The organism is Actinokineospora enzanensis DSM 44649, assembly GCF_000374445.1.
In the GTDB taxonomy this organism is placed as follows: domain Bacteria; phylum Actinomycetota; class Actinomycetes; order Mycobacteriales; family Pseudonocardiaceae; genus Actinokineospora; species Actinokineospora enzanensis.
Map to the genome: position 1 here is coordinate 57,672 of NZ_KB894410.1, position 169,872 is coordinate 227,543.

The 169,872-nt window shown below is 70.5% G+C and carries 158 protein-coding genes and 1 pseudogene (1 of these 159 cut by a window edge); 80 read left to right on the forward strand and 79 right to left on the reverse strand.

Annotated elements, in window-relative coordinates; all coding sequences use genetic code 11:
- From thiO to C503_RS0112275, 5 genes are all read left to right on the forward strand, one after another.
- Window positions 1-461, forward strand: partial view of a glycine oxidase ThiO gene (gene thiO / locus C503_RS0112255; protein WP_026316215.1) — the final stretch only. 658 nt of this gene lie to the left of the window's left edge; the window shows 461 of its 1,119 coding nt (coding positions 659-1,119); its start codon lies off the left edge, out of view; the stop codon is at window positions 459-461.
- Complete coding sequence (thiS, locus tag C503_RS0112260) at window positions 458-658, forward strand: sulfur carrier protein ThiS (protein ID WP_018682500.1); 201 nt, start codon at window positions 458-460, stop codon at window positions 656-658. Before thiO ends, thiS begins: the two co-directional genes overlap by 4 nt.
- A gap of 3 nt (window positions 659-661) precedes the next feature.
- A complete protein-coding gene (gene thiG, locus C503_RS0112265) occupies window positions 662-1,417 on the forward strand; it encodes a thiazole synthase (protein WP_018682501.1) in 756 nt (251 codons plus the stop codon).
- Window positions 1,418-2,538: 1,121 nt separating this feature from the next.
- Window positions 2,539-2,976, forward strand: a complete 438-nt coding sequence (locus C503_RS0112270) for a MarR family winged helix-turn-helix transcriptional regulator (protein ID WP_018682502.1) — start codon at window positions 2,539-2,541, stop codon at window positions 2,974-2,976.
- A 37-nt stretch (window positions 2,977-3,013) separates the two neighbouring features.
- Complete coding sequence (locus C503_RS0112275; protein ID WP_018682503.1) at window positions 3,014-3,439, forward strand: SgcJ/EcaC family oxidoreductase; 426 nt, start codon at window positions 3,014-3,016, stop codon at window positions 3,437-3,439.
- 39 nt (window positions 3,440-3,478) lie between these two features.
- Here the strand turns inward: C503_RS0112275 and thiD are convergent, their stop codons facing one another.
- Window positions 3,479-4,312: a bifunctional hydroxymethylpyrimidine kinase/phosphomethylpyrimidine kinase gene (gene thiD, locus C503_RS0112280; RefSeq protein ID WP_018682504.1), complete on the reverse strand. Its 834-nt coding sequence runs from the start codon at window positions 4,310-4,312 to the stop codon at window positions 3,479-3,481.
- Window positions 4,309-5,961: a phosphomethylpyrimidine synthase ThiC gene (gene thiC, locus C503_RS0112285; protein ID WP_018682505.1), complete on the reverse strand. Its 1,653-nt coding sequence runs from the start codon at window positions 5,959-5,961 to the stop codon at window positions 4,309-4,311. Before thiC ends, thiD begins: the two co-directional genes overlap by 4 nt.
- A 188-nt stretch (window positions 5,962-6,149) precedes the next feature.
- On the opposite strand from thiC, the gene C503_RS43245 reads away from it, so the two are divergent.
- Window positions 6,150-6,776: a hypothetical protein gene (locus tag C503_RS43245; protein ID WP_018682506.1), complete on the forward strand. Its 627-nt coding sequence runs from the start codon at window positions 6,150-6,152 to the stop codon at window positions 6,774-6,776.
- A 12-nt stretch (window positions 6,777-6,788) separates the two neighbouring features.
- Here the strand turns inward: C503_RS43245 and C503_RS0112300 are convergent, their stop codons facing one another.
- Together C503_RS0112300 and C503_RS0112305 are read right to left on the reverse strand one after the other, a co-directional pair.
- On the reverse strand, window positions 6,789-7,391 hold the full coding sequence (locus C503_RS0112300; protein ID WP_026316216.1) for a LysE family translocator: 603 nt from the start codon (window positions 7,389-7,391) through the stop codon (window positions 6,789-6,791).
- Between the two features lie 43 nt (window positions 7,392-7,434).
- Window positions 7,435-8,004 (reverse strand): peptide deformylase, encoded by a 570-nt coding sequence (locus C503_RS0112305; protein WP_018682508.1) that lies wholly within the window; start codon window positions 8,002-8,004, stop codon window positions 7,435-7,437.
- Window positions 8,005-8,159: 155 nt separating this feature from the next.
- Between C503_RS0112305 and C503_RS0112310 the strand changes: the two genes are divergently transcribed.
- Complete coding sequence (locus C503_RS0112310; protein ID WP_018682509.1) at window positions 8,160-8,486, forward strand: DUF3263 domain-containing protein; 327 nt, start codon at window positions 8,160-8,162, stop codon at window positions 8,484-8,486.
- On the forward strand, window positions 8,483-9,121 hold the full coding sequence (locus tag C503_RS0112315; RefSeq protein ID WP_018682510.1) for a LytR C-terminal domain-containing protein: 639 nt from the start codon (window positions 8,483-8,485) through the stop codon (window positions 9,119-9,121). The genes C503_RS0112310 and C503_RS0112315 overlap by 4 nt, the downstream gene beginning before the upstream one ends.
- Before the next feature lie 132 nt (window positions 9,122-9,253).
- Here C503_RS0112315 and C503_RS0112320 read toward each other — a convergent pair whose 3' ends face one another.
- The 5 genes from C503_RS0112320 to moeA form a co-directional block, all read right to left on the reverse strand.
- Window positions 9,254-11,500 (reverse strand): AAA family ATPase, encoded by a 2,247-nt coding sequence (locus C503_RS0112320; RefSeq protein ID WP_018682511.1) that lies wholly within the window; start codon window positions 11,498-11,500, stop codon window positions 9,254-9,256.
- 77 nt (window positions 11,501-11,577) lie between these two features.
- Window positions 11,578-12,567: a CDP-diacylglycerol--serine O-phosphatidyltransferase gene (gene pssA / locus C503_RS0112325; protein ID WP_018682512.1), complete on the reverse strand. Its 990-nt coding sequence runs from the start codon at window positions 12,565-12,567 to the stop codon at window positions 11,578-11,580.
- Window positions 12,568-12,571: 4 nt separating this feature from the next.
- Window positions 12,572-13,288: a phosphatidylserine decarboxylase gene (locus C503_RS0112330; RefSeq protein WP_018682513.1), complete on the reverse strand. Its 717-nt coding sequence runs from the start codon at window positions 13,286-13,288 to the stop codon at window positions 12,572-12,574.
- Window positions 13,289-13,510: 222 nt separating this feature from the next.
- The gene (locus C503_RS0112335) at window positions 13,511-13,792 is read right to left on the reverse strand and encodes a GlsB/YeaQ/YmgE family stress response membrane protein (RefSeq protein ID WP_018682514.1); all 282 of its coding nucleotides are present in this window, start codon (window positions 13,790-13,792) and stop codon (window positions 13,511-13,513) included.
- A gap of 48 nt (window positions 13,793-13,840) precedes the next feature.
- The gene (gene moeA, locus C503_RS0112340; protein WP_018682515.1) at window positions 13,841-15,055 is read right to left on the reverse strand and encodes a molybdopterin molybdotransferase MoeA; all 1,215 of its coding nucleotides are present in this window, start codon (window positions 15,053-15,055) and stop codon (window positions 13,841-13,843) included.
- Window positions 15,056-15,144: 89 nt separating this feature from the next.
- Here moeA and C503_RS0112345 point away from each other — a divergent pair, with 89 nt between their 5' ends.
- The 3 genes from C503_RS0112345 to C503_RS39120 all read left to right on the forward strand — a co-directional run bounded on the left by C503_RS0112345 (window position 15,145) and on the right by C503_RS39120 (window position 20,672).
- Window positions 15,145-16,398 (forward strand): serine/threonine-protein kinase, encoded by a 1,254-nt coding sequence (locus C503_RS0112345; RefSeq protein WP_026316218.1) that lies wholly within the window; start codon window positions 15,145-15,147, stop codon window positions 16,396-16,398.
- Window positions 16,399-16,578: 180 nt separating this feature from the next.
- On the forward strand, window positions 16,579-18,201 hold the full coding sequence (groL, locus tag C503_RS0112350) for a chaperonin GroEL (RefSeq protein WP_018682517.1): 1,623 nt from the start codon (window positions 16,579-16,581) through the stop codon (window positions 18,199-18,201).
- A gap of 239 nt (window positions 18,202-18,440) precedes the next feature.
- Entirely contained in the window at window positions 18,441-20,672 is a 2,232-nt protein-coding gene (locus C503_RS39120) for a HelD family protein (protein ID WP_084477071.1), read from the forward strand.
- Between the two features lie 70 nt (window positions 20,673-20,742).
- Here the strand turns inward: C503_RS39120 and C503_RS0112360 are convergent, their stop codons facing one another.
- The 5 genes from C503_RS0112360 to C503_RS0112380 all read right to left on the reverse strand — a co-directional run bounded on the left by C503_RS0112360 (window position 20,743) and on the right by C503_RS0112380 (window position 23,365).
- A complete protein-coding gene (locus tag C503_RS0112360; protein WP_018682519.1) occupies window positions 20,743-21,219 on the reverse strand; it encodes a carboxypeptidase regulatory-like domain-containing protein in 477 nt (158 codons plus the stop codon).
- 5 nt (window positions 21,220-21,224) lie between these two features.
- Complete coding sequence (locus C503_RS0112365; protein WP_026316219.1) at window positions 21,225-21,830, reverse strand: RNA polymerase sigma factor; 606 nt, start codon at window positions 21,828-21,830, stop codon at window positions 21,225-21,227.
- Window positions 21,831-21,967: 137 nt separating this feature from the next.
- Window positions 21,968-22,285 carry a protease inhibitor I42 family protein gene (locus C503_RS0112370; protein ID WP_018682521.1) on the reverse strand — a complete coding sequence of 106 codons (318 nt, stop codon included), beginning with the start codon at window positions 22,283-22,285 and terminating at the stop codon, window positions 21,968-21,970.
- 543 nt (window positions 22,286-22,828) lie between these two features.
- Entirely contained in the window at window positions 22,829-23,128 is a 300-nt protein-coding gene (locus C503_RS0112375) for a hypothetical protein (RefSeq protein WP_018682522.1), read from the reverse strand.
- 15 nt (window positions 23,129-23,143) lie between these two features.
- Window positions 23,144-23,365, reverse strand: a complete 222-nt coding sequence (locus C503_RS0112380; RefSeq protein ID WP_018682523.1) for a PspC domain-containing protein — start codon at window positions 23,363-23,365, stop codon at window positions 23,144-23,146.
- Between the two features lie 95 nt (window positions 23,366-23,460).
- On the opposite strand from C503_RS0112380, the gene C503_RS0112385 reads away from it, so the two are divergent.
- Window positions 23,461-24,312: an AAA family ATPase gene (locus C503_RS0112385; protein WP_018682524.1), complete on the forward strand. Its 852-nt coding sequence runs from the start codon at window positions 23,461-23,463 to the stop codon at window positions 24,310-24,312.
- Window positions 24,313-24,616: 304 nt separating this feature from the next.
- On the opposite strand, the gene C503_RS0112390 is transcribed toward C503_RS0112385, so the two are convergent.
- The gene (locus C503_RS0112390) at window positions 24,617-25,963 is read right to left on the reverse strand and encodes a M1 family metallopeptidase (RefSeq protein WP_018682525.1); all 1,347 of its coding nucleotides are present in this window, start codon (window positions 25,961-25,963) and stop codon (window positions 24,617-24,619) included.
- A gap of 32 nt (window positions 25,964-25,995) precedes the next feature.
- On the reverse strand, window positions 25,996-29,868 hold the full coding sequence (locus C503_RS0112395; protein ID WP_018682526.1) for a Pls/PosA family non-ribosomal peptide synthetase: 3,873 nt from the start codon (window positions 29,866-29,868) through the stop codon (window positions 25,996-25,998).
- A gap of 290 nt (window positions 29,869-30,158) precedes the next feature.
- Here C503_RS0112395 and C503_RS0112400 point away from each other — a divergent pair, with 290 nt between their 5' ends.
- The 11 genes from C503_RS0112400 (at window position 30,159) to C503_RS0112450 (ending at window position 41,704) form a co-directional block, all read left to right on the forward strand.
- Window positions 30,159-30,458 carry a PadR family transcriptional regulator gene (locus C503_RS0112400; RefSeq protein ID WP_018682527.1) on the forward strand — a complete coding sequence of 100 codons (300 nt, stop codon included), beginning with the start codon at window positions 30,159-30,161 and terminating at the stop codon, window positions 30,456-30,458.
- 118 nt (window positions 30,459-30,576) lie between these two features.
- On the forward strand, window positions 30,577-31,593 hold the full coding sequence (locus tag C503_RS0112405) for a vWA domain-containing protein (protein ID WP_018682528.1): 1,017 nt from the start codon (window positions 30,577-30,579) through the stop codon (window positions 31,591-31,593).
- The gene (locus C503_RS0112410) at window positions 31,586-32,698 is read left to right on the forward strand and encodes an XdhC family protein (protein ID WP_018682529.1); all 1,113 of its coding nucleotides are present in this window, start codon (window positions 31,586-31,588) and stop codon (window positions 32,696-32,698) included. Before C503_RS0112405 ends, C503_RS0112410 begins: the two co-directional genes overlap by 8 nt.
- 151 nt (window positions 32,699-32,849) lie before the next feature.
- Window positions 32,850-33,374: a (2Fe-2S)-binding protein gene (locus C503_RS0112415; protein WP_018682530.1), complete on the forward strand. Its 525-nt coding sequence runs from the start codon at window positions 32,850-32,852 to the stop codon at window positions 33,372-33,374.
- Window positions 33,374-35,803 (forward strand): xanthine dehydrogenase family protein molybdopterin-binding subunit, encoded by a 2,430-nt coding sequence (locus C503_RS0112420; RefSeq protein WP_018682531.1) that lies wholly within the window; start codon window positions 33,374-33,376, stop codon window positions 35,801-35,803. Before C503_RS0112415 ends, C503_RS0112420 begins: the two co-directional genes overlap by 1 nt.
- Window positions 35,800-36,654, forward strand: coding sequence for an FAD binding domain-containing protein (locus tag C503_RS0112425; protein WP_018682532.1), 855 nt, complete (start codon window positions 35,800-35,802; stop codon window positions 36,652-36,654). The genes C503_RS0112420 and C503_RS0112425 overlap by 4 nt, the downstream gene beginning before the upstream one ends.
- Window positions 36,655-36,667: 13 nt before the next feature.
- Window positions 36,668-37,441 carry an SRPBCC domain-containing protein gene (locus tag C503_RS0112430; RefSeq protein ID WP_026316221.1) on the forward strand — a complete coding sequence of 258 codons (774 nt, stop codon included), beginning with the start codon at window positions 36,668-36,670 and terminating at the stop codon, window positions 37,439-37,441.
- Window positions 37,442-37,634: 193 nt separating this feature from the next.
- A complete protein-coding gene (locus C503_RS0112435; protein WP_018682534.1) occupies window positions 37,635-38,570 on the forward strand; it encodes a ribose-phosphate diphosphokinase in 936 nt (311 codons plus the stop codon).
- Entirely contained in the window at window positions 38,570-39,814 is a 1,245-nt protein-coding gene (locus tag C503_RS0112440) for a CapA family protein (RefSeq protein ID WP_018682535.1), read from the forward strand. Before C503_RS0112435 ends, C503_RS0112440 begins: the two co-directional genes overlap by 1 nt.
- 83 nt (window positions 39,815-39,897) lie before the next feature.
- Window positions 39,898-40,863, forward strand: coding sequence for an o-succinylbenzoate synthase (locus tag C503_RS0112445; protein ID WP_018682536.1), 966 nt, complete (start codon window positions 39,898-39,900; stop codon window positions 40,861-40,863).
- A gap of 31 nt (window positions 40,864-40,894) precedes the next feature.
- A complete protein-coding gene (locus tag C503_RS0112450; protein WP_026316223.1) occupies window positions 40,895-41,704 on the forward strand; it encodes a serine hydrolase domain-containing protein in 810 nt (269 codons plus the stop codon).
- A gap of 212 nt (window positions 41,705-41,916) precedes the next feature.
- Here C503_RS0112450 and C503_RS45880 read toward each other — a convergent pair whose 3' ends face one another.
- Together C503_RS45880 and C503_RS0112460 are read right to left on the reverse strand one after the other, a co-directional pair.
- Complete coding sequence (locus C503_RS45880) at window positions 41,917-42,084, reverse strand: hypothetical protein (protein ID WP_018682538.1); 168 nt, start codon at window positions 42,082-42,084, stop codon at window positions 41,917-41,919.
- 59 nt (window positions 42,085-42,143) lie between these two features.
- Entirely contained in the window at window positions 42,144-43,799 is a 1,656-nt protein-coding gene (locus C503_RS0112460; RefSeq protein ID WP_018682539.1) for a DNA repair helicase XPB, read from the reverse strand.
- A gap of 168 nt (window positions 43,800-43,967) precedes the next feature.
- On the opposite strand from C503_RS0112460, the gene C503_RS0112465 reads away from it, so the two are divergent.
- A complete protein-coding gene (locus C503_RS0112465) occupies window positions 43,968-44,615 on the forward strand; it encodes an LppU/SCO3897 family protein (RefSeq protein WP_018682540.1) in 648 nt (215 codons plus the stop codon).
- A gap of 71 nt (window positions 44,616-44,686) precedes the next feature.
- Here the strand turns inward: C503_RS0112465 and C503_RS39125 are convergent, their stop codons facing one another.
- The 4 genes from C503_RS39125 to C503_RS0112485 all read right to left on the reverse strand — a co-directional run bounded on the left by C503_RS39125 (window position 44,687) and on the right by C503_RS0112485 (window position 48,092).
- Complete coding sequence (locus C503_RS39125; RefSeq protein WP_018682541.1) at window positions 44,687-45,457, reverse strand: ABC transporter ATP-binding protein; 771 nt, start codon at window positions 45,455-45,457, stop codon at window positions 44,687-44,689.
- Window positions 45,458-45,464: 7 nt separating this feature from the next.
- Window positions 45,465-46,247, reverse strand: a complete 783-nt coding sequence (locus tag C503_RS0112475) for an ABC transporter permease (protein WP_018682542.1) — start codon at window positions 46,245-46,247, stop codon at window positions 45,465-45,467.
- The gene (locus C503_RS0112480) at window positions 46,244-46,990 is read right to left on the reverse strand and encodes an ABC transporter permease (RefSeq protein WP_018682543.1); all 747 of its coding nucleotides are present in this window, start codon (window positions 46,988-46,990) and stop codon (window positions 46,244-46,246) included. Before C503_RS0112480 ends, C503_RS0112475 begins: the two co-directional genes overlap by 4 nt.
- Before the next feature lie 70 nt (window positions 46,991-47,060).
- On the reverse strand, window positions 47,061-48,092 hold the full coding sequence (locus C503_RS0112485; RefSeq protein WP_018682544.1) for an ABC transporter substrate-binding protein: 1,032 nt from the start codon (window positions 48,090-48,092) through the stop codon (window positions 47,061-47,063).
- 649 nt (window positions 48,093-48,741) lie between these two features.
- Between C503_RS0112485 and C503_RS39130 the strand changes: the two genes are divergently transcribed.
- The 4 genes from C503_RS39130 to C503_RS0112505 are packed head-to-tail and all read left to right on the forward strand — an operon-like array spanning window position 48,742 to window position 53,586.
- The gene (locus tag C503_RS39130; protein WP_018682545.1) at window positions 48,742-51,837 is read left to right on the forward strand and encodes a sensor histidine kinase; all 3,096 of its coding nucleotides are present in this window, start codon (window positions 48,742-48,744) and stop codon (window positions 51,835-51,837) included.
- Window positions 51,834-52,259: a roadblock/LC7 domain-containing protein gene (locus tag C503_RS0112495; RefSeq protein WP_018682546.1), complete on the forward strand. Its 426-nt coding sequence runs from the start codon at window positions 51,834-51,836 to the stop codon at window positions 52,257-52,259. Before C503_RS39130 ends, C503_RS0112495 begins: the two co-directional genes overlap by 4 nt.
- Before the next feature lie 30 nt (window positions 52,260-52,289).
- A complete protein-coding gene (locus C503_RS0112500) occupies window positions 52,290-53,000 on the forward strand; it encodes a DUF742 domain-containing protein (protein WP_018682547.1) in 711 nt (236 codons plus the stop codon).
- Window positions 52,981-53,586: a GTP-binding protein gene (locus C503_RS0112505; RefSeq protein WP_018682548.1), complete on the forward strand. Its 606-nt coding sequence runs from the start codon at window positions 52,981-52,983 to the stop codon at window positions 53,584-53,586. The genes C503_RS0112500 and C503_RS0112505 overlap by 20 nt, the downstream gene beginning before the upstream one ends.
- Window positions 53,587-53,681: 95 nt before the next feature.
- Here the strand turns inward: C503_RS0112505 and C503_RS0112510 are convergent, their stop codons facing one another.
- Window positions 53,682-55,934 carry a helicase-associated domain-containing protein gene (locus C503_RS0112510; protein WP_026316225.1) on the reverse strand — a complete coding sequence of 751 codons (2,253 nt, stop codon included), beginning with the start codon at window positions 55,932-55,934 and terminating at the stop codon, window positions 53,682-53,684.
- A 72-nt stretch (window positions 55,935-56,006) separates the two neighbouring features.
- Between C503_RS0112510 and C503_RS0112515 the strand changes: the two genes are divergently transcribed.
- The 4 genes from C503_RS0112515 (at window position 56,007) to C503_RS0112530 (ending at window position 59,125) form a co-directional block, all read left to right on the forward strand.
- A complete protein-coding gene (locus C503_RS0112515; RefSeq protein WP_018682550.1) occupies window positions 56,007-56,186 on the forward strand; it encodes a hypothetical protein in 180 nt (59 codons plus the stop codon).
- Between the two features lie 129 nt (window positions 56,187-56,315).
- Entirely contained in the window at window positions 56,316-57,707 is a 1,392-nt protein-coding gene (locus C503_RS0112520) for an NAD-dependent malic enzyme (RefSeq protein ID WP_018682551.1), read from the forward strand.
- Window positions 57,708-57,737: 30 nt separating this feature from the next.
- The gene (gene moaC / locus C503_RS0112525) at window positions 57,738-58,214 is read left to right on the forward strand and encodes a cyclic pyranopterin monophosphate synthase MoaC (protein WP_033400538.1); all 477 of its coding nucleotides are present in this window, start codon (window positions 57,738-57,740) and stop codon (window positions 58,212-58,214) included.
- Window positions 58,211-59,125: a molybdenum cofactor biosynthesis protein MoaE gene (locus C503_RS0112530; RefSeq protein WP_018682553.1), complete on the forward strand. Its 915-nt coding sequence runs from the start codon at window positions 58,211-58,213 to the stop codon at window positions 59,123-59,125. Before moaC ends, C503_RS0112530 begins: the two co-directional genes overlap by 4 nt.
- Here the strand turns inward: C503_RS0112530 and C503_RS0112535 are convergent.
- From C503_RS0112535 to moaA, 4 genes are all read right to left on the reverse strand, one after another.
- The gene (locus tag C503_RS0112535) at window positions 59,112-59,477 is read right to left on the reverse strand and encodes a VOC family protein (RefSeq protein ID WP_018682554.1); all 366 of its coding nucleotides are present in this window, start codon (window positions 59,475-59,477) and stop codon (window positions 59,112-59,114) included. The two genes, C503_RS0112530 and C503_RS0112535, sit on opposite strands and share 14 nt — an antisense overlap.
- 267 nt (window positions 59,478-59,744) lie before the next feature.
- A complete protein-coding gene (locus C503_RS0112540) occupies window positions 59,745-60,413 on the reverse strand; it encodes a LysM peptidoglycan-binding domain-containing protein (RefSeq protein WP_018682555.1) in 669 nt (222 codons plus the stop codon).
- A 451-nt stretch (window positions 60,414-60,864) separates the two neighbouring features.
- On the reverse strand, window positions 60,865-61,128 hold the full coding sequence (locus tag C503_RS0112545; RefSeq protein WP_018682556.1) for a MoaD/ThiS family protein: 264 nt from the start codon (window positions 61,126-61,128) through the stop codon (window positions 60,865-60,867).
- Window positions 61,129-61,203: 75 nt separating this feature from the next.
- On the reverse strand, window positions 61,204-62,187 hold the full coding sequence (gene moaA, locus C503_RS0112550; RefSeq protein WP_026316226.1) for a GTP 3',8-cyclase MoaA: 984 nt from the start codon (window positions 62,185-62,187) through the stop codon (window positions 61,204-61,206).
- Between the two features lie 223 nt (window positions 62,188-62,410).
- On the opposite strand from moaA, the gene C503_RS0112555 reads away from it, so the two are divergent.
- From C503_RS0112555 to C503_RS47825, 3 genes and pseudogenes are all read left to right on the forward strand, one after another.
- Entirely contained in the window at window positions 62,411-62,803 is a 393-nt protein-coding gene (locus C503_RS0112555; RefSeq protein WP_018682558.1) for a TOBE domain-containing protein, read from the forward strand.
- Between the two features lie 22 nt (window positions 62,804-62,825).
- Complete coding sequence (locus tag C503_RS0112560) at window positions 62,826-63,614, forward strand: HAD-IIA family hydrolase (protein WP_026316227.1); 789 nt, start codon at window positions 62,826-62,828, stop codon at window positions 63,612-63,614.
- 91 nt (window positions 63,615-63,705) lie between these two features.
- Window positions 63,706-64,512: pseudogene (locus C503_RS47825) on the forward strand (metallophosphoesterase family protein); the annotation flags it as partial.
- Window positions 64,513-65,041: 529 nt separating this feature from the next.
- On the opposite strand, the gene C503_RS0112570 reads toward C503_RS47825, so the two are convergent.
- Window positions 65,042-67,387, reverse strand: a complete 2,346-nt coding sequence (locus C503_RS0112570; RefSeq protein WP_018682561.1) for a KAP family P-loop NTPase fold protein — start codon at window positions 67,385-67,387, stop codon at window positions 65,042-65,044.
- Window positions 67,388-67,392: 5 nt separating this feature from the next.
- A complete protein-coding gene (locus C503_RS0112575) occupies window positions 67,393-67,767 on the reverse strand; it encodes a YccF domain-containing protein (RefSeq protein ID WP_018682562.1) in 375 nt (124 codons plus the stop codon).
- Between the two features lie 100 nt (window positions 67,768-67,867).
- Here C503_RS0112575 and C503_RS0112580 point away from each other — a divergent pair, with 100 nt between their 5' ends.
- Window positions 67,868-69,502 (forward strand): AMP-binding protein, encoded by a 1,635-nt coding sequence (locus tag C503_RS0112580; protein WP_018682563.1) that lies wholly within the window; start codon window positions 67,868-67,870, stop codon window positions 69,500-69,502.
- 34 nt (window positions 69,503-69,536) lie between these two features.
- The gene (locus C503_RS0112585) at window positions 69,537-70,157 is read left to right on the forward strand and encodes an HAD family hydrolase (RefSeq protein WP_026316228.1); all 621 of its coding nucleotides are present in this window, start codon (window positions 69,537-69,539) and stop codon (window positions 70,155-70,157) included.
- A gap of 31 nt (window positions 70,158-70,188) precedes the next feature.
- On the opposite strand, the gene C503_RS0112590 is transcribed toward C503_RS0112585, so the two are convergent.
- Window positions 70,189-70,380 (reverse strand): hypothetical protein, encoded by a 192-nt coding sequence (locus C503_RS0112590; RefSeq protein WP_018682565.1) that lies wholly within the window; start codon window positions 70,378-70,380, stop codon window positions 70,189-70,191.
- 207 nt (window positions 70,381-70,587) lie between these two features.
- On the opposite strand from C503_RS0112590, the gene C503_RS0112595 reads away from it, so the two are divergent.
- Window positions 70,588-70,974 (forward strand): cold-shock protein, encoded by a 387-nt coding sequence (locus tag C503_RS0112595; RefSeq protein WP_018682566.1) that lies wholly within the window; start codon window positions 70,588-70,590, stop codon window positions 70,972-70,974.
- 7 nt (window positions 70,975-70,981) lie between these two features.
- On the opposite strand, the gene C503_RS39140 is transcribed toward C503_RS0112595, so the two are convergent.
- The 3 genes from C503_RS39140 to C503_RS0112610 all read right to left on the reverse strand — a co-directional run bounded on the left by C503_RS39140 (window position 70,982) and on the right by C503_RS0112610 (window position 74,260).
- Window positions 70,982-71,449: a DUF2771 family protein gene (locus tag C503_RS39140; protein ID WP_169514533.1), complete on the reverse strand. Its 468-nt coding sequence runs from the start codon at window positions 71,447-71,449 to the stop codon at window positions 70,982-70,984.
- A gap of 10 nt (window positions 71,450-71,459) precedes the next feature.
- Window positions 71,460-73,325, reverse strand: a complete 1,866-nt coding sequence (locus C503_RS0112605; RefSeq protein WP_018682568.1) for an MFS transporter — start codon at window positions 73,323-73,325, stop codon at window positions 71,460-71,462.
- A 137-nt stretch (window positions 73,326-73,462) separates the two neighbouring features.
- On the reverse strand, window positions 73,463-74,260 hold the full coding sequence (locus tag C503_RS0112610) for a glutaminyl-peptide cyclotransferase (protein ID WP_245572460.1): 798 nt from the start codon (window positions 74,258-74,260) through the stop codon (window positions 73,463-73,465).
- A gap of 58 nt (window positions 74,261-74,318) precedes the next feature.
- Here C503_RS0112610 and C503_RS39145 point away from each other — a divergent pair, with 58 nt between their 5' ends.
- Together C503_RS39145 and C503_RS0112620 are read left to right on the forward strand one after the other, a co-directional pair.
- Window positions 74,319-75,473, forward strand: coding sequence for a DUF3027 domain-containing protein (locus tag C503_RS39145; RefSeq protein WP_063710791.1), 1,155 nt, complete (start codon window positions 74,319-74,321; stop codon window positions 75,471-75,473).
- Window positions 75,470-78,403 carry a sacsin N-terminal ATP-binding-like domain-containing protein gene (locus C503_RS0112620; protein ID WP_018682571.1) on the forward strand — a complete coding sequence of 978 codons (2,934 nt, stop codon included), beginning with the start codon at window positions 75,470-75,472 and terminating at the stop codon, window positions 78,401-78,403. The genes C503_RS39145 and C503_RS0112620 overlap by 4 nt, the downstream gene beginning before the upstream one ends.
- A gap of 28 nt (window positions 78,404-78,431) precedes the next feature.
- Here C503_RS0112620 and C503_RS39150 read toward each other — a convergent pair whose 3' ends face one another.
- The gene (locus C503_RS39150) at window positions 78,432-78,707 is read right to left on the reverse strand and encodes a DUF2530 domain-containing protein (protein ID WP_051114809.1); all 276 of its coding nucleotides are present in this window, start codon (window positions 78,705-78,707) and stop codon (window positions 78,432-78,434) included.
- 17 nt (window positions 78,708-78,724) lie between these two features.
- Between C503_RS39150 and C503_RS0112630 the strand changes: the two genes are divergently transcribed.
- Complete coding sequence (locus C503_RS0112630; protein ID WP_018682572.1) at window positions 78,725-80,176, forward strand: NCS2 family permease; 1,452 nt, start codon at window positions 78,725-78,727, stop codon at window positions 80,174-80,176.
- 124 nt (window positions 80,177-80,300) lie between these two features.
- On the opposite strand, the gene C503_RS0112635 is transcribed toward C503_RS0112630, so the two are convergent.
- The gene (locus C503_RS0112635) at window positions 80,301-80,828 is read right to left on the reverse strand and encodes a GNAT family N-acetyltransferase (protein ID WP_018682573.1); all 528 of its coding nucleotides are present in this window, start codon (window positions 80,826-80,828) and stop codon (window positions 80,301-80,303) included.
- Window positions 80,829-80,899: 71 nt separating this feature from the next.
- On the opposite strand from C503_RS0112635, the gene C503_RS0112640 reads away from it, so the two are divergent.
- Both C503_RS0112640 and C503_RS0112645 read left to right on the forward strand, forming a co-directional pair.
- Window positions 80,900-81,325 (forward strand): MarR family winged helix-turn-helix transcriptional regulator, encoded by a 426-nt coding sequence (locus C503_RS0112640; protein ID WP_018682574.1) that lies wholly within the window; start codon window positions 80,900-80,902, stop codon window positions 81,323-81,325.
- A gap of 122 nt (window positions 81,326-81,447) precedes the next feature.
- On the forward strand, window positions 81,448-82,704 hold the full coding sequence (locus tag C503_RS0112645; protein WP_018682575.1) for an MFS transporter: 1,257 nt from the start codon (window positions 81,448-81,450) through the stop codon (window positions 82,702-82,704).
- A 337-nt stretch (window positions 82,705-83,041) separates the two neighbouring features.
- On the opposite strand, the gene C503_RS0112650 is transcribed toward C503_RS0112645, so the two are convergent.
- Together C503_RS0112650 and C503_RS0112655 are read right to left on the reverse strand one after the other, a co-directional pair.
- Window positions 83,042-83,812, reverse strand: a complete 771-nt coding sequence (locus tag C503_RS0112650) for a DUF3800 domain-containing protein (protein ID WP_018682576.1) — start codon at window positions 83,810-83,812, stop codon at window positions 83,042-83,044.
- Between the two features lie 386 nt (window positions 83,813-84,198).
- Window positions 84,199-85,692, reverse strand: a complete 1,494-nt coding sequence (locus C503_RS0112655; RefSeq protein ID WP_018682577.1) for a glutamate-cysteine ligase family protein — start codon at window positions 85,690-85,692, stop codon at window positions 84,199-84,201.
- Window positions 85,693-85,884: 192 nt separating this feature from the next.
- On the opposite strand from C503_RS0112655, the gene C503_RS39155 reads away from it, so the two are divergent.
- From C503_RS39155 to C503_RS0112680, 5 genes are all read left to right on the forward strand, one after another.
- The gene (locus tag C503_RS39155; RefSeq protein WP_018682578.1) at window positions 85,885-86,715 is read left to right on the forward strand and encodes a TrmH family RNA methyltransferase; all 831 of its coding nucleotides are present in this window, start codon (window positions 85,885-85,887) and stop codon (window positions 86,713-86,715) included.
- Window positions 86,693-87,295 (forward strand): DUF2537 domain-containing protein, encoded by a 603-nt coding sequence (locus C503_RS0112665; RefSeq protein WP_018682579.1) that lies wholly within the window; start codon window positions 86,693-86,695, stop codon window positions 87,293-87,295. Before C503_RS39155 ends, C503_RS0112665 begins: the two co-directional genes overlap by 23 nt.
- Window positions 87,296-87,379: 84 nt before the next feature.
- The gene (locus tag C503_RS0112670; RefSeq protein WP_018682580.1) at window positions 87,380-89,143 is read left to right on the forward strand and encodes an ABC transporter ATP-binding protein; all 1,764 of its coding nucleotides are present in this window, start codon (window positions 87,380-87,382) and stop codon (window positions 89,141-89,143) included.
- Window positions 89,140-90,969, forward strand: coding sequence for an ABC transporter ATP-binding protein (locus C503_RS0112675; protein ID WP_018682581.1), 1,830 nt, complete (start codon window positions 89,140-89,142; stop codon window positions 90,967-90,969). The genes C503_RS0112670 and C503_RS0112675 overlap by 4 nt, the downstream gene beginning before the upstream one ends.
- A 311-nt stretch (window positions 90,970-91,280) precedes the next feature.
- Window positions 91,281-91,520, forward strand: coding sequence for a hypothetical protein (locus C503_RS0112680; RefSeq protein ID WP_026316232.1), 240 nt, complete (start codon window positions 91,281-91,283; stop codon window positions 91,518-91,520).
- Here the strand turns inward: C503_RS0112680 and sepH are convergent.
- The 7 genes from sepH to C503_RS0112715 form a co-directional block, all read right to left on the reverse strand.
- The gene (gene sepH, locus C503_RS0112685; RefSeq protein WP_018682583.1) at window positions 91,517-92,542 is read right to left on the reverse strand and encodes a septation protein SepH; all 1,026 of its coding nucleotides are present in this window, start codon (window positions 92,540-92,542) and stop codon (window positions 91,517-91,519) included. The genes C503_RS0112680 and sepH overlap by 4 nt on opposite strands.
- Before the next feature lie 226 nt (window positions 92,543-92,768).
- Window positions 92,769-93,905, reverse strand: coding sequence for a phosphoserine transaminase (gene serC, locus C503_RS0112690; protein ID WP_018682584.1), 1,137 nt, complete (start codon window positions 93,903-93,905; stop codon window positions 92,769-92,771).
- A 290-nt stretch (window positions 93,906-94,195) separates the two neighbouring features.
- On the reverse strand, window positions 94,196-95,557 hold the full coding sequence (locus C503_RS0112695; RefSeq protein ID WP_018682585.1) for a serine hydrolase domain-containing protein: 1,362 nt from the start codon (window positions 95,555-95,557) through the stop codon (window positions 94,196-94,198).
- A gap of 22 nt (window positions 95,558-95,579) precedes the next feature.
- Complete coding sequence (locus tag C503_RS0112700) at window positions 95,580-96,200, reverse strand: response regulator (protein ID WP_018682586.1); 621 nt, start codon at window positions 96,198-96,200, stop codon at window positions 95,580-95,582.
- Window positions 96,197-97,354, reverse strand: a complete 1,158-nt coding sequence (locus tag C503_RS0112705; RefSeq protein ID WP_018682587.1) for a sensor histidine kinase — start codon at window positions 97,352-97,354, stop codon at window positions 96,197-96,199. The genes C503_RS0112700 and C503_RS0112705 overlap by 4 nt, the downstream gene beginning before the upstream one ends.
- Before the next feature lie 11 nt (window positions 97,355-97,365).
- Window positions 97,366-98,187, reverse strand: coding sequence for an ABC transporter permease (locus C503_RS0112710; protein ID WP_018682588.1), 822 nt, complete (start codon window positions 98,185-98,187; stop codon window positions 97,366-97,368).
- Complete coding sequence (locus C503_RS0112715) at window positions 98,184-99,017, reverse strand: ABC transporter ATP-binding protein (protein WP_018682589.1); 834 nt, start codon at window positions 99,015-99,017, stop codon at window positions 98,184-98,186. Before C503_RS0112715 ends, C503_RS0112710 begins: the two co-directional genes overlap by 4 nt.
- A gap of 119 nt (window positions 99,018-99,136) precedes the next feature.
- Between C503_RS0112715 and C503_RS0112720 the strand changes: the two genes are divergently transcribed.
- Window positions 99,137-99,679 carry an NUDIX hydrolase gene (locus tag C503_RS0112720; protein ID WP_026316234.1) on the forward strand — a complete coding sequence of 181 codons (543 nt, stop codon included), beginning with the start codon at window positions 99,137-99,139 and terminating at the stop codon, window positions 99,677-99,679.
- A 394-nt stretch (window positions 99,680-100,073) separates the two neighbouring features.
- On the opposite strand, the gene C503_RS0112725 is transcribed toward C503_RS0112720, so the two are convergent.
- Both C503_RS0112725 and pdxH read right to left on the reverse strand, forming a co-directional pair.
- Complete coding sequence (locus C503_RS0112725; protein WP_018682592.1) at window positions 100,074-101,372, reverse strand: MFS transporter; 1,299 nt, start codon at window positions 101,370-101,372, stop codon at window positions 100,074-100,076.
- Window positions 101,373-101,426: 54 nt separating this feature from the next.
- On the reverse strand, window positions 101,427-102,086 hold the full coding sequence (pdxH, locus tag C503_RS0112730; RefSeq protein ID WP_018682593.1) for a pyridoxamine 5'-phosphate oxidase: 660 nt from the start codon (window positions 102,084-102,086) through the stop codon (window positions 101,427-101,429).
- A 314-nt stretch (window positions 102,087-102,400) separates the two neighbouring features.
- Between pdxH and C503_RS0112735 the strand changes: the two genes are divergently transcribed.
- Window positions 102,401-103,555: a citrate synthase 2 gene (locus C503_RS0112735; protein WP_018682594.1), complete on the forward strand. Its 1,155-nt coding sequence runs from the start codon at window positions 102,401-102,403 to the stop codon at window positions 103,553-103,555.
- 334 nt (window positions 103,556-103,889) lie between these two features.
- Window positions 103,890-105,221, forward strand: coding sequence for a helix-turn-helix domain-containing protein (locus tag C503_RS0112740; protein ID WP_245572461.1), 1,332 nt, complete (start codon window positions 103,890-103,892; stop codon window positions 105,219-105,221).
- 81 nt (window positions 105,222-105,302) lie between these two features.
- Here the strand turns inward: C503_RS0112740 and C503_RS0112745 are convergent, their stop codons facing one another.
- Both C503_RS0112745 and C503_RS0112750 read right to left on the reverse strand, forming a co-directional pair.
- Window positions 105,303-106,124, reverse strand: a complete 822-nt coding sequence (locus C503_RS0112745) for an MBL fold metallo-hydrolase (RefSeq protein ID WP_018682596.1) — start codon at window positions 106,122-106,124, stop codon at window positions 105,303-105,305.
- A gap of 13 nt (window positions 106,125-106,137) precedes the next feature.
- Window positions 106,138-106,701: a TetR/AcrR family transcriptional regulator gene (locus C503_RS0112750; protein ID WP_018682597.1), complete on the reverse strand. Its 564-nt coding sequence runs from the start codon at window positions 106,699-106,701 to the stop codon at window positions 106,138-106,140.
- A gap of 54 nt (window positions 106,702-106,755) precedes the next feature.
- Here C503_RS0112750 and C503_RS0112755 point away from each other — a divergent pair, with 54 nt between their 5' ends.
- Entirely contained in the window at window positions 106,756-107,643 is an 888-nt protein-coding gene (locus C503_RS0112755) for an aldose 1-epimerase family protein (RefSeq protein WP_018682598.1), read from the forward strand.
- Window positions 107,643-108,851 (forward strand): amidohydrolase, encoded by a 1,209-nt coding sequence (locus C503_RS0112760; protein WP_033400540.1) that lies wholly within the window; start codon window positions 107,643-107,645, stop codon window positions 108,849-108,851. Before C503_RS0112755 ends, C503_RS0112760 begins: the two co-directional genes overlap by 1 nt.
- An 89-nt stretch (window positions 108,852-108,940) precedes the next feature.
- On the opposite strand, the gene C503_RS0112765 is transcribed toward C503_RS0112760, so the two are convergent.
- The 3 genes from C503_RS0112765 to C503_RS0112775 all read right to left on the reverse strand — a co-directional run bounded on the left by C503_RS0112765 (window position 108,941) and on the right by C503_RS0112775 (window position 112,543).
- A complete protein-coding gene (locus C503_RS0112765; RefSeq protein WP_033400541.1) occupies window positions 108,941-110,293 on the reverse strand; it encodes a cryptochrome/photolyase family protein in 1,353 nt (450 codons plus the stop codon).
- A gap of 111 nt (window positions 110,294-110,404) precedes the next feature.
- Window positions 110,405-111,721, reverse strand: coding sequence for a citrate synthase (locus C503_RS0112770; RefSeq protein ID WP_018682601.1), 1,317 nt, complete (start codon window positions 111,719-111,721; stop codon window positions 110,405-110,407).
- A gap of 237 nt (window positions 111,722-111,958) precedes the next feature.
- Window positions 111,959-112,543 carry a TetR/AcrR family transcriptional regulator gene (locus C503_RS0112775; RefSeq protein ID WP_018682602.1) on the reverse strand — a complete coding sequence of 195 codons (585 nt, stop codon included), beginning with the start codon at window positions 112,541-112,543 and terminating at the stop codon, window positions 111,959-111,961.
- Window positions 112,544-112,658: 115 nt separating this feature from the next.
- Between C503_RS0112775 and C503_RS0112780 the strand changes: the two genes are divergently transcribed.
- Together C503_RS0112780 and C503_RS0112785 are read left to right on the forward strand one after the other, a co-directional pair.
- Window positions 112,659-113,804 carry an acyl-CoA dehydrogenase family protein gene (locus C503_RS0112780; protein ID WP_018682603.1) on the forward strand — a complete coding sequence of 382 codons (1,146 nt, stop codon included), beginning with the start codon at window positions 112,659-112,661 and terminating at the stop codon, window positions 113,802-113,804.
- 113 nt (window positions 113,805-113,917) lie between these two features.
- Window positions 113,918-114,550, forward strand: a complete 633-nt coding sequence (locus C503_RS0112785) for a hypothetical protein (RefSeq protein ID WP_018682604.1) — start codon at window positions 113,918-113,920, stop codon at window positions 114,548-114,550.
- Window positions 114,551-114,560: 10 nt separating this feature from the next.
- Here C503_RS0112785 and C503_RS0112790 read toward each other — a convergent pair whose 3' ends face one another.
- Complete coding sequence (locus C503_RS0112790; protein ID WP_018682605.1) at window positions 114,561-114,923, reverse strand: hypothetical protein; 363 nt, start codon at window positions 114,921-114,923, stop codon at window positions 114,561-114,563.
- Window positions 114,920-115,537 carry a hypothetical protein gene (locus tag C503_RS43250; protein ID WP_018682606.1) on the reverse strand — a complete coding sequence of 206 codons (618 nt, stop codon included), beginning with the start codon at window positions 115,535-115,537 and terminating at the stop codon, window positions 114,920-114,922. The genes C503_RS0112790 and C503_RS43250 overlap by 4 nt, the downstream gene beginning before the upstream one ends.
- A gap of 70 nt (window positions 115,538-115,607) precedes the next feature.
- Between C503_RS43250 and C503_RS0112800 the strand changes: the two genes are divergently transcribed.
- Window positions 115,608-115,895: a hypothetical protein gene (locus tag C503_RS0112800; protein WP_156893170.1), complete on the forward strand. Its 288-nt coding sequence runs from the start codon at window positions 115,608-115,610 to the stop codon at window positions 115,893-115,895.
- 134 nt (window positions 115,896-116,029) lie between these two features.
- Here the strand turns inward: C503_RS0112800 and C503_RS0112805 are convergent, their stop codons facing one another.
- From C503_RS0112805 to C503_RS0112815, 3 genes are read right to left on the reverse strand one after another with little or no spacing between them, the layout of a single operon-like run.
- Complete coding sequence (locus C503_RS0112805; protein WP_018682608.1) at window positions 116,030-117,649, reverse strand: hypothetical protein; 1,620 nt, start codon at window positions 117,647-117,649, stop codon at window positions 116,030-116,032.
- The gene (locus tag C503_RS0112810; RefSeq protein WP_018682609.1) at window positions 117,649-117,951 is read right to left on the reverse strand and encodes a type VII secretion target; all 303 of its coding nucleotides are present in this window, start codon (window positions 117,949-117,951) and stop codon (window positions 117,649-117,651) included. Before C503_RS0112810 ends, C503_RS0112805 begins: the two co-directional genes overlap by 1 nt.
- Window positions 117,952-117,968: 17 nt before the next feature.
- Window positions 117,969-118,409 (reverse strand): YbaB/EbfC family nucleoid-associated protein, encoded by a 441-nt coding sequence (locus tag C503_RS0112815; protein ID WP_018682610.1) that lies wholly within the window; start codon window positions 118,407-118,409, stop codon window positions 117,969-117,971.
- Between the two features lie 162 nt (window positions 118,410-118,571).
- On the opposite strand from C503_RS0112815, the gene C503_RS0112820 reads away from it, so the two are divergent.
- Both C503_RS0112820 and C503_RS0112825 read left to right on the forward strand, forming a co-directional pair.
- On the forward strand, window positions 118,572-119,489 hold the full coding sequence (locus C503_RS0112820; RefSeq protein ID WP_018682611.1) for an ABC transporter ATP-binding protein: 918 nt from the start codon (window positions 118,572-118,574) through the stop codon (window positions 119,487-119,489).
- Entirely contained in the window at window positions 119,486-120,673 is a 1,188-nt protein-coding gene (locus tag C503_RS0112825) for an ABC transporter permease (protein WP_018682612.1), read from the forward strand. The genes C503_RS0112820 and C503_RS0112825 overlap by 4 nt, the downstream gene beginning before the upstream one ends.
- 1 nt (window position 120,674) lies before the next feature.
- Here C503_RS0112825 and C503_RS0112830 read toward each other — a convergent pair whose 3' ends face one another.
- Both C503_RS0112830 and C503_RS0112835 read right to left on the reverse strand, forming a co-directional pair.
- Window positions 120,675-122,225, reverse strand: coding sequence for a glycerol-3-phosphate dehydrogenase/oxidase (locus C503_RS0112830; RefSeq protein ID WP_018682613.1), 1,551 nt, complete (start codon window positions 122,223-122,225; stop codon window positions 120,675-120,677).
- Window positions 122,226-122,238: 13 nt separating this feature from the next.
- Window positions 122,239-122,838, reverse strand: coding sequence for a TetR/AcrR family transcriptional regulator (locus C503_RS0112835; RefSeq protein ID WP_084477057.1), 600 nt, complete (start codon window positions 122,836-122,838; stop codon window positions 122,239-122,241).
- A 17-nt stretch (window positions 122,839-122,855) separates the two neighbouring features.
- Here C503_RS0112835 and C503_RS0112840 point away from each other — a divergent pair, with 17 nt between their 5' ends.
- A complete protein-coding gene (locus tag C503_RS0112840) occupies window positions 122,856-124,490 on the forward strand; it encodes an FAD-binding oxidoreductase (RefSeq protein WP_245572462.1) in 1,635 nt (544 codons plus the stop codon).
- A gap of 7 nt (window positions 124,491-124,497) precedes the next feature.
- Here the strand turns inward: C503_RS0112840 and C503_RS0112845 are convergent, their stop codons facing one another.
- Window positions 124,498-125,568: a DNA cytosine methyltransferase gene (locus tag C503_RS0112845; RefSeq protein WP_018682616.1), complete on the reverse strand. Its 1,071-nt coding sequence runs from the start codon at window positions 125,566-125,568 to the stop codon at window positions 124,498-124,500.
- Window positions 125,569-125,687: 119 nt separating this feature from the next.
- Window positions 125,688-126,095, reverse strand: a complete 408-nt coding sequence (locus C503_RS0112850; RefSeq protein WP_018682617.1) for a very short patch repair endonuclease — start codon at window positions 126,093-126,095, stop codon at window positions 125,688-125,690.
- A 218-nt stretch (window positions 126,096-126,313) separates the two neighbouring features.
- On the opposite strand from C503_RS0112850, the gene C503_RS39165 reads away from it, so the two are divergent.
- Window positions 126,314-127,213, forward strand: a complete 900-nt coding sequence (locus C503_RS39165; RefSeq protein ID WP_018682618.1) for a helix-turn-helix domain-containing protein — start codon at window positions 126,314-126,316, stop codon at window positions 127,211-127,213.
- Here the strand turns inward: C503_RS39165 and C503_RS39170 are convergent.
- Both C503_RS39170 and C503_RS0112865 read right to left on the reverse strand, forming a co-directional pair.
- Entirely contained in the window at window positions 127,144-127,773 is a 630-nt protein-coding gene (locus C503_RS39170) for a hypothetical protein (protein ID WP_156893171.1), read from the reverse strand. The two genes, C503_RS39165 and C503_RS39170, sit on opposite strands and share 70 nt — an antisense overlap.
- Window positions 127,774-128,124: 351 nt before the next feature.
- Window positions 128,125-129,351 carry an SLC13 family permease gene (locus tag C503_RS0112865; protein WP_018682620.1) on the reverse strand — a complete coding sequence of 409 codons (1,227 nt, stop codon included), beginning with the start codon at window positions 129,349-129,351 and terminating at the stop codon, window positions 128,125-128,127.
- Between the two features lie 303 nt (window positions 129,352-129,654).
- Between C503_RS0112865 and C503_RS0112870 the strand changes: the two genes are divergently transcribed.
- From C503_RS0112870 to C503_RS0112885, 4 genes are all read left to right on the forward strand, one after another.
- Window positions 129,655-130,998 carry a M14 family metallopeptidase gene (locus C503_RS0112870; protein ID WP_018682621.1) on the forward strand — a complete coding sequence of 448 codons (1,344 nt, stop codon included), beginning with the start codon at window positions 129,655-129,657 and terminating at the stop codon, window positions 130,996-130,998.
- Between the two features lie 137 nt (window positions 130,999-131,135).
- On the forward strand, window positions 131,136-131,909 hold the full coding sequence (locus C503_RS0112875) for a S1 family peptidase (RefSeq protein WP_051114812.1): 774 nt from the start codon (window positions 131,136-131,138) through the stop codon (window positions 131,907-131,909).
- 198 nt (window positions 131,910-132,107) lie between these two features.
- Window positions 132,108-133,931: an AMP-dependent synthetase/ligase gene (locus C503_RS0112880; protein ID WP_018682623.1), complete on the forward strand. Its 1,824-nt coding sequence runs from the start codon at window positions 132,108-132,110 to the stop codon at window positions 133,929-133,931.
- A 56-nt stretch (window positions 133,932-133,987) separates the two neighbouring features.
- Complete coding sequence (locus tag C503_RS0112885; RefSeq protein ID WP_018682624.1) at window positions 133,988-135,646, forward strand: substrate-binding and VWA domain-containing protein; 1,659 nt, start codon at window positions 133,988-133,990, stop codon at window positions 135,644-135,646.
- Between the two features lie 18 nt (window positions 135,647-135,664).
- Here C503_RS0112885 and C503_RS0112890 read toward each other — a convergent pair whose 3' ends face one another.
- Window positions 135,665-136,798 carry an isochorismate synthase gene (locus C503_RS0112890; protein ID WP_018682625.1) on the reverse strand — a complete coding sequence of 378 codons (1,134 nt, stop codon included), beginning with the start codon at window positions 136,796-136,798 and terminating at the stop codon, window positions 135,665-135,667.
- Window positions 136,799-136,913: 115 nt separating this feature from the next.
- Entirely contained in the window at window positions 136,914-137,225 is a 312-nt protein-coding gene (mihF, locus tag C503_RS0112895) for an integration host factor, actinobacterial type (protein WP_026316241.1), read from the reverse strand.
- A gap of 344 nt (window positions 137,226-137,569) precedes the next feature.
- Here mihF and C503_RS0112900 point away from each other — a divergent pair, with 344 nt between their 5' ends.
- Both C503_RS0112900 and C503_RS39175 read left to right on the forward strand, forming a co-directional pair.
- A complete protein-coding gene (locus C503_RS0112900) occupies window positions 137,570-139,216 on the forward strand; it encodes a long-chain fatty acid--CoA ligase (protein ID WP_018682627.1) in 1,647 nt (548 codons plus the stop codon).
- Between the two features lie 69 nt (window positions 139,217-139,285).
- Complete coding sequence (locus C503_RS39175; protein ID WP_018682628.1) at window positions 139,286-139,888, forward strand: PadR family transcriptional regulator; 603 nt, start codon at window positions 139,286-139,288, stop codon at window positions 139,886-139,888.
- 165 nt (window positions 139,889-140,053) lie between these two features.
- Here the strand turns inward: C503_RS39175 and C503_RS39180 are convergent, their stop codons facing one another.
- The 3 genes from C503_RS39180 to C503_RS0112920 all read right to left on the reverse strand — a co-directional run bounded on the left by C503_RS39180 (window position 140,054) and on the right by C503_RS0112920 (window position 142,059).
- Window positions 140,054-140,551 carry a DUF4232 domain-containing protein gene (locus C503_RS39180; RefSeq protein ID WP_018682629.1) on the reverse strand — a complete coding sequence of 166 codons (498 nt, stop codon included), beginning with the start codon at window positions 140,549-140,551 and terminating at the stop codon, window positions 140,054-140,056.
- A 75-nt stretch (window positions 140,552-140,626) separates the two neighbouring features.
- Entirely contained in the window at window positions 140,627-141,676 is a 1,050-nt protein-coding gene (locus C503_RS43255) for a gamma-glutamylcyclotransferase family protein (protein WP_018682630.1), read from the reverse strand.
- A complete protein-coding gene (locus C503_RS0112920; RefSeq protein ID WP_033400571.1) occupies window positions 141,673-142,059 on the reverse strand; it encodes a winged helix-turn-helix transcriptional regulator in 387 nt (128 codons plus the stop codon). The genes C503_RS43255 and C503_RS0112920 overlap by 4 nt, the downstream gene beginning before the upstream one ends.
- A 127-nt stretch (window positions 142,060-142,186) precedes the next feature.
- On the opposite strand from C503_RS0112920, the gene C503_RS0112925 reads away from it, so the two are divergent.
- Both C503_RS0112925 and C503_RS0112930 read left to right on the forward strand, forming a co-directional pair.
- Entirely contained in the window at window positions 142,187-143,041 is an 855-nt protein-coding gene (locus C503_RS0112925) for an SDR family oxidoreductase (RefSeq protein ID WP_018682632.1), read from the forward strand.
- A 117-nt stretch (window positions 143,042-143,158) separates the two neighbouring features.
- Complete coding sequence (locus tag C503_RS0112930) at window positions 143,159-143,518, forward strand: hypothetical protein (protein ID WP_026316242.1); 360 nt, start codon at window positions 143,159-143,161, stop codon at window positions 143,516-143,518.
- A 132-nt stretch (window positions 143,519-143,650) separates the two neighbouring features.
- Here C503_RS0112930 and C503_RS0112935 read toward each other — a convergent pair whose 3' ends face one another.
- Window positions 143,651-144,340, reverse strand: a complete 690-nt coding sequence (locus C503_RS0112935) for an alpha/beta fold hydrolase (RefSeq protein ID WP_018682634.1) — start codon at window positions 144,338-144,340, stop codon at window positions 143,651-143,653.
- Window positions 144,341-144,401: 61 nt separating this feature from the next.
- Here C503_RS0112935 and C503_RS0112940 point away from each other — a divergent pair, with 61 nt between their 5' ends.
- Window positions 144,402-145,718 (forward strand): aminotransferase-like domain-containing protein, encoded by a 1,317-nt coding sequence (locus tag C503_RS0112940; RefSeq protein WP_018682635.1) that lies wholly within the window; start codon window positions 144,402-144,404, stop codon window positions 145,716-145,718.
- Window positions 145,719-146,012: 294 nt separating this feature from the next.
- On the opposite strand, the gene C503_RS43260 is transcribed toward C503_RS0112940, so the two are convergent.
- Window positions 146,013-146,771, reverse strand: a complete 759-nt coding sequence (locus tag C503_RS43260) for a hypothetical protein (RefSeq protein ID WP_018682636.1) — start codon at window positions 146,769-146,771, stop codon at window positions 146,013-146,015.
- 468 nt (window positions 146,772-147,239) lie between these two features.
- Here C503_RS43260 and C503_RS44495 point away from each other — a divergent pair, with 468 nt between their 5' ends.
- Both C503_RS44495 and C503_RS0112955 read left to right on the forward strand, forming a co-directional pair.
- Window positions 147,240-147,719: a helix-turn-helix domain-containing protein gene (locus C503_RS44495; RefSeq protein ID WP_169514534.1), complete on the forward strand. Its 480-nt coding sequence runs from the start codon at window positions 147,240-147,242 to the stop codon at window positions 147,717-147,719.
- Between the two features lie 866 nt (window positions 147,720-148,585).
- Window positions 148,586-149,359 (forward strand): alpha/beta hydrolase family protein, encoded by a 774-nt coding sequence (locus C503_RS0112955; protein ID WP_018682638.1) that lies wholly within the window; start codon window positions 148,586-148,588, stop codon window positions 149,357-149,359.
- Window positions 149,360-149,911: 552 nt separating this feature from the next.
- Here C503_RS0112955 and C503_RS0112960 read toward each other — a convergent pair.
- The gene (locus C503_RS0112960; protein ID WP_018682640.1) at window positions 149,912-150,739 is read right to left on the reverse strand and encodes a helix-turn-helix transcriptional regulator; all 828 of its coding nucleotides are present in this window, start codon (window positions 150,737-150,739) and stop codon (window positions 149,912-149,914) included.
- A gap of 111 nt (window positions 150,740-150,850) precedes the next feature.
- Here C503_RS0112960 and C503_RS0112965 point away from each other — a divergent pair, with 111 nt between their 5' ends.
- Entirely contained in the window at window positions 150,851-151,915 is a 1,065-nt protein-coding gene (locus C503_RS0112965; protein ID WP_018682641.1) for an aldo/keto reductase, read from the forward strand.
- A gap of 222 nt (window positions 151,916-152,137) precedes the next feature.
- Window positions 152,138-152,404 (forward strand): VHL beta domain-containing protein, encoded by a 267-nt coding sequence (locus C503_RS46765; RefSeq protein WP_063710792.1) that lies wholly within the window; start codon window positions 152,138-152,140, stop codon window positions 152,402-152,404.
- Here the strand turns inward: C503_RS46765 and C503_RS0112975 are convergent.
- The 5 genes from C503_RS0112975 to C503_RS0112995 are packed head-to-tail and all read right to left on the reverse strand — an operon-like array spanning window position 152,393 to window position 161,308.
- Window positions 152,393-153,202, reverse strand: a complete 810-nt coding sequence (locus C503_RS0112975) for a TIGR02452 family protein (protein ID WP_033400542.1) — start codon at window positions 153,200-153,202, stop codon at window positions 152,393-152,395. The genes C503_RS46765 and C503_RS0112975 overlap by 12 nt on opposite strands.
- Before the next feature lie 47 nt (window positions 153,203-153,249).
- Window positions 153,250-157,263 (reverse strand): TIGR02680 family protein, encoded by a 4,014-nt coding sequence (locus C503_RS0112980; protein WP_018682644.1) that lies wholly within the window; start codon window positions 157,261-157,263, stop codon window positions 153,250-153,252.
- Window positions 157,264-157,276: 13 nt separating this feature from the next.
- Window positions 157,277-158,509, reverse strand: coding sequence for a TIGR02678 family protein (locus tag C503_RS0112985; RefSeq protein ID WP_018682645.1), 1,233 nt, complete (start codon window positions 158,507-158,509; stop codon window positions 157,277-157,279).
- Complete coding sequence (locus C503_RS0112990; protein WP_018682646.1) at window positions 158,506-160,071, reverse strand: TIGR02677 family protein; 1,566 nt, start codon at window positions 160,069-160,071, stop codon at window positions 158,506-158,508. The genes C503_RS0112985 and C503_RS0112990 overlap by 4 nt, the downstream gene beginning before the upstream one ends.
- 25 nt (window positions 160,072-160,096) lie before the next feature.
- Complete coding sequence (locus C503_RS0112995; protein WP_245572463.1) at window positions 160,097-161,308, reverse strand: TIGR02679 family protein; 1,212 nt, start codon at window positions 161,306-161,308, stop codon at window positions 160,097-160,099.
- A 77-nt stretch (window positions 161,309-161,385) separates the two neighbouring features.
- Here C503_RS0112995 and C503_RS0113000 point away from each other — a divergent pair, with 77 nt between their 5' ends.
- A complete protein-coding gene (locus C503_RS0113000) occupies window positions 161,386-161,565 on the forward strand; it encodes a DUF3073 family protein (RefSeq protein WP_018682648.1) in 180 nt (59 codons plus the stop codon).
- 9 nt (window positions 161,566-161,574) lie between these two features.
- Here the strand turns inward: C503_RS0113000 and C503_RS0113005 are convergent, their stop codons facing one another.
- Window positions 161,575-162,267, reverse strand: a complete 693-nt coding sequence (locus tag C503_RS0113005; RefSeq protein WP_018682649.1) for a B3/B4 domain-containing protein — start codon at window positions 162,265-162,267, stop codon at window positions 161,575-161,577.
- A gap of 46 nt (window positions 162,268-162,313) precedes the next feature.
- Window positions 162,314-162,691, reverse strand: a complete 378-nt coding sequence (locus tag C503_RS39205) for a DUF1707 SHOCT-like domain-containing protein (protein WP_018682650.1) — start codon at window positions 162,689-162,691, stop codon at window positions 162,314-162,316.
- 480 nt (window positions 162,692-163,171) lie between these two features.
- Between C503_RS39205 and C503_RS0113015 the strand changes: the two genes are divergently transcribed.
- Window positions 163,172-163,975 (forward strand): hypothetical protein, encoded by an 804-nt coding sequence (locus C503_RS0113015; protein WP_156893172.1) that lies wholly within the window; start codon window positions 163,172-163,174, stop codon window positions 163,973-163,975.
- A gap of 64 nt (window positions 163,976-164,039) precedes the next feature.
- Here C503_RS0113015 and C503_RS0113020 read toward each other — a convergent pair whose 3' ends face one another.
- Complete coding sequence (locus C503_RS0113020; RefSeq protein ID WP_018682652.1) at window positions 164,040-164,828, reverse strand: class I SAM-dependent methyltransferase; 789 nt, start codon at window positions 164,826-164,828, stop codon at window positions 164,040-164,042.
- A 250-nt stretch (window positions 164,829-165,078) separates the two neighbouring features.
- Here C503_RS0113020 and C503_RS0113025 point away from each other — a divergent pair, with 250 nt between their 5' ends.
- Window positions 165,079-165,519 carry a DUF488 domain-containing protein gene (locus C503_RS0113025; protein ID WP_026316247.1) on the forward strand — a complete coding sequence of 147 codons (441 nt, stop codon included), beginning with the start codon at window positions 165,079-165,081 and terminating at the stop codon, window positions 165,517-165,519.
- Here the strand turns inward: C503_RS0113025 and C503_RS0113030 are convergent.
- Window positions 165,516-166,271, reverse strand: a complete 756-nt coding sequence (locus C503_RS0113030; protein WP_211222388.1) for a hypothetical protein — start codon at window positions 166,269-166,271, stop codon at window positions 165,516-165,518. The two genes, C503_RS0113025 and C503_RS0113030, sit on opposite strands and share 4 nt — an antisense overlap.
- 477 nt (window positions 166,272-166,748) lie before the next feature.
- Here C503_RS0113030 and C503_RS0113035 point away from each other — a divergent pair, with 477 nt between their 5' ends.
- The 4 genes from C503_RS0113035 (at window position 166,749) to C503_RS0113050 (ending at window position 169,579) form a co-directional block, all read left to right on the forward strand.
- Window positions 166,749-167,915: a sensor histidine kinase gene (locus C503_RS0113035; RefSeq protein WP_026316249.1), complete on the forward strand. Its 1,167-nt coding sequence runs from the start codon at window positions 166,749-166,751 to the stop codon at window positions 167,913-167,915.
- Window positions 167,912-168,673 carry a response regulator gene (locus C503_RS0113040; protein WP_156893174.1) on the forward strand — a complete coding sequence of 254 codons (762 nt, stop codon included), beginning with the start codon at window positions 167,912-167,914 and terminating at the stop codon, window positions 168,671-168,673. Before C503_RS0113035 ends, C503_RS0113040 begins: the two co-directional genes overlap by 4 nt.
- A complete protein-coding gene (locus tag C503_RS0113045; RefSeq protein ID WP_033400544.1) occupies window positions 168,670-169,092 on the forward strand; it encodes a hypothetical protein in 423 nt (140 codons plus the stop codon). Before C503_RS0113040 ends, C503_RS0113045 begins: the two co-directional genes overlap by 4 nt.
- A gap of 106 nt (window positions 169,093-169,198) precedes the next feature.
- Window positions 169,199-169,579, forward strand: a complete 381-nt coding sequence (locus C503_RS0113050) for a hypothetical protein (RefSeq protein WP_018682658.1) — start codon at window positions 169,199-169,201, stop codon at window positions 169,577-169,579.
- Window positions 169,580-169,872 lie beyond the last annotated feature (293 nt).

Here is a 169,872-nt window from a genome sequence, read left to right on the forward strand (position 1 = left end):
TGAAGGGCGAGATCCTTCGACTGCGCACCCGGCGCGGCGCGTTGCCCGTCCCGACTCGCACGATCCGCGCGCACGTCGAGTCGAGGCCGATCTACCTGGTACCGCGCGTGGACGGCGAACTCGTGCTCGGTGCGACCCAACAGGACGTGGGCTTCGACGAGGACGTCACCGCGGGCGCTGTGCGCGACCTGCTGCGCGACGCGGAACGCGTGCTCCCCGGTATCGCCGAGTACGCGCTGACCGAGACGGCCGCGGGTTTGCGCGCGGGTAGTCCAGACAACCTGCCGTTGATCGGCGAGTTGGAACCCGGGGTGTTGGTCGCGTCAGGGCATCACCGCAATGGTCTGTTGCTGGCTCCGATAACCGCGGCTGCGGTGCTGTCCCTGGTGCGCGAGGAAGAACTGCCGGAACGCCTGCGCGCGGCGTGCCCGTCCCGATTCGGCGTGGAGGTGCCCACATGAGGATCACGGTCAACGGCGACATACGCGACGTGGCCGACGGCGCGACGGTCGCCGACGTGCTGACCGTGCTCGGCCTGCCCACCACCGGCATCGCCGTCGCGTTGGACGGTGAGGTCGTGCCGCGCGCCGCCCACGTCGCGACGCCGGTGTCCGCGGGCGCCGTGCTCGAAGTACTCACCGCCGTGCAGGGAGGTTGACGGATGGACGACCCGCTGATCATCGCCGACCGGGAGTACACCTCGCGGTTGATCACCGGCACCGGCGGCGCGGCCAACCTGTCGGTGCTCGAACGCGCGCTGGTCGCGTCCGGCACTGAATTGACGACGGTCTCGCTGCGCCGGGTCGACGCCCAGGGCGGGACGGGCGTTCTCCAGGTGCTGGCCCGGCTCGGCATCGATCCGCTGCCCAACACGGCCGGTTGCCGCACCGCCGCCGAGGCCGTGCTCACCGCCCGGTTGGCCCGCGAGGCGCTCGGCACCAACTGGGTCAAGCTTGAGGTCATTGCCGACGACCGCACCCTGCTGCCGGACCCGGTCGAACTCCTCGACGCTGCCCGCACCCTGGTGGACGACGGCTTCGTCGTGCTGCCCTACACCAACGACGACCCGGTCCTCGCGCTGCGGCTGGAGGAAGCGGGCTGCGCGGCCGTGATGCCGCTCGGCTCGCCGATCGGCACCGGGCTGGGCATCCGTAACCCGCACAACATCGAGCTCATCGTGGCCCGCGCGGGCGTGCCGGTGATCCTGGACGCGGGCATCGGCACCGCCTCGGACGCGGCCCTCGCCATGGAACTCGGCTGCGCGGCCGTACTGCTGGCCACGGCGGTGACGCGCGCGGCGGACCCGGAGAAGATGGCGACGGCGATGCGGTCGGCGGTGATCGCTGGGCGGCTGGCGCGGTCGGCCGGGCGGATCCCGCAGCGGTTCTGGGCCCAGGCGTCCAGCCCGCCGCGCTGACCGTGCTTCAGATCGCATACGCCTCATATCCAGCGCAGCGGGACAGCCGGGCGTGATCGACTTCGCCTGCCCCCGTATATAGCCCGCCGCTCCACTGGGGGATCCCCCGCTGGCCATTCTACCTGGTGCGGGTGACAGTGGATCTTGATCGGCGGGGTTGTGGGGCTTGCCTGTGGATAACTCTTGTCGCCTGATCGGAGGGCTTTTGTGGTGGTGGTTAGGTGTCTGCCTGGGATTTTGGGTCGGGCAGGGGAATCGCAGGGGAGGTTGAGGGGAAGTCGCCAGAATTGTCTGGCGTCCGGACATCTGGCTCTGTGGCCGGCCGGCGCCGGGATCGCCTGGTGTGGGGATCGGCCAGCGTGCAGGTGGGGCTGATACGAGATCGCTCTGCGCAAAGGCCGCCTGGTCCGAGAGTGTCTTGGATGAAGACCGGCCGATGCAAAGATCACCTGGCATGAGGCTCGGCTGCCGCAAGATCGGGCGCTACCGGCTCGGCGGGCGTGGAATCGGCTGGCTGTCGGGCCTGAAGCGCCCCCACCACATAACCCGCCGCTCCCAGGGGGATCCCCCGTTGGCCATTCTACCGGGCGGAGGTGATTGTGGATCTTGGTTTGATGGGGTGCGGGGGTGGGCTGTGGATAACTTCTGTCGCTCGATCGGGGGAGATTCGCGGGGGCGTTGCTGGGTGGGTGGTGCTTTGACCTGGGGTTCGAGTGGGTTTGGGGTGCGGCGGATGTCGATGTCGGGAAATTGAGTCGGGGCGTGATCGGTCTGCCGGTTCGAGCGTCTGGGAGGTGATCGGTCACGGGGTGGCTGTGCCTGCTGTGGTGGGCGAAGGGTGGGGACTGGTCGGCGGTGTGTTTGTCGATGTCGGTGAGCAGGGCACCCCGACCGACTCGGGATCGGGGCGTTGCTTGCGCGGGCTGCCCCACTACATAGCCCACCGCTCCCAGGGGATCCCCCACGGCCATTTTAGCAGGTGGGGGCGGCAAAGGATCTTGGAGAGGCGGGTGTGGATCTTGCCTGTGGACAACTTCTGTCGCTGGGATGGGTGGTTTTTCCTGGGGTGGGGTGGTGGACCTGCCGTTGGGGGTTTGGGGGGTGGCCCGGCACAATGAGGTATGACGACATCGGCCGCCGAGCCCGCCGTCGGTGACGTGCCCGCTCGGTTGTACCTGGCGATCGGGCGGTTGTCGCGGGCGTTGCGGCGTTCGGGTGCCCCCGGGTTGGGCCACGGGTCCATCTCTGCTCTGTCCACTTTGGTCGGATGTGGTGAGCTGCGGCTGGGGGACCTGGCCGCCAAGGAGGGGGTGGCCGCGCCGACGATGTCGCGGATCGTGGCGAGTCTGGTGGAGTCGGGGTATGTGGACCGGCAGCCGGACCCGGCCGATCGGCGGGCGTGGCTGGTGCGGGCGACCGAGGACGGGGAGCGGATCGTGTCCGGGGTGCGGTCGACGCGGGTGCACGAGTTGGGGCGGCGGCTGGATCGGTTGGCGCCCGCGGATCGGGCGCGGTTGGAGGCGGCGATTCCGGTGTTGGAAGCCCTGCTGGTCGACTAGTGGATCTCCAGTGTGCTGGAGGGAACACACTGGGGGGATGACGGTCGACGAGGTCATCAACGAGCTGGTTCGGGTCTGGAACGCGGGCGATAGTGCCGGGTGGGCCGCGTGCTTCGCCGAGGACGCGGTGTTCGTGGACGTGTTGGGGCGGGTGCAGCGCGGGCGGACGGTGATCGCGCGGGAGCATCGGAAGATCTTCGACACCATTTACCGGGGGAGCAGGCTGGAGATCCGTGCGGAGTCCAGTCGTCCGTTGGCGGATGGGTTGCTGCTCGTGCACAGCACTTCGACGCTGCGGGTGCCGGATGGGCCGCGGGCCGGGGAGACGCGCGCTGTGCAGACGATGCTTCTCGCGGATGGGTTGGTGCTGGCTTTCCAGAACACCATTCGTTCGGCGGTTTCCGGCTTCGCGAAGGGGGACGAGGAGCTGGGCCGTTTGGATCCACTGGGCTGGGGCGCTTGAAATGCGGAACGCCCCCTCCGGAAGGGGGCGTTCCACGTTCTACGTCAGGAACGTGTCGGCGTCGGGTAGCCGCCAGCGCGGGGATACCGGGCCGACGCCGCTGCCCAGGGGATAGGCGTCGCGCACGGAGCGGACGATGAAGTCCTTGCCCGCGCGCACCGCGCTGATCATGTCCGCGCCCTTGGCCAGGGCCGAGGTGATCGTGGACGCCAGCGTGTCGCCGCTGCCGTGGGTGTGCTTGACGGCGTAGCGGGGGCCGACGAACTCGGTGAACTCCGAGCCGTCGTAGAGCAGGTCGAGGCATTCCGGGTCGTCCCACAGGTGCCCGCCCTTGACCAGCACCCAGCGCGAACCGTACTCGGCCAGCGCGCGCGCCGCGTCTCGCTGTTCGGCCCGGGAGCGCACCTCGATGCCGGTGAGCAGCCGGACCTCGTCCAGGTTCGGGGTGACCAGGGTAGCCCGCGGGAACAGTTCACCACGCAGTGCGTCCAGTGCGTCCGCGGCCAGCAGCGGGTCGCCGTGCATGGACGCGGAGACCGGGTCGACCACCAGCGGGGTGCGGCCGTCCCGTCCGATGTGGACCCGGTCGCAGGCGCCCGCCACCGCGGTGATGATGTCCGCGGTGGCGAGCATGCCGGTCTTCGCCGCCTGCACGCCGATATCGGTGGCGACCACCTCGATCTGCCCGGCCACCACCTCCGGCGGGATCGTGTGCACCCCGGTGACGCCCAGGGAGTTCTGCACCGTCACCGCCGTGAGCGCGGTCATCCCGTGCACCCCGCAGGCGAAGAACGTCCGCAGGTCGGCCTGGATGCCCGCGCCGCCGCCGGAGTCCGACCCGGCGATCGTCAGCGCGCGCGGCGGCGTGGTCACTCCGAGATCACCGGCAGGTAGACCTGCTTGCCCTGTTCCACGAATTCCTCCGACATCTCCGCCATACCCGCCTCGATCGCCTCGACCGAGGAAAGCCCGTGCTCCGCAGCGTACTTGCGCACGTCCTGGGTGATCTTCATGGAGCAGAACTTCGGTCCGCACATCGAGCAGAAGTGCGCGGTCTTCGCGGGCTCCGCGGGCAGCGTCTCGTCGTGGAACGAGCGGGCGGTGTCCGGGTCGAGCGCCAGGTTGAACTGGTCGGTCCAACGGAACTCGAACCGCGCCTGGGACAGCGCGTCGTCGCGCTCCTGCGCCCGCGGGTGCCCCTTGGCCAGGTCGGCGCTGTGTGCGGCGATCTTGTAGGTGATCACGCCGGTCTTCACGTCGTCCCGGTTGGGCAGGCCCAGGTGCTCCTTCGGGGTGACGTAGCACAGCATCGCGGTACCCAGCCAGCCGATCTGCGCCGCGCCGATGGCCGAGGTGATGTGGTCGTAGCCCGGCGCGATGTCCGTCGCGAGTGGACCGAGGGTGTAGAACGGCGCCTCACCGCACAGCTCCTCCTCCAGTCGGACGTTCTCCGCGATCTTGTGCATGGGCACGTGCCCGGGGCCCTCGATCATCACCTGCACGTCGTGCCCGCGGGCGATGTGTGTCAGCTCGCCCAGCGTGCGCAGCTCGGCGAACTGCGCCTCGTCGTTCGCGTCCGCTATGGAGCCGGGCCGCAGGCCGTCCCCGAGCGAGAAGGTGACGTCGTAGGTGCGCAGGATCTCGCACAGCTCCTCGAAGTGCGTGTAGAGGAAGCTCTCCCGGTGGTGCGCCAGGCACCAGGCCGCCATGATCGAGCCGCCGCGCGAGACGATGCCGGTGACGCGTTTGGCGGTCAGCGGCACGTACCGCAGCAACACGCCCGCGTGCACGGTCATGTAGTCCACGCCCTGTTCGCACTGCTCGATCACCGTGTCCCGATAGACCTCCCAGGACAGCTGCGTCGGGTCGCCGTTGACCTTCTCCAGTGCCTGATAGATCGGAACGGTCCCGATAGGCACGGGGGAGTTGCGCAGGATCCACTCGCGCGTTTCGTGGATGCGTTTACCCGTGGACAGGTCCATCACGGTGTCGGCCCCCCACCGGGTGGCCCATACCATCTTGTCCACCTCGTCCTCGATCGAGGACGATACCGCCGAGTTGCCGATGTTGGCGTTGATCTTCACGTGGAACCGCTTGCCGATGATGGCCGGTTCGGACTCCGGGTGGCACCGGTTGACCGGGATCACTGCCCGCCCGATGGCCACCTCGTCGCGCACGAACTCGGCGGTGACGCCTTCGCGCTCGGCGCAGAACCGCATTTCCTTGGTGATGATCCCGGCCTTCGCGTAGGCCAGCTGGGTCACCGCCCCACCCACCGGCTCGCGTTCGGCGACCCAGTCCGCGCGCAACCCGGGAAGTCCACTGTGGACGTCGATGGTGGCGTCCTGGTCGGTGTACGGGCCGGAGGTGTCGTACAGGTCGAGGTGCTCGCCGTTGGTGAGCTCGACGCGCCGGACGGGGACGCGCAGCCCGTCCGCGGTCTCCCGGTAGGCCTTGTGGGACCCCGAGATCGGCCCGGTGGTCACGGCGGGCCGCACGGAACGGTCGTCAAGAGCGGTCACGAAAGGTCATCCTCCCTACGCCGGCATTACCCGGTCAGGTTCATCGGTCGGCGGCACCGGGTCCTCGGATGGGACACCAGCCGCCCTCTCAGCCCGCCATGGCGCGAGCTCCCGCGGTGTGTTCAGTTGTCTCGGCCGACCCTAGCCGGCCGGGCACGGACTGCCAAGTGAGCCACTATGGTTCCCCCATGCCGCAGCCGTACCCGCCCGGAGCCCGGCTTCTGGCCAGACCGGAGACGGTCGAGCCGTGCCCCGCCTGCGCCGACCCGCTCGGCCGCGGCTACCCCACCTGCCTGACCTGCGCCGACCGCGTGGACGCCTACTGGCGCGCGGACTGGGACGCGCTGGTCGCCGAACAGCCCGGCGAGGCCGACGAGCGCGAGCTGGCGGCCACCGTGCTCGCGGGCGCGCCCGCGGACCACCCGTGGACCTGTGTCGACTGGGCCATGCGCCAGTCGAGTTGCCCGCTCTGCCGGGCCGAGCTCGGCGCGGGCCTGGCCTGCGTGCACTGCGCCAAGGCGGACGAGGCCCGCTGGGCCTGGGACCACGCGGCCATGCCCGGCTCGATGACCGCCAACGAGCACATGCTCCGGCTCGCCGTGGCCGCGCTGCGCGCCACCACCCCCCACCGCGACAACGTGCTCACCTACTGGCGGCTGGTACTGCCGTTCCTGCTGGTCGGTGGTTTACCGACACCGGTGCAGGCCGGGCGGGTGCGGATCCACCTGCTCGCGGGCCGGGCGGACGAGCTGGCCGAGGCGGGCAGCCTGGCGGACATGGCCGACCTGGCCGACCTCCCCTGGCGCACGGCCTGACGGTGGCGCCCGTCAGGACTCGATGGCCAGCTTGATGCCGAGACCGATCAGCACCGCGCCGGAGAGCCGCTCGATCCGCGCGCGGACCTTCGCCTTGCGCAGCCAGCCCAGGACGTAGCCGAGCAGGGCGACGATCAGCAGGTACCAGACCGTGTCGACCAGCACCCACAGCCCGGCGAACGCGACCAGCACCCAGCGCGGCGCGCCCGGCTCGACGAACTGCGGGAGGAACGAGATCGCGAACACCGCCAGCTTGGGGTTCGCCAGGTTCACCAGCAGCCCGGCCCGGTAGCCGGAACCGCTGACCGGCACCTCCGGATCGGCCGACTTGTGCCTGCCGAACAGCGCCTTCCCGCCGACCCACAGCAGGTACAGCACACCCGCCACGCGCAAGGTCTGGTACGCGACCTCGGAGGCGAGCAACAACACCGACAGCCCGAGCGCGGCGGCGGCCGCCCAGAACGCGACCGCCGACTCCATGCCCGCGACCGTGGTCAACGCGCCGCGCCTACCGCCCCGGATGGACTGTCGGACCAGCATCGCCGTGCCCACGCCGGGGACCATGGCGAGCACGAGCGACGCCACGAGGAACGCGAGGAGGCCGGAACCGGTCATGGCGTGGATGATGCGCCCGCCCGGCACCGACCCGCCAACGGATTTAGGCGAACGGGTCCTCGCTGTCCGCCGGGTCCCAGGACAGGCCAGGCCCGCCCCACCTGTTCGCCTTCAGCATCCGCTTCGCCTCCCGCTGGTGGCGGCCCACCAGCCGGTTCAGGTACAGCAGGCCGTCCAGGTGGTCGGTCTCGTGTTGCAGGCAGCGGGCGAAGTAACCGGTGCCCTCCACTTCGAGCGGCGCGCCGTCGGTGTCCTGACCGGTCACCTTCGCCCAGCTCGCCCGGCCGGTCGGGTAGGTCTCGCCGGGCACGGACAGGCAGCCCTCGAAGTCGTCGTCCGGGTCCGGCATGCCTTCCGGCCGCTCCGAGGTGGTCAGCACCGGGTTCACCACCACGCCCCGGTGCCGGGTGCCCTCGTCGTCCGGGCAGTCGTAGACGAAAACCCGCAGGTCCACCCCGATCTGGTTGGCCGCCAGCCCCACCCCGTTGGCCGCGGCCATGGTCTCGAACATGTCCTCGACCAGGGTCTTGAGATCGTCGTCGAACGACTCGACCGGCTTGGTCGGGTTGTGCAGGACGGGGTCGCCGACGATCCGGATCGGGTGCACTGTCATGGGCCCAGCCTAGAGATCCGGCTCCCGGCCCGAGGTGGCGGACGCGCCGCGGGCGTGACGATCACTTCCCGGGGTGACGTGGTGTAATTGGCGCCGGGCACCGGCCACCGGCCCGCCCGCCCGAGCCCGGAGCCGACCCGTGAGGCGAGGAGCCAATGGACGCCGCCGAGATGCCCGACCGGCCGGACCAGCCGCCCGCGCGGCCGGACCCCGGACGTGAAGTGGGCGGACTCAGCGAGCGCGAACGCGCCATCCTCGCTTTCGAGCGGCAGTGGTGGAAGTACGCGGGTGCGAAGGACCAGGCCATTCGCGAGCTGTTCGACCTGTCCAGCACCCGCTACTACCAGCTGCTCAACGACTTGATCGAGAAGACCGAGGCCCTGGAGGCCGACCCGATGCTGGTCAAACGCCTGCGCCGGATGCGCGAGACCCGACGTCGCGCCCGCTCCGCCCGCAGGCTGGGGATGCTGAGGCCGCGATGACAACCGAACCCGGCGGATCCGCCCGCACCGCGCGTGTAGCGGGCCTGAGCCTGTTGGCCGTGGCCGCCGCGGCGGCCGTGATCGGCGTGATCACGCTCATCGACGGGGGTGGCGGGGACGACAACACCGCCGCGCCGCCGCCGGTGACCTCGGCGCCCGCCACGCATCCGACGACTTCGCCGCCGACGACCGGAGATCTCACGAGTTCGCCGCCGACGGCTACGACGACGTCCGGGCCGGGTGTGCCGACTACGACCTCGTTGCCGCCGGTGGTGACGAGCACTGTTGTGCCGAGCACTGTGGTGCCGTCGCCGGGGACCTCCGCGAGTGGGCAGGTGCGGGAGCCGTTGCGGATCTACAACAACAGCATGATCCAGGGGTTGGCGGCTCGGGCGGCGCAGGAGATCGGGGCCGAGGGGTGGCCGGTCGATGAGATCGGTGCTTATTCGAGTGGGAACATTCCTACCACGACGGTGTATTGGCAGGCCGGGACCGGGCAGGAGGCTGCTGCGCGGGAGTTGGCGCAGGAGTTCGGGTTTCGGGCTGAGGAGAGGTTTGACGGGATCAAGGGGGCGCGGCCTGGGTTGATCCTTATCGTGACCAATGATTATCGGGTCGATAAGGACAACAAGTAGGTCGTTGGTCGGCTCGCCTTCGGTATTGCGCTGGGACGCGGGTTTCGTGGTGGGCTTGATCGGGTGGAATGACTTTATGCGCACCAGGTCGGTATGACTGGTGGTGTCGTCGACCGACCTGGTGCTTGTGTCTTATCGGGACGATGCGTAGGCCGCCAGGGAAGCCAGCTGGGCGGGGTCCAGTGAGGGCCGGACGTTCTCGCGGGCCTTGGTCAGGTGGGCGGCGGTGACGACGGTGGCTTCCAGGGATTCGCGCATGGCGGTCAGTGCTGCTTCGCGGACCAGGGCAGCGCAGTCGGCGGCCGAGTAGCCGTCCAGTTCGGTGGCGTAGGTGTCGAGGTCGACGTCGTCGGCCAGTGGGGTGTTGCGGCTGGTGGCGCGGAGGATGGCGGCGCGGGCCTCGGCGTCGGGTGGTGGGACGTAGATGAGGCGTTCCAGCCGTCCGGGGCGGAGTAGCGCCGGGTCGACCAGTTCGGGGCGGTTGGTGGCGCCGACCACGACGACATCGCGGAGGGGTTCCACGCCGTCGAGCTCGGTGAGCAGGGCGGCGACCACGCGGTCGGACACGCCGGAGTCGGAGGATTGGCCTCGGCGGGGGGCCAGGGCGTCGACCTCGTCGAGGAATACCAGCGAGGGGGCGGCTTCGCGGGCCTTGCGGAACAGTTCGCGGACGGCGCGTTCGGATTCGCCGACCCACTTGTCCATCAGTTCGGCGCCCTTGACCGACAGCACGTTCAGTTGGCCTGTGCCCGCCAATGCCCGGACCAGGAAGGTCTTGCCGCCGCCCGGCGGACCGTACAGCAGCACGCCGCGCGGTGGGGCGACGCCGAGGCGGGCGAAGGAGTCGGGGTAGCGGAGGGGCCAGAGGACGGACTCGGTGAGGGCCTGTTTCGTCTCGACCATGTCGCCGACGTCGTCCAGCTGGATGTCGCCAGCGCGGACGGTGTCGGAGGTGCTCACCGAGGTGGGGCGGACGGTTTCCAGGGCGCCGAACATGTCTTCCGCGCCGATGCGCGGGTCGTCCGCCGTGCCGTGCCGGAGAGCGGCGCGGATGGCCGACTCGCGGCGGAGGGCGACCAGGTCCGCGGCCACGAAACCGGGGGTGCGTTCGGCCAGCGCGGCGTAGTCCACACCGGACTCGACCGGGAGGTCGCGGAACAGCACGCGCAGCAGGTCGGTGCGGGTCTTGGTGTCCGGCAACGGGAGGCGGAGCTCGCGGTCGACCAGGTCGACGCCGCGCAGGCGGGGGTCGACGGCCTCCGGGTGCGCGGTGGTGACGACCAGAGCGGCGTGCGGGATCTTGATCGCGGTGCGCAGGGCGTCCAGGACGACGGTGGACAGCGGGGGCGGGGAGGTCGCGGGCAGCAGGGCGTCGATGTCGTTGATCATCAGGATGGCCGGGGCGTCCGCCGTGCTGTGCGTGCGGACGGCCTCGATGGCGGCGCCGACCCGGGCGGCGGCGGCGTTCGGCTCCATGACCGCCACCGTGGGGCCCGCCAGCTCCACGACGGTCGCGGTGGCGGAGTGGGCGACCGAGCGCACGACGCTGGCCTTGCCGACGCCTTCCGGGCCGGTGACCATGATGCCGAGGCGGGCGGCCGCGCCCAGGCGTTCCAGCAGGTCGGGGCGGGTGAAGGCGAGTTCGAACCACTCGCCGAGGGTGCGCACCTGGTCTTGTGCGCCGACCAGGTCGGCGGTCGGGATCGGCGACGGGGCCTCCTCCGCCACCGCGACCGGCATCTCGGTGACGGGGGCCGTCGTGGTCGAGACCACCGGTGCGCCGCCCACCGGCAGGGCGGCGCGTTCGCCGGTGCGCACGCCGTCGCGCCAGCCGACCACAGTGGACGGATGCACGGTGACCGCGCCCGCCGGTTCCACCGCGGTGACCGTGAGCAGCTCGTTGGTCCAGGTGGCGCCGATCGCCCTGGACAGCTTGCCGCGCACCGCGGGCACGTCGGCGCCCGGTGGCGGGGCCAGGTCCTGGGGCAGCAGGGACACCGCGTCGCCCAGCGTCAACACCTTGCCTACCAACGCCAGGCGCAGTGTCTCCGGCGGCAGCGACACCGAGGCCAGCCGGGAACCGGCGACCGTCACCGACCGCGCGGCCGTGACCGCCACCGGCGACACGACTACCTCCGCGCCCTCGACCACGCCGAGGTTGGACAGCGTCACGTCGTCCAGCAGCACGATCCCGGCTGCGGCCTCGGTCTCGCCAAGGGCGGCCAGCGCGGCGCTGATCCGGGCGCCCACCATGCGGACGGCGTCCCACTGCCGCAGCCCGAGCGCGTCGAACACCTCGGGGTGCAGCCGGACGACGCCGCGCCTGGTGTCCAGGGCGGACGGTGACAGTCTCGCGGTCAGCGTGATCTCGGTTCCCACGCCGACGAGACTAATGGCTCACCCGCCGAGGCCGCCCCAGGTTGTCCACAGGCCCATACCGAAGCCGTTGACAAGCCTCAGCGGGACTTGGACTCCCCGGGTCGCTGGTGCTTGCGCAGCCCGGTCCGCCGCCAGTTGCGGCCGCGCGCACCGGCCGGTCGCGGGTCGGTGGGCAGGGCGATGTGGGTCGAGTCGCCGTTGCGCATCGGCCGCATGACCGCGCGCCGGGCCGCGCCCGCCACCCGGCGCAGCGGCGGCCGCAGCCCCAGCCGGACCTGCGAGCCGTGCGCCCGCCGGATCGCCCGGCGCTCGCGCGGCGGCACGTCCCATGCCTCCGGGTGGTTGGCCAGCCAGTGCTTGCGGCGCACCGCGTACGGGATGTGCCCGAGGTAGAGGGCCAGCACGGCGGCCAGCGTGATCTGCGGGTAGGTGATCACCGCGGCGGCCAGCAGGCCCACACCGACCAGCAGCGGGGCGACCGCGCGCGGGGACACCCGGATGGACTTCACCGCCAGCGTGGGGATGCGGCTGATCAGCAGCGCGGCGACGCCGATGGTCCAGGCCATCACCGCGGGCCGGGACTGCCACCAGTGCCCGTGGTCGCCGAACTCGTTGGTCAGGATCAGCGGCAGCAGCGCCAGCAGGCCGCCTGCGGGCGCGGGCACGCCGACGAAGAACTCCTTGGCGTACGGCGGTTGCTCGGTGTCGTCGAGCAGCGTGTTGAACCGGGCCAGGCGCAGGATCATGCACACCACGAAGATCAGCGCCACCACCCAGCCGACCCGGTCGCCGCCGAACCGCCACAGGTAGAGCATCAGCGCGGGCGCCACGCCGAACGAGATCGCGTCCGCCAGCGAGTCCAGCTCGGCGCCCATCTTGGTGGTGGCGTCGAGCATTCGGGCGATCCGCCCGTCGAGGCTGTCCAGCACGGCCGCGATGGTGATCGCCGCGATGGCCGCGCTGTACTGCCGGTTGAGGATGAACTGCACCGCGGACAGGCCCGCGCACATGGCGAGCACGGTCAGTGCGTTGGGCAGCAGCCGGACGCCGGGCGAGGTCGGGGCCATCGGCTCAGCCCGCCGCGGGCGTGTACTCGGCCAGCACGGTCTCGCCGCCGATGGTCCGCTGGCCGGGTTCGACCAGTACGCGGCTGCCCGTCGGCACGTAGAGGTCGACGCGGGAGCCGAACCGGATCAGGCCGTACGTGTCGCCCGCGAGGACCTTGTCCCCGTCCGCGACCTGGCACACGATCCGTCGCGCGATCAGGCCCGCGATCTGCACGACCGCCAGGTCGACGCCGTCGTCGGTGCGCAGGTGCAGGCTGTTGCGCTCGTTGACCTCGCTGGCCTCGTCCAGGTCGGCGGAGAGGAACTGCCCAGCCTTGTGCACCGCGCGCACCACCTCGCCGGTCGCGGGGGAGCGCTGGACGTGCACGTCGAAGACCGACAGGAACACGCTGACCCGCAGCATGGGCGCGTCGCCCAGGCTGAGTTCGGCGGGCGGGACGGCCTCGACCACGTGCGAGACGGTGCCGTCGGCGGGCGCCACGGCGATGCCCGGACGTCGGGGGGTGACCCGCTTCGGCTCGCGGAAGAACCACGCCAGCCAGGCGGTGACCACCGCGGCGGGGACGCCCGCGCGGCGGGACAGTCTGCGTACGGCCAGGGTGGCCACCGCGGCGCCGAGGATGAACGGGCGGCCGCCCGGGTGCACCGGCGGGATGATGCTCTTGGTCAACTCCACGGCGTGGCGCAGGGCACCGGACTTCTGGGGCGGATGAGCGGTCATCTGGTCGGGGGTTCCTCGCGAGTCGGCCGGATTTCCGCACACGCTACGCCTATCGGCCGCGCCGCCGAGAAGGCAGCCGCGACCTGGAGGAACGCGGGGTACCCGATGCCGTGTGCGCTTCCCCCGACGAGGCGCACCGCGACATCGGGATACCCCACGGTGGAGCCCGCCCAGTCTAACCGCGCCCCTCGGGTGGATCAATGATCAGCTGTGGGGAATTGACTACCTTCGGTCGCGATCCGTTGGGCCGGTGCGGAGCAGGCGCAGCAAGGCCAGCAACAACACGGAACCGAGCGCGGCGACACCGAGGCTCGGGAAGTCGAACTCGAAGGTCATCTGCTTGCCGGTGGCCAGTCGGTAGATGAACCCGCCCAGCGCCGCGCCGACGACCCCGACCAGCACACTGACCAGGCAGCCCTGCCGCTGCCTGCCCCGACCGCCGACGACCAGGTTGGCCGCCCAGCCCGCGATCGCCCCGAACACGATCCACGCGAAGAAACCCATAAGCCCAGCGTACGGCTAGTGGGCCGATGTTTCGGGCGGACCGGGGTCTCAGCTGAGCAGGATCAGGTCGACCTCGTCACCCACGCCCACCTCGGCCACCCCGGCGGGGATCTCGATCAGGCAGTTCGACTGGGCGAACGAGGCCAACAAATGGGATCCCGGTCCGCCGACCGGCACCACCTCGACGCGCCCCGCGTCGTGTCGCCCGCGCCGGTACTGGACCCGGTTGGGCGGTGAAGTCATGGCGGTCGTGGCCTTCGCACGCACGCGCGGGCGGTCCGTCGCGGCATGTCCCATCGCGCCGAGCAGGGCCGGGCGGATGAACAGCTCGAACGACAGCGCGGCACTGACCGGGTTACCCGGCAACGTGACGACGGGCAGTCCCTCGAACACCCCGCGCCCCTGCGGCCCACCGGGCTGCATCGCGACCCGCAGGAACTCCACGCCGTGCCCCGCGAGTGCGTCCTTCACCACCTCGTACGCCCCCGCGCTCACCCCGCCCGAGGTGACCAGGAGGTCCGCGTCGGCCGCGTGCGCGGCGATCGCCGCGCGGAAGGTGTCCACGTCGTCGGGGACGAACCGCAGCACCACCGGCTCCCCGCCGATCTCCGCCACGGCCGCGGCCAGGAAGGCGCTGTTGGATTCGTAGATCTGTCCGGGAACGAGCGGTTCGCCCGGCGCCACCAATTCCGAACCGGTGGACAAGATCAAGACGCGCGGCGGCCTGCGCACCGGCAATTCGGCTATCCCCACTGCCGCGGCCAAGCCGATCTGCGGCGGATTCAAAACCGTGCCCGCTTGGAGTATCAACGCCCCCTGCGTCACATCCTCACCGATGAAACGCACATGCGTCCGTTCCGTCACCGCCCGGTCTATCCGCACGGTTTCGGTACCGCCATCGGTGTGCTCGACCTGCACCACGGCGTCCGCCCCCACGGGCATCGGCGCGCCGGTCATGATCCGGTGCGCGGTACCCGGTGCCAATGGCCGCAGGTCCACCCGCCCAGCCGGGATGTCGTCCGCGACCGGCAGCCACACTGGGGAGTCCGGGTCTGCACCGGCCACATCGGACGCTCGCACCGCGTACCCGTCCATCGCCGAGTTGTCGAACGGCGGCAGCGACACGCCCGCCACCGCGTCCGCCGCGAGCACGAGCCCTCGGCACTGGTGCAACGGGCGCGCGACGACCGGCATCGGCTGCACCAACGCCGAGATCTCCTGCCGGTACCGCCCCGGGGGCATGGTGGCGTTCACGCGGTCCATCCTGCCTTTGTCCGCATTCGGTGTTTCCCCCGTCCCGTTCTGACCGAACCGGACGCGGCCGTCACGGGGCGGACGTTAGGCTCGCCTCCGTGTCGGAGGACCTCACCGGGCGTCGCCTAGGGCATTACCGCATCGACGGGGTGCTCGGTAAGGGCGGGATGAGCGTCATGTACCGGGCCACCGACATGAGACTGGGCCGCAAGGTCGCGCTGAAGGTGATCGCCGAGCACCTGACCGAGGACCCCGAGTTCCGCGAGCGGTTCGTCGACGAGGCCCGCAACACCTCCGCGATCGACCACGCCAACGTGGTCCCGCTCTACGACTTCGGCGAGGTCGACGGCCTGCTCTACATCGCCATGCGGCTGGTCGACGGCTCCGACATGGCCAGTCTGATCAAGAACGGCCCGTTAGCCCCGCAGCGCGCGCTGAGCCTGCTCGGCCAGGTCGCCGAGGCGCTGGACAACCTGCACGAGCGCGGCCTGGTCCACCTGGACGTGAAGCCCGCCAACGTGCTGGTCACCGCGCGCGAATCGGCCAACGAGCACATCTACCTGGCCGACTTCGGCCTGACCCGGCGCGGCGCCACCGGCCACCGCACGCGCGGCGGCGACTTCCTCGGTTCCCCCACCTACGCCGCCCCGGAGCACCTGCGCGGCGAACCGGTCGACGGGCGCACCGACGCGTACTCGCTCGCCTGCGTGCTGTTCGCGTGCCTGACGGGCAGGCCGCCCTTCCAGGGCCAGGTGGCGGAAGTCATCCAGGGCCACCTCAACCGGGAAGTGCCCGCCCTCACCGACTACATCGCGCTACCGCCCGCCATCGACGACGTCGTCCGGCGCGGCATGGCCAAGACTCCCGGACAGCGCTACAGCAGCTGCCGCAAGCTGGTAGCCGCCGCGCGGCAGGCCCTCTCGGGTATGCCTCCCAGGCCGCCCATGCACCTTGGTCCGAACTCCACCCTGGTCGCCCCGGCCGAGCAGATCCGGCAGCACTATCCGCCGCCGCACATGACCGGTCCGCACTCTCTCCCGCAGCCGGTCCAGTCCGATCCGGTGCGGCTGCGCCCGCCGGTGCAGGTGCGTACCACCGCGTTCGACGAGCGCAAGAGCGGCAGCCGGTGGATCGTGCCGGTCATCGTGGGCCTGGTCGCGATCGGTGCCATCGTGGCCGCCATCCTGCTGATCGGCGGTGACGGCGGCGGGGGCGACCCGGGCACCCCGGACCCGCAGAAGGCGCCGTCGATCCCGGTCGGGCCGGAGCGCACCAGCACCCGGCCGAGCACCCCACCGCGCACGACCACGCACAAGCCGTTGCCGTCGATCACCATCGTGCCACCCCCCTGACCGGGCCTTCTTGCACTCCGGTGCCGCGAGTGCTAAACACGGTTCTGGCACTCGGGGTCCCCGAGTGCCAGAAGGTCGGGACGGTGAGGCCCGCCGGGGGAGCACCCGGCGCGGTCGTCCGTCGCGGGCACCGAGCCTGGCCGCGCTACGTGTATCCATCCGATGGAGGACCACACCGCAATGGCCAAGTTGATCGCGTTTGACGAGGAAGCGCGTCGCGGTCTCGAACGCGGGCTGAACACCCTCGCCGACGCCGTCAAGGTGACGCTCGGCCCGAGGGGCCGCAACGTCGTGCTTGAGAAGAAGTGGGGCGCGCCGACCATCACCAACGACGGCGTCTCGATCGCCAAGGAGATCGAGCTCGAAGACCCGTGGGAGAAGATCGGGGCCGAGCTGGTCAAGGAGGTCGCGAAGAAGACCGACGACGTCGCCGGTGACGGTACGACCACCGCGACCGTGCTCGCCCAGGCGCTGGTCCGCGAGGGTCTGCGCAACGTCGCGGCGGGTGCCGACCCGCTGTCCCTGAAGCGGGGCATCGAGCAGGCCGTCGAGGCGGTCATCGAGCAGCTGCACAAGTCCGCCAAGGAGGTGGAGACCAAGGAGCAGATCGCGGCCACCGCGTCCATCTCCGCTGGCGACACCACCATCGGCGAGCTGATCGCCGAGGCTCTCGACAAGGTGGGCAAGGAAGGCGTCATCACCGTCGAGGAGAGCAACGCGCTCGGCATGGAGCTTGAGCTCACCGAGGGCATGCGCTTCGACAAGGGCTACATCTCCGGTTACTTCGTGACCGACCCCGAGCGTCAGGAAGCGGTCCTGGAGGACCCCTACATCCTGCTGTTCGGCTCCAAGATCGCCTCGGTCAAGGACCTGCTCCCGCTGCTGGAGAAGGTCATGCAGTCCGGCAAGCCGCTGCTGATCATCTCCGAGGACGTCGAGGGCGAGGCGCTGGCCACCCTGGTCGTCAACAAGATCCGCGGCACCTTCAAGTCCGTCGCGGTCAAGGCCCCGGGCTTCGGCGACCGCCGCAAGGCGATCCTGCAGGACATCGCGATCCTCACCGGCGGCCAGGTCATCTCCGAGGACGTGGGCCTCAAGCTGGAGAACGCCGACATCGCGCTGCTGGGCAAGGCCCGCAAGGTCGTCGTCACCAAGGACGAGACCACCGTGGTCGAGGGCGCCGGTGACGCCGAGCAGATCCAGGGCCGGGTCAACCAGATCCGCGCCGAGATCGAGAAGTCGGACTCCGACTACGACCGCGAGAAGCTCCAGGAGCGCCTGGCCAAGCTCGCGGGCGGCGTGGCCGTCATCAAGGCGGGCGCGGCCACCGAGGTCGAGCTCAAGGAGCGCAAGCACCGCATCGAGGACGCGGTGCGCAACGCCAAGGCCGCCGTTGAGGAGGGCATCGTCGCCGGTGGCGGCGTGGCCCTGCTGCAGGCCGCCGAGGCCGCGTTCGCGGGCCTGAAGCTTGAGGGCGACGAGGCCACCGGTGCCAACATCGTCAAGGTCGCCGTCGAGGCCCCGCTCAAGCAGATCGCGGTCAACGCCGGTCTTGAGGGTGGCGTCGTGGTGGAGAAGGTCAAGGGCCTCCCGCAGGGCCACGGCCTGAACGCGGCCACCGGCGTGTACGAGGACCTGCTCGCCGCTGGCGTGCCGGACCCGACCAAGGTGACCCGCTCGGCGCTGCAGAACGCCGCGTCGATCGCCGCGCTGTTCCTCACCACCGAGGCCGTCGTGGCCGACAAGCCGGAGAAGGCGTCCGCGGCTCCCGCGGGCGACCCGACCGGCGGCATGGACTTCTGATCCACGCCGACTAGCACCACCGGCTTCACCGGAAGGCCCGGTCCGCGCTCCGCGGACCGGGCCTTCCACGTTTGGTGGCGACCGGGTCGGGGAAGACCCGCCGGGCGTCGGTCGGATGCGCTACATTGGGAATTCGGCATAAAAAATAGCCGCCACATGTCGGGCGACTATGCGCACAGTATAGGGCAATTGGAGGACGATTGTCAACCGAGCTCGACGTGGAGCAGGAATACGTCACCATGCTCTACGCGCACCTCGACGGACTCCGCGCCGACACCGACACGCGGCTGGCCGCGACGTTGCGCGAGACCAGCAGCAACCCGCAGGCGATGACCCAGCGGGACGCCGCGACCGCGCTTTACAGCGAACAACTCGCGCAATACAGCGCCGTGGAGAACGGCCTCTGTTTCGGCAGGCTCGACTTCACCGACGGCACCCGCAGCTATATCGGCCGGATCGGGTTGTTCGACACCGAAGGCGACTACGAACCACTGCTGATGGATTGGCGCGCGCCCGCCAGCAGGCCCTTTTACCTGGCCACCGCCGCCTCCCCGGACGGGGTGCGCAGGCGGCGGCACATCCGCACCTCCCGGCGCAAGGTCATGGCCGTGGACGACGAGGTGCTCGACCTCGACGCGGGCGGGTCCGCCGGGCACGAGGGGCTGGCGGGCGAGGCGGCGCTGCTGTCCGCGCTGAACGCCACCCGCACCGGCCGGATGACCGACATCGTCGAGACCATCCAGGCCGAGCAGGACGAGATCATCCGGTCCGGGCTCAACGGCGTGCTGGTCGTCCAGGGTGGACCGGGCACCGGCAAGACCGCCGTCGCCCTGCACCGCGCCGCCTACCTGCTCTACACCTACCGGCAGCAGCTCTCCCGCCGCGGCGTGCTGATCGTCGGCCCCAACGCGACGTTCCTGCGCTACATCGGCCAGGTGCTGCCGTCCCTCGGCGAGACCGGCGTGCTGCTGCAGACCGTCGGCGACCTCTACCCCGGCGTGCGCGGCACCCGCCCGGAACCCGCCGCGGCCGCCGAGATCAAGGGCCGGATCGGCATGGTCGACGCGCTGCGCCGGGCCGTGCAGGACCGGCAGACCATCCCGGCCGAACCGATGGTGCTGCTGGTGGAGCGCGAGGAGTTGGTGCTCGACGGGCCGACCGTGCGGGCCGCGCGCACCCGGGCAAGACGCTCGCGCAAGCCGCACAACGAGGCCCGGCCGATCTTCGCCGAGGAGATCGTCACCGCGCTCGCCCGGCAGGAGGCCGAGCGGCTGGGCGCGGAGTTCCTGGACGCGGCCGACCTCGCCGACATCCGCCGCGAGATGGCCGCCGACGAGGTGGTGCGGGCCGCGATCGAGGAACTGTGGCCGAACCTCACTCCGCAGCGTCTGCTGACCGATCTGTACGCCTCCGCGGACCGGATCGCCTCCGCGTTCCCGGATCTGACCGACGCCGAGCGCGCGCTCCTGTTCCGTTCTCCCGGCCTCGGTTGGACGGCTGCGGACGCTCCACTGCTGGACGAAGCCGCTGAACTGCTTGGTGTGGATGATCGTGCCGAGCGTGCGGCTGCCGCGCGTAGGCGCCGTGATGAGCAGGACTATGCGCAGGGCGTGCTCGACATCCTGCAGATGGAGGACGACGCCGATCCGGACATCCTCACCGCCTACGACCTCATCGACGCGGGCAGGCTCGCCGAGCGGCACGATGACGAGGACCATCGCACCGCCGCGGAGCGCGCGGCCGCGGATCGCAGTTGGACGTTCGGGCATGTGATTGTGGATGAGGCGCAGGAATTGTCCGCAATGGCCTGGCGGGTGTTGATGCGTCGGTGTCCGTCTCGGTCGATGACCCTGGTCGGAGATGTTGCCCAGACTGGGGATCTGGCCGGTACCGCCACGTGGGCTGGTGCGTTGTCGCCGTATGTCGAGGATCGGTGGCGGTTGGCTGAGCTGACGGTCAACTATCGGACGCCTGCCGAGGTCATGGCTGTGGCGGCGGATGTGTTGGCCGGGTTGGGGACTGACCAGGCGGCGCCGACCTCGGTGCGGGAGACCGGGGTCGATCCTTGGCGCCTGCGAGTTGCCGGGGACCGGATTGCGGACACGGTTGCTGAACTGGCTGCCGGGCACGAGAGCGGCACGTTGGCTGTGTTGGTGCCCGCTGGACTGGTGGGTGAGGTCGGACGGGCGGTGCTCGGGCGGGTGCCTGATGCCGGGCTGGGGGATCGGCCCGAGTTGGAGTGTCGGGTGGTGGTGTTGACCGTCGCCCAGTCCAAGGGGCTGGAGTTCGACGGTGTGCTGGTGGTGGAGCCTTCTGGGGTGCTCGCGGAGTCCAGCCGTGGGGGGAATGATCTGTATGTGGCATTGACCCGGGCTACTCAGTGGGTCGGGGTGGTGCACGCGGCGGAGCTGCCGGAATCACTGGGCAAGCTCGTGGAGCGGACTGATGGGACAGCAAGGGTGGGGTGGTAGAGCACCCCATCACCGCCGGGCGGCTTACCGGTCTCGGGCCGACGCCTTCCGCCGTGGAGCTCCACCGGCCTTAGAGCTCCACGGTGGGAGTCACCACGGTGCGTGGTTTGCCGCCGTTCATGCGGACGAGGATCTGGGTGGTGCCCCTGGGGACCTCGGTCAGCACGAAGCGGCCGCCCTCGTCCGCGGTCGTCGCGCTGGAGCCGTGGTCGGCGACGCGGACCTCGACACCGTGTTCGCCCGCGGGGACCAGCCAGCCGTCGATGCGCTGCTTCTCGCCGGTGCGGGTCACGTTCACCATCACGGTGAGGTCGCCGACGAAGAAGGTGATCGTGCCAGGGGCGCCGCCGCGGACGCCCGCCAGCGGGCTGATGTCGGCCCAGCGGGCGGCTTCCAGCTCCACCTCGGCGTCGATGTCCTCGATGGCGATGGCGAACTGGGTGCGCTCCACGAGGCCGGGCGGTACCGGGTCGAGCTCGTCCACCAGCCGGGCCACCTGGGCCAGCCAGTACTCCTGCTCGGCGGGGTCCATCTCGTAGTCGTCCATCGTCCTCATCTGCCACCATCCCCATCGTGGTACAGGCCGCGCAGGGCGCTGAGGCAGCGCATCCGCGTCGGTCCGATGCTGCCGTGTGGCATGCGCAGCCGTTCGGCCACGACGCGGTACTCGGCACGACCGGCCAGCACGGTCAGGCGCAGCAGCTCCTGGCAGCGCTGGTCCAACTTGTGGAACGCCGACCACAGCTGCTGGTCGCGCTCGGACCGCAGCGCTTCCGCCTCCGGCATCGGCTCGGTGCTCGGCACGTGCTCGGCGACCTCGGGGGACAGTTCCACCTGGCCGTTGCCGCGGGTCTGCGTGCGCCGTGCCTCGCGTCGGGTGGTGGTGAGCAGCCAGCCCACCACGGCCTTCGGCTCGGTGATCGCCTCCACGTGTCGGAGCAGAGCCAGCCAGACGGTCTGCACGACGTCCTCGGTCGCCGCCCGGTCCAGACCGATGCCTCTCGCCACGTGCCACACCAGCGGGGTGAGCTCGGCCACCAGCACGTCCAGCGCGCCGCGGTGGCCCTCGCGCGCCGCGATCACGCAGGCGGCGTGCCGCTCAGGCCCTTCCAGACCCTCCCATGGCGGGTTGGTCCTTGCCGTGTGGAGCTCGGTCACCGCTCCCACCCCATCCTTCGTCCGCCGGGGTCGTGCATCCTGGTGGCACCCGCTACATCGCCGGTTGTCGGTGCTGTGCGTCCCGGCACAGTCTGCCTCACTCGAACGGGCGTAGCGGCGGTCCACCACCAGTGTGACTAGCGGGCGTCCAGCACGAATGTCAGTGCCTGCCGCGCCCGCCCTTCCCACGGTTTGGCCAGTTCGGCCCGGAGCTCGTGCAGACCGGTCGTCGTCACGTCGAAGGCCAGCCTCCGCTCGCCCGCGGCACCCGGTGCCCCCGCGCCGACCGTCGCCGGGATGTGCTCGTCGGCGATCAGGCGCAGGGCCTCCGGGAGCCACCAGCGCCAACGGTAGCCGGTGGTCGCGGACTCCGGGAGCCGTAACTCGACGGTATCGCCCCGGCGCAACTCGGTCGGTCGGTCGGCGTCCTGGACCGTCAGGTGCACCAACGCCATGACTGGCTCCTTCTCCCATGCCGCCCCCGCCCCCGGTGGGCCGGTCGGACGGGTCCCCTGCACCCGTCCGACCGGCCATGATCCGCGTGTTCACACCGGCATCCGGCGCGCCCGGCCGGATGCGTTCCCCTGGTGGTACACGGGCAAGTCGTCGGCGACCGCGCTGACGTGACGGGGTCCGCGCGGGATTGCCCCGCGGATGAGATCGGTCACGGAGCGTGCCGGGGTCCGGTGAGCTGCCGCGCGCCTCGCCGACGTGGCCGGAACGCGCTGGGCAGACCCCTCGAAGGAGGCCTCGGCGGTCACCGGGCGGATCGGCTTCACTCGCTCGGGCGTACGGATTTCACTCGTTCGTACACACGCGCGGGGGTGGTGCGCAGCTTGGCGCGCGACGTGCGGTGGCCGTCGGTCGCTCATGGCTGCTCCTCTCCCCGGGCGGGTAGTTCTACTCAGACGCTAAGAAGAGCGGTGGGAGAGCGGCTGGATACGTCCATCTTTTGACAAGTTTGTGCGGCGTCCCCCGCGCGAGGATGTCGGCCCAGGTCAGCGGGTCAGGAGTAGCAGCAACGCGCCAACCGCGAGCAGCGTGCCCACCAGTAGCGTGCCGCACCCCAGCAGCACCACGCGCCGGGTGGACAGCGCCCGGACGGCGAACACCACGGCGGTGGCCGCGGTCAGCACGCTCACCGCCGTGTAGGTCAACGCCGCGGCGACCGGCGAGCCGTGGCCCAGCGCCGGGCCGAACACCAGCACCAGGAAGCAGACGACCCCGCCCGCGGCGAACACCACTGCCGCCGCGAGCAGCACGACGACCCTGGCCGTGCCGGTCCGCTGCTCCACCACCCGGCGACCCTATCGTCACGCCTCCTCGGGCATCAGGATCCAGCAGGCCAGGTAGACCAGCGCGCCGGTGCCGACGCCGAGCAGGGTGGCGGCCACCAGGATGATCCGGATGACCGGGGTGTCCACGCCGAAGGTGCGGGCCAGGCCGCCGCACACCCCGGCGACCATCCGGTCGGACCGGCTGCGGCGCAGCTTGCGGGCGGTGGTGCGGGCCTCTTCGTACACGTTGTTCGTCATGGCTCAATCGTGGCTGCTCAGCGCGGCGCCGACATCGGGGAGCGACCCGGAAAGCGGACTAGGGGTCGGATCGGGGTCGGGTTAGGGTGACCCTCATGCCCCAGTCCACCCCGGCAGGCCCGGACGAGCTGGCGCTGGCCCTCGACCGGGTCGGGTACCTGGCCGACGAGGGGCTGGCGACGGCCGCGTTCCTCGCCGCGCGGCTGGGACGGCCGCTGTTCTGCGAGGGCGAACCGGGCACCGGCAAGACCGCGCTGGCGACGGCGCTGGCCGAGGCGCTGGGCGTCGACCTGGTCCGGTTGCAGTGCCACGAGGGGATCGACGCCACCCAGGCGCTGTACGACTGGGACTTCCCGCGCCAGCTGCTGCATCTGCGCGCCGGTGGCGAGGATTCCCTATACACGCGGCGGTTCCTGCTCGCGCGGCCGTTGCTGCGTGCGCTGGAGGAGGCGCCGTGCGTGCTGCTGGTCGACGAGATCGATCGGGCGGACGACGAGTTCGAGGCGTTTCTGCTGGAAGTGCTGAGCGAGAACGCGGTCACCATCCCCGAGCTGGGGGTTGTGCGGGCCGCGGTGCCGCCGCTCGTGGTGCTGACGTCCAACCGGACGCGCGAGGTGCACGACGCGTTGAAGCGCAGGTGCCTTTACCACTGGCTGGACCACCCGTCGCTGGAGCGTGAGCTCGCCATCCTACGGCGTCGCGTACCCGGTGTGGGTGAGCGGTTGGCCGAACAGGTGACGGTGGCCGTGCGCAGGCTGCGCGCGGCGGAGTTGTTGAAACCACCCGGTGTCGCGGAGACGATCGACTGGGCGAGCGCGTTGTTGGCGTTGGGGCGTACGGAATTGGACGCGCGCACGGCGGCGGTGACACTGGGTGCGGTGTTGAAGTACCGGGAAGACGCCGACCGGGTGATCGCGGCGGGACTGGACGCGTTGATCGCGGGTTGACCTGTTCCGCAACTGGTTTTTGTTGCGGCGGTGGGAAAATCGTTCGCGTGTGGGTCGGGTCCGGCGCATCATGGGAGTGGGAAAACCGAACAAGCCGGAGTTCGCCGCCTCGGGTGGCGAGTGGTCCGGCACCGCGGGGCGTTGTGGCGGCGCCCCGCACCGCCGATCATGGTCCACTGTGGACCACTTCGGTCTTCCCCCGGTGTGGTAGTCGTTTCCGTGACTCCCCGCGCCCGGCGACCGCCGTGTGCGCGGCGGGGAGTCCGTCCGGTGCGGGGCCGCTTGACCGGCCCCGCGTCGGACGTCAGCGCTGGGACGCGGGCAGTCGCGGTAACGCCGGGTTGTGCAACCAGGCGGAGAACAGCTCGGTCAGCGGCCACGGGGTGTGCCGCTGCGCCAGGGTGACGAACTCGTCCGTGGTGACCGTGCCGTGCCGGTGCGCCGAGGTCCACACGTGCAACAGCGCGAAGAACGCCTCGTCGCCGATGCGCAGCCGCAGCGCGTGCAGGGTCACCGCGCCGCGCAGGTAGACGCGGTCGTCGAACATGCCGCGCACGCCCGGGTCGGCCAGCCGCAGGTTCTGCGGCCGGGCCGCCAGCTCCTGCCAGGCGCGGCGGGCGTGCGCGTCGGCCGGTTCGCCGCCGGACGCGGCCGACCAGAGCCATTCCGCGTAGGTGGCGAACCCCTCGTTGAGCCAGATGTGCCGCCACTCGGCCACCGTGAGGCTGTTGCCGAACCACTGGTGCGCCAGCTCGTGCGCCACCAGCCGCTCGCTGCCGCGCCTGCCGTCCACGTGGTTGCTGCCGAACACCGACAGCGACTGCGCCTCGATCGGCGCGTCCAGCTCGGCGTCCACCACCACGACCCCGTACTGCTCGAACGGGTACGGGCCGAACAGCCGCTCGAACTCGATCAGCATCTGCGGCTGCCGACCGAAGTCGTGCGCGAACCGGCTCATCAGCCGGGCGGGCACGGCCGCGTGCATCATCGGCACGGTGCCGAACGAGGACTCCGCGTACCGTCCTATCTGGACGCTGACGAGGTAGGTCGGGGTCGGCTGGGAGAGCCGGAAGTCCCAGGTGGTCGTGCTGGCCGCGGACTGCTTCGCGTCCAGCACCCCGGTCACCACCACCTGGTACGGCGAGGCCGTGGTGACCGCGATCCGGTAGGTGGCCTTGTCACTGGGGTGGTCGTTGCACGGGAACCAGGACGGCGCGCCGATCGGCTGGCTGGCCACGATCACGCCGTCGTCCAGGTAGTCCCAGCCGATCTCGCCCCAGTGGCTGCTCACCGGCGCGGGCGAGCCGGTGTAGCGGACCTCCACGGTGAACCGGCCGCCGTCCGGCAGCGGCCGCGGCGGGGTGATCACCAGCTTGCCGCCGCGCTGGGCGTACCGCACGGCCTTGCCGTTCACCGTCACCTTGGTCGCCCGCAGCCCGGCGAAGTCCAGGCTGAACCGGGACAGCGCCTGGGTGACCGCCGCGGTGATCCGGGCGCGACCGTCCAGCCTGCCCGGACCCACCCGGTAGGTCAGGTCGAGATCGTAGTGCGCGACCCGGTACCCGCCGTTGCCGTGGCCGGGCAGGTACGGGTCGGACGAGGTGCTCGCGCCGGGCTGCCCGGCGCGAGCCGGATCAGCCTTGGCGCTCACCGGCCCATTCAACATGACGACCCGGCTCCCGGTCAGCCCTCGCCCGGCCAGGCCGAGATCGGGTTGCCCAGCCAGCGGGTGCCGTCCGGGACGGACTCGCCGCGCATGACCAGCGAGGCCGGGCCGACCGTGGTGCGCGCGCCGACGGCCGCGCCGGGCAGCACGATGCCGTGCGGGCCGAGCGTGCCGCCCGCGCCGACGGTCACCGGGGCCATCCGCATGATCCGGTCGTGGAACAGGTGGGTCTGCAGTACACAGCCGCGGTTGACCGTGGCGCCGGGGCCGACCCGGACCAGGTCGGCCTCGGGCAGCCAGTAGGTCTCCACCCAGGCGCCCCGGCCGATCTTCGCGCCGAGCCCGCGCAGCCAGGTGTTCAGCAGCGGCGAGCCGGTCGCCCACGGCGCGAACCACGGCACGGCCAGCATCTCCACGAAGGTGTCGGCCAGCTCGTTGCGCCAGACGAACGAGCTCCACAGTGGACGGTCCAGGGTGCGGAGCTGGCCGACCAGGACCCACTTCGCCAGCACCGCCACCACACAGGCCTCGATCCCGGCGCCGAACAGCACCACGCCGCCGATGGCCAGACCAAGCCAGAAGCCCGCGTAGGTCAGGCACGCGGCGACCAGCACGGCCAGCGCCACCGAGGCCATCACCGGCACCACCCGGCACAGCTCGACCAGCGCGCGCGCCACCACCAGCCGCCGCGGCGGGTCGAAGGTGGTGCTCTCGTCCGCGGCGTCGGCCGTGCGCGGCAGCTTCATCGGCGGCATGCCCAGGTAGGACGACCCCGCCTTCGCCTTCTTCGGCGTCGAGGACAGCACGCCGACGAGCCCGCGCTTGGGTACCGCGCGGCCGGGCGCGGTCATCCCGGAGTTGCCCAGGAACGCCCGCTTGCCGACGCGCGCGACGTCGATGCGCAGCCAGCCGCCGCCGAGCTCGTAGGAGCCGACCATGGTGTCGTCGGCCAGGAACGCGCCGTCGCCGACGGTCGTCATGCTCGGCAGCGCCAGCACCGTGGACGCCTCCACGCGCTTGCCCACCTTCATGCCCAGGGCGCGGAGCCACACCGGCGTGAACAGGCTTGCGTAGATGGGGAACAGACCGGAACGGGCCATCTCCATCAACCGCTCAGTGGCCCACGCCTGCCACGCGATCCGGCTGTGCACCGCGTGCCTGCCCGGTCGTAGGCCGATCGAGAGCAGACGTACGAGGACCAGGATCAGCAACGCGTAGCTGACCATCCAGGCCAGCGTGATCAGCGGTACCGCGATCAGGGCCTGCGTCAGGGCGGCGCCGAGGGTGGCCGTGCCCGCCAGGAAGCCCATCAGGATCACCACCGACGGGACCGCCGCCGCGACCGGCAGCAGGCTCAGCACGAACGACATCGCCGCGTACATGGCGACCCAGCGCCGCTTGCGCGCCGGGCGGCCGCCCTTCTGGTCGGCCTTCCCGGTCCGGCTCGCGGGCGCCCCGGACCAGCGCTGACCAGCGGGAACCGTGCCGTCGACGCCGGAGCCCGGGCCGATCTCGGCGTGCTTGCCGACGTGCGCGCCGGGGAACAGGGTGCTGCGCGCGCCGACCGTGGCGTGCGCGTCCACCCGGACCTGGCCGATGTGCAGGACGTCGCCGTCCAACCAGTGGCCGGACAGGTCCACCTCGGGCTCGATGGCGGCACCGCGTCCCAGTCGCAGCATGCCCGTCACCGGTGGCAACGAGTGCAGGTCGACGCCATCACCGATGCGCGCGCCGAGAGCCCGCGCGTAGTGGGTCATCCAGGGTGCACCCTGCAGGCCCGCGGCACCGGTCAGTTCGACCATCCGCTCCGCCGCCCACAGGCGCACGTGGACACTCCCGCCGCGCGGGTATGAACCGGGTTCGACGCCTCGCAGCAGCAGACGCGCTGTCACGGCTGCCAGCGTCATCCGGCCCCACGGGCTCAGGAACACCAGCCAGCCCGCGAGCACCAGCCACCAGGACACCTTGGGCGCCCAGGGCAGGGCCACCAGGTTGTTCAGCGCGGCCAGGGCGACCACCCAGCGGGCACCGACCACGGTGAGCATCGGGAGCGTCAGCGCGAGCTGCGCGATCCGGCTGCCGCGCGGGGTCGGCCACACCATCCGCTCGCGCTGCGTGCTCGCGGCGGCGGCGTCCACCCGTCGGGCCAGCTGGCCCAGCGTCGAGTGCTGGTACAGGTCGGCGACCGCGATGCTCGGGTGCCGCTCGCGGATCTTGGAGACCAGCTGCGCGGCGGACAGGCTACTGCCGCCGTGCGCGAAGAAATCGGCCTTCGGGGTGGCGACGCCGACGCCAAGCAGGTCTCGCCACAGGCCCGCCAGCCAGCGCTCGGTGTCGGTCAGCGCGGCCGCGTCCACGTCGGCGGTGTCCAGGGCCAACGGCCACGGCAGCGCCGCGCGGTCGACCTTGCCGGAGGTGCGCGTGGGCAGGGTGTCGACGGGGGCGAGCAGGGGCACCAACGCGGCCGGTAGCTCTGTCCGTAGCCGGTCTACCGCGGCGTCCGCGTCGAACTCCGCGCCCGTCACGACGTACCCGACCAGGAGCTGGTTACCGGCGGCGGTAGTGCGCACGGCGGCCGCGGCACCCGCGACCCCGGGCAGCGCCTGCAACGCCGCGTCGACCTCGCCCAGCTCGATGCGCCTGCCGCCGAGCTTGATCTGCTCGTCGGCGCGGCCCAGGAACAGCAGGCCCGCTGGCTCGGCCTTGACCATGTCGCCGCTGCGGTAGGCGCGGTCCCAGGACAGCGCGGGCAGCGGCGCGAACTTCTCCGCGTCCTTCACCGGGTCGAGGTAGCGGGCCAAGCCCGCGCCGCCGATCACCAGCTGCCCGGTCTCGCCCATCGGCACCAGCTCGCCCGCCTCGTCCACCACGGCCAGCTCCCAGCCGTCCAGCGGCAGGCCGATGCGCACCGGGCCGCGCCCGGTCAGCTCGGCGGCACAGGCGACGACGGTCGCCTCGGTCGGGCCGTAGGTGTTCCACACCTCGCGGCCGGGCACGGCCAGCCGCTCGGCCAGCTCGGGCGGGCAGGCCTCGCCGCCGAAGATCAGCAGCCGGACCCGGTCCAGCGCCTCGGCAGGCCACAGCGCGGCCAGCGTCGGCACCGTGGAGACCACCGTGACACCCCGCGCGACCAGCCACGGGCCCAGGTCGACGCCGGTGCGCACGAGCGCGCGGGGGGCGGCGACCAGGCAGGCGCCGTAGCGCCAGGCCAGCCACATCTCCTCGCAGGAGGCGTCGAACGCGACCGACAGCCCGGCCAGCACCCGGTCGTCGGGGGTGATCGGCGCGTCCGGCAGGAACAGCTCGGCCTCGGCGTCCACGAACGCGGCGGCGCTGCGGTGGCCGACCGCCACGCCCTTTGGCTTGCCGGTTGAGCCGGAGGTGAAGATGATCCACGCGTCGTCGTCCGGGGTGGGCGTACCCGGGGTGCCGGTCGGGGCGGCCAGCCGGGTGAGCGCGCGGTGGGCGCCGAGTACGGCGCAAGCGTTTGCCTCGCCGAAGACCAGGGCCGCCCGCTCGTCCGGGTCGTCGAAGTCGACGGGGACGTAGGCGGCGCCTGCGGCGAGGACGCCGAGGATCGAGACGTAGAGGTCGGCGGTGCCGGACGGCACCCGGATACCCACCCGGTCGCCCCGGCCGACGCCCGCCGCGGCCAGTTCGGCGCGCAGGTCGTCGACCGCGGTGAGCAGCTCGCGGTAGGTCAGGACGGTCGTGCCGTCGTCGATCGCGCCCGCGTCGGGGTACCGGGCGGCGGTGGCGGCGAGGACGTCGACAAGGGTGCGGGGCGCGGACTCCGGGCCCGCGCGGAACACGGCCAGGCCGCGCGCGGCGGCGTCGGCCAGTGGGTCGTGGGAGTCGAGCAGGGACGGCGCGTGATCGGCAATGGTCATCGCGACGAACGCATTTCTCACCTTTTCCGGTGGGGTCATCGGCCGGGGAGCCGGCCGAGCGGCAGCGCGCGGACGCTTCCGGAGCGAGCACGTTACCGGCCTTGTTATCGGCTTGTCGCGTCCGACCATTACTTCAGTGTCCTGGTTCACACGTGTGGGTTGCTTGTGCCGCAACAGTTTTGCTATCGGTCTCCGATATCGAGATCCGATATCAATCACGCCTGCCGCTTGTGTACTGCCTAAATGGCAGCTACTCGTTGGCCGATATCGACATGCGATATCGTGGAGCGATGGACGTGGTCCGTGAGTTCGCCAACGGCGCGCTGCGCCTCCGGGTGCTGCGCTACGCCGCCGAGGAGGAGGTACACGGTGCCTGGCTGACCGAGGAGCTGGCTGGTCGCGGGCACCGCGTGTCGCCCGGGACGCTCTATCCGCTGCTGCACCGCCTACAGGAGGCGGGTCTGCTCAAGTCGCGTACGGAGGTGGTCGACGGCAGGCGCGTACGGCGCTACCGGACGACCAAGCGCGGCAAGCGCGTGCTCTCCGACTGCCGTGCGGTGCTCGCGGAACTGGCCGAGGACATGGCGTAGTCCGCCCCTGCGGCACCGGGCTGTCCTGCGCAACACTGCAACGGTGGACCCATTGCCCGGTCTGGTCGGTTTCGCCGCCGCACTCCGTGCGGCTGGTGTTGCGTGCGGTCCTCAGCGCGTGCAGACCTACCTGGACGCGCTGGAGCTGATGGACCTAGCCGACCTCGACCAGGTCTACTGGGCCGGCAGGGTCACCCTCTGTTCCGAGCTGGACGACCTGCCCAAGTACGACGCCGCCTTCCAGGCATGGTTCACCGGGGTCACGCCACGTGCCGCACAACCACGCCTGGGCCACCAGCCCAAACGCGCTCATCTCGCCGCGCTCGCGGCAAGCGCAGGCTCCGGCGCGGAGAGCAACAGTCCGCACGTCGAGCGCAGGGCCAGCGACGCCGAGGTGCTGCGCCATCGCGACATCGCCGAGCTGACCGCCGCCGAGCGCGCCCACCTGCGCGAGATGATCGCTCTGCTCCGTCCTGAGCCGCCCCAGCGCGCCGCCCTCCGCTGGCGGCCGGACCGGCGCGGCCGCGTCGACGACCGCCGGACCGTTCGGATCATGCGTGCCTGCGGCGGCGAGCCTGCCCGGCTCGCCCGCAAGCGCCGCCGCACCCGGCCCCGGCGGGTCGTGCTGCTGATCGATGTCTCCGGCTCGATGTCCCCCTACGCCGACGCCCTGCTCCGCTTCGGGCACGCGATGGCCCACCGCTCGCCAACCGAGGTGTTCACCCTCGGTACCCGTCTCACCCGCCTGACCAGGCAACTCGGCCAGCGGGACGCTGAGCTCGCGCTCGCCGCGGCCGCGCGGGCCGTCCCCGATTTCGCGGGCGGCACTCGGCTGGGCGAGACCCTGCGCGCGTTCCTGGACCGCTGGGGGCAGCGCGGTGTGGCCCGGCAGGCGGTGGTGGTGCTGTTCTCCGACGGTTGGGAACGCGGCGATGTGAGCCTGCTCGGCGCGCAGATGGCCCGCCTGGGCAGGCTCGCGCACCGGGTGTTCTGGGTGAACCCGCACGCGGGCTCGCCGGTGTACGAGCCGGTCCAGTCCGGTATCGCGGTTGCCTTGCCGCACGTCGACCGATTGCTCGCCGGGCACAGCGTGGCGACACTTGATCATCTTCTACGGGAGGTGCGCCGTGCGTGACGTGCTGGACGAGGTCCTACGCCACTACGAAGCGGGAGAGGCGGTCGCGGTCGGCACCGTGGTCGCCACCTTCTCGTCCGCGCCGCGCGCGCCGGGCGCGGCCATGGTCGTCACCGCGGATGGAACGGTCGCGGGCAGTGTGTCCGGTGGTTGCGTGGAGGGCGCGGTCTACGAGCTGGGCCGCGAGGTGCTCGACACCGGACGGCCCGTGCTGGAGCGCTACGGCGTCAGTGACGACGACGCGTTAGCGGTCGGCCTCACCTGCGGCGGCATCATCGACGTCTACGTCGAGCGGATCGACCGCGCCACCTTCCCCGGTTTCGCGGACCTGGTCGCGGCAGTGCGCGCGGAACTGCCGGTCGCGTTGGCGACGGTCATCGCCCACCCGAATCCGACCCGCTTGGGCACCCGGATCGTGGTGTGGCCGGACCGCGCGTCGGGCACCACCGGCTCGGCCCGGATCGACGACGCGGTGATCGACGACGCCCGCGGCCTGCTCGCCTCGGGCCGCACCGCCGCGGTCGGTTACGGACCGGACGGCGAGCGGCGGGGCGAGGGCATGACGGTGTTCGTCAGCTCCTTCGAGCCGCCGCCCCGGCTGTTGGTCTTCGGTGCCATCGACTTCGCCGCCGCCATGGCGCGCATGGGCGCCTACCTGGGCTACCGCGTCACGGTGTGCGACGCGCGCCCGGTCTTCGCCACCGCCAGCCGGTTCCCGAGCGCGCACGAGGTCGTCGTCGACTGGCCGCACCGCTACCTGGGCGCGGAGCTGGCCGCGGGCCGGGTGGACGAGCGCACGGTGGTGACCGTGCTGACCCACGACCCCAAGTTCGACGTGCCGGTGCTGGCCGTGGCGCTGCGCGGGAAGCTCGGCTACGTGGGCGCTATGGGCTCCCGGCGCACGCACGAGGACCGGATCGCCCGGCTCCGCGAGGCCGGGCTGGACGACGGCGAGCTGGCCGTGCTGGCCTCGCCGATCGGCCTGGACCTGGGGGCCCGCACCCCGGAGGAGACCGCGGTGTCGATCGCCGCGGAGATCATCGCGTCCCGCTGGGGCGGCCGCGGGCAACCTCTCTCGGTCCTCTCCGGTCGTATTCACCATTAGGTCCCGTGGACGAGTTGTCCACAGGGCCGTCGAGCTGTCCACAGGCCCCGGTGGCGGGCTTGTCGGATGGGCTGAACGGGGGCAGGCTGCGTTGTGAGCCCGATCACGCGCCACGGGCCGGGACGCCGCCGCTCATCCCCAGGAGGCACAGATGCGCATCACCGTCACCGTCGACGGGACCACCTACACCGACGAGGTCGAACCGCGACAGCTGCTCGTGTACTACCTGCGCGAGACGCTGGGCAAGACCGGCACCGTCGTGGGATGCGACACCAGCAACTGCGGCGCGTGCACGATCCACCTCGACGGTCACAGCGTGAAGTCCTGCTCGGTGCTCGCGGTGCAGGCCGACGGCGCCGAGGTCACCACCATCGAGGGCCTGGCCAGGGACGGCGAGCTGCACCCGGTGCAGCGGGCCTTCCACGACAACCACGCGCTGCAGTGCGGCTTCTGCACCCCGGGGATGATCATGCAGACGCTCGACCTGCTGGCCGACGACCCGGACCCGGACGAGCACGCGGTGCGGCACGGCCTGGAGGGCAACCTCTGCCGCTGCACCGGCTACCAGAACATCGTGCGCGCCGTCCGGGACGCCGCCGACCGGATGCGCCCCGGCGCGGGCCCGGCCGCCGAGCGGCTCGCGGACGACTCCCGCCAGATGGTCGGGGGCGAGTGATGACCGCGACGGTCGAGCCCGAGGTCGGCCGGGCGCGTACCCGCAAGGAGGACGCGCGGCTGATCACCGGTCGTACCCGGTGGACCGACAACATCACCCTGCCCGGCCTGCTGCACCTGGTGTTCGTGCGCAGCCCGGCCGCGCACGCCAAGATCACCGCCATCGACACGGACGAGGCCCGCCGGATGCCCGGGGTGATCGCGGTGTTCACCGGCCGGGACCTGGCCGACGTGCAGGGCAGCCTGCCGTGCGCCTGGCCGATCACCCCGGACATGAAGGCACCGCCCGCGCCGCCGCTGGCCGTCGACCAGGTCAACTTCGCGGGCGAGGCGGTCGCCGTTGTGGTCGCGCGCAGCCGGGCGGAGGCGGTCGACGCGGTGGCCGCCATCGACATCGACTACGACGACCTGCCGGTGGTGCTCGACCTGGCCGCCGCGGCCGCCGACAGCGACCTCGTGCACCCCGACCTGGGCACCAACCGGTCCGCCACCTGGGTGTTCGACTCGGCCGACGCGGGCACCGGCGGCGATGTCGCGGCCGCCATCGCCGATGCCGAGGTGCTCATCGAGCGCACCTATCGGCAGCAGCGGCTCATCCCCGCGTTCATGGAGCCGCGCTCGGTGGTGGTCGACCCCACCGGCGAGCAGCTGACCATGTGGTCGGCCACCCAGGTCCCGCACATCCTGCGGCTCATGCTGGCGCTGACCACCGGCACCCCGGAGCACAAGATCCGGGTGATCGCCCCGGACGTGGGCGGCGGCTTCGGCGGCAAGCTCCAGGTGACGCCGGAGGAGGTACTGGCCATGGTCATCGCCCAGCGCCTGGGCAAACCGGTGAAGTGGACCGAGACCCGATCGGAGTCGCTGGTGTCCGCGCACCACGGCCGTGACCAGATCCAGAAGCTCACCCTGGCGGCCCGCCGCGATGGCACCGTCACCGGCCTCAAGGTCGAGCTGCTCGCCGACATGGGCGCGTACCTGCGGCTGGTCACCCCGGGCGTGCCGATCCTGGGCGCGTTCATGTTCAACGCCATTTACAAGTTCCCCGCCTACCACTTCTCCTGCACCAACGTGTTCACCACCAAGACCCCGACCGACGCCTACCGGGGCGCGGGCCGCCCGGAGGCCACGTTCGCCATCGAGCGCCTGATGGACGAGCTGGCCGCCGAGCTGGGCCGCGACCCGATCGAGGTGCGCGCGCAGAACTGGATCCGGCACGACGAGTTCCCGTTCACCACCGTGTGCGGGCTGGAGTACGACACCGGCAACTACGAGGCGGCCACCGCGCGCGCCAAGGAACTGTTCGACTACGACGGCCTGCGCGCCGAACAACGCGAACGCCGCGAACGCGGTGACGTGGTCCAGCTCGGCATCGGCACGTCCACCTTCACCGAGATGTGCGGCCTCGCCCCGTCCCGCGTGCTCGGCTCGCTGTCCTATGGCGCGGGCGGCTGGGAGCACGCGGCGATCCGGATGCTGCCCAGCGGCAAGGTCGAGGTGGTCACCGGCTCGTCCGCGCACGGGCAGGGCCACGAGACGGCGTGGAGTCAGATCGTCGCCGACCAGCTCGGGGTGCCGTTCGAGGACATCGAGGTCCTGCACGGGGACACCCAGTCCTCGCCCAAGGGCCTGGACACCTACGGTTCGCGCTCGCTGACCGTCGGCGCGATGGCGGTGCTCAAGGCGGGCGAGAAGGTGATCGCCAAGGCCCGCCGGGTGGCCGCGCACCAGCTGGAGTGCGCGGAGGGCGACCTGGAGTTCGCGGGCGGGCGGTTCACCGTGCGGGGCACCGAGAAGTCGACCGGCATCACCGACGTCGCCCTCGCCGTGTTCGCCGCGCACGACCTGCCCGACGGTGTCGAGCCATCGCTGGACTCCGAGGCCACCTTCGACCCGGAGAACTTCTCCTTCCCGCACGGCACCCACCTGTGCGCGGTCGAGGTGGACACCGAGACCGGGTTCGTCAAGATCCGCAAGTACGCGTGCGTCGACGACGTCGGCACCGTCGTCAACCCGCTGATCGTGGACGGCCAGGTGCACGGCGGTCTGGCCCAGGGCCTCGCCCAGGCACTCTACGAGGAGGCCGTGCACGACGAGAGCGGCACGCTCACCACCGGCACCCTGGCCGACTACCTGGTGCCCTCGGCGGTCGACCTGCCGCATTTCGACACCGACCGCACGGTCACCCCGTCGACCACCAACCAGCTGGGCGCCAAGGGGGTCGGCGAGGCGGGCACCATCGCGTCCACCCCGGCGGTGGTCAACGCGGTCGTCGACGCGGTGCGCCACCTCGGCGTCACCGACGTGCCGATGCCGTGCACCCCGATGCGGGTCTGGGCGGCGATCAACCACCGCTCCGCCGACTCCGGCCTCGGCACCGAGGCGGGTGGCGGGCTCGGTTCCCTCGACACCTCCGGAGGTGCGGTGTGATCCCCACGGCATTCGACTACCTCGCACCGTCCACAGTGGACGACGCGGTCCGGGTGCTGGCCGACGCAGGCGAGGACGCGAAGGTCATCGCGGGCGGGCAGAGCCTGGTCCCGGTACTGCGGATGCGGCTGGCCGCGCCGACCACGCTGGTCGACCTGGGTCGGATCGCCGAGCTGCGCGGCATCCGCGACGACGGCGACGCGCTGGTCATCGGGGCCATGACCACCCACCACGACGTGCGCCGCGACCCGCTGGTGGCCACCCACACGGCGTTGCTGCGCGCGGCCACCGACACCGTCGCCGACCCGCAGGTCCGGCACCGCGGCACCTTCGGTGGTGCGCTCGCGCACGCCGACCCCGCAGGCGACCTGCTCGCCCCCGCGCTCGCGCTGGAGGCGGAGATGGTGGTGTGCGGGATGGACGGTCGCCGCGCGGTGGCCGCCCGCGACTTCTTCGTCGACTACTTCACCACCGCGCTGCGCCCCGACGAGATCCTGGTCGAGGTCCGGGTGCCCAAGCACACTGGCTGGGGCGCGCACTACGAGAAGTTCAGCCGGGTCGCCCAGGCCTGGTCGATCGTCGCGGTGGCGGCCGCCGTGCAAGCCGAGGACGGTGTGATCACGCAGGCACGGGTGGGGCTGACCAACATGTCGTCGGTCCCGGTCCGCGCGCACGCGGTGGAGGACGCCCTGGTCGGGCGCCCGGCCACGGTCGAGTCGATCAGGGCGGCGGCCGAGCTGGCCGCCGAGGGCACCCGCCCGGCCGGGGACGGCAACGCCGACGTCGCCTACCGGCAGCACCTGGCGCGCGTGCTCACCACGCGCGCCCTGGTCACCGCCGTCGGCGCCTAGGAGGGGAGTGGACGTGCGGTTGGAGCACCGGTTCACCGTCCCGGCGGACCTCGACACCGTCTGGGCGGCCGTGCTCGACCCCGAGCGCGTGGCGCCGTGCCTGCCCGGCGCCGCGCTCACCGGGGTCGCAGGCACGGCTTTCTCGGGCACGGTCAAGGTCAAGCTCGGGCCGATCTCGTTGCTGTACAAGGGTTCCGGCGAGTTCCTGGAGCGAGACGCGGACGCCCGTCGGATCGTGATCAAGGCGTCCGGAAAGGACTCCAGAGGTAACGGCACCGCCAACGCCACGGTGACCGTCACGCTGAGCGCCGATGGCGACACCACCGTGGGCCGGGTCGACACCGATCTGGCGATCACCGGGAAGCCCGCCCAGTTCGGCCGCGGCCTCATCGCCGAGGTCGGCGGCAAGATCCTCGACGCGTTCGCGGCCAACCTGGCCGAGGCGCTCACGACTCCCGCGGCGTCGGTCGACGCCGCGGCCGGACCGGAACCGTCCGAACCGGAGCCCGCGGAGTCGGTGGCGGCGCCACCGCCCGACACCGAGGGTAACGAGCAGACGGACCGGGACGTACCGGAAACCCGGGAGGCAACGGAAACCCGAGATCCCCAGGACGCCGAGTCCGCTCCGGAATCGGAGACGGCCACACCGCGCCCACTGCGCGCGGTGTCGGAGGCCGAGCCCATCGACCTGATGGAGCTGGCCGGGAAGTCCACGGCCAAACGGCTGCTGCCGATCCTGGTGGTGGCCCTGGTGATCGCGTTGGTCATCGCCCGCCGACGCCGCTAGGGACACTGCCTACCAACCCGGGAACCATCGAGCAGAGAACAGGAGTGATGCGCGTGAAACGGTTGTCGGACAACTGAATAGTCGCGGGATGCCGTAAGCCTTGGCGGAGAAGGGCGCTGGTCAAGGGGCGGGTCGACGACCCACTAGGGTTGGGCGCAGTACACGCTGTGGTCGCCCAACCTGGGGAGTGGACGTGCGGGACATCGCGTTGTTCGGCGGAAGTGCGCATCCGGAACTGGCCGAGGAGATCTCGGAGCACCTGGGTGTGCCGCTGCTCCCGGTGCGGGTGCAGCGGTTCGCCAACGACTGCCTTGAGGTGCAGCTGCAGGCGAACTGCCGGGAACGCGACGTTTTCCTGATCCAGCCGCTGGTGGACCCGGTGCAGGAGAACCTCGTGGAGCTCCTGCTGATGCTCGACGCGGCGCGCGGGGCGTCCGCGGCGCGCATCACCGTGGTCCTGCCGCACTACGCGTACGCGCGGTCGGACAAGAAGGACGCGCCGCGGATCTCCATCGGTGCCCGGCTGGTGGCCGACCTGATGGTGACCGCCGGGGCGAACCGGGTGTTGGCCATGACCCTGCACTCGCCCCAGGTGCACGGCTTCTTCAGCGTGCCGGTCGACCACCTGCACGCGCTGCGCGAGCTGGCCGGGCACTTCCAGCGCCTCGACCTGTCCAACACCACGGTCGTCTCGCCGGACCTCGGCAACGTCAAGGAGGCCGCGCGGTTCGCCCGGATCCTGGGCGTGCCGGTGGCGGCGGGTGCCAAGCAGCGGTACGCGGACGACCGGGTGGCGATCTCGTCGGTGATCGGCGAGATCGACGGCCGGGACATCATCGTGCTCGACGACGAGATCGCCAAGGGCAGCACGGTGATCGAGCTGCTCGCCCGGCTGCGCGAGCACAACGTCCGCTCGGTGCGGGTGGCCTGCACGCACGGCCTGTTCGCCGCGGGCGCGCTCAAGCGCATCGGCGACCAGCCGGAGGTGCTGGAGATCGTCTGCACGAACACGGTCCCGCTGCGTGAGCGGTCGGAGAAGCTGACCGTGCTGTCCGTGGCCCCCGCGCTCGCCGAGGCGGTCCGCCGGATCCACAACGGCGAGTCCGTCAGCGCGCTCTTCGACGCCTGATGACCACGCGAGCGGGCCTGCCGAAGCGGTCGGTGGTCACCCGGGTCGGTGCGCTGTCGGCGAGCCTGGCGTTGCTCGGCGCGTGTTCCGGCGACCCCACGGTCGGGCCGATCCCCGAGGACTCGTTCGCGGGTACAGCGGTTCCGGGTACAGCTGTGCCGGGTACGGCGGTCGCGGACATGAACGGCGCGGGCTCGGCCACCGCGGTGCCGCCGAGCACGTCGGCGGCGTCGAAACCGGGGACGTTCACGCTCGTGGCCGGGGGAGACGTCCTTATCCACCCGGCGCTCACCGAGCAGGCCACCGCCGATGGGCACGGCACCCGCGACTTCGCCCCGCTGCTGGCCGGGATCAAGCCGGTCATCGGCGGCGCCGACGTCGCGGTGTGCCACCTGGAGATCCCGCTCGCGGGCCCGACCGGCCCGTTTCGCGGCTACCCGAGGTTCAGCGGCCCGCCAGAGGTGGCCACCGCCCTGGCCGCGACCGGCTTCGACACCTGCTCGACCGCCTCCAACCACACCCTCGACCAGGGTCCGGCCGGGGTGGCGAGCACGCTCGACGCGCTGGACGCGGCCAAGATCACGCACACCGGCTCGGCCCGCTCCGCCGCCGAGGCAGGCACCCCGCTGATCCGCGACGTCGCGGGCGTCAAGGTCGCGTTCCTGTCCTACACGTTCGGCTTCAACACCGGCACCAGCCGCCCGGCAGACAAGCCGTGGATGGCGAACCTGATCTCCCCCGAGGCCATCCTCACCGCCGCCAGGTCCGCCCGCGCGGCCGGTGCCGAGGTGGTCGTCGCCAGCCTGCACTGGGGTGTGGAGGGCAAGCACGACCCGAGCGCCGACCAGGTCAGGACGGCCAAGACGCTGCTCGCCGACCCGGCCATCGACCTGATCATCGGCCACCACGCGCACGTGGTGCAGCCGTTCGAGAAGGTCGCGGGCAAGTGGGTGGCCTACGGCATGGGCAACCTGGTCGCCCGGCATGAACAGCCTGCGGGCGACACCGAGGAAGGCGTCCTCGCACGCTTCCACTTCACCAAGACGCCCACCGGCTGGACCGTCGACCGCGCCGAGTACCTGCCCACTCTGGTGGATCTCGGCCCGCCCATCCGCCTCCGCGACCTGAGCACGGACACGACGGTCGGTCAGGCCCGCAAGGACGAGGCCCGCACCCGCACCGACCAGACGGTGCTGAGCCGCAAAGCCGGGGACGCGGGCCTCACCCGTCCCCGGAACCCATGACCGGTCGGTTCTGTTAAGGGGTGATGACATCGGCTCGGGGCATCCCGGTCCGGTGGTGCCCGGTGGTCTGCCACGATGCTGGCGTGTTCGCCGAGCAGACGCGTGTCTACGCGATCCCCATGCGTACCCGGTTCCGTGGCATCACCGTGCGCGAAGGGCTGTTGTTGCGGGGGGACGCCGGGTGGGGGGAGTTCTGCCCGTTCGCGGACTACTCCGACGCGGAGTCGGTGCCGTGGTTGGCGAGCGCGCGGGAGGCGGCCGAGCACGGGTGGCCGGAGCCGGTGCGGGATCGGGTACCGGTGAACGTGACGATCCCGGTGGTGGCGCCGGAGCGGGCGGCCGAGATCGCCGCCGGGTCCGGGTGCGCGACGGCCAAGGTGAAGGTGGCCGATCCAGGGGTGGACCTGGCCGACGACATCGAGCGGGTGGCCGCGGTGCGCGACGCGATGGGGCCGTCCGCGCGATTGCGGGTGGACGCGAACACCGCCTGGGACGTGGAGACGGCGGTGCGGGCCATCGGTGAGCTCGATCGGGCCGCGGGCGGCCTGGAGTACGTCGAGCAGCCGTGCCGCACGATCGAGGAACTGGCCGCCGTCCGCCGCCGGGTGGACGTGCCGATCGCCGCCGACGAGTCCATCCGCCGCGCCGAGGACCCGATGCGGGTCGCGGTGGCCGGGGCCGCGGACATCGCCGTTCTCAAGGTGGCCCCACTTGGCGGGGTGCGTCGCGCCCTCGCCGTCGCCGAGGCATGCGGCCTGCCGTGCGTCGTCTCGTCGGCCCTGGAGACCAGCGTCGGCCTCGCGGCGGGCCTGGCCCTGGCCGCTGCCCTCCCGACCCTGGACTATGCCTGCGGCCTTGGCACCCTCTCGCTGCTGACCACCGACGCCGTGGCCCGCCCGCTCCGCCCCATCGACGGCTGGCTCCCCGTCTCCCGCACCGCCCCCGCCCCGGACGCCCTCCACGAGGCCGACGACGACACCCGCGACCGCTGGCTTTCCCGCCTTGGCCGCGTCGCCGCCATCAGCGGCCGCCGCCCCGCCGACATCTGACCTGCGCGATGGGTCTCGTAGGGTCGGGACCATGCGCAGTCTGGATGCGGTGGGGCAGTGGCCGGTCGACAACGTGGCCGTCGCGGTGGTGGGGGCCGACGGGAAGGTGCTCGGCTCGGTCGGCGACCAGCAGCGTCAGTTCAAGCTGGCCTCGGTCACCAAACCGCTGACCGCCTATGCCGTGTTGGTGGCCGTCGAGGAGGGCGCGGTCGAGTGGGACCAGCCCGCCGGGCCCGCGACCGTCCGGCACCTGATCGCGCACACCTCGGGCCTCGCCTTCGACTCGGCGACCCGGCAGGCCGAGCCGGGGACGCGGCGGATCTACTCCAACACCGGCTTCGACGTGCTGGCCGAGGCCGTCCACACCGCGACCGGCATCCCGTTCGCCGACTACCTCCGCGAAGCCGTGTTCGAGCCGCTGGGGATGGGCGCGTCCGAGCTGACGGGTTCGGCCGGTGCGGGCGCCGTGTCCACTTGCGCGGATCTGACGTTGTTCGCCGCCGAATTGCAGGCGCCGACGTTGGTGGCGGCCGAGACCGTGGCCGAGGCGACGTCCGTGGCGTTCTCCGGGCTCAACGGGGTGCTCCCCGGATATGGCATGCAGAAGCCCAACGACTGGGGGCTGGGGTTCGAGATCCGGGACGGCAAGAGTCCACATTGGACTGGGTCGGGCAGTTCCGCGCGCACCTACGGCCACTTCGGCCAGTCCGGCACCTTCCTGTGGGTCGACCCGGACGTGGGCCTCGCCTGCGTCGCACTCACCGACCGCCCGTTCGGCGAGTGGGCGATCGAGGCCTGGCCACTGTTCACCGACGGTGTTCTCGCCGAGTTCCGAGGCTGACCCGCTCAGCGCGGCCGGATCGGCGGCGAAAGCACCACCGACTTCGTCAACGCGACAAACAGCCCACTGAGGACACTTCGGGCCGGGTGGATGCGCCGGGAATGGGCGTCCCGGCGCGGTCGGGGTGTCCGGTGGTCCACCTGATCAGGATGCCGGGCACACGGGTTGTCATCGAGCGGGCCGATTCGCCCGCTCGGTCCTCTGTGTCCGGTTCAGTGTCCGGTTCGGCGCAGTGGCTTGGGTACCTGGACCGGAACCGGGATGGTGTCCGGCTCCATCTCCTCGTACTCGTGGGCCGCCCACTTGGCCTCTTCGATGGCCACGTGGACCCGTTGCATCAGCTCGCCGTTGTCCCAGTGGTGTTCCGGGTGCTCGCTCATCCCGCCAAGGTGCCCCGTCCGGGCGCGCTCTCAAACCTCCGTTACCGAACTGCGACGTACTACCCCGGAATCTGTGGTCCGAGCAGGTCGTCGGCGTCGCAAATGCGGTACGCGTAGCCCTGTTCCGCGAGAAACCGCTGTCGGTGCGCGGCGTACTCGGTGTCCAGAGTGTCCCGGGCGACGACCGAGTAGAAGTGTGCCTGCCTGCCGTCCCCCTTGGGCCGCAGCAGCCTGCCCAGCCGCTGGGCCTCCTCCTGTCGGGAGCCGAAGGTGCCGGACACCTGCACCGCGACCGAGGCCTCCGGCAGATCGATGGAGAAGTTCGCCACCTTCGACACCACCAGCGTGCGCAGCTCGCCCCGGCGGAAGGCGTCGAACAGCTCCTCCCGCTCCTTGTTCTTCGTCGACCCCTGGATGACCGGCGCCTGCAACGCCTCGCCCAGTTCGTCCAGTTGGTCCAGATACGCGCCGATGACCAGGGTGGGCTCGTCCGGGTGCCGGTCCAGGATGGAGCGAACCACCGGGATCTTGGTGTGCGCCGTCGAGCACACCCGGTAGCGCTCCTCCGGCTCGGCGGTCGCGTACTTCAGCCGTTCGTTCTCGGTGAGCGTGACCCGGACCTCGACGCACTCGGCAGGCGCGATCCAGCCCTGCTCCTCGATGTCGCGCCAGGGCACGTCGTAGCGCTTGGGGCCGATCAGGGAGAACACGTCGCCCTCGCGGCCGTCCTCGCGGACCAGCGTGGCGGTGAGCCCGAGCCTGCGCCGGGACTGCAGGTCGGCGGTCATCCGGAACACCGGCGCGGGCAGCAGGTGCACCTCGTCGTAGACGACCAGGCCCCAGTCCCGGGAGTCGAACAGCTCCAGGTGCCGGTACTCGCCCTTCGACTTGCGGGTGATGACCTGGTAGGTGGCGATGGTGACCGGGCGGATCTCCTTGCGCTCCCCGGAGTACTCGCCGATCTCCTCCTCGGTCAGCGACGTGCGCGCGATCAGCTCGCGCTTCCACTGCCTGCCCGCCACCGTGTTGGTGACCAGGATCAGCGTGGTGGCCTGGGCGTGCGCCATCGCGGCCGCGCCGACCAGGGTCTTGCCCGCGCCGCAGGGCAGCACGACCACGCCGGAGCCGCCCGCCCAGAACGACTCGGCGGCCAGCCGCTGGTACTCGCGCAGCTGCCAGCCGTCCTCGACCAGGGCGATCGGGTGCGCCTCGCCGTCCACGTAGCCCGCGTGGTCCTCGGCTGGCCAGCCCACCTTGAGCAGGACCTGCTTGAGCCTGCCCCGCTCGCTCGGGTGCACCACCACGGTGTCGTCGTCGATCCGGGCACCCAGCATCGGGATGATCTTCTTGTTGCGCAGCACCTCCACCAGCACCGCGCGGTCGTTGGTAGCCATCACCAGCCCGTGTGCCGGGTGGTTCTGCAGGGTCAGCCGCCCGAACCGGGCCATCGTGTCCACGATGTCGATCAGCAGCGGCTGCGGCACCGGGTAGCGGGAATAGGTCGACAGCGCGTCGACCACCTGCTCGGCGTCGTGCCCGGCCGCGCGCGCGTTCCACAACGCGAGTGGCGTGACCCGGTAGGTGTGCACGTGCTCGGGGGCCCGCTCCAGCTCGGCGAACGGCGCGATGGCGATCCGCGCCTCGTTCGCGCTCGGGTGGTCGATCTCCAGCAGGAGCGTCTTGTCGGACTGCACGATCAGCGGGCCGTCGGTCACCAGTGTCCCTCGCGTCTCTCGCCCTGGGGGTGGGGTGCGACTTCCCAGTGTGGCAAATCGGGCAGGCGATTGCCCCAGGGCCACAGTTCGGTAACCGGTGTGCGCCGCCTCCGGCGCGGACGGCTACCGTCCACGCGCCAGCCGACCCCGCACGGTGAGGAACAGCGCATGAGCAACCCACCGAACCCGGACGCGACCCCGGACGAGCCTCAGGACAAGTCTCCGACAGAGAACCCGGAGACCCCCGAGACCCCGGAGACCCCGGCCGCCGACGAGCCCTTCTGGACCCCCGAGGGCGGCGACGGCACCCCGCCCGCCGGGTTATCCGACCGGGAGAAGGCCCGCCGCAGGCTGTTCATCGGGGTGATCGCCCTGGTCGCGGCGCTGATCGTGGCTGGCGGGTTCGTGGTCCTGCACTTCGTGGTGAGCTCCGGCACCGGCGACTGCGCCTCGGTCACCGGCTCGGGTGACCACCCGCCGGTCGAGCTGGTCGCCTGCGACGACTCCGAGGCAACCTTCCGCGTCGCCAGCCGCCAGGCCGCCAACGCGACCGGCTGCCCCGACGGCGCCTACCGCGAGGTCTCCTACGAGGAGAAGCTGCTCTGCCTGATGCCCAACTTCGCGGCGGGCCACTGCTACGTCTACGACGAGAACAACCAGGCATTCAAGGTCGGCCCCTGCGAGTCCCCCGACGCGATCCGCATCTCCCGGGTCATCCCCGGTAGCACCGACACCTCGCCCTGCCCGGAGAACGAGGGCCTGAGCTACCCGGATCCCCCGACCGTCTTCTGCGTCGAGACGCCCAACGCGCACTGAACACCCGATGAGTACTGACGCGAACGGGGCCCGCGCCGAACCCGGCGCGGGCCCCGTTCACCAAGAACGTCCTACCGGGCGCCCACCGGCGTGTTGCCCTGCAGCATCCCGGCGACCCGTGCGCGCAGGTCCACGAACTCCCCGCTGGCCCGGGTGCCGATCTGGTCCCGCACCGGGCCGAGCGGCACGTCCAGGTCGGCCACCACCGTTGCGGGCGACTTCGACAGCACCAGCACCCGGTCGCCCAGGTACACGCTCTCGTCGATGTCGTGCGTGACCAGCAGGATCGTGGTGTCCTGCTCGCGCCGCACGCGCAGTAGCAGGTCCTCCAGCTCGAACCTGGTCTGTGCGTCCACCGAGGCGAACGGCTCGTCCATCAGCAGCAGCGCGGGCCGGTAGGCCAGCGCGCGGGCGATGGCGACCCGCTGCTGCATGCCGCCGGAGAGCTGCCACGGGTACTTCCGCCCCGCCTTGCCCAGACCGACCGCCGACAGTGCCTCGGCGGCGCGCGCCGCCCGCTTGCGCCGGGACAGCTTGCGCAGCGGGAACTCCACGTTCCTGGTCACCGACATCCAGGGGAACAGCGACCGGCTGTAGTCCTGGAACACGACGGCCAGGTCGGACGGGACGCCGTCGACCGGGGTGCCGTGCAGCATGACCCGGCCGCTGGTGGGTCTGACCAGGCCCGCGATGGTGCGCAGCAGGGTCGACTTGCCGCAGCCGGACGGGCCGACGACGCACACCAGCTCACCCGCCTCCACGCTGAAGCCGAGCCCGTCGATGGCCGTGTGCGCGCCGTCCTTGCCTTGGTAGGTATGTCCGAGGTCGCTGACCTCAAGCATTCGCATGTCATCCTCCGGTGGCGAGCGCCCGCGCTTCGAGCGAGTGCCGCGGCTGCCAGGCCAGCGCGCGCCGCTCCAGCAGCAGGAGCAGGGAATTGAGCAGGTAGCCGAGCAGCCCGAGCAGCACGATCCAGGACCACATGGCCAGCGGGTCGAAGTCGCTGCGGGCGTACTGCAGCTGGTTGCCGATGCCGTACTCGGAGCCGCGCAGCTCGGCGACGACCATCAGGATCAGCGCCAGCGACAGGCTCAGCCGCAGCCCGGCGAACACCTTGGGCAAGGCGGAGGGCAGCAGCACGCGCAGCGCCCACTGCGGTCCGGACAGCCGGAACACCCGGGCGGTATCGACCTTGGTGGCGTCCACGGCGCGGGCGCCGTCCACGCTGTTGAGCAGCACCGGCCAGAGCGAGCCGAAGATGATCACCGGCAGCTGCATCCTGGTGATGCCGATTGAAGCCGCGAAGAACGGCACCATCAGCGGCGGCGGGATCGACCGCAGGAAGGTGAACACCGGTCCCAGGTAGGCCACGGCCACCCGGGAACGGCCGAGCAGCAGGCCGAGCGCGACGCCGATGACCCCGGCGACCGCCCAGCCGAACAGCATCCGGCCCATGCCCGGCAGGATGTGCTTGGTCAGCAGCGGCGAGAACAGCTTGTCCTGCAGATCCAGCGCGATCTTGATCGGCGTGGGGAAGAAGACGCTGTCCGCGGCCGTGGTGACCAGCTGCCACGCGATCAGCACGACCACGAACACGGCCCACCGCTGGGCCAGCCGCACGGCGCCGTTCACCGTTCACCGCCCCGGGGCAGGCTCCACGCGAACGCCTTGCGGTGCGCCCATTCCAGGGCCGCGTTGGCGCCGAGCCCGAGCGCGCCCGCGAGCACGGTCGTGGCCAGCACCTCGGCCATCATGTTGGTGCCCTCGGCCGCCTCCATGGCGTACTGGCCGAGCCCGATGGTGCCGCCGGTGAAGAACTCGGTGCTGATCACCACGCCGAGCGAGAGGGCGAGCGCCAGCCGGACGCCGGTGAGCACGAACGGTGCCGCGCTGGGCAGCGCGACGCGGGTCAGCACCGATAGTCTGCGTACACCGAACGCGCGGGCGGTCTGCACGTGCAGCGGGTCGATCTCGTCGAGGGCGTACATGGTGTTGAACAGGATCGGCCAGGTCGCGGCGTACACCGCCAGGCCGATCTTGGTCTCCGGTCCGCTGCCCACGGTGATCACGGCCAGCGGGATGATGGCGACCGAGGGGATCGGCCGCAGGAACTCGACCAGGGTCATCACGGCCCGGCGGACGACCGGGACGCTGCCCAGCAGGAGTCCGGCGGGCACCGCGATCGCTGTCGCGATCACCAGGGCGATCAGGGTGGCCAGCACGGTGGCCACCAGCGCCCGTTGGAAGTGGTTGTCCCCGAGCAGGCGCACCAGTGTGGGCAACACCACACTCGGCGGACGCAGGTAGTAGTCCGGAACGAGACCGGTCCGGCTGGCCGCTTCCCATAGCGCGAAGAAGCCAGCCAGACCGATCACGCTCGCGGAAACTCGCGGAGTTCCGCTCACTGTCGTTTACGGCCCCCTGGGCGGGAGCCCGCCTCCCGACCTATTTGTTCGAGCTGGGGCTGCTGACGATCATCGACGAGACATCCAGATTCCCCTTGATCACCTGGAACTCCTGCATCAGGTTGGCCACCCGCTGAATGCGGTTGGCCTCCAGCGAGGTGGAGTAGGTGGAGATGGTGACCAGCTTCGCGGTCTGCTCGTCGACCTTCGCGTACTTCACGAACATCGGCTCCATCTTCGACCGGTCGGTCGCCTCGGCCTGTGCCTTGGCCAGTCCGCGCTGGAACGCGGCGACGGTCTTCGGGTTGGCCGCGGCGAACTTCGCCGTGGTGAAGTAGCCGGACATCGGCATCTCGGCGGTGGGGCCGGAAGCGCAGTCGAACACCGGCACGGCGCCAAGCTGCTTCTCCGCGATGGTCACCCACGGCTCGACCACGACCGCGCCGTCCACGAGGCCCTTCTGCATCGCCGGGATCATTTCCGGCAGGGACATCTCGACGAACTGGACCTGGGTGTAGTCGACGCCCTGGGTCTTGAGCACCGACATCGGGGCCATGTCGGTCATGGTGTTGCGGGCCGAGATGGCGATCTTCTTGCCGGGCGCGTCGGTCGGCTTCTTCAGCGGCGAGTTGGGCGGGGAGACGACCACGATGTGGCCGGGCTTGGCGGCCAGGCCGTCCGCGATGATCTTGAGGTCGCCGGTCTTCTTGCTCTGCGCGGCCAGCGGCGCGGGGTAGGAGGCGAAGCCGACGTCGAGGTCGCCGCCCACGGTGGAGTTGACCACCTGGCCGCCGTTGGGCTGGACGACGGGATCGATGTCCAGGCCCTGCTCCTTGAAGTAGCCCTGCTCGATCGCGCGGTAGAACGGGGCGACGTCGACGACCGGCAGCATGCCCACCCGGATCTTGGCCTTCTCCACCGCGCCGGTACCGCCTCCGCCTCCGGAGGTGGACTGGTCGTCGCTGCCGCCGAGCAGACCACAGCCGCTGAGCGAGGCCAGCAGCGTGGCGGCGAGCAGGGCGATCGGCAGCCGGACGCGGGCAGTCCGTCTGGTGGCAACGCGTCGAAGCATTTGCTGACTCTCCTCGTAGGAGGTGGGTTTTGTCGAGGTGCTAGCGAGTAGCCCTGCGGCACACGAGGACGCACTCTAGAGACTGTCGGGTGCGTGTCACAATGAGTGTGCGCAAGATGCCGTGCGGTGAACCCTCTCACTGAATCGGGTGGAGTTGTTGACCCAACCGGGCGAATCTTGTAACGGCCCTGACCTGGGGTTTACGGTCCGTAGTTGGTGATCTCGGCCGATACCGATTACTCATCCATACGGGCGATGGTGAACGTAGGGAAAACCACCACGCCATCACGCAGACGAGTAGTTGTTAATGCTAAGTATTCGATACGGGCTGTGATGATGCCCTGGAAGGGTTACATCGTGACGGAGACTTCGCTACCTTCTGTGCCCACAGTGAGGCGCTCGCACCGAGCGGCGGAGGAGAGCAGGCGACATGCTCGCGGGTAACGTTGGACCGCCCCGGTCCGACATCTTGCGGTGGCCGCCTACGCCCCGAGCGTCCGCGACGTGCCGCGTCCTCCACTGGGGTAGTTGTCCGTTCGAGCTGGCCTCCGGGTAACGGGCTACTGGCTCAGATGCAGGGAGAGTGCTGGCAGTGCCCGACCACACCACTGGGGTGGATTCAGGCCCAGGGAAAGACGGTGGTGCCGCCGTGTCGCAACTAGACGCAGGCAGCGAGGTCGCGCTCGCTAACCCGAGGCCCTCCGGTCGCAAGACCGTCGAGGGCGGGTCGCGGTGGCGGCTGCGCAACTGGCGGCTGCGCACCAAGCTGGTGGCCGTCCTCCTCGTCCCGGTCATCACCGCGGTCGCCCTCGGCGTGCTGCGCGCGACCAACGAGCTCGACCGCGCCGACACCTTCGACCAGGCCGCGACCAGCGTCACCGCGACCCTGGACGTGGTCGCGCTGGTGCATGAGATGCAGAGCGAACGCAACCTGATGGTGGCCTACGTCGCGGGCGGCCGGAAGGCCGACCAGGCGAACGAGCTGGCCAACGTCCAGGGCCAGATCCAGAAGACCAACGCCACGCTGACCCGCCTCGGGCAGGCCGTCGCCAAGGTCACCACGGACAACGGCAACGTGCTCGGCCAGCTGCAGAACCGCCTCACCGCGGTCGAGGCCATCCGCAACGCCGCGCTCAACAGCTTCTACCCGGACGTCGCGGTCTACCAGTCGTACACCTCGCTGCTGGAGACCGTGCTCTCCGCCGGCTCGGAGTTCACCGCATCGCTGGCCCAGCCCGAGATCTCCCGGCTGGCCTCCGCCTCGCTGAGCATCGTGCAGGCCAAGGAGTTCCTCGGTCGGCAGAACGCCATCCTGATGATCGCGGGCACCCGCAACGCCTTCCCGTCCAGCATGCTCGACCAGGCGCGCGCCGCCGAGGCCAGCTACAACGCCTCGATCGCCAACTTCCGCGCCAACGCCGACATCAACGAGGCGCAGTTCTTCTCCGACACCTTCAGCGGTGCCGAGGTCGACGAGCGCGAGGGCATCAAGCAGACCGCGTTCGTGCACGCCGACCAGAACCTGCCCAGCCTGGGTATCCAGATGGACAAGCTGGTCCCGGACGCCCGCGCGACCGCCGAGTCGCTGCGCAAGGTCGAGGTGACGCTGCTGGAGAAGCTGCGCACGCTGGCCAGCCAGTCCGCGGACACCGCCAAGTCCAACGCCTGGCAGGAAGCGGTCATCGTGCTGCTGGCCATCCTGCTGGCCTTGATCGTCACCTTCGTCGTCGCCCGCTCGCTGCTGGTCCCGCTGCGCGTGCTGCGCCGCGACGCGCTGGACGTGGCGAACCGGCGGCTGCCGGAGACGGTGCAGCGCATCCTCGCCGACCCGGACCCGGTGGAGGCCTCCAAGAACGCGGTGGAGCCGGTGCCGGTGTTCACCCGCGAGGAGACCGGCCAGCTGGCCCGCTCCTTCGACGCGGTGCACGACCAGGCGGTCCGGATGGCGACCGAGCAGGCGCTGCTCCGCGACAACATCAACTCGATCTTCGTCAACCTGTCCCGCCGGTCGCAGACGCTGGTCGAGCGCCAGCTGTCCCTGATCGACCGGCTGGAGCAGGACGAGCAGGACCCCGACCAGCTGGCCAGCCTGTTCGAGCTGGACCACCTGGCCACCCGGATGCGGCGAAACTCCGAGTCGCTGCTGGTGCTCTCCGGCTCCGGCCTGTCCCGCCAGCTGTCCCGGCCGGTCCCCGCGGCCGAGGTCGTCGGCGCGGCGGTCTCCGAGGTCGAGCAGTACGCCCGCATCGAGGTGCTCTCCGCCCCGGAGGTGTCGGTCCAGGGCCGCGCGGTCTCCGACCTGGTCCACCTGATCGCGGAGCTGCTGGACAACGCGACCTCGTTCTCCGAGCCGGAGAAGAAGGTCTACGTGCGGATGGCCGTGACCCGCAAGAAGGAACTGGCCATCCAGATCACCGACTCCGGCGTCGGCATGAGCGACGACGAGATCGAGACCGCCAACGCCCGGCTGGCCGACCCGCCGGACATCGACGTCGCGGTGACCAGGCGGATGGGTCTGTACGTGGTCGCCCGGCTGGCCAAGCGGCACGACGTCAAGGTGCGGCTGCGCGACAACGAGGACATCGAGGGCGGCCTGATCGCCCGGATCACCGTGCCAGCCACGCTGGTCCAGACCTCCGGCTCGGCCCAGCCGACCAGCATCGTGGCCCAGACCCCGAGCCTCGGCGATACCGCGGCCAAGGCCAGCGGCATCGCCGGTGCGTTCAGCGGCGGCACGCCGCGCCCCCGCCCGGAGGCCGCTGGCCTGCTCAGCGAGTCCCAGGTGGACCGCCCGGCCGAGCAGGTGGCGGGCTACCCGGCGTTCGACCCGGCCGCGTTCGGCACCGGCAGCCTGGAGGACACCGGCGGCTGGGGCCCGCCCGCCTCGCCGGAGGAGATCAAGGCCCGGCTCAACGGCCACCTGGTCGACGACCAGATCACCGGCTCGCTGTTCGGCCTGCCGCTGCCCGAGCCCGCCGACGACCCGGCCGAGGACGCGGCCGACACCGGCGGCTACAACCCGGTCACCCCGCGCGCCGAGCAGACCCCGCCGGAGCGCGTGGTCGACGCCCCCACCGAGCGGCTGCCGATCTACGAGGCGGTGCTCTCGCAGTGGTTCGAGGCGGGCGACACCGGCTCCACCCCGGTCACCAACGGCCACCTGGCGCCGGAGACCGAGGAGACCGCGGCACCCGAGCCCGAGCCGCGGCCGGTCGCGCACCACGCCGCGCCCGACGAGGCCGACGGCGACCACGGTGATCTTCGTGACCACGGTGATCTTGGCGACCTTGGCGATGCCAGGGACCTCGGGGACAGCGCCGAGTACCAAGACCTGGGTGACACCGGCGCCACCAGGGGCGAGCTGGACACCGACGCGGACACCCCCGAGGTGCCCGAGACCCGCGAGCCCGAGCAGGCCAAGGCCGACGCCTGGCGCTCGCCCGGCGATGACGGCTGGCAGCGCGCCCGCGCCCTGCTGGACACCACCGCCGACACCATGACCACGGCCGGTCTGCCCAAACGCGTTCCCAAGGCACACCTCGTGCCGGGCTCCGCCGGACCGAGGGAGGACACCGCGGAACAGCCCGCGGTGGCCCCGCTTCCTCCACGCACGGCGGATGCCGTTCGCGGCCGCATGTCCAGCTTCCAGCAGGGGGTCCGGCGTGGCCGGCATGCCCTCATCGACGCCTACGCTGGTGACCAGACCGGTTCAGACGAGAGCCGCCAAGACGAGGAGCAGGAGTGACGACCGCGTCCGTACAGCAGCCCGGTAGCTTCGGGTGGCTCATCACCGACTTTGTCCGCCAGGTGCCCGGCGTGGCGCACGCCGTGGTGGTGTCCGCCGACGGGCTGCTGCTCGCCGGGTCCCAAGGCCTGCCCCGCGACCGCGCCGAGCAACTGTCCGCGGTCGCGTCCGGCCTGGTCAGCCTCACCGCGGGGGCCGCCCGCTGCTTCGAGGCAGGCGGCGTCAACCAGACCGTGGTCGAGATGGACCGGGGCTACCTGTTCCTGATGTCGATCTCCGACGGGTCCTGCCTTGCCGTGCTGGCCGCGCCGAACTGCGACATCGGCCTCGTCGCCTACGAGATGACCCTGCTCGTCGAGCGGGTCGGCCAGCAGATGACGCCGGAACTGCGCGCGCAGCTCCAAGGCGCGCAACGCAGGTAGCAGCGGGCGAGACGGCGGGGTGAGAACGCGATGAGCACGGGCCGCAGACCCACTGGCAGACGCACCGAGGACGACTTCTCGTACCGGGACCTGTTCGAACCGGAAGCGGCCTACGGCGATTCGGACCACGAGCACCCCCGGGACCCAGTGGTGGACGAACCGGAGCGGAGGCAGGCGGACATGTCTGAGCGAGGATGGGACGACCTGTCCGACTCAGGGCTCGGTGAACCGCCCAACCGGTTCGACATCGACGGGTTCCGCGCCCGCCTGTTCGGCGGACCGAGTGCCACCCTCTACGGCGACCCGGGCATCCCGGCGCAGTCGGACTGGGACAGCAAGGAGATCCCCGCGGTCGCCGAGCTGGAGCCGGAGCCCGACCCGGCGGACCCGCAGCCGCACGAGACCGGCTCGCTCGTCCGCCCGTACACCAAGACCGGCGGTCGCACCCGGTCCGACTACGATCTCGCGATCGAGGCGCTGGTCTCCACCAGCGACCGGGGCCGCCTCCCCGACGCCGCGGTCCGCCCCGAGCACCGGTCCATCTGCGGCCTGTGCCTGGACACCCGGTCCGTCGCCGAGGTGGCCGCGCATCTGCGGCTGCCGCTCGGCGTGGCCCGGGTCCTGATCGGTGACATGGCAGGTATGGGCCTGGTCTCGATCCACCAGAGCGGCATGGTCGTGGGTGACCGGCCGTCGATCGAATTCATGGAAAGGGTGCTCAGTGGGCTCCGCAGGCTCTAGTCCTCTCAGCGCGCGCGGCGCTTCCCCCCAGCCGACCACCTCGGCCAAGATCGTGGTGGCCGGTGGCTTCGGGGTGGGCAAGACGACCCTGGTCGGCTCCGTCTCGGAGATCGTGCCGCTGACCACCGAGGCCGTCATGACCGAGGCCAGCGTGGACGTCGACGACCTGTCGTCGACGCCGAACAAGGTGACCACCACGGTGGCGATGGACTTCGGTCGCGTGTCGCTGGACTCCGACCTGATCCTGTACCTGTTCGGGACGCCTGGGCAGCACCGGTTCTGGTTCATGTGGGACGACCTGGTGCGCGGCGCCATCGGGGCGATCGTGCTGGTCGACACCCGGCGGCTCGCCGACGCGTTCGCCTCGATCGACTTCTTCGAGGACCGCGGGCTGCCGTATGTGATCGCGCTGAACTGCTTCGACCGGGTGTTGCACCACCGGATCGACGATGTGCGCGAGGCGTTGACGGTGGAGCCGTCGGTGCCGATCGTGACCACGGACGCGCGGGATCGGGACTCCACGAAGGAGACGTTGATCACGTTGGTTGAGCACGCGATGCATCAGCGGATGTCGCGCGCTGTCTGAGTTGTGGTTTTCTGGGGCGCCCGGACTATCGGTCCGGGCGTCTTTTGTTTCCCCCGGTTGCGGTTGCCGGGTTGCGGTCGCCGCTCACTGTCCGGTTAGGACGGTTCGACCAGGGCCGCGGAGGTGATGCGGTGCAAGGGGACGCGGCGGACCTCGTCGGTGCTGGGGTCGCGGCCTTCCAGGATGCCGCCGCCGATGCGGAGGGGTTCCAGGACGCGTTGGCTGGCGATGCCGTTGGCGTCGACCTGGCCAATCCACACCGTCGTCTGGGTTCGGGTGGCTTCCTGGAGCAGGGCCATCGTCTCCGTCGTGTTGCCGGTGGTGCGGGTGGTGGCGGGGACGGCCCGGCCGCGTTTGCTGTCGGCGGCCCGGTCGCCCGCGCGCATGGCGGCGACCATCTCGGCGATCTGGTCGTCGTCCGGGGGACGGGTCACGACGCGGCGGACGGCCCGGAGCGGGGATTGGATGCGGCGGCTGGACGGGCGGAGGTCGACCACGTGGCCCTCGGCGTCCTCGGCGGCGGGGGCGAAGCCCGCGGCGCGTAGTTCGTCCAGGATTTCCAGCAATGGGACCGGGCTCACCAGGACCGTGGGGGCGATCCGGCGTAGCCGCAGACCGGCGGCGGCCGGGCTGGCGGCCACCTCGGCGATCAGTGCCGGGTCGTCGCAGCGCAGGAAGGACGCGGTGGAGCCGCCGCGTAGGCGGCCGTGGCGGCGGGCCACGTCGTCGATCAGGTAGGTCAGGGACTGCGGCATCGGGGTGCGGGACCTGGTTCGGAACAGCTCGTGCAGGTCGCCTGCCGTGCGGCCCGCGTCCAGGGCGCGGCGGATCGAGGTCTCGCTCACCCGGTAAACCGTCGCGCTGCCCGCGGACTCGACGTCGGCGACCTCGTTGACGAGGGTGGCCAGGTGCGGTTCCAGCGGCCCTGGCGCCACCACCGTCAGGTCTGCCTGGACCAGCACATGGTCGATCGGTTCCGGCATGGCCTCGGCCATCCGCTTCGCTGCCGCCGCCGTGCCCTCGGAGAGCAGCACCCGGCCGGGACCGGACAGTGCGCCGAGTGCGACCACGCCAACGGCGGTCGCCTCGGCCATGGTCCAGCGGACGATCTCGTCGCGGAGTCGGCCGCCGCGTCGGGGGGCGCGCCAGGCCAGGACGGTGGCGAGCTCGTCCGGGTCGACCACGCCGGTGCCGGGTTTGAAGTCGGCCAGTACTTCCAGGACCCGGGTGCGTTCCATCGGTGCGACCGGTCGGCGCAGATCTTCCGACAGCGGCGCCAGCACTCGCTCCTTCGCGTCGCGCTGGCCGCCGATGCCCGGCAGACGGGGGAGGTCCAGCCAGGCGGCGGCGAGGGTGGCCCATTTGTTGGCCGGGCCCGCCGTCAGCCAGACGTCCGCGTGGGTGGTCGGGAGGTACTCCGGGTTCGTGGCCTCGTTGTCGGCGATCAGCGATGCCGCCATGGCCACCTCCACCAGGACGGTCACCTCCCGGTCGCCAAGGTCGGTGGCTCGGGCCAGCCGTCGTACGTCCCGGACGCCGAGGCCGCCGGACTTGAGCACCGGCGGCGGCTCCTGCGACCACAGCCGCAGCAGGGTCTCGGTGTGCCGGACGAGCTCCAGCCCGGCCCCGGCGGCGGTCGAGTCGACGTTCTTCTGCGCCTTGGTGCGCAGACCGGGCTCGTCCACGGTCAGCGCGCCGGTGCCGACGCCGCGCAGGGCCAGGCCGATCTGCCGGGGCAGCTCGACCGTGCTCGCGTCGACGCGGGTGAGCAGGCCGCGGGCGAGCAGGCGCTGGATCGGGGTCCTGGCCTCGGCGAGGGTCGGGATGGCGGCCGCGTCCCTGGTGTTGCCCACCGGGCCGTTGTGCGAGAGCCGGGCGAGGACACCGCGCTCGTCCTCGGGCAGGTCGGCCAGCGCCGCCTCGACGTCCACGCCGTCCAACGCGGCCGACGGCCTGCCCAGGCCCGTCGGGAACAGCCCGCCCGCCTCCCGGGCGGCCGGCACCAGCGAGATGGCGTCGTCCGCGCCCCACGCCACGGCCAGCGACCGCAGCCGGTGCACCGCGGACATCACCCGATCCGGCGATACCGCGACGGCCAGGTCGACGGTGGCCGGGTCGACCGGCGCGCGGTCCGCCCCGGCCGCCAGCAGGGCGTCGAGCACGGCGAGGGTGAAGGTGTCCAGGCCCTCCGCGGCCCTGGCCACCGAGGCCCTGGTCGCGGCCCTGGTCGCCAGCACGGAGCTGTCCGCGGGCCGCGGCGTGGCCAGGTCGGGCCGGGCGCGCAACACGTCTGCCAACGTCTCGTCGTCGCGCGCGCGGAGCCAGTCGGTGAGCGTGGTGCCGGACACCCTGACCACGGTATACGGCGCGGGTGTCCGATAGCCTCAGGAGGCGACCAAGCAGGTGTTCGAGGAGGACCCGTGGCGAAGACCACCAAGACCGACCGCATCGACCCCACGTGGGCCGCGGGCGACGACGACTCCCACCCGGTCTCCGAGCTGCACTCCGACCGCCAGGGTGCGCTGTCCCCGTTCGGCGATGTCACCTTCCCGCTGGAGCGCACCCCGTACGTGCACCCCAGCACCAAGATCAACCGCTGAGCCGAGGCCGTCGACGCCCCTGCCCGGGACCGGGCGGGGGCGTTGTGTCGTTCCCCGAGGGAATCGGTCGCCCGACCCAGGACTACGATCTCAACCGATTCCGTGACCTCGTCCACTCGGGAGAGTCGTATGCCCGTCCCCGGCCCAGGCTATTCGATCACCGTCCGGGTGGAGGCGCCGCCGTCCGCGAGCGCCGCCGGTGATCTGACCAGCGCGGTCGGCCGGGTCGGCGGCGTGATCACGGCGTTCGACGTGGTCGAGTCGCACAGCGACCGGGTGGTTGTCGACATCACCTGCAACGCTATGTCGGCCAACCACGCGCGGGACATCACCGAGGCGCTGGAGGCGCTGCCCGGGGTGGCGGTCCGCAAGGTGTCGGACCGGACGTTCCTCATGCACCTCGGCGGCAAGATCGAGGTGAGCGCCAAGGTCGCCCTGCGCAACCGCGACGACCTCTCCCGCGCCTACACCCCGGGCGTGGCCCGGATCTGCCAGGCGATCGCGGAGAACCCGGACGACGCGCGCAGGCTGACCATCAAGCGCAACACCGTCGCGGTCGTCACCGACGGGTCCGCGGTCCTTGGCCTCGGCAACCTCGGTCCGGCCGCCGCGCTGCCGGTGATGGAGGGCAAGGCGGCGCTGTTCAAGAAGTTCGCTGGCGTGGACGCCTGGCCGGTATGCCTGGACACCCAGGACACCGAGGAGATCATCCGCGCGGTCGAGCTGATCGCCCCGGTCTACGGCGGCATCAACCTGGAGGACATCGCCGCGCCGCGCTGCTTCGAGATCGAGGCGCGGCTGCGCGACAAGCTGGACATCCCGGTCTTCCACGACGACCAGCACGGCACCGCGATCTGCGTGGTCGGCGCGCTGCGCAACGCGCTGCGCGTGGTCGGCAAGTCGCTGACCGACGCCCGGATCGTGGTCTGCGGCGTCGGCGCGGCCGGGTCGGCGATCATCCGACTGCTGCTGCACCGCGACCCGGCCGACGTGGTCGCCGTCGACATCAACGGCATCGTGCACCGCGGCCGCGAGAACATGGACGCCAACATGGCGTGGGTCGCGGAGAACACCAACAAGGCGGGGATCAGCGGGACCCTGCACGACGCGCTCGTCGGCGCCGACGTGTTCATCGGCGTGTCCGCGCCCAACCTGTTCGGCGCCGAGCAGGTCGCCACCATGGCGGCGGACCCGGTGGTGTTCGCGCTGGCCAACCCGGACCCGGAGATCGACCCGCTGGAGGCGCAGAAGCACGCCGCCGTGGTCGCCACCGGCCGCTCGGACTACCCGAACCAGATCAACAACGTGCTGGCCTTCCCCGGCGTGTTCCGCGGCCTGCTGGACGCGCAGGCGCGCGGGATCACCGACGCCATGCTGCTGGCCGCCGCCGACGCGATCGCCGACATCGTGGACGACGACCGGCTCAACGCCTCGTTCATCGTGCCAAGCGTGTTCGACGCGGCGGTGGCGCCCGCGGTGGCGGATGCCGTGCGCAAGGCCGCGGGCGCGCAGTCGGGCTGACCCCGCCCGGGGCCCCGTAGCATCGCTCTCGTGGGTGAGTTGAGCCATGTGGACGCGGGTGGCGCCGCGCGGATGGTGGATGTCTCCGGCAAACCGGTGACCGCGCGCGAAGCGGTCGCCAGCGGCGTGCTGCGCACCACCGCCGAGGTGATCGCGCTGCTGCGCCGGGACGGCCTGCCGAAGGGCGACGCGCTTGCCACCGCCCGGATCGCCGGGATCATGGGTGCCAAGCGCACCCCGGACCTGATCCCGCTGTGCCACCCGCTGCCGATCGCCGGCGTGCGGGTCGAGCTTGAGCTGGGCGAGGCGGAGGTGCGGGTGACCGCGACCGTGCGCACCACCGGGCAGACCGGCGTGGAGATGGAGGCACTGACCGCCGTCGCGGTGGCCGGGCTGACCCTGCACGACATGATCAAGGCCGTGGACCCGGCGGCCGTCCTGGACGCGGTCCGGCTGGACCGCAAGGACGGCGGCAAGTCCGGGCACTGGACCCGAGGAGCGTCATGACCGACCGCACGGCCCGCGTCGTCACCGCGTCGAACCGGGCGGCGAGCGGGGTGTACCCGGACAAGACCGGCCCGATGATCGCGGGCTGGCTGCGCGACCGCGGCTACCGGGTGCCCGCCGCGGTGGTCGTGCCGGACGGGCCGCCGGTCGAGCTGGCGCTGCGCGCGGCGATCGCGGATGACGTGGCCGTGGTGATCACCACCGGTGGCACCGGCATCAACCCGACCGACCGCACCCCGGAAGCGACCCGCGCGGTCCTGGACTACGAGATCCCCGGCCTGGCCGACGCCATCCGCGCGGCGGGCCTGCCCAAGGTGCCCGCAGCCGTGCTGTCCCGAGGTGTCGCGGGGGTGGCCGGGCGGACGCTGGTGGTGAACCTGCCCGGCTCGACCGGGGGAGTCCGGGACGGCCTCGCGGTGCTGGCCGATGTGCTGGACCACGCCGTCGACCAGCTGCACGGCGGTGACCACGCGCGGCCCGAGCCACGCCGCGCCGAGGTGGTGCGCGCCGAGATCAGCGCGGAGCCCATCTCGGTCGACGAGCACGCCGCGCTGGTCGAGCACCGGGCGGCAGGCGCGGTGGTCACGTTCGCGGGCGTCGTGCGGGACCACGACCACGGCCGGGACGTGCGGTCACTGACCTACGAGGGCCACCCGAACGCCAAGGACGTCATCGCCGAGGTGGCCGCCGAGCTGGCCGCGGCCGATGGCGTGCGGGCGATCGCGGTCAGCCACCGAGTGGGCGACCTGGCGATCGGGGACGTGGCGCTGGCCTGCGCGGTCGCCGCCGAACACCGGGGCCAGGCGTTCACGACCTGCGCGCGGCTGGTGGACGAGGTGAAGGCCCGGCTGCCGATCTGGAAGCACCAGCACTTCACCGACGGCACCGACGAGTGGGTCAACTGCCCCTGACCCACAGGCAGAACGGGTGCCCGGCCGGGTCGAGGTAGACCCGGACGTCGTCCTGCGGTTGGAAGTCGGCCAGCTCGGCCCCCTCGGCGACCGCCCGCGCGCCCGCCGCGTCCAGGTCGGCCACCTCGATGTCCAGGTGGCTCATCATCTGCTGCCTGCCCCGGCTGGTCGGCCAGGAGGGCGGCACGTAGCCGGGCTCGCTCTGGAAGGACAGCCCGGTGCCCCCGCCCGGCGGCCGCAGCGTCACCCAGTCCGGCTCGTCCGCGCCCCGCGGCCACCCCAGCAGCCGCTGGTAGAAGCCCGCCAACTCCCGCGCGTCCGGGGAGTCGAGCACGGCGGCGGTCAACGTCATCCACGGTCTCGATCCCATGTCACCAGGCTATGCGTGATCGACCGAGCAGTGTGTTGATCATGAAGGCAGTTGTCCACAACCCCGCCGATTCATCCACAGTTTTCGATCGGGCGATATTGACAGCCCAGGCGAACCCGTAGCTTCAGCAATGGGCAAAGTGGCTCTGACCTGGGGCTTTGTGGCCGGAAATGGCTCGGACCCATCGCAAGGAGCGATGGGTCCGAGCAGGCTCCAACCCCGGGGTAATACCTCGGGTTGTGCGTGGACTTACTTCGTGGCGATCTTCTGACCAACCAGGATCAGGTTCGGGTCGCTGATGAAGTCCTTGTTCTTCGCGTGCAGCGCCTGCCAGCCACCCGGCACGTTCTGCGCGGCGGCGATCTTCGACAGGGTGTCGCCCGCCACGACCGTGTAGTCGCCGTTGGGGTTCGACGTGCTGACGGCGGCGACCGGGGCGGCGGCCACGGGGGCCGACTGGACCGGGGCGGCGGCCTTCGGGGCGGCCTTCTTGACGACCTTCTTCGGCGCCGCCGGGGTGGCCTTCTTCTTGGCCGCGGGGGCGCTCTTGGCCGCCGGGGCGGCCGAGCCCGCGCGCTTGCCGCAGACCGGCCAGGCGCCGATGCCCTGGGTCTTGAGCACGTTCTCCGCGACGCGGATCTGCTCGTCGCGGCTGGCGTTGTGGGCGCTGCCCGAGCCGCCGTTCGCCTTCCAGGTGCTCTGCGTGAACTGCAAGCCGCCGTAGTACCCGTTACCGGTGTTGATGTTCCAGTTGCCACCGCTCTCGCACTGGGCGACAGCGTCCCAGTTCACGGTCTCGGCGGAGGCGGGCGCGGCGGCGATCGCCATCGGGGCACCGACCGCGACGCCTGCGACGACGACGCGAGCGATGGTGCGCTGAGCGGCGGTCTGCTTGCGGTGCTTGCCACGGTAGGACATTTGGGTCTCTCCTCCCGCGCCTGCGCACATCGCGCTGTGGGGGTGGACCCGGTGGGTCCGGACGGGTTCGCACCCGCCCACCACGCCTCGCACCCGGATCAGGGCGGTGCTCGTCGTGGCCCCTCGCCCCTGTCCGGGAGTTCGCTTTCGCTCGGGGTTGGTTCCCGAGAGGCCGCCGGACAGGGTTTGGCGCTACGAACTCTCGGGTCGTACATGGCTGGTCGGGGCCAGCCGGAAGCGACGGTACGTAACGGCGCGGGGATTGAGAAACTCCAGCGAGCGTGACCGTCATCACAGTAACGGCGCGCAACCTCTGGCGATCTCGCCATCTTCCCAGGTCAATCGGTCACACTCGGCTGTTACCCGGGCGTGTCCGTCCCGAGATAAATAACCGTCGGTGAGTTCTGGCTCACGTTGAATTCGAGGCCGCTAGGCCATCCGGGGAGGGTGTTCAGCCACCCGCGAAGGGGGGCAGCACGTCCAACTCGACCCCGTCCGCGAGCCTCAACGCACGATCCCGCACGGCCACTCCGTCCACCAGGAAACTGGCCGAGCGGAGCACTCGGGTCAACGCCTCCCCGTGCCGCTCACCCAACGCCGCCACCGCGTCGCCCACGGTTGTCTCGACGGGCAGGGATACCTTCTCCTCACGCACGCCCGCGGCCGCGCGCGCGCCCGCGAAATACCGCACAGTCACCTCGGCGGACACCCCCATTCGGCCCGTATCGCCCGACCTCACTCGGTTCAGCACGAATTCACCCTTTCGGACAGGTCGGGTACCCCGGCAGGCTCAGCCGCCGATGGCACTCATGGGTCGCAGCGGCTGGGCGAACCCGGCCTCGTTGATGGCGTGCCCGGCGAGCTTTCCCCACATCGCCACCCGCCACCGCTCGGCGATCTCGTCGTCGTCCGCGCCGGCGCGCAGCAGGCCGCGCAGGTCCGTCTCGGTCTGGCTGAACAGGCAGTTGCGCACCTGCCCGTCGGCGGTCAACCGGGTGCGGTCGCAGTCGCCGCAGAACGGCCGGGTCACCGAGGCGATCACGCCGACCTCGCCCGGCCCGCCGTCGACCAGCCACCGCTCGGCGGGCGCGGCGCCGCGCGGGCTCGGGCTGGGGGTGAGGTCGAACTCGGCGCGCAGCGCGGCCAGGATCTCCGCCGCGGTGATCATCTCGGCCCGGTTCCAGCCGTGCTGGGCGTCCAACGGCATCTGCTCGATGAACCGCAGCCGGTAGCCGCGGTCGAGGCAGAACCGCAGCAGCGGCACGGCCTCGTCGTCGTTCTGCCCGCGCACCAGCACCGAGTTGACCTTCACCGGGGTCAGCCCGGCCGCCTGCGCGGCGGCGAGTCCGGCGAGCACGTCGGGCAGCCGGTCGCGGCGGGTCAGCGCGGCGAACCGGTCGGGGCGCAACGTGTCCAGCGAGACGTTGATCCGGTCCAGCCCGGCCGCGGCGAGACCGTCCGCCCGGGACTCCAGGCCGATCGCGTTGGTGGTCATGGACAGCCGCGGCCGCGGGGCGAGCGCGGCGGCCCGCGCGATGATCTCGGTGAAACCCTTGCGCAGCGTGGGTTCGCCGCCGGTGAACCGGATGTTGGTGACGCCGAGCCGCTCGACCGCGATCCGGACCAGCCTGCCCACCTCGTCGTCGGTGAGCATGTCCGCGCGTGGCATCCACTCCAGGCCGTCGGCAGGCATGCAATAGGTGCAGCGGAGGTTGCAGCGGTCGGTCAGCGACACCCGCAGATCGGTGGCCACCCGCCCGAACCGGTCGATCAGCCCCGGCGTGTCCGGGCGGCGGGCGGAACCGGCCGGGGGAACGGCGGGAACCCCGAGGTCGACTGGTCCGCGATCTACCGCTGTCACCAGATCAAGGGTAGTCGTACCCACGACAGCGGGGCCGTTCGGCGAGGGCGCCGGACGGCCTGATCGCGAGCGGACAGCGGTTGTGTTCCAGATCATATCGGAACCGCGGCGCAGCTGCGGGGTTATCGTCACCCCCATGCCGTACTTCAGGGTCGCCGAGGCCGCGAGGCTGCTCGGGGTCAGCGACGACACCGTGCGCCGCTGGATCGACCAAGGTCATCTCACCGCCGAGACCGACGGTTCCGGCCGCAAGGTCGTGGAGGGCGCGGCGCTGGCCTCTTTCGCCCGCGACCAGGCCACCGAGATCCCCGACCCGATCACCGTGGGCCGCTCGGCCCGCAATCGGTTCGTCGGCCTGGTCACCGAGGTCGTGCTGGACACGGTCATGGCCCAGGTCGAGCTCCAGTGCGGCCCGCACCGGGTGGTGTCGCTGATGAGCGCCGAGGCGGTGCGCGAGATGGGCCTGGCGCCGGGGGTGCTCGCGGTCGGTTTGGTCAAAGCCACCCAGGTCATAGTCGAGACACCGTGACCTGCCTGGGTAGCCTCTCGCCATGAGCGGGTGGACGTACCTGATGGACATGGACGGGGTGCTGGTGCATGAGGAGCACCTCATCCCAGGCGCGGACCGGCTGATCGCCGAGCTGGGTACCGCCGGGACGCCGTTCCTGGTGCTCACCAACAATTCCATCTACACCCCGCGCGACCTGCGGGCCCGGCTGCTGCGCACCGGCCTGGACGTGCCGGAGCGGTCGATCTGGACCTCGGCGCTGGCCACCGCGCGGTTCCTGGACAGCCAGCGGCCCGGCGGTTCCGCGTTCGTCATCGGCGAGGCCGGGCTGACCACCGCGCTGCACGAGATCGGCTACGTGCTCACCGACCGGGACCCGGACTACGTGGTGCTCGGCGAGACCCGCACCTACAGCTTCACCGCGATCACCAGGGCGATCCGGCTGGTCGAGGAGGGCGCCCGGTTCATCGCAACCAACCCGGACGCGACCGGCCCCAGCCGCGAGGGCTCGCTGCCCGCCACCGGCTCGGTCGCCGCGCTGATCGAGCGGGCGACCGGCCGTGCACCTTATTACGTCGGCAAGCCGAACCCGCTGATGATGCGCTCCGCGCTGCGGGCGCTCGGCGCGCACTCGGAGACCACGTTGATGATCGGTGACCGGATGGACACCGACGTGCGCAGCGGCCTTGAGGCGGGCCTGAACACGATCCTGGTGCTCAGCGGGATCTCCGGCGCGCAGACCGCCGAGCTGTTCCCGTACCGGCCCACCCGGGTGATCGACTCGGTCGCGGACCTGGTCGGGCACACCGCCGACCCGTTCCCCGGCCGGTAGCGGGGGCGGCATGGCGGGTTCGGGCAGGCCATGGTGGACGGGATTCTCGATCACAGCGCGTCGCCGACGCGGCTCCCCTATCGTCGTCGATGTGCAGGACAGCCCTGAGGTGGCGGCCACGTACGTGGTGGGTGACGTCCACGGTCACCGCGCGGAGCTGCTCGACGCCCTCCGCGAGGCGGGCCTGGCGACCGCCGACGGCACCTGGGCGGGCGGCACCGACCACCTGTGGTTCCTCGGCGACTTCGTCGACCGCGGCCCGGACGGCATCGGCGTGATCGACCTGGTCATGACCCTGGCCGCGGGCGCGACCGAGGCGGGCGGCCGGGTGGAGACCCTGCTCGGCAACCACGAGATCCTGCTGCTCGGCATGCACCGCTTCGCCGACGAGGAGGTGCCGTCCGACTTCGGCCCGCGCAGCTTCGCCCGCAGCTGGCAGATGAACGGCGGCCTGCTCAGCGACCAGGAGGCCCTCACCCCGGAACACGTCGAGTGGCTGGTCAGCCGCCCGGTCCTGGCCCTGGTCGGGGACCACCTGCTGATGCACTCGGACACCACGGAGTACCTGGGCTGGGGCCAGGACATCGACTCGATCAACACCACCGTCGGCCGCGTGCTGCGCTCCGACGACCTCGTCGAGTGGTGGGAGGTCTGGCGCCGCATGACCACCCGCTACGCCTTCCGGGGCGAGGACGGGGAACAGATCGCGGGCCGGTTGTTGACCGTGTTGGGCGGCAAACAGGTCGTGCACGGCCACAGCGTGATCGCCGACCAGCTGGGCATCCTGCCGACCCAGGTGGAGGGACCGCTGGAGTACGCGGGCGGGAAGGCCCTCGGTATCGACGCGGGCCTGTTCGTGGGCGGGCCATGCCTGGTCGTCTCCCTGCCGTGGCAGCCGGGCAAGGGCTCCGCCGCCGTTGTCGGCGAGGACGAGCTCGAAATCGACGCCGAACCCGCTGAAGACCCCGAGACCACTGTCCCCACCGAAGCGGGCGACGCTGCCGAGGTCGGCGACTCCGATGACACAGGCGAGCCCGATGCGGCCAGCGACCCCGATGACGTTGCCGAGCCTGATGACGCGGGCGACGTCGAGACGGCAAAGGACGCCAAGACGGCAGAGGACGTCGAGACCGACGCCGACGCCGACGCCGACGCCGACGCCGACGCCGACGCCGACGCCGACACCGACACCGACACCGACACCGACACCGACACCGACACCGACACCGACGCCGACACCGACACCGACACCGACACCGATGATGGTGAAGGCGAAGACAGCGGTGAGGGTGTGGAGCCCGAGGGCAGCGCTGGGGCAGACGATGACGTCGAGACCGAGGCAGGCGTGAAAACCGACGACGTCGAGCCGAGCGATTCCGGCGAAGCCGATGACAAGACGGCAGAGAAGCGCGCGGACTAGTCCGGGGTCAGCGCAGGCGGCGGGCCAGGCGGGCGATGGCCTGGGCGTCGTTGTCGCGCAGTAGGGCGCGGATGGCCTTCGTGACGTGCTCGTCCGGGCGGGGGAAACCGAGTCTGCCGAGGGCCGTGGCCCAGGCGAGATCGTCGTCGACCGCGTCGGCCAGCAGATCGAGGCCGGATTTGTCGTCGACCATCGTGCGCAGGTGCTTCTGGTAGCCCGGCCACCGGGTGGCCAGATCGGCGACCGCGACGAGATCTCGCGCGCGGGCGACCGAGGGCTCGCCGTCCGCGAGGGTCAGGACGCGGAGATAGAACTGCCAGAGCGTGATCAACCGCTTCTCTTCCCGCACGGTCCGTTCGGGCTGAGCCGACAACCGCGCCACGAACGCGGCCCGGACAGCCGGATGCCGTTCGACCGGGATGGAGTCTTTCGGTTCGGCGGCAGTCGGCTCGGGTGTCGGGCGGTCGGCAGGCGGTGCTTGATCACTGGCCTGCCCGCGCACCGCCGGGATCGGGGCGGCGACGACGGCCTCCGGACCGAGGTGCCGGTCGAGCACGGCACGCATGTCGTCGTCGGCGAGGCGGGGGAGCTGGACCGGCAGCTGGACCATCTTGCGCAGGAACGTCCACCCCGGACTCGGGTCGTCCGGGTGGCAGACCGGTTTGCCGTCGGCGAGGTCGCGGTGGGCCCGGTCCACGTGCGCGGCCACCACGTTCGGGTCGAGACCGAGGACGAACCGGGTGCGCGGCAGGTTGCCGGAGAGAAAAGCGTTGATCGCCTCCAGCACCTCGGCCGTGGTGTGCGCGGCGCACCGGTCGAGATCGTCGACGAAGACGACCAGGTGTCGGCCCGCGCGGGCGAGTTCGGTCAGGAGGCCGCCGATGTCGTGCTGCAGGAGATAGAGGTATCCGGATCGTGCGTGGTAGTAGGGATCGCGCAGCGTCGGGTCGCTCGGCGGCGTGTTCGCCGAGAACGCGCCGCTGGGGAGTGGGCCGTGGAACAGCTCACTGGGCAGGAAGGCGGCGGCTCGGTCGAAGAAGAAACGCGCGGCCGTGTGCAGCACGCCCAGAAGTAGCAGTGCGGCAGGCAGCAGCAGCAACCAGGTGAGCGAGGACGTCAGGAGCCGCGCGGTCAGTGGCACGAGCAGGCTGAACGCGCTGTAGGCGAGCAGTGGCGAGCGGATCCGCCGCCAGATCTCGCGGCGCTGTCGGGGACGATCAATCTTGTCCAGGTTGCGGGTGAACCAGAACCGCTGCCGCGAATCCGCGTCGGGATAGACGGTGTCCTCCACCGTCCTGGTGAGTACTCGCGCCAACCCGGCCCACACCTGCTCGCTCGACTGATGCCGCCACGGGTTGAAGTTCGCGACAACCGGAGCGGACGGACCATCGGGCGGTGACACCGGCGACACCGGGGGATCGCGCAGCAACCGGTAAGCCTCGCGAACCCGCAGTGGCCGGGCGTGCGGTGGGTCAACGGGCGCGGACCGCAGTTCCTTATCCATAAGGTGCAGCAGCGTGCTCTTGCCCGACCCCCACGGACCCTCCACGGTGATCACCGTTGGCCCTTGGTCGTCTCCGTCGTGCATCGGCGCCCGGAGCAGATCGGCGAGCACCGACACGAGGTGCCCGCGCCGCAACAGGTCTTCCTCGGCTCGCCGATCCCCGAAACCCCGCACCAGAACCGGCCCCGCGCGCTCGGTGCCGTGATCGGCCGCCGCCGCGTTGACCGCGAAAGGCAGCGGCTCGGTTCCCCAGCTCAGCAGTTCCGGCTCGCTCCAGCCTTCCTCGGTCATGGTGGTGCCCGCGGCCGCCACGACATCGGGGAACGTCAGCAGCGGCGGACCACCGGGCACGCCCTTGGCCAACTGGGTGGCCAAGGCCAGGCTGAACGGGCTGCCGCTGCTGGCGAGCAGGTGCCCGCTCGGCACGCCTTCGCATTCCAGGGATCCGCCATAGGAGGTCTCCAGCAGGAGGTAGACCTCCTTCACAGACTGGCTGAGCAGGTGGACGATGAGTAGTTCGCCGGGCAACCAGGCAGGCGAACCCCCGGTCCCCACGATGCCCAACTGTTCGACGCCCTGGTGCAGACGCGACTGGCCGCAGAAGTGGATCAGGACTCGGTGCGCGCGCTCCGCCGCGGTCTCGACGGCGGAGAGCACCTCCGGCCAGTTCGGCTCGATCAGCGTCGTGAACCGGTCCGAGGTCAGGCCGCAGTGTGCCGACATCGCCTGGTAGAGCCGTCGCGGATGGTCGAGGGTCATCGGCGTCGGGCCCAGAGGGGAACCGGGCGCGAAGCCCGCCGCGATCAGCAGGACCCGGCTGTCCGGGGAGGCGAAGGCGAGGTCGGCCAAGCCTGCTACCTGATGGGGACGATGCGGGAGCCGAGTGGGACCAACGAGACCGGGATCATCTTGAAGTTGGCCACGCCCAGCGGGATGCCGATGATGGTGACGCAGAGCAGCAGCCCGGTGACGATGTGGCCGATGGTCAGCCACCAGCCCGCGAAGATGATCCACAGCACGTTGCCGATGGCCGAGCCCGCGCCCGCGTCGCGGCGAGGTTCGATGGTGCGGCCGAAGGGCCAGAGGGCGTAGTTGGCGATGCGGAAGGACGCCAGGCCGAACGGGATGGTGATGATGAGGACGCAGCAGATGATGCCCGCGACGACGTAGCCGACGGCCATCCAGAAGCCGCAGAGGAAGAGCCAGATCACGTTCAGCAGCAGGCGCACGTCTTCAACTCTTACCGGAGCGCGGAAGTGAGGGTGTCAGGATCACCCGCTTCGCGACAGGATGGTGACCGGGACCACATCGAGGGTGAGGGAGACGCGCATGAGGGCCAGCTACTCGTCCGGGACCTCGGCGACGCCCCTGCTCGGCGACACCATCGGCGCCTGCCTGGACCGCGCGGTGGCCGAGCACGGCGACCAGGACGCGGTCGTCGACCGGGCGGCTGGCAGGCGCTGGACCTACCGCGAGTTCGACGCCGAGGTGGCGGCGGTCGCGCATGGCCTGCTCGGGCTCGGGGTGGGCAAGGGGGACCGGGTCGGGATCTGGGCGCCGAACTGTGCGGAGTGGACCATCGTCCAGTTCGCCACGGCGCGGGTCGGCGCGGTCCTGGTCAACATCAACCCCGCCTACCGCACGCACGAGCTGCGGTTCGTGCTCGACCAGGCCGGTATCCGGACCCTGGTCGCCGCGCCCGGCTTCAAGGACGCCGACTACGCGGCCATGATCGAGGAGGTGCGGCCCGCCTGCGCCGCGCTGCACGATGTGATCCTCATCGGCCGGGACTCCTGGCGGGACCTGGTTTCCGCCGAGCCGGTGCACGACCTCGCCGAGATCGGCCGGACGCTCTCACCGGACGACGCCATCAATATCCAGTACACCTCCGGAACCACCGGGTTTCCCAAGGGTGCGACGCTCTCCCACCACAACATCCTCAACAACGGCTATTTCGTCGGCGAGCTGTGCGGATACACCGAAATGGACCGCATCTGCGTCCCGGTACCTTTCTATCATTGCTTCGGGATGGTCATGGGGACCCTTGCGTCGGTGAGCCATGGCGCTTGTCTGGTGATCCCCGCTCCGGCATTCGATCCGAAAGCATCATTGGCCGCAGTGGTCGAGGAGAAATGCACCTCGCTCTATGGCGTGCCGACGATGTTCATCGGCATGCTCGCCGAGCCGGGAATCGACGAGCTGGACCTGGGTTCGCTGCGCACCGGGATCATGGCGGGCTCGCCGTGCCCGGTCGAGGTGATGAAGCAGGTGGTGCACCGGCTGGGCATGACCGAGGTGACCATTTGCTACGGCATGACCGAGACCTCCCCGGTGTCCACCCAGACCCGCGCCGACGATGCGCTGGAACGGCGGGTGTCCACGGTCGGCCGGGTGCACCCGCACCTGGAGGTCAAGATCGTCGACCCGGACACCGGGCTGACCGTGCCGCGCGGGGAACCGGGTGAACTGTGCACTCGGGGTTATTCGGTGATGCTCGGCTATTGGCACGAGCCGGACAAGACCGCCGAGGTCATCGACAGCGCGCGGTGGATGCACACCGGCGATGTGGCCGTCATGGACGAGGAGGGATATCTCAACATCACCGGCCGGATCAAGGATGTCGTCATCCGGGGCGGCGAGAACATCTACCCGCGCGAGGTCGAGGAATTCCTCTACACCCACCCGGACATCCTCGATGCCCAGGTCATCGGCGTCCCCTCGGAGCGCTACGGCGAGGAGTTGATGGCGTGGATCCGGATGCGCGACGGCGCGGCCCCGCTGGACGCGACGGCGGTGCAGGAGTTCTGTGCAGGCAGGCTCGCCCGCTACAAGATCCCCCGCTACGTGCACGTGGTGGCCGAATTCCCGATGACCGTCACCGGCAAGGTACGCAAGGTCGAGATGCGCGCGGCCGCCGTCGACCTGCTCGGTTTGGCCGATATCGCGGCGACCAGGCACGCATAGACTGGCGTCCGGCGTCGTCGACTGGGGGTTGTGGATGGGTGTGACGGTCGGTTTCGACCTGGACATGACGCTCATCGATCCGAGACCCGGCATGATCGCGGCGATGGACGCGCTGGCCGAGGAGACCGGGCTGGCCATCGACGGCGAGCATTTCGCGGCCAACCTTGGCCCGCCGCTTGACATGGTCTTCCGTGGTTTCGGTGTGCCGGAGTCGGAGTTATCCGACCTGGTCGCCCGGTTCCGTGCGCTGTATCCGACAGTTGTGATCCCGGTGACAGTCCCGCTACCGGGCGCGGTCGAGGCCCTTGAGGCGGTGCGCGCGGTCGGTGGCAAGACCGTGGTCGTCACCGGGAAGTACGGTCCGAACGCGGCCCGTCACCTCGCCCACTTCGGCTGGGAGGTCGACGACCTCGTCGGCGACCTGTGGTCCACGGCCAAGGCCGACGCCCTGCGCGCGCACGGCGCGTCCGTCTACGTCGGCGACCACATCGGCGACGTGCGCGGCGCGCTGGCCGCCGGGGCCATCGCGGTCGGCGTCACCAGCGGCCCGTGTTCCGCCGCGGAATTGGCAGGCGAGGGCGCGCACACGGTGTTGTCGAGCCTGGCGGAATTCCCCACCTGGTTGGCCGCGCACCTTTGCCGATCGGCCGGTTGATCCGTTTCCGACGGCCGGGGAAAATGGGTGGTCAGCGTCGGCGTACGACGTGGAAGATGCCCACCACCAGGCCGAGCGGAAGGGCCATGGTGGCCGCCCACAGCCAGGGGGCGTGCCGGTGGAACGCGCTCAACACGAAGATGGCGACAACCGCCAGCAAGCCGAGCGCGAACAGCAGGAACGCGACGAACATCGTCCGGCTGCCGTGGGTTTGGGCGGTCATGGGAACAGGATAGGCGTCCCATCCGTTTCGCAGTGCGCGGTGGTTGGCGGTAACGCTCGGGCAGGGCTGAGGCGACCTAACCGCCGGGCCAGGGTTTGGCCTAGGCTTGGGGGACGCGTCCCGGGTGTGCCCAGGGCGCGTTCGTCTTGCGCGGGCGGGTTTCCGCGGCGCGCGGACGGACTGGACGACAAGGGAACGGTGAGATCTGTGCCGACCGGCAAGGTCAAATGGTACGACTCGGAGAAGGGTTTCGGGTTCGTCACGCAGGACGGGGGCGAGGACGTCTACGTCCGCGCGTCCGCGTTGCCAGCGGGCGTGTCCGGGCTCAAGGCCGGGCAGCGCATCGAGTTCGGCGTGGCGGACGGGCGGCGTGGGCCGCAGGCGCTGTCGGTCCGGCTCGTGGACGCGCCGCCGTCGGTCGTCGAGGCGCGCAGGCGCCCGGCCGAGGAGCTGCACGGCCTGGTCGAGGACATGATCAAGATGCTGGAGTCGACCGTGCAGCCGGACCTGCAGCGCGGCCGATACCCGGACCGCAAGGTCACCAAGCGGATCGCCGAGGTGGTCCGCGCGGTCGCCCGGGAGCTCGACCCGTAACCCCGGGTCAGGCCGGGTCCACCCGCAGTGCCCACCGGCCGAGCGGCAGCGGCTGGCCGTCGACGAAGGTGACCTTCTGCACCTCGACGGCCACCAGCTGGTCGTCGGCGCCCAGCGTGGCCAGGGTGAACGCGTGCTTGCGGCTGTTCGGCGCGATGAACAGCCTGCTGCCCGCGGCCTGGAGGTTGCCGTCCCGGTCGAGGTAGGTGAAGGTCAGCCCCCAGGCGCTGTCGGCCAGCTCGCTGGGCACCGACACCTGCACCGTCTTGCCCTTGCGCACGCGCAACGCCACCTCGGCGGCGTCGTCGCCGACGCAGCCCTTGCGGGCGGTGTCGATGCGGCAGTAGACCGTCGGCGCGGCGGCGGCGCTGGCACCGTCGGCGTAGAAGGTCACCTCGGGCGGCCCCGGTGCGGCGCAGCCCGCCACGACGATGGCGGCGGTGCAGGTCAGGGCAGCGGTCACGACTCGGCGCACGGCCAGAACCCTACGTCTCCTCGCGTGGCGGCCCGGCCGCGGGCCGGGGCCGGAAGCCGCGCGGCCGCATCGGCATCCGCGGTCCGCCGCCGGTCCGCTGTCCGGCGAACCCGGGGATGAGCGAGCCGCCGCCGCGGGAGAGCAGGGTCTGCACCAGGCCGACCGCCAGCATGATCGACACCACCAGGAAGCCGACCCACCACACCGGCGGCAGCAGCACGCCGACCGCGCCGCCGAACACCCAGCCCAGCTGCAGCACCGTCTCCGAGCGGCCGAACGCCGACGCGCGCGACTCCTCGGGCAGGTCGTCCTGGATCACCGCGTCCAGGCTGTTCTTGGCCAGTGCGCTGGCCACCGCGCCGATCAAGCCGACCATGGTGGCGGCGAAGATCCCGCCGATGAGCGTGGCGACCACGGTCGTGGCCAGCGCGGCGATCACGCAGCCCAGCACGAGCTGTTCATGGTTGCCCACGTGCACCCGGGCGCCGACCGCGTTGCCCGCGAAGCTGCCCACCCCGGCCGCGCCCGCGATCAGCCCGAGCAGCAGCAGCTGCTGGAATGGCTCGGCCTCGTTCTGCGCGCGCACCGCGAACGCGGCGAACATCATCAGGAACCCGGTGAGCACCCGGATCGTGCCGTTGCCCCACAGCGACACCACCACGTGCCTGCCCATCGGCCTGCGCTTGGTGGTGGGGATCGGCATCCGGGCGCTGATCGAGGCGGGCACCTCGCCCTCGGTGACCTCCACCCAGGCCGGGATGCGCAGCGCCTGCACCGCGCCGACCACGCAGATCACCACGGTGAACCACAGCGCGCCGGGCGAGTCGAAGATCTTGGCGCAGCCTGCCGCGACCGCGCCGCCCGCCGCCCCCGCGCCGAGACCGAACACCGTCAGCCGGGCGTTGGTCCTGGCCAGCGTGATCTCCGGGGGCAGCACGCGGGGCGTGATCGCGGCTTTCAGCACCGTGAACGACTTGGACAGCACCATCTTGCCCAGCGCCGCCGGGTAGAGCATCCAGTCGTTGAAGTGCAGCGCCATGATCACGCACATCAGCGCCTGCCCGGCCGACACCGCGCACATGGCCAGCCTGCGGCCCCGCTGCAACCGGTCCAGCATCGGCCCGATGACCGGCGCGAGCAGCGCGAACGGCGCCACCGTGATCAACAGGTAGAGCGCCACCTTGCCCTTGCTCTCGCCGCTGGCTGCGGAGAAGAACAGCGTGTTCGCCAGCGCGACGGCCATCGCCGCGTCGCCCGCGTAGTTGAGCATCGTGGCGTAGGTGAGCGAGGTCAGCCCGGACTTGTCGGCGCCGTCGGCGTTGGCCGCCTTGCGGAACGCGGACATCGCCTGCGCGGTCAGCTGCTTGCTGCGCAGCGCGGCGACCCGGGTGACGGTCAGCTTCTTCGGGTAGTGGACCGCGGTCGCGGGCTCGCCGTCGCGGTAGTGGTCGATCTCGGTCGGGCGGTGCTCGGCGGGCCGCTCGGTGGGGTGCTCGCGGTAGACGTCCGGGTCGTGCCGGGTCTCGCCGCGCCTGCTGTCGTGGCCGCGGTGGTCCCGTTCGTCTCGAAAGTCCCGGTCATCTCGGAATTCTCGGTAGTCCCGACGGTCGCGTTCGTCCCGATAGGGCCGGTCGTCGCGGTAGGCGCGGCCGTCCCGGTAGCGGTCACGTTCCGGCGAGGGGTAGTCGCGCGGGCTGCCGTAGCGGTCGGGGTCGCGGTCGCCGTACGTCTCGTAGGGCGGGTCGAAGTGCGTCGGCTGGTCGTACTCGTCCGGGGGGAGCGGGTCGCGCCTGCGCGGAGCGTGCGGCGGCATCGGGTTGCGCTGCGAGCTGGGCCGCGGCTGCGGCTCCGGCTCGCGCCAGCTCGGCTGCTGCACGCCTGCCCAGCCCCGCTTCGCCTTCCGGCCCGAGCGGCGGCCGGGTGGCGGTTGATCTGCGGGGTTCTGCCGAATCACGTCATCCATCCTGCCGTATCGGGCGGTGAACTGGGGGACATGGCGAGGACGGGGGTCGCTCAGGCGGCGGGGACGAACCGGATTCGGAACATCGTCGGCCACAGCTTGCCGGTGACGAGGAATTCATCGGTGCCGGGGATGGCGGCGATACCGTTGAGGACGTCCGTGTGTTCGCGTTCATCCGGACGCAGTAGCCCACTCAGGTCAATCGACGCCGTGACCGCACCCGTGGTGGGGTCGATGCGGACAATCCGGTCGGTCTGCCACACGTTCGCGTACACCGCGCCACCGGCGCACTCCAGCTCGTTCAGCTCCGTGACCGGGTTGCCGCCCTCCCGGACGTGCACCTCGCCGGTGGCCGCGAACGAGTCAGGGTCGCGGAAGGTGAGCTTGTCGGAGCCGTCGCTCATCACCAGCCTGCCGTCCGCGTGGCACAGGCCCCACCCTTCACCCGGATAGGTGACGCGGCGACGCTCGGCCAGCGTGGTCCGGTCGCGCTCGATGGCCACCCCGTTCTGCCAGGTGATCTGCCAGATCCGGTCGTCGAGCACGGTGACGCCCTCGCCGAAGAAGTCGGCGGGCAGTGCGACGTGCCTGGTCACCGCGCCGGTCGCCGGGTCGACGGTGCGCATCTCGGACTTTCCGTCCAGGCCGGTGCCCTCGTAGAGGACGCCGTCCACCAGCTCCAGGCCCTGGGTGAACGCGGCCGGGTCGTGCGGGACGGTGGCCAGGACCTCGCCGCGCAGCGCGGTCACCCCCGGCGCTGTCGGCGCGGGCGCGCGGGTGGTCGCGGCCGTGCACCCCGACGCGGCCAGGCATACGGCGGTCAAGGTGACGGCGGTCAGGCGGGCGAGCACCGCACAAGCGTGGCACGGCTGTGTCACCCGCTCCGGGCGTGGGGCACAATCAGCCGTGATGACCTCGACGCCAGCACCAGAAGCCGCGACCGACCCCGCGCTGATCGCCGCGGTCGAGTTCGCCCGCGCCGCCGCGCGGGAGCTGGCCGGGACCGAGGTCGGCGCGCACGTTGGCGTGCGCGCCGAGGACTCGGCGTCGGCCACGCACCTGTTCGAGGCGGACAAGCCCGGCTACCGCGGCTGGCGTTGGGCGGTGACCGTCGCCGTCGCAGGCGGGCACGAACCCGTCACGCTCAGCGAGGCGGTACTGCTGCCCGGCCCGGACGCGCTCGTCGCCCCGCCCTGGGTGCCCTGGCAGGACCGCGTCCGCGCGGGCGACCTCGGCGTCGGCGACCTGCTGCCGACCGCCCCCGACGATGCCCGGCTGGCCCCCGCCTACGTCGGCTCGGACGACCCGGAGCTGGAGGCCATGGCCACCGACGTCGGGCTCGGCCGGGTCCGGGTGATGTCCCGCTTCGGCAGGCTCGACACCGCCGAACGCTGGCACACCGGCGAGTTCGGCCCCGGCGCCGACATGGCCCGCAGCGCCCCGGCGGCCTGCGGCACCTGCGCGTTCTACCTCCCGGTGGCGGGCGCGTTGGGCGCGGCCTTCGGCGTGTGCGGGAACGAGCTGGCGCCCGCGGACGGACGCGCGGTGCACGCGGCGTACGGCTGTGGCGCGCACTCCGAGGCGGAGGTGGAGCAGATCTCGCCGGTACTCGTGGCGGACCTGATCTACGACGACGCGCAGCTGGACGTCGAGGCGCACGAGCACGCTTCCGCCGTGTCCACGCCGGATGTCGAGGACGTGGCGGCGGAGAGCATGGCGGAGGTGGCCGAGGTCCCGGAGGTGGACGAGGCCGCCGCCGTCGACGCGGAACTTCCCGCCGGTGGCTTCGGTGCCGTCGTGCTCGCGGACGGCGAGGCCGACCGGCGCTTAGTTGGAGCGGCCCCGGCGGCCGTGATCATCGGGGTCGGTGGGGCGGAGATCGAGCCGAACCCGGTGCCCGCTGCCGAGTCTGCCGTGGCCGAGGCTGCTGTTGTCGAGCCGTCGACCGAGGCGACTGAAGACGCTCCGGCCGAGGAGCCGGTGGTGGCGTCGGCAGGCAGTGGCCCGTGGGGGCAGCCCGCCGGTGAGGTCGCCGGGCGGCCCGAGTCCGACCAGCGCGGGTGAGCGCGCCCGGAGATCCGTTCAGCACGGCGGCCCTGCGCGCCGCCGTGCTGAGCGCGTGGACGACGTCGCCGACGCGGTTCCGGGAGGACGCCAACGCCGAGGAGGACCTCTACCTCGGTGGCTACCGCGACCGGTTGCTGGTCGAGCTGGCGCAGAACGCCGCCGACGCGGCCGAGGGCGCTGGCACGCTCCGTCTGTCCCTTGTGGATGGTGAGCTGCGGGCCGCGAACACCGGACGTCCGCTGGACGCCGACGGGGTCGCCGCGCTGGCTTCCCTGCGCGCTTCCGCGAAGAGCCCGGCGCAAGGGGTCGGCCAGTTCGGCGTCGGGTTCTCCGCCGTGCTCGCCGTGACCGACGCGCCCGCGGTGATCTCCCGGGACGGCGGGGTCGCGTTCTCCGCCGAGGGGACCCGCGCGGCCATCGCCGACCACCCGGAACTTGCCGCGCGCGCCGCCGAGCGCGGTGGGCGGGTGCCGGTGTTGCGCATGGTCTGGCCGGTCGACGGCATGGTGCCCGACGGGTTCGCCACCGAGGTCCGGCTGCCGCTGCGCGCCGATGTCGACGGCACGGCCCTGCTGGCGGACTTCGCCGAGCAGGCGGGCGATCTCCTGCTGGCGCTGCCCGGTCTGGAGCGCATCGAGATCGGCGACCGCGCCTGGTGGCGGGTCACCGATGAGTCGCGTGTGGACGTTCACGGTCCGGACGGCGTGGTGTCCTGGCTGGTGCACCGGGTAGTTGGGGTGCTGCCGGACGAACTGGTGGAGAACCTGGGCGTCGAGGCCCGCGAACGGCCACAGTGGACAGTCTGCTGGGCGGCCCGGGTCGACTCCGACGGCTTCCCGCTGGCGCTTGGCGACGATGTCCTGCACGCCCCGACACCCACCGACGAGCGGCTCTCGCTGCCCGCTCGACTGGTTGCCACACTGCCGATCGAGCCGTCCCGCCGTCGCTTGCGGCCCGGTCCCGCCGCCGACGAGGTGCTCGCCCGCGCCGCCGACGCGTACCCGGACCTGCTCCGGCTCACCCCGGTCGCGCACCGCACCGCGCTGGTACCGCTGGTCGGCTTCCCGCTGTCCGAAGTGGACGACCGACTGCGCGAGCTGCTGCTGAAGTCGCTGCGCCGCGCCACCTGGCTGGACGCCGCCGACGGCACCGACGACCTCGCCCCGGCTCGTGCCCAGGTGCTCGACGCCGAGGCGGACGGGCTGGCCGAGCTGCTCGCCGAGGTCGTCCCCGATCTCGCCGCGGGTTACCTGTCCGGCCAGCGGCACGCGGGCGCGCTCGCCGCACTGGACATGCCCCGGCTGCGGCTCGCCGACATCGTGGAGACGATCACCGGCCGCGCGCGTCCACCCGAGTGGTGGCACCGGCTCTACACCGCGCTCGCGCCCGTGATCGAGACCGACGGCACCGCCCGGATGGAGCTCGGCGGCCTGCCGGTCCCGCTTGCCGACGGCCGCACGTTGCCGGGGCCGCGCGGGGTCGTGCTCGTCGAGGACGCCGAGCTGCTGGACCTGTTGGGGCAGGCGGAAGTCGGCGTGCTGCCGGTCGTGCACGCGGACGCCGCCCACCCGGTCCTGGAACGCCTCGGCGCGCACCACGGCGGCCCGGCCGACCTGCTCGACGCGGGCGGGTTGCAGGACGCGGTGGAGCGCAGCCTGGACGATGTCGAGTCCGGTGTGGACATCGCGGGCCTGATCTCGGTGGTACTGCGGCTGGTTCGCGACGCGAGCGTGCGCACGGGGGAGCGCCCATGGCTGGGTGCGTTGGCACTCAAGGACTCCGTGGGCGACTGGCGGCGCGCCGACGAGCTGGCGCTGCCGGGTTCACCGCTGCTGGACGTCCTGGACGTGGACGCGCCGGTGGGTGTGCTGTCGGCCGACGTCGCCGCTGAGTGGCCGGAGCACGTACTGGTCGCGCTTGGCGTGCTGGATGCGTTCGCGCTGGTCATGGACGAGGCGCCGACCGGTCCGGACCACGCGCTGGCCGACGAGGTGCTGTGGTGGGACGCTCGGCCGGAGCCGCCTGCGCGCGTGCTGGCCGTGCGCGATCTGGACCTGGTCACCGACGACGCGTGGCCGCGCGCGCTGGCCCTGCTCGCCGCCGACCCGGACACCTGGCGCGCCCTCCTCGAACCCGACGGCTACACGGGTTGGTGGATCGCCCGCAACGCCGTCCTCGCGGGTGCCGCCCCCTCGGACTGGCGCCTCCCCGACGCCGACGACCTCGCAGGCCTCTATGACGTCGTCCCGGACATCGGCGTCGACCCGCGCGTGCTCGCCGCCATCGGCGTCCGCACGGGCCTGAACGTGGAGACGGCCGACGACGCCGAAGACCTGCTGATCCGCCTGGGCGACCCGGACCGCGGCCTGCACCCGGGCGCCGTCCTGCGCACCCACGCGGCGCTGGCCGAGGCCGTCGCCGACGAACTGTTCGACCCGTCCGACGTGCGCCTGCCGGAGACCACCCGCACCCTCGCGGGCACCGTCGCCACCGACTGCCTGGTGCTCGACGCCCCCTGGCCGCTCGCGGTCCTGCGCGAGGACCAGGTCGTCGCCGCGGGTCCGGACTTCGCACTGGCTGAGCCGCTCGCCGAACTGCTCGATCTGCCGTTGGCCACGGAGGAACTGTCCGACGAGATCGTGTCGGCCGCCGAGGCCGTGCCGTGGTCCGAACTGGGCGCGGTGGCTGCCGCGTGCGAGCTGCTGGACGTGCCGATCCCGCTGGGCACCTTGCTGGTCCACGAGAAACTGATCGTCCGCACGCCCAGCGGAGACCACAACGTGTCTTGGTGGGTCGAGGACGAGATCGTGCACTGCGAAGACACTCCGGAGGCGCTGGCCCGCGCATTGGCCTGGACCACCGACCGCTGGCCGGACCGCCACATGTTCACCGCGCTGATCGAGGAACCGGCCCACTACCTGACCTGAGTCTCGCCTGCGACACAGAGGACAGTCGTCAGTCCATTTTTTGGGCGCTGCGCGATCCTCGGTCGGCGGCGCTGCGCTGCCAGCGCATGATGAGTATGCCTATGATCCCGAGGCAGGCGCCCGCGGCGCAGGTCCACATCCAGATCGGCTGGGTTTTGTCGAAGCCGTAGTGGGCAATGCCCAGCACGACCGCGGCGAGCGCCCACAGGGCGGTGCCGACATAAGCGATGGGGGCTAGGGCCAGGAGTCGGGCCGGAAGCGGTGGGGTTGTCCGCGGTTCGGGTGTCTTCGCTGGTCCAGCCATGTTCGGGAGGTTACGGCATGGGGATGGGCGGCACTGCCCTCGACCGCTTCTTCCGCATCCGCGAGCGCGGGTCGACACCGGGGCGGGAGGTGCGCGGCGGGCTGGTCACCTTCGTGACCATGGCCTACATCGTGGTGCTGAACCCGCTGATCATCGGGAGCTTCTCGGCGTCGGACACCGGCGCGCACAGGGACCTGTTCGGCGGCATCCTGCCGGTGGACCAGGTGGCGGCGGTGACGGCGCTGGTCGCCGGGGTGATGACCATCCTGTTCGGCCTGGTGGCCAACTTTCCGTTCGCGCTGGCCACCGGGCTGGGCATCAACACCCTGGTGGCGGTGACGATCGCGCCGCAGATGACCTGGCCGGAGGCCATGGGGCTGATCGTGGTCAACGGCCTGGTCGTGCTGATCCTGGTGCTGACCGGTGTGCGGACCGCGGTGTTCAACGCGGTGCCCGGCTCGCTGAAGTCGGCCATCGCGGTCGGGATCGGGTTGTTCATCAGCCTCATCGGCCTGGTCGACGCCGGTTTCGTGCGCCGCCTGCCGGACGCGGCGGGCACCACCGTCCCGGTCGGACTCGGCATCGACGGGTCGATCGCGTCCTGGCCGACGCTGGTGTTCGTGGTGGGCCTGCTGATCACCGGCGTCCTGGTGGCCAAGCAGGTCCGCGGCGCCATCCTGATCGGCGTCCTGTCGACCACCGTGTTCGCGATCGTGCTGGAGGCGATCGTGCACGTTGGCCGGTCGGCCGGGGTGAACCCGAAGGGCTGGAGCCTGGGCTACCCGGCCCTCCCGGACAAGATCTTCTCCCTCCCCGACCTGTCCCTGATCGGCGACGTCTCGTTCGGCGCCTGGTGGCGGGTCCCGGCGATCACCGCGGCCCTGCTGGTGTTCACCCTGGTGCTCACGGACTTCTTCGACACCATCGGCACCATGACCGGCCTCGGCAAGGAAGCGGGCCTGGTCGACAAGGACGGCGTCCTGCCCAACACCAGCCGCGCCCTGTTCGTCGACGGCCTCGCCGCCGTCGCGGGCGGTGCGTCGTCCTCCAGCTCCAACACGGTGTTCATCGAGTCGGCGGCGGGCATCGCGGAGGGCGCGCGGACCGGGTTGGCGAACGTGGTGACCGGGTTGCTGTTCCTGGCCGCCATGTTCTTCACACCGCTGTACCAAGTCGTCCCGATCGAAGCGGCCGCGCCCGCGTTGGTGGTGGTCGGGGCGATGATGATGGGTCAGATCCGGGAGATCGACCTCTCGGACTTCACCATCGCCCTGCCCGCCTTCCTGACGATCGTGGTCATGCCGTTCACCTACTCGATCGCCAACGGCATCGGCGCGGGCTTCGTGAGCTACGTCATCCTCCGCCTGGTGACGGGCCGCGCCCGAGGCGTGCACCCGCTCATGTGGTTCGTCGCGGCCGCCTTCGTCATCTACTTCGGTATGAGCCCACTGCGCGCCGCACTGGGGTGATAGGTGGAGACAGGCGGCCTCGTGATCGAACCTGCGGTCATCAGGCCGACTGTCCTGGCGGGCGGTGTGACCAAGTCCCGCACGGTCTTGGCGCAAGGCAGTGGAGAGCGGCTGATGTGCAGGATCAGAGAGGCCGGATGTAGCGGAGTTCGCGGATTGGCGGGTGGTCGCGGTCGTCGTCCATGATCTCGCCGTCCGGGGTCCAGCCGAGGCGGCGGTAGAAGGCGATGGCTCGGGCGTTCTTCTCCGCGACCCATAGGTACGCCGACGTGTAGTCGAGGCTGCGGAGTTCGTCCAGCAGCCGATCGTGCAGGAGTCGGGCCAGTCCCGTGCCCCAGTGGTCCGGGTGCACGTTGATCATCCGCAGTTCGCCCACCCCCGCGGGCATCGGCAGCCGGGGCGGTCCGACGGCCGCGATCGCGGCTATCTCGCCCGTGATCTCGCCCACGAATGGGCGGGCTTCGCCGGGGTCGGCGACCACCGACTCCCAGCGTCGGGTGAAGGTGCGTTCGGAGAGGGCGTCGAGCCGGTCCGGGGTCATGATGCCGACGTAGGCGGCGCGCCAGGCGGCGATGTGGACGCGGGCCATGCCGGGGCCGTCGCCGGGGCGGGCGCGGCGGATGGCCTGCGCGGCGCGGATCATGATGATCATCGTGCGGGGGTGGTGTGATGTCCGCGTAAGTTCGTGGATTACCGACCTTTTAGTGAGGTATGCTAAGCATTATGTCGGAGTCAGCCCTCACCAGTCGGTTGCGGTTGGCGGTGGTGCGGCTCAACCGCAGGCTCCGGGCGCAGCGCCAGACGTCGGCCGTGTCGCTCACGCAGTTGTCGGCCATGTCCTGCCTGCACAAATGCGGCCCGCTGACGCCTGGGGAGCTGGCCGCCAAGGAAGGCGTGCAACCGCCGTCGATGACCAGGGTCATCGCGGCGCTGGAGGAACTGGGGTTCGTCAGTCGTTCACCGCACCCCAGTGACGGGCGGCAGGCGATCGTGGCCCTCACCGACGAGGGCGTTGCCTGCATCCAGGCCGACATCTCCGCGCGTGAGGCGTGGTTGGACCGACGACTGGCGGAGCTCGACGACGAGGAACGGGCGATCCTCGCGCGGGCCGCCGAGATCATCGACAGGATGGCGGGGAACCAGAACTAGTGCAGTCCTACGCGGGTGGTACCCGAGAGCAGCGGACCGACCGGACCTCTTCGACTCCCCCGCACCAGCGACCAAGACCCGCGACCCCACCACCGGCACCCACCCCCGAAACCAAGCCCGGCATGTTCGCCTCGTTGCGGGTGCGCAACTACCGGCTGTTCGCGATCGGCCAGGTGCTGTCCAATGTGGGCACCTGGATCCAGCGGATCGCGCAGGACTGGCTCGTGCTGGAGCTGAGCGGCAAGAACCCGCTCGCGCTCGGCATCGCGGCCGCGTTGCAGTTCCTGCCCACGCTGTTGTTCTCGCTGTGGGCGGGGGTACTGGCCGACCGGCTGGAGAAGCGCAGGCTGTTGATCGGCGTGCAGCTCGGACTCGTCTCGTGCGCGCTGGTCCTGGGGTTGCTGGACGTCTCCGGGGTCGTGCAGGTGTGGCACGTGTACCTGCTGTGCTTCGTGCTCGGCACCTTCTCGGCGGTCGAGGTGCCGGTGCGGCAGTCGTTCGTGGCCGAGATCGTCGGCCGGGCCCAGGTCGCCAACGCGGTGGCGATCAACTCGACCAGCTTCAACCTGGCCAGGATCGTGGGCCCGGCCATCGCGGGCGTGCTGATCACCGTGATCGGCACCGGCTGGCTGTTCCTGGGCAACGCGGCGCTCACCGTGGCCGTGATCATCGGCCTGCTCCGGATGGACCCGGCCAAGCTGATCCGCGGCCCGCACGTGCCCCGGTCCAAGGGGCAGCTCCGCGAGGGCCTGCGCTACGTGCGCAAACGCGCCGACATCCTTACTGTGATGGTGCTGGTGTTCTTCGTCAGCACGTTCGGCATGACCTTCTTCGTCACCCTGGCCGTGGTCGCCGCGAACGTCTTCCACCGCGACGCCGACGGCTACGGCCTGCTGTCCACCACACTCGCCATCGGCACCCTCGCGGGCGCGCTGTGGGCGGTGCGCCGCAGCTCCCGGGGGCGGCCGCGCACCCGGCTGCTGCTCGGTGCGGCGTTCGGGTTCGGAGTGCTTGAGGTGGTCGTCGGCCTGATGCCGACCTACACCTCGTTCGCGATCGCGCTGGTGCCGGTGGGTCTGTGCTTGATGACCTTCATGACAACGGCCAACTCGACCGTGCAGCTGGCCGTGGCGCCGGAGATGCGTGGCCGGGTCATGGGCCTGTACATGCTGGTGTTCGTCGGCGGTAACCCGTTGGGTGCGCCGATGGTCGGCTGGATGGCCGATCAGTGGGGCGGGCGTTCTCCGTTGATCATCGGGGGTGCCATTGCCGCTATCACGGCTGTTGTCTGTGGTGTGGTGCTTCTTCGTCGTGGTGGCGTGGACCGTGCGGTGACTGGGTGGGGTCGGCTGTTGCTTCGTCGTCCTGGCACTCGCTGAATCGCTCTCCCGTCGAAGATCTTCTTCGTGGGTCGGGGATTGCCGCTTGCCATCGTCGGGAGGTTAGGCTAACCTAACTCTCGTCCGCTTCGTGGTGGGAGCGGCAGTCAGTTCGGGAACAGTGAGACCCCCCGCGCCAAGCGTCCGGTGCGGGGGGTCTCACACGTCCGGGGGTGGATACAGAAGAGGCCCTGGAGTCTCCTCCGGGGCCTCTCTCGCCTGCTCGCCACTGCAGACCCGAAGTCCACGTGGCGCGGCTACGGCATAAGCCGGTCAGGTGCTACAGACCCGAAGTCCACGCACCTGTTGCCGATGGTACCGGCACGCTGGCGACCGGTCAATTGCCGGGCTGAGAGGCTACCTGGGCAACTTGTCGCCGGAGCCAATCGGAGTGCTCGTAGATGTTGACCCGGAAGCGATCTGCGCGGAACCCGGTACTGAAGTCGGCTTTTCCCAGCTTCGCCCGGAGAAAGTTCGACACCTCCGCCTTGCGCGACTTTTGGCTGGCTAATCCGGCGCTCGCCTTGAAGGAGAATGCCACCGCCCCGGTCAGGATGTCGACAAGTTGTAGCCCTTCGGTGGCGGCTGAGTCGACCTGGAGGACCGAGGCGACGGCGAGGCGGTCCAGGCGGGAGTTGCACTCGTTCTTGACAGTCGCGTCGAATGCCCGGTTGTTGGGCGCCGAGTAGTGGTCGGCGATCACGGTGATCAGCTCATGTGGGCGAACACTGCCGATGAGCAGCTGTGTTGCCAGCTTCTCGTAGGCCCGGAAGGCGTCGCCGAACCGCATCACCGGATCCGCGACGTGTCGGTCGGCGACGAAGCACGAGTAGTGCGTGCCACCGGACAGTAATAGCCGGATCAGGTCTTTGACGGCATCGGCGTTGCTGGAGGTCAGCGTTGCCCACTTGAACTCGTCGTGGTACCGGTGTCGTTTGCGGAGCTCCTTTACCTGTTTGAACAGGTGGGTGTGGTTCGGGACGTGCAGTGCGCCGACGGCGAAGAACCGATCGCACGAGATCGCCCCGGCTTCGTCGAAGAAGGTGATCGACACGGGGTGGTCTTTGGGTAGTGTGCGTGGCTGGCCGTGGGCGGCCGGGAAGGTCATTTCGTCCTTGGTGGGTGGGGTTGTGGAGTCACCGGAGCGTACTCATCCGTTGATATTGCATCGTTTCAACTGTGTTGTTGGCCTCGGCTTCGCCTCGGCGGCGGGAATCGCCTTCAGCCGGTGCCTTCCCACCCGATCCCGCTCGGCCCGGGGGGCCAATCGGGATCGGGTGGGAAGACACCGGCGCGATCCCGCGTGGTGGTCGGGTTGGGGGTGAGGGACAAGGTGGGTGGGTTTGGGGGTGAGGGACAAGGTGGGTGGGGGATAAGGGTGAGCCCCCGCGCTGGGGGGCGCGGGGGCTCGTGGTGGCGGCGGGAGGGCTTGTCGGAGCATCCCGCCGGGGGTGGTGCTACTTGCAATATACTGGCAATTAGGGGGTGGTGTGATCAGACGGGCCAGGTGTGTACTGGGTCTCCGGCGTCGCTTAGTTCGATGTAGCGGCACAGCATTGAGTGCAGTGCCGCGTCGCGGTCCAGACCACGTGCTTCCAGGCGGGCGACTGTTTCGCGTTGCCAGATCGAGCCGGTGCGGCGGGCCAGGCAGCGGCGTTCGATTACTCCGAGGTAGCGCTCGCGGGACTCGTCGGAGACGCCGCAGTCGCGTAGGCCTTCGTGGGCCATCGGGAGGAGGCGGCGGAGGACCAGTTCGTCCGGGGGGATCCAGCCGATGCCCGGCCAGTACAGCTGGGCGTCGAAGGCGTGTCGGGCGCCCGCGTGCAGGTTCTCCTCGGCGGCCTGGAACGACATCTGCGTCCACAGTGGTCGTTCCTCGGCGGTCAGCGCGCGTTGGGCACCGTAGAAAAAGGCCGCGTTCGCGATGAGATCCACCACGGTCGGGCCCGCGGGCAGCACCCGGTTCTCCACCCGCAGGTGCGGGACGTCGTCGGTGATGTCGTAGACCGGGCGGTTCCAGCGCCAGATCGTCCCGTTGTGCAGCCGCAGTTCCGCCAGTCGGGGTGCCCGGCCGGACTCCAGGGCCTCGAACGGGTCCTCGTCGTCCACCTCGGGCAGCAGCCCGGGGAAGTAACGCACGTTCTCCTCGAACAGGTCGAAGATCGAGGTGATCCAGCGTTCGCCGAACCACACCCGCGGCCGCACGCCCTGGTTCTTCAGTTCCTGCGGGCGGGTGTCGGTGGCCTGCAGGAACAGTGGGATGCGGGTCTCGTGCCAGAGCGCCTTGCGGAGCAGGAACGGCGAGTTGGCCGCGATGGCCACCTGCACGCCCGCCAGGCATTGCGCGGCGTTCCAGTTGGCCGCGAACTTCTCCGGCGGCACCTGCAGGTGCAGCTGCGCGGACGTGCACGCCGACTCGGCCAGGATGGAGTCCTGCAGGCAGCGCAACCGCTCGGCGCGTTGGCCGGGTAGTGGCGTGCCCTCCATGTGCAGCAGCATCTCCTCGCCGCGCACGGCGAAGATCTGGTCGTTGAGCCTGCGGTAGCGCGGGATCTGCGTTATCCAGCGGACGTCGAAGTGCTCGCGGCGCAGTGTCGGCAGGGTGCCGATCATGACCAGGCCCGCGCCCGCGTCCTGGGCCTTGAGCCCGGCGTGCGCCAGTGACAGCCGCAGCTCGGTCTCCAGCTCGGTGGACTCCGAGTCGCGCAGCGGTCTCGGCCGGACGTTCAGCTCGATGTTGTGCTGCCCCAGCTCGGTGGTGTAGCAGGGGTCGTCGATCTTCTCCAGCACCGTCCGGTTCAGCATCGCGGGCGAACCGGCCATGTCCACCAGGTTGAGTTCTATCTCCAGCCCCATTCTGGGGGGCTCGTCGGCGAAACCGCCCTCGACGAGCATCCGTTCCAGCGCGTCCAGGCAGCGCCGCACTTTCTGGCGGTAGCGCTGGCGGTCTTCTCGGCTGAACGCGTCGATCTTCACGTCCTGACCCATGGCGCCCTCCCGTTGGGCCCGATCGGCGTCGGAACACGCGCGGGAGGCCAACGTTCGCACAGTGAACGGGGGTGGGCTAGCGGCCAAACTGGTGCTGTGCGTTATGGATACGTAACACAGAGCGAACACGCGGCGATGACGCGTCGCCACACACACGGGGCTCTCACGCGCGGACGTGCGAGACTGCCCCCCGTGAAGCGGGTGATCGAGGTGAGCGACCCGGCGGACCCGCGGCTGGACGACTTCCGGGACCTGTCGACGGCGGACCGTAGGCCGGACCGGCCGGGCGGCCGCGGCCTGGTCATCGCCGAGGGCGTGGTGGTCGTGCAACGGCTGCTGGCCTCGCCGTACCCGGTGCGCGCGCTGCTCGGCGTGCGCCGTCGCATCGAGACCCTCGCACCCGACCTGGCAGACCTGGACGCCCCGATCTACGTGGCCTCCGCCGAGGTGATGGCCGAGGCAGTGGGATTCCACCTCAACCGCGGTGTACTCGCCGCCGCCGACCGTGCACCCGCGCCCGACCCGGCCTCTCTCATGGAGAACGCCCGCACAGTTGCGGTATTGGAAGGTGTGGGCGACCACGAGAACCTGGGCGCGTTGTTCCGCAACGCCGCCGCGCTCGGAGTGGACGCCGTGCTGCTCGGCCCCGGGTGCAGCGACCCGCTCTACCGGCGCAGCGTCCGGGTGTCCATGGGGCACGTGCTCGCGGTCCCGTTCGCGCCGCTGGAGCCGTGGCCGGACGGGCTGAAGTGGTTGCGCGACCATGGGTTCCGCGTGCTCGCGCTGACGCCGCGCGCGGACGCCGTCTCACTGGCTGACGCGGCGCGCGGCGGCGAACGGGTGGCCGTGCTGCTCGGCTCCGAGGGACCCGGCCTCACCGAGGAGGCAATCGCCGCCGCGGACGCCGCGGTGCGGGTGCCGATGTCCCGTGGGGTCGACTCCCTCAACGTGGCGACCGCCGGGGCGGTCGCCTTCTACGCGCTCGGCGAAAGGGGCAGCGGTGGAACTGCGCGCGAAGGATGAGCGGGCGGTCCTCGTCGGTGATGTCGACGACGGCGCCGGCACCACCGGACCCCGCGAGGTCGACCCGCACAGCCTCGCCCTCGGCGGCGAGCTGTCCACCGCCCTGCACGAATGGGCCAAGGTCGTCGGCGCGCTGCGCCGGGCCGATCCCGACGAGTCCGCCGCCCGGGTCGTCTCGCACCGCGGCCACCAGCTGGCCGAGCGGGTGGCGGGCGTGATGGGCGCGCCGATCAACTACGTTGACCCGCTTTCCGGAGAGGTGTCGGTCGTGCAACCACCCGTACCCGCGGCGCGCCCGGAGCCCGCCGCCGCGCCCGCCGAGCCGACGCCCTGGGGTGTCGGCCTGGTCGTGGCCGCGTTCGCCGCCGCCCTGGTGCTGTTCGCGGTGCTGACCCTGGCGGTCACCCTCTACGACACCAACCCGCTGCTGGCCGTGCTGTCCAACCTGGTCATCAGCGGCGGCCTGCTGCCGTCGGTGTGGCTGGCCCGCAAGGTGCCGACCTGGCGCTGGGTCGCGGTCGGGGTGGCGGCCGGGATCGCGCTTGGCTGGCTGGCGCTGCCGTTCATCGTCTTCTCGTGATCATCCCCGCGGCCCGGCCCGAAACTCGGATGACCTGACGACGCCTTCTCGCTACCGTCGGTCGCTGACCTGAGGGGGGCGGGCATGGAACGGACCGGCACGGTCGCGGCGCTGCGCAGGTTGGCGCCCTACCTGAGACCGGTGCGCGGGCGGCTGGCCGGGTCCGCGGTCGCGGTGCTCGGGTCGATGGTCTGCGGCCTGACGATCCCATTGGTCATCCAGCACATCCTGGACGGACCGGTGGCGCACCGGCAGACGGCCGTGCTGCCCTGGCTGGTACTGGCCGTCGGCGCGCTTGGCGCGGGCGAGGCGGTGCTGTTCTACACCAGGCGCAAGCTCGTCGCCGGGCCGAGCACTCTGGTCGAGGCCCGCATGCGCGCCGACCTCTACGCGCACCTGCAACGGCTGCCGATCTCCTTCCACGACCGCTGGCCGTCCGGCCAGCTGCTTTCCCGCGCGGTCTCCGACCTGTCCACACTGCGCCGGTTCATCGCGTTCGCGGGCATCTTCCTGGTGGTCAACTCGCTGACCCTGGTGCTCGGCCTGGTCGTGCTGTTCGTGCTGTCACCGGTGCTCGGGCTGATCACACTGGTGTGCTCGGCGCCGCTGATCGTCATCTCCACCCGGTACGAGTCGACGTACTCGGTGCTCGCCCGCAAGTCCCAGGACCAGGTGGGCGACCTGGCCACCGTGGTCGAGGAGTCGGTGCTGGGCGTCCGCGTGCTCAAGGCGTTCGGCCGGGGCGCGCACCTGGCCGCCCGGTTCGCCCGGCAGGCGCGCGAGCTGCGCGGCACCGAGATCGCCAAGGCGCGGCTGCTGTCGGTGCTGTGGGGCGCGATCCTCCTGCTACCCGAGCTGGGTATCGCCGCGCAGCTGCTGTTCGGCACGATCGGCGTGGTCGACGGGACGATGACGGTCGGCACGCTGGTCGCGGGCATCACGGTGGCGAGCTACCTGCGCTGGCCGACCGACTCGATCGGTTGGTTGCTGGCGGAGACGAACCAGGCGGGCACGGCGTCGGTGCGGTACTGGGAGGTGCGCGACGCCGAGGTGACCATCTCCGACCCGGAGTCACCGCGCGCGTTGCCCGCCGACGGTGTCGGCGCGGTGCGGTTCGATGGCGTGCGGTTCACCCATCCCGGCGCCGAGCAGGCCGTGCTGATGGGCGTGGACCTGGAGTTGCGTCCGGGAGAGACGGTCGCGCTGGTCGGCCCGACCGGATCGGGCAAGTCGACGCTGGCGGTGCTGGTGCCGCGGTTGGCCGATGTCACCGGCGGTCGGATCACCGTGGACGGTGTCGACGTGCGCGACCTGCGGCTGGCCGAGCTGCGGTCGGTGATCGGCATGGCGTTCGAGGAACCGGTGCTGTTCTCCGCCAGTGTGCGGGAGAACGTGGCGCTGGGCATGGCGGACGTCGGCGACGACGAGATCCGGCAGGCGTTGCGGATCGCGCAGGCCGAGGAGTTCGTGGACCGGCTGCCCTGGGGCTTGGACACGCGCATCGGCGAGGAAGGACTGTCGCTGTCGGGCGGCCAACGGCAGCGGCTGGCATTGGCGCGGGCGGTATTGGGCAGGCCCAAGGTATTGGTGCTCGACGACCCATTGTCCGCTTTGGACGTACATACCGAGGCCGAGGTGGAGCGCGCGCTGCGCAGCGTGCTGTCCGGGGTGACCGCGCTCGTGGTGGCGCACCGACCGAGCACGGTGAAGCTGGCCGACCGGGTGGCACTGCTGGACGAGGGGCGGATCGTGGCCGTGGGCACGCACTCGGAGCTGCTGCGCCACAGTGCGGACTATCGAGACCTTATGTCCACTATGGATGATGAACCGGCGGAGGTGGCATCGTGAGCGAGGACGCGTGGCGTGGTGTCGCCGCGGAGGACAACGAGGACATCGACCGCGCGGTCGGCGTCAAACTGAAGGCCCGGTCGCGGGCGCTGCTCGGCTCACTGCTGCGCCCGCACCTGGCCCGGGTGTCGGTCACCCTGCTGTTCGTGCTGCTGGAGAACGGCGCCCGGCTCACCGGTCCACTGCTGGTCGCGATCCTGATCGACACCGGCATCCCGGCGGCGGTGCACGGTGACTTCACCGTCGTCGCTTGGTGCGTAGTGGGATACGCGGCCTGCACGGTGGCGTCGGCGGTGCTGTGGGCGAGCTTCCTGCGGCTGTCGAACATCATCGGACAGGACCTGCTGCTCGACCTGCGGCAGCGGATCTTCCAGCACGCCCAGCGGCTCTCGGTGTCCTTCCACGAGACCTACACCTCGGGCAAGGTGATCTCCCGGCAGACCAACGACGTGGACGCCATCGGCGAGCTGCTGGAGCAGGGGATCGACGACCTGCTGATCTCGACGCTGTCCATCGGCAGCATCGCGGTGATCCTCATCGTGCTCGACCCGTGGCTGGCGCTGATCGCGCTGACCACCGCGCTGCCGCTGATCCTGGTCGGCCGCTGGTTCCTGCGCCGCTCCAACGAGGCATACCGGGGCGTGAGCGGCCGCACCGCCACCGTCATCGTGCACTACGTCGAGACCATGAACGGCATGCGTGCCGTGCAGGCGTTCCGCCGCGAGGGCCGCAACAAGTCCATCATGGACGGCCTGAACAGTCGCCTGCGCGGTGTGGCAAGGGAATCGCTCAACGTCGTGGCGGTGTTCACCATGACGGTCCGGCTCATCGGCAACCTGTCGCTGGCGGTCGTCCTGGGCGTCGGCGCGTGGCGGGTCACCGGCGGCAGCCTGGAACTGGGCGTGCTGACCGCGTTCACGCTGTACGTGCGGCGCTTCTACGACCCGCTGGACGACATGGCGATGTTCGCCAACTCGTACTCGTCGGCGATCGCCTCGCTGGAGAAGATCTCCGGTTTCCTGGAGGAGGAGCCGGACGTCCCGGAACCCGCTTCGCCGCGGCCGCTCCCGGCCTACGAGGGCGGCGGGCTGGCGGTCGAGTTCGTCGACACCGAGTTCCGCTACCGCCCGGACACCCCGATCGTGCTGCCCACCTTCAGCCTGACCATCCCGGCGGGCCAGACGGTGGCGCTGGTCGGCCCGACCGGCGCGGGCAAGTCGACCATCGCCAAGCTGGTCGCCCGCTTCTACGACCCGACCGCGGGCACGGTCACCCTCGCGGGCGTGGACGTGCGCGAGGTGGCCGACCCCGATCTGCGTGCGGCCGTCGTCATGGTCACCCAGGAGAACTTCCTGTTCAGCGGCTCGGTCGCGGACAACATCGCGCTCGGCAAACCGTCGGCCACCCGCGCCGAGATCGAGGCAGCCGCGCGAGCGGTCGGCGCACACGAGTTCGTCACGGCCCTGCCCGAGGGCTACGACACCGACGTCCGCAAGCGCGGCGGCCGACTGTCCGCTGGCCAACGCCAGGTCATCGCCTTCGCCCGCGCCTTCCTGGCCGACCCGGCCGTACTGGTGCTGGACGAGGCGACGTCCAGCCTGGACCTGCCGACCGAGCGGATCGTCCAGCGCGCGCTGGAGTCGGTGCTGGCCGACCGCACCGCGCTGATCATCGCCCACCGCCTGTCGACGGTGCTGATCGCCGACCGGGTGCTGGTGGTCGACGGCGGCCGGATCACGGAGGACGGCTCCCCGGAGGAGCTGATCGCCACCGATCACGGCCACTTCGCCACCCTGCATTCCGCCTGGCAGGAATCCCTGGTCTGATCATCCGCCGCGATTCAGGCGACTAATCGGTAAGCCACTCTCGCCTGGTTGGTGGCGCGAGTAGTAGTTGTCATCGGGTGGTATGCACAAGCCAGGAGAGTTGGTAGCTCATGGTGAGCATGAGCCGTACTCCATTGCGAAGAAACCATGCGAAAGCCCTGTTTGGCTTTCGACCCTGCCCCGCAGGCAGCCGGGTCGCGTCGTGTGGGCAGGTGGATTGCCCGTGGCTCTGTCCTTCCGGAACGGTAACGAACAAGATCGTTATCGTTTCCCGGGGCGACGCCCGGGCGGGTAGGCGGCATCATGGCCGCATGACTCGGCCCGAGGTGGTTCGGTTTCTGCGCACGGAACCGAGCATGGCGTTTCCCGACGGCAGGCTGCTCGCCGCGCACCGGGGCGAGATCCACGTCCTCGCTCCCGATGGCTGGGTGCACCTCGGCCGCGACAAGCCCGCCGCCGCGACCTGGCTGACCCGGGAAGCGGCGGAGGACTGGTGCGAACGAGAAGGCTGGGACCTGCACCTACTCGACCAGGTGCCTACCCGCGATTAGCCGCGGTTGGAGCGGGTGCCGAGCAGCACGTCCTCCCAGGACGGCACGATCGGGCGGGCCTTCTTCGCCTTGGACCGGCGTGCGGCCGCGCTCGGCTCGGTGGCCGCCTGCTTGCGGGCGGGCTCCTCGATCAGCGCGTCCTGCGACGGCTCCTCGGCCGTCACCGGCTCTGGCTCCACGTCCGGCTCCGGTTCGGGTTCCACCTCGGCCTCGGCGACCACCGGTTCCGGCGTCAGCTCGAAGTCCTCCACGAAGTCCTGGGTCGGCTCCGCCACCACGACCGGCTCCGGCGCGGGCGACGGCACCGGGGCGACCGGCGGCGCGAACACGTCGTCCAGCTCCGGGTCGGGCTCGGCGTCGATCACCCTGGGCTGCGCGACGTCCAGACTCAGCGCGGCCTGGGCCAGTTCGGTGACCGGGCGGACCGTGCGCAGCGGGCGGTTCGGCTGTGGGTCGAGCAGGTCGTGCGCGTGCTCGTCCAGCGGCGTGACCGTGCCGCCGTGCGCGCCGGGGTGGAACGACCAGTGCGCGCGGTTCAGCGACCGGCCCGCGGTCCAGGCCAGCTGGACGATCCACTTGCCGTCCTCGCCGCGCCAGGAGTCCCAGCCGGTGGTCGGGTAGTCCTGCCCGCGCAGACCGAACGCGTGCGCCACCACCTCGCCGAGAGTCTGCAGGTCAGGACCGTCTTCGCGGATCGGGTGCGCGCGTTGGGCCAGCTCCGCGGTGCGGGAGCGCTCCAGCAGCACGGGGTACGCGAAGCGCTCGATCTTGTGCGTCGGGATGCCCGCGGCCTCCGCGAGCTGCTCGACGGATTCTCCGGCGCGGATTCTGGTTTGGATTTCCCGTGGACGCATCTGGCTCTCCAGCTCGATCTCGATCTGGCCGAGTCGGGTGACGTCTCCACGCGCGGCGGCGCGCAGGCGCTCGTCCGCTGGCAGGGTGAAGCGCTCGCCACGCGCCGGGTCCTCGCAGATGACGGTCTTGCCGTCATCCGAGAGCCCGACGACCCGCAGCGCACGCATCGCTACCCTCCCCTGCGACCTGAGCAGACTTCACTCGCCAGCGTCCCACGGTAGATCGGTGCGACGGATTGACGCGCTAGGCGCGCCGCGATCCCCGTGACATCAGCTCGTGATCTTGCCGTATCCAGCGGGGTTCCCGCGACCGGGTTAGTTCTACGTTCACCCATTCGCGGGCGTGTCGGAGGGCGGCCGACACGCCCGCGGGCACTGCTCGGGTCCAGCGGGCTCAGCCCAGGCGCTCGACCACCCAGTCGATGGCCTTGGTCAGGGTGGTGATGTCGTCCGGCTCCACCGCCGGGAACATCGCCACGCGCAGCTGGTTGCGGCCCAGCTTGCGGTACGGCTCCACGTCCACGATCCCGTTCGCCCGCAGCGCCTTGGCCACCGCCGCCGCGTCGACCGAGTCGGCGAAGTCGATTGTGCCCACGACCTGGGACCGGTGCGCCGGGTCCGCCACGTACGGCGAGGTGTAGGCGGTCTGCTCGGCCCAGGTGTAGAGCCGGTCCGAGGAGTCCTTGGTGCGCGCGACGGTCCACTCCAGACCGCCGTTGCCGTTCATCCAGTCCAGCTGCTCGGCCAGCAGGAACAGCGTGGCCACGGCCGGGGTGTTGTAGGTCTGGTCCTTGAGCGAGTTGTCCAGCGCGGTCGGCAGCGACAGGAACTCCGGCACCCACCGGTCCGACGAGCCGATCTCGTTGATCCGCTCCAGCGCCGCCGGGCTGGCCAGCGCCAGCCACAGGCCGCCGTCCGAGGCGAACGACTTCTGCGGCGCGAAGTAGTAGACGTCGAAGTCCTCGGCGCGCACCGGCAGGCCGCCCGCGCCCGAGGTGGCGTCGATGGCGACCAGCGCGCCGTCCGACCCGGCCGGGCGGCTGACCGGCACCGCCACGCCGGTCGAGGTCTCGTTGTGCGCCCAGCCCACCAGGTCGGCGCCCTCGGCGTAGGTGATCTCCGGCGCGCTGCCCGGCTCCGCGCTGACCACGATCGGGTCGGCCAGGAACGGCGCCTTCTTGTTCACGGTCGCGAACTTGGCCGAGAACTCGCCGTAGGTGAACAGCTGCGCCCGCTCGCGCACCAGCCCGAACGCGGCCGCGTCCCAGAACGCCGTGGTACCGCCATTGCCCAGGATGACCTCGTAGCCCTCGGGCAGGGAGAACAGCTCGCGCAGACCGGACCGCACCCGACCGACCAGGGACTTGACCGGCTTCTGCCGGTGCGAGGTGCCCAGCAGCTTGGCGCCCTCCGACGCCAGTGCGGCGACCTGCTCCGGGCGGACCTTGGAGGGACCACAGCCGAATCGCCCGTCGGACGGCTTGAGCTCGGCGGGGAGCTCCAGCGTGCTCGGATCGGCGGTCTGCGTCATCTGCTGCGCCTTTCAGGGATAAGGGATATCCAGGGACGATCCCGACGGCGTTGGCGGTGCTCGCGCTCCCATCATGCCGGCCCCATTCCTCCCACCGCCCACCCCCACGTCCCCACCCGGCATCGTTCCCGACCTGGTCGGGTGCGCCGCGGGTGGCGGCCGGGACGGTCCCGAACGCCGTCGACCCGGCCGGTCGGAATGGTCCGCAACGGACAGTCCTATGCGGTGTCGATGTGCGGGCCCGACCAGGTCGGACCCGCACATCGACCGAGATCATTCGCGGTGGGCGCTCAGGCCTCGCGGGTCCGCCAGCCGTGCTCGTCCACCCCGCCCGGGATGGCCGCGGGCGTGCCGTACGGCTCCCGGGTGAACACGAACGTCGCCAGGTCCAGGTGGGTGGCGACCCCGTCGGCGTCCCGGCACACGCGCAGCGTCTCGCCCGCGTAGTAGCCGTCCGTGCCGGTCCAGGTGTCCTGGCCCGCGGGCCGGAACCGGGACTGGCGGCCGCGGCCGCTGACCGGGGCCAGGTTCACCCAGCCGTCCGGCAGCAGCTTGAACACGTACGGGGTCGGGCCCCAGTGCCACTGGCCGGTGAGCGCGAGCAGCGCCGGGTCGGCCGCGGCCATCGGCTCCCACTCCGCGGGCAGTATCGGCTCGTGCTGGTCGACCAGGTCGATCAGGTCCGCGGCGACCGCGCCGACCGGCACGCCCGCGGTGGTGTTGACCAGCACCGCGGCGCCGGTGCCGGTCCGCGGGTCGATCAGGTTCATGGCCAGGAATCCGGGCATGGAGCCGCCGTGCCCGGACAGCCGCCGCCCGTTGACCCGCATGACCTGCAGGCCCAGGCCGTAGGCGGTGGTCCAGTTCTGGTCGTCGTCCAGGTGCGCTACCTCGCGCATCTCGGCCACCGTGTCCGGGTGCAGCACATCCGCGGTGTCGCCGCCGACGAACCGGGTCCAGCGGGCCAGGTCGTTGATGCTGCACCACAGCTGCCCGGCCGGGGCCATCGCGCCCGCGTCCGGGGTCGGCTCGTGCAGCAGCACGTCGGCGTACGGGTGCACGGCCCAACCCAGCGCGGCGGGCGCCTGCGGGTGCGGGCTCGTGCGGGTCAGGGCGAGCGGCCGCAGGATCTCCGCGGTCAGCACGTCCAACCAGCTGCTGCCGCGCAGCCGCGCGACCAGCTCACCGAGCACGCCGTACCCGGTGTTGCTGTAGTGGAACCGGGCGCCGGGGCGGTGCCGCACCGCGTCCTCGGCCAGGCTCTTGTCCAGCGCGGCCCAGTCCGCGCCCTCCGCGCGCTCCCACCACACACCCGGCGACTCCGCGGTCAGCCCGCTGGTGTGGGCGAGCAGCTGGGCGATGGTGACGGCGCCGAAGGACGTGCCGGGCACGTGCTTGTCCAACGGGTCGTTCAGATCGAGTCTGCCCTCATCGCGCAGCCGCATGACCAGCGCGGCGACGAAGGACTTGGTGATCGAGCCGATGCGGTACTGGGTGTCGACAGTGGGGGTCGCCCCGTCGACCTTGCCCCGGGCCCCCGTCCAGATGGTCCGGTCACCGCGGACGACCGCCGCCACCAGGGACGGCACCCGGCTCTCGGCCTGTTCGACCGCGATCCGACGCGTCAACGCGAACTCAGTGGTTTGCAGCATGTTCGGAATTGTGCGCCATAAATCAACCCAATAAGCCGCGAGACATGGCCGTGGTGACCGCCGCGGTGCGGTCGGAGACATCGAGTTTCCCGAACGCGCGCAGCAGGTGCGTTTTCACCGTGGCCTCGCTGATGTGCAGTTCCCGGCCGATGTCGGCGTTCGTCAGCCCCTTGCCGACCAGTCGCAGCACCTCGATCTCCCGACCGGAAAGCACCTGTTTGGTGGGTTGCCGCACCTGTCGGACCAATCGACCGGCTACGGAGGGTGCGAGCACCGTCTCACCCCGGCTCGCGGCCCGCACCGCGCCCGCCAATTCCGTTCGGGAGGCGTCCTTGAGCAGATATCCGGCGGCGCCCGCCTCGACCGCGCGCAGGATGTCGGAGTCGGTCTCGTAGGTGGTCAGCACGACCACCCGGCTGGGGCCGCGCTCGGCCACGATCCGTTCGGTCGCGCCCACCCCGTCCAGGCCGGGCATCCGTAGGTCCATCAGCACCACGTCCGGGCGCAGCGACCGCACCACCGCCACCGCCTCGTCGCCGGACCCGGCCTCGCCGACCACGGTCAGGTCGGCCTCGGCCTCCAGCATCCCGCGCAGGCCCTCGCGGACCACCGGGTGGTCGTCCACCAGCACGATGGTGATCATGTGGGTACCTCCACGGTCAGCGTGGTGCCCGCGCCGGGCGCGCTGTGCACGGTCACGGTGCCCGCGACCTGCTCGGCCCGCGCCCGCATCCCGCGCAGCCCGTAGCCCGCGGCGGGCGCGTCCGGGTCGAAGCCCGATCCGTCGTCGCTCACGGTCAGCGTGACACCGGTCGGGGTGTGGCACAGGTCGACGGCCACCGCGGTCGCGTCGGCGTGCTTGCGGATGTTGGCCAAGGCTTCCTGCGCGGCCCGCAGCAACACCACCTCGACCCCGGTCGGCAGCCCGGAAGGGTCGCCCTCGGTGTGGAAGCCGGCCGCCACCCCGGTCTCCGCGGCCAGCCGTTCCACCTGCCTGCACAGCGCCTCGGTCAGCGTTGCATCGTCCAAAGCGGACGGCGTCAGCGCGGCGACCAGGGCACGCGCCTCGGCCAGGTTCTCCCGCGCGGTGTGCGCCGCCAGGTCCAGCGCGTGCCGCACCTTCGCGCTGTCCCGGTCCACTTCGGACTCGGCGGCCTGCACCAGGGTGACGATGCTGGTGAACCCCTGGGCCAGGGTGTCGTGGATCTCGCCCGCCAGCCGGGTCCGCTCGGCGGCCACCCCGGCTTCGTGCGAGAGCCGCGCCACCTGCGCCCGGCTCGCCTCCAGCTCCCGGATCAGCGCCGCCCGCTCGTGGCTCTGGGTCACGACCCGGTGCACGTAGGTGCCGATGAGTAAAGACAGGGTCAGCCCGAGGAAGGAGGTCGGCAGCTGCTGGTGCCAGCCGCCCAGCTCGCCGTGCCGCAGCGCGGCGAGCACCGGCGGCACCAGGTTCAGCACCGCCACCAGCGGTGCCGCCACCGGCAGCGACAGGCACATGAAGATCAGCGGGCACATGACGAACAGCAGGTAGGTCGCGTCCCCGACGAACCAGACCGCGATCAGGAAGAGCACCGAGGTGGCCGCCGCGAAGATCGCCGTGTGCGGCAGCCGCTCCTCGATGATCGCGTACCGCCTGCCGTAGGCCGCGTACAGCCCGGCGACGGCGGTGCACGAGGCAGCCGCCGTCACCCGGTCCGGCCAGCTCATCGGGGCGAGGAGCACCAGGACGGTGACGAACAGGTAGCCGATCGTGTAGTAGAGGTCCCAGGCCCAGAAGTTCCGGGTGCTCGCCTCCACCTCCGGCTCCCTCAACCCGTCCGGCGCTCGGTCCAGCGGAACGTGGTCAGGCACAGCACCAGCCCGATCACGCACCACGCGCCCAGCACCAGCGCGGTCATTCCCGGTTCCCACGAGCCCGCCACCTCCCCGGCGGCCATACTGTCGGGCAGGAAGACCGAACGGAAGCCCTGCCCCATCCAGCGCACCGGGAAGAACGCCGCGATGTCCAGCATCGCCTTGGGCAGCGTGCTGATCGCCACGAAAATGCCGGACGAGAACTGCAACGCGATCACCGGCAGGTTCAACACCGCCGCGGCACTGCGCGACGACCGCGCCAGCGAGCTCGCGGAGATCCCCAGCAGCGTGCAGGCGATCACCGACAGCGCCAGGATCCAGGCGAACGTCCACCAGCGACCCGGGTCGGTGGGCAGCTCCAGTCCGAACGCGAACACCCCGACGGCCAACAGCAACGCCACCTCGGCCAGCGTCGCCACCGCCACCAGCACGATCTTGCCGATGAAGTAGGACGCCATGGTCACCGGCGTCCCGCGCAACCGCTTCAGCGTCCCGTCCTCCCGGTCGGCGGCGATGCCCACGCCGACACTGGTGAACGCGGTGGACAGGATCCCGTAGGCGATCATCCCGGCCGCGAACACCTGGCTCATCGGCGCGGCCGCGCCCGGGTCGGACTCGGTGAAGATGGACCCGAGCAGCAGCAGGACGAACGCGGGGAAGCAGAAGGTGAAGATCACCGCTTCCTTGGCGCGAAAGAACATCCGCACCTCGGCCCCACCCCGGGCGAGCCCCGTGCGCAGGGTCGAGGGAAGAGGGGAGAGGGTCGCGGCGGTCATGCCTTCGCTCCGATCAGGTCGAGGTAGATGTCTTCGAGGCTGGGCTGCCGCACCTGCAGCCCGCTGATCCCGGTGTGCCGGGCGAGGTTGACGACGGTGCCGATCGGGTCGACCGTCCGCACCTCGTGCGCGCCATCGCCATCCCGCCAACTCACCGTCGCGGGCGCCGAATCCCGCCCCCCGAGCGTCGACGGCGTCCCCTCGGCCACGATCCGCCCCGCCGCGATCACCGCGAGCCGGTCGGCCAAGGCCTCTGCCTCGTCGAGGTAATGAGTGGTGAGCAGGATCGTGGTGCCCTCCCGGGAAAGCGTCCGAACCAACTCCCAGAACTGCCGCCGCGCCTCGGGATCGAACCCGGTGGTCGGCTCATCGAGGAACAACAACCGCGGCCGCCCGATGATCCCCAACGCGACATCCACCCGCCGCCGCTGCCCCCCGGACAACGACTGCACCCGCGCCCCCGCCTTGGCCGTCAGCCCACAGAGGTCGATGACCTCCTCGACATCCCGCGGATCCGGGTAGTACCCGGCGAACTGCCGAACGGTCTCCCGCACGGAAAGCTCGGCGGCATCGGTCGCGGTCTGCAACACGATCCCGATATCCGCCCGCCACCGCCGCCCCGCCGACGCCGGATCCTGACCTAAGACCCGGACATCACCCCCATCCCGAGCCCGATACCCCTCAAGCACCTCGGTGGTCGTCGTCTTTCCGGCGCCATTCGGCCCGAGAAGCGCGAACACCTCCCCCTCGGCCACCGTCAGGTCGATCCCACGGACCGCGACATGGTCCCCGTAGCTCTTGCGCAACTCGCGCACCTCGATCGCGTTCATACCCGGAATGCTGCCGCGACCTGCACCTACACCAAGACGTACGAGCGGTTGAACCTGCCTGTCAACCGGTCGACGGACACTCCCGTCCACCTATCCGTCATCGGCGTAACGTCACCCACGTGAGCGACGCCCCCTCGCGCTGGACCATCCATGAGGAACGCCTGGTAGACGACACTCGCCGCCTGCACCTGGCCATCGCCCATGTCGAACTCCCGGACGGCGGCCACTTCGAGCAGTACGTCCTCCGAATGCCCAAGGCGAGCATGACCGTGGTCCTCGACGACAGCCGTGAGCGAGTGCTGATGATCTATCGGCACCGCTTCATCCCGGACCGCTGGACCTGGGAACTCCCCGGCGGCTACGTCGACCCCACCGAATCCCCGGCGGTGACCGCCGCCCGGGAGATCGAAGAGGAAACCGGCTGGCGCCCCCGCGACCTGCGCCTGCTCACCACCTTCCAACCGCTCGCGGGCACAGCCGACTTCGAGAACCTGGTGTACGTCGCCGACGGCGCCGAGCGCACCGGCACGACGCCGGACATCAACGAGGCCGCCCGGGTCGACTGGGTACCACTGGCCCAAGTGCCGGACTTGATTGCGGCAGGCGAGATCATCGGAGCGGGGGCGCAGCTCGGATTGATGTTCGTCCTAGCGGGCCGGTAGCGGAATCTCAGCCGCCTCCATCCGCTCGAACAACCCCGCCACCGCGCGGGTCCCGCCGACAGTGGCGCTGACGGCATGCTCTGGTTGCTCAACGACCGTCGCCGTGATTGGTCCGGCTGGCCGAACAGCATGGGCGTCACGGAACCACCTGTCTGTCTACCCTGTGTCGACTTCGCCATCCGAGCCTGTCCTGCGCTCCGCGAGGGCCATGCGATCGTCCGTGCGCTGACCTACCCCATAGCGGGGGTGCGGGGCATACCGCACACCCCAGGGTCGCCTGTTCCGGTGCCGCACGATCCAGCACTCGTCCCCTACGAAGACCCGCGTATCACCTGGACCGTCGCCCTGGAACTGGTTCGCGAACCGGGCCGATGCACGATCCTCAACTGAATGGTCAGGCTGCCTCGGGCTTCGGGACGAACCGGTAGCGCCAGAACGACGGCAGCCAGACGATCAGACCCAGGGTCAGCACGATGACCAACAGTCCACCCACTGTCGCGGCCGCGGCCGTGCCGAACAGCGCGGCTCCCCAACCGTGGGTCAGGTCGGCGATCCGAGGTCCGCCCGCGACCACCACCGTGAAGACGCCCTGCATGCGGCCGCGCATCTCGTCGGTGGCCTCGGTTTGCAGCATGGAGCTGCGATGGACGGCGCTGATCAGGTCGGCGCCGCCGCCGAGGGCGAGGAAGAAGGCGGCGAGCCAGAGCGAGTGGGAGAGGCCGAAGGCGGCCATGGACGCGCCCCACAGGATGATGGCGAGGGTGATGACGGCGCCTTGGCGGGGGATCCGGGAGAACGCGCCGGAGAACAGGCCGAACACCGCCGAGCCGATCGGGATGGCCGCGTACAGCCAGCCCAGTGCCGAACCGCCGCCGGGCGGGTCGCCGAACGTGCGTTCGGCCATTTCCGGGAAAAGGGCCCTCGGCATGCCAGCGACCATGGCGATGATGTCGACCAGGAATGACACCAACAGCAGTTTCCGCACCGCCAGATAGCGGAATCCTGCGACGATATCGCGCACGCCCGCGGTGCGGGATGCATTCTCGCCCGGTTCGATCGGGGGCAACAACCAGACCATCGAGCTGGCGATCGCCAGCGCAACCGTGTCGATCAAGTACAAAGTGGACAGGCCGAGCACCGGGATGAGCGCGCCGGCGAGCAGTGGGCCGAACACCATGCCGAAGGTGAACGTGGTGAAGCTCAGCGCGTTGGCAGGCGGCAGCAGCTCGGGTGGGACGAGCCGGGCGATGGCGGCGCTGCGGGCGGGCATGTTGATCGCCACGCAGGCCTGTTGCAGGCCAAGCAGCACCAGCACGACCGCCACCGAGCGCAGGCCGGTGAACGCCTGGATCCAGAACAGCGCCGAGGTGACCGCCACGCCGATGTTGCTGTACAGCATGACCTTGCGCCGGTCGAGGGCGTCCGCGATGGCGCCGCCCCACAGGCCGAACACCAGCAGCGGCACCAGCCCGACCGCCCCGGTCAGGCCGACGTAACCGGACGAGCCGGTCAGGTCGTACACCTGTTTGGGCACCGCCACGGCGGTGAGCTGGCTGCCGATGGCGGTGACCACGGTGGACACCCACATGCGACGGTAGTCGCGGATGCGCAACGGGCGGGTGTCGATGACGACCCTGTCCAGGAAACCCCTGGTCCGGCTAGCGCGCTCGGGACGATCCGTGTCGGTGCTCACGACCGATAAGCTTAGGCACGCTAACCACTGATCGGCCTGTGATTTTCAGCGTGCTCACGGACCGAGACGCTCGACCTTCCAGCCGTCCCGGCCGAGCTTGTAGCGCAGCCGGTCGTGCATCCGGTCGCGCCGCCCCTGCCAGAACTCCACCACCTCGGGCTGGATGCGCCAGCCGCCCCAGTGCGGGGGTACCGGCACGGTCTCCGCGTCGGCGAACCGGCGCTCCACATTGGCCAGTGCGCTCTCCAGCGTGCCCCGCCCACCGACCACGATCGACTGCGGCGACGCCCACGCCCCCAGCTGCGAGCCGCGCGGGCGCTTGGCCCAGTACTCGGCGGTCTCGGCGGCGCTGACCTTCTCCACCGTGCCGCGCACGGTCGCCTGGCGGTGCAGCCCGTACCAGGGGAAGGTGGCCGAGGCGTAGCGGGTGGCGCTGAGGTCGTGGCTCTTGGCCGAGGTGTAGTTGGTGAAGAACACCAGGCCGCGCCCGTCGAGCCCCTTGGCCAGCACGGTCCGCGAGGACGGCATGCCGTCGGCGCCAGCGGTGGCCAGCACCATGGCGTTGGGCTCGGCCAGCCCCGCCTGCCTGGCCGCGTCCAACCAGAGCTGCAGCTGTTCGTGCCAGGTGTCGGCGAGGTCGCTCTCCTGCAGGTCGCCGTGTTCGTAGGACACCCGCATGGTGGGGAGTTCGAGGGCGATGTCGCCGTCAGCCATACCGCATCTCCTCAGCGCAGCGCGTGGCGGGGGGTCACCACGGGACTTTGACGGTACGGGGAATCGAGGTGAACGGAAACCGCCCGCACGGTGACAGCGGCCACCCCGGTCCGGCCGGTGGAGATCGTCGACAATCTGGATCGTTTCACTGGATCGTGACCGAAGACACCGGTGTGAACGATTGCTAACGGTGCGCGGGAGGAGCAGGGTTGCCAGAAAGCCGTGCAGTGGTGCTCGGCGTGGGCGATCTGCCTCGATAGTGCCGCTGCCGACGCGTGTAACCCGTCGTGGACATGGCGTGAAAGGCGAGGCGAATGCACAACGCGGTGCGGGACATCCGGCATAGCTCTTCCGTGGCGGCCGACCCGGGCGACGGGTTCCGGCCCGGCCTGGAGGGCGTGATCGCCTTCCACACCGAGATCGCCGAACCCGACCGCGACGGCGGCTCGCTGCGCTACCGCGGTGTCGACATCGAGGACCTGGCGGGCAAGGTCACCTACGGGAACGTGTGGGCCCTGCTGGTCGACGGCCGCTTCGGCGCGGGCCTGCCGCCCGCCGAGCCGTTCCCGCTGCCCGTGCACTCGGGGGACGTACGGGTGGACGTGCAGGCGGGCCTGGCGATGCTCGCCCCGATCTGGGGCTACCGCCCCCTCCTCGACATCTCCGACGACGAGGCCCGTGAACAGCTGGCGCGCGCGTCGGTGATGGCGCTGTCCTATGTGGCCCAGTCCGCGCGCGGCATCCACCAGCCCGCCGTCACCCAGCGCCGCATCGACGAATGCGCCACCATCACCGAACGCTTCATGACCCGCTGGCGCGGCGAGCCCGACCCGGCCCACGTCGCCGCCATCGACGCCTACTGGGTGTCGGCCGCCGAGCACGGCCTCAACGCCTCCACCTTCACCGCCCGCGTCATCGCCTCCACCGGCGCCGACGTCGCCGCCTCCCTTTCCGGCGCCATCGGCGCCATGTCCGGCCCGCTGCACGGCGGCGCCCCCGCCCGCGTCCTGCCGATGATCGCCGAGGTCGAACGCACCGGCGACGCCCGCGCGGTCGTCCGCGGCATCCTCGACCGCAAGGAACGCCTGATGGGCTTCGGCCACCGGGTCTACCGCGCCGAGGACCCCCGCGCGCGAGTCCTGCGCCGCACCTGCAAGGAGCTCGGCGCGGAACGGTACGAGGTGGCGGCCGCGCTCGAACAGGCCGCCCTCGCCGAACTGCGCGAGCGTCGACCGGACCGTGCCATCGAGACCAATGTGGAGTTCTGGGCCGCGGTCATCCTCGACTTCGCCCAGGTGCCGCCGAACATGATGCCCGCGATGTTCACCTGTGCCCGTACGGCGGGATGGTGTGCACACATCATGGAGGAGAAAAAGACCGGACGGTTGATCCGGCCCGCGGCGAAATACGTTGGCCCGGCTCCACGTAAGCCGGAAGACGTCGAAGGCTGGCACCTGATCCAGCGCTGACCCTGGCGATTGTTCGCCCCTGAGCCCGGTGGCTCAGGGGCGTTCGACTGACCGGGGTACATTACTGGCGCAAAGTCTTAAGTCCGGGGGCCGCCGAAAGGCCGCACCCGGGATTTCTTTCCGGATCGGGATGGCAACGATCGGAGCCGCACCGACATTGGCGTTGTCTCGGCTCCACTCGCGCTACCGGTTCGTATGGTCGGGATGCGCTGAAATATGCGCCGCGTGCATTCTGGTGAACATGGTCGCCAACTTATGCGTGGTATGCATATTCGGGATCAGTCACGGCAGTGGCCGCTACACTCGGTGGTAGGCGAGCGGCGGAGGGTGAGTCGTGGCGTTGGGGCGGCGGGTGTGTGCGGACTGTTCCGCCAGGCTGGCGGTGGACAACGGCTCGGCATTGTGCGGTCCCTGTTCGCGGGGCGCGGGTGCGCCGGAGAAGCCTGCGGAGTTCTGGCGTCGGCCGGGGATGCGGGCCGCGTTGCGGTCTCGGCATTTCGGGCAGGTGGTGAATGCCTACCGGCTGGAGCACCGGCCCGCGTTGACGCAGGCGCAGATGGGGCGGTGGCTCGATCTCACCCAGGGGCAGGTCAGCAGGCTGGAGCGGGCTGGCGACCCGGCCCGTGACCTGCGGAAGCTGGAGTCCTGGGCACGGGCCCTGCGGATTCCCGCGGCGCACCTGTGGTTCCGGTTCGACGCACCGGACGCCTGCACGCCATGGGATGAGTTGGTGCGCAGGTTGGGGCGGTCGGATGTGGGGGCCCGGACCGTCGAGCAACTGCAGATTGTCACGGAGGATCTGTGCTGTGAGTACGCGTGGCGGGAGCCCACGCAGCTGAAGGCCGATGCTCGACGGTGCCTGCGCGGGATCTCGAACCTACTGGCAGGCGCGTGCACGTTGGGTGAGCACCGTGAGCTATTGGTCGTCGCGGGCTGGCTTCTGTTGCTCACCGGCTGCGTCGAGTACGACATCGGCAATCACCGGCAGGCGGAACTCGATCGGGCGGCGGCGTTCTGGCTGGGTGAGGAGACCGGGCACGGCGAGATCGTTGCCTGGGCGTTCGAGATGAGTGCCTGGTTCGCGCTCACCCAGGGGCGGCTCGACGGTGTGGCGCCCACGTGCGCGGCCGGGACGAACGCCGCGCCGCATGCCTCGGTGGCCGTGCAGCTTCAGGCGCAGGCGGCGAAGGCGGCGGCTCGGATGGGGCAGCGGGAGCAGGTCATGCGGATCCTGGACCGTGGGTTCACGCTGCTGGGTGAGCACGACCGGCCCGCCCGGCCGGACAATCACTTCGTAATAGACCCCAGCAAGTGGGACTTCTACGCCATGGACTGCTACCGCATCGCAGGCGAGGACCGGCGGGCGGCCGAACACGCGCGGGAGGTGCTCCGGTTGTCGCGTCGAGCGGACGGGACGGAGCGCAGCCCCATGCGGGCCACCGAGGCGCGGTTGACGTTGGCAGTGGTGGCGGTGCGGCAGGGAGACCTCGCCGAGGCGGCGGAGTGGACCACGGCCGCGCTCGCCGCTCGGCGGAAGTCGGTCGACTCGTTGGTCATGGTGGCCGGTGAGGTGGTTGCCGAGACCCGGCGGTTGTTCGGTGATGATCCGGTGGCGCGGGCCGTGGTCGAACCGGTCGAGCACGCCTACGCGGTCATCCGGGGGTGACTTCAAGCAGGGCGCAAAGCGATGTTCGGGATGACCGTTTTGGTGCCGCGGTCGGGTGGGTGAAGGTCGACGCGGCGAAGCTCAGTGTGTGAACGCGCGCAGCTCGGTCGTGTCGTGCGCGCAGAACACCTGGATATCGGGGTGGTCGGCGTGCATTGTTCGGAGACGTTCCTGGTTCGCCAACCGAGCAGTGCGCTCCACCTGTACCACCGACTCGAACACGCGCAACATCGGCGGCGCGGAAGGACGTCGGAGCAATTCGCCGTGATTGAAGTACGCGTCGCCCGCGTGCAATAGCCAGCCTTCGTCGGAGCGCACCGCGATGCCGCAGTGCCCACGCGTGTGGCCCGGCAGCGGCACGAGCAGGAAGTCGTCCGACAGGCCCGTCAGGCCGCGCACGGCGTTCAGTCCCATCCACGTCTCACCGCCGCCCGGCTCGTGCACCTCCCACTTGGGCTGGTGCGCCCAGTGCGCCTGCCGGTACCGCTGCCGCTCGCCTGCAGTGGCCGGTTGGGTGGCCGCGCGCAGCTCCGGCCCGTAGACGTGTACGCGCGCGTCCGGGAAGTCGGCCAGGCCGCCCGCGTGGTCGAGGTCGAGGTGGGTCAGCAGGATGTGGCGCACGTCCTTCGGGTCATATCCGAGCGCCTTGACCTGATTGACCGCCGCTTGCCCCACGTCGCGCACCGGGCGGACCAGCCGCAGGAACGGACCGGGCAGCGTCTCCCCGGGGTTGGTCAGGTCCCGCACGCCGAAACCGGTGTCGACGAGCACCAGCCCGTCGTCGGACTCGGCGAGCAGCACATGGCACACCATGTGGGCGAAGCGGAACAGGCCGGGTTCGCCGTCGACCAGGCGGCCGCCCAGCGGGTGCATGCTGCCGCAGTCGAGGTGTCGAACGCGCACGGGAGATGTCCTTTCAGTGCTTGGTGAGCAACGGTGCGAGTGTGGTGGTGACGGCGCGCAACGGTGCCGTGTCGCGCTGGTTGCGAGACAACAGCAGGGCGCCCTCGACCGCGGCGAGGACCGTGGTGGCCAGGGTGTCCGGCGCGGCCAGGCCGTGCCGGGCCAGGTGGGCGCTGATCACCGCGTGCCACCCGGCGAACCCGCGCGCGCAGGCGGCGCGCACCCGTTCGGCGTCCCCGACATCCTGCGCGACCGTCCCGATCGGACACCCCCGCTGGAAGTCGGAATCCGCCAGGTGGGCGGCCAGCGTGTCGGTGATGGCGGTCAGCGCGGTCGCCGGGTCGGGCGCGGTCTCGAAGATCGACTCGATGGTGCCGCGCAGCTCGGTCGCGGCCAGCTCGACGGCCTCGGCCACCAGCTGGTCCTTGCCCTCGGGGAAGTGGAAGTACAGCGAGCCCCTGGGCAGCCCGCCCGCGCTGAGCACCTGGTTGACGCCGGTGCCGTGGTAGCCGCGGGTGCGCAGCAGCTCGGCGGCGGCGCGCAGGGTGCGGTCGCGGGTGTCGGTGCGGCGAGGCATGGGCTTACTATACAGACCGGTCTAGTAAAAACGCACGCCGTAGGCTCCGGGGGCATGGAGGAGACCGAGATTCGCGCGGGCGGGGCCCGCGCCGTCGTCACCGCCCTCGGCGCCACGCTGCGCCTGTTCGAGGTCGACGGTGTGCCCTACCTGGAGAGCTTCCCGGCGGGCGAGCCCGCGCCGATGGGGTCCGGTGCCGTGTTGGTGCCCTGGCCGAACCGCGTCGCGGGTGCGCAATGGACGCACGAGGGCGAGACGCTGCACTTGGCGGTGACCGAACCGGCGCGAGGCAATGCCAGTCACGGATTGGTGCGCAAGGAAGTCTGGGAGGTCGTCGAACACGCGGAAGCCGCCGTTACCCTGGCGGTCACGATCGACGGCCGCCCCGGCTGGCCGTTCCCGTTCCGCGCGACCATGACCTACGCCCTCGACAGTACCGGCCTGACCGTCACCCACGGCGTGCAGAACCTGGGCGACCGGCCCATGCCGTTCGGCGTCGGCGCCCACCCCTACCCCCGGCCGGGTGGTCTCGATGTGGACGACTGTGTGCTCACCCTCGCCGCCACCACACACCTGCCGCTCGACCCGAAACTGATGGTCCCGACCGGACCCGCGACACCCATGCCCCGATTCAGCCAACTCGTCCGGGACGTCACCCTCGACGACGCCTTCGGCGGCTGCGAACCCGGCCCGGACGGACTGGTCCGGCACACCCTGCGCGGCCCCGGCGGGGGTGTCGACGTGTGGGCCGACCCGGTGTTCCGCTGGGTCCAGGTGTACACACCGGACTCGTTCCCCGGCCACGACGGCGGCGCGGTCGCGGTCGAACCGATGACCTGCCCGCCCGACGCGCTGAATTCCGACACAGATCTCCTGATCGCCGCGCCGGGCACGCGCTGGACCGGCTCGTGGGGGATCACGCCGCTAGGGTCGGGCGCGTGATGATCGCGGTTACAGGTGGATACGTGGTGCCGGTCGCCGGCCCTCCGATCGAGGGCGGGACTGTCCTGATCGAGCACGGGAAGATCGTGGCGGTCGGCCCGGCGGCCGATGTGGACATTCCGGACGACGTCGAGGTGGTGGACGCGGCGGGCACCTGGGTCCTGCCCGGCTTCGTCGAGGCGCACGGCCATCTCGGTGTGCACGAGGAGGCCGAGGGCTGGGCGGGCCAGGACACGAACGAGATGACCGACCCGAACACGGCCAGGGTCAAGGCGCTCGACGCGATCAACCCGGCGGACGAGGGCTTCCGGGACGCGTTGGCGGGCGGGGTCACGACCATCGTGGTGAAACCCGGCTCGGGCAACGTGATCGGTGGCCAGACCGTCGCGGTGAAGGCGTGGGGGCGCACGGTCGACGACATGCTGCTGCGGGATCCGGCCAGCATGAAGAGCGCGCTCGGGGAGAACCCGAAGCGGGTCTACGGCGAGAAGAAGGTCATGCCGTCGACCCGTCTCGGCGTGGCGGCGATCATCCGGGAGGCGTTGACCAAGGCGCAGGACTACCAGGCGCGTCGGGAGTTCGCCCGGGAGGAAGGGAAGCCGTTCGAGCGGGATCTGACGTGTGAGGCCCTGGTGCGGGTGCTCGACGGGGAGATTCCGTGGTGTCAGCACGCGCATCGGGCGGATGACATCGCCACTGCGTTGCGTCTTGCCGACGAGTTCGGCTATCGGCTGGTGCTCAATCACGGGACCGAGGCGCATCTGCTCGCTGACCTGATTGCCGAGCGGGATATCCCGGTGGTGATCGGGCCGTTGTTCACCAGTCGAGTGAAGGTGGAGTTGCGGCAGCGGACTCTGCGCAATCCGGGGATTCTGGCGCGGGCAGGCGTGCGGATCGCGATCACTACGGATCATCCGGTGGTGCCGATCAACTTCCTGGTGCATCAGGTCACGTTGGCGGTGAAGGAAGGGCTGGACGCGGAGACCGGGCTGCGGTCCATCACGGTGAACCCGGCGGAGATGTTGGGGTTGGGGGATCGGGTGGGGGCGCTCGCACCCGGTCTGGACGCCGACGTAGTGCTGTGGTCCGGGGACCCGTTGGATGTGATGAGCCGGGCCATGCGCGTGTTCGTGAACGGTCGCGACGTCTACCACTTCGACGAGACCACGGGCGTCGGTGTGACCGCCGACCCGTACTACCGGGGCTGAGCACCGGCGGTGTCCGATACCGGGACGGCCCGGAACAGGGCCGCCCCGGCACCACCGCGTCCGGTCAAGCAGGTGAAGCGGGCGACAGCTCAGGACTTGATCTTGTTGTAGTGGTCCAGGGCGATCTGGCGTTCGTGGGCGTGGTCGACGATGGGGGCCGGGTAGCCGGGGACGTCCGGGGGCTGGTGGACCTTCTTGCCGGTCAGCTCCCGTAGTTCCGGCACATAGCGCCGAATGTACTGACCGTCGGGGTCGAACTTCTCCCCCTGGGTGGTCGGGTTGAACACGCGGAAATACGGTGCCGCGTCCGTTCCCGAGCCTGCCGTCCACTGCCAGCCGTGCTGGTTCGAGGCCAGGTCGCCGTCGACAAGGTGTTTCATGAAGTGGCGAGCGCCCCACCACCATGGGATGTGCAGGTCCTTGACCAGGAAGCTGGCCACGATCATCCGAACCCGGTTGTGCATCCAGCCCTCGGCGAGCAGCTGCCGCATGCCTGCGTCCACGATGGGGTAGCCGGTCGCGCCTCGGCGCCAGGCGTCGAAGTTGTCGGTGGCCGTTGTTCCGCTGTCGTGGGGCATTGCGTCGAAGCGGTGGTTGTAGTTCTTGCGGGCGGTGTCGGGGCGATGCCACAGGACATCCGCGTAGAAGTCCCGCCAGGCCAGTTCGGTGCGATAGGTCTGGGGGCCTTGGCCGCGCCCTAGATCTGCCAGGAGTGTGCGGGGGTGGATGCAGCCCCAGCGCAGGTAGGGGGACATCCGGCTGGTTCCGTTCACCCCTGGGCGGTCGCGGTCCCGGTCGTAGTCGGCCAGGCGTTCGTCGTGGAATCGTTCCCAGGCCGAGTGGGCTGCTTTTTCGCCTGCCGCAGGCAGTTCCGCGTCCACGTGCGGGTCGTCGGGGATGTGGACCCGGCGGGGTCCACCGTCCTTTTCGGATGGATCAATCCAGTCCAGTGTGGACGCGGAAGTGTCCGCCGGGCGCCGCCAGCCGTGGTCGGCCCAGGTGCGGCTGAACGGGGTGAAGACCTTGAACGGGGTGCCGTCGCCCTTGCGGACTCGGCCGGGGGCGACCGCGTAGGGGGAGCCGGTGCGGACGAAGTCCACGTCCAGTGCCTCGGCCACGGCGTCGTCGCGTTCCCGGCCATACGGTCCGTAGTCCGCCGACACGTGTACCGATGATGCTCCGACCGCCCGCACGATCCGGGGGACCACGTCCACCGGGTCGCCGTGCACCACCAGTAGGCGACCATCCAGTTGCTCGTCCAGGTCCCGCAGGCATCGGTACAGGAACGCCACTCGCGGTGAGCCTGAGGGCCGCAACAACCGGTCGTCGAGTACGAAAAGGGCCAAGCCGCGTCGGGATTGTTCGGCCGCTGCCAGCAGTGCCGGGTGGTCGCCGGTACGGAGATCTCGGCGGAACCACACCACTGCGGGAGAGTCGGTCACGGCAGGCAACGCTACCGATCCCGTACGGTCGGCGCAGCGCGGGCTGCCGGGCGGCAAACAAAACGCGGCGCCGTCGGTGGTCGACGGCGCCGCGTGGAGAACAAGCCGGGTCTAGCGCTCCGTGATTGCCTTGTACTCGCGCTCGGTGTGCCCGATGTAGACCTGGCGCGGCCTGCCGATCTTGGTGGCCGGGTCGTTCATCATCTCGCGCCAGTGCGCGATCCAGCCCGGGAGCCTGCCCAGCGCGAACAGCACGGTGAAGAACTTCGTCGGGAAGCCCATCGCCCGGTAGATCAGGCCGGTGTAGAAGTCCACGTTCGGGTAGAGCTTGCGCTGTACGAAGTAGTCGTCCGCGAGCGCGTGCTCCTCCAGCTGCTTGGCGATGTCCAGCAGCGAGTCGTCGCCGCCGAGCTTGCCGAGGATCTCGTCCGCGGTCTTCTTGATGATGGCCGCGCGCGGGTCGTAGTTCTTGTAGACCCGGTGGCCGAAGCCCATCAGCTTGACGCCGTCTTCTTTGTTCTTGACCTTTTTGACGAACGAGCCGACGTCGCCGCCGGAGTCCCGGATGCCCTCCAGCATCTCCAGCACCGCGCTGTTCGCGCCGCCGTGCAGGGGACCGAACAGCGCGTTGATGCCCGCCGACACGCTGGCGAACAGGTTGGCCTCGGACGAGCCGACCAGCCGCACGGTCGAGGTGGAGCAGTTCTGCTCGTGGTCGGCGTGCAGGATGAACAGCAGGTCCAGCGCCTTGACCAGGGCCGGGTCCACGTCGTATGTCTCGGCCGGGAAACCGAAGGTCATCCGCAGGAAGTTCTCCACCAGGCCGAGCGAGTTGTCCGGGTAGAGGAACGGCTGGCCGACCGACTTCTTGTACGCGTAGGCCGCGATGGTCGGCAGCTTCGCCAGCAGCCGGATGGTGGAGATCTCCACGTGGTGGGAGTCGAACGGCTTGAGGCTGTCCTGGTAGAAGGTGGACAGCGCGGAAACCGCGGAGGACAGCACCGGCATCGGGTGCGCGTCGCGCGGGAAGCCGTCGAAGAAGCGCTTCAGGTCCTCGTGCAGCAGGGTGTGCCTGCTGATCTTGTGTGTGAAGTCGTCCAGTTCGGCCTGGCCGGGCAGCTCCCCGTAGATCAGCAGGTAGCTGACCTCCAGGAAGGTCGAGCGCTCCGCCAGCTGCTCGATCGGGTAGCCGCGGTAGCGCAGGATGCCCGCGTCACCGTCGATGTAGGTGATGGCCGAGGAGCACGAGGCGGTGTTCACGAAGCCGGGGTCGAGCGTGACCAGGCCCGTCTTGGCCAGCAGCTTGCCAAGGTCGACGCCTGAGGTGCCGTCGGTGGCGGCCACGACCGCCATCTCGTGCTCGCCGCCGGGATAGCGGAGGGCGGCGGTCTGCTCGGTGCCGGTGGGCACAGCGGTCCCGTCGGGCATGCAAGTACCTCTCACACTCGGGCAGGGCGGCGGTGACGGCCGAGCCGGAACGGCCCTGGTCGGGTGCGATCGCGGCCTCGCCTGCCTCGGCCACAGCGCAGCACCGCCCCATTGGGGTCCTGAGCCTCCTACGCTAGTGCTCCACGCGCATTACGGACAGCCGTGGCGAGCCTGGTCGGGCACTGTTGGGACACGTATCACAGACCGTGTGCCCCGCCCACCGAATTCCCCACCCCGTCACCCGGCGGAAAGCCCACCGAGAAGCAGGTCCGCCAGCACCCGGAACGCCTCCGCGTCCGACACCTCGGCGCGTGCGCCCAGCACACCCGACTGAATGCCCTCGATCAGCCAGCCCGCCATCTCGGCAACCATCGGCGCGTGCACGTCCCGAAAGAGACCGTCGGCGACACCCTCCAGTATGAATCCGCGGATTCGATCGGCCGCGGCTTTCGCATTCCGCTCGTACACCGCCCGGGTACCGGCGTGCGCGGCGACGTCGGCAACGAACGCGGGCGAGGCGACGCCGAGCTCTTCGGCGGCCCCGGCCAGGTAGCGGGCGATTCGCTCGCGCGCGTCGGTGGCGGTCGCGGCGCGTTTCTCGATCCGCTCGGTGGCGCCCCGGAAGAACTGGCCGACGACCTTGAGCGCGAGCTGTTCCTTGCTCGGGGCCAGCGCGTAGAGGGTGGATTTCGAGCAGCGCAGCCGGGCCGCGAAGTCGTCCAGGGTGGCCTCGGCGAAGCCCTCCGCGAGGAACAGCGCGAGCAGCTGGTCGAGCAGGGCGCTCTGCCGGGCGGTCGGCGTGCGTCTGACCGAGCGGGTCACCAGCGTTTCCTCCGGACGTCGACGGGCGGTCTCCCCAGCGTATCGACAGGTCGGCGGGCTGGACAGTACTGTGGAGCGTCCCGCAGTACTGGTTCTGGTATCCGAGAGGCCGAACATGCCTGCCGAGCGCCTGCTGCCCACCACCGAGGCCGAGGACCTGCTCAAGCTCACCCGCGAGATCGCCCGGGACGAACTGGCGCCGATCGCGTCGGAGTACGAGGAGCAGGAACGATTCCCCCGCGAACAGTTCCGACTGCTCGGACGCAGCGGCCTGCTCGGATTGCCCTACCCGGAACAGTGGGGCGGCGCGGCACTGTCGTACGAGGTGTACCTACAGGTGCTGGAGGAACTCGCGGCGGCGTGGATGTCGATCGGCGTGGGTGTCTCCGTGCACACCATGTCCTGCTACGCGCTCGCGGAGCACGGCAGTGACGAACAACGCGCGCGGTTCCTACCGGACATGCTCGGCGGTGACCTGCTGGGCGCGTACGCGCTATCGGAACCGCACGCGGGTTCCGACGCGGCCGCCCTGTCGACCCGGGCCCGCCGCGACGGCGACCAGTACGTGCTCAACGGCGCCAAAGCGTGGATCACCCACGGCGGCCACGCCGACTTCTACACCACCATGGTCCGCACCTCCGACGACGGCGGCCACGGCATCAGCTGCCTGCTGGTGGACGCGGCCACGCCCGGCCTCGGGTTCACCCCGCCGGAGCGGAAGATGGGCCTCACCGGGTCCACCACCACCCAGGTGCTCTTCGACGACGCGCGGGTGGCCGCCGACCGGCTGCTCGGCGCCGAGGGCGAGGGCCTGAAGATCGCCCTCACCGCGCTCAACTCCGGCCGCCTCGGCATCGCCGCGTGCGCGGTCGGCCTCGCCCAGGCCGCGCTCGACCAGGCCGTCGCCTACGCGCGGCAGCGCAACCAGTTCGGCCGGGCGATCATCGAGTTCCAGGGCCTGGAGTTCCTCATCGCCGACATGGCCGCCGCCGTGGAGTCCGCGCGGGCCACGTACCTGGAGGCCGCGCGCAGGCGCGACCGCGGGCTGTCGTTCGTGCGCCAGGCCTCGATCGCCAAGCTGGTGGCCACCGACGCGGCCATGAAGGTGACCACGGACGCGGTGCAGGTGCTCGGCGGCGCGGGCTACACCCGTGACTTCCCAGTGGAGCGGTACCTGCGCGAGGCGAAGGTGCCGCAGATCTTCGAGGGCACCAACCAGATCCAGCGCATGGTGATCGCCCGCCAGCTGCGCAACGCCTGAATTCCGTCGGGTGTCGCCCGCGCCCCTCACATCCGGCGGCCACCGAGCGATGATCACCGCATGGGGAGCTTTGTCTTGGCCCACCGCGCCCATGTGTGGGACGGGGGCGCCCGGTGAGCAAGCCGATCCTGGCCGAGCACGTGGCCGACATCCTGACCAGGCTGGCCTGCAACGGCCTGGACGAGACCCGAAAACGCGCGGCGGACACCCTGCAGGACGCGGTGGTCGGCAGGTTGCGCCGGATCCGCCGAGCCGCGGTGTTCGACCTGTTCGAGGCCGACCCGGCCGCCGAACGCCACCGGCTGGCCTTCGTGACGGTGCTCGACGAGCAGCTCACCCGGGACCCGGGATATCGCGCGGCCATCTCGGATCTTGCCAGGGCCGCGGGCGCGCCCCTGATCGTGGCGGCATTCCCGGACGACGACCGGCCATTCCCATTACCACCCAAGCGAATCCTCCTCGGCGCGGGCGCGGCGGTCCTGGTCCTGGTCCTGTTCTTCGGCGGCCGCGCCCTGTATACGGAGATGACCGACGAACCGGTGCGCGACGGAACCACTCCATGCCGGACATTCTGGGCGCTCAAGGAACCGGACCAGCGAAGCCTGCTCGTCCGTGCTTACGAGGAACGCGGCCAGACCCGCCGCTCCGACGACCCGTATTTCGTGGCGGCCGTGCTCTACGCCTGCGGCCAACAACCGGAAGACACGGTGAACCAGATTCTCGACGCCGCGGCCCTCGGCCGTTGACGTGGCGGGCTCACCCTGCGCCGGTGATCAGTCCTTCGATGTGCTCGAAGATATCGGCGTCGGTCTCCTGTTGCCAGGAAGGCAACTCGTCCCAATCGGCCACATAGGACGCTTTGGGCGCCTCGATGTACTTGTACACCTGGGCGATCCAGCACAGCGCGACGAACCGTCCCTTTTGGACTCTTGTCAATCGGGTCGCGTCCCCGATCTCCACGAACGCCCGCACCTGCTCGTAGACAGCATTCGCGGCGGCCCGCTCCCAGTCGGGGGTGTCCGCCCAGGGGGTGACGTAGCCTGCTTTGGGCTCACCGGGGAAGTGCTTGCGCACCCCGTCGATCCACGCCCGCCGGAAGACCTGCCCACCCTCGATCACCGCACACCTCCACAGACCGACACGATGTCCTCGTTCAGCTGCCTGGCCCGTCGATTCCCCAGATAGGGGCGCAGTCTGCCGCGCAGACTTGTCAGCTTCTGCTGGACGAAACCCGACCCACTCGCCCGAGCCACGTCGAGGACCGTCTCGGCGTGCATGGCCACCCGGGCGATGTCCCCGGACTGGAGCGCGACCACGGCCAGGTCCACCCCGACACTTGCCTGTCGGCGCGTCGACCCGGTGGTCAGTGCACCGGCCAGCGCCTTCTCGGCGGCCTCGGGCCGGTTCAACGCCAGATAGCAGGCCCCGCGTTCCTCGGGTAGCCGCGAACGGTCGAACCGCAACCACCCGTCGTTGTGTCCGGCCCCGGCCATGGTCAACAACCGCAGAACAGCTCGCCGCTCCACGTCGTCGCCTCCCTCGTCCGGAATCCGGTGCCCGGTCGTATCTTCGCCGAACCCAGCCTGAGGTGCCACATTCTCGACTGCGACCCGCCGCACCGCGAACCACAACAGGTCCGGAGGAATCCGGAGGGTGTTCGCCCACCAGGTGAGCTTGGTCAGGCTGTCGAGCGGCTTGCCGTTCTCGATCCGACTCAGCTGGGTCTGTGTCAACCCGGCCCAACCCGCGGCGATCTCCTGGGAGATAGGGACAGGTTGACAGGGATGGCATCGGAACGCCCGGATGACCTTGCCCATGTGCCACGTCTCCATCGCGGCCCGCATCTCTCCGTCGCACCAGAACTGGTCCGCCATCCGTGGCGGCGCTGTGCGCAGCTCGTGGGTCGCGCGCTGGCACCGTGAGCACGCGGTGCAGGGCCAAGACGATGTGTACCTGCGTTTCGGATCCCCGGACGACGATTTCGAGCTGGCGTTGACCGAGCGGAGCCTGGAGCGGTTGATCGAGGTCGGCCGTCAGGCGCTCGGGGCGGTGCGACAGGCCGTGGTGGAGTTGCCGGACGTCGCGCAGTAGCAGTTCGCGAGAAAGCCGCCCACGTACGTGGGTCCACCCACTTGAGCGACGCGTGTCCTTGCCTGGCATACGGAAGAAGCCGCCACCGGACTGCGGTGGCGGCTTCTTCCGTCAAGAACCACTGCTGGCAAGAACTACTGCTGGGCGATGGCCGGGCTGCCCGTCCCGAGCCCACCCTCAAGCGCGTGCATCAGCGAGCCCCACTGGGCCAGGAAGTACATGACCCCGGCCAGCATGTTGTCCACCGGTTCCCAGATGTTGTCGTGCCCCGCCACCTGGTGCTGCTGGAACACCGGGTCGGTGAGCTGCATCATCCCCTTGGGCGGCACCCCGTTCGCCGCGTTGGGGTCCTGCAGGTCGATCGCGTGCGGGTTGCCGCCGGAGGTGCGGTCGACGATCTGGGCGATCTGCTCGGCGTTGATCTTCGAAGGGTCCACGCCGTGGTCGATGAGGATCTCCACGGCCGCGCCGATCCAGCGCGCGCGGTCGACCATGGAGGCGGGGGCGCCCGGGGTGGGCGGCCCGCCGCTGGGGCCGAGGCTGGGGACCTGGACCTGTCCGGGCAGGCCCGTCTGGTTCTGATACGTCGGCGCCTGCCCCGACCCGCCCACCGGCTGCTGATAGCCCGTGTACGAGGGCACCCCGCCCTGGTTGTACGTCGGCGCCTGCCCCGACCCACCCCCGGGCTGCTGGTACCCGGTGTACGAGGGCACCGCCCCCTGCTGGTACGTCGGCTGGTACCCGCCGGTGTTCCCGCCGGACGGCTGGTACCCCGGGTACGACGGCACCGCCCCCTGCGTGTAGTTCGGCTGGTACCCCCCGGTGCTCCCGCTCGACTGCTGATACCCCGTGAACGACGGCGGCGCGGTCGACGTGTACGTCGGCCCCGACTGCGGGTTCGTGTTGGTGTACCGCTGGTTCGCGGCAGTGTCCACACCGCCGGTGTTCACCTGCGGTGCCTGCGTCGTGGTCGCACCGGGCGAGGTGTGAGCCTTGCCGCCGATGGTCTCCAGGAGCTGCTTCACCGACTTGGCCAGGTTCACGATCTTCTGGACCGTGGACAGAATCTTCTGCAGCGAGGAGACGAACTTCTGCACCTTGCCCAGGATCTTCTGCGCGGTCTGCACCGCCTGCGCCACCGACTTGGCGATGCCCTCGGCGATGCTGGCACCGAAGCTCAGCCAGGCCTTGGCCAGCGCCTCGATGATGATCATGATGACCTTCTGCACGCACTGGTTGATGAAGTCCAGTACGGCCTTGCGCACCTCGGCCAGCAGCTTGCCCGCGCCGTCGATCGCGCCGCCCACGGCCTTGCTGACCTGGGCCAGCGCGTCCAATCCCTCGGCCTGGGTGGCGGCGGCCTTGCGGTAGGAGTCGGCCGCGCCGCCCTGCCAGTTGCAGGTCTCGCTCTGCACCGCGGCCCGGTACTTCTCCGCGGTCTGGGTGATCTGGGTGCCCGCGCGGACCCAGCCCTGGGCGCTGCTGATGATCGAGTTCGCGTCGCCGAGCAGCTTGTCGAACGGCTCGCGGATGAACTTGATGTGCTGGATGATCCAGCCGAACCCGGCGCCCGCGCAGGCGCCGAGCGGGTCGTTGGCGATGTTGATGACGTCCATCGCCACGTTGGTGACACCGAGGCCCGCGTCCAGCCAGTCGCCCCGGTCGATCGCGGCCTTGGCGCCGCGGATGTCGTTGTTGAGGCTGGTCGCGGCCTGCTGACCGGTCGACTGGCCCGTGCTTGTCGCCGTTGCCACTACGCCTTCCCCCCGCCGAAGGTGTTCGCGTTGCCCAGGTCGATCTGCTCGTAGTCCTTCGCGACCTCCTCGATGCCCTTGCGGACGTCGTCGATCGCGGTGGCCACCTTCTGGATGCCCTGCAGCACGTCACCGCAGGCGGCCAGGATCGCGGTGGCGAAGAACTGGCCGATCATCCCGTAGGCGGCGTCGGAGACCGACTGCGTCGACCCCGTCGCCGACTGCACCTGGGATGAGCAGGTGGCGACGGTGCGGGCATGCACCCGCATCTCCGCCACGTTGACGTTGAACCCTGTGCCCATGAGATCCGCCTCGGTTCCTAGTTCACGACTTCGGGGGGGTTGTCGAAGTACTCGTCGTCGGAGCGCGGCGCGCGCTCGGCGCGGACAGGCTCTTCGTCCGGGTCGGTGCCGTCGCCGGTGTAGCCCTCCGGCATCGCGGCCTTCACCACGTCCAACGCGGGCGAGTCGCCGACCAGCTCCGCCATCGTGGCCACGACCTGGGCACTGGCATCCCGCTGCGCCTCCCGGGTGACCTCCAGGATGAGCCGGGCGAGCTGCTCGGGTTCGTGGTCGCGCGCGCCCTGGCGCAGCACCAGGCCCGTGGTGGCGCCCGACGCGCTGACCCGCACGGTGACCTCGCCGTCGGCGGACGTCGCGGTGCCCCCCACCTCCCGCAGCGCCTTGTCCGCCTTCTGCGCACTGGCCGCGGCGTTTCTGAGCGTCTCGTCGTACTGCGCGAGCCACTGCTCGGGGTCCATCTGCCTGCCCTTCCCAAGGTCCAACCCGGATCGTCCGCCCCGGGTATGACGGAGCATTCCGCGTTCGGTTCCGCGTCGGCGAGCAATCGGGCAAACCGTTTGCGGTCGCACCCGACCAGTCGGTAACCGGCGCGGGCCCGGCGGGGATACTGGGGGCGGGCGATGCCGTGGGAAGGGGCCGGGTTCGTGTTGGAGGTCGACGGGATCACCAAGCGCTACGGCGACGTGCTCGCCTGCGACCGGGTGAGCTTCACCGTCGCCCCCGGCGAGGTGTTCGGCTTCGTCGGCGCCAACGGCGCGGGCAAGACCACCGCGCTGCGGATCGCGCTCGGCGTGTTGTCCGCCGACGCGGGCGCGGTGCGCTGGGCGGGCGCCCCGGTCGACCACGCCGCCCGCCGCCGCTTCGGCTACCTGCCCGAGGAGCGCGGTCTCTATCCCCGGATGCGGGTCCTGGAACACCTCGTCTACCTGGCCGAGCTGCACGGCTTCGATGTCACCCGGGCGGACGGCGACGCCGAGCGCTGGCTCAGCAGGCTCGGCCTGCGCGAGCACCGTGACACCGAGGTGCAGCGGCTGAGCCTGGGCAACCAGCAGCGCGTCCAGCTGGCTGCCGCGCTGGTGCACGACCCCGGCCTGCTGTTGCTCGACGAGCCGTTCTCCGGGCTGGACCCGGTGGCCGTCGACCTGCTGTCCGCGGTGCTGCGCGAACGGGCGGGCGCGGGCGTGCCGGTGGTGTTCTCCAGCCACCAGCTCGACCTGGTGGAACGGCTGTGCGACCGGGTCGGGATCATCCAATCGGGCAGGCTGGTGGCCTGTGGCACGGTCGCCGAGCTGCGCTCCGGGATGGGCAGCACGCTGCTGGTCGAGGCCCCCGCCGCCGCGTCGGGCTGGGCCGACGGGCTGCCCGGGGTCACCGTCCTGGGCGTCCACAACGGACAAACCCGGCTCCGGCTGGCGGCAGGCGTGGACGACCAGCCGGTACTCGCCGCCGCCCTGGCCACCGGCCCGGTGCGCGGCTTCACCCATCAGCGGCCGTCACTGGCCGAGCTGTACCGTGAGGTCGTGGGAGACGGCGCGTGAGCCCCGCGCGGGCGGTCTGGCTGGTCGCGCGGCGGGAGCTGCGGACCAGGCTGCGGGCCCGCTCCTTCCTCATCGGCACCGCCGTCTCGATCGCCGTCCTGGTCGCCTTCGTGCTGATGCAGGGCACCCTGTTCGGCGCCGAACGGGCGACCCGGGTCGGGCTGGTCGGGCAGGCCACCGCCGTCGCCGGATCGCTCACCGAGGAGGCGCTGGCGCGCGGGCTGGAGGTGCGGGTCAGCACGGTCCGCGACCCGGCGGCAGGCGAGTCCGCGATCACCGATGGCGACCTCGACGCGCTGGTCACCGGCACTCCGGCGGCGTTGCACGTGGTGGTGGACGAGTCGTTGGACGAGAACCTGCGGCGTGCGCTGAACACGTTGGTGCAACGGGAGGTGCTGCGCGCGCAGCTGGCGTCGGTCGAGGAGCTCGACCCGGACCAGGTGCTGGCCACGGTCGCGGACGCGACGGTGGACGTGCGGTCGTTGCGGGCGCCGGACCCGAGCCACGAGCAGCGGTTGGCGTTGGCCCTGGTGATCGTGGCCCTGCTGTATCTGTCGTTGTTGTTGTACGGGACGTTGGTGGCGCAGGGGGTCGTGGAGGAGAAGTCCAGCCGGGTCGTGGAGATCCTGCTGGCGACTGTCCGGCCGTGGGAGTTGTTGGCGGGCAAGGTGATCGGTCTGGGCCTGGTAGGACTGGCACAGCTGGTGGTGGTGGGCGGCGCCGGGGTGGCGTTGGCGGTATTCGCGGGTGTGCTGACGATCCCGTCCGTGGCAGTGGGGACTCTGCTGTGGGGGCTGCTCTGGTACCTGCTGGGTTATCTGTTCTACGCGTCGGTGTTCGCGGCGGCGGGGTCGTTGGTGTCGCGGCAGGAGGAGACGCAATCGGTGTTGTTGCCGGTGACGTCGGTTCTCGTGCTGGCGTTCGTGCTGAGCTTCGGACTGCTGACGCGCGCGCCCAACGCGAGCGCGACGGCGGTGCTGTCGGTACTGCCACCGTTCGCGCCGATCCTCACTCCCGGCCGGATGGCGCTGTCGGCCGCGACAGGGTGGCAGGTCGTCATCGCGATAGTGCTCACATTGGCCTCTGTCGTCGTCCTGGCCTGGTTGTCCGGTCGGATCTACGCGGGCGCGGTTCTACGCACCGGTGCACGGCTGCGGTTGCGTGAGGTGCTGCGGCGCCATTGAGTCACAGGCCGTTCAAGGTCTTCGTGACCAGCTCCGTCACCACCGGCAGCGCGGCCTCTGCGTCGCCCGCGACCAGACCCACGCGAGTCCGTCGGTGCAGGACGTCCTCCGGAGACAGCGCGCCCTCGTGCCGGACGGCCCACACGACCTCCGCCGCCGTCACGTCCATCCCCGGCGCGACCGGCCTGCCGAGCCGTTCGTCCAGCAGGCCCAGGGCGTGCACGGTGGACGCCTCCGTCCCATACCGGGCGACCAGCCGCGCCGGAGCATCCACAGTGGACAGAACGCGCCGCGGTGCCGCGCCGACCAGTGGGAGGCTCCGGGTCCGTGACGGCCCCGCGGCCAGGCCCGCCGCCGCGACCGCCGCGTCCACGGCGTCGGCGGCCATCGCCCGATAGGTGGTCAGCTTGCCGCCGACCAGCGTGATCACCCCGTCCGGCGCGGTCAGCACGGCATGGTGCCGGGACAGGTCCGCGCTCTGCCGCGCCACCCCCGGCGCGTCCACCAGCGGCCGCAGCCCGGCGAACGCGCCCAGCACGTCCGCCCCGGTCAACCGGCGTTCCAGCACCGAGGAGGCCACGTCAAGCAGGAAGTCCACATCGGACTCCGGCACCGCGGGGACCGCCGGGATCGGACCGTCCACCGGCTCGTCGGTCAGACCCACGTAGACCCGGCCGTCGTCCTGCGGCAGCACGATCACGAACCGGCCGAACGGGCCCGGGACCGGCACCGTCAACGCCGTCGCCGCGCCGCCGACCGCCGCCGCCGACAGCACCAGGTGCGACCCGCGCGAGGGCCGCAACCGCACCGACGGCACCAGCTCACCCGCCCACACGCCCGTCGCGTTGACCACCGCCCGCGCGCGGATCTCCACGCGGCGGTCGGTCAACCCGTCCACGACCTCCGCGGACCGGCCGGTCACCGCCGTCACCCTGGCCCGGGTGATGATCCGCGCGCCCAGCCCCGCCGCCGTGCGCGCGAGCGCCACGACCAGGCGTGCGTCGTCGACCAGCTGCCCGTCGAACGACAGCAGCCCCCCGCGCAGCCCCGTCCGGCGCAACCCCGGCGCGAGCGCGAGGGCTTCCGGCGCGGAGACGCGGCGCGGGCGGGGGAGCAGGTCGGCGGGAGTGCGCGCGGCCCGCCGCAGACCGTCGCCCGCCACCAGGCCCGCGTAGGTCAGCGCCGCGTCGCGGGTGGACACCGGCGGGTGCAGCGGCACCAGCTGCGGCAGCGCGCGGGTCAGGTGCGGCGCGGTCGTGCCCATCAGCACGCCCCGCTCCACCGCGCTCTCGTGCGCCAGCCCGACATCCCCCTTGGCCAGGTAGCGCAGGCCGCCGTGGACGAGCTTGCTGGACCAGCGGGACGTCCCGAACGCCAGGTCCTCGGCCTCCACCAGGGCCACCCGCAGCCCACGGGACGCGGCGTCCAGCGCCACCCCGGCGCCGGTCACGCCGCCGCCGACCACCAGCAGGTCGACGACCTCGCCGTCGGTGAGCGCGGCCAGGTCGGCCGCGCGGCGCTCGGCGTGCAGGTCGGTGTCGGGGTGGGTCATCGGGTCTCCGTGGTCAGGGTGGGGTCAGACTCGCATCGATGAGGTGGGCCAGCTCGTCCAGCAACGCGGCCGCGTCCACGTCCGCGGTGGCCGGGCCGTGCGAGAGCGCGAACGACTGCACCACCAGCAGCAGCGCCCGCGCCTGGGTGGCGGTGTCGGCGAGCCGGATGGAGCCGTCCTCGTGCCCGGCGACCAGCTGGGCCAGCAGGAACTGCTCGGCGATGTGCTGCGTGCTGCCCAGCCGCTCCACCACGTAGGGCAGCACCAGCTCGCCGTCCCGGTCGAGCACGGTGCGCAGCAGCGGGTCGGCGACCAGCGCGCGTACCCCGGCCACCGCGCCCGCGACCAGCCGCGCCCGCGCGTGCGGCCCCTCCGCCGCGTGCGCCGTGCGGGTCAGCAGCTGGCCGAACTCCCTGGTCATCAGCGTCGCCAGCAGGCTGCGCACGTCCGGGAAGCGGCGGTAGAGCGTCATCCGGCTGACCCCGCCGCGGCGCGCCACGTCGGTCAGCGTGGTGCGCCGCACGCCGTGCGTGAGCACGCACTCGCGGGCGGCATCCAGCAGGACGTCGTCCTCCACCCGACTGGGCGAAACCGTGTGACGTTTTAACGTCATGTGTCACACTCTATTCCGTGTATGTGCCTGTGGACCACCTCGACCACCGGGTTCGCGGCGGCTGGACCCCCTCCGGCGCGATCGACGCCGGGCTGCCCGCGCACGCGAACCGATGGTTGAGCGCGAGAACCGGGCTGTCCGCACCACCCACGCCCGTCGCGCCCGACTCCGGCCTCGTCGTGCCGGAGTCGGAGCTGCCCGCCCAGGTGCGGGCCGTCCTGATCTCCATTGTCGGGGCCGGACACCTGCTGGTCGAGCGCGCCGACCGGCTGGCCCGCGCGGGCGGTATGTCCTATGTGGACCTGTTGGGTCGGCGCGGTGCCGGTGAGCTGGCGGTACCCGACGCGGTGGTGTGCCCGGCGGACGCGGATCAGGTCCGCGACGTGGTCGTGGCGTGTGCGTCACACGACATCGCGATCGTCCCGTTCGGCGGCGGCACGTCCGTCGTCGGTGGGGTCACGGCCCTGCGCGGCGACAAGACCGCGGTGGTCGTACTCGACCTGTACCGGCTCGACCGGCTGCTGTCCGTGGACCCGGTGTCGCGGCTCGCGGTGTTCCAGGCGGGCAGCACGGCCCCGGAAGCCGAGCGTCGACTGGCCGAACACGGGCTCACCCTCGGACACTTCCCACAGTCCTACGAACGGGCGACCCTCGGCGGCTTCGCGGCCACCCGCTCCTCGGGCCAGGCATCGGCGGGCTACGGCCGCTTCGAGGAGATGGTGTCCGCCCTGCGCGTGGCCACTCCCCGAGGCGACTGGCGGGTGGGCGTCGCACCTGCCTCCGCCGCCGGTCCGGACCTGCGGCACCTGGTGGTCGGCAGCGAGGGCACGCTGGGCGTGATCACCGAACTGACCCTGCGGGTACGGCCGCGGCCGGTCGTCGACCGCTACGAGGGCTTCATCGTGGACGGCTTCGACGCGGGTGTGGACACCGTGCGGACCCTGGCGCAGAACGGCGCGCTGGGAACGGTGACGCGACTGTCCGATCCGCAGGAGACCGAGGTCGGTTTCGCGTTGTCGGGCGGCTGGAAGATCACGGCCCTGCGCGCCTACCTGCGCGCGCGGGGTGTGGCCGAGCCGTGCCTGCTGATCATCGGATGGGAGGGCCAGAGCGCGCGGGAGATGTACGCGCGCCGTCGCACGACCGTGACCTTGCTCGGCAAGACCGTCCGGCTGGGAACCGTGGCGGGGGAGAAGTGGCGGCATGGTCGGTTCGCCGGGCCGCGGCAGCGGGACGCGCTGATGGACATCGGCATGTGCGTGGAGACGCTGGAGACGGCAACGCACTGGTCCACGATCGCGGAACTGCGCGAGAACGTCCGCAAGGCCCTGGTCGACTCGCTCACCGAGGCCGGGCGGCGGCCGGTCGTGGCCTGCCACATCTCGCACTCGTACGAGACGGGGGCGTCGCTGTACTTCACGACACTGGTGCCGCGCGACCTGACGGACCCGGTCGGACAGTGGCAACGCGCTAAGCGGGCGGCGTCCGAGGCGATCGTCGGGCTGGGCACGATCACTCACCACCACGCGGTCGGAGTGGACCACGCGTCGTACCTGTCGGCGGAGGTCGGTTCATTGGGCGTGGAGGTGTTGCGGGCGGTGAAGTGTGAACTGGATCCTGACGGCGTGCTGAACCCGGGCAAGCTGATCTAGTGCACCACTAGCAGAGCCTGCAGGTGGGTTCGATGCTCTCGCCGGTCAATGCGGAGCGCACGTGGTTGCCGATCGCCTCGGCCAGCATGGGCGGCACGGCGTTGCCGATCTGGCGGGCGATCTCGATCTTGGTGCCGCACCACTCGAAGGTCTCCGGGAAGCCCTGCAACCGGGCCGCCTCCTGGTGCGTGATCGGCCGGTGCCACTGCGGGTGCAGGTAGCGGCCCTTTTCCGGCTTGTAGAACTCGGTCCGGATGGTCAGCGACGGGTCGTCCCAGCGCATCCGGCCCATGACGTCGGTGGTGCCGGTCTTCTTCTCCCGCCAGCAGCGGGGGAGGAGGTGCTCGGGGACGTCGAACCGGCCGCCGCCGGGGGGCACCGATCGGTAGCGGGCCAGGGAGAGGGGGGTGGGGTTGCGGCCGAGATGCAGGTCCGCGCTCTTGAACCGCCCCGGCACCTTCTCGCCGAAGAACTCCACGAACGAAGTGGGCAATGTGGTCCGTGCAGGCCGCTCCGGAAGCCCGGAAAGCACCGACCGAACCCCATGCCATTGCTCGTGCGTCCGCCCCGGCAAGGGGATTGCCCCGACCCGTGACCCGATCACGAACGCCCGCTTCCTCCGCTGCGGCACCCCGAAGTCGGCCGCGAGCAACAGCCCGGCACTGAGCCGGTAGCCCGCGAGCAATCCGCTCCGCCGCGTCTCGGCCTGCAACAGACCGAACTCGGACGACGTCAGGAACCGATCCACGTTCTCGATCACGAACGCGGCCGGTTTCACCTCGCGCACGAACCGCAGGTACTGCTTCCACAACTGATTGCGCGGATCCTCGACGTCTCGACTGCCCAGGTTCGAAAACCCCTGGCAGGGCGGCCCCCCGATGATCACATCAGCCCGCGGCGCCACCTCGACCGCGGCGATGTCCGCCCACCGCACATGCCCCGCACCGAAGTTCGCCGCATAGGTAGCCGCCGCGTGCAAATCCCACTCGACCGCCAACACCGGCCGATACCCGGCAGCCACGAACCCGGCGGTCATCCCACCACAACCCGCGAACAGGTCGATCATCTCCAGCCCCACTCACCCAGGCTAGCCGGCCCGCCCTCCCTTCCCCCGCATCCCGCGCCCGCGGGTTGTCCCCAACCCCCGAAACCATCCACAGCCCCGCGCCGATCGAGGTCACCTGGTCGGGAGTGGGGTCAGGTCAGGCGGTCTTTGACCAGCGTGCGTACCCGGGCGGCGGCGCTGGTCGGGTCCTCGTGCTCCCAGACGCGGACGGGGAGCCAGCCCTCGGCGGTGAGACGCTCGTCGGTGTCGCGGTCACGGCGCTGGTTGGTCTCGATCTTCGTGCGCCAGAACTCGGCGTTGCGCTTCGGCCACGTGGCGTGTTCGGGGCAGCCGTGCCAGAAACAGCCGTCGACGAACACGGCGACGCGGGCCGGGCCGAACACGACGTCGGCTTCCCGCCGGACGCCGCGGACGGGACGGCGATGGACGCGGTAGCGCAGGCCGAGTGCGTGCAGGGCGCGGCGCAGCGCGACCTCGGTTCCGGTGTCCCTGGCGCGCTGGCGGCTCATCCGCAGGCTGGTCGCCGCCGTGGTGTCCACACTGCCCCTCCCGCGTTTCCGCTGGTCCGGTTAGAGTCCTCTACCCGCCTCCGGCCCGCACCCCTGGGCAGGCGGCGGGCCGTCGACCACCTCGACGCGACGCTACCGGCCGGTGACCCGCCCCAGGACGTCGACCGCGTCTCGACCCGCCCGACGAACGCTCGCGAGCCCACCAGCACCCGGCGACCGTGGTCGGCGTTCTGTGTTAGGGAGGATGTATGCACCCGGTGCCGCTGGAGACATTCCCCGCGGTGCTGTCCGGCGCCATCGAGAGCAGCGGCCTGAGCCTGGAGCAGCTGCAGCGCAAACTCGCCGACGAGGGCGTCCGCGTCAGCCTGTCCACCCTCAGCTACTGGCGCCGCGGCCGCACCCGCCCCGAACGCCCCGAGTCGCTGCGCGCGGTGGAGGCCATCGAAGAGGTGCTGAACCTCCCGCACGGCTACCTCACCGGCCTACTCGGCCCGCGTAAGCCGCGCGGCCGCTGGGTCGCCCGCGGCGGCATCGTGCACCCGCACGACGAACTGTGGGACAACACGTCGGGCCTGTCGTCGGTGCTGCTGGAACTGGGCGAGGCGGACCCGGGGGAGGTGACGTACCTGCAGATCCACGACCAGCACCACCTCGACCACCAGGGCCGCGACTTCCGCACCCGGGTCCGAATGCTCCTCCGGTCCGAAGTAGACGGACTGGGCTCATTGGTCGTATTGCACCGAGCAGAGGACACCGACCGCGCCCTGCCCACCCTGTCCTCGGCGGTCGGCTGCGCCATCGGCCGCGTCCGCGACATCCCGTCCTGCCGCTTCACCGCCGGAGAGATCCTGCTCGACCGACAACTCAACACCGGCCAGACCGCGGTCATCGAGTTCGAGGTCCACTGGTTCGGCGCCACCCGCTCCGTGCGCTACGTCCGCACCTCCCGGCGCCCGGTGCGGGACTACCTCGTGGAAGTCAACTTCCACCCCTCCCGCCTCCCCGCCCAATGCTTCGCCTTCACCCAAACCGGCGCCGACGCCCGGGAAATCCGCGCCGAAACCCTCGACGTCGGCCGCTACGGCGGCGTACACACATCCATCCAAGGCGCGGGCTTACCCATCGTCGGCATCCGCTGGACCTGGTGAGCCGCGTACCGACGGGCCACCTCCGCGCGATGCTGCGGGCCTGGACCGGGGGCGCCGAGTGCCATGTGTGTCCAGAAGCCCGCGAGGTAGACGAAGAACGCGACCTGAGCCCGCAGGTCCACCGGAACCTCGATCTCGTCGATCCGATGCCCCGCGTCGAACAGCCGCAACGCCAGGAACGCCGAGTCGACCCAGGGAGCGCCCCGCCCGGGAAACCCCCAGTCGATCACGTGGATCGTGCCGTCACCGATGACGAACTGGTCGGCGTGCAGGTCGGTGTGCAGGAGTCGATCACCGTCGACCAGCTCCGGCACGTGATCGGACAGCCGCTGCGCGCCATCGACATCCCAACCGTTCACGAGCTGTGGCGCCTCGTCAGCCAGCCGGTGCCACCAAGCCGTGCCCGCCCAGCGTTCACCGAGCGACTTCAATCGGGGTGCCCGGATCCCGGCGATCCGAGTGACCACCTCCCGCACCGAGGGCAGGTCCCTGGACCCAGGCCGCAGATTCGCGCGCCGCCCGGACAGGAACTCGAACCCGACCACCAGCCACTCACCCACATCGCAAGCAAACACCACTCGTGGCGCGATCCCGTCCGTCAACTCGGCCGCACCGACCTCGTTCCGCAACCACCGCATACGCTTGCTGACACCACGAACGCCTTTGCAGAAGACCTTCCGGCCGTCACCGAAGTCGAGCACAACGGCGAGATCGCTACTCCGCCCCACAACAATGTCCGCGGCGGTTACCGGTGTTCCTACGCGCTCATGCACGGCGGATCGGACGATCTCCGGAACGTCACACCACGCCACCGGTCCCTACTTCCCGCGGTTGTCGGAGTTCTCGTTGCCGTCCTCGCCGCTGGCACTGCAGGGTATTCCGTACATGTGTGATCAGCCAGGGGTCCGAGCTCAGATCAGTTGCAAGCCGCACCACAGAGCCACGACCGATGCCGCCAGGGTCGTCGGCACGGTCAGCAGGCCGAGCCGGGTGAAGTCGCCGAGTTGGATGGTGGTGCCGTGGGTGTGGACGACCCGGCGCCAGAGGAGGGTGGCGAGGGAGCCGGGGTAGGTGAGGTTGGGGCCCAGGTTGACGCCGAGGAGGACGGCCAGGAGAGCGGGTGGGCCGAGGACGGCGGCCAGGGGGGTGAGGACCAGGACGGCGGGCAGGTTGTTGATCAGGTTGGCCAGGGCCGCCGCCAGGAACGCGATGGCCAGCAGGGACGGCAGGCCGGTGTCGGTCGGGATCAGGTGGGCGAGTGCGGTGCCCAGGCCGTTGTCGACGACGGCGCGGACCACGATGCCCAGGGCGAGGACGAAAGCCAGGAACGGCAGGCTCATCGCGCCGAACAGGGCCGGTACCGTCGTGTGGCGTCGGAGCAATGCGCGGACTGCCAGGGTCATTGCTCCGGCTGTCGCCGCCCAGGCCGGGTCGATGCCGATGGCCGAGGTGACCACGAATGCCGCCAATGTGCCGCCGACGGTCAGCAAGGCGAATACCGGCACGTCCTGGTCCGATTCCGCGGCCCGCTCCCGGAATTCCCTCAGCTCGGCCGCGAAGAACCGTCGGAAAATCAGGTACTCCACTGCGATCGCCACCAGCCACGGCAAGAACATCAGGCCGGTGAACCGGGCGAAGCTCAGCCCGGTCGCGGTGAAAGCCAGCAGGTTGGTCAGATTGGACACCGGCAGCAACAACGACGCCGTATTGGACAGATGCGCGCACGCGTACACATGCGGCACCGGGTTCGCGCCCACTCGCGTCGCCGTCGCGAACACCACCGGGGTCAACAGCACGACCGTCGCGTCCAGGCTCAACGCCGCCGTCACCAATGACGCCGTCGCGAACACCGCAGCCAGCAGCGACCGTCCCGCCGCGCGCGCCATCCACGCCCCGCACGTACGGAACAGGCCCTCGTCCGCGCACAGTTTCGCCAGGACCAGTACGGCCGCGAGGAACCACAGCACCGGCCACAACCGCGCCGCCTCGGCGCGTGCCGCCTGCCAGGAGACACCGCCGATCGCGATCGCCACGATGGCCGCCGGGATCGCGGCCACCGCCTCCGACCAGCCGCGTGGGCGGGCCACCGCCCACACCAGGACCACCGCCAGGAGGCCCGCCGACACCGCCAGGTTCATGTTCCGCCGTCCCGCACGGGCACCATCGAACCACACCGTCCAGTCCGGAATATCCGACAGTCCATTGGGGACTATTCGGCCGGACTTGGCAAAAGCCGGGTAAGCGAATGGGAAATAACCGGTAACAAAGGACCACTTCCGCAGCCTTGTGACAACCCGCGACGACACGCGACCATCCGTGCAGCGATGCCGCGCGGCCCGGTCGTGAGGGCACCTTCGGGTTCGGCCGGGCCGTCGGCGCGCCAAAACCACAAATTCGCCTCCGGCGCCGGCGATCCCGGCGCTCCCTTGCGGGAGGAATGTGTGAAACGCAAACGCCTGATCGGCGCGGTCGGGGCGGCGGCCGCCCTCGCCCTGGTCCTGTCCACCGCGTCCGCGGCCACCGGGGCGACGTCCCCCGCCCCGGCAGGCGAGCAGCGGACCAGTGCCGAGTACGCCGTCGTCGGGGTCCGCACCGTCGCCGACCGCACCGCCGTCGCCCGCACGGGCGCCGCGGTGAACGGGGTCGAGGACAGCAGGCTGATGATCACCGCCACGCCCGAGGAGGCCAGGCGGATCCGCGCGCTCGGCTTCCGCGTCGATGCGCAGGCGCCCGCCCCGACCGACCGCGGCCTCGCCGCCCCGTTCGACTTCCCCAGCCAGGACTCCAACTACCACAACTACGCCGAGGCCACCGCGGAGATCAACCGGGCCGTCGCGGCGCACCCGGACCTGATCAGCAAGCAGGTCGTCGGCCGCAGCTACCAGGGCCGCGACATCCTCGCGCTGAAGATCTCGGACAACGTCGCCACCGACGAGAACGAGCCCGAGGTGCTGTTCACCGCGCACCAGCACGCGCGCGAGCACCTCACCGTCGAGATGGCGCTGTACCTGGTCAAGCTGCTCACCGACGGCTACGCCACGGACGCGCACGTCAAGAACCTGGTCGACAGCCGGGAGATCTGGATCATCCCGGATGTCAACCCGGACGGCGGCGAGTTCGACATCGCCACCGGCTCCTACCGCAGCTGGCGCAAGAACCGGCAGCCCAACTCCGGCTCCAGCAACGTGGGCACCGACCTGAACCGCAACTGGGACTACAAGTGGGGCTGCTGCGGCGGTTCCTCCGGCAGCACCTCCAGCGAGACCTACCGCGGTCCGTCGCCCGCGTCCTCGCCGGAGGTCAAGGCGCTGCAGAACTTCGTGAACAGCCGGGTCGTCGGCGGCAAGCAGCAGATCACCGTGGGCATCGACTTCCATACCTACTCCGAGCTGGTGCTCTGGCCCTACGGCTACACCTACAACGACACCGCGCCGGACCTCAACTCCGAGGACCAGCGGATCTTCTCGACCATCGGCCGGGCCATGGCCGCGAAGAACCGCTACACCCCGGAGCAGTCCTCCGACCTCTACATCACCGACGGGTCGATCGACGACTGGCTGTGGGCCAAGCACCGCATCTACGGCTACACCTTCGAGATGTACCCGTCCAGTTCGGGTTCGGGCGGCGGCTTCTACCCGCCCGACGAGGTGATCGGCCGGGAGACCACGCGGAACAAGGAGTCCGTGCTCTACCTGCTCGACTACGCCGACTGCCCGAAGCGCGCCATCGGCGGCGCGTGCGCGGCGACCTGGTCGACCGAGACGACCGCCCAGCCAGGGCGGTAGGCGGGCTCGACCGTTCCATAGTGGACGGCGGCCGCCCCACCCCTGCTCCGGCACCCGTCCCCGATCCCGGGGGTGGGTGCCGGTGGACGACCGAGAGGACCTATCCGGTGAAGAGGTTGACCAGACTGCAGAAGTCCATGGCGTCGGCGGTGATGGTGCTCGCGGCGTCCGCGGCCGTCGCGGGCCAGGCGCTCGCCGCGCCGGGACCCTCGTCCGACCCGTCACCCGCTGTCGTCGGGGGCACGCGGGCGGCGCAGGGCGAGTTCCCGTTCGTGGTGCGCCTGTCCATGGGTTGCGGTGGCGCGATGTACTCGCCGAACCTGGTGCTGACCGCCGCGCACTGTGTGAACGGCACGGGCAACAACACCAGTATCACCGCCACCTACGGCGACGTCGACCTGCAGGGCTCCAAGCGGGTCACCCGCCAGTCGAACTACGTCTACCGCAACCCCGGGTACACCACGGCGACCGGCGGTGACTGGGCGCTGATCCGCCTGTCCAGCCCGATCCCGAACGCGGCCACCCTGTCGCTGGCCACCTCCTCGGCCTACGACACCGGCACGTTCACCATCGTCGGCTGGGGCGCGGCGAGCGAGGGCGGCGCGCAGCAGCGCTACCTGCTCAAGGCGCAGGTCCCGCTGGTGGCGGACACCACCTGCAAGACCTCCTACCCGTCGCTGAAGGCGCCGGTGGAGATCTGCGCGGGCTACAAGCAGGGCGGCACGGACACCTGCCAGGGCGACTCGGGCGGCCCGATGTTCCGCCGCGACAACGCGAACAACTGGGTCCAGGTCGGCATCGTCTCCTACGGCAAGGGCTGCGCCCGCGCCAACTACCCGGGCGTCTACGCCCAGGTGAGCGCGCTGTCGTCGGCCATCGCGGCGAAGGCGACGGAGCTCGGCCGCGGTTGACCGCACACGGCGCAGTCGGCACAGACGGCAAAGGACCACCCCGGCCATCGGTCGGGGTGGTCCTTTTGTCACCATTGCCAGATATCGGTTTCGCCGCTCCTCTGGCACCTGTGAGAGGTTGGCGGCAGGATACGGTGGAAGTTACCGATAGGTAGCCGGTGGGCCACCCGCAGGCCGCCGAGCATCGGAGGAGAGTTCATGCGCGAGTACGCCGTCCCCCCGGTCGCCAAGCGTGAGGAGGCGGGCGGACTCGCCGACCTGGTGTTCACCAACGCCGCCGAGGGCCCCGCGGACGTGGCGTTCCGCCGCCGCCTCGGCGCGGGCTGGGAGGACGTGACCGCCGAGCGGTTCGCCGCCGAGGTCACCGAGGTGGCCAGGGGGCTGGTCGGCTCCGGCATCGGGCCGGGTGACCGGGTCGCCGTGCTGGCCGCCACCCGCTACGAGTGGACGCTGCTGGACTTCGCCATCTGGACCGCGGGCGCGGTGTCCGTGCCGATCTACGTGACCTCGTCGGCCGAGCAGATCCAGTGGATCCTGTCCGACTCCGGGTCGGTCGCGGTCGTCGTGGAGACCGACGATCAACTGGCCCGCCTCAATGGCGTGCGTGGTGAGCTGCCCGAACTGCGCCAGGTCTGGCGGGTCGACGACCTGGCAGGCGTCGTCCTCGCGGGCCAGGAGGTCGACCCGGCCGACGTGCTGGCGCGCCGGACCGCGGTCACCGCCGACGATGTCGCCACCATCATCTACACCTCCGGCACCACCGGCAGGCCCAAGGGCTGCGTGCTCACCCACCGCAACTTCTTCGACGAGTGCGGCTACGGCGTGGAGATCCTGCCCGAGCTGTTCAAGGGCGAGGGCCTCGCCGAGCAGCCGTCCACCCTGCTGTTCCTGCCGGTCGCGCACGTCTTCGGCCGCATGGTCCAGGTCGGCTGCGTGTTCGCGCGCTGCACCATGGGCCACGGCCCGGACACGAAGAACCTGCTCGACGACCTGGCCACGTTCCGGCCCACGTTCATCCTGTCCGTGCCGTACGTGCTGGAGAAGGTCTACAACGGCGCCCGGCAGAAGGCGCACACGGGCGGCAAGGGCCGGATCTTCGACGCCGCCGCGGCCACCGCGATCGCCCACAGCGAGGCCGACGGCAAGGCCGGACTGGGCCTCAAGCTCAAGCACGCGCTGTTCGATCGGCTCGTCTACGGCAAGCTCCGCGCGGCCCTGGGCGGCAAGACCACCTGGGCCATCTCCGGTGGCGCCGCGCTCGGCGCCCGCCTCACTCACTTCTACCGCGGCGTCGGCCTGACCGTGTTGGAGGGCTACGGGCTCACCGAGACCACCGCCGCGTCCACCGTCAACACGCCCCGCCACTTCAAGCCGGGCACGGTCGGCCGCCCGCTGCCAGGCACCGCCGTCCGCATCGACACCGAGGTTGTCGATGTCTCGGGTGATGACGCAGAGGGCGAGATCCTCATCAAGGGCGGCCAGGTTTTCGTCCGCTACTGGAACAACGAGACCGCCACCGCCGAGGCCCTGGACGCGGACGGCTGGTTCCGCACCGGCGACCTCGGCAAGCTGGACGCCGACGGCTACCTGAGCATCACCGGCCGGAAGAAGGAAATCCTGGTCACCACCGGCGGCAAGAACGTCGCCCCGGCCGTGATCGAGGACCGCATCGCCGCGCACCCGTTGATCGGGCAGGCCATGGTGGTCGGCGACGGTCGCAAGTTCATCGCCGCGCTGATCACCGTCGACCGGGAGTACTTCGGCTACTGGAAGAAGACGGCAGGCAAGCCCGCCGAGGCGACCGTGGCCGAGCTGGCGGCGGACCCGGATCTGCTGGCGGAGATCCAGAACGCGGTGGACGACGGCAACGCGGCGGTGTCGAAGGCCGAGTCGGTCCGCAAGTTCCGGGTGCTGGCCACCGAGTTCACCCCGGAGAGCGGCCATCTCACGCCGTCCCTGAAGCTCAAGCGCCAAGAGATCATGCGCGACTTCAAGGACGAGGTCGAGAAGCTCTACTCGTGAAGGGGAGTTGCGTCTAGCATGGCGCCACCCGACCCCCGCGAGAGGTTTGAGCCACCATGGGACGACACTCGTCGCTCCGGAGGCCGAGATGGGGTTTCGCCGCGACCGGGCTGCTCCTGATCGTCCTGCTGGCGCTGGTGGTCGGCGGCTGGTTCGCCCTCGACACGCTGCGCGACCACACGAACACGGCTGGTCCGCCCAACGCGCAGGCCTGCGAGTCCACCACCCTGCGCGTCGTGGTCACCCCCGATATCGCGCCGGTGGTCGACGCCGCGGCCAAACGCGTCGGCGACGGCTGCGCCCGGGTCGACGTGACGGTGAAGCCCGCCGCCACCGCGGTGGACGCGATGCTGGTGACCGATGGTTCCCAGTTGCCGGATGTCTGGATCCCGGACTCCAGCCTGTGGTTGCGCCGCGCGCAGGAGAAGGGCGTCTGGCCCGCGGAGGTCAGCGGGACCTCGTTGGCCTCCTCGCCGATCGTGCTGGCCCTGGCCGAGGAGACCGCCACCCGGCTGGGCTGGCCCGGCAAACCCGTGACGTGGTCGCAGGCCCTTCTCCCCGAGGTCGCCACCGCGTTACCTGACCCGTCTCGCGACCCGATCGGCGTGGCCGCGTTGATCGGCATCCGCGCCTCCGCCGCCGGAACGCCCGACCCGTCCGCCGCGACGATCTCGACCATGCGCCGGATCTCCCCGCTGACCGTGCCGCAGGCCGCGGACCTCTTCACCTCGCCCCAGCCGCTCGGCGCCTTTCCCACCTCGGAACAGGCACTGATCCACAGCAACGACTCCGGTGCGGCCCAACACCTCGTCGCCGCGTACCAGGACGTGCCGACCCTGGACTACCCCTACACCGTCCTGCCGCAGGCGTCGCCCCAGGTGCAACCGTTGTCCCAGCGGCTGTTGGACGCGCTGCAGTCGGCGGACACACGCACTTCCCTGGCGGACAACGGTTTCCGCGCCTCCGACGGCAAGATCCTGCGGGACCGGTCGGCCGACGCGCGCACGTCGTCGGACACGGTGGTGCCGATTCCCTTCCCGCCCAACGAGGACATCAACCAGCTGCTGAACCAGTGGGCGGGGGTGAACCTCAGCGCCCGCATCCAGATCCTGCTCGACGTGTCCGGGTCGATGGCCGAACCGGTCAAGGGCACCGGAACCGACCGGATGGGCGTCACGCTGAAGGCGGCCGAGCTGGGGATCGGCATGTTCCGGCCGACCACCAAGTTCGGGCTGTGGCTGTTCTCCACGAACCTGGACGGAAAGAAGGACTACAAGGAACTCCTGCCCGTGCTTCCGGTCGCCGACCAGCTGAAGGCCGGGGCACTGGACAAGCTGCACGGCGTCAAGGCGATCAAGGGCGGGGCCACCGGCCTGTACGACAGCGTGCTGGCCGCCTACCAATCCGCTCGGACCAACTGGGAACCGGGTCGGATCAACCTGGTCGTGGTGATGACCGACGGCAAGAACGAGGACAAGGAGGGGATCAGCCGCGCGCAACTGCTCGCGGAGCTGGCCAAGTTGCAGGACCCCGACCGCCCACTGCAGCTGATCGGGATCGGGATCGGGCCGGACGTGGACCTCGGCGAGCTCCAGGAGATCACCAAACCGACCGGCGGGCAGGCGTTCACCACACCCGACCCGACCAAGATCGGCGACATCTTCTACAAGGCCCTCAGCGGACTGCTCTGCCAACCGCCGTCCTGTGCGAACTGACCGTCCACAGCGGAGCGGTCAGACTCCCAGCGCGCGCAACAGGGTGCCGAACTTCGCGTCCGTCTCGGCCAGCTCGGCCGCGGGATCCGAGTCCGGCATGATCCCCGCCCCGGAGAACAGCCGCATGCCGTTGCCGGAGACCTCCGCACTCCTGATCGCCACGACCCACTCCCCATCACCCTCGGCCGTGCACCACCCGACCAGTCCGCTGTAGAACCCGCGCTCGAACGGCTCCAGCTCGCCGATGGCCGCCCGCGCGGCCGCCGTCGGCGTCCCACACACCGCGGGCGTCGGATGCAGCGCCGCCGCCAGCCGCAGCGACGAGACGTCGGGGTCGTTCACCGTCCCGGTGATCACGGTCGACAGGTGCCACATGGTCGCCGTGGACACCAGCGAAGGCTCGGCGGGCACCGACAGCGCCCGGCAGAACGGCCGTAGACCTTCCACGACCGCCTCCACCACCACCCGGTGCTCGCCCTGGTCCTTGCGCGACGCCAGCAGCGCGGCCGCGTTCGCCCGATCGGTGGCCTCGTCCGCCCCCCTGGGCAGCGACCCGGCGAGCGGATTGAGCGTCACCTGCGGCCCGCGCCGGGACAGCAGCAGCTCCGGGCTGGCACCCACCAGGGTCGAGCCGTCGGGCAGCGGGACCGCGTAGGTGTACCCGAGCGGGTTCGTCTCCGCCAGTCGACCCAAGAGCCGATCGATCCGGACACTCTCGTCGAAAGCCAGGTGCAGCGTGCGGGCGAGGACCACTTTGCGTAGCTCGTCGTCGGCGCGCAGTGCGCTCACGGCGGCCGCCACGGCGCGGCGGTAGCCGTCCGGGGAGGGCAGGGCGGTGACCGAGGGTGGCCGCGGCGTCCACCGCGGTCCGTCCCATTGGAACGGGTGCACGGACCCCGTGCGGTGTACCGATGTGGGGACGACGATATGCGCGGCGGCCGCGGGATCGAACGGGAGGGCGCCCACCGCGAGCGGGGCACGGGTGTCCACGAGGTACTTGGTCACGCGCGCGGCAAGCTCGTCCGGATCGGACTCCGCGACCACGGCGGCGGTGCCGGTCGCCGTCACCGTCGTGTGCGGACCGGCGAGCAGGAAGTCGCCGGGGCGGTAGTCGGCCACCGGTCCAGGGGCGGGTTCACCATCGGCGTCCATGACCCCATCATGCCCAGCCCGTGCCCGCCAGGCGCGCCGCGAGCACTATGGCGTCGGACACCAAAAACCGCAGGTGGACGCCGGGTCGGCGCCCACCTGCGGGGATGGTCGGAAACTAGTTGAGCGCGTCGATCAGGGTGGAGCGCTGCTTCTCACCCAGGCCGGCGGCGCGGCGGTCTGGATCGATACCGGCCTGCTCAAGCAGGGCCGCGACCTTCACCGCGCCGAGACCGGGGACCGCCTTGAGCAGCGCCGCGACCTTGGTCTTGCCGATGGTCTTGTCTTCCTTGGCCTTGCCGAGCACCTGCGCGATCGTCCGCTCGCCGGACTTGATCTGCGCCAGCAGCTCGGACCGAGCCTTGCGCGCCTCGGCTGCCTTGGCGAGCGCGTCCGCGCGCTGCTCGGGAGTCAACACGGGCAGAGCCAACGTGGTAGTCCTTTCCTTCTTCACCCGACCGCGGCAGCGGCGGGTCAGCTGTGGTTCCCGGCATTCACGGCTACCGACGGTCACCGGAGCGGTGGTTGCTCCCCGCCCCAGGATCACCGCGCGACCCGGTGGCGCGATGCCTTTCACCAGTAAACGACACCTCGCAGGGCAACATACCCCCGACACGCGCAAACCGCGCCCGTGGGAACGCCGCGACGCTGCGTAACAGCATGATCAAGTAGCCGAATCGGTGGATTCCAGGCGTGTCGCACCAGGGGGACGAGCACTATCGTCTGCTACCAGCCGGACAGTCGGGGCCCGATCCCGAGGGAGCTTGATCGACGATGCAGAGCACGATGCAGGACGGGAACCTCTCCATCGCCACCCTGCTGCGGCATGGCAGTACGGTGCACGCCGCCAGCGAGGTGACCACCTGGACCGGTGCGTCCGGACGCACCGTCGACTTCGCCGAGGTCGGCACGCGCGCCGCGCGGCTGGCCGGGGCGCTGCGCGGCCTGGGCGTCACCGGGGACCAGCGGGTCGCCACGTTCATGTGGAACAACCTCGAACACCTCACCGCCTATCTCGCGGTGCCCGCCATGGGCGCGGTGCTGCACACGCTCAACGTGCGGCTGTTCCCCGAGCAGCTGACCTACATCGTCAACCACGCCGACGACCACGTGATCATCGTGGACGCCTCGCTGGCGCCGCTGCTGGCCAAGGTGCTGCCCGACTGCCCGAACGTGCGCCACCTGATCGTGGCCAACGGCCCCACCGCCGCGCTGGCCGCCCCCGACGGCGTCCCCGTGCACTCCTACGACGAGCTGCTCGCCGCCGCCGCGCCGGAGTTCGACTGGCCCGAGGTGGACGAGCGCGCCGCCGCCGCCATGTGCTACACCTCCGGCACCACCGGCAACCCCAAGGGCGTCGTCTACTCGCACCGGTCGATCTGGCTGCATTCCATGCAGGTCTGCATGGCCGACGGCATGGGACTGTCCTCGGCGGACCGCTCGCTGGTGATCGTGCCGCAGTTCCACGCCATGTCCTGGGGCCTGCCCTACGCGGCCTTCATGTCCGGCAGCTCGCTGATCATGCCCGACCGGTTCCTGCAGCCGGAGCCGATCGCCCGGATGATCGAACAGTTGCGGCCGACGCATTCCGCGGCCGTGCCGACCATCTGGCAGGCCATGTTGGCCTACCTGGAACAGAACCCGACCGACCTGAGCTCGCTGCGCGAGGTCGTCGTCGGCGGCGCGGCCTGCCCGCCGTCGCTCATGCACGCGTTCGCCGAGAAGCACCGGCTGCACATCACCCACGCCTGGGGAATGACGGAAACCTCACCGCTCGGCACCGTTTGCCGCCCGCCCGCGGGAGTCTCGGAGGAGGAGGCCTGGCGCTACCGCTACACACAGGGCCGCCTGCCCGCGGGTGTGAGCGCGCGCCTCGTGGACGACGACGGCGCGGATGTGCCGTGGGACGGCGAAAGCGTGGGCGAGCTCGTCGTGCGCGGACCGTGGATCGCCGGTTCCTACTACCGGCTCGACGAAGTCGGCGAGGGCGGCGACGGCACCGAGAAGTTCGTCGACGGCTGGCTACGCACCGGCGACGTCGGAACCTTGACCGCCAACGGATTCCTCACCCTCACCGACCGTGCCAAGGACGTGATCAAGTCCGGCGGCGAGTGGATTTCCACGGTGGAGCTGGAGAATCACGTCATGGGCCACCCGGCCGTTGCCGAGGCGGCGGTCATCGGCGTGCCGGACGAGAAGTGGGACGAGCGCCCGCTGGTCACCGTGGTCCTGCGGCCAGGCACCGAGGTCACCGCCGAGGAGCTGCGCGAGTTCCTGTGCGACAAGGTGGCCAGGTGGCAGGTGCCGGAGAACTGGGCGTTCATCGAGGAAGTGCCGAAGACCAGCGTGGGCAAGTTCGACAAGAAGGTGCTGCGGTCGGTCTACGCAGAAGGACGGCTCGACGTCAAGCACCTCCGCTGAGCCGGTCGGCGCGCCGGGACGCCCACACGGCGTCCCGGTACCGCCGAACGGGGACACTGGTTCACCTTCGTGGGTAGGGTCGGGAGGTCCCGACCGAACCCAGGAGGTGCCACCCTGCACGGCGAACCGAGTCAGGGCGCGCGCGACCGGAAGCTCAACGCCACGTCGTTCGTGGTGCTGGGCATGCTGTCCCAGGGCCCGGCGACCAGCTACGACCTCAAACAGCGCGTGGGCTACACGATCGGGAACTTCTGGGCCTTCGCGCATTCCCAGCTCTACGACGAACCCGCCCGCCTGGTCGAGGCGGGGCTGCTGACCGTCAGCGAGGAGGAGGGCGGCAGGCGCAGGCGCACCTACTCCATCACCGACCAGGGCCGCGCCGCGCTGCGCGAGTGGCTGTCCGCGCCCACCCCGGAACAGACCGAGGTGCGCGACCTGGGGCTGCTCAAGCTGTTCTTCGCCACCTTCGGCGACGACACCGACCTGGCCAACCTGGCGCGCAACCGGTTCGAGTCGCACAAGGCGCGCGCGGACGGCTACTCCGCGATGTACGACCAGCTGCGCGGGCACGCCGACCGCAACCAGATGAAGTCGCTGGAGCTCGGCATCCGCATCGAGCGCTGCGTGCAGCAGTTCTGGGCGGAGTTCGCCGACGAGCTGGAACACGACTGAGACAGCGGTTTACACGGCGGCACTTCAGCGGGAAAATATCCGTCAACGGCGGCACGCGGACGTGACGCACCCGCGCGACGCCGTTTGTGGGGTGCACCCACAGGGGATCGGGGTGGTGGGGTGCCATCGGTGGGACGGCGCGGATGGCACCCCACCCTTGATCCCTCAGGTACCCGCCGGGAAGTACGCCGAATGCTCGATCCGGCCGCCGATGCACACCGAGCCGAACTCGAAGCGCACGACGAACGACCGCTTGCCGTCCGGCGGCACCACTCGTAGACCGTTCGACGGAGGCTGGCACGGATCACCCTCGTTGCCGCTGGGGATCACACCCCAGTGCAGCTTCTGGTCCGCCGACTGGCCGGACCGCAGCACCACCCGGGACGGGCCGGGATTGGCCGTCGGCACGGCGTTCGTCGGGTTCGGGTGATCGCCCGCCAGCAGTCGCAGATCGCCGTAGCCGGTGAGCGAGCACGTCGCGGACGAGGTGTTGCGCACGCGCAAAGTCCCGTACCGCTGGCCCGCGCCCGCGTCGACATCCCGGATCTCGCCGCTGAGCTGGTTGGCCGTGCACGCGGTCACCTGCCTCGGCGCGTCCGCCTGCTGTCCGACGGCCGCCGCGCTCGCCGCGAGCGCCGTGGCCGCGATCAAGTTCCACCACATGTCGAATCCCCCTTCGTGGTCGAGGAGTCAGTCCTAGCAATGAGAGGGAACGACTGGGGGATAATGGGAATTCGTTCACTCGTTCGGAGGCCAGGGCGTGGCGAGAATTCGCATGTCGTCGAACGGGGCGATCCAGACATAGGTCCACGCAAGGGATCCATCGGTGAGCACGACGCGCACGCGCCGGTACTCGTCACCCTCGTAGCGGTCGAGCGCGGTCATGTCCGTGCCGGAGCGAAGCGGGACGAGATCACCGCTGACACCCGGTCCGTCGCCCAAAGCCAGTGCGGGGTAACCGAAGCCGGTGTCGTAGAGCGTTCCCGCGAGACGCCCCGGACGCGTTGGCCCTGCCGCGTGTGGGGCGAGCAGATGCCAGTGGGAACTACTCGGGCGTAGCGTGCCGTAGACGAAAACCGCGCCTGGATAGTCCGTCGCGCGCGGGGAGCCGGTAATCACCTCAGTGTCGAGTCCGTCGTCCAGCGCCGGAACGCCGGACAGTGCTACCGCTTCTGCCTGCGGCACATCGACACAGCGGACCGGGGACCCGTTCACCAGTAACGGGCGGCGGATAGTGGAAGCGCCGACATACGCCGGGATACGGTCGAACGTGCCTTGCGCGTCGACCAGCGTCACCGCGCCCGTGGACACCCGCGCGAGCCGGTAGCGATCGCCACGCCCCTCGCACATATCCAGCACCCCGACCTGCTCCGGCGTCACCATCAGGACCGCGTGATCCTCGACCACACCCGGACACCCGGCGAGCACAACCGGCCGCTGCTCATCCACGACCCGCAACCCCGCCGCCCACACCGCGGCCAACCCCGAACACCGCGCGCGCAGCACCACCACGGCGCCACGCAGCCCGAGCGAGCCGCGCAACCAGGAGATCTTCGACGGACAGGGATTGGAACCGTACGACAGAACCGGGACCCGTTCCGCCATGACGGCCGCGCCACGCGCACCCAACCACGCGTCGAGGTCCTCGTTGCCAATCCGCCAACCGGACAGCGTCGACGCGTCCGCGGTGAGACGGTGGCCGCCGTCGGTGTCGTGCGCGTAGGAGAAGGCGGGGCGGGAACCGGGATAGGGGGAAGCAGGGAACTCGTCGTCGGCGAACGAGCTCACTGCACCGCCTTGCGCTGGTCATACCGCTCCTGGGCGGCCAGGATGTCCGGGGTGCTGCCCTCGATCAACCGATACAAGCCGCGCACTTGCTCGGCCATCGGCACGCCTATAGGCGTCAACGAGTAGTCCACGTGCGGCGGGATAACCGGCCGCACCTCGCGGTGCACGAGCCCATCCCGCTCCAACGCCTGCAACGTCTGCGCCAGCATCTTCTCGCTTACCCCACCCACCGCGCGCCGCAATTCGCTGAACCGCCGCGTCCCGTCGAGCAGCACGCCCAGCACCAGCACACCCCAGCGGCTGGCGATGTGCTCCATCACCGCGCGGCCGGGGCAGTTCCGGTCGAACACGTCGAAGGATGTGGTCTCGACCATGCCGCCCATCGTGCGCACGCCCTCTCAGCTGGACTTTTTCGTACGGGTAAGTATAGGACTTCAAGGTAGGTACTTACGTATGGTTAGTACCCCTCATACGGTCAGCGTCACTGTCCGACCTCGAAAGGGACCCGACATGACGATCCTGGTCACCGGCGCCACCGGCCACCTGGGCGGCCTCATCACCCGCCGCCTGCTCGACCGCGTCCCCGCCACCGACCTGGCGGTCTCCGTCCGCGACACCACCAAGGCCGCCGACCTGGCCACCCTCGGCGTCGACGTCCGCCAAGGCGACTTCACCCGCCCCGACACCCTGCGCTTCACCGGCGTCGACACCCTGCTCCTGGTCTCCGCCGACGGCCCCGACGAGCTCCGCAAGGCCGCCCAGCGCGACGCCGTCGACGCCGCCGTGAAAGCAGGCGTCCAGCGCCTCATCTACACCAGCGTCAGCGACGCCGCGACGTCCCCACTGAGCCTGGCGAAGGTGCACGCGGCCACCGAGGCCCACATCCGCGACACCGGGATCCCGTTCACCTTCCTCCGCAACGGCATGTATCACGAAAACTACACAGCGTCCCTGTCCGGCGCCCTCGACCGCGGCTCCCTCGTGACCTCCACCGGCACCGGAGCCATCGCCTCCGTCAGCCGCGAAGACCTCGCCGAGGCCGCCGCCATCGTCGCCACCACTCCCGGCCACGACGGCGCCACCTACGAACTGACCGGCCCCCGCGCCTGGACCTTCGACGAACTGGCATCGCTCGCGTCCTCGGTGACCGGCAAGCCCCTGCCGCACGTCAGCGTCACCGACGCCGAACTCCGCGCCGCCCTCGTGGCCGCGGGCCTCCCCGACTTCGTCGCCGACCTGCTCACCGACATCAACGCCAACATCCGCACCGGCACCCTCAGCCAGGTCCGCCCCGACCTCGCCACCCTCCTCGACCGCGCCCCGACCCCCATCGAACACACCGTCCGCGCCGCCCTCGCCCCCTGACCCAACCCACCACAGTGGACACCCCGGCGGAATACCCGAACCGGAAAAGGACCCCGCGACACACGCCCCGTGTCGCGGGGTCTTCCGGTATCGGTCCGTATCGGCGAGGCTCTGCGCATGAGTACAGACCCCGCCGCGGTGCCCGCGCGCGATCCGCTCGCCCAGGTGACCATGCCGCCGCGGGTGTTCGCCGCGGTCATGGCGGGGCTCGCGCTGGTCGCCGGGCTGGTGTTGGCGATCGTGCCGGTCGGGGTGGCCGGGCCGGTGCCGAACAGTCGCGTGACCTGCGGCAACACCCTGGGTGGGGTGGAGACCGGCCGGGTGGTCGCGGACCTGGGCAGGCCGCAGCGCGCCGAGACCGTGGCTTATGTGGACATGTGCGAGCGCGCCATCGGCAATCGCGGTGACTACGCGGTCATCCTGTTCGTCGGCGGAGTGATCGGCATTCTTGCCCTCGGAGTAATCCGACGCCATTGATCCGACCGCTCGATCCAGGACGTCGACCGCGCCTCGACACAGACAGCAGTGCCGCCGCCTAATGCAGACCGCGTCGGCGAGATCCCCAGTCCTGCCGTGGACCCGCCGACGCGCGGCCGACGTCCTGGGCCGCTAGTCCAACCCGGCCAGGAACTCGGTGACGATCGAGTTGAACTCGTCCGGGCGCTCCAGGTTGGGCAGGTGCGCGGCGCCCTCGATCACCGCCAACCGGGTGGCCGGAATGAGTTTTGCCTCCTCGATCGGGGTATACGTGTCCTCACTACCCACTATCACCAGTGTCTGTATCGGGTGTGAGAGCAAACTTTCCCGATAGTCCGGCCGCTCGGCCCGGCCCCGCTGTGCGGCCGCCGCGCCCGCGGGCGGCGCGGACAGCATCATGTCCAGCACGTGCGCGGCCGCCTCGGTGTTGCCGGGCGCGACCATCCTGTCCAGCACCTCCTCGGCGTAGCCCCGCATGCCCTCGCGTTCCAGGCGGTCGGCCATGGCGAGGCGGTCCAGCCTGCTCTCCGGCGTCTCCGCGCGGGCGCTCGTGTCGGCGAGGATCAACGCGCGCACGCGGTCGGGGTAGCGGCGGTGGAACTCCATCGCGATCTGCCCGCCCATGGACAGTCCACAAAGGATGAGCGAGCGCGACTCGGTCAGCCGGGCCAGGTCGTCGGCGAAATCGCCCAGCGGCGTCACGCCGATCGCGGGCGGTCCGTGGCCGTAGCCGCGGAGGTCGGGCGCGATCGCGGTGAAGCGCCCGAGCTGGGGCGTCCACATCGTCCGGTCGAACGGGTGGCCGTGGATGAACAGCAGCATGACATCAAGGTAATCCGCGATAATATGTCAGTGCAATGAAAACAATGAACTCGGAGCAATCATGGATTTCCGGTATGTCGCCGACCAGATCGCCAAGGACATCGCGGCGGGCAGGCTGGTCCCGGGGGAGCGGCTGCCCACCCAGCGCAGGTTCGCCAGGGAACGCGGGATCGCGCTCTCCACGGCCGCCCGCGTCTACGGTGAGCTGGTCAAACGCGGCCTGGTCGTGGGCGAGGTCGGGCGCGGGACCTACGTGCGGGCGGCCCTGCCGAGGGCCGACCAGTCGTTCACCGAACCCGCCACGCACGGGATCGACCTTGAGTTCAACTTCCCGGTATTGCCCGAGCACGCCGCGGTGCTCGCGGAGAGCCTGCGCCGATGGATCAAGCCGGACATGTCCGTCGACGTGCTCAGGGCAATCGGTGCGGGCGGTACCCCCGAAGCGCGCGCGGCGGCCGTGCGCCTGTTGGCCCGCGGGGAGTGGTCGCCCCGCGCGGAGGACGTGCTGTTCGCGGGCAGCGGCAGGGAGGCGATCGCGGGCGTCCTCGCCGCGCTCGTGCCACCGGGCGAGCGACTCGGCGTGGAGACATTGACCTACGCGGCGGTGAAGAGCATTGCCGCACGCCTGGGCATCGTGCTCGTACCACTGGCCATGGACGACGACGGTGTCACACCGGACGCGATCCAGGCCGCGGGCTCGCTCCGCGCGGTCTACCTGCAACCCGCCCTGCACAACCCGCTCGGCATCTCGATGAGCGCGCAGCGCCGGGTGGACGTGGCGGAAGTGCTGCTGGCGAAGGGCATCCCGCTCGTCGAGGACGCGATCTACAGCTTCCTGCACGATGATCCGCCGCTGTCGTCGTTGCTCCCCGACCAGTCTGTGCTGATCGACAGCCTGTCCAAGCGGATTGCTCCGGGCCTCAACCTCGGATTCGTCGTCGCCGGTCGAACCCTGCGCCCCGAGATCGGCAACACCATCCGCTCCGGGGCCTGGGGACCGCAACGGTTCGCCCTCGCCGCCGCCACCGCGTGGATCACCGACGGCACCACCGAACGCCTCCGCGCGGACAAACGCACCGACGCGGCCGCCCGTCAACGCCTTGTCGCGGAACATCTCGCCGACCAGGACGTCCGCGCCGACCCGCGCGCCTACCACTGCTGGTGGACCCTGCCCGGCTCCTGGCGCGCGGAGACGTTCGTCGCGGCGGCGGCCCGAAACGGCATCGCGATCGCCCCGGCGGCCGCGTTCGCGGTAGGCACGGGACGAGCACCCCACGCGGTCCGACTCGCACTCGCGTCGCCGCCGCTGTCCGCGCTGGCCAGTGCGCTGGACCGGTTGGCGGAGATCGCACGGGGAGACGATCTGGGCACGGAGTAGAGGCTTGATGGCAGCCGCGCGACGCCACCGCGCGTCGCGCGGCTGCCGCCGACTCGGCCGACGCGCAACCCGGCTGCTGATCGACCCGGTCGCTTGTTGGTCGAGGGGCGGACGGCCTGTCGGGAGTTCTCCAGGCGGCGGTGCTCCCCGCTAGATAGCCCGCCGCTCCCAGGGGGATCCCCCAGGGCCCATTTTACTCGGTGGGGGTGGCAAAGGATCTTGGTTGGCCGGGGATCGGGGGGTGGCTGTGGACAACTTCTGTCGCTTGGTCGGGTGAAAAGTGCGAGGGGCGGGTCAGCCGGTGACCATCTTCAGTGCGTCGACCAGGACGCCGCCGGGGATGCGGACCTGCAGGTCGGGCGCGCCGTGGAGGAGCAGGCCGGGTGGGCCTGCCGGGGTGTCGGCGAGGCGGCTGATCAGGATGGCGACCTCGACGCCGCTGAAGTGTTGCCAGTGGGGTGGGCGGTCGTCGGGGAGGGCTTCCTCGGTGACGAAGGCGTCGACCGAGGTGCCGCGTACCACCAGGCGGGTGCGCGGCGGGCGGGTCGGGTCGGCGGGGAGGACCAGGGTGGCGGCGAGCAGGGCGAGGACCGCCTCCCGGTACTCGATCTGGCCGGTGTGCGCGAGTTGCAGGATCGACTCCGCCTCCGAGCGCGGCTCGGGCCAGCCGAGCGCGAGCGGGGAGGCGCGGTAGCTCGGGTTGGGTTCGAACGCGTCGATGATCCGGCCGTCCGTGTCCACCGGGTAGCGGCCCGCGACCGCCCACGGCGGCCCGTCCGGCTCCGGGTGCGCGGGGTCACGCACCTCGACCCAGCCGCCCTGGTTGGACAGGCCCGCCGAGCGGATCGGGGCGGTGATCGGCGGCGGGGTGCGCGGGCGGTAGTGCGGGTTCGGCACGAACTCGTCGGTGATCCCACCGTCCTCGTCCACCCAGACCCGGCCCGCCACCTCGCCGGGGGCGTCCGGGGCGGGCACCGGCAGCCAGCTGTCTGGCGCCGTCCGCGCCACGATCCGCAGCGCGGCCGTGATCGGCGGGCGTCGGGCAGCCGTCATGGGTCGATCACCTCCTGGCTGAATCCTGGCCCGGATTACCGGCACCGGCCACCCGGTCGCCGCCGTCGAATTCGGGCGGGGTTTCCGGGACGTCCGGGTCGAATTCGAGCGGGCAGGTGTGAATGCCCCGGGGCGGAATTGCCTGGTGACCCCGGCTCGGTTGTCCAGTGTGGACGAAATGGGCCGGTGGATGGGGTTCTCGGCGGGGGCGGTCGCGTCGTTCGAACGTCGAAGGAGTCACCCGAGTGGACCCGTTTGTCGGACGGGGGCGACGGTTTTCCACCGCCGGGGTCGACGGTCCTTGTCGGCACCGGGTCCGGCGATCCGGGCGGACACCGCCGACAACTCGCCGAGGACACCCGGCGAACGTTTGGGAAGGCTGCCTACATCTGTTGAAACTATCAGCAACAAGCAAGCATGGGCGTTTCGGTGCTGTGTTGTCGCGCCGTATGCGGGATCATCTCCGCCATGACCGCGCGGGACGGCGAAGACAAGACCTCTTGGCCACTCGGGGAAGTGCTGCGGCGAGCACGGGACGATAAGGGCTGGTCGCAGGAGGACGCGGCCCAGAAAGCCCGGTTCTCCCGTACATCGTGGCAACAACTGGAAAGCGGGCGGCGTGCCGACCGCAAACCGTTCCGCCCGAAAGCGGATACGGTGATCAACGCGGCGCTCGCGGTGGACGTGGATCCCCGCGAGGCGCTGGTGCTCGCGAAACTCGATCCGACCCGTTATGAGCCCGCCCGAGCGGGCAGGCCCACGGCGACCGTGACCGAGGTTCGCGAGCTCGTGATGCGGCTGACCGAAGAACAACGGCAGGCCGTGGTGAATCTGATCCGCTCGTTCACCGAACCCGCCCCGCCCTCCGCTCCGGCGACGGCCGAGGCGTATCGGCACAATTCCACGCTCAATACCCGCAAGCGCCCCAGGGAAACCGACCCCGACTAGCCCCCACGACCAGCGAATACCCCACCCCCACGCTCGACGGTCCGGCCACCGTCGAGCCCCACCCCTCGACAAACTCCACCCATTCGGGCGACAAAAGTTATCCACAGGCAAGATCGACATCCGGTTAACCAAGATCCTTCGCCGCCCCCACCTGCTAAAATGGCCGTGGGGGATCCCCCTGGGAGCGGCGGGCCTTGCCCTGCGGCGGCGGGGTGATCTTGGTGTGCGCCAGCTGAGTCCTGGGTTCCGTTGGTCTTTGGCTGGCGCCCCCTGGCTGCTCGTTCTCCGCGCATCGCTGCCGCCGGGCTTCGTCCACGCCTACTGGTCCTCGGCTTCCAGTTGGCTGGCGGTTTGTTCGGCGACCAGCCGCGATCGGCATGTCTGCGCTGTCGCGGCGCGCGTGTTCCCGGGGACCGCCCTGGCTGGAGATCACCGCATAGACCGCGACCGGGGCCGCTCGCCCGCGCCGCGTGCAGGTAGGACTGCCGAGGCGGTCGTGACCGTATTGTCGGATAGGTCTAGACCATATACCGTCTCCGCGCATGTGGGCGCGGGTGTGCGGTGCCGTGGTGGCGGTCGTGGTCGCGCTGGGGCTGGTCACGCCCGCGCAGGCGGCCGGGGTGGTGCGGTTGCCGCGGCCGAGTGGGGAATACTCCGTGGGGGCGCGGTCGGAGTATCTCGTTGATCGGTCTCGGGTCGATCCGTGGGCGCCGACACCGCGAGCGCGAGAGTTGATGGTGCAGGTCTGGTACCCGACGCGGGGGTCCGGGCCGCGAGCGCCGTATGCACCGGTCGAAGTGATCCGAGCATTGGCAGGTGCGTTGGGTGCACCCCAGGACTCGTTGCGCGGGATCACTCCGAACTCGATGGTCGGTGCGCCGATGGCTCCTGGGCGATTCCCGCTGGTGCTGTTCAGTCCCGGCTACGGCGGTAGCCGTGCGACCGGGGCCGCGCTCGCCGAGGACCTGGCCAGTCACGGATATCTCGTCGTCGCGGTCGATCACACCTACGAAGCCGCCGCCGTGAAGTTCCCCGACGGGCGAGTGATCTACCACGACCGGCCCGCGGAGGAGACGCCCGAGGAGATCGCCGCCGCGATCGGAGTGCGAGCCCGTGATCTCAGTTTCACCCTGACTCAAATCCAGTCCCGTTGGCCGGTCGACCCACGCCGCATCGCCGCCGCCGGACATTCCGCGGGTGGCGCGACCGCGTTCGAGGCGGCCCGCGTCGATCGGCGGATCCGGGCGGCGGTCGATCTCGACGGCGGCCTGTCGGCGCCGGTCACCACCGACGGCGTTCCCGTCCCTTCGTTGCTGCTCACCGGTTCCTGGCACTTCGACTCATGGACCGAGTGGGCCGATCACCAGCGCGCGTGGGGCCGACACCTCGCGGCGGACGGCATGGGCCACTACAGCTTCACCGACGCGCCCTACTACATCGCCCCCGGCGGCCTGGACGACTTGCCCGCCGACATCTACGCGGAACTGTTCGGCACCGCGGCCCCGGCACGCGCCGCGCAACTGACTCGTACCTACGTGCGCGCATTCCTCGACCGCCAGCTCCGCGACCAGCCGACGGCACTGTTCGACCGGCCAAGCCATCGTTTCCCGGAAGTCGCCATCCGCTGGCCCCACCGCTGATCCCACACGATCGGCATCGACCACCCAGGTCAACGACCTCCGGACCGCCCAAACTCGCAGAATCCCGACGACAGCCGACCCGTCAGCACGGCACAAGTCGGCCCCCTCGGCCCGCGTTCGCCAGCGTCTCGACGACAACCGACTCATCGAGGCCGCACGAGTCAGACCCGACGCTCGCCGGCATCTCGGTGACAGCCGACCCGCCAACGCGGCACGAGTCGGGCCCCCTCGCCACGTTCGCCGGCATCTGGGCCACAACCGACCGCCGGTGCGGCATCAGCAAGCCCCTTCCCTACCCACGTTCACCGGACCCATCGACAGCTGACCAGACCGGCGCCGCACGTGCCAGGCCCCTCGCTGCCCAAGATCACAACGATCCCCACCAGCCCGCGTCCGCCCAAGATCACTCCAGCTGGCCCCCACCAAAACCCGCCGCTCCACTGGGGGATCCCCCCGCTGGCCATTCTACCGGGTGGGGGTGGTAAAGGATCTTGGAACGAGGGTTGTGGATCTTGGCTGTGGACAACTTCTGTCGCTGGGACGGGTGAAACCTCAGTGGCCGAGAGCCGGGGCGTGGGTCAGTGCGTCCAGGGCGGACTGGGAGGTCGGGTCGGCGGCGCGGTAGACGATCAGGCGGTGGGTGGGGTTCTGCAAGGGGTTGAGGACCTCGTAGTCCACGGTGAGGGGGCCGACTCCGGGGTGCAGGAGGGGTTTCTGACCGCGGCCGTTGACGCGGACCTCGTGCAGGTTCCAGAGGCGGGTGAACTCGTCGTGTCGGGAGAGGTCTTGGACGAGGGCGGTGAGGGCGGCGTCCTCGGGGTGGGCTGCCCAGGTGGCGCGCAGGTCGGCGACCGCGGTGTGCAGGACGCGGGTGCGGTCGGGGTAGAAGTCGCGGAAGGCCGGGGTGAAGCAGAGGGTCAGGGCGTTGTGCGGGGCGCCCTGGATGGTGTCGAAGTCGAGCAATAGGCGGGACATCTCGGGGTTCCAGGCGAGCATGTCGAAGCGGTGGTCGACGAGCATTGCCGGGAGAGGGGACAGGTCATGCACCAGCCGCGCCAGTGACATTGCGTCGGGGGAAGGGGTCGGGTCTGTACTGAGGCGCTGGCCCGCCAAAGCGAACAAGTAGGCGAGTTCGTCGTGGTCGAGCAGCAGCGCGCGACCGAGCGCGTCCAGGGCGTCGGCCGAGGGGCGGACGCCGCGGCCCTGCTCCAGGCGGGTGACGTAGTCGACGCTGAGGCCGGACAGCTCGGCGACCTCCTCGCGGCGCAGACCAGGGGTGCGGCGCACGCGGCCGCGGCGCGGCAGGGCGACGTCGGTCGGGGACAGGCGCTCGCGGCGGGTGCGCAGGAACGCGGCCAACTCGGAGAGCAGGGCGGTCACTCCTCCGATAGTACGGAGGGTGGTATCGGCGATCCCAGGATCGCGCCTCCCTTCACCGGTCCACGCGCGCCCGGCAGCCTGGTTCGCGTCGAACCGAACAGGAGAGTGAACGTGACCGATTCCCTCGACACCTACCGGCTGCTCGGCCGCTCCGGCCTGCGGGTCTCCCCGCTCTCGCTGGGCGCGATGACCTTCGGGGCGGACTGGGGCTGGGGCGCGGACAAGGACGACGCCCGGCGCATCTTCGACACCTACGTCGACCGCGGCGGCAACTTCGTCGACACCGCGAACATGTACACCAACGGCACCTCCGAGACCCTGGTCGGCGAGTTCGCCGCGGGCAGGCGCGACCGGCTCGTGCTGGCCACGAAGTACTCGATGACCAGGCGCGAGGATGACCCGAACGCTGGTGGCAACCACCGCAAGAGCATGGTGCAGTCGGTGGAGGAGAGCCTGCGTCGGTTCAAGAGTGACCACATTGACCTGCTTTACCTGCACGCGTGGGACTTCCTGACCCCGGTGGAGGAGGTGCTGCGCGGGATGGACGATCTGGTCCGCGCGGGCAAAGTGCTCTATCTCGGTATCTCGGACACGCCCGCGTGGCAGGTCTCACGCATGCAGGCCATCGCCGACCTGCGTGGATGGTCGCCGCTGATCGCGTTGCAGATCGAGTACAGCCTGATCGAACGGACCGTCGAGCGGGACTTGATCCCGATGGCGCAGGAGATGGGGCTGGGTGTCGTGCCGTGGTCGCCGCTGGGCAGCGGCGTGCTGACCGGCAAGTACACGCGGGCCGACCTGGTCCAGCCGGACGGGCCGGTACTGCCGGAGGGCACCCGCCGGGAGATCGCGATCGGCAACGGCGCGCTGACCGAGCGCGGGCTGGTCGTCGCCGAGGTGGTCAAGTCCGTTGCGGCGGACATGGGCACGACGCCGTCGCGGGTGGCGCTGGCCTGGACACTGCTCAACCCGGGCGTCGCGTCCACCATCATCGGAGCCAGGACCTCGGAGCAACTGGCGGACAACCTCGGAGCACTGGACATCGAGTTCGGTGACGAGCACCTGGCGCGGCTCGATGAGGTCAGTGCGCAGCCGCTCGGGTTCCCGCACGAGTTCCTGCGCAAGCCGCTGGTGCAGCACGTGGTGTTCGGGTCGGTCAAGGTCGCCGGGCGGTGACGCGGTTCTCGGTCTGATCGGGACGGACATCGGCCGGTGAGCCACTAGAGTGCCGTTACCGATCACCGGGAGGCGGGAATGCGCGCTCTGATCCTTGTCGTGGCGGCGGTTCTCGTGGCCGGGTGTTCGACACCGGTCACGGGTACCGCCGTCGCGGCGCGACCCGCCGATACACCGCGATCCACGTCGAAATCCACCACGACAACGACTCCGCGAACCACCATGCCGACGAGCAAGGCGGTGCCGGACAGGTCACCTGCCTCGGATCACTCGGTGATCCTGACCTTCGCCAATCGCCTGACGATATCGGTGGCGGTCAGCTGGGTCGACTTCGACGGCCACGAGGTGTTCTACCGCCAACTTGCCCCGGGCGAGTCCTACCAGCAGCAGACCTTCACCGGTCATGTCTGGGTCGTACGCACGGAGAACGGTACGGAACGGGAGCGGTTCGCCGCCCCGGCGACGGACTCCGAGGTCTCAATCCACTGAGCCTGCTCGGAACACTTCCTGGAACGCGGTGCACGTCGATGGGTCGCCCCGCCGCGCGTACACCGCGAACAAAACCTCGGTGAAGTACGGGTTCTCCCGCAGAGCAGTGTGCATGGCACGCGCGACCGTGGTCGGATCATTGCCGAACACACCACAACCCCAGGCGCCCAAGACCAATCGCTGGTGACCGTGCGCGGCCGCCACTCGGAGCACGCGGCTCGCGCGTCGGTGCAGGATCGCCGGGACCGAGGCGACATGCTCGGGCTGGGTGCGTGCGATCGCGCTCAGATTGGGCGCCGCGGCGGTCAGGAATGAGACCGGATACGGCTTCCGGAGCAAGTTTCCCTTGTCGTCCCGGAAGACCGGAACGTCCGGGGAGTAGATGACCCGATCGCTGTAGGTCAACTCGACGTGGGCGCGGTGGTGGGCGTAGAAGTCGCCCGCGGCGCGCATGCACGGATAGAGCGCCGAACCCCGGGCGAGGCTTTCCTCCTGGGCTTGGGCGCCGTTGAGGAACCCGCCGCCGGGATTGCGCGCGGAGGCGAACACCAGGCAGGCGAGATCACCGCCCAGGCGCCGGGTGGCGGTGAGGGTGGACTCATCGGTGACGCTGATCCGGGCCGCGACGGGTGTCGCCGTCGAGTCGGGTAGTCGGTCTTCTGGCAGGTAGAGGCGGGTGCCTGCGACGGCAGCGGCCACCTCGGAACGGAGCAGGACAGTCCCGTCCGGCCCCTGGTAGGAACCGCGCGCGGCGATGTCCACCGTGTCTCGCGCGATTCCACGCAATCTCGTACTCACATCAGGGAATGGTGTGGGTCCGGGAGATCGTCCGCAAACGAAATAACTCAGTCGGGGTCGTCTGGGGTCCGTTGCTGACCGTCCCAGGTGAACCGGGCGGTGGTGACCGCGTCGTCGCCGTCGTCGCCGGTGATGAGCTGGTGGATGGCGATACCGTCGAGTTCCCGGTATTGGCACCATTCATGATCCGAGGTGAGCACCAGGTCCAGGTCCAGCGCGGCGAGCAGGCCGAACACCTGGCCCCGGTTCACCGTGTCGACGCCCACGAACACCTCGTCCAGCAGGATCACCCGGGGCGCCGCGGGCACCGCTTGGTAGTGCGCGGCGACGGCGGCGAACAGCGGCAGGTGCAGGGCGATCGCCTTCTCGCCGCCGGACAGGGCGCCGTGCAATCGCTTGGTCAAGACCTGCCAGCCGGATCCGTTCGCTCGGTCCAACTTGACCACGAACTGGTGCCAACGGGTGTAGTCGAACACCTCGGCGAGCTGTTGTTCCCAGCTTGTCGCGGTGTCATTGCCCCGAGCGATCTCTACCTGCTCGCGGAAGAACCTGTGCAATGCCTCGCGATCGGACTCGCTGAGCGCCACGGGGTTCTTCAGCAGGAGGTCCCGTGCCGCCTTGGTCCCCGGCGGTTGGTCGGCGGCCACCTCCCAGACCAGCTTCACCGCCACCTTCGACGCCGTGCGCACCTGTTCCAGGTGGGTGTTCATGGTGTCCTTGAGCGCGTTCGCCTGCCGGATTCGCTCGGCGAGGTGGCGCCGGGTGTCACCGGTGAGCGTGCGGTCGAACAGGTCGCGCTCGTGCTCGGTGATGTCCTTCGCCGCGCTCGCCGCCTCGGCGCGCAGCACCTCCAGCAGCTCGGCGGCGCCGATCCGCGCCCCGTCGACCACGGCGGTCAGGACCGCCACCGTGTCGTCTGTCGCCAGGTCGAGGTGGGCGCGGTCGCCCAACCGGGTCCGGCAGTCATGCAGGGTGTCCGACAGTCTGCCGAAGGACTCGTTCACGTTCCTGGGCTCGTGCGGCACGGTGGGCCATTGCGCGGCGACCGCGCGGGCCGCGTCCAGGGTCGGTCGAACGGCGTCCGTGGCACCCAGGTCGGTGCGGAACGTCGTCGCGTCCGGCACACCGGCGTCCTCGGGGAAGGTCCCCGCGCACAGCTCGCGGAACCGCCGGGCGGCGGTATTGCGCCGGTCGGTCGCATTGTCCCGAGCCTGGCGGTCGGTGTCCCGCTGCTGGTTGAGCCTGCCGAGCTCGGTGGCCAGCTCGGTTATCCGACGTGACGCGGTCCGCGCATCGTCGCGCAATTGGTCCCGTTGTTCGCGCAACGCCCTCAGTTGTTCGAGCACCTGGTGATAGGAGGTGGTGATCGCGTTCCGCGCGGCCGCGAAGGTGGCCGCCAGCCGCCGGTGCTCGCTCTCTGCCTCGGCCGCGATCCCCTCCCGCTCGGCCGCGTCGATCGCCGAGCGTTCCGCGATATCGGCCCGGCTCGCCGCCTCGCGCTCCCTGGCCAGCGCCGTGTCATGGTTCTCCAGCCAGATCTCGGCCAGCTCGCGGAACGACTCCACCAGCTCGGCGACCCGGTCCACCAGGGTCTTCTCGGTCGGCAGCCCGTGCTCGGCCGCCAGCGCCGCGAGCTGTCGCAGGGCCCGCGTGACCTCGGCTTCCTGCTCCTGCACGGCGACCACTGTCCGCGCCACCGCGTCGTCGCACGCGCGCGTCCGGGACTCGGCTTGGCGCAGGCGGCGAGCGCTCTCGTGCATGGCCGCGTGGCCCGGTCGGGCCTTGCGCTCGGCGTCCAGTGCCGCACGTCGAGAGTCCAGTTCGGACAGTGCGGCGCGGGTGCTCGCCAAGCGGTCCTCGATGGCGCGGAGTTCGGCGGTCAGTTCGGAGACGCGGCGCTGCCGGGCCTGTTCGCGCGCGTGCGCGCCGATGTGTTCGGCCACCGGCTTGTGCCAGCTGCCCACCAGCGGCCCCAACCGCCACTGTCCATCTGATCCGACTGCGACGATGTGGTTGTCGTCGAGCGCGATCACGCCGAGCAGGCGCTCAATTGCCTCGGTCGGCACCGGGGCGTCGGATTCGGGGACGAGCACGCTCGCGAGCGAGCGGCCAGGGGTGGGCGGCAGCATTGTCGGGTCGGCGAAAGTGTCGTGGCCCTCGATGCCGCCGGATGGACCGATCCAGGCGTCCAACAGGCCAGCCGCCTGCAATGCCGCTTCGATTGCCCCGTGTTTGGTCTCATCGCTGTCGTCGGAGAATCGGACCAGCCGCCACAGCGGTGCTCCCGCGCGCCCGGTCCGATCCGCCGTTCGCGTCGGTGGCGGTGCGGGCGGCAGATCCTGCTCGCGCCGCAACCGTTCGATCTCCGCGGCCGTGGTGTCGCGATCGGACTGTGCGGTGTCGCGCTCCGACTCGGTGAGCGCGCGGGCGCGGGCAATGTCCTGGGCGGCCCGATCGACCGCGTCGGCCACGAGCGCGAGGACCGCCGATTCCGACTCCACCGCGTCGGCGGGCGCCTCGGGATCCTCGAAGCGCAGCTCGCGGCAAGTCCGCGCCCACTCCAGCAATTGCTCGGCGAGCGTGGCGACCTGCACACCGTGCTCGTCGCGCCGCTCCCGCTCGGCGCGGCTGGCGTCGGCCAGGGTCGCGCGGGCCGCTTCCAGTTGCTGCTCGTGCATCCGGCGCTTGTCGATGGCCCGCTCGTGCTCGGATAACACCGAGCGGACCGCCTCGATCTGGCCAAACCGGTTCTTGACGGCCGCGCGGAGCAACACACGGGGCTTGTGCTCCAGCATGTTCGCCAGCTCCGCCTGGGTGCTCGACATCGATGCCTCGGCCGCCGCCTGGCGGGCCTCCGCCATCAGCCGGTCCGCCTCCGACCGGTGCGAGTCGGCGTCGTCCCGGGCCCGCTCGGCGTTCTCCGCGTCGCGTTCCGCCGCCTGTCGGGCACGGTCGGCGGCCTTGCGTTCCTCGCCCGCGCGCCGCTTGACCTGGCCGACCTGCTCGGCGAGCCGATCGAGTTCCTTGCCCTGCTTGTATTCCTCGCTGTTCTGCAGGCCGTCGATCGAGCCGACGACCTCTTCGACCTGCCGCGTCAGGGTTTCCGCACGTTGCTCCTCGGATTCCTTGGCAAGCTCGGCTCGGGTGAACTCCTCCTCCGACTCGTGCGCGCGGCGGCCCAGCCGGTCCAGCTCGGTGGTGGTCGACACCAGGTCCGCGGCCCCGGCGCGCAGCACCCGGCGGGCATAGGTCTGTTGCCTGCCCGCCAGTTCCTTCGCGGCGTCCACCTGCTTGTCGAGCCGGACCAACTGTTCGCGCTGGCGGTCGAGCCGCTCGAAGCCCTCCGCCAGCTCGGCGATCTCGCTCTCGCCCAGCGGCGGCAGCGCGGCCGAGAGCAGGCGGGACAGGTTGGCCGGGTCCAGGTGCTGGGAGAGCTTCGGCATGCGCAGCTGGAGCAATGCGGTGATCAGCGAGTCGTACCGCTGTTCGCTGATGCCGCCGAACAATGACTCCCGAATCGCGGAGCGGTACTCGCCCGCGTTGGTGTGCAATGTCCCGTGCTCGCCGAGCGCCTCGGTCAATGCCGCGCGGGTCAATGGCTGTCCGGACGCATTCGTGAGGTGCAAGTCCGTGCCGACGCGCTGGCTGGTGGTGAAGTAATCCGAGTGGACCTGACTGGTGTGTTCGCTCGCCTGCAAGCGCGCGCCGCAGGTGAACCAGGTGCTGTCGCGGCGGAATTCCAGCCAGACATATCCGACCCGGGTCTTGCCGCGCTGGCCGTCGCCCATCATGTTCCAGTGCATCGTGCGTTCACTGGTGCCGAAGGTGGACAGCCGGTTGGCGCGCAGGTTGGCGTCGAAGAGGAACGGCAGCAGCAGCTCCAGGGCCTTCGACTTGCCGGTCCCGTTGGGGCCGCGCAACAGCAGCCGACCGCGGTGGAAGGTGAAGACCTCGTCGTAGTACCGCCAGACGTTGAGGATCCCGGCCCGCGCCGGGCGCCAGCGCTCCTCCGTGGACTCGTCGGGCCAGACCACCGCGGTGGGCAGCTCGGTGACCGTCATGCCGGGGCCTCGCTCATTCCTCCGACCCGGCTTTCGCCGCGTCCTTCGTGGCGGTCAGTTCATAGCGGTAGGCGGCCGGTTTCGCGGACACCAGGCCATCCCGGTGGCTGACGAGGTCGAACGCCACCAGCACCGCCAGCGCGTCCCGGACCAGCGTCGCGGGCCCCTCCTCGCCCTGGTACGCCTTGGCCCAGCCCGGATGCCCGCGCAACGCCTCGGCGGCCGCCCTGGCCAGGCGCTCCGCCGTGGTCGACCCGGCCGCGGTGATCGCGTCGAGCAGCAGCAGCGCGGCGACCTTGGCGGTACCCGAGTCGTCCGGGAACCGGGTGTCGGTGGCGATGCCGTCCGGGTCGACGAACATGATCCCGTCGGCCCGCTCCTCCAGCGTGAACCCGCCCTGCTCGGCCGCCTGTCGGAGCAATCGGCGCCCGGTCGGCGAGGCGAGATACGCGCGTTGCTCCGTGGTCAGCTCGTCGAAATACAGCACGGGGTCGTCCACCAGGATTCGGAACACCGAGTGCCGGAACCACAGATTGCGTTGCGTGTCGGAGACCGGGATTGCCTCGGTGCCGTACCGGCGTTCCGCCGAGATGCTCGTCAGCAGACTCTCGAACCGCAGCGGGACCTGGTTCGGCTCGACCGCCACCTGCGACGGGCCGACCGGCGCCGCGAGCAGGCGCATCAGCAGCGCCGCGTCCACCCGGTAGAGCACCTTCGCCTCGGTCGAGTCCACATACGCCTCGGTCGCGCCGTCCAGCACCTCCACCGCGCCCAGCCGCTCCAGCAGGGTGAGCGCGTCGGCGAACGCGCGGCGCTCCGGGCGCGCGGCGGTGTCGAGGTTCGGCAGCGCCGGGTCGGCCGCGGTGGCCTGCACGACCCGGTCCGCGAGCAGGCCGATCGTGGTCAACGGCACCGTGAGCAGCTCGGCCGCGATCACGCACAGCAGGCTGTAGCGTCGCCGGTCGAACGGGGCCCGGCCGGACCGGTCCCGGCGGGCGGGCCGGGTCGGGTCCGCCCGGGTGCCGACCTTGACCAGCCGTGCGTAGCCCAGCCGCGGCTCCACCCGCAGCGACCAGCCGCAGTAGTAGTCGAACCAGCGCGCCACCGGCTCGTGCCTGCGCCGCACCACGTCGAACGCCTCCGCGTCGGCGCGCTCGGTGACCAGCGGCGCGGCCAGCAGCAGCCGGATCGCCTTGGCGACCTCCTCGCGCTCGCGCGCGGCCTGCACGTTGTTCAGCGTGCTCACCGGGCGGCCCGCTGCCTGCGCCCGCCGCCGGACTCCACCGCGGTGATCTCCACCTGGTAGTCCGGGCCGGAGAACACGCCGCGCGGCGTGCGCAGCCGGGCGGTCGCGTCGGTCGCGGGCGGCCGCAGGACGATCTCCACCCGGCCGTCGGCGGTCACCGCGCGACGTGCCCCGGTGCTGTCCGGGGCGGTCGCCAGGGCCCGGCCGAGCAGGTCCAACAGCCGGGTGAACACGTCGAACGGCAGCTCGCCGATCTGCGAGAGCCGCACCGGGCCGCCGGTGTCGAGCATGTCCCACGCCGCCTGCATCTCCAGCTGTTGACGCAACGCCGCGCGCGCCCGCTCGGCCCGGATCGCGGCGACATCGCGGACCTTGCCGGTGCGGGTGAACCGCTCCGTGCGGCCCGACGTGCGCAGCAGCGCCGACACCGGCACCGACTCGGTCTCCCGCCAGGTCGCGGTGGTGGCGTGCAGGTCCGGGTCGGGGTGGGTGAGGTGCGCGTGCCGGGCGGAGGCGAGGCCGAACGCGGTGGCCCACAGCCGGTGCAGGTCCGCCTCCGCGGGCGCGTGCGCGAACCAGCGGGCCAGCTCACGGAAGTCCGCGGCCGCGCTGCTGGACCGCCGCCGCGACTCGGTGATCCGGTCCAGCACCTGCAGCAGCGTCACGATCGCGCGACGCGCCTGCTGGTGCAGCCGGTCCACGTTCGGGTCGTCGCCGTGGAACCAGTTCCGCAGGCCCTCCCAGCGGGTACGGCGGTGCCGGAGCCAACGCGGGACCGAGTCGTCGTCGCCAGCCGGGGGCAGCTCCGCGCCGCGCAGGGCCCGGTGGTGCAGCCGGGCCACGCCGAAGTCCTCGACCAGGTCGATGCCGGAGCGGATGGCGTGCGCGCGTTGGTCCAGGTTGGTCAGGAACTCCTCCAGGTAGGCCACGGTCGCCGCCTTGACCTCGCGGAACGTGGCCAGTTCTGCGCCATCCGCGCGGAGTAATCGGTGCAGCTCGGCGGTGAACCGGGCCGTGTTGGACCGCAGCCCGTCCAGGTGCCCCTCCAGCTCGGTGAGCGTGGTGAACACCTTGCGGTCCGCGCCGGGGGATCCGAGCAATCGGTGCAATTCGGCGAGCCGGTCGGCGATCGCGTCCAGCACGGCCGTCTGCAGGGCGCCGGTGGCTGACAGCACCTCCATCGCGCGGACCACCCCGGCGAACGCGGCCTCCCCGCGCTTGGTCAGCGAGTACTGCAGATTGCGCCGCTCGTACTCGCGCGCGGTCCGGTAGTTCTCCGCGTGGTTCTGCACCACGTCGACCAGCCGCAGCTCGCGCAGCCGGGTCAGCGCGGCGATCAGCGCGTCCTCGCCCGGGGTGCCCAGCCAGCCGACCGAGCCGAGCCTGGCCAGCACGTCGTCCAGGCCGAGCGCGGTCTCCAGCCGCTCGGCCGCCTCGGCGAACACGGACAGCACGGCGGTGTGGAAGTCGGCCGATTCGCCGGTGGCGAACCGGAACATCTCGGGCGGCACCCGAACGCGCTCCACACGACCTCCGATCAGACCCGGCATCCCCTGGTTCATCTTCGTCCGCGTGCGGTGCGTTTCGTCACCGGCCGATCTCGTCGAGTAGGACGTGCGCCACCCGTTCCTCGGACACGGTGATCCCGTGTTCGGTAAGCGCGCTCGCCAGCGTTGGATCCCACGGGGCCTCCGTCACACGGCCCACCGACGGGCCAGTGGTGCTGACCGCGGCCAGGTAGTCCTGAGTGTCCATACGCCACGGGGTCGCGCCTGTTCTCGCCATCACGTGGGCGGCGATCCGAATACCCTCGCCGTCGAAGTCACCGTGGTAGCGCAGTGCGCAACCGGCGTCGGCCAGCTGTCGCAGCAGCAGGATTCCCGCGCCACTCGGCCAGCCCGATACACACACCATCTGCGGGCAGCGCGCACCGAACCGTTGCAGTGCCAGCGCGAGCACGCTCGGGTTCTCGACGATCCAGACCTCGCCCACCACACCGGCCAGTTCCGCGGCCCGGAGCTGCCCCAGCGTCAGACAGGCCGCGTGGCCCGCGTCCGCGCACAGCCGCAGCACCGCCTCGGCCACGCTGTCGCCGGTCGGACGCAGGCCCGCCGCGAGGACGGTGGACGACAGTTCGTCGTCGTTGACCCCGGCCAGGCCCCACAGGACACGCCGTTGGTGCGCGTCCGTGGGGTGATCTACGCCATGGATCGACGCGAGCGCCCGCACCACCAGGTTCGAGCAGCGCGTGCCGTCGTCCAGGGCGTGCGAGTCGTTCAGCACCTGCTCGGCCAGCACGGGCAACGGCACACCGTCGGCGGGCAAGTACTCGATCACCCGCAACGCCGCGGTCAGACCGGCGCGGGTCTCCTCGATCGACCCATTGACCAATCCGCCGTTCTTGACCGCCGCCGCCCACTCGTCCAGTACAGGCTGACCTGCCACGACAGGGTGCTCTGCCAGCCACTGCCAGAGCTGAGTGATCTCCGCCCGTCTCTCCAGGCGGTTGCCCACTGGGCCGAGTAGTGCCGCGACGACCTCTCGCACACCGAGCCCGGCCACCGCTCGGGTAGCTGCGTCCAGCTCACGCACGGTCACGTAAGGCTTGACCTCGGGTAACCGGTCCGCGCCGAGGAAGTCCGCCAACGCCGTCCGCTGCGCCTCGGTCAGCGGTCCCACCCGGACACCCGCGACCGCCCGGCCGGTCGACAACCGCCGGTGCACGGCGGCCCAGACCGGGGCCAGCTCGTCGGGCAGCCGGTGCACGCCCTGTTCAACCAGTGCTCTCCCCCTTGCCACGACAGCCTTGACCGGTTCACCGCCATGGTAAAATGTGGGTCTGGACTCAGCGAACTGATGATCAAAAAGGATCGACTATGGGGCGTGGGCGGGCCAAGGCGATTCAGGCGAAGATCGCGCGGGAGCTGAAGTACGGCTCCCAGCACACCGACTTCGACGCGTTGCAGCAAGAACTCTCCGGCGGCACGGCCGCCGACGGCCGGGACGGGGACGGTGGGCGGGACTACGCCGACGACGACCCCCAGTCCCGGTACTGACGCCGGTCTTCAGATCGCGAACACCGGCGCGGCGCGGTCCAGCAACCCGGTCACCGGGTCGGTCGTCCACACGGCGGCCACGTCCTCGGCGAGCACGGCCACCAGGTCGCGCACGTCCGTCCGGGCATCCGGGTGCTGGCCCTCCGTGACGATCAACGCCGTCCGGGTGCTCGCCCGCACGGCGGAGCGGCCGCTCTGACGGTTGGTCCACCGGCGCGCGTGCGCGTGCCCGGCGTCATCGACGAAGATCACCTCACCCGGCTCGGGGCGTTCGGTCGCGCCCGCGAAGGTCAGGTAGGTCTCGTCGCCGGTCGCCCGGCACACCCGCAGGTCCCCGGTGATCGCGTCGGCGTCGAACACCGCGATCGGGATGGCGGACGCCAGTGACGCGGCGTTGCACAGATCGATCAGCGGGTGGATCGATGGCAGCCCGCCCTCCTTGCGGAAGCGGCGCAGCAGCGACTCCGACGCGCACCGGTACTGGGTCGGCTTGAGCCCCATCCGGGCGAACGCGCGCCGCCAGGCCCGCACCTCGGGCAGCTCGGCCTCGGTGCGTTCGGCCAGCCGCTCGGCGGCCCTGGCCTGGTAGGCACGCACCTGGTCGGTCACGTCCGCGGTCGGGGTGATCCCTTCGGCGTGGAGTACACCGGGCACCAGCTCGGGGAAATCCTGCCAAAGCTCGTCGGAGTGTCGCAGCCGCACCCGTGGTCCTTTCTGGGTCATTAACGGATCATGGCCTGATGAGCGGTCAGCGGGTGAGTTGGCGGGCCGCGTAGAGCAGTGGTGGGAGAACGAGCATCCACCACCAGGCGCCGGTCAGGTAGACGAGCGCGAAGGCGAACACACCCGCGAGGGGGAACAGCGCGTACGCGACTCGCCCGATGGCGGTGGTGCGTGGCTGCGACTCCTCTTCCTCCTCGGGTTCGGTGTCGAAGTTCGGGCGTGGTTCGGGCAGGTCGGTGAACAGCGCCATCAGGTCACCCCGGTGCGTGGCCTGGTTTGCTTGCGCGGCGCGTGCCTCGTATTCCTCCGCGTTCAATCGTCGGAGTGCCAGGTGTTCACCGAGGGCTGCGACCGCCTTGCGCCGTTCGCTCGCACTGAGGCGGATGTCCGGTGAGTTGCTCACGCCTTCGAGTATTCCCGTTCGACGGCAGTCGAGGCACCTCGTAATGTTGCCTAGATGCCAGATGAGTGGAAATGGGACGAAACCCTCTTTGCGGGCAGCGCTTCCTGCTACGAACGCGGGCGGTTACCTTACGCCCCAGGGCTTGCAGACGCGGTCGCTGACCTGCTACCGCTCTTCGGCGACACCCTCCCGACCTTTGCCCACGACCTGCGAGTTCTACTCGCCGGTAGCACTCCACGGGCCGCTTTGCCGAACACCAGCGCGACACCGAGATCAAACTCTGGCGCCGACCTGACTAAGGGCCACGTGGTATGCGAAACCGGCGAGAGTCTGTTTTGGACAATCAACTCGATGGCGATCCATCGTGGACAGGGTTGGCGAATAACGATCGAGATGTGTTACTTGTCGCCATCGCGTCCCGGTAACACCCACCCGCGCGTGCCGATGCAGTGATCGGATTCCAGCGAGCGAAGGCGGACGATGAGCGCGATTCCCCAGGTCCGCCCCCAGGTGGGCAACTACTTCCGGTTCCTGCTGCCCGACGGCTGGACGGTGCAGGAGAACAGCAACATGCTGTGCCTGAACTCCCCGGATCAACAGGCGGCGATCATGACCGTCGGCCTGGTCGGTCTGTTCCAACCGTTCACCCCGGATCAATTTGCCGACTACGCAATGCGGATGCAGGGCATGCCGGTCGTCGCCTGGCAGTCTGGCCGCCCCATCCCGCCCCCGCCCGGCACGACGGCCGCGGGCCTGTTCGAGCTGACCTACGCGATCGGCCAGATCACCTGCCAGGCCATCGTCGTCTCGCACGTGACCCACGGCTACGGCCAGTGCAACGCCGCCATCACCATGGCCGCCGCCCAGACCCCCGCCTGGCCCACCTACCGCGACTGGCTCCCCGACGTCGCCGCCCAGGTCACCCCGGCGGGCTCGCAGACCTACATGGCAGGCGCGCTTGCCCGGCAGAACCTGGACAACTCCATCGCCCTGGGCCAACGTTTCCAGGAGGTCAACGACCACGGCCAACGTCGCTGGCAGGAAGTCGTCGACCAACGCTGGCAGTCCGACGAACGCCACGGCTTCGAGTTCCGCGAGGCGCTGGGCAATGTCGACACCCGCGTGAATCCCTATGACAACAATCGTCCGATTGAACTGAGCACCCAGTACCGCTTTTACTGGATCAACCGCCAGGGCGACATCCGAGCCAGCGACGACCCCAACTACGACCCCCGAGTCGGCTCCACCGACGACTGGACCATCATGCCTCGCTACCGCCCCTGACCCGCGACGTGGTGGCGAGGTCGCCATCCATCTCGGACGCTGCACGTGCTCTGGACACGGTCGGTCAGTGCGATGGGAGAGTTCCCGAGATCGACATGAGCGGGTGGGACCAGGCGGTGAACTCGGGATTGTCGAGGAGGGCGTAGAAGTCGTCGAGGTCTCGGGTGGATACGCCATCGGCGATCAGTTGGTCGGACGTCTGTTCCACGTTCACGCGATAGAGCCGGATCTCGTCGCTGCCGCCGCGCCACAGCACGGTGTGGGTGCGGACGTCGATGTCACGCAGGTCGCGGGCGGCGAACTCCTCGGGCAGTGACGTGGCCCAGTCGACCCCCACTTCCCGAGCACGGAGAGCCCGGAGGAACGGCAGGTGCACGGCATCGAACGACGCACGGTGACGCGCGTCGGCGGCCAGCGGCGTCAACGGGTGCTCCAAGTCGAACTCCTCCAGGACAAGCCGCCCGCCCGGCTTGAGGCACGAGATCAACCGATCGAGCACCGCGCGCCGCAGGGGTAGGTGAATCAGCACAAGCCGAGCGTGGATGAGGTCGAAGTCCGCCCCGGGCAACTCGTCCTGCACCACGTCGTGCTTGCGCACGGTGAGAGCGGGGTGGTCACTGCCCGCCATCCACCGGGTGTCGATATCGGTGACCAGCACCGACCCGTCGGTACCGACCCGATCGGCCAACCAGCGTGCGATGCCGCCGTCGCCGCCACCGATCTCCCAGCACCTCCACCCCGGCGCCACCCCGGCGGCGGCGAGTACGGCGTGGCTGTCGGGATCGAAGACGGCCAGTGAGTCGAACCGCGTCCGGTTGCGGTGATCGGCGTTGTCGAACACGTAGCGGGCCATCGGTTCTCCACTCGGTCTGTGAGGCAAGCGTGCGGGCTCCAGGAGAGCGTGTCTGGGCTTCACAGATCAAGTTCCGGCGACGAAGTCCGTCACTCGGCACGATCGAGCGCACCCGACACTGGGTGGTTGAGGTGACACATCCGTTGGCGCCGTGCGTCGTGAAATGGTCACCATGTCGCTGGGACAGGTCCCGCAGGCGTTTGTGGTACCGGCGGTCGCGGTCGCCGTGAGGGTGTGCCAGGGTGCCGGGGTGACCAGTGAGTCAAAGCGGGACGAAATCGTGGGTGTCGGATACGAGGGGCGAGGCGTTGACGAGGTGCTGGGCGACCTGGTGCAGCGGGGGGTGCGCACACTGGTCGACGTTCGGTTGACGCCGCTGTCACGGAAGCGGGGGTTCAGCAAGCGGGCTCTCGCCGAGGCGGCTGCCTCGGTGGGGATCGACTACGTGCACCTGCGAGGCCTGGGCAACCCCAAGGAGAATCGGCCCGGTTTCGCCGGTGATGCCACCGCCCTGGCCGCGGCCAGGGCGAACTACCGCGACCTGGTCACGGCTGACACCGCCGCAGGGGATCTGGCCAGAATTGCCAAGCTCGCCGCCGCCGGACCGGTGGCCTTGCTGTGCTTCGAAGCCGACGAGCAGCGCTGCCACCGGCATGTGCTGCTCGACCTCGTCGGTGTCCGGCATCGTTAACGGGCTGCGGTGTACACGCCCAACACACTGAAAGTCTGCTCCCATTTCGCCTGGTTGCCGACGTAGAACGCGGTGTCCTGTCCGGGGCGCACCTTTTCCGCGAAAAACTTCTGCTCGATTGCGCTGATCACCTCGGCGTCGGTCAGATTTCTCAGCCGATGCTGCAACGCCACGAGTTCCCAATCCAGCATTCCTTGCTCGTGGCCGCGACATGATCGGTGAGTGCACCGGTACACGTACTTGGCGGTGAACCGCGGGGCTATTAGCGGCGTCCCGGAAACCCCGAACAGGTCTTCGGCCGCCGCCGCTCGGTCGATGGCCCGTTGCTGCTCCGGTTTCCAGCCCGAGTTGGGGCGCACCCGGAGGCTGCTGACCTCCGCCGGGCGGATCACGGCGAGGGAACGGCCGGGTGGGGCTGACCGGACCTCGGCGAGCAGTTCGCACATGGAGTGCTGGATGTGGTGGTCGATGTGGCTGCGGCGCTGCTTGCCCGGAGGGATCACTCTCTCGCGGCGGATGCTGCCGAGGTCTGGTCGCCAGCTCTCCAGCCTGCGATCGTTGCGCGCAGGCTTGGCGCGTAGCCGCACGACCTCGTACTTGCGGAACTGGTCCACCGCGTCCTGGGCGCGGAAGTTGATCGGGTAGAGCCGGACCCAGGACTCCTGGCCGAGCCCTTGCCTGATCCCCGCGACGCATACCGTTTCCCCATAGGCGTTCGATGGTGTGGGTGCTGCTTTCACGGTGATCAGCACGCGCATGTCCACCAGCCGTCGCCAGCGGGTTTGGGTTTGGGTTCGGGCTCCGGATCGAACATCGACGGCTGCACGGTCGACACCCCCAGCATTCCATGTGACCTATGGATAGCAGGGATGAGCACCCCTATGGTGCCGCCGATTGAGGGTTTCGCCGCCGTGAGGGAACCGGAGGGATCAACTCGATGGCACAGTTGCTCAGGTCGATGCCGAACAGGGACGCAGCTCGGACAGGAGTAGCCGCCGATGCGGGCGTGTCGGGTTCCGAGCTCCGCTGAGGGAATGACGGCTGCCTTCAAGCGAAACACGTACGACAGTCGTGGTGGTAGGAAGAGTTCAACTCTTTGGTGCGATGGTGGCGTTTGACTCCCGGTGCCCAGGGGACGGAGACCACCCGATTGCGAGTCACCTGAGCTTGGCGTGGTCGGGCCTCGGCCGCATCATCGATGGTGTGGATGACTTGGTGCGGGTTCCCGGATGACAGGAACTGCCAGGCCTGGGAGCCCGGACGTGGTCCTGTTGGCGGCGACGACGAGCAAGTTGCTCAAGCCGTTCGAAGCGGTGGTGTTGTTGTTGCAGGCCACGAACCTCGTCATGAGCGCGGTCAACGACCGGTACCGCCCCGGTGCGCTCTGGATCGTAGTAGCAATGGGAGTGGCGCACCTGGCGTTGGCGGTGTTGGTGCTCTACCAGCGCGGGCCGTTGACCCGTGGGCACGCGTGGACGTGCGCCTGGATCGCCATGATCTTCGTGGTGCAGTTGGCGCTGGGACACCTGCTCGCACCGGGGGATTTCGCGTCCTACGGCAACGGGGTGCCATTGGGCAACTACGCCTTGATCCCGCTCGCGGTTTTCGCTTTCTATCCGTGGGGTGGGTTTCGCAGCTCACGGCAGCGGTGGGCGATCGAGTGCGGGCTGGTCGTGGCGATCTCCCTGCACCCGCTGCTGATCATCGGGTTGCTGCGCCGCTGGGACCTCAGCCCCTTGCACCTGCGCAGCGTCGCGCTCTACGCCGTGTGGGCGATCGTGTGGTTCCTGGTCGGGAAAGGGATCGCCTGGCTGTGCCGGATCGCGGTGCGAGTGGAGACAGAGGCATTGACCCGCAGCTACGAGGCGGCGCTGGGCGACTTCCACTCCCACGTCGAGAGTGCCGCGCGCCGCATCGACTCCGGGCAGGACCCGCGCGAGGTGGGGCGTGAACTCCGCGAGATCACCTACCAGCGGCGCAGACAACTCTTGTTGCAGGAGCACAACGCGGGGGCGGTCGACATCGTCAAGAACGCGGTGCGCCTGCACGGTGACCGGCTGGCCTTGCTGTCGTCTCCCGAGATGGGCGCGTTGACAGTCCCACGTGAGCAGGCGATCGTCCTGGAGCAGGGGCTGGCAGACTTGCTCAAGAACGTCGTCGACCATGGTGGCGGCGCCGTGGACCTCAGGTTCGCGATGCACGGCGCGACCATGGTTTTCGACGTCACCGATCGAGGGCCGGGCTTGCCATTGAAGGCGTTTGCCGATCCGGCGAGCAGCATGCAGCGCCTGCGCGCCAGACTCGTGGCCCTCGGTGGCGACTTGGTCCTGCGAGACCCCGGAGCCGAGGGTGGCGCGGCACTGCGGTTGACGCTGCCCCTGCGATTGGGCAGGTGAGCGAGATGCGTGTGCTGCTGGTCGAGGACGAGGGGATGACGGCGCACATGGCGGTTACCGAACTCCGCGACCTGCTGCTGTGCGAGGTGACCATGGTGTCCGATCCGGTGGAGGCGTTGACTTGGCTGCACCGCGAACCCTTCGACATCGCCGTTGTCGACATGCTCTACCAAGCGCATTCGGTAGAGTTCGAACGGCGCAGGCGGCTTGGTTCGGTCCGGCTCACCGACCCGCGGCTACATCTGAGCGGCCTGGCGGTCCTGCACGCAGCGCGCATGGCCAACCCCGAGGTCCGGACCGTCCTGTGGACCAACGGCGAGTCCAACCGGCGGCTGCACATGCTGTTCGCCCGCGAGCAGTTCGGCTGCCGGGTCATGTGCCCCAAGGATGCTGTGGGCAAGCTCGCCGCAGCGGTCCGCGCGGCCGCGGCCGGGCAGGACCACGTCGACCCCGTGTTGAGGATGTACTTCCCGCCCGCGAACACACCAACCCTGGCGGAGACGTTCTTCACCTCCAGCACGAGACTGGCGGTCTGGCGCGCGATGGCGCTCGGGGTGCACGAACACGCCGCCATCGGCAAGATCGTCGGAGTCACCGCAGGCACCGTCCGGCGCGGCATGGATGCGCTCCGCGCCAAGCTCGTGGCCTTCGACCCCGGCTGCACACAAGATGGCCCACCCACCGCCGAGGTCGTCCGCTACGCGAGCCAGAACTGGCAGTTCTTCCTCGACGAGACTGTCCGGGAGTTCCACCGGTGACCGCACCTCGCCGTTGGTACATGGGTCCCTGGTTGCCCTACAGCCTGCTCGCCGCGTTGGTCGCGATCTGGGTCCTGCTCGCTGTGACGGTGCCCGCCACCACCAGCAGGCAACTGACCATCGACGTCTCCTGCTCGTCCGGCAACCCGCCCGTCGGGGTCTGGGTGGAGTCCAGCACCGGCGGGTCCTGGTGGGCGATAGAGGGGGAGCCCGGAGCGGGCCCGGCCCGGCGGTTCGTCTTCCAGCAGGAGTTCAACGGGCCCTACCAAGTCAACGTTGGGTGCGGCGGGACAGCGGCGAACTGGGGGATCTCCGCGTCCTCTGTCGAGGCCACGCAACCGTTCCGGTACTTGGTGTGCGAGGACCGCCACGGCACCGACACCTCGGGCGGTCGATGCGAAGACCAACCCGCCGGATAGGCGACGGCATCCACATTTGTCCGTTCTCCGCGCGCCGGACGCCAGCCAGAGTCAGTGGTGCAGGTGGTGCGACCCGCGCCACCGAAACCACGAGGAGTCCGACGTCATGAAGACCTTGACCCGCGTCCTCGGCACAGCGGCGGCGACCGCGGCACTCGCGCTCATCGCCCCGACGGCCGACGCCACCCCCGCCCACGCCAACAGCGAGAGCAGGTTGCAGTACGCGACCATGCTGGTCCAGTCAGGAGCGGCCGCCCGCACAGACGCCTACCTCAACAACACCTTCCTCGGCTGGGTCACCGCCGACCCCGGCTCCGACTACCAGGTGTCCTGGGTCGACTGCTGGAAGGACGGCGACTGGGCCACCGGCAACTACTCCAGCAACCGCTGGTTCAAGGCGTACGTGACGCACACCGGTGGCGCGACGCAGTGGGCTTTCGTCCACTCCTCCTACGTCACCAATCAGTCGGCTGTGCGGGGCTGCTGACCAGTCGCCTGGCCCGCGGGAACACACCCCGCGGGCCAGGCTTCGGTGTGTCCGTCACGCAGGTCTGCTGAGGGCGAGCCGGATGTGCTTTCGGGGCGGGCTGAACTCGACGCATGCACACCGTGACGGCGACTCCACATCGGACTGGCACTCACCCCGATAGATGTCTACGAGTGCCAGCCGCCCGACAATCGGTATTGCCCATGTTTTGTGTCCCCGACGCGGCACGTACAGAATCCACACGCGCGCCGGTTGGGGGTCCGGGGGCGCAGCCCGCCGGGCGGGTCTGGGGT

What these genes read in the sequence shown, in the direction of transcription:
- C503_RS0112935 (WP_018682634.1), bottom strand. Translation starts at nt 144,340, where the DNA reads ATGCTGCTGTTCATCCACGGCCACCCGTTCGACCGGACGATGTGGACG.
- C503_RS0112880 (WP_018682623.1), top strand. Translation starts at nt 132,108, where the DNA reads ATGCGCGAGTACGCCGTCCCCCCGGTCGCCAAGCGTGAGGAGGCGGGC.
- C503_RS39145 (WP_063710791.1), top strand. Translation starts at nt 74,319, where the DNA reads ATGACCTCGACGCCAGCACCAGAAGCCGCGACCGACCCCGCGCTGATC.
- C503_RS0112370 (WP_018682521.1), bottom strand. Translation starts at nt 22,285, where the DNA reads ATGGCGTTGGTGCACCTGACGGTCCAGGACGCCGACCGACCGACCGAG.
- C503_RS0112645 (WP_018682575.1), top strand. Translation starts at nt 81,448, where the DNA reads ATGTTCGCCTCGTTGCGGGTGCGCAACTACCGGCTGTTCGCGATCGGC.
- C503_RS0112800 (WP_156893170.1), top strand. Translation starts at nt 115,608, where the DNA reads ATGACCTTGCCCATGTGCCACGTCTCCATCGCGGCCCGCATCTCTCCG.
- C503_RS0112700 (WP_018682586.1), bottom strand. Translation starts at nt 96,200, where the DNA reads ATGATCACCATCGTGCTGGTGGACGACCACCCGGTGGTCCGCGAGGGC.
- C503_RS0112890 (WP_018682625.1), bottom strand. Translation starts at nt 136,798, where the DNA reads ATGGACGCCGATGGTGAACCCGCCCCTGGACCGGTGGCCGACTACCGC.
- C503_RS0112955 (WP_018682638.1), top strand. Translation starts at nt 148,586, where the DNA reads ATGGTCGGTGCGCCGATGGCTCCTGGGCGATTCCCGCTGGTGCTGTTC.
- C503_RS0112900 (WP_018682627.1), top strand. Translation starts at nt 137,570, where the DNA reads ATGCAGAGCACGATGCAGGACGGGAACCTCTCCATCGCCACCCTGCTG.
- C503_RS0112650 (WP_018682576.1), bottom strand. Translation starts at nt 83,812, where the DNA reads ATGACCTTCCCGGCCGCCCACGGCCAGCCACGCACACTACCCAAAGAC.
- C503_RS0112810 (WP_018682609.1), bottom strand. Translation starts at nt 117,951, where the DNA reads ATGGGCACAGGGTTCAACGTCAACGTGGCGGAGATGCGGGTGCATGCC.
- C503_RS0112485 (WP_018682544.1), bottom strand. Translation starts at nt 48,092, where the DNA reads ATGCTTCGACGCGTTGCCACCAGACGGACTGCCCGCGTCCGGCTGCCG.
- C503_RS0112760 (WP_033400540.1), top strand. Translation starts at nt 107,643, where the DNA reads ATGATCGCGGTTACAGGTGGATACGTGGTGCCGGTCGCCGGCCCTCCG.
- C503_RS0112990 (WP_018682646.1), bottom strand. Translation starts at nt 160,071, where the DNA reads ATGAACCAGGGGATGCCGGGTCTGATCGGAGGTCGTGTGGAGCGCGTT.
- C503_RS0112450 (WP_026316223.1), top strand. Translation starts at nt 40,895, where the DNA reads ATGCGCAGTCTGGATGCGGTGGGGCAGTGGCCGGTCGACAACGTGGCC.
- C503_RS0112520 (WP_018682551.1), top strand. Translation starts at nt 56,316, where the DNA reads ATGCCCGTCCCCGGCCCAGGCTATTCGATCACCGTCCGGGTGGAGGCG.
- sepH (WP_018682583.1), bottom strand. Translation starts at nt 92,542, where the DNA reads ATGCGTGCGCTGCGGGTCGTCGGGCTCTCGGATGACGGCAAGACCGTC.
- C503_RS39150 (WP_051114809.1), bottom strand. Translation starts at nt 78,707, where the DNA reads ATGGCTGGACCAGCGAAGACACCCGAACCGCGGACAACCCCACCGCTT.
- pdxH (WP_018682593.1), bottom strand. Translation starts at nt 102,086, where the DNA reads ATGGCTGACGGCGACATCGCCCTCGAACTCCCCACCATGCGGGTGTCC.
- C503_RS0112585 (WP_026316228.1), top strand. Translation starts at nt 69,537, where the DNA reads ATGGGTGTGACGGTCGGTTTCGACCTGGACATGACGCTCATCGATCCG.
- C503_RS0112440 (WP_018682535.1), top strand. Translation starts at nt 38,570, where the DNA reads ATGACCACGCGAGCGGGCCTGCCGAAGCGGTCGGTGGTCACCCGGGTC.
- C503_RS0112815 (WP_018682610.1), bottom strand. Translation starts at nt 118,409, where the DNA reads ATGGACCCCGAGCAGTGGCTCGCGCAGTACGACGAGACGCTCAGAAAC.
- C503_RS0112360 (WP_018682519.1), bottom strand. Translation starts at nt 21,219, where the DNA reads ATGGACGACTACGAGATGGACCCCGCCGAGCAGGAGTACTGGCTGGCC.
- C503_RS0112400 (WP_018682527.1), top strand. Translation starts at nt 30,159, where the DNA reads ATGGACGTGGTCCGTGAGTTCGCCAACGGCGCGCTGCGCCTCCGGGTG.
- C503_RS0112530 (WP_018682553.1), top strand. Translation starts at nt 58,211, where the DNA reads ATGACCGACCGCACGGCCCGCGTCGTCACCGCGTCGAACCGGGCGGCG.
- C503_RS0113015 (WP_156893172.1), top strand. Translation starts at nt 163,172, where the DNA reads ATGAGCGCGATTCCCCAGGTCCGCCCCCAGGTGGGCAACTACTTCCGG.
- C503_RS0112670 (WP_018682580.1), top strand. Translation starts at nt 87,380, where the DNA reads ATGGAACGGACCGGCACGGTCGCGGCGCTGCGCAGGTTGGCGCCCTAC.
- C503_RS0112545 (WP_018682556.1), bottom strand. Translation starts at nt 61,128, where the DNA reads ATGGGGGTGTCCGCCGAGGTGACTGTGCGGTATTTCGCGGGCGCGCGC.
- C503_RS0112540 (WP_018682555.1), bottom strand. Translation starts at nt 60,413, where the DNA reads ATGTCCTACCGTGGCAAGCACCGCAAGCAGACCGCCGCTCAGCGCACC.
- C503_RS0112465 (WP_018682540.1), top strand. Translation starts at nt 43,968, where the DNA reads ATGAGCAACCCACCGAACCCGGACGCGACCCCGGACGAGCCTCAGGAC.
- C503_RS0112415 (WP_018682530.1), top strand. Translation starts at nt 32,850, where the DNA reads ATGCGCATCACCGTCACCGTCGACGGGACCACCTACACCGACGAGGTC.
- C503_RS0113035 (WP_026316249.1), top strand. Translation starts at nt 166,749, where the DNA reads ATGACAGGAACTGCCAGGCCTGGGAGCCCGGACGTGGTCCTGTTGGCG.
- C503_RS0112305 (WP_018682508.1), bottom strand. Translation starts at nt 8,004, where the DNA reads ATGACAGTGCACCCGATCCGGATCGTCGGCGACCCCGTCCTGCACAAC.
- C503_RS0112930 (WP_026316242.1), top strand. Translation starts at nt 143,159, where the DNA reads ATGAGTACAGACCCCGCCGCGGTGCCCGCGCGCGATCCGCTCGCCCAG.
- pssA (WP_018682512.1), bottom strand. Translation starts at nt 12,567, where the DNA reads ATGGCCCCGACCTCGCCCGGCGTCCGGCTGCTGCCCAACGCACTGACC.
- thiG (WP_018682501.1), top strand. Translation starts at nt 662, where the DNA reads ATGGACGACCCGCTGATCATCGCCGACCGGGAGTACACCTCGCGGTTG.
- thiS (WP_018682500.1), top strand. Translation starts at nt 458, where the DNA reads ATGAGGATCACGGTCAACGGCGACATACGCGACGTGGCCGACGGCGCG.
- C503_RS0112875 (WP_051114812.1), top strand. Translation starts at nt 131,136, where the DNA reads ATGGCGTCGGCGGTGATGGTGCTCGCGGCGTCCGCGGCCGTCGCGGGC.
- C503_RS0112420 (WP_018682531.1), top strand. Translation starts at nt 33,374, where the DNA reads ATGACCGCGACGGTCGAGCCCGAGGTCGGCCGGGCGCGTACCCGCAAG.
- C503_RS45880 (WP_018682538.1), bottom strand. Translation starts at nt 42,084, where the DNA reads ATGAGCGAGCACCCGGAACACCACTGGGACAACGGCGAGCTGATGCAA.
- C503_RS0112555 (WP_018682558.1), top strand. Translation starts at nt 62,411, where the DNA reads ATGCCGTACTTCAGGGTCGCCGAGGCCGCGAGGCTGCTCGGGGTCAGC.
- C503_RS0112395 (WP_018682526.1), bottom strand. Translation starts at nt 29,868, where the DNA reads ATGACCATTGCCGATCACGCGCCGTCCCTGCTCGACTCCCACGACCCA.
- C503_RS0112865 (WP_018682620.1), bottom strand. Translation starts at nt 129,351, where the DNA reads ATGAACCTGGCGGTGTCGGCGGGCCTCCTGGCGGTGGTCCTGGTGTGG.
- C503_RS0112655 (WP_018682577.1), bottom strand. Translation starts at nt 85,692, where the DNA reads ATGGGTCAGGACGTGAAGATCGACGCGTTCAGCCGAGAAGACCGCCAG.
- C503_RS0112590 (WP_018682565.1), bottom strand. Translation starts at nt 70,380, where the DNA reads ATGACCGCCCAAACCCACGGCAGCCGGACGATGTTCGTCGCGTTCCTG.
- C503_RS0113020 (WP_018682652.1), bottom strand. Translation starts at nt 164,828, where the DNA reads ATGGCCCGCTACGTGTTCGACAACGCCGATCACCGCAACCGGACGCGG.
- C503_RS0112500 (WP_018682547.1), top strand. Translation starts at nt 52,290, where the DNA reads ATGAGCACGGGCCGCAGACCCACTGGCAGACGCACCGAGGACGACTTC.
- C503_RS0113050 (WP_018682658.1), top strand. Translation starts at nt 169,199, where the DNA reads ATGAAGACCTTGACCCGCGTCCTCGGCACAGCGGCGGCGACCGCGGCA.
- C503_RS0112385 (WP_018682524.1), top strand. Translation starts at nt 23,461, where the DNA reads ATGCCCCAGTCCACCCCGGCAGGCCCGGACGAGCTGGCGCTGGCCCTC.
- C503_RS0112330 (WP_018682513.1), bottom strand. Translation starts at nt 13,288, where the DNA reads ATGACCGCTCATCCGCCCCAGAAGTCCGGTGCCCTGCGCCACGCCGTG.
- C503_RS0112820 (WP_018682611.1), top strand. Translation starts at nt 118,572, where the DNA reads ATGCCGTGGGAAGGGGCCGGGTTCGTGTTGGAGGTCGACGGGATCACC.
- C503_RS0112315 (WP_018682510.1), top strand. Translation starts at nt 8,483, where the DNA reads ATGACAACCGAACCCGGCGGATCCGCCCGCACCGCGCGTGTAGCGGGC.
- C503_RS43260 (WP_018682636.1), bottom strand. Translation starts at nt 146,771, where the DNA reads ATGACGGCTGCCCGACGCCCGCCGATCACGGCCGCGCTGCGGATCGTG.
- C503_RS0112640 (WP_018682574.1), top strand. Translation starts at nt 80,900, where the DNA reads ATGTCGGAGTCAGCCCTCACCAGTCGGTTGCGGTTGGCGGTGGTGCGG.
- C503_RS0112750 (WP_018682597.1), bottom strand. Translation starts at nt 106,701, where the DNA reads ATGCCTCGCCGCACCGACACCCGCGACCGCACCCTGCGCGCCGCCGCC.
- C503_RS0112380 (WP_018682523.1), bottom strand. Translation starts at nt 23,365, where the DNA reads ATGACGAACAACGTGTACGAAGAGGCCCGCACCACCGCCCGCAAGCTG.
- C503_RS0112980 (WP_018682644.1), bottom strand. Translation starts at nt 157,263, where the DNA reads ATGACGGTCACCGAGCTGCCCACCGCGGTGGTCTGGCCCGACGAGTCC.
- C503_RS39180 (WP_018682629.1), bottom strand. Translation starts at nt 140,551, where the DNA reads ATGTGGTGGAACTTGATCGCGGCCACGGCGCTCGCGGCGAGCGCGGCG.
- C503_RS0112835 (WP_084477057.1), bottom strand. Translation starts at nt 122,838, where the DNA reads ATGACGTTAAAACGTCACACGGTTTCGCCCAGTCGGGTGGAGGACGAC.
- C503_RS0112560 (WP_026316227.1), top strand. Translation starts at nt 62,826, where the DNA reads ATGAGCGGGTGGACGTACCTGATGGACATGGACGGGGTGCTGGTGCAT.
- C503_RS0112695 (WP_018682585.1), bottom strand. Translation starts at nt 95,557, where the DNA reads ATGCTGCAAACCACTGAGTTCGCGTTGACGCGTCGGATCGCGGTCGAA.
- C503_RS0112925 (WP_018682632.1), top strand. Translation starts at nt 142,187, where the DNA reads ATGACGATCCTGGTCACCGGCGCCACCGGCCACCTGGGCGGCCTCATC.
- C503_RS0112830 (WP_018682613.1), bottom strand. Translation starts at nt 122,225, where the DNA reads ATGACCCACCCCGACACCGACCTGCACGCCGAGCGCCGCGCGGCCGAC.
- C503_RS0112735 (WP_018682594.1), top strand. Translation starts at nt 102,401, where the DNA reads ATGCACAACGCGGTGCGGGACATCCGGCATAGCTCTTCCGTGGCGGCC.
- C503_RS0112310 (WP_018682509.1), top strand. Translation starts at nt 8,160, where the DNA reads ATGGACGCCGCCGAGATGCCCGACCGGCCGGACCAGCCGCCCGCGCGG.
- C503_RS39120 (WP_084477071.1), top strand. Translation starts at nt 18,441, where the DNA reads ATGCTCTACGCGCACCTCGACGGACTCCGCGCCGACACCGACACGCGG.
- C503_RS0113000 (WP_018682648.1), top strand. Translation starts at nt 161,386, where the DNA reads ATGGGGCGTGGGCGGGCCAAGGCGATTCAGGCGAAGATCGCGCGGGAG.
- C503_RS39125 (WP_018682541.1), bottom strand. Translation starts at nt 45,457, where the DNA reads ATGCTTGAGGTCAGCGACCTCGGACATACCTACCAAGGCAAGGACGGC.
- C503_RS0112755 (WP_018682598.1), top strand. Translation starts at nt 106,756, where the DNA reads ATGGAGGAGACCGAGATTCGCGCGGGCGGGGCCCGCGCCGTCGTCACC.
- serC (WP_018682584.1), bottom strand. Translation starts at nt 93,905, where the DNA reads ATGACGCAGACCGCCGATCCGAGCACGCTGGAGCTCCCCGCCGAGCTC.
- C503_RS0112300 (WP_026316216.1), bottom strand. Translation starts at nt 7,391, where the DNA reads ATGACCGGTTCCGGCCTCCTCGCGTTCCTCGTGGCGTCGCTCGTGCTC.
- C503_RS0112770 (WP_018682601.1), bottom strand. Translation starts at nt 111,721, where the DNA reads ATGCCCGACGGGACCGCTGTGCCCACCGGCACCGAGCAGACCGCCGCC.
- C503_RS0112680 (WP_026316232.1), top strand. Translation starts at nt 91,281, where the DNA reads ATGACTCGGCCCGAGGTGGTTCGGTTTCTGCGCACGGAACCGAGCATG.
- C503_RS0112535 (WP_018682554.1), bottom strand. Translation starts at nt 59,477, where the DNA reads ATGACGTTGACCGCCGCCGTGCTCGACTCCCCGGACGCGCGGGAGTTG.
- moeA (WP_018682515.1), bottom strand. Translation starts at nt 15,055, where the DNA reads ATGGACCGCGTGAACGCCACCATGCCCCCGGGGCGGTACCGGCAGGAG.
- C503_RS0112780 (WP_018682603.1), top strand. Translation starts at nt 112,659, where the DNA reads ATGCCTGCCGAGCGCCTGCTGCCCACCACCGAGGCCGAGGACCTGCTC.
- C503_RS0112335 (WP_018682514.1), bottom strand. Translation starts at nt 13,792, where the DNA reads ATGGGTTTCTTCGCGTGGATCGTGTTCGGGGCGATCGCGGGCTGGGCG.
- C503_RS39165 (WP_018682618.1), top strand. Translation starts at nt 126,314, where the DNA reads ATGCACCCGGTGCCGCTGGAGACATTCCCCGCGGTGCTGTCCGGCGCC.
- C503_RS0112710 (WP_018682588.1), bottom strand. Translation starts at nt 98,187, where the DNA reads ATGACCGCCGCGACCCTCTCCCCTCTTCCCTCGACCCTGCGCACGGGG.
- C503_RS0112630 (WP_018682572.1), top strand. Translation starts at nt 78,725, where the DNA reads ATGGGGATGGGCGGCACTGCCCTCGACCGCTTCTTCCGCATCCGCGAG.
- C503_RS43245 (WP_018682506.1), top strand. Translation starts at nt 6,150, where the DNA reads ATGCCGCAGCCGTACCCGCCCGGAGCCCGGCTTCTGGCCAGACCGGAG.
- C503_RS0112715 (WP_018682589.1), bottom strand. Translation starts at nt 99,017, where the DNA reads ATGAACGCGATCGAGGTGCGCGAGTTGCGCAAGAGCTACGGGGACCAT.
- C503_RS46765 (WP_063710792.1), top strand. Translation starts at nt 152,138, where the DNA reads ATGCCGACGAGCAAGGCGGTGCCGGACAGGTCACCTGCCTCGGATCAC.
- C503_RS0112885 (WP_018682624.1), top strand. Translation starts at nt 133,988, where the DNA reads ATGGGACGACACTCGTCGCTCCGGAGGCCGAGATGGGGTTTCGCCGCG.
- C503_RS0112275 (WP_018682503.1), top strand. Translation starts at nt 3,014, where the DNA reads ATGACGGTCGACGAGGTCATCAACGAGCTGGTTCGGGTCTGGAACGCG.
- groL (WP_018682517.1), top strand. Translation starts at nt 16,579, where the DNA reads ATGGCCAAGTTGATCGCGTTTGACGAGGAAGCGCGTCGCGGTCTCGAA.
- C503_RS0112920 (WP_033400571.1), bottom strand. Translation starts at nt 142,059, where the DNA reads ATGGGCGGCATGGTCGAGACCACATCCTTCGACGTGTTCGACCGGAAC.
- C503_RS0112635 (WP_018682573.1), bottom strand. Translation starts at nt 80,828, where the DNA reads ATGATCATCATGATCCGCGCCGCGCAGGCCATCCGCCGCGCCCGCCCC.
- C503_RS0112940 (WP_018682635.1), top strand. Translation starts at nt 144,402, where the DNA reads ATGGATTTCCGGTATGTCGCCGACCAGATCGCCAAGGACATCGCGGCG.
- C503_RS44495 (WP_169514534.1), top strand. Translation starts at nt 147,240, where the DNA reads ATGACCGCGCGGGACGGCGAAGACAAGACCTCTTGGCCACTCGGGGAA.
- C503_RS0112270 (WP_018682502.1), top strand. Translation starts at nt 2,539, where the DNA reads ATGACGACATCGGCCGCCGAGCCCGCCGTCGGTGACGTGCCCGCTCGG.
- C503_RS0112580 (WP_018682563.1), top strand. Translation starts at nt 67,868, where the DNA reads ATGAGGGCCAGCTACTCGTCCGGGACCTCGGCGACGCCCCTGCTCGGC.